The following is a 185,461-nucleotide window of genomic DNA, read 5'->3' as shown; positions in this document are numbered from 1 at the left end:
AACGCCTCCGCGAACACCGGAAACGCCCCGTACAACCCCCGACCCATACCCGGCCGCTGCGCACCCTGACCCGTGAACACCAACGCCCGACGACCGGGTACGGCCTGTCCGACCACGATCGTGCCGGTCCGCTCGACACCACTGGCGAGCGCCTCCAAGCCGGCCGACAGGTCGTCACCGGACGTCCCCAGCACGACCGCCCGGTGCTCCAACGCCGCCCGGGTGGCAGCCAGTGACCAACCCACGTCGACGGCCGACGCCCCGGCCTGTCCCCGGACGAACCCGGCCAGCCGCTCGGCCTGCCCTGCCAGGGCCTCCGGCGAGCGCCCCGACACCAGCCACGGCACCATCGGGAGGTGGCGGCCGAGCGCCGCCTGCGTGTCCGGGCGGTCGACGAGCCCGCCCGACGCGTCGCCCTCCGCTCCGGCCGGAACCGGGTCGGCCTGCTCGACGATGACGTGCGCGTTGGTGCCGGAGATGCCGAACGACGACACCGCCGCCCGACGCGGCCGATCCACCACCGGCCACGACCGCGCCTGCGTCACCAACTCCACCGCACCCGCCGACCAGTCCACCTTCGACGACGGCGCGTCCACGTGCAGAGTCGCCGGCACAAGGCCGTGCCGCATCGCCTCGACCATCTTGATCACACCCGCCACGCCGGCGGCGGCCTGGGTGTGCCCGATGTTCGACTTGACCGACCCCAACAGCAGCGGACGGTCGTCCGGCCGGTCCTGCCCGTAGGTGGCGAGCAGCGCCTGCGCCTCGATCGGATCACCCAACGTCGTACCCGTGCCGTGCGCCTCCACCACGTCCACGTCGGCAGTGGTGAGACGAGCACTCGTCAACGCCTGGCGGATCACCCGCTGCTGCGACGGGCCGTTCGGCGCGGTCAACCCGTTCGACGCACCGTCCTGGTTGACGGCGGTGCCCCGCACCACGGCGAGGACCCGGTGGCCGAGCCGCTGGGCGTCGGCGAGGCGTTCGACGAGGAGCATGCCGACGCCCTCGGCGAGGGAGGTGCCGTCGGCGGCGTCGGCGAAGGCCCGGCACCGGGCGGACGCGGAGAGGTTGCCCTGCCGGGTGAAGTCGACGAAGACCGCCGGGGTCGGCATGACGGTGACGCCGCCGGCCAGCGCCAGGTCCGATTCGCCCGAGCGCAGCGACTGCACGGCCAGGTGCAGGGCCACCAGCGACGACGAGCACGCGGTGTCGACGGTGACCGCCGGGCCCTCGAAGCCGAAGGTGTAGGCGACCCGGCCGGAGCTGATGCTGCCGGCGTTGCCGAGGCCGAGGTAGTCGACGACGCCGTCGGGCACATCGGTGGCACCGGCTGCGTAGTCGCCGTGGGTGAGGCCGGCGAAGACGCCGACCCGGTCGCCCTTCCACGCGGTCGGATCGATCCTGGCGGACTCGAAGGCCTCCCAGGAGACCTCCAGTAGCAGCCGCTGCTGGGGGTCCATGGCCTGGGCCTCACGCGGGCTGATGCCGAAGAACCGGGGGTCGAAGTGGCCCGCGTCGTGGACGAAGCCGCCCTCCCGGACGGAGGAGGTGCCGGGACGTTCCCCGGTCGGGTCGTAGAGCTCGTCGAGGTCCCAGCCGCGGTCGGCGGGGAAGTCGCCGACGGCGTCGCCGGACGCGGCGACGAGGTCCCACAGCGCCTCCGGCGTGGTGACGCCGCCGGGGAACCGGCACGCCATCCCGACGATGGCGATCGGCTGCCGGGCCTCGTCCTCCACGTCGCGGAGCCGTTGCCGGGTCCGCCTCAGGTCGGTGGTGACCCGCTTCAGATACTCCCGGAGCTTCTCTTCGGTGTCCATCAACCTGACCCATCGCAGTGGCCGGCGGAGACCTGACGCGGTCGGCGGTGCGAATGCGCGAATTCTCAGGCCAGTTCGGTTCCACGTCCTTGAGTACACGTCACCCGAGAGCCACGGGTCCCCTCTGCGGGGAAGTTATGGCGTCGTATGAGCTGCGACAACCCCTAACCGTCATGACCCGTCCGCTAGGGGTGGCCCGCCTCCGGCGACGCGGTTAGCGTCCGGTGGAATGGCCGGGTGCCCGGGGGTCCGGGCCCCATCGTTGGGAAGGACCGCGTGACGATGACCGACCACGACAACGGCCTGTGGGTACGCCGGTTCCACCCGGCCCCGGCCGGTGCGCCCCGGCTGGTGTGCCTGCCGCACGCCGGCGGGTCCGCGAGCTTCTACTTCCCGGTCTCCCGGGCGCTGTCGCCGGCCGTGGAGGTCCTCAGCATCCAGTACCCGGGCCGGCAGGACCGCCGCCACGAGCCGTGCGTCGACAGCATCCCGGAGCTGGCCCGCCAGGTCTTCCGGGTGCTGCGGCCCTGGCTGGACCAGCCGCTGGCGATCTTCGGGCACAGCATGGGCGCGACCCTCGGCTTCGAGGTGGCGCGGCTGATGGAGGCGGAGACCGGCGCGCCGGCCGCGCACCTGTTCCCGTCCGGGCGGCGGGCGCCGTCGTGCCGCCGGGACGAGACGGTGCACCTGCTCGACGACGAGGGCCTGCTCGCCGACGTGAAGAAGCTGAGCGGCACGAACTCCGCGGTGCTCGGCGACCCGGACATGCTGCGGGCCGCGCTGCCGGCCATCCGCAACGACTACCGGGCGGCGGAGACGTACGAGTACACGCCGGGGCCGAAGCTGAGCTGCCCGGTGACGGTGTTCACCGGTGACGACGACCCGAAGACCACCGTCGACGAGGCCCGGGCGTGGCAGGAGCACACCACTGGGCCGTTCGACATGCACGTCTTCCCCGGCGGGCACTTCTTCCTGGCCCAGCACCAGCCGGCGATCCTGCGTACCCTCTCGGCGGCGCTGACCCGGGCGGCGGTCGGCTGACCGCGCCGGCCCGACGCACGTCGCGGCCCTCACCCGCCGGGTTCGTCCGGATGGTGAGGGCCGCGTCGTGTCACGGCTTGTGCGCGACGGCGATGACGTAGTCGAGCAGGGCGATCTCCTTCTTGATCAGGTTCTCGTCGCGCCAGTGGTTGGCCATCCCCTTGACCGCGCTGCGCTCGGCGGCGGCCTGGAACGCCGGGTCGCTGGGTCGGGCGGCCTGGAACCGCCGCCAGCCCTCCCAGGTGCGCTCCTGGATCGACTGCACCTCGGCGTTGACGAACCCGGCCGAGGTGAGCTGCCCGGCGTAGACGGTCCGGTCGTGCCAGTTCTCGTCGGGGATGCTGAACTTGACGAAGCTGAGCGGGCCGGAGCTGATGGACATCCGGGGGGTCTCGTTGCTCAGCGGGATGATGTCGGCGGTGGCCAGGGTGCCGCCGGGCTTGAGCACCCGGAACGCCTCGGCGAAGAAGGCGCTGCGCGGGTGGAAGTGGAAGGCCGACTCCAGCGCGACGACCCGGTCGAAGGTGTTGTCCGGGAAGGGCAGCTCGGTGGCGGTGCCGAGCTGGAACTCGGCCTGCTCGGCCAGGCCCTCGCGGCCGGCGCGCTCGCGCGCGTGCTCGACGTGCCGGGGGGTGACGTTGATGCCGTGCACCTTGGCCACCCGGCGGTCGCGCAGCCAGGCGAAGTCCTGGTCGCCGTAGCCGAAGCCGACGTCGAGCACGGTGTCGTCGGGCTTGAATCCGGCGGCGTCGGCGAGTTTCGTGGCCAGCGCCTCGCCGGCCACGTCGAGGCTGGTCACGCCCTCCTCCCAGTAGCCGACGTTCATGTACCGGCTGGTGCGGGCGGCGAACTCCACGTCCGGGGACTGGATCTCGTAGAAGCGGCGGACCCGGGTCACCGGGTCCTTGGTGGCCAGGGTGCGGATCACCCGGCCGAGGGTGCGGAGGTTCTCCAACATGTCGGTTCCTTCAGCAGCAGGGAGCGGTCAGCGGTGCAGGGCCCGGGCGACGACCTGCCGGCGCAGGTCGTCCACGAGGGCGGCCGGGCCGTCCGGTCCGGCCGCCACGCCGAAGACGTAGAAGTCGGGTCGGACCAGCACGGCGTCGGCGTTCGCGTCGGCCAGCCAGGCCAGGTGGACGCCGTCGAGGTCGACGACGTCGGTCGGCGCGGTGGCGTCGCCGGGAGCCGGGACGGCAGCGGAGTCGTCGGGACGCACGGTGACCCGGTGGGCACCGAGGGTGTCGAGGAACGCGGTGGCGTCCGCGTCGAGCGTGGCCGGGCCTCGGGTGATCAGGACGAAGCCGGTGCCGACCACCTCGTCGAAGCGGCCGGTCCGTCCGGCGGCGGTCACCCGGCCCTGGGGGGCGGGGTCCCCGGCGCGGGGTGCCGGCGTGCCGTCCGGGGTGCGGTGCAGCACGCCGTCGACGATCGCCTCGCGCAGCGAGCGGGCGTGCCGCTGCTGGGTACGCCGGCGCAGCGCGGCCAGCATGACCGCGTCCCGACCGGCGGCCTTCTTCTGGTCGGTCTCGCAGATCACCGTGCCGGAGTCGATGGACATCCGGATGGCGTGCTGCACGTGGGCCCGCCGCTCCGTCTCGTAGGTGTCCAGGAGCGCCTCGTCGGCGACGCCCCGGTGCACCAGGTCCAGCTTCCAGGCGAGGTTGACCACGTCCCGGAACCCGGAACTCATGCCCTGCCCGAGGAACGGGGGCATCACGTGGGCGGCGTCGCCGGCCAGGAACACCCGCCCGGAGCGCCAGGTGTCGGCGTAGCAGGCCTGGGTGGTGTAGACGCCGTAGCGGTCCAGCCGGGCGGTGTCCGGGGTGATGTCGAACAGGCCCAGTAGCCGCCAGGCACTGGCCTCGCTGCGGAACTCCTCCAGGGTCTCCCCCGGCACCCGCATGAACTCCCACCGGCGGTGGTCGGGGCCGGCGGAGACGGCGGTGCGGGGCCGGGCCGGGTCGCAGATCTGGAGGTTGTTCGGCTTGAACTCGTGCGGCTCGTTGAGCACCACGTCGCAGACCAGCCAGTCGTAGCTGAAGCCCAGGTCGGTGACGGTCGCGCCGAGCCAGCGGCGGACGAAGCTGTTCGCCCCGTCGCAGCCGAGCACCCAGGAGGCGGTGAAGGCGTGCTCGGTGCCGTCGCCGTCGACGGCGGTCGCCTCCACCCGGTCGCCGTGGTCGGTGAGCCCGGTGACCTCCAGCCCTCGGTGCACCTCGACGCCGGGCAGGGCGCGGCCCCGCTCGGCGAGGCGGTCCTCCAAGCCGGGCTGGTAGAAGGAGATCGAGTCGGGCCAGCCGGCGGGGCCGTCGTCGGCGACCTTGACGTGCAGCAGGGTCCGGCCGAAGCCGTTCTTCCAGGTGTACTCACCGGACAGCTCGGTGACGTCGTCGAGGCGGTCACCGAGGCCGCAGGCGGCGAGGACGCGACTGGCCTCCCCGTCGTAGGAGACCGCGCGGGGCATGTTGTACGGGGTCTGCCACTTCTCCACCACCCGCACGGTGAGTCCGCGCTGGGCGAGCAGGATCGCCGCCACCTGACCCACCGGGCCGTAGCCCACGATCAGTACGTCCGTCATCACCGTTTCCTCGTGGTCCGCATCGGGCCGGCCATCTACAGCCCGAGTTCCGTGTCGATCAGGCTGAAGATCTCGTCGTCGCTGGCCTGGTCGAGGTCCAGGTCGTCGTCGGTGGTGGAGGCGCCGCGCATGGTCCGCCACTTGGCGACCAGCACCTCCAGCCGGGCCGTGACCTGGGTGTGCAGGTCCGCCTCGACGGTCGTCTCGGCGAGGGTGCGTTCCAGGTTCTCCAGCTCGGCGAGGATCGCCGGGGTGGCCTCGCCGCCGTCGGGGACGAGCCGGGAGCGCAGGTACGCGGCGAGCGCGGTCGGATCCGGGTAGTCGAAGATCACCGTGGCCGGCAGCCGTTCGCCGGTCGCCTCGGTCAGCCGGTTGCGCAGCTCGACGGCGGTCAGCGAGTCGAAACCGATCTCGTTGAACGCCTGTTCCGGCCGGATCGCGTCGGGGCTGCCGTGACCGAGCACGGTGGCCGCCTCGGCGCGGACCAGGTCCAGCAGGAACGCGGACTGCTCGGTCGCGGTGAGCGCGCGCAGCCGACCGGCGAGGTCCTGGCCGCCGGTGGTCGCCGTGGCGCGGGCGCGGGGTCGTTCCCGACGCACCAGGCCGCGCATCAGCGCCGGCACCACGGCCCGCCCGGCGAGGGCGGACACGTCGACCCGGGTGGGCACCAGGTGCTCCTCGGCGGCGGCCAGCCCGGCGTCGAACAGGGCCATGCCGAGGTCGGTGGGGATGGCGAGCTGACCGTCGCGGGCGGTGATCCGGGGGTCGGTGCGGTCCAGCGCGCCGGTCATCGCGCTGGCCTGCTCCCACAGCCCCCAGGCGTACGACTGGGCCGGCAGGCCGGTCCCGCGCCGCCGCCGGGCCAGCGCGTCCAGGTACGCGTTGGCGGCGGCGTAGTTGCCCTGGCCGGGGACGCCGAACACGCCCGCGCCGGAGGAGAAGAGCACGAACCCGGCGAGGTCGAGGTGCCGGGTCGCCTCGTCGAGGTGGCGGGCGGCGTCCACCTTGGGCCGGAAGACGGTGTCGATCCGCTCCGGGGTGAGCGCGGTGACCACCCCGTCGTCGAGCACCCCGGCGGCGTGCACCACGGCGGTGAGCGGGTGCGCGTCGGGCACCCCGGCGACGAGCCGGGCCACGTCGGCCCGGTCGGCCACGTCGGCGGCGACCACGCTGACCGTGGCACCGAGGGCGGTCAGTTCGGCGGTCAGGTCCGCCACGCCGGCGGCGTCCGGGCCACTGCGGCTGGCCAGCAGCAGGTGCCGTACGCCGTGCCCGGTGACCAGGCGGCGGGCGACGAGCCCGCCGAGCAGGCCGGTGCCGCCGGTGAGCAGCACGGTGCCGTCCGGGTCCCACCCGGCGGGCATGGTGAGCACCACCTTGCCGACGTGCCGGGCCTGGCTGACGTACCGGAAGGCGTCGGGGGCCTGGCGGACGTCCCAGGCGCGCACCGGCAGCGGCTGGAGGGTGCCGTCGGCGAAGAGGTCCATCAACGTGACCAGCATCCGCTGGATCTCGTCGGGCTCCACCGTGGTCAGGTCGTACGCCTGGTAGGCGACGCCGGGGTGGTCGACGGCGATTCGGTCGGGGTCGCGCAGGTCGGTCTTGCCCATCTCCAGGAACCGCCCGCCGCGCGGCAGCAGCCGCAGCGACGCGTCGACGAACTCGCGAGCCAGCGAGTCGAGCACCACGTCGACGCCACGTCCACCGGTGGCGGCGAGGAACCGCGTCTCGAAGTCGAGGGTGCGGGACGAGGCGAGGTGGTCCTCGCCGATGCCCATGGCCCGCAGCGCCGGCCACTTGCCGGGGCTGGCGGTGGCGTAGACGTCCGCGCCGAGGTGCCGGGCGAGCTGGACGGCGGCCATGCCCACGCCACCGGCGGCGGCGTGCACCAGCACGGACTCGCCGGCCCGCAGCCCGGCCAGGTCGACCAGGCCCCGGTAGGCGGTGAGGAAGACCACCGGCACGGAGGCGGCCTGGGCGAAGGTCCAGTCGTCGGGCATCGGGGCCAGCAGCCGGCGGTCGGTGACCGCGACCGGTCCGAAGCAGCCGAGGAAGACGCCGAGCACCCGGTCGCCGGGGCGCAGGTCGGCCACGGCGTCGCCGACCTCGGTGACCACGCCGGCCGCCTCGCCGCCGGGCGGGCCGGGGTCGCCGGGGTAGAGGCCGAGCGCGTTGAGCACGTCCCGGAAGTTCAGTCCGGCGGCGCGGACCCGGACGCGGACCTCCCACGGGCCGAGCGGGGTGTCGGCCGCGTCGGTGGGGATCAGCGTCAGGCCTTCCAGGCTGCCCCGGGTCGGCACGTCGAGCCGCCACGCCGGCGTGGCCGGCGGGGTGAGGGTGGCCGCGTCGGCGCGGCGGGCCAGGCGCGGTACGTACGGGGTACCGTCCCGCCAGGCCACCTGTGGTTCGCCGGTGGCGAGGGCGACGGCGACGGCGACGGCGTCCGGGGTGACGTCGGTGTCGAGCAGGACGAACCGGTCGGGGTGCTCGGACTGGGCGGAGCGGACCAGCCCCCAGGCGGTGGCCGCGGCCGGATCGTCGACCTCGGCGGGACCGTGCACGCCGACCGCGCCCCGGGTGAGCAGGACCAGCGGGGTGCCCGCCCAACGGGCGTCGGCGAGCCAGCCCTGCACCAACGCGAGGGCCTCGGCCGCGACGAGTCGAGCCCGGTCGGCGTCCGGCGCGGGGTCGGTCGGGTGCGGTTCGTCCCAGCCCGGGGCGGGGCCCGTCGGGATCGTCCCGGACCAGCCCGGGGCGGCGAGGACGGCGTCGGGGGCGGATGTCCCGGCGTCGACGGCCCGGGCGAGCGCGGCCGGGTCGGCGTGGTGCTCGAAGCCGCCGACGGGCCGGCCGAGCGCCACCACCCGGGTCGGGGAAACGGGTTCGGGCACGGCGAGGGGCTGCCAGTCGAGCCGGAACAGGGCGTCGTCGACGGCGGCGTCGCGCGCGCCCAGCTCGGCGCGGGAGATGGGCCGCATGGCCAGCGAGGCGACCTCGGCCACCGGCTCGCCGGCCGCGTCGACGGCGGTCAGGCTGAAGGCGTGCGGGGCGACCCGGCGCAGCCGGACCCGCAGCGCGCCGGCCCCGGCGGCGTGCAGGACGACGCCGTTCCAGGCGAACGGCAGCAGCATCCGATCGGCTCCGGCGTCGGCGAGGCCGCCGAAGTGCGCGGCGTGCAGCGCGGCGTCGAGCAGCGCGGGGTGCAGGTTGTACCGGTCGGCGTCGGCGCGCGGCCCGGCCGGCAGCTCCACCTCGGCGTGGACCTCGTCACCGGTGGTCCACACCGCCCGCAGGCCCTGGAACGCCGCTCCGTACGCGTACCCGTCGTCGGCCAGGCTGGAGTAGAAGTCGGTCAGGTCGACGGGGCGCGCGTCGCGCGGGGGCCCGGCGGTGACCTCCGGCGGCGCGGTGGCGGTCGCGGCGAGGGTGGCGGTGGCGTGCCGGGTCCACGGTGCCCCGGCCGGACCGTCGGCGGGCCGGGAGTGCAGGGTCACCGGGCGACGGCCGTCCTCGCCGGGCGGGCCGACGGCCACCTGCACCTGGGTCGCCCCGTCGGGCGCGAGGGCCAGCGGGGCCTCGATGACCAGCTCGTCGAGGACGGGGCAGCCGACCTCGTCCCCGGCGCGCAGGCACAGCTCGACCAGACCGGTGCCGGGCACCAGCACGGTCCCGGCGACCGTGTGGTCGGCCAGCCACGGCTGGTCGGCGACGCTGAGCCGGCCGGTGAACAGGTGGCCGCGCGCCTCGGCCAGCGGCACGGACGCCCCCAGCAACGGGTGGTCGGCGGCGGCCAGGCCGGCCGCGCCGACGTCGCCGCGGCCGGTGACGGGCCGGGGCCAGTAGCGGCGGTGGGCGAAGGCGTACGTGGGCAGGTCGACCCGTCGCCCGCCGGCCAGGGCGGGACGCCAGTCGACCGGAACGCCGCGCACGTGCAACTGGGCGAGGGAGAGCAGGAAGCGACCCAGGCCGCCCTGGTCACGCTGCACCGACCCGACGGTCACCGCCTCGTGGTCGTCGACCAGGGTCTGTTCGATGCCGACGGTGAGCACCGGGTGCGGGCTGCACTCGACGTACGTGTGGTGGCCCTCGGCGGCCAGCGCGCGGACCGCGCCCTCCAGCTCGACCGGCTGGCGCAGGTTGCGGTACCAGTAGTCGGGGCCCATCTCGGGGCCGTCGAGCCAGCGCAGGTCCGTGGTGGAGAACAGCGGCACGGCGGCCGGGCCGGGCATGATGCCGGCCAGCGCTTCGGCCAGCTCGTCGCGGATCCGCTCCACCTGGGCGGAGTGCGAGGCGTAGTCGACCGCGATCCGGCGGACCCGGGCCTGCTCGGCGGCGAGTTCGGCGAGGATCTCCTCGACGGCGGCCTCCTCCCCGGAGACCACCACGGCGGACGGGCCGTTGACGGCGGCCACGGCGATCCGGTCGCCGAAGCGGGCGATCCGGTCGCGGACCACGTCGGCGGGGAGCGCCACGGAGGCCATCGCCCCCTGCCCGGCCAGCGAGCGGATCGCGCGGCTGCGCAGCGCCACCACCCGGGCGGCGTCCGGTAGGGAGAGCACCCCGGCGACGCAGGCGGCGGCGATCTCGCCCTGCGAGTGGCCGACCACGGCGGCGGGCTGGACGCCGTACGAGCGCCATAGCTCGGCCAAGGACACCATCATCGCGAAGAGGACGGGCTGCACCACGTCGACCCGCTCCAGGCCGGGCGCGCCGGGGACCCGCCGCAGCACGTCCAGCAGGGACCAGTCCAGGTGGGGCCGGAGCGCCGCGTCGCAGGCGGCAATCCGTTCGGCGAAGACGGGGGCCTGGTCGAGCAGGTCCAGGGCCATGCCGTCCCACTGGGAGCCCTGCCCGGGAAAGACGAACACGCAGCGCCGGGCCGGGCCGGCGTCACCGCGCACCAGGTCGGGTGCGGAGCGGCCGTCGGCGAGCGCGTCGAGCGCGGCGGCGATCCGGTCCGCGTCGACGCCGACGAGCACCGCCCGGGTGTCGAAGGTGGCCCGGCTGGTGGCGAGCGACCAGGCCACGTCGAGGGGACGCTGCTCGGGGCGGTCGGCGAGGTGGGCGCGCAGCCGCCGGGCCTGGCCGGCCAGGGCCTCGGGGGTACGCGCCGACAGCAGCCACGGCAGGGCCCCCGCGTCGCCCGCCGGGTCGACGGTCAGGGCGGCGTCGGCCGGCGTGACGACGGCCGGGGAAACCGTGGACGCCTCGCCGGCCGGCGGGACCGTGGACGCCTCGCCGGCCGGCGCAGCGACGGACGCCTCGGCGGCCGTCTCGGTCGCGGCGGCCGCCTCGACGACGACGTGCGCGTTGGTGCCGCTGATGCCGAACGAGGAGACGCCGGCCCGGACCGGCCGGTCGGTGCGGGGCCAGGGGCGGGCCTCGGTGAGCAGGTCGACCGCCCCGGCGGCCCAGTCGACGCGGGAGGTGCGGTGGTCGGCGTGCAGGGTGCGGGGCAGCCGGCCGTGCCGCATGGCGAGGACGACCTTCAGCACGCCGGCCACACCGGCGGCGGCCTGGGTGTGCCCGAGGTTGGACTTGACCGAGCCGAGCAGCAGCGGCGGGGCGTCGGCCGGACGCTGCCCGTACGTGGCGAGGATCGCCTCGGCCTCGATCGGGTCGCCGAGGGGGGTGCCGGTGCCGTGCGCCTCCACCACGTCCACGTCGGCCGGGGTGAGTCCGGCGGCGCCCAGCGCGGCCCGGATGACCCGTTCCTGGGAGGGTCCGTTCGGGGCGGTGAGCCCGTTGGACGCGCCGTCCTGGTTGACCGCCGTGCCGCGCACCAGGGCCAGGACGGGGTGGCCACGCCGCCGGGCGTCGGAGAGCCGCTCCACGACGAGCATCCCGACGCCCTCGGACATGCCGAACCCGTCGGCCTCCTCGGCGAACGCCTTGCACCGGCCGTCGGCGGCGAGGCCGCGCTGACGGCTGAAGCCGGTGAGGCCGGCCGGGGTGGACATCACCGACACGCCACCGGCCAGCGCCAGGTCGCAGTCGCCCTGCCGCAGGGCCTGCACCGCCAGGTGCAGCGCGACCAGCGACGCCGAGCAGGCGGTGTCCACGGTGACCGCCGGGCCCTCCAGGCCGAGCGCGTACGCCACCCGTCCGGAGAGGACGCTGCCGGCGGTGCCGGTGAGCAGGTGGCCCTCGTCGGCGGTGGTCTCCCCGTCGTCGGAGGACACCCCGGGGGCGATGTGGTCGGCGTAGTCCTGGCCGTGGGTGCCGGCGAACACGCCGGTACGGCTGCCGCGCAGCGTGCCCGGGTCGATGCCGGCGCGTTCCAGGGCCTCCCAGGAGGTCTCCAGCAGCAGCCGGTGCTGCGGATCCATGGCGAGCGCCTCGCGGGGGCTGATGCCGAAGAACGCGGCATCGAAGTCGGCGATTCCGGTGAGGAAGCCACCTGCGCGCACATACGTCCGCCCGGGTGTGCCGGGGGCGGGATCGTACAGGTCCGCGAGGGGCCAGCCCCGGTCGGTGGGCAGGTCGCCGATGACGTCGTCACCGGCGTCGAGCAGCCGCCACAGGTCCTCGGGGGAGCCGATGCCGCCGGGGAACCGGCAGGCCATGGCGACGATCGCCACCGGCTCGTCGAGCGCGACGGTGGTGGCGTCGGCGACCTCGGTGGCGGCGGTGCCGAGCAGCCGGGCGTGCAGGTGCGCGGCGAGCAGTTCCGGGGTGGGGTGGTTGAACACCGCGTGCGGGGCGAGCCGGACGCCGGTGACGGCGGAGAGCCGGTTGCTCAGCTCGACCGCCGTCAGCGAGTCGAAGCCGAGTTCCTTGAACGGGCGGTCCGGCTCGACGGCGGTGGGGTCGGTGTGCCCGATGACGGTGGCGCAGCGGGCCCGGACCAGGTCCAGCAGGAGGGCGGCCCGCTCGGGCTCGGCGAGACCGGCGAGGCGTTCGGCGAACCCGGCGGCGGTGCGCGGGGCGGGGTCGGCGTTGACCGCCCGGCGGGGTGGCGGGGGCAGCAGCGCCCACAGCAGGGCGGGCACCTCCCCGGCGGCGCGCACGGCGGCCAGGTCCAGTCCGATCGGCACCAGCGCCGCCCGGTCGGCGGCCAGGGCGGCGTCGAACAGCGCGAGCCCGGCGGCCGTGTCGAGGGGACGGGTGCCGCCCCGGGCGAGGCGGGCCAGGTCGGCGGCACCGAGGCGGCCGGCCATGCCGTCCTGCTCGGCCCAGAGCCCCCAGGCCAGCGCGGTGCCCGGCAGGCCGTGGGCGCGCCGGTGCGCGGCGAGCGCGTCGAGGAAGGCGTTGCCGGCGGCGTAGTTGCCCTGGCCGGGGCTGCCGAACACCGCCGACGCGGAGGAGAAGAGCACGAACGCGGCGAGGTCGAGGCCGGCAGTCAGCTCGTGCAGGTGCCACGCGCCGTGCACCTTGGCCCGCAGGGTGTTCTCCCACCGGGCCGGGTCGAGGTCGGTCAGCAGCGCGTCGTCGGTGACGCCGGCGGCGTGCACCACGGCGACGAGCCGGTCGGCGAGGGGGGCGACGACCGCTTCGAGGGCCGCACGGTCGGCCACGTCGACGGCGACGGTTCGTACGGTGACGCCGGTCTCGGCGAGCGTGTCCGTCCAGGGGGCCGGCCGGCCGGTCCGGCTGAGCAGCACCAGTTCGGTGACGCCGTGCGCGGTGGCGAGGTGGGTGGCGACGTGTCGGCCGACGCCCCCGGTGCCGCCGGTGACCAGCACCGTCCCCCCGGTGAGCGCGGGTGCTGCGGTGTCGGAGGCGGGGTCGGCGGGGCGCAGCCGGGGCACCAGGGCGCGGCCGTCGCGGACGGCCACCTCCGGCTCGTCGGCGACGGCCAGGGCCGCCCGGACGGTGGCGTCGTCGGTGGCGTCGAGACTGAGCAGCAGGAACCGGCCGGGGTGTTCGGCGCGGGCGACCCGGAGCAGCCCGACGACCGGCGCGTGCACCGGGTCGCCGTCGCGGACGGCCACGGCGAGCCGGGTGTCCTCGGCGCGCGGGTCGTCGAGCCAACGCCGGAGCACGCCGAGGAGGTCGAGGCCGACCGCGTGGGCCCGGTCGGGCACGGACGCGCCGCCGTCGCCGTCGCCGACGCGGAGCACGAGCAGCGGGGGCAGCGGCCCGGCCGGCGGCACGCCGTCGGCGACGGTCCAGGTGGGCACCGGCGTCGCCGGGGTGGCGGCCGGCAGCCAGTCGACCGTGTACAGGCCGGCGGGCCCGGTGTCGGCGGTCGAAGCCGGTGCGTCGGCGGCCGGCACCGGCACGTCGCGCAGGACGACGCGGTCCACGTCGAGCACCGGGGCCCCGGCGTCGTCGACAGCGCTCAGGGTCACCGCGTCGGCCCCGGCGCGGGCGAGGACGACCCGCAGCGCGTGCGCGCCGGTGGCGTGCCGGCGGACCCCGGTCCACTCGGTGGGCACCGTCCGCCGGCCGTCGCCGGGGTACGGGGCGAGGCCGGCGAGCGGAAGCAGGCGCAGGGCGGCGTCGAGCACCTGCGGGTGCACCCCGTACCGCTCGGCGTCGGGGTCCTCGGCGTCGTCGGGCAGGCGGACGTCGACGAGGAGCCGGTCCCCGGCGACCCAGGCAGCCCGGGCCAGGTCACCGGCGAGCGCCCGGTGCGCGTCGACGGTCAGGTCCACCGGCTGGGCCCCGGCGGGCGGCCACGGCGACCCGACGGCGCTCGGGGCGGCCGGTTCGGCCGGGGCGAGCTGCGCCTCGGCGACCTCCCGCCACGGCTGCCCGGCGGTGCGCACGTGGCAGCGGGCGGCCCGGCGGCCGGCGGGGTCGGGACCGGTGACGTCGACCTGCACGTCGACGGTCAGGTCGGCCGGGAACGCGACCGGCTCGGGAACGCGCAGTCGCGCCACGGTGGGCACGCCGAACTGCTCGCCGAGGTGGGTGAGCACGTCCAGCAACGCGGTGGCGGGCAGCAGCGGTGCGGTGCCGTCGACGGTGGCCGGACCGGGCTGGCCGGCGACGATCCGGCCGGTGGCGACGACCTGGCCGGTGCCGGCGACCGGCAGCACGCCGTCGAGGAGCGGGTGCCCGGTGTCGGCGAGCCGGCCGGAGCCCGGCCCGCCGGCGGGCAGCCAGTAGTGCCGGCGCTGGAAGGCGTAGGTGGGCAGGTCGACCCGGCGGCGCGGGCCGGGGCCGGTGACGGCGGCCCGGTCCACCCCGACGCCGCGCACGTGCAGTCGGGCGACGGCGGTGAGCAGCGCGCCCGGCTCCGGTTCACCGGTGCGCAGGGTGGGGACGAACGCCAGCTGGTCGCCGGCATCGGCAAGGCAGTCCTGCGCCGTGGCGGTGAGCACCCCGCCCGGACCGACCTCGAGGAACGTGGTGACGCCGTGCCGGTGCAGGGCGCGTACCCCGTCGAGGAAGCGGACGGTGCCCCGGACGTGGTCGACCCAGTAGTCGGCGGAGCCCAGGCGGGCCGGGTCGACCAGCTCGCCGGTCAGATTGGACACCACCGGAAGCCGGGGGGTGCGGTAGGTCAGGCCGGCGGCGACCTCACCGAACGCGTCGAGCATCGGCTCCATGCGGGCCGAGTGGAAGGCGTGCGAGACCCGCAGCCGGCTGGTGCGGCGGCCGGCGGCGCGCAGGGTCGCCGCGACGGCCAGCACCGCGTCGGTGTCCCCGGAGAGGACCACGCTGGTGGGGCCGTTGACGGCGGCGAGCCCGACCCGGTCGGTGAGGTGGGCGGCCACCTCGGCCTCGGCCGCCTCGACGGCGACCATCGCGCCTCCGGCCGGGAGCTGCTGCATCAGCCGGGCCCGCGCGGCGACCAGCGCGGCCGCGTCGGCGAGCGGGAACACCCCGGCCACGTGGGCGGCGGCCAGCTCACCGACCGAGTGGCCGATCAGCAGGTCGGGGCGGACGCCCCAGGACTCGACGAGCCGGTACAGCGCCACCTCGACGGCGAACAGCGCCGGCTGGGTGTAGAGGGTCTGGTCGAGCAGGGCGGCGCGCTCGTCGCCGTCGGGGGCGCGGACGACGTCGGCGACCGGGTGCGGGGCCGCCCCGGCGAGGTGACGATCGAGTTCGGCGCAGGCGGCGTCGAACGCCTCGGCGAAGACGGGGTACGCGGCGTGCAGCCCGGCACCCATGCCGGGACGCTGGCCGCCCTGACCACCGAAGAGCACGGCGAGCAGCCCGTCGCCGGCCCGACCGGTGACGACGGTGGGCAGGTCGGCGTCGCCCCGGGTGAGCGCGGTCAGCCCGGTCCGGGCACCGGCCGGGTCGGTGACCAGCAGGACGGCCCGGTGGTCCAGCGCGGCCCGGGTGGTCGCCAGGGCGTACGCGACGTCGCCCGGGTCGGCGTCCGCCCCGGGGCCGTCGAGCCAGCCGAGCAGGCGGGCGGCCTGGTCCCGCAGGCCCTCCCGGCTGGCGGCGGAGAGCAGCCACGGCACGGCCGTGCCGGCCCGGACGACACCCGCCCCGGCCCCGGCGGGCACCGACTCGGCGGTGCCGGCCGGGTGCGACCCGACGTCCCCGGTGGGGTGCGGCGCGGCGTCCCCGGTGGCAGGGGCGTCGGCTTCGGGAGCCTCGACGATGACGTGGGCGTTGGTGCCGCTGATGCCGAACGACGAGACGCCGGCCCGGCGGGGCCGGTCGACCGCCGGCCATCCACGGGCCTCGGTGAGCAGTTCCACCGCCCCGGCGGTCCAGTCCACCTCGGACGTCGGGGCGTCCACGTGCAGGGTGCGGGGCAGCGTGCCGTGCCGCATCGCGAGGACCATCTTCATCACCCCGGCCGCGCCGGCGGCGGCCTGGGTGTGCCCGAGGTTGGACTTCAGCGAGCCGAGCAGCAGCGGCCGGTCCGCCGGACGGTCCTGCCCGTACGTGGCGAGCAGCGCCTGCGCCTCGATCGGGTCACCGAGACGGGTACCGGTGCCGTGCGCCTCGACGGCGTCCACGTCGGCCGGACGCAGGCCGGCGGCGGCCAGCGCCCGCCGGATCACCCGTTCCTGGGCGGGCCCGTTGGGCGCGGTCAGCCCGTTGGAGGCCCCGTCCTGGTTGACCGCGGTGGCGCGCACGACGGCGAGGACCGGATGCCCGTTGCGGCGGGCGTCGGAGAGCCGTTCCAGCAGCAGGACGGCGACGCCCTCGGACCAGCCGGTGCCGTCGGCGGCCTCGGCGAAGGCTTTGCACCGGCCGTCCGGGGCGAGGCCGCGCTGGCGGCTGAACTCGACGAACGCCTGCGGGGTGCCCATCACCGCAACCCCACCGGCCACCGCGAGGGAACAGTCCCCGGCGCGCAGCGCCTGCGCGGCGAGGTGCAGCGCGACCAGTGACGACGAGCAGGCGGTGTCGACGGTGACCGCCGGGCCCTCCAGCCCGAGGGCGTACGCGACGCGGCCGGAGACGACGCTGCCGGCGGTGCCGACACCGAGGTACCCCTCCACGCCGGGTGGCGCCTGGCGCAGGTTCGCGGCGTAGTCGTGGTGCATGACGCCGGTGAAGACCCCGGTGGCGCTGCCCCGCAACGCGGTCGGGTCGATGCCCGCACGCTCGAACAGCTCCCAGGAGCTCTCCAGCAGCAGCCGCTGCTGCGGATCCATGGCCAGCGCCTCGCGGGGGCTGATCGCGAACAGGGTGGCGTCGAAGTCGGCCGCGTCGGCGAGGAACCCACCGACCCGCGCGTACGAGGTGCCCGGCTGGTCGGGGTCGTCGGAGAAGAGGTGGGCGAGGTCCCAGCCCCGGTCGGTGGGGAAGCCGGTCAGTCCCTCCCGGCCCTGCTCGAGCAGCTCCCACAGGTCCTCGGGCCCGGTGACGCCACCGGGGAGCCGGCAGGCCATCGCGACGATCGCCACCGGCTCGTCGGCGGACGACGGCCCGGTTGCCTCGGTCGCCGTCACCCGGGCGGCACCACGCAGCCGGGCGGCGAGATGCCGGGCGAGCGCCTCCGGCGTCGGGTGGTCGAAGGCGGCGGTGGCGGAGAGCCGGGCCCCGGTCTCCCGGGCCAGCCGGTCGCGCAGGGCGACCGCGCCGACCGAGGTGAACCCGAGCTCCTTGAAGGCCCGACCGGGACGGACCGCGACCGGGCCGGGCAGGCCGGCGACCTCGGCGGTGGCCGCCCGGACCAGGTCCAGCAGGAGCCGGTCGCCCTCGGCGGCGGTCAGCACGGCCAGCCGTCGGCGCAGCGTCCCGGCTGCCTCGGCGGTGTCACCGGTCGGCCGGGCGGGTTCCCGCCAGGCCGGGTGGCCGGCGGCGGGCCGGGCGAGCAGGACGAGGTCGGCACCGTCGTGGGCGATGTCGAAGGCGTCGAGGTCCCGGCGGAGACCGATGTCCGTCGGGGTGGGGCCGTCGATGGCGGTGCCGACCAGCCGGGCGGGCAGCCCGGCCGCGCGCCGCCGGGCGAGCAGGGCGTGCAGGGCGCCGACGACGGCGGCGACCCGGTGGTTGTCGGCCGCCCCGAGCAGCGGGTGGGTCGGGACGAGCAGGGTGAAGGCGGTGACGCCGGCGTGCCGGGTGCGGCGGTGCAGCCCTTCGGCGAGGGCGAGCAGCCGCCCGCCGTGGTCGTCGGTGTCGTCGTCGGCGCGGTGCCGACCCGGACGGTCGTCGAGATCGTGGACGGCGGCGGTGAGGGTGGCGGTGTCGAGGCAGAGCACAGCCGCCCCGACCTCCTCGTCCCCCATCGACGCGGCCGGGTCCGGGGCGGGCCCGGGGGCGAGCGGGGTGGCCTCGACACCGGCGGCGGTCAGCTCCGTCGCCAGGGCGACCAGGGCGGGGGCGTCCGCCGGTCCGGTGGCGAGCAGGCGCAGCTGCCGGACGCCGTACGCGGAGACCAGGTGCCAGGCCAGCGCCGCCCCGAGCGGGGTGTCCGCGCCGGCCAGCACGACCGGGTCGCCGATCGTGGCCGCACGCTCCACGGTCGGGACGGGCACGGGTCCGAGATGCGCGTGGCGGGCCGCACCGGCCCGCAGGGCGACCTGGGCGGCACCGGTGGCCACCACGGCCGGCAGCAGCGCGTACGGATCCGCGTCGGCGTCCCGGTCGACCAGCACGATCCGGTCCGGGTGGGCAGCCTGGAGAGCCCGGCCCACCGCCCAGGCCGCGACGGCCGACGGGTCGAGGTCGGGATCGTCGGCCCGGTCCGGGGTCGAGGCGTCCACCGCCCCGGTGGTCAGCAGCACCAGCCGGGTACCGGCGAACCGGTCGTCGGCGAGCCAGCCGTCGAGCGCCACCGGGTCCGCGTCCGCCGACCCGGCTGGCAGGACCACCACGTCCGGTACCTGCCCGCTGTCGCGCAGGGCGGCCAGGTCGGGGTGGAACCGGAAGCGGTCCGGGTCCGCCGCGCGCACCGCGTTATCGGTGCCGACGACCGCCCAGGGCTGGTCCGGCGCCGGTACGCCGGCCAGGTCCAGGGACGCCCAGCCGAACCGGACCAGCTCGTCGTGGTGGCTGCCGTTGACCGCGCGCAGCCGGGCCGGCTGGTCGGGCAGCAGCCGACGGGTGACCTTTCCGGACGCGGTGCGCGGCACAGCGGTGATCTCGTACAGCTCCTGCGGGACCTTGTGGTAGGCCAGCCGTTCCCGGCAGGCGGCCAGGGCGGCCCGGGGCGCGAAACCCTCCGGCCCGGCGACGACGTACGCCACCGGCACCTCGCCGAGCACCTCGTGCGGACGGCCGGTGACCGCCACGTCGGCGACGCCGGGGACGGTACGCAGCGCCTCCTCCACCTCAGCCGGGTGGATCTTCTCGCCGCCCCGGATGATCAGCTCCCGGTGCCGTCCAGTGACGAAGAGGTTGCCGGCGTCGTCGCGGCGGGCCAGGTCACCGGTGCGGTACCAGCCGTCGCGCAGCACCGCATCGGTGTCGGCGGGCCGGCCGTGGTAGCCGAGCATGACGCTCGGTCCGCGTACCCACACCTCGCCCTCCACCCCGGCGGGGACGTCCCGGCCGGTCTCCGGATCGACCAGACGAACGTCGACACCGGGCACCGGACGGCCGCAGGATCCTTCGACCCGGGGCTCGTCGGGACGGGTGACGGCGATCGAGCCGCAGGTCTCCGTGCTGCCGTACGCGTCGAGCAACGGCGCGTCGAAGACCTCCTCGAAGGCCCGGCGCAGCGGCCCGGTGGTGATCGCGCCACCAACCAGGCAGATCCGCAGCGCGGGAGCGCGGAAGCCGGTGTCCCGGGCGGCGGCGACCAGGTGGTGGTACATGGCCGGCACCCCGGCGAGCACCGTGGCGTCGTCCTGCTCGACCGCGCGCAGGACGTCCTCGGCGGAGAACCCGTCGACGAGCCGGGCGGTCGCGCCGACCGCGGTCACGCTGAGCACGCAGCCGATGTGGGAGAGGCTGTGGAACAGCGGCAGCGGCCAGACCACCCGGTCGTCAGAGGTGAGGCCGGGGATCGGCACGTAGCAGGAGGCGACGGACCACAGGCAGGTGCGCTGGGTGGAGAGCACACCCTTGGGCCGGCCGGTGGTGCCCGAGGTGTAGAGCATCCAGGCGACCTCGTCGAGGCCGAGGTCGTCGCGGGCGTCCACGGTCGGCTCGGCGTCGACCAGCTCCGACCAGGCGGCGACGCCCGCCGGGAACGGGCCGGTGCCGGTGACCCACACCCGCAGGTCGGGGCGGTCCCGGCGCAGCCGCAGCAGCTGGTCGAGGTGCTGCGCGTCGGTGACCACCAGCACCGCGCCGGAGTCGTCCAGCAGGTGGGCCAGCTCGGCGTCCGTGCTGCGCGGGTTCACCGGTACGCCGACCGCCGCCGCCCGGGTGACGGCCAGCCACGTCTCCACGGTCTCCACCCGGTTGCCCAGGCAGAAGGCGACCCGGTCGCCACGGGCCACCCCGGTCGCGGCCAGGTGACCGGCCAGCCGGCGGGTCCGCTCGGCGAGCGCGGCGTAGCTGACCGACCGGTGATCGTCGCGGAACGCGACCCGGTCCCCCAGCCGGGCGGCGTGGGCCCTCAGCAGATCGGGCAACGGCTGGACCAGGTCGCTCCGAAGCATGTCGTCACCACATCCGTCCCTCGCCGTAACGGCCCAAGTCTTCCCAGCGACCTCCCGGTGACCTACCCCTGTCACCCCCTAAGTGGTCCCCAGATCCACCCGTGGAGGCGGTGACCAGGCGCGTCGTCGGCCGATGATGGGGTGGCCCGAGGACCGTCGCACCCGTGCCCGCCCCGCCCACCAGTCGAGGTGCCGTCGTTGGAACGCTCCTGGATGTTCGCCCACCTCGCCGTACCCGGCGGGGGGTGCCCGGACGCCCGCGCGGCCGAACTCGTCGGCACCGTCGTGGCGGGACTGGTCGCCGCCGTACGCGCCGCCGACCCGCAGGCACGCTGGTTCTACGACCGGATCGGTCCCCGCGCCGGCCCGCGGCTGCGCGTCGGTCTGCACGCGAGCGCCGTCGGCCTCGACGCGGCACGTCGGCGGCTGGACGGCGATCCGACGTCGACGCTCACCCCGGACCCGTACGCCGTCCGCGACGCGGCGCGCGGCGGGCCGCTGGCACAGGCCGGCAGCGAGCTGGCCCTGTCCCTGCTGGGTGGGGACGCGCCCTGGCTGGCCGGCATGGAACTGCCCCTGGCCGTGGCCCACCTGCGGCACCTGTGCGACCTCATGCCGGTCGCCGACCGGCCGGCCTTCCTCTTCCTGCACTGGCAGGACCGCAGCCGGTCGCTGAGCGCCGCCCACCGCCGCGACCTCGCCGTCCAGGCGGACACCGGGGCCGAGAAGATCGTCCTGGCCGCCGGTGACCTACCGTCGACCGGTACGGTCGCGGCAGCCTGGCAGCGCTACCTGGACCGGGTCACCGAGGTGATGGGCGGGGACCACGCCACCCCACGCGGTTTCCTGCTGGCCGAACACGCCCAGCTCACCCATGAGCGGTGGGGCATCGACGCGGCCGTGGACTCGCTGGCCGCCATGGCGCTGCGGCTGGCCCTGCGGCGGGACGGTCCCCCACCGTCCGTACCGACCGCCCCGCCCGTCTCGACGAGGAGATTCTCGACCGCATGAGCACTCGCACCGACGGTTCCGAGACGACCGGCCGCGTCGACGTCCTCCTCGGTGACCGGACCTACCCGGTGTTCGTCGGTCCGGGGGTCCGCCACCGGCTGCCGGAGGAGGTGGCGCGGATCGGTGCCCGCCGGGTCGTGGTGGTCTCGGCCCGGCCACCGGAGTGGACCCCGGACCCGGGGGTGCCGCACCGCGTCGTGCCGGCCCGCGACGGCGAGCACGACAAGAGCCTGGCCACGGTGGAACACCTGTGCCGGGCGTTCGCCGACTTCGGGCTGACCCGCGCCGACGCGGTGGTCTCCTGCGGTGGCGGGACCACGACCGACGTGGTCGGTCTGGCCGCCGGCCTCTACCACCGGGGGATCGCGGTGATCCACCTGCCGACGTCGCTGCTGGCCCAGGTGGACGCGAGCGTCGGCGGCAAGACCGCGGTGAACCTTCCCGAGGGCAAGAACCTGGTCGGCGTGTACTGGCAACCCCGGGCGGTGCTCTGCGACACCGAGCAGCTGGACACCCTGCCCGACGTCGAGTGGCGCAACGGCTACGGGGAGATCGCCCGGGCCCACTTCATCGGGGCCGGTGAACTGCGCGGCCGTCCGGTCACCGAGCAGATCACCGCGTGCGTGGCGCTCAAGGCGCGGGTGGTCGCCGCCGACGAGCGCGACGCCGGCCTGCGGCACATCCTGAACTACGGCCACACCCTGGGGCACGCGCTGGAACGGGCCACCGACTTCCAGCTGCGCCACGGCGAGGCGGTCGGGGTGGGCACGGTGTTCGCCGGCCGGCTGGCCGGTCTGCTGGGCCGGATCCCGGTCGACCGGGTCGACGAGCACCGCGAGGTGGTCGCCGGCTACGGACTCGACACGCGACTGCCCGCCGGAGTGGGCCACGACGACCTGTTGGCGTTCATGCGACGGGACAAGAAGTCCACCTCGGGACTGTCCTTCGTGCTCGACGGCCCGTCCGGACCGGAACTCGTCGCGGACGTCGACGAGACCGCCGTCCGAGCCGCCCTCACCGCCATGTGAGCCCTCAGGGCGCTTGCACGCTCGGGTGGGCACGCAGCGTCGGCCGGTAACGGGATTGGGTGGTAGCAGGGGTCCCCTGTTACCGCTTTTTGATGAGCAGGGGACCCCTGCAACCACCCGAGCACCCCGCGCGGGAGCGGCAAGCGGGCGGTCAGGCGGCGGGCACGGCCGGGCAGTGGGCGAGCAGTTCCTCCGGCTTGTGCGCGACCAGGTCGGGGGCGGCGGCGAGCAGGCCCTCGACGTCCCCGCCGTGCCAGGTGGTGGCGACGGTCGTCACCCCGGCGTCGCGTCCGCTGGTCAGGTCGGTGATCGCGTCGCCGACCATCATCGCCTGGTACGGGGGCATCCCGAGCAGATCCAGCGCCCGGAGCACGATGTCCGGCGCGGGCTTCGGACGGGGCACCTCGTCGGAGCCGATCACGTGGTCGAACAGGTGGAGCACGCCGAGCAGGTCGAGCAGCGACCGGGCCCGGGGGCCGCTCTTGCCGGTGGCGATCGCCATCCGGATGCCCCGCTCGGACAACTCCTCCAGCGTCTCCCGTACGCCAGGGAAGAGTGGCACCTGGTGGGCGAGCCGGTAACTCTCCCGGACGAACGGCTCCTCCATCTCCAGCGGCAGCCCCATCAGCCGCATGATGTCCGGGAAGTACCGCCCCATGTGCTTGTTGTACTCCTCGAACGGCGCGGGCCCCGTCCCGACCACCTCGGCGTAGGCGACGCTGAACGCAGCGCGCATCACCGCCGAACTGTCGACCACGACACCGTCGAGGTCGAAGACGACCGCCCGGATCGGCCCCGGCCGCGCGGGGGCTGTGCTGACCTCGAGGGTGGACGGCGGATGGCTCATGGCTGCTCCCGGGTGGGTTCGCCGGTGGTTCTCACCGGTCGAGGGTTCCCGCCAGCGCGTACGTCGGCGCGGTGGGCCGGGCGCAGCGGTAGATCCGTTCGATGACGTCGATGGTCCGGCGGGCGTCGGCCGCTGCCGCGCCCCGGCTGGCCGGCGCGGCGAGCAGGTCGGGCAGTACGTCGAGCTGACGGTCGTACTCGGCGCCGATGGACTCCTCGGGCAGCGGCAGGCGGACGGTTTCGCCGTCCCGGGTCCGGGTGAGCACCGGCGTCGGCTCCCGGTTGGGGCTGAACCCGAACGTGCAGTGCAGGGTCGCCGAGCCGCCGGTGCCGTGGACCGCGATGGTGGTGCGGTCCCGCGCCTCGTGTGACGCCCAGCAGGCGTGCAGACCGGCGGAGGCGCCGTCGGCGGTGAGCAGGAACGCGCGGGCGGTGTCCTCGACGTCGCCCCGGGCGCGGCCGGTGTCCGTGGCCGTGCCCCGCCATGCCGCGGCGGCGGCGTCGTCGTTGACGAAGTCGTCGGAGACGCTGCCCACGGCGTGCACCACCGGGGACGGGCCGAGCAGCGGCAACACGGTGTCGAGCAGGTGCCAGCCGAGGTCGACCAGGGCACCGCCGCCGGCCAGATCCCGCCGGGTGAACCAGCCACCGGCGTCGGGCACGCCGCGCGCCCGTACCCAGGCCACGTCGACGTGGCGGACGGCGCCCAGGTCGGCGGTCGCCTCGACCAGTGCGCGGACGTCCGCCCGGTAGCGGGCGGCGCTGCCGGCGAGCAGCACCGCCCCGCCGGCCCGCTCGGCCTCGGCCAACTGCTCCGCCTCGACGGAGGTGAGGCAGACCGGCTTCTCCAGGAAGACCGGTACGCCCCGGCGCAGCAGCCGGGCCGCCACGTCTGCGTGCAGGTGGTTCGGTACGGCGACGACGACCAGGTCGACCGTGTCGGCGGGGATGTCGTCGACGTCGGCGTACGCGGACGGGACCTGGTGGGTGGCGCGGGCCCGGTCACGGGCCGTCGGGTCGGGGTCCACCACGGCGGTCACCGTGAAGCGCGGGTGCCTGGCGAGCCGGGGCAGCCAGATCTCCCGTCCGGCCCAGCCGAGGCCGGCCACGGCGACCCTGACGCGCCCCGGTGTGGCGGCCGACGACGGCGTGGTCATTCGCCGAGGACGTCGGCGAGCACGGCGGCGATCTGGTGCATCTGCTCCTCGGTGCCGAGCAGCGTGCGGTGGTGCAGCCAGATGCAGTCGGCGTGGATCTGCTCGACGTTCGGGCAGCGGGCGGCGATCTGGTCGACCGTCTCGTCCGGCGCACCGGCGAGCCAGAAGCCCTCGCACCGGTAGATCGCGCGGAACGCGACGAAGGCGGGGATGCCCCGGGCGATCAGCTCGTCCACCACGACCCGGCGGCGCTGCTCGCCGATGCCGGGGACGCGGAACATGGCCATGTAGTGCGGGTTGCGGTCGCCGCGGTCGTCGCGGCCCTGCGGCACCACGCCGGGAATCTGGGCGAGCAGGCTCGCCAGCAGCGGCCAACGCTGCTCACGCAGCTCGATCTGGCTGTCCAGCCGGGACAGCTGGGCCCGCAGGACGGCGGCGCTGAACTCGTTCATCCGGTAGTTCGAGCCGGTGGTGCGGTGCAGGTAGTCGCGGTCGGTGCGCGGCCGGCCGCAGCTGTGCACGAGGAACGCCCGCTCGTACGACTCCTGGTCGGGGAAGAGCACCGCGCCGCCCTCGCCGGCGGTCATCAGCTTGCCGTTCTGGAAGCTGAACGCGGCCACCGAACCCAGCTCGCCGACGCGCTTGCCCTGCCACTGGGCACCGTGGGCGTGCGCGGCGTCCTGGAGGATGTCGACTCCGGCGTCGGCGGCGATCTTGTCGAGGGCGTCCATGTCGGCCATCTGCCCGGCCATGTGCACCGGCATGATGACCCGGGTCCGCTCGGTGATCGCGGCGGCGACGGCCTCCGGCTGGATGCAGTAGGTGTCCAGGTCGACGTCGACCGGCACGGCCACCGCGCCGAGCCGCTGCGCGGCCAGCGACGACGAGATGAAGGTGAACGCCGGGACGATGACCTCGGTGCCCGGTCCGACCCCGAGGACCTCCAGGGCCACCTCGAGGGCGTGGGTGCCGTTGGTGACGGCGAGCGCGTGCGGCGTGCCGTGGTACGCCCCGAACTCCGCCTCGAAGGTGTCGACCTCGCTGCCGCCGACGCGCCACCACTGGCCCTGCTCCAGTGCCCGGACCAGGCCGGTCCGTTCCTCGTCACCGAACTGCGGCCACTCGGGGAACTCCGGCACGCTCGCCGACAGACCACTCATGATGTCCCACTTCCCAATCCAGCTGGAACGGCGGTTCACTGGCCGTTCGCCGACGGCGGCGCGCCGCCCCGCGACCCCGGGCATCGGGTGCGACCCGCACCGCCCGGTCGGTTCTTCGGGGCGGACGCCACCGTCGAACGCGGCGACGTACCTGGCTCGCGGTGGACGCTAACCGACCTGACCGGCGGCTCAACTCCCCTAACGGCCCCTAACCGCCCCTTAGTCGGCCGGCCGGACGGCGCGTGGCAGCCGGCCGCGTAGTAGGACTGCGGTGGCGATCGACTCACCCCGCGCCCGGGGCGCGGCCCACTCCCGCGCGACGCCGACCACTCGCGGGAGGCACCGGCGACGACCAGCGTCGTACGCGCCGAACCGACGCAGCACGGCCTCAGGTGGTTGCAGGGGCACCTTGCAGTGCAGAAATCACCTGCAGGGGGCCCTTCCTAACACCTCAGCCGGGCGAACGACAGCGCCCCTAGCTGCCCCTATTCGCCCCTTGTTTCGCGCGGGCGGGCGCGGTCGGCCCCGGCCGCCGACGCGATACTGCCGGGGACCCGTCGCCGAACCCACGCCGACGGGACCGTTCCGCGCGAGGTGAACCGTGTCCAACGTGCTCCTGCTCAACGGCCCGAACCTGGGCATCCTCGGTCAGCGGGAGCCGGAGATCTACGGCACCGACACGCTGGCCGACATCGAGCGGGCGGTCGCCGAGGAGGTCGCACCGCGCGGCTGGCGGGTGACGGCCGAGCAGCACGACTGTGAGGGCGCGCTGATCCGCGCCATCCAGGGCAACTACGACACGGTCGGCGCGATCGTCAATCCCGGCGCGCTGATGATCGCCGGCTGGAGCCTGCGGGACGCGCTGGCCAACTATCCCCGCCCCTGGATGGAGGTCCACCTGTCCAACGTGTGGGCACGGGAGAGCTTCCGGCACGACTCGGTGCTCGCACCGCTCGCCAGCGGGGTGATCGTCGGACTCGGGGCGTTGGGCTACCGGCTGGCCGCCCGCGCGCTCGTCGCCACCGTCGCCTGACCCTTCCATCCACGGCCGGCACCAGCACGGTCGTCCGTCCGATTCCCCCGACCTGAGGACAGTCCCGTGCGTATCCCCATCATCACTCTGACCGTCATCCTCGCCTCCGTCCTCATCGCCGTGGCTCTGCCGAAGCTCCTCGGCCAGCTGGAGATGCGGAATCGGATGGCCCGCATCGGCGTCTCGGCCGGCCTCACCCGGACGATCGGCATCCTGGAGATCGCCGGGATCGCCGGATTGCTGCTCGGCCTGTTCTGGTGGCCGGTGGGCGTCGCGGCGGCCGTCGGGCTGACCCTGCTGCTGATCGGCGCGGCCGTCTACCACATCCGCGCCAAGGACCCCGTGCCGATGGCGGTGGTTCCGGTGGCGTTCGCCCTGGCAGCAGCGGCGATCGCCGTCCTGCACGTCCTCGCCAACTGACCACCCGATGATCGACGGGCCGGACGTCGGCGTCCTGGGGGTCGACGTCGGGGGCACCAAGGTGGCGCTGCGTGCCGAGGCGGCTGGTCGGCCCGCGTACGAGCGGACCTTCGCCTGGCCTGCCGGCGGCGATCCGGCCGGCGACCTGGCGGCGCTCGACGCGGAGGTCGCCGCGCTGCGGGCCACCTGGGGACCGTTCGGCGCGGTCGGTGTGGCGATGCCGGCCATCACCGGCCCGGACGGGACGGTCCTGACCTGGCCGGGTCGGCCGAGCTGGACCGGGCTCGATCTCACCGGTGCGCTGCGGCGACTCTTCCCCGACGTCCCGACCGGGTACGCCGACGACGGCGACCTGGCCGCGCTGGCCGAGGCCCGGAACGCCGGCCACGACGACCTGGTGTACCTGGGCGTGGGCACCGGGATCGGTGGCGGGATCGTGCTGAACGGCCGGCCCGTCCCGGCCGGTGCCTCCGCCGAGGTCGGACACATGGTCGTCGACCTCGACGGCATTCCGTGCGACTGCGGTCGCGTCGGTTGCCTCCAGTCGGTCGCCTCCGGCCCGGCCACCCTGCGGCGGGCGGGCCGGGAGCACGGCGGCGAGGTCACCTTCGACCAGCTGCGGGCCGGATTGCGGGACCGCCGGCCGTGGGCGGTCGGGGTGGTGTACGACAGCTGCGCCGCCCTGGCCTCGGCGGTGGTGAGCCTCGGCGAACTGTTGGCCGTTCCGGTGGCGGTCGTGGGCGGCGGCTTCGCCGGCGGCCTGCCCGGCTTCGTCCCGCTCGTCGCGGACCTGGCCCGGCAGGCGGGACGGCCCGGACGACCGGCCCCGACGGTGCGGGCCGCCGCCCTCGGCGGCCTCTCCTCGCTGTACGGCGCGCTCTGGCTGGCCCGTGACCTCACGACCGACGGCACCGGCTCCCGCTAGCCGCACCCGGAAGGAGCACCTCCGATGCTCGATGTCGACGCCCCCGTCACGGCCGTGCCGGCGATCAGCGGCACCACCCGGCTGTACGCCCTGCTCGGCGACCCGATCACGCAGGTCCGCGCGCCCGCCCTGCTCAACCCGGTGCTCGCCCGGCGCTGCACCGACGCCGTGCTGGTCCCGGTGCACGTCACGGCGACCGACCTCGACCCGGTGGTACGCGGCCTCCGGCAGATGGCGAACCTGGACGGCCTGCTCGTGACCGTGCCGCACAAGGCCGCCGTCCTCGCCCTGGCCGACCGGGTCACCGACCGCGCCCGCCTGGCCGGCAGCGCCAACGCGCTCCGCCGCGAGACGGACGGCACCTGGACCGCCGACACGTTCGACGGCGACGGGTTCGTCCGTGGTCTGGTCGAGGCCGGGCACGACCCACGGGGTCGCCGGGCGTGCGTGGTGGGCGCGGGCGGCGCGGGCAGTGCCATCGCGGTCGCGCTGCTCGACGCCGGGGTGGCCGCGCTACGACTGGTCGACACCGACCCCGGACGGCTCGACACGCTGCACCGGCGGTTGTCGCCGGTCTACCCGGGACGGGTCGGCACCTCGGCCCACCCGCTCCTGGACGACGTCGACCTCGCGGTCAACGCCACTCCCCTGGGCCTGCGTCCCGGCGACCCGCTGCCGTTCCCGGTGACCGGGCTGCCGACTCACGCCGTGGTCGCCGACATCATCATGACCCCGGCGGAGACGGCCCTGCTGCGCGCGGCGTACCTCCGTGGCCTGCCGACGCAGCCCGGCCTGCCGATGCTCAGCCACCAGATCGACGCCTACCTGGAGTTCTTCCGCCTGTGAGCCGAACTCCCTGGCACCACGTCACGCCGAGTGAGTTGTTGACGACGGCACGCACCCGGCCTAGCATTTGCATGCATCGATTACAGGCAAGCGCGGCCCGTTCTCTGAACAGCAGCGATGCTACGAATGGATTCACGCGCGGAGAAGTCTGACGGCTGCGGTTCCCCGGTGGGACGGCCCTTCCGGAACTCCTTCGTGTCCCCTGTCGTGCCGCCGGAAAGGAATCACGTGTCCATCAAGACGATCATCGCGGGACTTTCGCCCAAGCGGCTCGCCAGTATCGGGGTGGTGACGGCGACGGTGCTGGCGGCGACCCTGGCCCTTCCCTCGCCCGCACAGGCCGATGCGTTCAGGTGCGGATCCGCAGGCAGCGACCCCCGCGCCTGGTGCGCCTATGTCAAGAATGTCGGGCCCGCCGGGCTCAACGTGCGCTCCGGCCCGGGAACTGGCTATCCGGTGGTCGCCGTATACGCCAACGGACAGATGGTCGAGGTCGATTGCTGGGCATACGGGACCAGCGTGAACGGATACAACATCTGGTCGAGGTTGTACACCCCGACTCGCGTGTCGTGGGTCAGTGACTATTATCTGACCACCGGTATCGTGCAGAATTACGTCCATCCCTGCTGAGTCGCGCTCAGCCCTCGACGGTCGACAGGCGGTAGCGGAACTTCGGCGAGCGCATCGCTCCCAGCCGGTCGCAGAAACCGATCCCGTCGGTGTTCCACTCGGGCGTCTGCCACTGCATCTCGTCCAGTCCCCACGCCCGCGCCCGGCGTACTGCGGCGTCGACCAGCGACCGGCCGACGCCGTGGGGATGGATCGTCAAATCCCGCCACCCCGACCCACTGACGAAGCCTGACCACCGCGTCCGCCGATGGCCGCACCGCCATGATGCTCAGAACCGACAGTGCGTGTCGCCGAGCTTCCCTTCAGCCAAGGTGGGCCAGGCCGGCTACAAAGGTCCCAGCACCGCGCTGGGGTCCGCGTCCAACTCCAGGGCCTTCAGCACGGCGAGGAGTTGACGCTCCTCGTAGCGGAAGTGCGACTCCATGATCGCCGCCAGTCCCTCCAAATGGCGGTCGAGTTCGGCGGGCGGGGCTGCCCGGGTCACGGCAGCCTGCAACCCGGCCAGAAGGTGGGCCATCATCGAGTGGTCCTGTCGCAGGTAGTGCAGCGCCTCGCGTAGTTCGGGATGCTGCCCGGCGATGGCCGGAAACAGCTCGCGGTCCTCACCCTCGTGGTGAGCGGTCAGGGCGGCACAGAACCCGTGACAGAACAGCAGCAGATCTCTGGTCGCCGGTTCCGCCGGCTTGCCGGCGGCCAAGGCCTGTCGGGTCACGGTCAGTGCGTCGCGTAGCCTGTCGTGAACGTCGCGCAGCTCGCGATGCCAGGCCACCAGCCTGCTCTTGTCGCCCTCACGCATAGGTCGAGGGCGAAGGGACAACGATCATCGTCGTCGTATCCCCTTCGGTCCGACGCCTCCATGCCTGACATGGTCTGCCACCAGCACGCGACGTTGGGCTGACGCTACCACGCACTCTGCGGAACCCTGCTCGGGCCGGGGCGTTGGGCTCGGTTGACGCTCGACAGCCGACCACCCGATCGCCGAGCACACCGACCAGGGTTGCGGACAACCTGCGGCTACGGTGTCACGGGTCGTCATTCGCGCCTGTGCGACGATCGGGGGCGACGACGGAGGGGCTTCCTGAACCAGCGACGAACGGCGGGCCACGGCGGCGACGGCTGGCGGATCGTCGCGGTGGCGGCTCCGCTGTACCTGTCGATGATCGCCGCGTCCGTCGGTTCGATGGTGGTCACGGCGGCGCTGGGACGGTTCGACACGGCCGCGCTCGCCGCGTTCGCCCTGGCCAGTGCCGTCCACGTCCCCACCACAGCGGCGGTGACCGGCGCGGTGCGTGGTGTGCTGCCCTTCGTGTCGTCGGCGGCCGGCGACCACGACGGCGTACTGCGGGTGGTCCGCGACGGCACGTGGCTGGCCGTCGCCGTCGGAGTGCCCGGTGCGGTCGCCGTGGCCGGTGTGCCGCTGCTGGCCCGCGTCGGCGGAGTACCGGCCGAGACGGTCGCCGAACTCGGTTTCCTTCCGTTGCTGCTGGCCGGGTCCGTACTGCTGGGCTCGGTCGGGGCGATGGCCTCGTCGAGCCTGGTCGGGCTCGGTCGCACCAGGACCGTGATGCGGGCCGGGCTGGTCGCCGCGACGTCCGCCGCCGGCCTGTCGTCACTGCTGGTCAACGGTGTCGGACCGGTGCCCGCCCTCGGCCTGGCCGGTGCCGGCGGCGCCGTGCTCGTCGCCAACCTGGCCGCCTGTGCCATGAACCTGTCCGGTCTGCGGTCGGCGCTCGGCACGCCGCTGGCCGGCCTGGTGTCGGTCCGCCCCGACCTGCGTCACGTGCGGGAGCTGGCCACGGTCGGCATTCCCATGGCCGGCACCGTGCTGGTCAAGTTCGGGGTGCTCGGCGTCCTCGCCTTCGCCGCCGCCCGGATCAGCCCGCCCGCCACGGCGGCGCACGGGATCGCCACCTCGCTGGTCGGCCTGATCTTCACCGCGGCGGTCGCGGTCGGTCAGGCCGGCGTGCCGCTCGTCAGCAGCCGGGCCACGGAGGGCGACGTCCCGGGCGTGCGGCGCGGGGTCCGGGCCGGGCTGGTGGTCGTCACCGCCACCGTGGGCGCTTCGTGCGCCCTGCTGGTGATCCTGCGTCCGGTCGTCCTTCCCCTGTTCACCAACGATCCCGGGGTCCGCTCGCTCACGACCGCACTGGTGCCGGTCGTGGCGCTGGCCGTCCTCTGCGACGGAGTGCAGGCGGTCCTCGGATTCGGTCTGACCGGCCTCCGGCGCACGGCGCCGAGCTTCGTGGTGTTCTCCGTGCTCTACGGCGTTCTCGCCGTGGTCGCGCTGCCGGTCGCGTCGGCCGCGGGCATCGTCGGACTCTGGACCGCCCTCGTCGTGACCAACGCGCTGGTCGCACTCGGCCAGGGCACCGCGTTCCTGAGAATCAGCGGCCGCCTCGGGACAGCTGGAAGACGCGGTGACCGGTCAGCGGAGAAGGGCCGCGAGACGGAGCAGGCGGGCGACCGTCCCGACACGATGGGAGCCACCGCTCCCTGAGTGGCGGCTCCGGCCCGACGGCGGCGTGTGCTCAGGAAGGCAGTCCGTCGTAGTACGGCTTCATCGCCGGGTAGTAGTCGTCGAAGATGGGTAGGTCCGCACCGTCGCGGGCGGCGACCAGCAGGTCGAGGTAGTACTCCCAGCCGGGGCCGACCTCACCGATCGCCTCCTCGCTGTCGAGATGGTGGACGAACCGCAGCTCGGTCACGCCGTCGGCCTCCACCAGCAGCATCTCCAGACGCCAGGAGCCGTGCTCGGCGAGCGTCGCGACAGCCAGCCGGTGGGGCGGCTCGCACGCCTCGATCAGCAGGTCGTGCCAGGGCTTTCCCTCCTCGTACGCCAGCTGCACCCGGACGGTGCGGCCAGGGCCGGGCTCACCCTCCCACGGGCCGAACCAGCGCGCGGTGCGCTCCGGCTCGGTGACGCTCGCCCAGACGTCCTCCACCGGGGCGCGGAAGGTGCGGGTCAGCACCAGGTCACTGCCAGCGTCCGTACGGAACAACCGGCCGACGGGTAGGCGGTTCATGCGGTCCTCTTTTTCTCGGCGGGGCGTTCGGTGCCGCTCCGGCGCTCGCGGCGGGTGCGGTACACCTCGGTTTCCAACGCGTCGAGGCGGTGCTCCCAGCCGCGCGGCCGATCGAACCGGTCGAGCCACTCGACCAGGGCGGTGAACGGCTCGGTCTCGATCTGGTAGAACCGCTGCCGGCCGACCACCTCGTCGCGGACCAGACCGGCCTGGCGGAGCACCCGCAGGTGTCGGCTCACCGCCGGCCGGCTGACCGGGAAGCGGGCGGCGATGTCGCCAGCGGCCAGCCGCCCGTCTCGCAACATCTCCAGGATGTCGCGTCGGATCGGATCCGCGATCGCCTCGACCACCTCGTCCACACCCAGAAGCGTAACCCATGGGTTACGCGTCAGGTGACCCGCCGCCCGGTTCACGGCCCCGGAGGGTGGGACCCGGGTTGCGCGTCGCCGACCGGAACCTTGGAAGACAGCTTCAGATCAGGACGTTCCACATCAGCAGCACACTGGGGATGAGCCCGGACAGTGCGAGCACGGCGAGCACCGCGCAGCCCGAATTCGGGTTGGAAACGGCTCCGGTGTCAATATTTCGCCTCAAGTTGGTGTTGGGGATGCGCACATCCCTTTTCCGGCGTGATAGTCCATCCCCGCCTCCAGGCCCCAGCAGTACATGCATTCGCCTGAGTCCTTGCGCCTGCCGCACTTCGGACATTCGCTCATGGACGCCTCCTTGGAGTGTCGAGTTGACGACTGATCCTGGTCGTTGGGGTGGTCAGCGGTTGGCCGGAGCGAGCCGGCCCTCGGAGGCAATCTTGGAGGCGTTCAGGGGTGCTGCCCAGCGGGTGGCCCACCGCCGGTGTCCGGTGCCGGTGGGATCCAGGCTCATCAACGCATGAAAACGCACTTGAGCGCGGCCGTCAAGGTGACCCAGCGCCGGTAGGTCTCGTCGAACGGGTCGACCATCACGGGCAGGCGCAGGGGCTCTTGTCGACGCGGCCGTACTCGGCGAGCGCCGCGTTGTGTGGCATTTCGCGCCAGCGGCCAGCCCCAGGCCACGTGTGCCAGATCGCACGGTCGTCCGCAATGAATCAAATCGTCGTGACCAGCACCGCCGCGACGAGAAAGGCTCATCGAGGCAAGCAAGAAAGGCCGCATCTGAAGTCACTCGCCACCGCGAATCTGCACGGTCGCCGGTACCGGCGCCCAGCTTCGCGCCGGACGCCGGCACCGGTCAGGTCAGGCCCGGCCGAGGTGGCGGGACAGGAACGCGTCGTCCACCCCGTCCCACCGGACGCTGCGGTGGTCGCCCGGGTTCGCGTGCAACGTCTTCTCCGCCGAGGCGAACGCGTCGAACAACGCCAACCCGGACGAACGGTCGACGTGCTCGTCGTCCCACGGCAGCAGGAACTGGACCGGCACGGTGATCTGCCGCGCGGCCATGATCACCGATTCGTCCACGAAGGACCCGCCGCCGAAGATCGCGGCGGCGATCCGGGGCTCGGCCGCGGTCAGCCGTATCCCGATCGCCGTGCCCATCGCGATGCCCCCGCCGTAGCCGACCGGCGCGTCCGGGCCGATCTGCGGCAACGCCTGCAGGGCGTCGAGCGTCGCCCGCCATTCAGCGACGGCCTGTTCCGCGAGCGAGGCCATGAAGCGGAGGCTGGCCGCCGCGAACCGCGGGGTGTCACCCGCCGTCACGGCTTCCCGGATCTCCGTGCGGGCCCGCTCGTCGGAGTCCGTACGCGGACGGTCGCCGTGTCCCGGCGCGTCGATCGACCCGGGATCTCGCCCACGAGGAAGTCGCGTTCGACGACACCGTCGGACGAGGTCTCAGCGGTGAAACGTACAGAATGCATGGGTCTGGCGCCTTTCGGGAGTGCCATCCTGATGGGCGCTCCGGGCGACGCTTACCTCAACCGCCCGTCCGTGGCGGGAGGGAGCACCACGTGCGAACTGCGTTCACGGGTCTCACCTCCTCGGCCGGGTCACGGATCGGGGGCACGCTACCGACCCGGCCGCACTGCCAGCCAGTCGATTACCCGTCGGCCACGCGTTCCCGGTCCGGCTCGATCCGCCAGAGCCGTCCGGCACGCGGTCAGGGCGTCGCGGACCGGGCCGCCTGGACCAACCGGTCCTCGATGTCCCGCAGCAACCGCTCCGCCCGCTCGGGCGGCAGATGCACGGTGTCGGCGGTGACCGCCAGCTCCACCGCGCCGGGTGCATCGATCACCTGGATCCGGCAGCGCCAGGCGAACCGGTCCAGTTCCTCCAGCCAGCGGAAGGAGCCGGCGGTCCGCAGCGTCGGTTCGTCCGGCCCGGTCACGTCGGCCGGGACGTCGTGGGGCAGGCGGATGTCGTTGAGGTAGCAGAACGGCGCGAGCGCGGTGCCGTAGTCGTAGCCGTGGTCGGCGAACGCCTGCGCGAGCGCGAGCGGGTCGTAGTAGGCGTGCCGGTACGCGTCCAACGACGCCTGCCGGGCCCGCCGCAGCAGCTCGGCGAAGTCCGGACGGCCGGCGAGGTCGACCCGGCAGAGACCGATCTGGTTCAGCTTGCTGATCGCGGCGTCGTACTCGGGTTGGAAGCGGTTGTTGGCCATGGTGAAGATGCCGGCGACCTCCGGTCCACCGCCGGCCCGGAGCGCGGCGGCGGTGGCGGCGAGCAGGACGGTGGAGCTGGTCACCCGGTGCCGGGCGGCGAGCAGCCGGGCCGCGTGGTGGATCGCCGGCGAGGTGAGCGCGCCGCGCCGGTAGCGCGGGGTGAGCCCGACCCCCACCGGTTCGGCGAAGGTGCCCGCCCCGAGCGTGGGGAACTGCCGGAGCCAGTACGCCACCGCCCGGTCGGACCGTCGCCGTTCGACCTGCCGTTCGCGCTCGGCCACGTCCAGCGACTGGAGGCCCGGCGGGGTGGGTGCCGCCCCGCGCAGCAGCAGCATGCGCAGGTCCCGGAGCACCGTCTCGGTGGCGTGGAAGTCGACGGTGGAGTGGCTGAAGACCACGACGACCTGCCGGACCAGCCCGTCGACCACCACCACGGCGGCCCGCAGCGGCCACTCGGTGGCGTGGTCGAAACGTGGGTCGCCGAACCGCGCGGCGAGCGACCCGGCCGCCATCATCCCGTCGGGGTCGGCCCCGGCGGCCGGCACGGTGTGTACCAGTACCGGCAGCCGTCCCTCGGCGGCGGCCACCTGGCGCAGTTCGCCGTCGATCGGGCGGACCCGGGTGCGCAGCGACTCGTGCCGGCCGACCAGTGCGGCGAGCGCGCGGACCGCCCGCGCCGGGTCCACCCCGGCCCGCCGCGAGACGGCGAGGGTACGCCGCAGGTTCAGAAAGCTGTGCCGGGTGGACTCGAACTCCACCACCGCCCGCCACATGGCGCGCTGCCCCCAGGTCAGCGGTCCGGTGGCGGCCCGGCCGCCGTGGAAGTCCGCGTACGCCACCTCCTCGGTGCACGCCGCGATCCGGTCGGTGGGCCGGGAAGTGAGCACCATTCAGGTTACCCCGCCGGTCAGCCGGGAAGGACGCGCGCTCAGGGCGTCCACGGCCAGGCCACCTCCCGGAAGACCGCCGTGACCAGCAGTTCCTCCAGGTCGCGCAGGAACGGCTCGACCGACTCTACGGGCACGAACCGGGTGTCGACGCTGACCGTGACGCCCACCGCCCCCGGCTCGTCGACGACGTGGGTCAGCCGGTGCCAAGCCGCCCGGGCCATGCCGTCGATCCAGTGGAAGGCGCTCTCCGCCATGGTGGCGCGCAGTTCGCTTTCGGTCACCGTCGGGCTCATTCCGACGCTTCCGCCGGCCAGTCGCACGTCGTTGAAATAGTAGTACGGCAGAAATGCGGTCGCCGGGTCGTGACCGTCCGCCAGGAAACGCTGCCGCAGCGCTACCGGATCGTAATAGGCGTGTCGGTACGCCGCCAGCGCACCGCGCCAGACACGGGGCAGCAACTCGGTGAACCCGGGCCGGTCGCCCAGCTCCACCACGCACATTCCGATCTGCCCGAGATTCGCCACCGCGTCGGTGTACTCGGCGCGGAAACGGTTGTGCGCCATCGTGAACAGTCCACACACCGACGTCCCGTCGCGGCCGGCCGCCAGCGCGGTGGTGGCGGCCAGCAGCACCGCGGAGGCGCTGACCCGGTGCCGGGCGGCGAGCAGCCGGGCCGCCCGGTCGGCGGCCGGGGAGACCAGCGTCCCCCGGTGCAGTCGGGGGGTCAGTTCGGTGTGGGTCGGGGTCATCGGCGGCTGCGGCAGCTGGGCGAGCCCGCGTGCCCAGTGCTCCACCGCGCGGGCGGAGGCGTCCTGGTCCGGCCCGTGCTGGTCGCGGGCCACCTGCACCGACTGCGGGCCGGTCGGGGTGCCGATCTCCCCCCGCAGCAGGATCAGCCGCAGGTCCCGGAGCACCACCTCGGCCCCGTACGCGTCCACAGTGGAGTGGCTGAAGACGATCACGATCTGGCGTACCCGGTCGTCGACGGTGACCAGGGCGACCCGCAGCGGCCACTCGGCCGCGTGGTCGAACGCGACGTCGGCGAGCCGCTCCGCCACCGCCCCGGCCGCCGCCGCGCCGTCCCCCTCACCCGGCACCACCAACAGGGGCAACTGGCCGGCCGCCGCGGTCTCCTGCCGGAACCCACCGTCGACCGACCGGACCCGGGTCCGCAACGATCCGTGCCGGCTCACCAGCGCTCCGAGCGCGCGGGTCACGCCGGCCAGGTCCGCGGGGACCCGTGCGGACACCGGCACGGTGCGGCGCAGGTTCAGGAACCGGTGGTTCCAGCCGGACCGCGCCGCGGCCCGGAACATGACCCCCTGCGCCCAGGTCGTCGGGGCGCTCTCGGTACGCCCGCCGCCGAACTCGGCCAGGACCAGCGTCTCGGTGGCCCACTCGGCCGGCACCACGGCATCCGCGAATCGCATTCCTGACGGTAAAACGGCGTTCGGTGGCCCGGATCGCTCGTTCGGGCTTTCCACAGTGCACGGGATGGGCTCTTTCCCGCGCCGGACAGGCGTCCGTCGGTGCGCCGTTCAGTTGATTACATGCGTCGTTTGCATTCGGCACACTGCTTGCCTCGCCCGCCATCGACGTAAGGCCTCGCCCGTGACCAATGTAGACCTTCCGGCCCGGGTTGTCCGTTCCTCCTCGAATGGGATTCCCGACACCACCGGGGCGAGACCGTCGCTGTCGTTCGGACAGGAACGGATCTGGTTCACCGAACAACTGACTCCCGGCACGGCGGGTTACCTCGTCTACGCGACGCTGCGGTTGACCGGTCCCCTCGATCCGGTTCTGCTGACCGCCGCCATCGACGCCACCGCCGGGCGGCACGACAGCCTGCGGATGCGGTTCACCGAGAACGAACTCGGCGAGCCGGTGGTCGAGGTGGCGCCCGCCGTGCAGGTGCCGGTCACCGTCACCGGCGTGGTCGACGAGGCGACGGCGCGCGCCCTGGTGGCCGAGTCCGCGCGCACCCCGTTCGACCTGGCCACCGCCCCCCTGCTGCGGGCGCTGGTGATCCGGCTCGGCGACGACGACCACGTGCTGCACCTGGCCATGCATCACATCGTCAGCGACGGCTGGTCGCTGGACCTGCTGCTCACCGAGATCGCCACGCTCTACCGCGCGCTGCGCGAGGGCGGCCCGGTGCCTCCGCCGCCGACCGTCTCGTACGTCGACTACGCGGCCTGGCAGCGGCAGCGCGTCGACGGACCGGACGCCGGGTCCGAGTTGGCCTGGTGGACCGGGGCGCTGGCCGGGGTGCCGGCGTTGGAACTGCCGACCGACCGGCCCCGCCCGGCCGTGCAGACGTACGCCGGGGCCACCCACCGCTTCCGGATCGACGCCGATCTCACCGCCGGGCTGCGCGAGCTGGCCCGGGGCCAGCGGGCCACCCTCTACATGACGCTGCTGGCGGGTCTCCAGGCGCTGCTGTTCCGGCACAGCGGCCAGCGGGACTTCGCCATCGGCTCGCCGGTGGCCGGCCGGGTGGCTCCCGAGCTGGAGAGCCTGATCGGGCTCTTCGTCAACACCCTCGCGATGCGCGCCGACCTCTCGCCGGGCGGTGCCACCGCCGACTCCCCCGGTGAGGAGCCGAGCTTCGCGGCGCTGCTGCGCCGGACCCGCACCGGGGTGGTCAAGGCGCTGGCGCGCCAGGAGGTGCCGTTCGAGCGCCTGGTCAAGGAACTGAACGTGACCCGGGACGTGAGCCGGTCGCCGGTGTTCCAGGTGCTGTTCACCCTCCAGAACTACGACCGGGGCAGCGGGGGCCGGTGGCCCGACGGGCTGGTCGCCGGAAGCTTCGGGGCCGACGGCAACGCTGCCCGGTTCGACCTGTCGCTGTACCTCGGCGAGGTCGACGACGGCCTGCGCGGGATGTTCGTCTACAACACCGACCTGTTCGACGCGGCCACCGTCGACCGGCTGGCCGAGCGGTTCACCACCCTGCTCCGCGCCGCGGTGGCCCGTCCGGACCTGCCCGTCGTCGACCTGGACCTGCTGGAGACCGGCGAGCGGGACCGGGTGCTCGGTTTCAGCGCGCCGGACGCGCCGGCGGCACCCGCCGTCGCGGTGACCGGCGCCGCCATCACCCTGGCCGACCTGGTGACCCCGCACGTGGCGGCCACCCCGGACGCGCCGGCCGTGGTCTGCGGCCCGGACGCGGTGACCTACCGGGACCTGGACCGGCGGGCCAACCGACTGGCCCACTGGCTGCGCTCCCGGGGCGTCGGCCCCGATGCGCTGGTCGGCGTGCTGCTGGAGCAGTCGGTGGAGTTGGCCGTGGCACTGCTCGGCGTGCTGCGGGCCGGCGGGGCATACCTGCCGCTGGATCCGGAGCAGCCGCCGAACCGGCTGGCCACGATGCTCGCCGACGCCCGACCGACGGTGGTGCTGACCAGCACCGACCTGCGCGACCGACTCACCCCGACCGACCCGGCGATCCCGGTCCCGGCGGCCCCGGCCTGCCTCGACGAGATCGCCGACGAGGTGGCCGGCTGCCCGGAGACCGCGCCGGACGGGGCCGCCCACGGCGGCAACCTGGCCTACGTCATCTACACCTCCGGCTCCACCGGCACCCCCAAGGGGGTGGCGGTGGCGCACCGGCAGGTGCTGCGCTACCTCGACGGGGTGGCCGACCGGTTCGCCGTCGTCCCGGCCGGCCGCTACGCGCTGCTCCAGTCGATGTCGTTCGACTTCAGCGTCACCATCTTCTACTTGGCCCTGGCCACCGGCGGGGTGGTGCACCTGCTCCCCCGGCGGGGCACCGGCGCGGAACTCGCCGAGCAGTTACGGGACCACCGGATCGACTACCTGAAGATCACCCCGTCGCACCTGGCCGCGCTGACCGCCGACGCCGAACCGGCCGAGCTGCTGCCGGCCCGGGCGCTGATCCTCGGCGGTGAGGCGTCCGACCTGGAGCGGGTACGGCCGCTGGCCGCCACCGGCACCGCCCGGGTGTTCAACCACTACGGGCCGACCGAGGCGACGGTCGGCATCGCCACCCACGAGGTGACCGCCGACGGGGACGACAGCGGACCCGTGCCGACCGGCCGGCCGCTGCCGTACGCCCGGGTGCACGTCCTCGACGACCGGATGCGTCCGGTGCCGATCGGGGTGCCCGGCGAGATCTACCTCGGCGGGGACCGGCTCGCCCGGGGCTACCTCAACCGTCCCGGACTGACCGCCGACCGGTTCGTGCCCGACCCGTACGGGCCGCCCGGTGCCCGCCTCTACCGCACCGGTGACCTCGGTCGATGGCGGGCCGACGGGCAGCTGGTGTTCCTCGGCCGCACCGACCACCAGGTCAAGATCCGGGGTTACCGGGTGGAGCTGGGCGAGGTGGAGGCCGCGCTGCGCGACTGCCCGCCGGTGCACCAGGCGGTGGTGGTGCTGCGCGACGACCGGCTGGTGGCCTACCTGGAGCCGGTGCCCGGCGCGGACACCCCGGAGGCCACCGAGCTGCGCCGGACGCTCGCCGACCGGCTGCCGGAGCACATGGTCCCGCAGCGGTTCGTCTGGCTCGGGAAGCTGCCGTTGCAGGAGCACGGCAAGGTGGACCGCCGGGCGCTGCCCGAGCCGACCGCCGAGACGCCGACCGGCGAGCGGGTCGCCCCCGTCGGGCCGGTGGAGAACCTGGTCGCCGGGATCTGGCGGGAGGTGCTCGGGCTGACGGAGGTCGGGGCCACCGACGACTTCTTCGACCTCGGCGGGCACTCGCTGCTGGCCACCCAGGTGGTGGCCCGGCTGCGCCGGGAGCTGCCGGCCACCGACGGCGACGCACCCCGGGTCAGTGTGATGGACCTGTTCCGCCACCGGACGGTCCGCGAACTCGCCGCCCGGGTGTCGGCGACCGATGCCGAACCGGCCGGCCTGCTGCACGAGCTGACCCCGCCGGTGCCGGCCGCCGAACGGGTCGCCACTCTGGTCTGCGTTCCGTACGGCGGCGGCAGCGCGGTGGTGTACCAGCCGCTCGCGGACGCCCTGCCGCCCGGTCACCGGCTGCTGTCGGTCTCCATGCCCGGGCACGACATCGGGCTGGCCGACGACCCGGCCCCGATCGACGAGGTCGCCGGGGACGTGGTCGCGGAGATCCTCGCCCGGGTCGAGGGTCCGCTGGTGCTCTACGGGCACTGCGGACCGGGCGGGGCCCTCGCGGTGGAGGTGGCGCGGCGACTGGAGGCGGTCGGCCGGGAGCTGACCGCGGTCTACCTCGGTGCCGTGTTCCCGTTCGCCCGGCCGGTGGGCGGGGTGCTCGGGCCGCTGCTGCGTCTGCGTCTGTCCGAGCGGATCCGCAGCGACCGGATCTACCGCACCTGGTTGCAGGCCCAGGGCACGTCGATCGGCGCGTTGGACCCGGACGAGGCGGCCTTCCTGATCCGGGCGATGCGCCACGACGCCCGGGTCTCCGAGGAGTACTTCACCGAGCTGATGCACCGACGGGTGACGCCGCTGCGGGCGCCGGTCGTATCGGTGGTCGGCGACCGGGACCGGGGCACCGAGTTCCACGAGGAACGGTTCCGGGAGTGGCACTTCCTCAGCGACCGGACCGCGCTGGCGGTGATCGACGAGGGCGGGCACTACTTCCTCAAGTACCGGGCCGGGGAGTTGGCCGAGATCGTCACCGGCGTGCACCACCGGCTCGCCGACCCGACCGGCGGGTCGGATCCGGCCGGCGCGACCGGGCCGGACGGGTCGGATCCGCCCTGGACGCTGGCCGCCGTCTCCGAGCGCGGTCGCGAACCGGCCCCGTCCCCCAGCCCGGACCCACCGCCGGACCGGCCCGGTGGTCGCCGCCGGACCGCCGACCGCGCCCCGCAGCCGAGCATGGCCCGGTTCGGCCTGGTCGCGGCCGGCCAGATCGTGTCCAGTACGGGGACCGCGCTGACCAACTTCGCCATCCCCCTGTGGATCTACCTGGAGACCGGGTCGCTGGCCCGGTTCGCGCTCTTCGCCGTGCTCGGGCTGCTACCCGGCCTGCTGGTCGCCCCGATCGCCGGCGCGTTGATCGACCGCACCAGCCGACGGCGGGTCCTGCTGCTGGCCGGCACCGCCGCCGGGGCGGCGAACGCGGCGCTGGCCGCGCTGGTGCTCACCGACCGCATCCAGGTCTGGCACTTCTACGTGCTGGTGGGCTGGCTGTCGGTGGCCCTGGCGTTCCAACGGCTGGCGTTCGTCTCCGCCGTGCCGCAGTTGGTCCCGAAACGCTTCCTCGGTCACGCCAACGGACTGGCCCAGACCGCCACCGGCATCACCCAGTTCCTGGTGCCACTGATCGCGGTGGCCCTGCTGGAGGCGGTCGGCCTCGCCGGCATCCTGGTCATTGACGTCGTGTCGTACGTGTTCGCGGTCGGGGTGCTGCTGCTCCTCCGGTTCCCCCGGACGCTGGCGCTGCAACGCCGGGAGGGCATGGGCGAGGAGATCGTCGCCGGGCTGCGCTACTCGGTACGCCGCCGCGAGTTCCGCTCCATGCTGGTCTTCTTCGCCGCGCTGAACCTGTTCCTGTTCCCGGTGCTCTACCTGCTCTCCCCGCTGGTGCTCGGCTTCGCCGAACTGGCCGAGGTGGCACAGGTGGCGCTGACCGGCGGGGTGGGCGCCGCCCTCGGCGGCCTGGTGATGCTCGTCTGGGGCGGCCCGCGCCGGCGCCGGATGCGGGCGGTGCTGCTGGGCACCCTCGGCATCGCGGTGGCCTGCCTGGTCATCGGGCTGCGGCCCAGCCTGGTCACGGTCGGTGCCGGCGCGTTCGGCGTGTACCTCGCGCTCGGCATCGTCAACGGCGTCTACAACACGATCATCCAGACCAAGGTGCCGCCCCGCTTCCACGGCCGGGTGTTCGCCCTCAACCAGATGGTGGCCTGGTCGACCATGCCGCTGGGCTGGGGGGTGATCGCCCCGTTCGCCTCGCAGGCCCTGGAGCCGCTGCTGATGCCCGGTGGCGCGCTGGCCGGCAGCGTCGGCGCGGTGATCGGGGTCGGACCGGGTCGCGGCATCGCCCTGCTCTACCTGGTCTTCGGCGGGTGCATCGCGCTCACCGCACTGGTGTCGCTGCGCACGCCGGTCCTGGCCCGGTTCGACGACGAGGTGCCGGACGCCCCGCCGGACGACCTGATCGGCATCGAGGCCCGACAGGCGCGCGCCGCCACGGCTCCCACTCCGGCGGGCGGCACGCCAACGGGCGGGATGGGCGACGTGCCGGCACGAAGGGCGGCCTGAGGTGACCATCACGACGCCCGTCCGCCGGCCGACGCCGCCGGCCGCCCGGACCGTGCCCGAGTTGCTGAGCTGGCGCTGCGACGTGCACCCCGACCGGGTGGCGGTCGAGGTGCACGGGGTGGCCGCGTTGACCTTCGCCGAGTGGGAGTCCGGCGCGACCGCCGTGGCCCGGTCGTTGCTGCGCCGTGGGATCCGCCCCGGCGACCGGGTCGGGCTGGTCTTCGGCCCCCGCGACTGGACGGAGTACGCGGTGGCGTACTGCGGCGTGCTGCGGGCCGGTGCGGTGGCGGTGCCACTGTCGGACCGGCTCGCCGCCGGGCAGCTCGACCACGCGCTGACCCACTGCGCGGCGGGCGCGCTGGTGCACGGGGGCGACACCGCCGCACCGGCACCGGCCGGCGTGCCGGTGTGGACCGTGGCCGAGCTGCGCGCGGAGCGCGGCGACGAGGTGGAGCTGCCGACGGTCCGCCCGGCCGACCTGGCCCAGATCCTCTACACCTCGGGGACGACCGGCCGCCCCAAGGGGGTCGGGGCGAGTCACGCCAACCTGACCGTCGGCGCGCCGAGCCACCCCCGGCGGCTGGCACTGGCCCACTCCGGGCGGTTCCTGCACGCCTTCGCGATCGGCACGAACGCCGGGCAGACGATGCTGTTCAACGCGCTCACCGCCAAGCCGACCGCGCTCACCCTGCCCCGGTTCACCCCGCTGCGGTTCGCGCGGCTGATCGAGACGGCCGGCGTCGGGACCGTGTTCGTGGTGCCGTCGATCGCGATCGAACTGCTCGACTCCGGGGCGCTGCGGGACCGGGACCTGTCCGGCGTACACCTGGTCGGGTCGACCGCGGCGGCGCTGCCACCGCCGGTGGCGGCCCGGCTGGCGGCGGCCCTTCCGGCCGCCACGATCGTCAACTACTACACGTCCACCGAGGCGGCCCCGGCCCAGACCACGATGATCTACGACCCGGCTCGGCGCGACGCGGTGGGCCGCCCGGTCGGCGGGCAACTCATGATCGCCGACACGAACGGTGATCCGCTGCCGGTCGGGGCGACCGGGGACGTGTGGCTGCGCGCCCCGCATCCCCGGGCCTACTACCGGGACGACACGGCCAACCGGGCCACCTTCCGGGACGGGTGGGTGCGGATGGGCGACGTCGGCCGGCTGGACGCCGACGGCTACCTCTACCTCACCGACCGGCACCAGGACGTCATCAAGTCCGGCGCGTTCAAGATCTCCTCCCTGGAGGTCGAGGCGGCGCTGCACGAGCACCCCGGGGTCACCGGGGCGGCCGTGGTGGGCGTGCCGCACCCGGTGCTCGGTTCGGCGGTGGCCGCCGTGCTGGTGCCCCGGCCCGGCGCGGACCCGGACGAGCTGTCCCTGGCCGCGCTGCGCGGTTTCCTCGCCGACCGGCTCGCCGACTACCAGCTGCCGTCACGGGTGCTGCTGGTCGACGAACTGCCGCGCAACGAGGGCGGCAAGGTCCTCAAGCGCCACCTGACCAGCCGGTTCGAAAACTGACCACCCGAAGAACGTTGGGAGAGCACGTGGGTACCGCCGAGGCGACATACGCGCAGCACGCCGTCTGGTTCACCGAGCAGGCCGGGGTGGCCGGTACGGCGTACCACATGGCGCTCGGCGTCCGGTTCGGCGCCGAACTGGACCGGCCGGCGCTGGTCGAGGCGTGTGCGGTGGTGACCGCGCGGCATCCGGTCCTGACCACCCGGATCCTCGCCAATGACGACGGCACGCCCCGCCTCGTCCCGGCCGACGGGCGGCCGGCGGTGACCTTCGGCGAGCTGACCGACGACCGGATCGCCGAGGAGATCGGCCGCCGCTACGACCCGGCCACCGGACCGCTGTCCCGGTTCACCCTGCTGACCGGGACGGACGGGACGCACCTGCTGCTGGTCACCGCGCACCACCTGGTCTTCGACGGGACGAGCAAGGACGTGCTGGTCCGGGACCTGGCCGCCGCCTACGACGCGGTGCGCAGCGGGACACAGGCCCACCTCGCGGCGCTGGACGACGGGTACCCCGGGCACGCGACCGCCGAGCGGGAGCGGGTCGACGCGGAACTGCCGGCCGCCCGGGCGTACTGGGAGCGGCACTGGTCCGGTCCGGGCGACGTGGTCCTACCCGGCCTGCGGCGGACGCCGACCGCCGCCGAGCCGGGTGCCACGGTCGAGATGGACCTGCCCGGCGAACTGGTCGAGGGCGTCGACCGGACCGCCCGGTCGCTCGGGGTGACCCGGTTCGAGCTGCTGCTCGCCGTGGTGCACGCGCTGCTCGCCCGGTACGGCAACCGGGGCGTACCGGTCGGGGTGGGGCTCTCCACCCGGACCGCCGCCCAGGCCGACCAGATCGGACTCTTCGTCAACGAACTGCCGGTCGGGGTCGCCCCGACCACCGGCGACGTCGCCGGGTACGTCCGGGAGGTCCGGGCCCGGGTCCGCGAGCTGTACCGGTTCCGGGGCGTGCCGCTGGCCCACGCGGTTCCCGGGCTTCGGCCGGCCCCGGCACTGACCCCGGTATCGGTCGGCTACCGGCGGCGCGGCGCGGAGCCGGAGTTCGCCGGCGTGTCGAGCAGCGTCGAGTGGACGCTGTTCGGCGGCGCAGCCCGCAACGCGCTGCACGTGCAGATCGTGGACGCCCCGACCGGGCTGACCGTGGGTTTGCAGTACAGTCCGGCGGCGATCGACGCCGACTCGGTGGGCCGCATCGGTGGGCACCTGCGCACCATGCTCGCCGCCGTGGTCGCCGATCCCGGGCAGCCGGTGGCCGGGCTGCCGCTGCTGCCCGCCGAGGAACGTGACCGGGTGCTGCGGTCCTGGAACGACACCGGGCGGGCGTACCCGCTCGACGCCACCGTGCCGGCGCTGGTCGCCGAGCGGGTCCGTACCGCCCCGGACGCGGTGGCCGTGGTCGACGGCGACCGGACGCTGACCTACGCCCAGCTCGACGCGGCCAGCGCCCGGCTGGCCGGACTGCTGCGCGACCGGGGCGTCGGCCCGGGCACCCTGGTCGCGGTCGCCCTGGACCGGTCCTGGCCGGCGGTGGTGACGCTGCTGGCCGTGCTCCGCCGCCGGGCGGCGTACCTGCCGGTGGATCCCGGTCACCCGGTGGCCCGGCAGGAGCTGGTCCTCGCCGACGCCGCCCCGGCCCTGGTGGTGACCAGCGCCGCCACGGCAGCCCGGCTCGACCCGGCCCGGCCGGTGCTGGTGCTCGACGGGGTCGACGGGGTCGACCTGGACGGCCCCGCCGGTGCCGACGACGTTCCGCCGGCCGACCCGCCGACCGCCGACGACCTGGCCTACGTGCTCTACACCTCCGGTTCGACCGGCCGTCCGAAGGGGGTCGCCGTCCGGCACGGCGCGCTGGCGAACCTGCTGCTGGCGGTGCGGGACACGCTGGACAGCCGGCCGGAGCACCGCTGGCTGCACCTGACCTCGCTGTCGTTCGACATCTCCGGGGTGGAGATCTTCCTGCCCCTGGTCACCGGTGGCCGGGTGGTGGTCGCCTCGGCGGTGAGCGCGCTCGACGGGGCCGGGGTGCTGCGGCTGGTCCGCGACGCCGGGGTGACCCACGTGCAGGCCACCCCGTCCGGGTGGCGGGTGCTGCTGGAGGCGGGACTCGGCGGGGCCCCGGACGCGGTGACGCCCGAGCCGCTGGTGGCGGTCACCGGTGGTGAGGCGCTGCCGGTGCCGCTGGCCCGGGACCTGCGGGCCCGGGTGGACCGGCTGGTCAACGGGTACGGCCCGACCGAGGCGACGATCTACGCCACGATGGCCGACATCCCGGCCGGTCCGGACGAAGTGACCATCGGCCGGCCGCTGCCCAACACCCGCGCCTACCTGCTCGACGACGACCTGCGGCCGGTGCCGGTGGGGCTGCCCGGTGAGTTGTGCCTCGCCGGCGCCGGGCTGGCCGCCGGTTACCTGGGCCGCGACGACCTGACCGCCGAGCGGTTCGCGGCCGTGTCCCTCGGGTCGGACGAGTCGGCCCACCGGCCCGCCGACCCGGCCGGTGTCGTCCCCGACCGGGCAGGTGCCGACGTCGACGGTCCGGTCGGGGCGACCGGGGACGTCGAGCGGATCTACCGCACCGGGGACCGGTGCCGCTGGTTGCCGGACGGCCGGATCGCCTACCTGGGCCGGGCCGACGACCAGGTCAAGATCCGGGGGCACCGGGTCGAGCTGGGCGAGATCACCGCCCGGCTGCTGGAACACCCGACGGTCGCCGAGTCGGTGGTGCTGCTGCACGACCCGGTCGACGCCGACCCGCGCCTGGTGGCGTACCTGGTGCCCCGCCCGGAAGCCGACGCGCCGGATCCGGCCGACCTTCGCGGGCACCTGGCGCTCACCCTGCCCCCGGTGATGCTGCCGACGGACTGGGTGCTCCTGGACCGGTTGCCGATCGGGCCGAACGGCAAGGTCGACCGGGCGGCGCTGCCCGCGCCGTCCGCCCGCGTCACGGCGGTCGCCGCCGAGCCGGCGGTCGCCGCCGACCCGCTGGTCGAAGCGCTCCGGGAGATCTGGCAGGACGTGCTCAAGATCCCGGACATCGGCCCGCACGAGGACCTCTTCGACCTCGGCGGGCACTCGTTGACGATCACCCGGATCAGTGGCCGGATCGTGCAACGACTCGGCGTCGAGGTGCCGCTGGACGCGTTCTTCGACACCCCTACCATCGCGGAGATCGCCGAGATCATCCGGCAGTCCGGAGAGGAGTTCTGATGGGTGCCACCCCCGAGCTGCGACAGCGGGTCGCCGAGCTGGTCAGCGCGGCCACCGGCGGCGAGGTGTCCGTCGCCGACCTGATGGCCGGCGGCTCGATGGTCGCGTTGGGCCTCGACTCGCTGGGTCTCCTGCGTCTCGTCGACGCGATCGAGCTGGAGTACGGCGTGGAGGTCGACCTCCAGGCTCCGGGCCGGGGCCTGGACACGCTCGACGACCTGGTCGCACTGGTGGCCGAGGCGCGACCGGAGCAGAGCGCGGCCGTCCGGTAGGCGGAGTTGGCCACCAGGGCAAGGGTGCCTGCCTCGCGGCCGCGAGGCAGGCACCCTTTTCGGACGGACGACAGGCTGTGGCAGCGCGGTTCCTGACTACCGCGGGTAGCGGTGGTACCAGGGGTTGTACCTTTCGTAGGCAGCGGCGGCGGTGATGACCTCGTCGTCCCGCTTCATTCGACCGATGACCTGCAGACCGACCGGCAGATCCGGGCCCTGGAGGGGGTTCGGCGCGAAGCCGGCTGGCAGGCTCATCGCCGGATGACCGCTGAAGTTGACCGGATAGGTCAAGCACCAACCGATCTGCGGATCGACGGCGACACCGTTGATGACCGACGGGCCGAGGGTGTTGCCGTCGTGCGCGTTCGGGACGCCCACGACGGCAACCGTCGGCGTGACGATGTAGTCGTACGTCCCCAGGACGACGTTGAGCTTGTGCAGCACGTCGGCGCGCAGGAAGTCCAGGTGCCGGTACTCTTCGGCCAGGAGCCGCTCCGACCGGTCGAGCATGGCGGCGAACTCCGGGGTCAGCTGCTCCTTGTGCTCGCGCAGGTCCATCGGAATGCCGAACTCCAGGAACAGGTCCCGGGCGTGGCCGTACAGGCCGGCCTGCATGAGGACCCAGGTGTCGGCGAAGTGCTGGCTGGTCAGTGGCCGCCGGTTCCGGCCGCCCAGATCGGTGACCTGGATCTCGTCGAGCCCCAGCTTCACCTGGTCGACCCTTGCCCCGGCCTGCTCGAAGGCCTGGAGTGCCTGGCGGACGACACGCTGGACCGACGCCTCCACCGGGAACAGGTCCATGTCCGGTGAGTAGGCGATGCGCCTACCCGCAAGCGGACGCTTCCCGTCCACGCCCGCCCGGAACGCGCCGACGTAGTCCAGCAAACCGTCCATGCTCAACGGGTCGCCCTCGGAAGGACCGCTGATCGCCTGCATCAGCATGGCCACGTCCGCCACCGTCCGTGCCATGGGCCCGGGGGTGAAGAACGGCGCTGCGGCGATCGGCGGAGCATCCTGTGGCCAGCGGCCGACACTCGGCTTCAGTGCCGCGATGTTGCACATGGCCGCCGGGATACGAACGCTGCCGCCCGCGTCGGAGCCCTGGGTGAGGGCCGTCATGAAGGAGGCCACGGCCGCAGCCGCCCCGCCGCTGGAGCCACCGGCGTTGAACCGGGGGTCGAACGGGGTGCCCGTCGGGCCGTGGACCTTGTTGTCGGTGGTGCCCTTGTGGCCGAACTCGGGAGTGTTGGTCTTGCCCGGCACCACCACGCCCGCGTCGAGTGCGCGCTGGACGTACACCGCGGTGAAGGGCGGCACGAAACCCAGGTCCGCCATCGGCTTGGAGCCGAAGTCGTTGGGGACGCCCGCCAGGAAGTCGAACAGCGCCTTGACGCCGAAGGTCAGCCCCTCCAGCATCCGCGGCCGGCCCTGCCGGTACCGCTCGTCGGAACGCACCGCGGCCTCACGCGCCAACGCCTCCGTGACGTGCACGAAGGCGTTCAGTCGCGGGTTCACCAGCCGCAGCCGGCGCAGGTGCGCCTCGGTCAGATCCACCGCGGAGACGCGGTTCTGGCTGCGGCCGAGCAGCGCCAGCTGCTCGTAGGCAGGCAGGAACACCAGTTCGTCGGCCGCAGGTATCGCCTTTTTGACGTCGCCGTACTGGGCGAACCGCCGTAGCAGCCAGCTCCAGTTGTCGGACGGGGTGCCAGCGCTCGCCGGCTGGGACACCAATCCCGAACCGGCGACCGCAGCCGTCGAGCTTGCCAGCGCGATGACACGCCTACGGGTCAACCGCATGAAGGGGTCCTCTCTGGAAAAGCAAAAGAAGGTGAGGGTGGAGAAGGGTCTCGCTGCTGTCTACTCCGCCGTGAGAAGACTGTCCACGGTCGCCTCACCTGCTGGAATGTGCCCTGGGGCCCGGTGCGCCGAGCGGCGCGGGCCACCGATGCCGTCGGGTTGCGTCCGGCCACGGGGCGTCACGACGCAGGGTGACGAGGCCGCTGGCCGAAATGACGACGACCGCAGGGCACGATGGAGACGTGGACATCGAACCGATCGCCCCCGCGCCGGAACAGGCGTTCCGCCGGACCGTCCTGCGGCAGCGGTGGCAGGACGCCACCTTCCTGCACTGGGCGGTGGCGCCGGAGGTCGTCGCGCCGCTACTGCCCACCGGCACCCGACCGGACACCGTCGACGGGGTCACCTACGTCGGCCTGATCGCCTTCCGGATGGTCGGGGTGGGGCTCGGCCGGGGTCCGGGGGTGCCGTATCTCGGCAGCTTCTGGGAGACGAACGTCCGGCTCTACTCCGTCGACCGGACCGGCCGGCGCGCCGTGGTGTTCCTGTCCCTCGACGCGTCCCGGCTGGTCCCGGTGCTGGTCGGCCGGGTGTCCCTGCGACTGCCGTACCTGTGGTCGGCGATGCGGCTGGACCGCGACGGCGACCGCTACACGTACCGCTGCCGGCGGCGGTGGCCGGGACCGGCCGGCGCGACGAGCCGGATGACGGTCCGGGTGGGTGACCCGGTCGACGACCCGACCCCGCTGGAGCACTTCCTCACCGCCCGCTGGGCTCTGCACACGTCGGCGTACGGGCGCACCCTACGGCTGCCGAACTGGCATCCCCGTTGGCCGCTGCGCCGGGCGGAACTGCTGCACCTCGACGACGAGTTGGTCACCGCCGCCGGGCTCCCGGCACCCTCCGGACCACCGGTGAGCGTGCTCCACTCCCCCGGCGTACCGGCGGTGTTCGGCCCACCGGTCGCCGTCCGCTGACGGGTGCCGACGACCAGACGACCGGGGTCTCCCGCACCCGGGGGACGGGGCGGCCCGGTGGCCGGACGCCCCCTCGCCGTCCCTCCCCGGTGGAGTGGGAGCATGACGGCATGGACATCTACGAGGACGCCCGGACCGTGTCCCGGGCGGATCTGGCCGCCTGGCTGCGGCAGCTCGCGAGCCAACTGGAGACCGGGCAGGTCTTCTACGGCGCCGCGGGCACCATCGCCGTCGCCGACCAGGTGCGGTGCGAGTTGGAGATCGAGCAGGAGGACCAGGACGAGTTCTCCATCGAGATCGAGTTTTCCTGGGTGAACCCGAAGGCCGCCGCGACGACCGACGCCTCCGCTTCGGCGGACAGCGTCCGGAAGGCCGGGGCCGCCACGGAGGAACCCGAGTCGGCGGGAGGCGCGACCGGCGAGTAGCCCGGCAACGCCCCGCGGTGAACCGACACACCTGACCGCGAACCCACGGCGGCGCACCACCCTGGCCTGAGCGGATGCCCCAGGCCAGGGTGCAGCGCCCTCGTCGAGGGTCCGGTGAACCCGGCGACGGTCAGAAGCTGCTGACCAGCTTCACGAACGCCTCGTCGATCTTGGCCGGGTCGGTGGCGTCGAACGCCTTGCCGGACGACGCCTTGGCGATCCGGTCCAGGGTGCCGAAGTCGGAGTCCCGGTCGAAGGCGATGCAGAAGACCTTGACCGGGCGTTCCGGGTCCAGGGCGACGTCGGTGAGCAGTCGGGCCAGGTCGTTGTCCCGGTTGTACTCGTTCTTGCCGTCGGTCAGCACGACGACGGCGTTGATCCGCTCCGGGTCGTAGCGGTCGACCACGTGCTGGTGGGCGGCCCGGACCGTCGCGTAGAGCGCGGTGCTCCCCTCGACGTGCAGGCCGGCGATCCGGCTGTTGATCCGCTTCTGGTCGAAGTCGCCGAGCCGGACCTCCTCCCGGTACGGGCCCTCCGGCCGCTTCGACGTCTCCGAGGAGAACGACCAGAGCCCCACCCGGTCCTCCGAGTTGAGCAGCGCGAGCCCCTTGGCCGCCGCCGCCGAGGCGACCTGGAAGCGGGTACGGTCACCGACCGACGCCTCCATCGAGCCGGAGGTGTCCAGGGCGATCAGGATGTTGGCCTTCTTGCGCAGCGTGCTCCAGCCGTTCAGCATCGCCTCGACCACCGCCGGGTCCGGCGGCGCGAAGTAGGTCAGGCCACCGGTCGGCTCGGTGCCGACGCTGGCCAGCAACTCCTTCGGGGCCCGGCGTTCGTGGTCCCGGAAGCCGAGGCTGCCGAAGCTGTGCTGCTGGTCGCCCTCGGTCAGGAACTCGAGGAAGTCGGCCGCCGCCACCCGCTGCCGTTCGTCGGCGGTCGGCAGCACCACGAAGGGGTGGTCCAGGTTGAAGGTGCCCTCCTTCGGGTGGACGGCGACCAGCGGGACGTTCGGCCGGCGGCCCCGCGTCTCGCCGTCCTGCTTCGGGCTCAGCTCCCCCTCGTTGTAGAGGTGGACCAGTTCCTCCTGCATGACGATGGCGCTCATGTCGTCCGTGCTGGCGCCCCCGCCGGCCAGGTCGGCCTCGGCGAGGTCCCGTAGCAGGTCCACCACGTCGTCGCTGTAGTGCGACACGTTGGCCTCGATGCGCCGGACGAACTGCGTCACCGCCGGGTTCGTCAGGTCGGACCGGGTCAGGTCGCTGGACCGTTGCACGGCGGCGTAGTAGGTGGCGATGGTCGCCGCCAGTCCCGACGTGGAGAGGTTCGGGTTGTCCTTGCCGAAGGTGAACCGTCCCCACTCCGGCTTGCCGAAGTCGGCCCACCCCTGGCGTCCGGAGAGGCCGAGGACCTCCCCCCAGCCCACCGGCCCGCGCTGACGGATCAGCTCGCCCTTGGGCTTGGGCATCGCGATCACCAGTGGGCTGTTCGCGATCGACGGGTAGTTGTCCGGGGTCTGTGGTGCCCGGCCGGCGGCCTGGTCGAGCAACCGGAGCTGACCGGTCCACAGGCTCGACGTCGGCAGCCAGACCTGCGGGACCGGCAGGTTGGTGCCGCTCCAGCCGGCGGCCAGCGCCTCGGTGGCCTTGCCCGAGGTCAGTCCGCTGACGTGCACCTGGGCGCAGCCACCGCCGTCGAGCGACCGGTCGCTGGTGTTGTACCGCTCGGCCAACTCGCCCAGCAGCGCCGACTTCTCGGTGGAGGAGTTGACCTCCAGCCTGACGGTGCAGTCGCGGGACCGCTTGGTGTCCGTCTCCTGCTGCCGGACGAGCACGAACGCCCCGGTGATGACCACCAACCCGGCGGTGACGGCGGCGGTGTACGGCAACCACTGTCGAGTGTGGGTTGGGGCCATGGGAACGTCCTCCTCGGCGGCCGGATGATGGCAGTCAACCTACCGCTTCGGTGCCACCCGGATGAGGCCGGAGCCCGCGCCCCTTCCGTCAGGGACGGTCGGACCGGCCGCCGAGTGCCGCCGCGAGCAGCATCCGGACCAGGTAGACCACGACGAAGGTGGCCGTCCCGGCCGCCACGGCCGTGGCGGCCACGCTCGACGCGACGTAACCGGTGGCGCCGCCGACCGCGCCGAGGAAGATCGCGGTCGAGATGCCCCAGGCGTCGCCGGCCTCCCGGCGCAGCCGCCGCCCCCAGTCGCCACCCGCCGAGGCGGGCGGCGGGGCGGACCTACCCGGTGCCGGTGCGGTGGGCCGGTCGGACGACGCGGACGTACCGGGTGCCGGGGCCGTGCCCCGGTCGGGAGACGCCGGCCGGGCCTGCGCCACCGGCCGGGCCGGCGTGGGCGGCGGGTTCGGTTCGGTGCGGGGCAACGGCAGCGGCTGGTTCGGCGTCGGCGCGCCGGCGGTCTCGTTGCCCACCTGGAGCACGGTCTCCCGGCGGAGCGGGGCGGTGACCCTGGCGTCCTGCCCGAGCAACCGCATCAGCACCTGCTCGGCCTCCGGCCGGTCTCCCGGTTCCTTGGCCAGGCACTGGTGGATCAACTCGTCGAGCCCCGGCGGGAGCGGCGGCAGGTCGGGCGGATCGTTCAGCACCCGGTGCATCACCGCGAAGAGCGAGTCGTTGCCGAACGGCGGTCGCCCACCGGCGGCGTAGGCGATGGTGCCGGCCCAGGCGAAGATGTCGCAGGCCGGGCCGACCGGGTCGTTGCGGAAGCGTTCCGGGGCCATGTAGGCGGTGGTCCCCATCACCCGGCTGGTCACCGTCTCGGTGACGCCGAGGGCGCGGGCGATGCCGAAGTCGATCACCCGGGGGCCGTCCGGACCGAGCACCACGTTGTCCGGCTTCAGGTCACAGTGCACGACGTCGGAGCGGTGGATCGCGGCGAGCGCGGTGGCGGTGCCGATGGCGAGCCGGTGCAGCGCGTTGCCGGCGACCGGGCCGTGCTCGCGGACGTGCCGGTGGAGGGTGGGACCCTGGATGAACTCGCTGACCACGTAGGGCTGTTCACCGTCCACGTCGGCGAAGAGCACCTGCGCGGTGCAGAAGGGGGCGACCCGGCGTGCCGCCGCGATCTCCTTCATGAACTGTGACCGGATCCGGAGGTCACTCAGATCGGTGTTGATCATCTTGATCGCCACCCGGTGGCCCTCGTCGTCCTCGCCGAGGTAGACCACGCCCTGGCCGCCCGCGCCCAGCCGGCCGAGCAGCCGGTAGGGACCGGCGGTGACCGGATCATGCGTCCACAGCGGTGCCAGCCCCGGCACCGGCGCGCCGGCCACTCCTGTCATCGGCGACTCCATCACCGTCGTTTTCCGCCACCCGGCGGCGGAGGACACGGTTATGGTGCCACGCCCCCACCCGGCGACGGCGGACCGCCCGCCCCGGGCGGTGACCCGACCGTCGAGGGCGACGCCGGCTGACGGCCCGTCTCCCGCCACGGCGGGTGGAACGCCATCCGGTCGGACGGTAGGTTCTCCGGGTGGACAGCATCCCGGTGGACCAGCCGCTACGCGAGGCCGCAGCACTGCTCGGACAGGCCCGGCGGGTCGTGGTCTTCACCGGGGCTGGGATGTCCGCCGAGAGCGGGGTGCCCACCTTCCGGGACGCCCTCACCGGGCTGTGGCAGCGGTACGACGCCCAGGCGCTTGCCACGCCGGAGGCCTTCCGGGCCGATCCCGCACTCGTGTGGGGTTGGTACGAGTGGCGCCGCCATGCCGTACGACGGGCCCGCCCGAACCCGGGCCATCTGGCCGTGGCCGCGATCCAGACCCGTGTCCCGGGCACCGTCCTGATCACCCAGAACGTCGACGACCTGCACGAACGCGCCGGCTCACCCGACCCGGTCCACCTGCACGGCAGTCTGTTCGCTCCCCGCTGCTCGGGCTGCGCCCGTCCGGCACCGTCACCGGACGACGCGGCGGGCGAGCCGGCGGACGGGCGTCGGGTGCCACCACCGGGTTGCGCACGCTGCGCGGCCCCGGTCCGACCCGGCGTGGTGTGGTTCGGCGAGGCGCTGCCGCCCGAGGCGCTGGAGACGGCCGTCGAGGCGGCGTCCTCCTGCGACCTGCTGTTGACCGTCGGCACGTCCGGACTGGTGTACCCGGCGGCCGAGATCCCCCAGGTGGCCGCCCGCCTCGGTGCCGCCGTGATCCAGGTCAATCCGGAGCAGACGCCGCTCGACGGGATCGCCGAGGTCAACCTGCGCGGGGCGGCGGCAGTCGTGCTCCCCGCCCTCGTCGACGCGGTCTGGGTTGGCGCGGCCGGATAGTGCGGCGTGGCCGGGGGTGGTGGATCCGGGTGCGTGGTGCCGGGAACACGGCGGCCCCGGCCGCGCCGATGGGAGCGGCCGGGGTCACCGGTGAGGTCAGGCCGGCAGGCGCCAGACCTGGTTGGCACCGCCGAAGCAGTCCCAGATCTGCAACCGGGTGCCGTTCGCGGAGCTGTTGTCGCTCGCGTCCAGGCACCGGTTCGACTGCGGGTTGCGCAGCGTTCCGTTGGACTGGGCCTGCCACACCTGGGCACCGGTGCCGTTGCAGTCCCAGAGCTGGATCTTCGCCCCGTTGGCGGTGGAGCCGCTGGTGACGTCGGCACACTTGCCGAGGGCACGCAGGCTGCCGTCGGAGGCCACGGTCCAGGTCTGCGCGGTGGTGCCGTTGCAGTCGTAGAGCTGGACGGCGGTGCCGTTGGCGGTGCCGGCTGCGGCGACGTCCACGCACTTGCCGCCGATGCCGGTGATCGGGCCGGTCCGTCCCGGCGGCGGGGTGGTGCCACCCATGACGGTGTCGTAGATCGCGCTGACCAGCGAGGTCGAGCCCATGGTGTCCTGGGAGAGTTCCCAGTTCATCATGCCGCCGGCGTTGGCCAGCGCCCACTGGGTCTTGCGCTTGACGGTCGGGATGCCGTTGTAGCACTGCTGGGCCCCACCGACCGTGGTGCAGTCCCGGTTGGCGTTGGCCGGGTCCATGCCGACCAGCGCGGCGTAGGTGTAGTAGCCGGGTCGGCTGTAGAAGGGCACCCCGAGCACCACCTTGCTGGCCGGCAGGCCGCGCGCCTTCCAGCCGTTCACCGCGTTGATCGACCAGTCGTAGTTGGCGTGCGGGCTGCCGCCGTCGTACGCCATGATGTTCAGCCAGTCGACGTGGCCGAACACCGCGGTAGGCACGCCCTGCACGTGGTAGCCCTCGCTCACCACGGCGGCGGTGAGCAGCTTGCCCCGGCTGCGCAGGGCGGCGCTCAGCTGTTGCATGAGCAGGCTGAAGTTGGTGGCCGAGGCACCGGGATCCGGGTACTCCCAGTCCATGTCGACGCCGTCGAGGTTGTACTGGTTGACGAAGTTGACCACGTTGTTGACGAACGCGCCACGGGTGCCGGCGTTGGCGGCGAGCGCCTCGAAGGCCGAGTCGTCGCCGTTGTTCCAGCCACCGATCGCGATGGACACCTTGACGTTGTTGGCGTGCCCGAGCGACACCAGGGAGGAGAGCTTGCCCGGGTTCTCCACCGGGCGCAGGCTGCCGTCGCTGTTGGGCAGCACGAACGCGTAGTTGATGTGGGTCAGCTTGCGGTACTGGACGGTGTTGACGTCGCCGCTCCAGGACGGCATGTAGCCGACGCTCTTGAAGTTGTTCGGCAGCACCACCGCCTCGGCGGCGGTCGGGGTCGCGGTGAGGGTCGCGCCGGCGGTGACCAGGGCGAGCAGGCCGGCAGCCAGGGCGGACCGGCGGCGGGGACGTGGTGAGGACATCGAGGGCCTTCCCGTGGGCGGGACGCCGTGCCGCCCCGACCGGCGCTGGGTGGCCAGCCACCGGTCGGGCGTACGGGCGGGACGCGGTCTTCCTCGAGGCAGCCAAATCCTAAGGAGTATTAACTATTGTCGTCAATGACGTCGGTCAATGTTTGGCGCCGGTGTCCGGTCGCTCGACCCGGGTGGGGTCGCCGCGCACGAGTTCGTCGTGGATGCGCCAGCGGGCGGTGGTGACGGCTCGCCCCGCTTCCCGGTCGTCGTACGCGATGCGCTGCCGAAGCAGCTCCAGGGCGAGGCGGCGGTTCTGGCTGAACTGCCGCTCGGTGTCGACCACCACCACCAGCCCGGTGGGTCGGTGGGTCGCCCGCACCGCGGTGCTGGCCTTGTTCCGGTGCTGCCCGCCGGGCCCACCGGTACGGCACCCGACGACGTCGACGTCCGCCTCGGTGAAGGACGTACGCGGCGCGTCGACCTCGCACGGTCGGGCGACGACGTACCAGTTCTTGCGCCCGGTGTCCGCGCGGTAGGGGCTGGGCGCCTGCCAGCACAGCGTCCCGGTCCACGCGCCGACGAACTCCCCAACGCCGTCTCCGGAGATCCGCAGCAGCACCGACCGGTGGGTGCCGGGTCGGTCACCGGGGACGGTCTGGACCCGACGGGTGGACAGACCCCGCCGGCCGGCTTCGGCTTCCAGGCGGCGGACGAGCTGGGCGACCGCCCAGGCACACTCCTGCGGTCCCCGGCCGGCGGACAGGAGCAGGTGCGCCTCGGCCGCGCCCGGCCGGGGAGCTGCCGCGCTCACGACCGGCCCCGGCCGCGCCGGCGGTCCTGGTGATCGCGTCGCCGGTCGGGCCGGGTGTCACCCCGGGGGCGGTCCGCCGTCTTGTAGGTGACCAGGGGGACCGTCGAGACCACGGGGGTGGCCAGACCGTGCTCGGTGAGGTCGGCGATCACCTGCTCGATCCGCTTGTACGCCGTCGGGGCCTCCTCGAAGAGCAGTTGCCGGTCACCGCAGACCACCAGCGATCCCACCGGCGTCCGGCGCAGCTCCTCGACCGTGTGCTTGGCCCGGCCCCGGCGCAGGGCGTCGGCGCGGGACATCTTGCGGCCCGCGCCGTGGGCCACGGACCAGTTGGCGTCCGGCCCGGCGTGGGCGGCCACCAGGTAGGAGCAGGTGCCCCGGGTGCCGGCGACCAGGACGTCCCGGCCGTCGCCCGGGGCCGCACCCTTGCGGTGCAGGTAGACCCCGTCGCGAATCTCCACGAGGTTGTGGCACTGGTCGACGATCGGGGCGGTCGGCCGGGCGCCCAGGGCGTGCGCGACCCGGGCGGCGATCAGCCGACGGTTGACCGAGCCCCAGCGCACCGCGGCGTCGTGCCGGGCCAGGTACCCGGCGGGGTCGGCGGCGGGACCCGCGCCGTACCGCTCGGTGTGCGCCCGCAGGATCCGCTCCCCCAGCCCCCGGGATCCGCTGTGCACGATCAGCACGACGTGGCCGGCGGCGAGCCCGAGGCGGGTGGCGTGCCCCGGGTCGAGGACGTCGCGGAGCCGGGCCAGTTCGACGAAGTGGTTGCCCCGCCCCACCGTCCCCAGACCCTCGACGTGACCGGCGGGGATGTCGCCGTCCACGACGGACCAGGCCGGGTCGTCGGCGTCCCGGTCCGGGTCCAGGGCACGGTCGAGGTCGGGGAACCGGTTGGCGAGCTGCTCGGGTACGACGCGCTTCAGGTCGACGGGGAAGACGGCGATGCCGCAGCCGATGTCGGAGCCCACCAGGTGCGGGTACAACACGGTCGAGGCCATCGCCGCCCCGATCGGGGCCCCCTTGCCGGGGTGCAGGTCCGGCATGCCGGCGACGTGGATCATGCCGTCGAAGGCCGCCACCTGGTGGCACTGCGTGACGGCATCGGACTCGATCCAGCTTCGGGGGCCGGCGAAGACGGTGACGGTGGCGGTTCCCGGGGTCGGGACGGACGACGGCAGGGACCCCTGCGGGGGCTGGTGCGGTGCCAAGGCGACGCTCTCTCGTTCGCGAGGAAGGGGACGGACGGCACGACGGCTCCCCCGGAAGGCGCGGATCAGCGCGGTCGGGAGCGTCGGCTCAACGAGGTGGTGTCCGTCAGAACGTCATGGCCCCACAGTGGCGGAGCCCGGCCCGCACGACAACTGGTTTTCCCTGGGCGCGGTCTACCGGGGCAGGTCGGCCAGCCAACGGTCCAGGGCCGCCGGGGAGCGGAACAGCAGCACCGGCGGCCCGGACGGATCGGCCTGCCAGGCCCGCATCCGTCGCCGGGCCCGACCGTACGCGGTCACGTGCCACACCAGGACCGAGTCCCGGGACAGCACGCTGCCCAGCGACTCGCGGTTGCCGTTGCAGATCTCCTCCCCGGTCAGCAGCCGACCGACGGTGCGGCGCAGCAGGCGCCAGAAGGAGAGCCAACGTGGGTAGTCGAGGCCGACGACCAGGTCGGCGCGGGCCAGCGGCACGTCCCGCCACCCGTGGTACGCCCCGTCGAGGATCCACCGGTCACGCCGGCAGATCGCCTCGATCCGGCTGCGCTGCTCTGGGACCGGCACCTCGACCCAGCCGGGTTGCCAGAGCAGATCGTCGACCGGGAACCACGGCAGCCCGAGACGGTCGGCCAGCCGGGCGGCGAGGGTTGACTTGCCGGCACCGTACACGCCGTAGACCAGAATGCGGGCCGGTGGGCTCATCGCGGCAGCGTACGCGGGTCTCGCAGCTCGGGGGTAGGTCCGGTCTCACCGACGGAAGGTGAGCTGCGGCGCCTCGCCGACACCGACGGCCTGCGCCTCGCCGACGCGGTGGTGCGGAGCCGGCCGCGCCCCGACCCGGCGACCTTCGTTGGTTCCGGCAAGGCCGACGAACTCGCCGGCCTCGCCGCACGCGCCCACTCCGACCTGGTCATCGCCGACGGCGAGCTGAGTCCCGGCCAGACCCGCAACCTGGAGGAACGGATCGGCGTGACCCGCAGCCGGCGCGCCCGCAACCAGGTGCCCTCGGTCGCCATCACCGGCTACACCAACGCCGGCAAGTCGGCACTGCTCAACCGGCTGACCGGGGCGGACGCCCAGGTCCGGGACGTCCTCTTCGCCACCCTCGACCCGACGGTGCGCCGGATCAGCACCGGCGAGCACACCTACACCGTCACCGACACGGTGGGCTTCGTCCGACACCTGCCGCACCAACTGGTCGACGCCTTCCGCTCGACGCTGGAGGAGGTCAGCCGCAGTGACCTCGTGCTGCACGTGGTGGACGCCTCGGCACCGGACGCCCTCGACCAGATCACCACGGTGCACGGCGTGCTGCACGAGATCGGCGCCGGCGGGCTTCCGGAACTGCTCGTGCTCAACAAGATCGACGTCGCGCCGCCGGAGTGGGTCGACGCCCTGTGCCGCGCACATCCCGACGCGGTGGCCGTCTCGGCGCTCACCGGGGCCGGTGCCGACCGGCTCCGGGCGGCGCTGGCCACCCGGCTGGCAGGGCGGCGCGCCTGACCGCCGGAGCGCCGCCCACCTCCGGTCCGCCCGGGTTTCGTCCGGCCGTCGCCGGGAAGTCGTCGGATCCGACGCGGGCGGGTGCGGTGGCGACATCGCCCGACCTATCGTCCCTGGGCACCGGTGGACGACTGGTCTTCCCCGGCGGCGGACGGGCAGACGGCGGCGTCGCGCCGCCCTCTCCCGCCGGTCCGCCCGGAGCGCGCGTCGGTGGGCGCGATGGTGACGTCGGTGCTGGTGGTGAGCGCCCCCACCGAGGGGTACAGCCTGGTCACCAGGTCGGTGGTGACCATCTCCCGGGGCGTGCCGTCGGCCAGGAGCCGCCCCTGGCGGCCCAGCGCCACCACCCGGTCGCAGAACCACAGCACGTGGTTGGGCTCGTGGGTGCAGACCAGCACCGCCCGTCCGGCGCGGGCCAGGTCGCGCACCGTGCGCCAGACCCACATCTGGTTGCCGAAGTCGAGGCTGGCGGTGGGTTCGTCGAGCAGCAGCACGTCGCAGTCCTGCGCCAGGGCACGGGCGATCAGCACGAGCTGGCGTTGCCCGCCGCTGAGCGTGTGGTAGTACCGGTCCCGGTCGGCGGCCAGGCCGACCTGCTCCAGGACCCGCTCGCAGGCCGCCACGTCGCGCCGCCGGGGGCCGAACACCCCGCCGAGGTGCGGGGTACGGCCCATCAGCACCATGTCCAGCACGGTGAACGGGAACGGGTTGGTGTGCTGCTGCGGCACGTACGACACCCGGCGGGCGACCTCGGCGGGGCGCAGCCGGCCCAGGTCGGTGCCGTCGAGGGTGACGGTGCCGCCGTGCCGCAGGTGCCCGAGGATGCACCGGTAGAGGGTGGACTTGCCGCTGCCGTTCGGGCCGAAGAGCGCGCACAGTTCGCCGGCCCGCAGGTCGAGGTCGATGCCGTCGAGCACCGGCCGCTGGCCGTAGGCGAAGGTGAGGCCCCGCACCCGGAGGGTCACGACTGCGCTCCCAGGAAGGTGGACCGGGTGCGCAGCAGGTAGACCAGGTACGGCGCCCCGAGGATGGAGGTGATGATGGTGATCGGTACCTCGCCGGAGTGGATGGTGCGGGCGATGACGTCGCAGACCATGACGAAGACCGCACCCAGGGTGGCCGACAGCGGGACGACGAACCGGTGGTCCGGTCCGACGAGCAGCCGGGCGGCGTGCGGGACCAGCAGTCCCACCCAGGCGATGATGCCGGAGACCGAGACGGCCAGCGCGGTCAGCGCGGTGGCCAGGACGATCACCCACCGGCGCAGTGGTTCGGGGTCGACGCCGAGGGACCGCGCCTCGTCGTCGCCGAGGCTGAGGATGTTCATCCGCCAGCCGGCCCGCCAGAGCAGCAGGCACCCGAGGACCGAGGCCGGAACGACCACGGCGACGTCGCTCCAGGTGGCCCGGTAGAAGCCACCCATGATCCAGAAGACCAGGCGACGGAGTTGCTCGTCGGTGCCGACGTACTGGAAGAGGGAGAAGATCGCGGAGAAGAACGAGCCGACCACCACCCCGGCGAGGATGAGGGTGACGGTGGGACGTTCCCCGCGTACCCGGGAGAGGCTGTAGGTCAGGCCGACCGCGACCATGCCGAAGACGAAGGCCATCACCTGCATCGACAGCGGCAGGTCCACCATGACGGACACACCCGCGCCGAAGGCCGCGCCGGCGCTGACCCCGAGGATGAACGGTTCCACCAGGGGGTTGCGGAAGGTGCCCTGGTAGGCCGCGCCGCTACAGGCGAGGGCGGCGCCGACGGCCCCGGCGAGCAGCACCCGGGTCAGCCGCATGTCCCACACCACGGCGTCGTGGAGGTTGTTGGTGTCGTCGGTCAGGCCGACCCGGGCGGCGAGCACGGCCAGCACGTCACCGACCGGGACGACGTACGCGCCGACCATGATGGAGACCACCGCCACCACGCCGACGAGCACGGTGGTGGTGACGAGCAGCAGGATCCGGACGCGGGTGCTGCGGGCGGCGGCGGGTGCGACGGCACCGTCGCGCGGTGGGATGCCGCCCTCCCCCCGGGCCGGCGTGCCGGTCACCGGAGGAAGGACGGCGCGGGGTGCGGACGGGGTCACCTGACCTCCAGGTCCCCGACGTACTTCTGCGCCTCGATGGCCTCGGCGGCCCGTTGCTCGTCCAGGCCGTAGACCTCCCGGTAGAAGGCGACCTCCTCGGCGGCGACGTCCACGTCGGCGAAACGCTCCGGGTACGCCAGTTTCGCCATCTTGAGCAGGGCGATCGGGGTCTCCACGGTGGCCCGCCACTCGTCGTAGCCGAGCGCGACCAGGCGCTTGTTCCTGATGGCCCGCATCTCGGCGAGATTGGCCCAGTTCAGGCCGGCGTGCCGGCCGGCGTGGATGAGGGCCGGGTCGAGGTAGCCCTCGTGGCCGGCGACCACCATCGCCTCCGGGTCGAGGGCGAGCAGCTTCTCCTCGGAGACGGTGACGAAGGTGCCCGCCCCGGCCACGTTGCGGGCCCCGACGACCTCGGTGAGCAGGTACGACTGGATGCTCTTCGTACCCATCACGTTGTTGATGGTGGCGAAGTACGCCACCGGGGTGCGTTCGGCCTCGGGGATGTCCCGGGTCCGGGCGGTGACCTTGTCGAGGCCGGCCTGGAGCCGCCCGACGAGCTTCGCGGCCTCCGCCTGCTTGCCGAAGACCTCACCGGCGATGGTGATGTGCTCCCAGGCGGTCCGGATGTCCGGCTTGTCGAAGTTGGACGGCGAGAGCAGCACCACCACGGGGACACCGAGGGACTCGATCTTGTCGATCACCTCCTGGTGCAGTGTCCGGTTCTCCTGGCTGGCCACCCACGCCTCGAGGAACACCACGTCGGGCCGGAGGCCGGCCAGGCGCTCGTAGTTGACCCCGCTCCACGGGGAGCCGAGCGCCTCGGCCCGGTCGATGCTGGGCACGAGCTTGGCGCGGTAGCCCATCTTCTTCGTGGCGGTGTCGACGCCGACGAGGGTGTCCTCGACACCGAAGATCCGCATGCTCTTGGTGATCAGGCCCTCCCACTCCAGCACGACGACGCGCTTCGGGTCGGCCGGCACCTCGACGGTCCGTTTCCAGTGGTCGGTGATGGTGACCGGCGTCGCGGTCGGACGGGCCGGGGTGGCCGCGCCGTCGCCGCCGCAACCGGCGAGGGTCAGGCCGAGAGCGAGGGCCAGCAGCCCGGCGAGCGCCGCGCGGGGGCGACGAGCGAGGTTCGGGACGTTCATCGGTACCTTTCGGGGAACAGGGTTTTCAGGAGACCCGCAGTGGGTCGGCCGGTCGGTCGACGACGTCACGGGGGCGGCGCGGAGCGAGCACGCCCGGCCAGGCGGCCAGGACGGCCGCTGCCGCGGCCGCCGCCGCGCAGACCAGGAAGCCACCGACCGCGCCGGTGGGCCCGTCGACGATCGCGCCGGTCACCGCGGAGCCGAGCGCGGCCAGGGTGAGGTTGACGGTGGTCAGCCAGGTGTACGCCTCGGTCAGCATCGACGCCGGGGCGATCCGGGCCATCAGCCCGGCCTGCACGGTCATCGCCGGGGCGATCACCGCCCCGCTGAGCAGCAGCACACCGCCGAGCACGGTGCTGGTGGGCGACAGCGCCCAGACGGCGTACCCGACGGAGAGACCGGCCAGCAGCCAGGTCAACTGCCGGGTCAGCGGGGTCTGCCAGTTCCGTGCGCCGTACCAGAGGCCGGCGGCGGCGCTGCCGAGGCTCCAGACGGCGATCAGCACCCCGGTGACCGCCTCGGCGCGGTCACCGTCGTGCTCGGCGGCGAACGCGGCCACCGCGACCGGTGACGCGCCGAAGGAGAAGGCGACACCGGCGGCGCAGAGCAGCAGCGCCGGCATCCGGGGTGACCGCAGCGGCCCGAGCCCCCGGGTCGGGGCACCGGTGTGCGGGCGGAGTTGCCGCAGCGCCCGGCCCCGGGCGAGCAGCGCCGTTCCGCCGCCGGCACAGACGGCGGCCAGGACGATCGCGGCGGCCGGACCGGCGACGCCGGGCCGGGAACCGGTCAGCGCGGCGAGCGGGTCGGCGACGAGCATCGCCGCGGACAGCAGCAGCGGGCCGACCACGAAGACCAGCTCGAACAGCGTCGACTCGGCCGCCATCGCGGTGCCGCGGACGTCCTCGCGGCCGGTGCCCTCGCCGGTGAGCACGGTCCACGCCGCGCGCAGGGCGGGGCTGGTGGCCGGGAAGACCGCCCCGGACAGGGCGGCGAGGACGCAGAGCAGCGGCACCGGCTGCCGGGTCAGGGCAGCCGCCAGCAGCAGCAGTTGGGCGGTGGCGTAGGCCGCGCCGTAGAGCGGCAGCACCCGGTGTGCGCCGAAGCGGTCGGCCAGCCGGCCGCCGATCGGCGCGGTGACCGCCGTGGCGAGCGACACCGACGCCCCGACCAGGGCCGCGTCGGCGAACGAGCCGGTGGTCTCGCGGACCAGCAGGATCCAGGCGAGCACGGTGACGCCCTGGCCGAGCCGGGCCACCACCCCGCCGACGAGCAGCAGCGGCGCTCCCGGCACCCGCCACAGCTGGGCGTAGCGGGAGCCGCCGGTCACCGGGGACCTCCGGTCATCGTGCGCCGGTGGCGGTCCGTCGCCGCGTTCACGCCGCGCTCGCGGTGGTCTCGGGCGCCAGGTCGTAGAAGCCGTACCCGTCGAGCCAGCCCACCGTGGCCAGGTCGCGTTCGACCACCTCGGCACGGGGGTGGGCGAGGACGACCATCATCGGCTCGGTGGTGTCGTCCACGGTCAACGGCAGCCGCTGGCCGGGCTGCACCCCGATCTGGATCTCGTGCAGGCTCTCCAACTCCCGGACCCGGTCGAGCAGCGGGTAGCCGCGCAGGATCCCGGTGACCGGGGCGGTGAGGAAGGCCATCGCCACGTGCCGGCGCAACTGCTGGGGGTCGTCCACGGCGGCGAGGAAGCCGACCGGGTCGAGGTAGGCCTGGACGGTCCGTTCGACCTGGGACTCGCCGAGGGCCAGCAGCGCCTGGGCGGCGGTGTCCGCGCCGCACAGCCGCACCCCGACCTCGACCAGCCGGGGTCCGTCGGCGGTGAGCATGATCTCGTGGTGCGCCGGTCCGTGCCGGACGTCGAGGGCGTCGAGGACCTCGGCGGCGTACCGGACGAGGGTGTCCCGCCCGGGCGCGTCGGGGGCCACCAGGACCGCGCCGCTGATCCGGTCGCGGACGCCGTTGGCGGAGATCTTGGTGTACCGCCAGACGTCGGTGGCCCGGTGCCGGCCGTCGCGGCTGACCGTGTTGACCACGTACTCGGTGCCGCTGAGGTACTCCTGCGCGACCACGGCGTCGTTGTGCAGGGAGAAGATGTTGCGGGCTCCGGCCACCGCCCGGTAGGCGGCGACCGACTCGGCCGGGGTGTCGCAGAAGGTCACCCCGTCGTTGCCGGCGCTGCGCACCGGCTTGACCACCACCCGGGTGCCCAGCTCCCGGTGCCAGTCGGCCAGTTCGTCGGCGTCGGTGACGAGCAGTTGGCGGGCGGTGGGCAGCCCGGCCGCCCGGACGGCGGCGATCTGGAGGTACTTGTCCCGCCGGGCCGCGCTGCAGCGCGTCCCGTTGCTGGTCAGGCCGAGCGTCTCACTCAGCCGGTCGGCCAGTTCGACGCCCAGTTCACCGCCGGTCACCACGGCGACCGGGTCGTGGTCGGCGACCGCCTTGCCGGTCAGCTCGACGTCGCCGGAGTGGACGATGGTGTCGACGAAGACCGCCTCGGCGGCCGGGTCGGCGTGTCCCTGGTACACGGCGGGGACCTCCGGGGTGCTGCGCACCCGGACGACGGCGCAGCCGGCGTCGGCGAAGGCCCGGGCCAGCCGCATCGTCGGCGCGTACACGTCGACCATCACCACGGTACGGGTGCCGGTCGGCGGCGGTGGGTTCTGCACGGACGAGGTCAATGGTGCTCCTCAGTGGTAGGACGGGGTGGTCAGGGAGGTGTCGAGACGGGCCAGCACGTCGAGGAGCCGGTCCACCTCCTCGACGGTGTTGTAGGCGTGCAGGCTGACCCGTACCGAGTTCTCCCGCTCCCCCGCCGGGCCCTGGCAGTGGGCGTTGGCGCGCACCATCAGCCCGTGGTCGGCCAGCACGAACCCGAGGTCGGCGGCGCTGATCCCCGGGTGCAGGAAGGTCACCGGGCCGTGCCGGCGCTGCACGGTCGAGTCCAGGGTCAGGCTGTCCTGGCAGCCGAGGACGCGGATGTCACGCAGCCGGCTCAGCCCGTCGGTCAGCCGGGCGCCGAGGGCCACCGTCCAGCGGGCGATCCGTGTCACGTCGGTCGCCTCGAACCAGTCCACGGCCGCCGCCAGGCTCACCGCGCCGACGGTGTGCGGGCTGCCCTGCCAGCCCCGGTGCTCGTAGCGGGGACCACGGCGGTTGCGTGCCCAGAGCACCCCGATGCCGGGCAGCGCCATCGCCTTGTGCCCGGAGAACGCCAGGAAATCGACGTCCAGGTCGGTCACCGAGAGCGGCAGGTGCCCGACGCTCTGCGCGGCGTCCAGACAGATCACCACGTCGTCGCCGACGAGCCGGCGGATCCGGTGCACGTTCATGTCCACCCCGTAGACGTGGTGGACGTGGGTGACCGCGACGAGGCGGGTCCGTTCCCCGACCAGCGGGGCGAGCGCGGCGACGTCGTAGTCGCCGGACGGTTCGTACGGCATCTCCACCAGGCGTACGGTGACGCCACGGCGGGCCGCCGCGTCCCGCGCCTCCTGCCACGGGACCACGTTGGCCAGGTGGTCGGCGGCGGGCACGACGATCTCGTCGCCGTCGGCCAGGGTGTCGACGAGCCAGTCCAGGGCCACCCGGCGCAGCGCCTCGGTGGTGCCGCCGACCAGGTGCACGCCGGACCGCTCCGGGTCGGGGTCGTCGATCAGGTCACCGACCCGGTCCCGGCACCGGTGCAGCAGCGCGGTGGTCCGGTTGGCCCACCGGTAGGTGCCGCGTCCGGCGTTGGCGTTCTCGCCGGTGAGGTAGCGCTGCACGGCGTCGAGCACCGCCTGCGGCTTCTGGGCGGTGGCGGCGCTGTCCAGGTACGCCTCGTCGGTGCCGGTCAGGATGGGGAACTGGGCGCGGACGGTCCGCTGCCAGTCGGCCAGTTCGGCGAGCACCCGGTCCGGGTGCCCGGCGGGTGGTGCCGCCGGGACCGGACCGGTACGCGTCGCCGGGACGGCGGACGGGCCCGGAGTGGCTGCCGGGGCGGCCATCAGGCGCGCACCAGGGGGGCGTCGGCGTCCCGCCAGGCCACCACCCCGCCGTCGAGGCTGCGGGCGTCGGTGTGTCCCATCCGGGTCAGCAGGGCCGCGTACCGGCGGGACTTCTCCCCCACCGGGCAGGCCAGCAGGACCGGCCGGCCGCGATCGAACGGCAGGCCCCCGCGCAGCAGCTCGTCGAAGAGCTCGTCGACGATGTTGACCGAGCCCTCGATGTGCGCGGCGGTGTAGGCGAACGTGCCGCGCAGGTCGACCACGAGCGGCTGCGCCCGGGCGATCCACTCCCGGGCGGCGGGCACGTCCACGGTGCGGGCCGCGTCCGCCTCGGCGTCGGTGACCGTGGCGACGGCACCGACCCGGGCGGGCTGGTGGAGCAGTTCCGGCCGACGGCGACGGACGTAGCTGAGGTAGCTCTCCACCCGGTCGCAGACGATGAAGACGGCGCTGCGGCGGCGGGGTTCCCGCCCGGCGGCGGCCTCGGCGGCGAGTGCGGCGTCGAGCCGGCGCAGGTGCCGCACCGCCCCGGTGTACGCGCCGCCTCCGGTCGGCCCGGCCAGCACCCCGCAGCGGCGGTTGAGCGTCAGCAGGCCGTCGATCGCCTCGTCGGCGGAGACCGACTCGATGGTGTCGTAGGTGTCCGGGTCGAACAGGCCCACCTCGTGGACCTCGTCGATGTTGCGGATGCCGGGGATGAAGTCGGACTTGGCGGCGACCAGGCCGACCACGGTGACCGACGGGTCGTGCTCGCGCAGCACCCGGGCCACGCCGGTGGACGATCCGGCCGTGCCCACGCAGGCGACGAAGTAGTCCGGCACGCGGCCGTCGAGATCCTTGACGATCTCCGGTCCGGTGCCGTCGACGTGCGCCTGCGTGTTGCGCGGGTTGTAGTACTGGTCGGTGTGCAGGTACGCCGAGCCCGACTCGCTGATCGTGCGGTGGATCCGGGTCAGCGGGTCCTCGGTGTTGGTCGGGTCGAGGCACTCGGCCTGCCCGGGCAGTTCCTCGATGGTGGCGCCGAGCAGGAGAAGCAGATCCTTGATCTCGGGGACCTTCATCCGGTTGGTGATGCTGGTGAACGGCAGCCCGTGCATGCCGGCGATCACCGCGAGGGCCTTCGCGGTGTTGCCGCTGGAGAGTTCGACCACGGTGGCGCCGGCCTCGCGGGCCTCGGCCAGCCGGGGCGCGGCCATCGTCCAGGCGGCCCGGTCCTTGACCGACCCGAATGGGTTGAGCAGCTCCAGCTTGGCGTAGAGGTCGACGTGGGCGAGCCCGTGCACGGCAGGGTCGATGCGGAGCAGCGGGGTGTTGCCGATGGCGTCGGTGATGCTGTCGTATCTCATGCGGCTGCGGTCTCCTGGAGGCGCGGACCGGGGATGGACCGGTCGGCCGTGGTGGTGGGGGTCGGCTCGGGGGTGGACGGTCGCCGACCGGTGTCGAGGGGCCAGTACTGCTCGTCGAGACACCAGCGCCAGGTGCCGGCGTCCTGCCAGGCGGCCACCATCCGGGCCACCGGCTGGTGCAGGGCGTGGTCGGCGCTGAAGTCCATGAAGTAGCCGGCGGTGTTGGCGAACGCGAGCAGGTCTCCGGTGCGGGGCAGGGTGGGCAGGAAGACCATGCGTCGGGTGATCAGGTCGGCTTCCAGGCAGAGGTTGCCCAGCAGGTAGACCGGGTGGCCGTGCGGCGCGGTGTCGCCGGACGCGGTCGGGTTCGCCGGCAGCAGGACCGGGTCCATCATCACGCCGTGTTCCTCGAGGCTGACGTCCCCGGCGTTGAGGTCGAGCCGGACGAGGTGGCAGCCGGCGGTGGTGGACCGCACCTCCAGCACCCGGGCGAGCACGACGCCGCACTGGTCGACCAGCGCACGGCCCGGCTCGACCCACAGGTCGTGGAGGTGTTCCTGGAGCAGCGTGGCGAGGGTGCGTCCGCCCAGGCCGGTGGCGCTGGTGGCGAGCAGTTCCTCCAGGTAACGGTGGCCGGAGGAGGGCCGGTGCGCCGGGTAGAGGCCGAGGGCGCCGCGCAACGTGCCCGCCTCGGCCCGCCACCCGTAACCGTGGCCGCCCCAGGTCAGCTCCGGACGACGGCCGAGCACCGCCAGGGCCAGCTCGCTGGTCCACCGCTCCCACTGCGCGCCGTCGGCGAGGTAGTCCACGCCGAAGCCGCCGCCGACGTCGACGATCCGGGGGCGCAGGCCGTGCCGGTGCGCGTCGGCGAGGACGGTCAGGCACGCCTCCAGGGCGACCGCCTTCTCGGCCAGGCCGATGGTGTCGAGGTGGTACGCGATCCCGACCAGCTCGACCGCGTCGCGCGTCTCGGCGAGGCGGGCCAGCAACCGGTCGGCCTCGGCCAGCGGGGTGCCGAACCGGCTCGGGCGGGACAGGATGGTCGCCCCGGCCGAGGTGAACGCCGACAGTCTCGCCAGGACGCGGACGGGCGGCAGTCCGTGTCGGCGGACGAGGGTGACGAGGTCGTCCAGTTCGGCGGGTGAGTCCAGGTTGACGGTGATCCCGCAGCGGGCGGCCAGCCACAGGAACTCGCGGGTCTTGGGGCCGGTGGCCATGACCCGGCGGGGGGTGAAGCCGGCGCCGAGCGCGTGCTGCAACTCCCCCAGGCTCGCCACGTCGACGCCGGCGGGTGTCGCCGCCAACCGGCGCAGCAGGGCCGCGGAGCGGTTGGCCTTGTGGGCGAAGAACACCTCACCGCGCAGGTGGTGTCGCTGGTGTACGGCCTGGAACGCCTCGACGTTGTCGGCGATCTGGTCGGGCAGTACGACGTTGAGCGGCGAGCCCAGCGCCCGGACCAGGTCGTGCAGCAGGCGTGGCTGGCCCAGCAGCTGGTCCAGTCGGCCGTCGACCCGCGGACGCAGGTACAGCGGGGAGTCCATCGGCACATCCCTCCATTCGATAGCTGAAGACGATAATCGTTATCAACATCGAGGGGAAGTCCCCAGAGGACGACACGCGCCACTTCCGGTGGGCCGGCGCGGAAACCGACGCCCGCCCACCGGAACACCTCAACGCCGACGGCCGAGGCGGGCGCACGGGAGGGTCACGCCGGCACGGGGCCGAGTTGCGTGGTGACGTCGCCGTGGGCGCTGCGGACCCAGTTCTGGCCGGCGAGACGCAGGTGCAGGGTGCGCAGCAGGGCCTCCCGCCGCTCCGGGGCCATCGGACGGGCCCGGGCGTGCTCGGCGATGCGCGCCAGCGGGGTGACGTCGTCGAGGTCCCCGAGGCCCGGGCACGCACCGGCCTGCCGCGCCCGGCGCAGGCCGGCCTGGACGGAGAGGGCCGCCAGCGGGCCGCCACCGAGTTCCCTGGCCAGGTAGTCGCGATCGACCTCGTCGACCACCTTGTTGCCCACCACGGCCAGCAGGTCCGCCACCCCGGCCGCCGCCGCCAGCTCCCGGTAGCGCCGGGCCACCGAGACGGACTCCGGGGTCGGCTCGGCGACCACCACGATCACGTCGAACTGGGCGTGCAGCGAGTTGGCGAAGGCGTCCGTGCCGGCGACCATGTCGCAGACCGCCCAGTCACCGGCGTGCAGCCGCAGGTGCGACAGCAGGTTCTCCAGGACGGCCAGGTGCCCGTGGTAGCACCCCGCGCCGATGTCGTCGGGTTCGTACGTGCCGACGTGCAGCACGTGCGTACGCGGGTCGAGCGCCGTCGCGTGGCCGACCAGGACCGGGTCGCCGGCGTCCAGGGTGACCAGCCGCGAGCCCGGACCGGGTGGAGTGGTCGGCACGAAGTGCTCGACGCCGGCCACCCTCGGGTTGCTGCCGAGCAGGTGACGCCGCACCCGCCGGGCGTTGTCCGGATGGGACAGCGCCCTCTCCGGGCGGGCCTCCACCCCGAGCAGGGGCGCGAGGTGCACGTTCACGTCCGCGTCGACGGCGAGCACCCGGTGCCCGGCCGCGCGCAGGTATCCCACGAAGAGGGCGGCGAGGGTGCTCTTTCCGCTCCCGCCCTTCCCAGTAAAAGCGATTCTCATTTTCATTACGGTAGGCGACGCGTCGCCCGACCCACAAGGACGACGCGCCGGGCGAACGTGGCGCTATCCGCCGGCGCAGCTGTCGCAGGTCCCCATGATCTCCAGGGTGTGGTTGACGTCGACGAACCCGTGCCGGGCGGTGGTGCGGCGCATCCAGTCCTCGACGGCGGGACCGGCGATCTCCACAGTGCGACCGCAGTGCCGGCAGACGAGATGATGGTGGTGGGTACGGCTGCACCGGCGGTAGAGCTGCTCGCCCGAGGGCAGCCGCATGGTGTCCACCTCGCCGGAGTCGACCAGCGCCTGCAGCAGGCGGTAGACGGTGGTGAGGCCGATCGGCACGCCCCGGTCCCGCAATTCGGCGTGCAGCCGCTGAGCGCTGCGGAACCCGTCGGACCCGTCGAGCAGCCGGAGGAGCTCCGCCCGCTGCCGGGTGTTGCGGGCGGGGCCCGGAACCGACCTCGTCGCCACTGCCGCCTCCCCTGCCCGGCCGGGACGTCCACCCCGCGCCGCCATCCGACCGCCGCCGACCGGCGACGACTTACTGGCAATGCTAACCAATTTCAGTACATGGTCGGTGTCACGGGAAGGACGAGCCCCGCCTACGATGGGCCGGTCGTCGACCGGAGAGGACAACCGGGGTGGATACGGAAAACCCCGTCGGGGCGGCACTCGCGGGCACGGTGACCAACCGGTCGCAGCGCCGCCCCCGGCGCCGTCGACGTCTCACCCGCCTGGCCGCCGTCGGTGTTTCGGCGCTGCTCCTCGCCAGTGCCCCCTGGGCGTGGACGAAGGTCGCCGCGCACGGCCACGTGTACCCCGAGTCCACCGCTCCGGCCGTGGACGTCGTCATCGTCCTCGGCACCGGGGTGGCCCCGGACCGGCACCAACCGGGCGAACGGCTGGCCGGCCGCCTCCAGACCGCCGCCGCGCTCGTGCGCGCTGGACGCGCCCACGTCGTCCTCGTGTCCGGCGACGGCAACGGCGCGTCGGGCGACGAGCCGACGGTGATGACGTCGTACCTGGCCGGACTCGGCGTGGATCCGCAGCGGGTGGTGGCCGACCCGTTCGGGCTGGACACCTACGACACCTGCGCCCGAGCACGTCAGGTGTACGGGGCGACCCGGGCGCTGATCGTCACCCAGTCGGCGGTGCGCTCACCCGAGAACCCGGGCGTCCGGGAGGCGCTTCGCGGCACCTGACCGCCGGCGGTCACGGCCGCCGGAGGGCCTGCCAGAGGAGCGCCAGCCCGAAGGACGTCCCGAACACGACGATGGCCAACCTGGTCCACCTTTCCGGGATCTTCCGGACGAGCCGCGCACCACCGTAGCCGCCGATGATCGTGGCCGGCACCAGCAACGCCACCGCCGACCACTCGACGCGCCCGAGGACGACGAAGAGCACCACGGCCGCGAAGGAGACGGCGGCCAGGAGCAGGTTCTTGACGGCGACCGTCCGGGCGAGCGCCTCGTCCTGGAGGAAGGCCAGGCTCGCGAGCAGGACGATACCGAAGCTGGCCCCGACGTAACCGCCGTAGACCCCGCCCACGGCGACGAGCGCCTGAAGGGCCGCCGGGTGCCGACGACGGTGGCCGGCGGTGCGGGCGACCCACCCCGTCAGCCGGTTCCGCAGCGCCAAGACGGCCGAGGCGGCGAGAACGAGGAACGGCACGATCAGGTCGAAGACACGGGTGGGCGTCAGCAGGAGCAGTACCGATCCGACGATGCCACCGAGCAGCGCCGCCGGCAGGATACGGACCGCCTCCCGCCGGGCCGGCAGGTCCCGGTAGCCACCCGCGACGCTCGCCACGTTCCCCGGGAACACCGCGACCGTGTTGGTCATCTTGGCGGTGAGCGGCGGTATCCCCACGCCGATCAGTGCCGAGAACGCGATCAGGGATCCCCCACCGGCGAGCGCGTTGAGGGCACCCGTGAGGAGACCGGCGGCGAAGAGCAGCGTGGCCTGGATGGGATCCATCAGATGTCAGGCTAGTGCCGCCGACTGCCCGGCGGGACGGTGTCCGGTGGGCAGCCGACCGGGCGTGACCTGCACTGGGCGGTCGACGGCCGGCAGGTCCGGCGAGGAAAATTCACCTCCTCCGGGTGAGGCGGAGACGACTCGTCGGGGCGCAGAGTGGCCCTGAGGAGGGTTCGCCATGGCTGACGCCACCCGGGATTTCTTCCACAGCCTGGCCCAGCGGGGACACGACCCCCGGCTGCGGGCGATCGGTGCGGGCAGTGTCCGCTTCGACGTCAGCCGGCACGGGCAGGTCGACCACTGGCTGGTCTCCATCGGCGACGGCGACGTCACCGTCTCCGAGGAGGCGACCGGAGGGGACGCCGTCGTCCGGGCCGACCGGGCGGTCTTCGACCGCATCGCCAGTGGGGAGGCGTACTTCCTGACGACCGTCCTACGCGGCGAGGCGACCGTGGAGGGCTCTCCCCGGATCTTCGCGGTGATCCGCCGGCTGTTTCCGCCGCCGCCCCCGTCGGGGGCACGCCGGCGAGGAGGTGGCGATGCCTGAGGACCACGTCGGCATCCTGGACGGCACGACCTTCCTGGTGTGTGACCAGGCCGGTGACATCCTGGCCTCGCCCGACGAGCCCGTCGGCCTGTTCGCCCACGACACACGGCTGCTGTCGAAATGGGTGCTGACGGTCAACGGCGAACGGCTCAGCACGCTCTCCGTCGACGACATCCACTACTTCGAGAACAAGTTCTACCTGGTCCCCGGCCACCAGGACGTCTACGTGAACAGCACCCTGTCGGTGGTGCGCCGGCACACCCTCAACACCGGCCTCCAGGAGGACCTGACCATCATCAACCACGGTGGGCAACCGGTCGACCTCACCGTCCGGGTCGACGTGGACGCCGACTTCGCGGACCTCTTCCAGGTCAAGGACGCCACACCGAAGCGGAAGGGACGACACTACCGCCGGGTCGACGACGATCGGCTCGTCCTCGGCTACGAACGGGAGCGGTTCCGGCGGGAGACGATCGTTTCCGTCACCAGCCCCGCGCAACTCGACGAGGACGGCGTGACCCTCGACGTCCGGATCGAGCCGCACAGCAGGTGGCACACCCGGCTCAGCGCCCTGCCGGACCTGCCCGTGCCGAGAGGCCTGGAGCGGCTGGTCATCCCGGGTCGGGTGACCCGGGACGCCCGGGACAAGGAACACCGGCTCATGGAGTGGCTGGGCCAGGCACCGCGACTGCAGTCGGACTGGGAGCCCCTGAACGAGACGTACCGGCAGAGCCTGATCGACCTGGCCGCGCTGCGCTTCAGCCCCTTCCTCGCCGAGGACAAGAGCGTGCCCGCCGCCGGTCTGCCCTGGTTCATGTGCCTCTTCGGTCGGGACAGCATCTTCACCAGCCTCCAGGCGCTGCCCTTCGCTCCCGACCTGGCCGCCACCACCCTCAAGGTCCTCGCGTTCCGTCAGGGCAGCCGGGTCGACAACTTCCGGGAGGAGCAACCCGGGCGGATCCTGCACGAGATGCGCTACGGCGAGCTGACCGCCTTCGACGAGACCCCGCACAGTCCCTACTTCGGCAGCGCGGACGCCACTCCCCTCTTCCTCGTACTGCTCGACGAGTACGAGCGGTGGACCGGCGACACCGAACTCGTCCGCAGCGTCGAACAGGAGGCCCGGGCGGCGATCGACTGGATCGACGACTACGCCGACCTGACCGGCAGCGGCTACATCTCCTACGAGCGGCGCAACACCGAGAACGGGCTGGAGAACCAGTGCTGGAAGGACTCGTGGGACGGCATCTGCCACCGCGACGGCCGGCTGCCCGGCTTTCCCCGGGCCACCTGCGAACTGCAGGGGTACGCGTACGACGCGAAGCGGCGCACCGCCCGACTGGCCCGCCACCTGTGGGGCGATCCCGCCTACGCCAACCGGCTGGAACGGGAGGCGGCCGAACTCAAACAGCGCTTCAACCGCGACTTCTGGGTCGCCGACGGCGAGTACATGGCCCTCGCACTCGACGGCGACGGCCGCCAGGTGGACGCCCTGTCGTCGAACATCGGACACCTGCTGTGGAGCGGCATCGTCGAGGACCAGAAGGCCCCGGCCCTGGTACGTCACCTGATGTCACCCGCCCTCTTCAGTGGCTGGGGGGTCCGCACCCTGGCCGAGGACCAGGGCCGCTACAACCCGATCGGCTACCACGTGGGGACCATCTGGCCGTTCGACAACTCGTTCATCGCCTGGGGGCTGCGGCGTTACGGCTACGCCGACGAGGCGGCGCGGATCGCCGCCGGCATCCTCGACGCGGCGACCTTCTACGACGGTCGGCTGCCCGAGGCGTTCGCCGGATACAGCCGGAGCAGCACGAAGTACCCGGTCAACTACCCCACGGCGTGCAGCCCGCAGGCGTGGTCCGCCGGTGCGACCCTGTTGCTCCTGCGGACGATGCTCGGTCTACGGCCGGTAGGCGAGGATCTCGTCATCAGGCCGGCACTTCCGGCTAACCTCGCTTACATGGCCTTGCTCGACATATCTGGACGATGGGGACGACTCGACGCCTTCGGGAGGGGTTCGGCCGCTACGGAAGGGCGACGGTACCAACCGGCGCCCCATCAGATCTCCGCTCCGTGACGGAGGGACCATGCCCGAGTTCGATCCGGCCCGCACCGCCGTCGTCAACGTCCACTGGCAGCACGAGGTCGTCAGCCCGCAGGGGGCGTTCGGCCCCTACTTCGCCGAACAGGTCATCCGCCACCGCGTCGCGTCGTACGCCGCCCGGGTCGTCGCGGCGACCCGGTCCCGGAACGGCCTGGTCGTCTACACCCAGACCGTCCACCGACCCGGCTACCCGGACCTGATCGCCAACACCCCCCTCTTCGCGATGGTCTCCGAGCACCAGGCCTTCCTCGGCGGCACCCCGCAGGCCCAGATCATCGACGAGCTGGCACCCGAACCGGAGGACGTGGTCGTCCACCAGGTGCGGCTCAGCGGCTTCTTCGGCACCGAGCTGGACACCGTCCTGCGGGGCAAGGGCATGGAGACGCTCCTGTTCACGGGGGTGGCCACCAACCTCGCGGTCACCGACACCGTGTTCGACGCGATCAACCTCGGCTACCGGCCGGTGATCGTCTCCGACGCCTGCACCGCCGCGACCGACCAGGCGCACCAGGCGAGCCTGGAGACGCTGGGGCTGCTCTGCCCGGTGGTCAGCACCGAGGACGTCGTCCGACAACTGTCCGGCTGACCCGCCCCTGCCCTCGGCACCGCCGCAGCCCAGCGACGACACCGCGATCCTCGTCCTGCACGTCCCGGCCCTGCCGGACTGACACCCCGGGCCCGCCGATCGTCCCCGACGACATGGCCGCACCCGACGGCAACGATCATCGGTGCGATCCCGCCACACCCCACCGGCAGGGCTATGGTCGGCCGGTGGACGAACTCTTCGACGCGGCGGGGCCGCTGCGGTCGGCCTACTCGCGGGTCGACTGGGCGGGGACCCCGCTCGGCCCGGTGCCCGGCTGGAGCCGGGCGCTGCGCGCCGCCGTCGACATCACCCTGCACACCCGGTTCCCGGTGACCCTGTTCTGGGGCCCGGAGTTCGTCATGCTGTACAACGCGGCCTACGTCGACCTGATCGGGCACAAGCACCCGGCGGCGCTCGGGGCGCCGGCAGCCCGGGTGTTCCCGGAGATCTGGGACAAGATCGGGCCGATGCTGGAGTCGGTGCGCGCGACCCAGCGGGCCACCTGGACCCGGGACATGCGGCTCCTGATGGACCGGCACGGCTACCCGGAGGAGTGCTTCTTCACCTTCTCCTACTCCGCTGTCCGGGGCACCGACGGGCAGGTCGAGGGTGTCGTCGACATCGCGTCGGAGACCACGGGACAGGTGCTGTCCCAGCGGCGGCTGGTCGTGCTCGCCGAACTCACCGACACCCTCGGGGAGTTGGACGAGCCCGACCAGATCCTCGACCGGGCGGTGACGGTGCTTCGTAGGGACCCCCACGACCTGCCCGACGTGGACGTCCTCCTGCCCCGCGCGGCCGGTGTCGTCGCCGGCAGGCCGTTGCCCCCCGTGTCGCCGACGGTGTTCGACGCGGGCGACGTCGTGGTGGACAGCTCGGCCGGGACCACGGTGGTCTGGGTCCGGTTGCCCGACGCGTCCGGGATGGCCGACGACGCGGTGCTCGTGGCGCGACTGAGCCAGCACCTGCCGATCGACGAGGGATACGTGCGGTTCGTACGGCTGGTCGGCGCGGCGGTGACGCAGGCACTGCACCGGGCGCAGACCCGACAGGCCGAGCGCCGGGTGGCGAGCCTGGAACGGGAGCTGTCCGAGAAGCTGCAACGCAGCCTGCTGACCCCGCCCGCCCAACGCGAGGGCCTGGAGGTGGCCGTGCGGTACCGGCCGGCGACCGAGCGGGCCCGCCTCGGCGGTGACTGGTACGACTCGTTCCTCCAGCCCGACGGATCTCTCGCCCTGGTCATCGGCGACGTCGCGGGCCACGACCGGCAGGCCGCCGCGACCATGGCACAGATCCGGAACCTGCTGCGCGGGGTGGCGTACGGCGCGCGGGAATACCCGGCAGCCGTACTTGCCGGTCTCGACACGGCGATGATCGGCCTGCGGGTCGACGCCTTCGCCACGGCGATCCTGGCCCGCGTCGGTCGGGACGAGCAGCAGGTCCGACCCGGCCACCACACCCTGGTCTGGGCCAACGCCGGCCACCTGCCACCCGTGCTGGTCACCCCCGAAGGAAGCGCCAGCCTGCTGCAGACCCCGCCGGAGGTGCTGCTCGGCTTGGACAGCGACGCCGTGCGCAGTGATCACCGCGTCACCCTCGCCCCGGGCAGCACCGTCGTCTTCTACACCGACGGCCTGATCGAACGGCGTGGCACCGTCCTCGACGAGGGCCTCGCCGACCTGACCGGCACCCTGGCCGGCCGGCACGGGTCGACCGCCGAGCAGATGTGCGACCACCTGCTCGACCGGTACCCGGCCAGCGGCGAGGACGACATCGCCCTGGTGGTGCTGCGGGTCCCGCCGTCACCGGCCGCCGTCCCCCACCGCTGACGTACCCCTGCCGGCCGCGCCGGTGGCGGTGGACGTTCGGCGTGCACCGTGCCGCACCGCACACCGCGCAGAACGTCCTAGGCAGCTATCCCGGCGCGGTCCGCAGCCCGACCACCGTCCCGTTCAGAACCGTCGCCGCCGCCGGGCCGTGCCGGCGGCACGCAGGCGCAGCGCCCAGCACCCGTCGGGCTGCTCGGCCTCCAGCACGGTGACCTCGAAGCTGTGCCGCAGCGCCCGCGCCAGGTACCGCACCTGCTCCGGACCGGGCGGCGGCCCGGCCGAGAGAGACGTGTCCGTGCCGACCAGGTAGACCTCCGCGCCCAGGCGGGTCGACGAGGCCAGGAACGAGCAGAGTTCCTGCCAGTGCAGGTAACGCCAGAAGTCGACGCTGACCACGGCGTCGAGACTGCCGGGCGTGATGGGCGGGTCGATCCCGATGAGGTGGTAGTTGCGTCCTCCGGCCGGGACGCCGTAGTCGAACGTGACGGCCCGCTCCCCGAGGGGCACCTCGGCGGTGCCCGTGCCGATCCACAACGTCCGGGAACCGGGCAGGCGGTCCCTGAGCCAACGCCATGCCGGCGCGATCCGGCACGCCCGGCGGTCCACGCAGTCCGCGATGGCCTCCCGGTACCGGGCGAGGATCTCCGCCGAGTAGATCGTGTCGACGACGCCGACGAACTCCCAGTCGACGCTCGGGTACTTGGCCAGGATCATCCTGCGGTTGCCGGTGTAGTCCTGGAGGTTCTGCTGCATGTTGCGGTAGTGCGGCAGGTGGTAGACCAGCGCGTCCGGGTCGTAGCGGAACGCCCGGTTCTCCGGGCCGAGGTGACGGTCGATCCGGTAGAACAGCTCGGTGTCCTCCCACCCCCAGCGCGTGCCGAAGTCCTCGTCGAACCCACCGACCGCGTTCACCACCTCGCGCGGCGCGGAGACGTTGTGGCCGTGGGCGAACATCCACATGGCACCCAGCCAGTGGTCCCCCGTCGGCATCCCGTTGGGAAAACGCATGTCTCCCCCGTCGTCGGCGCGGTGATCCGAGTCCGGCGTGACCGGCCCACCGGCGAGCACCGCGTCGAGGTGCCGCCGGCCGAGTTCGTTGCGTCTGCCGATCAGCACGTGGGGCGTGCCGGAGGAGGCGTGGAAGGCGACGTGTCGTTCGAGGAGGGTCGGAATCGCGTACGAGTCGCTGTCGAGGAACAGGATGGTGTCCCCGGTGGCGCGTCGGATGCCCTCGTTGCGGGCCCGGGACCGTCCACCTCGGGCCGGCAACTCGACGATACGGAGATCCAGGGCCTTGCCGTGGTCGGCCACGGCGGTGTAGTCCCCCGCCCCCTCGGCTCCGCCGTCGCGCACCACGATCACCTCGAACCGGTCAGCCGGTAGTGACTGCCGGCTCAGCGAGCGCAGCGTCAGCTCGAGGCTCTGGGCGTCCTTGAAGGTCGGTATGACGACGCTGAGCGATGGCGCGTGCCCGCCTGTCCGCGACGTCGGCGTTCCCATGATGTGCGGTTTCCTTCCCGGTCGGTGGTGCCGGCGACGGGCGTCGTGCCGCCGGGCAATCGCTCCCCTGCCTCCGGTCGTCGTGGTACCGGGCCCGGCAGGGAAGCCTCGTTGGTCGGGGTTGCGGTCCCTCCGTGTCGAGCTGACGTCCCTTGTGCGCGGTCGCACGGCGGCAATGTAGCTACCCACCCCGGCGAGATGAAATTCCTTCATCTGAATCTTGGCGAAAACTTGATCTGTCGAGACGGCTCGATCCGCCACCGGTCACGGCGTGCACGCGCAGGAGCCGGGGAGGGCGATGCCCTCCCCGGCTCCTGCGCCGGTCGTGTCCCCGGTCAGGCACCGGCCCGGTGGGACGGTCCCAGGTGCCGGGCGTACGCGTCGGTGGTGAAGAACGCCGGCAGGTCCTCGCCGAGCGCGGTGTCCTCGAAGACCCGCGCCGCCGCCTCGGCGCGCTCCCGCCCGGTGTCGTCCCGTCCTCCGACCAGATCGGCCAGTTCCTCGGCGAGGATCGACCGGACCAGGTCCCCGGTCACGCAGCCACCGTCGGCGAGTGGGGTGCCGTGGTGCAGCCACTGCCACACCTGGCAGCGGGCGATCTCGGCGGTCGCCGCGTCCTCCATCAGGTTCCACAGCGCCACCGCGCCGGTGCCACCGAGCCAGGCGTCGACGTAGCGCAGCGCCACCGCGACGTTGGACCGCAACCCGGCGGCCGTGACCTGGCCCGGGGTCTTGTCGACGGCCAGCAGGTCGGCCGTGGTGACCTGCACGTCGTCGCGGTGGCGGTCCACCTGGTGCGGGCGGTCGCCCAGCACCGCGTCGAACACCTCACGGCAGACCCCGACCAGGCCCGGGTGGGCCACCCAGGAGCCGTCGAACCCGCCGGCGGCCTCGCGCTGCTTGTCGGCCCGCACCCGGGTCAGGGCGGTCTCGTTGACCGCCGGATCACGGCTGGGGATGAACGCGGCCATCCCGCCGATCGCGTGCGCGCCACGCTTGTGACAGGTCTGCACCAGCAGCTCGGTGTAGGCGCGCATGAACGGCACGGTCATGGTCACCTCGGAGCGGTCCGGCAGGACGAAGTCCGGCCACTGCCCGAAGTTCTTGATCACGCTGAAGATGTAGTCCCACCGGCCGGCGTTCAGTCCCGCCGAGTGCTCACGCAGCTCGTACAGGATCTCCTCCATCTCGAACGCGGCGGTGATCGTCTCGATCAGGGTGGTGGCCCGGATCGTCCCGACCGGCAGGCCCAGGTAGTGCTGGGCGAAGACGAAGACGTCGTTCCAGAGCCGCGCCTCCCGGTGGGTCTCCAGCTTCGGCAGGTAGAAGTACGGGCCGGCGCCGGCGTCGAGCTGCCGACGCGCGCAGTGGAAGAGGTAGAGCCCGAAGTCGACCAGGCTGGCCGAGACCGGCCGCCCGTCGACAGCGATGCCCTTCTCCACGAGGTGCCAGCCGCGTGGTCGGACCACGATCGTCGCCAGGTCCGCGCCGAGGGCGTACCGCTTGCCGCGCGCGTCGGTGAAGTCGATCCGCCGGTCCAGTGCGTCGATCAGGTTGAGCTGACCGCCGATGACGTTGTGCCAGGTCGGCGCGGTGGCGTCCTCGAAGTCGGCGAGCCACACCCGGGCACCGGAGTTGAGCGCGTTGACGGTCATCTTGCGGTCGGTCGGCCCGGTGATCTCCACCCGCCGGTCGACCAGCCCCGGTGCGGGCGACGCCACCCGCCAGGAGGGGTCGGCGCGGACGTGCGCGGTCTCCGGGAGGAAGTCGGGCAGCTGGCCGGTGGCGTACCGGGCCCGGCGGGCCCGCCGGGTGTCCAGCAGCGCCACCCGGCGGGCGGCGAACTCGCTGTCCAGCGCGACCAGGAACTCCAGCGCCTCGGCGGTGAGGACCTCGTCGAAGCGGTCCGCCAGCGGACCGATGATCTCGTACCTCATGCGAACTGCTCCTCTTCCGTGGAGCCGCGCAGGGCGGTGGTCTCGGCGGCCGGGTTGAGCACGGTGCTGATCAGGTCGAAGTAGCCGGTGCCCACCTCACGCTGGTGCTTGACGGCGGTGTATCCGGCCGCCTCGGCGGCGAACTCCCGCTCCTGGAGCCCGACGTAGGCGGGCATGCCGTCGGCGGCGTAGCCGCGCGCCAGGTCGAACATCGAGTAGTTCAGGGCGTGGAAGCCGGCCAGGGTGATGAACTGGAACTTGTACCCCATGTGCCCGAGCTCCCGCTGGAACTTGGCGATGGTCGCGTCGTCGAGGTGCTTGCGCCAGTTGAACGACGGCGAGCAGTTGTAGGCGAGCAGCTGGTCCGGGTACTGATCCTTGATCGCCTCGGCGAAGCGGCGGGCGACCTCCAGGTCCGGGGTGCTGGTCTCCATCCAGAGCAGGTCGGCGTGCGGGGCGTACGCCAGTCCACGGGCGACGCACGGCTCGATGCCGTTGCGGACCCGGTAGAAGCCCTCGGCGGTCCGGTCGCCGGTGACGAAGGGCCGGTCCCGCTCGTCCACGTCGGTGGTGAGCAGCGTCGCGGCCTGCGCGTCGGTCCGGGCGATGACCACCGTCGGCACCCCGGCCACGTCGGCGGCCAGCCGCGCCGCCTCCAGGGTGCGGATGTGCTGGCCGGTGGGGACGAGCACCTTGCCGCCGAGGTGGCCGCACTTCTTCTCGGCGGCGAGCTGGTCCTCCCAGTGCACCCCGGCCGCACCGGCGGCGATCATCGCGGTCATCAGCTCGTACGCGTTGAGCGGGCCACCGAAGCCGGCCTCGGCGTCGGCGACGATCGGGGCCAGCCAGTCGGTCCCGTTGCCGTCCCCCTCGGCGGTGGTGATCTGGGCGGCGCGGAGCAGGGCGTTGTTGATCCGGCGCACCACCGCCGGCACCGAGTTGGCCGGGTAGAGGCTCTGGTCGGGGTAGGTGTGACCGGCGAGGTTGGCGTCCGCCGCCACCTGCCAGCCGGAGAGGTAGATCGCCTTCAGGCCGGCCCGGACCATCTGCACGGCCTGGTTGCCGGTGAGCGCGCCGAGCGCGTGGACGTAGTCCTCGCTGTGCAGCAGCCGCCAGAGGCGGTTCGCCCCGTGCCGGGCGAGGGTGTGTTCCTCCTGGATCGCGCCGCGCAGCCGGACCACGTCCTCCGCGCGGTAGCTGCGCCGCACTCCCTGCCAGCGCCGGTCGTTCTCCCATTCGTGGCGCAACTGCTCGACCGCGGTCTGCATGGTCCTCGCTCCCCTCGGGTGCCGGTGTGTCGGTGTGCCGCCCACGGTCACACGGGTCTGCCGGGCGGGTCGAGGGGCGGAAGAAGCCAATTATTGAAAAGTCCGCACGCCGTTTTGCAAAGTTGCGAATGATCTGATTCACAGCAGTGTTAATGTCGACGGACCAGGCCCGACACAGGGGAGGTGAGGACGATCACCAAGACCTTCGCCGGTGCCCGGCTACGCCGGATGCGAGAGGACCGCGCACTGAGCCAGGCGGATCTGGCCCGGCTGCTGAACATCTCGCCGAGCTACCTCAACCAGATCGAGCACGACTCCCGCCCACTGACCGTCCCGGTGCTCATGCGCATCACCGAGGTGTTCGGCGTCGACCCGACCGTCTTCGCCCCGCACGACACCCCCCGGCTGGTGGCCGGGCTGCGGGAGGCGCTGGGCGGCCGGATCGGCATCGCCGACCTCACCGAGCTGGCCAACCGGCTGCCCGAGGCGGCCGAGGCGGTGCTCGAGCTGCACCGCCGCCACCAGCAGCTCGACGAGCAGCTCGCCGAGCTGGTCGGCGACCGGGACCTGGTCGGCCGCAGCCCACACGACCAGGTCACCGAGTTCTTCTACCGCCGGCAGAACTACGTGCCCGACCTGGACGAGGCCGCGGAGCAGCTGGCCGCGCGGATCGGGCTGCGCCGTGGCGAGGTCCGCGCCGTCCTGCGGGACCGGCTGGCGCAGCGGCACGGGATCCGGGTCTCCCGCGAGGCCGCCGGCCAACTCGGCGGCGAGCTGCACCGCTACCGCCCCCAGACCCAGACCCTGCACCTGTCCACGTCGCTGCGCGGCGGGCAGGAGGCCATGCGGATGGCCGCGCAGATCGCGCTGCTGGAATACGCCGACGTGATCGACGAAATCGTCGAGGAGGAGCGGTTCGACGACACCCAGACGCAGATCCTCACCCGGGTCGGTCTGGCGAACTACTTCGCCGCGGCGCTGATCCTGCCGTACGGACAGTTCCTGGCCGCCGCCGAGCACCGCCGGTACGACATCGAACTGCTCACCGAGCACTTCGCGATGGGTTGGGAGACGGTCTGCCACCGGCTCAGCACGTTGCAGCGGCCCCGGGCCCGGGGCGTGCCGTTCTCGTTCGTCCGGGTCGACCGGGCCGGCAACATGTCGAAACGCCAGTCGGCCACCGGTTTCCCGTTCTCCCGCACCGGCGGCACCTGTCCGCTGTGGAACGTCTACGAGGCGTTCAGCTCGCCCGGACGGGTGGTCACGCAGGTCGCCGCCATGCCGGACGGCCAGCGCTACCTCTGGATCGCCCGCACGATCACCCGCCACCACGGCGGCTACGGCCAACCGGGCAAGGTCTACGCGATCGGGTTGGGGTGCGAGATCCGGCACGCCGGCCGGCTGGTCTACTCGGCCGGGATGGACCTGCACGCCGCCGAGGCCGCGACGCCGATCGGGCCGGGCTGCAAGACCTGCGAGCGGATGAGCTGCCCCCAGCGGGCCGCACCGCCGATCAGCCGGCGACTCGACTTGGACGAGAACCGCAGCACCTTCATCCCGTACCCGCTCAAGGACTGAACCGGACGGCGACCAGGCGGACGGGGTCGTGCTCCGGCCCCGCCCGCCGACCGGCCGTCAGGCGGTGTAGAGGAGCTTCACGCCGCCCAGCGTCAGGGCGGAGACGGTGGAACCGCGTACGCCGGAGTTCAGGTTGCGCCAGCCGTTGTCGCTGGCCGCCTCGTGCACCACACCGCCGGCCACCGTGTAGACGTGCTTCACGCCGTTCACGTTGATCGCCGCCAACGCCGAACCACTCACCCCCGAGATCCCCGAATTCAGATTCCGCCAACCGGTGTTGCTGGCCGCCTCGTGCACCCAACCACCGATCACGGTGTAGACGTGCTTCACGCCGTTCACGTTGATCGCCGCCAACGCCGAACCACTCACCCCGGAAATCCCCGAATTCAGATTCCGCCAACCATTCGCACTCGACGCCTCATGCACCACACCACCGACCACCGTGTAAACGTACTTCACCCCGCTGACGCTGATCGCCGCCAACGCCGAACCACTCACCCCCGAGATCCCCGAATTCAGATTCCGCCAACCATTCGCACTCGACGCCTCATGCACCACACCACCGACCACCGTGTAAACGTACTTCACCCCATTCACGGCGATCGCCGCCAACGCCGAGTTGCTCACTCCGGAGATGCCGGTCCAGAGGTTGCGCCAACCGGTGTTGCTGGCCGCCTCGTACACCCGGCCGTCCTGCACGGTGTAGACGATCTTGACGCCGTTCAGCTCGATCGCGGCGGTGGCCGAGCCGACGACCGGGCCGGCCGCGCCGCTGACCGGAAGCGCCCGCCAGCCGGCGTTGCTGGCCGCCTCCCACACCTGCCGGGCCGCCGAACCGCAGTTGTTGCTGACCACGCTTCGTGGTGCCGAGACGGGCCCGGAAACGTAGAGCGGGCCGGTGTGCGGACTCCCGTCCGAGGTGATGCCGGACGGGACACCGTTGAACCACGCCTCGCTCCTCACCCCGTCCCGGAGCTGCTCGTAGTGCAGGTGCGGGCCGGTGGAGTTGCCGGTGCTGCCGACCCGGCCGATCTGCTGCCCGGTGGCGACCCACTGGCCGGCACGGACCGGCGGGGTCTCGATCATGTGCATGTAGGACGTCCGCCAGCCGCCACCGTGGTCGATGACGACGTACCAGCCCCCGCCGTTGCCCCAGCCGGAGAAGACCACCGTGCCGCTGGCGGAGGCGAGGATCGGCCGGCCGCTGGAGGCGCCACCGTTCCAGGTCATGTCGATGTCGTAGTCGTCGTGGCCGTAGTAGGTGGCCAACCGCCACGACTCCCCGCAGGGGAACGGCAGCTGGAAGTCCGGCCGAGGGCCGGCCGCCTGGGCCGGCGTGACGAGCGCGGCCGGGCCGACCGCGGGCACCACCGGGACCGCGACGGCGGCGAGCGCCAGGCCCGCCACCGCGAGGACACGGGAAACGATGCTCCTCATGGAGCTCCCTTCCGGGCTGATCAGAGATCGAGACAGGTGACGACCATACCGCCGGACGATCACCGTCGATATCGACGACGATCCCGACGCCCCCCGACCGTTGACCATGACGCATCCACTGCTGTACATATAGGTCGCCCTTGGTGCCGTCTCGCCGCAGGGTCTCCGACGGACGCCCGTGTGGCGCTCGACGCGAGGAGGGATGGCAGTCAATGGCAACGGATGACGCCCAGCCCGGGTGGGGCGACGACGGTCGCCCGCCGACCGTGGGCCGCCGGGAGTTGCTGCTCGGGACGGCGGCGGTGGCCGGAGGCGCCGCATTCGGCGGTCTGCTCCCGGCGGGTCCCGCACTGGCGGCACCGGTGATCTACAACCCGTTCAGCGGCTACCGGATCACGGACGGCTGGCAGGAGCACCTCGACCGCGGTTCGGCCGGGGGCATCGACTTCGCGATGCCGGTCGGCACGAACCTGCCGGCCTGCGGAGCCGGGACGATCTCGAACATCCCGAACAACGGCACCGGCGGCCACACCGTCACGATCCACCACGCGGACGGATACCGCAGCCAGTACATGCACCTGTCGCAGTTCCTGCTCGCCAACGGCGCCTCGGTGACGTCGGGGGCCATCGTCGGCAGGTCCGGCGGCGCGGCCGGCGCTCCCGGCTCCGGCTCCTCCACCGGTCCGCACCTGCACTGGCACATGATCGATCCGGCGGGTCGCCGGATCAACCCGCTGACCTACGTCAACCCGACGAATCCGCCGCCGTTCAACCCCTGGAAGGACACCATGAGGCTGATCCAGTCCACGAACCGGGGCATCGCCCTGGTCGGCCCCGGCTACTTCCGGCAGTTGACCACCAACGAGGAGGTGCACGCCGCGGTGGCGCTGGTGGGCAGCCCCCTGGTCGGCAACGACCGGCAGTTCGACCTGTGGCGCAGCATCGCCTACGACGGCCAGGTCAAGGCCCCGTCCTGAGCACGGCACCGCCGGCACCGAGGTCCGACGCGGCGTGCCGCCGCGCACGCCGGCGAAGCCTTTCCGGCGAGGTCGGGGTGGTTGTCGTCGATGCCGCTGTCGAGCACCGCGACCTTCACCCCGGTGCCGTCGTATCCGGCGGCCCAGGCGGTCGGCGTCCCGATCATCCGCACGTTGGTGTCCAGCTCGGACTCGCGGACGCCGTCCGCCCAGATCTTGACGGCGTCTCCCCAGCTCAGCCTCATGATCTGGGGAGTCGCTTGTGAATTCACCATGCGTGGGAGCGCGTCTTCCGCACGAGGTTCCGCCGGTCGTTCTGCCGGGACGCCGGGCCGTGGTCGTGCTGCGGTCGGGGCGCCGCGCCGCTGCCGATCGGCTAGCGTGTGCGCCGTGCCCGGAAGGCTCCGACCCGAGCCGCTCCGGCGACGAGACGGTACCCGGCGAGCTGACGGGAAAGAGGGCCACGTGGCGAAGACGGTCGTACTCGACGACGACCCCACCGGCACCCAGTCGGCCAGCGGGGTCCGCGTGCTGCTGCGCTGGGACGCCGACCGGCTGACCGAGACGCTGCGCGCCGTGGACGCGGTCTACCTGCAGACCAACTCCCGGGCGGTCGACGCGGCGACCGCCGTGGCGCTGTGCCGGCGGATCCGCGCCGAGACCGAGACCGCCTCCGCCGCCCTCGGCGAGCGGGTCGACGTGGTGCTGCGCGGCGACTCGACGCTGCGCGGGCACGTCTTCACCGAGACCGACGTCTTCACCGGCGACGACACGCCGATCCTGTTCCTGCCGGCGTTCCCGGCGGGTGGGCGGACCACCCTCGACGGGACGCACTACGTGCTGGTCGACGGCGAGCGGATCCCCGCGCACCGGACGGAGTACGCGGCCGACCCGGTCTTCCCGTTCCACCACGGTGACCTCGTCGGCTACGTGCGGGAGATCGGTGCCCGAAAGGCCGTGTCGGTGCCGGTCGACCAGCTGCGGGCCTCGCGGGGCGCGGCGGTGACGGCGGCCCTGCTGGCGTCACCCGGCCGGGAGGTGGTGGCCCCGGACGCCGAGACCGACACCGACATCGACCTGGTCCACCGGGGACTGCGCGCGGCGCGGGAGCAGGGCCGGTCCGTGGTGGTCCGCTGCGCGGCGCCGCTCGCCGCCCGGTGTGCCGGCGCGGTCAGCACCGGTCTGCTGCCCCGGCCGGTGCACGGCGGCCGGGGGCCGGTCCTGGTCGTCTGTGGCTCGCACACCTCGGGGGCGACCGCCCAACTGGCCGAACTGTGCCGACGCCGGGGCGTCGCCCCGCTGACCGTCGACACCGAGGCCGCGCTGCGCGACCCGGTGGCGGCGGGGCGGGCCGTCGTCGCGGCGGCCGGACGGGCCTTGACCACGGACGGCATCGCAGTGGTCGGCTCCGAGCGGGTGCGCCGCAGCCATCACGACACGCTGGCGCACGGCGAAGCCGTGATGACCGCGTTGACGACGGTGGTCCGCGAGCTGTCCGGCACCGCACGCGTGGTGGTGACCAAGGGCGGGATCACCTCGGCCGAGGTGCTCGGCACGGGTCTCGGCGCGGACGCCGCGACCGTACGCGGGCAGGTGCTCCCCGGCGTGTCGGTCTGGGACCTGGACCGCACGGTGACCGCGGCGACCTGCGTGATCGTGCCGGGCAACGTCGGTGCGCCGGACACCCTGGCGGAAATCGTCGAGGCGATCTGAGGGGTACGGCGGGGCGAGGTGGTCCGGCCCCCGTCAGCCGCCGGCCGGCGTCGACCGCCCCTCGGGCGTCCCGGCCGGGGCACCGAGCCGCTCCACCGGCGACCGGACAGCGGCGGGGCCGGCCTGGCGGGGGATCCGGGTGAACAGCGCGTCCACGGCGGCCGACACCAGCGCGTGCCCCTCGGGGGTGACCAGCCACGGGGCCGGTCCGTCCACGCTGAGGAAGACGCCGATCCGGCGCGCGGGTGCGGGCGACCCGTCGGCCAGCTCGGCGCCGGCCGCGTAGTGGAAGAGGGCGGCCCGGTCCTCGTCCGTCACCCGGGCCACCACCCTGGCCTGCGGCCCGATCTCGGCGACGGTGAGTTTCCCGGGACCACGGTAGACCGGTACGTGGCCGTGGAACCCGGCGGCGACCGGGTCGTCCGGCGCCACGATCCGGATCTTGTCGTGCAGCAGCAGGACGGCGCTGCCGCGGGCGAGCCCGAGCGGGACGAGCCCGTGCCAGGCCAGCAGCGGCACCCCGACGCGCGCCACGGCGTCGATCGCGTCGCCGTCGGCGCCCCGGGTGACGACCACCGCCACGGCCTGATCGAGGTCGGCGACCGACGGCGTGCCGACCGGACGCACCCGGTACCCGTGCCGCTCGCACAGCCCGGCGACGACCTGGTCACCGGCGGTGGGTCGGTCGCCGGTGACCAGCAGGACGTACGGCCTCGCGTCGGTGCCGGCCGGGGCGGGGGCCGTCCGGCGCAGCACCTCCCGCACGAAGGGCGGGATCACCGGGCGCAGCAGGTTGGCGTGGTGGCTCTCGGCTTCCGCCAGCGCCAGGCCGGCCTCCTCCCGCAGCGCCTCGATCCGCTGGTCGGACGCGGTCGGGGTGGCCGTCGGGCGCCCGGTGGTCGAACCTCCCTCGGCGAGGAGGTCCGACGTCGCGCTGCGGAGCAGGCGTACGGCGGCGAGGCCGGCCCGCGCGCCGGACGCTCCGGCCGTCAGCCACGGCCGCAGGGCCGTGACCAGCGGCTCCGGCTCGGCCGCCGCCGCGCAGCCCCGGGCCAGTTCGTCCAGCCGGGTGGTCAGCACGTCCAGGGCTGCCGGCGACCCGGCGAGGGCGTCGTCCATCGCCTGGAGCAGTTCGGGATCCTGTGCCGCGCTCGGCGGCCAGGCGCTACAGGCCCGGACCAGGGGTTCCAGGTGGCCCGCCCCGGCTCCGGCGACGGTGGCCAGCGCCCGTCGGGCCGATACCGCCGGGTCGTACCGGCCCGGGTCGCGCGCCCAGTCGGCGACGGACGCGAGCGGGATGCGCGACGGCACGGCCTGCACCATCGGGTTGGCGAGGACCCCGACCAGGGCGGAGCCGGCCAGGTCCGTCGCCCGGCCGGTGAGCGGGCCGAGGAAGAGCCGGCTCGGCTCGTAGTCGTTGACGGGGTAGTTGTCCCAGAGCACGAGGGGACGCCGGTAGCTGGCCGCCGCCCGGTCGACGTCCTCCCGGGTGATCGCGCCGACCACGATGTCGGGCCCGGTCCAGGCGACGACGACCTCCGGCGGGGCGGTTTCCGCGAACTGCTGCCGGTAGGCGGAGGTGTCGGTGCCGGCGTAGTCGGTCGGGCAGACGAGCAGCGGCTCCCGGATGCCCCGGGGTGTGAGGACGTCGGCGACGAACCGGGTGCACGCCTCGCCGTGCGCCGCGCCCGCGCCGGGCCAGCGGTCCCGCTCCTCCGGCCGGCTCAGCTCGGTCGGCACGTCGTCGAAGAACAGCGCGAACGACTCGACTCCGGCGTCCCACAGGGCAGCGGTCTTCGCGGCCAGTGCCCGGTGGTCCGCGTCGTCGGCGAACCGCATGGTGAGCCCGGGGCTGATCGCGTAGACGAAGCGGATGTCGAGCGAGCGGGCGCGTTCGGCCAGTGCGGCGAGCTGGCGGAGTTCGTCGGCCGGGTACGTGTCCCGCCAGCGCGCCCGGTGGTAGGGGTCGTTCTTCGGCGCGTAGACGTAGGTGTTGAGGCCGACGAGGGCGGAGAACTCCAGGTGGGCCAAGCGCTCCGCGGGTGACCAGGGCGGGCCGTAGAAACCCTCGACGGTGCCCCGCAGCGGCAGTGCCGCACCGCGGCCGGCGGGAGAGGCGGACGGTGGGGCGGCGGACATGTGGGAACGTTATCAGAGCGGCCCACGGCAGGCGCCCCGGCGGGTTTGCGCCCGACTCCCCGCGAGCGCAGACTGTGCCCCGGGGCACGTGGCCGCCGATCACGCGAAATGCGCTTTCCGGAGCCGGTGCGCGGGACACTGGTGGGCGTGACCGACGCAGGACCGACGCGACCGAGGCGGACAGGTGATCAGGTGAGGAGCGGGCTGGCGGCGCCCGAGGGGTTCGATCCGGCCCGGCGGCCGACCATCCGGGAGGTCGCCGACGCGGCCGGGGTGTCCCGGTCGACCGTGTCCCGGGCGTTGACCGGTCGCGGCTACGTGGCGCCGATGGTCCGGGACCGGGTCCGAGAGGTCGCCCGCGAACTGGGCTACGTGCCCGACGCGACCGCCCGGCACCTCCGCCAGCAGGCCAGCCAGTCGATCGGTGTGCTGGTCTCGGACCTGAACAACCCCTTCTACGCCGGGCTCGCCGCCGGCATCAGCCAGCAGGCACGCGACCGGCGGTACACGATGATGCTCGCCGACGGCGGTGGCTCCCCGGAGGTGGAGGCGGAGGTGGCCGAGGCGTTCGTGGCGCTCCGGGTCGCCGGGGTCCTCGTCACACCCGTCTCGGCGGGGGTCAGCACCTACCTGATTCGGCAGCAGATCCCGGTGGTGGAGGTGGACCGGCGCTTCGCCGCCGGCGCCTGTGACGCGGTCATGGTGGACAACGAGAGCGCGGCCCAGAACGTCACCGCCCGACTCCTGGAGCTCGGCCACCGCCGGATAGCGCTGGTCATCGACGAGATGCACTGGACCACCGGCCAGAACCGGCTCGCCGGTTACCGGGCGGCCTTCGCCGCCGCCGGGGTGCCGGCCGACGACTCGCTCGTGGTGCGCGCCGGGTGGGACGTCGAGGCCGCCCGCAAGGAGGCCCACGTCCTGCTCGGGCGGGCCGAGCCGCCGACGGCGATCTTCGCGGCCAACAACGTCCTGGCGGAGGCCGTCTGGCGGGCCGCCGCCGAGCTGGGTCTGTCGATTCCGGACCAGCTCAGCCTGGTGGCCTTCGACGACGTTCCGTGGATGAGCCTGGTCCGGCCCGGCGTGACCGCGGTGGCCCAGGACCCGGTCGCCCTCGGCGAGGCGGCCGTCACCCAGCTCTTCGAGCGCATCCGGTCGCCGCTCGCGCCGGCGCGGACGGTGCTGCTCTCGGCGACGGTGACCTCGCGGGGGTCCACGGCCCCGCCACCCCAGCCGGCGCACTGACCCGGGGAACCCCCGCGTCCGGGTGCCCCGTCCGCAAGGGACCGAAGCTACCCGACGGGCGTCATCCTGACCAGACCGTTGACTCTCCGCGTCGCATGACATAGACATGCGCCCACATGATTCGCCGTGTGGCCACGATCCCACATCGAGGTCCCCGACACCCCTCGCGGAGTTTCCGGATGCACCGGTCGCTGTCCAGCCTGACCCAACGGATCGAACGCGCGCTCGACGAACGGCTCGTCCCGGCGATCTACCGGGACGTCGAACCGGTACACGTCGAGGCGGCGCACCTGCCCGGCGAGCCGATACCGGCCCGCGAGGGGCTGACGCTGGCGTACCAGCCGTTCACGGTGGGCCAGCCGTGGGGGCCGGCCTGGAGCACCACCTGGTTCCGCTTCACCGGCGAGGTGCCGGAGCGGATGCGCGGCGGTCGGGTCGAACTCCTCGTGGACCTCGGCTTCGAGAAGGCCGGGCCGGGGTTCCGGTCCGAGGGGCTGGCGTACACGGCGGACGGCACCCCGATCAAGGGCATCGAGCCCCGCACGGCCTACGTGCCGGTCGCACGGCCGGCCGCCGGGGGCGAGCGGGTCGAGGTGTACGTCGAAGCCGCCGCCAATCCCCGCTTCACCGGGGTGGTCACCCCGCTCGGGGACCGGGAGACGGCTCCCGACCTGCCGCTCTACCGGCTCGACCGGGCAGAGCTCGCGGTCCTCGACGAGGAGGTGCACGCGCTCGTCCTGGACGTCAAGGTGCTGCACGAACTGGCCCTCACCCTGGCCGAGACGGACCCGCGCCGGCACCAGATCCACCGCGCCCTCGAACTGATGCTCGACGACCTCGACGTCGCCGACGTCTCCGGCGGGGCCGCCGCCGCGCGCTCCCGGCTGGCCGGTGTGCTCGCTGCCCCCGCCGTGCCGAGCGCCCACCAGGTCTACGCCGTCGGTCACGCCCACATCGACTCCGCCTGGCTCTGGCCGGTCCGCGAGACCATCCGCAAGTGCTCGCGGACGTTCTCCAACGTGGTGGCGCTCGCCGACGAGTACCCGGATCTGGTCTTCGCCTGTTCCTCCGCCCAGCAGTACGCGTGGACGCGTCAGCACCACCCCCAGGTCTACCGCCGGGTGGCCGAGAAGGTGGCGAGTGGACAGTTTGTCCCGGTAGGCGGGATGTGGGTGGAGTCGGACACCAACATGCCGGGTGGCGAGGCCATGGTGCGCCAGTTCACCCAGGGCAAGCGCTTCTTCGCCGCCGAGTTCGGCGTCGAGCCCCGGGAGGTCTGGCTCCCCGACTCGTTCGGATACTCCGCGGCGCTGCCCCAGCTCGCCCGGCTGGCCGGCTTCCGCTGGTTCCTCAGTCAGAAGATGTCCTGGAACCAGACGAACCGGTTCCCGCACCACACGTTCTGGTGGGAGGGCATCGACGGCAGCCGGGTCTTCACCCACTTCCCACCGGCCGACACCTACAGCTCCGAGCTGTCCGGGCGGGAACTGGCGTACGGGGTGAGCAACTTCGCCGAGCACGGACGGTCCACCCGCTCCCTGCTGCCGTTCGGCTACGGCGACGGCGGGGGCGGCCCGACCCGGGAGATGCTGGAGACCGCCCGTCGGGTCGCCGACCTGGAGGGATCGCCCCGGGTCCGCGTCCGGCCTCCCGCCGAGTTCTTCGCCGAGGCGGAACGCGAGTACCCGGACGCGCCGGTGTGGAGCGGCGAAATGTACCTCGAGTTCCACCGTGGCACCTACACCAGCCAGTCCGCCATGAAGCGCGGCAACCGGCGGACCGAGCACCTGCTCCGCGAGGCCGAGTTGTGGTGCGCGACGGCGGCGCTGCGCGCCGGACACCCGTACCCGTACGAGGAGCTCGACGCGATCTGGCAGGACACCCTGCTGCTCCAGTTCCACGACATCCTGCCCGGCAGTTCGATCGCCTGGGTGCACCGCGAGGCGCGGCAGACGTACGCGCGGCTGGCCGAGCGCCTGGAGGCGCTCATCGGGCCGGCGCTGACCGCGCTGACCGGCCCCGGGACGGTGCCGTTGGCCGGCAACGCCGCACCCCACGACCACGCCGGGGTGCCGGCCCTCGGGCTGGCCGTCCCCGAGGCGGCCGAGGCGCCCGAGGTGTCGGTGCGGACCGGACCGGACGGCACGGTGCTGGACAACGGCCTGCTCCGGGTGACCGTCGGCGCGGACGGGACGGTGTCGGCGATCCGCGACCTGGTCGCCGACCGGGAGGTGCTCCGCGCGGGCGCGGCGGCCAACGTCCTCCAGCTGCATCCGGACACGCCGAACCGGTTCGACGCGTGGGACGTCGACGAGTTCTACCGCAACCGGCGTCAGGACCTGACCGGCGTCACCGAGCTGGTGGTCGAGACGGACGACCCCCGGCAGGCCCGGGTCCGGGTGACCCGCCGCGACGGGGACTCGGAGTACGTGCAGACCGTCTCGCTGGCGGCCGGCGAGCGGGTGCTGCGGTTCTCCGCCGACGTCGACTGGCAGCAGCGGGAGACGTTGCTCAAGGTGGCCTTCCCCATCGACGTGCACGCCGCGCACTCCAGTTCGGAGATCCAGTTCGGTCACCTCCAGCGGCCGACCCACACCAACACCTCGTGGGACGCGGCGAAGTTCGAGATCTGCGCCCACCGCTGGCTGCACGTCGGCGAACCCGGGTACGGCGTGGCGCTGGTCAACGACGGCACGTACGGCCACGACGTCACCCGCGACCCACCCGGGGACGGCCTGGGGGCGCGGGGCACCACCGTGCGGCTCTCGCTGCTGCGCGGTCCGCGCTACCCCGACCCGGACACCGACCGGGGCACCCACCGTTTCGGGTACGCGCTGGTCTGTGGCGCGGAGATCCTGGACGCGGTCCGCGAGGGCTACCGGATCAACCTGCCGGCCCGCCGACACACCGGCGCGGCTCCGGTCACCCCGCTGGTCGAGGTGTCGAACCCGGCTGTCGTGGTCGAGTCGGTGAAGCTGGCCGACGACCGCTCCGGCGACGTGGTCGTCCGGCTGTACGAGGCGCTCGGCGGACGTGCCCACGCCCGGCTGACCGCGTCGTTCGACCTCGCCCGGGTCGACGTCTGCGACCTGCTCGAACGGTCCGACGCCGAGATCGCGGCGCTGGCCCCGATCTCGGCCGAGGGTAGTGCCGTCGACCTCACGTTGACGCCGTTCCAGGTGGTGACGCTCCGGCTCACGCCGACCGGTCGCTGAGCCCGGCCGGGGCGGGGGATCCTCTCCCCCGCCCCGGTCACCGGCTCTCCGGCCCGTCCGCTCGACGCCCCGCCGCTTTCGCCCTCCGGCGCGTCTCCCCGACGTCGTCCTGCGCCGCTACCGCGCGGGGTCACCGGCCGGCCGGATCGCCGGGTCGGCCGCTTCGGCGCGGCGCAGGACGACGTCGGCGACGCCGTACCCGTCCACCCGCACGGAACCGCCTCCGATCACCCCCGGGCCGTCCCAGTCGACGGCCGCGTCCACCGGTTCGGCACCGACGTTGCGCAGGCGCACCCGCACCGCCCCGTCGCCCGTGGGCCGCACCTCGGCGAGCAGCCGGTCCGCCGGCTCCACCCGCAGTCCGCCGGTCCGGGTGACCGGGCCGTCGTACTGTCGCGCCTGGAGCGGTTCGAGCAGGTCACGGCCGTGGAGCCGGACCCGTTCCCGGGTCACCGGTGAACCGCTGGCGGCGAACCGGTAGCGGTAGCGCCAGGTCCCGTCCTGGGTGGCCTGGAAGTTGGTGAAGTGCAGGTTGTTCATCAGCCAGCTGTTCACGTGTCCGCCGGTCGTGCTCAGGGTGCGCGCCCACCGGCCGGTGTGGAAGCCGCCGACCTGCACCAACGGCGCGTCGAAGCTGCCCCAGAGGACGCCGTGCCGGGCGTTGGTCACGCCGAGGGCGTGTTGGACGGAGTACCAGTCCCGGCTGGTGTCGGGGAGTTGTTCCGTGCCGGCGGCGTACACCGCACCGGCGGTCTCCAGGAGGAACTCCGGGTCCGGTACGTCGAACGGGAACGCCACGAAGACGCTCTCCGGCTCGTGGCGGACCGGTTTGACGAGGTGCACGTCGAGATCCACCACATCCACCTCGCGGTAGATCGTCAGGGTGACCGTGGCCGGCGGAAGACCGGACGGCGTGACCTGCCAGGTGATCGTGGCCAGGTCGTCCGACTCGGCGATCTCGGGCTCCCCCTCCCCCACGGCGACGAGCCGGTCGAAGTCCGGACCGGGGTTGTCGGGGTGGAAGTCCTTCGGTGACCGGGTCACCATCGGGTGGTCGCACCCCGGAGGAATCCGCTCGAGGACGATCGCGCCCAGTCCGTGCCCGACGGTCGGGTCGACCAGTTCCCGGCCGTCACGGAGGTCGACCAGGGACACCACGCCGCCCCGGGTCGGGTCCACCACGGCCCGGTAGACGCCTTTGGTGACCTCCCGGCCGGGTCGGGGTTCCGGCAGCGGCGCGGGCACCGGCAGCAGGGCCGTCCCGAAGGCCGGTGCCCGGGCGACGAGGCGGGTCCGCCGGACCCGGTCGACCTCGACGTCGAGGGGTTCGACCCGGTCCCGCGCGGTGGGGTTGACCACCAGGATCCCCTCGCGCGGACCGGGTCCCCCGGCCTCGGCCGGTCCGCTCGCCGCGAGCCGGAACATGCCCTCGATCGCCAGGTCCCGGGCCAGGTCGTAGGCCTGGTAGGCGAAGCCGGCCTTGGCGTTCCAGTGGGAGTGGTTGAACGTCGAGTTCGGCTTCGCGTACGTCTCCCAGGAGCCCCAGGTGTGCTCGCCGAAGAGCAACAGGTCCTCGTCGACCCGGGCCAGGTCCGCGACGATCTCGGGTTCCTCGCGCAGGCGGACCGGGCCGCGCCGGTAGCCGAGGACCTGCGCGAGGGCCGGGCTGCCGTCGCCGCGCAGCAGGGCCAGCCCGAGGCTGGTCTGGGCCGCGCGGGCGAAGGACCGCGCCTCCCGGTAGACGGCCACCTCGCGGGCGGTGGAGCCGTGACCGTGCGCCCACCAGTCCGACCACTCTCCCCGGACGACCGGGACGTCCGCCGCCCTGGCCTGCGGCTCCAGCAGGTCGAGGGCCTCGTCCACGGTCGCGGTCCGCATCGGCGGGTTCCCGGGTGTCGCGTTCCAGTGCCGCACCACGTCCAGGAACAGCGGGGTCGGCCAGCGGTTGTCGTTGGCCGCGTGGACCACCGCGATGTCGTAGGGGTAGTCCGGGCGGGCCGCCAACCGCTCGACGAAGGACGCGACGTGCCGCTCGGCGGCGACGACGTCGCCGTCGATGATCCCCCACTGCTCGCCGAAGCCGTAGTGGGTGGAGAGCCACACGAAGATCCGGCCTCCGCCGGGCCCCTCCCACCAGAATCCGGTCGGCTGTTCGTACGGCGCCCGGCCATGGTCCGGGTTGAGCGCCATCACCAGCCGGGACAGCCCGGCCCGGCGCATGGCGTCGACCGTGCCCCAGGCGATGCCGTTGACGTCGCCGTGCTGTTGCGTCCGCACCGGGATGCCGGCCGCCCGGAGGGCGTCGAGCGCGTCGTACGCCGCGTCGAACTCCGCGTCCGACGGCAGCTGGGTCATGTTGAGGTAGCCACCGGTCACCGCGACGCGGCCCTCGGCGACGAACCGGCGCAGCCGATCCACCTCGGACGTCTCGGCGTCGGCGAGGAAGCGCAGGACCGGGCGCGCCACCTCGAACGTCCACCGGAACCGGGCGGGGTCCGGCCCGGACTCAGCCTCGCAGAGACGCAGCACCTCGGTCACGATGTGTCGATGCTGACCGTCCACGATGCGGGGGCTGTTGGTGTAGCCGACGTCGTGGTGGGTGTGCCCGACGAGGAGGATCTGGCGGATGGGCGGCATTCAAGGCCCCTTGGGTGTGGTAACGATGTCATACCGATCCAACTCGACGTTCGTCAGTACGGCAAGCCCAGGGGCAGGATCCGAGCTGCACACGTAGCCATCGACACTGGTCCGATCTTGTGCCCGGCGTCACATTCCGATACGGTCCGGCCTGGTGTGGATCATGTCCGCCCCGGGCAACTACGGCCCGCTACCGGGACACCCACCTACCCCCACCTCGCCACCTCGAGGGTCGGTTCTTCGCCGAACCCGTATGCCATGTGAAGGGACCTCGATGACAATGAGGCGATCGGCCTTCATTGCCGCAGGCATCGCCGCCGTCCTGGCTGCCACCACCGCCTGTGGATCGTCCGACGACGACACCGGCGCCACCGGCGCCGCGGCCTTCGACGCCAAGCCCACCGGCACCCTGAACGCCTGGGGCTTCAACAACGCCGACGACGTCGGCAAGGCCCGGATGGCGTACGCCGCGAAGCAACTCGACGGCGTCACGATCGAGATGGACGAGACCGGGTTCGACGCGCAGAAGTTCACCACCCGGCTGGCCGGTGGCAACGTCCCCGACGTCGTCCAGATGGACCGCCAGTACGTGGCGACCTACGCCGCCCAGGGCGTCATCATGCCGCTGGACAAGTGCTACACCACCCACCAGGTCACGCCCCGGGAGCGCTTCTACCCCTTCGTGGTCGACGACGTGTCGTACAAGAACCAGGTCTGGGCGGTTCCGCAGTTCTACCAGCCGACCGCCATCCTGCTGAACAAGACCGTGATGGACGCCGCCGGTGTGCCGGAGACCGACATCGACACGTCCAACCCGGACAAGCTCCTCGGCGCGATCGCCAAGATGTACAAGGCCAACGGTGACGTGCCGGCGACGCTCGGCTTCAACCCGCAGGCGACCGGCCAGGCCGAGCTGTGGGTGGTCGGCATGGGCGGCAAGCTGAGCGGCGAGAACGGGGTGCCCACCCTCGACGACCCGGCCAACGTCTACGCCCTGGAACTGCTCAAGCGGATCACCGACGCGCAGGGCGGGTTCGCCAAGTACAAGAGCTTCACCGACTCGTTCGACACCTTCGGGGAGAAGAACCAGTTCGTGCAGAACCAGGTCGGCGCGGAAGTCGACGCCCAGTGGTACCCGAACGTCCTCTCGCCGTACAAGGACAAGATCAAGCTGGGTGCGGTGCCGTTCAAGGACAAGACCGGCAACCCGGTCTCGATGGCCGGTGGTTCGGCGTTCGTGGTCCCCACCAAGGCCAAGAACCCCAGCGCCGGGTGCAAGTGGGCGCTGGCGCTGACCGAGGAGGGCTCCTGGATGGCCGCCGCCGAGGCGCGGGCCGCGACGGTCAAGGAGAAGAACTCCATCAACACCGGCCTGTTCACCGGCTCCCCGGCCGCCGACAAGTCCATCCGGGAGAAGTACGTCACGCCCAGCGGCAACGAGGGCTTCGACAAGGTGATCAGCACCTACTACGACGTGGTGGGCACCGGTAAGAGCTACGGCTCGTCCCCGGCCGGCCAGCAGATCAAGCAGGAACTGCTGAACGCGATCACCGCGGCGCTGCTCGGCGACAAGCCGCCGCAGAAGGCGCTCGCCGACGCGCAGAGCGCGGCGATGCAGGCGTACAAGACCGTCACCGGCGGCTGACGCTTCCGGAACACGAGGGTGTGGCGGGTCCGGCACGACGGGCCCGCCACACCCCGTCGCGGGCACCCGCGCACCACCCGGGCCGGCCCGAACCGGCACATCACGGAGGCGTTCGATGACAGACAACACTCTCGCGTCGCCCGAGTCCGGCACCCGTCCGCCCGGATCGACGCGACCCGCCAGGAGGCGCAGGTTCAACCGCCGGGAGGCGGTGGCCGGTTACCTCTTCATCTCACCCTGGATCGTCGGCTTTCTCATCTTCACCGCCGGGCCGATGATCTACAGCCTGGTCATCTCGTTCAGCCACTACAACCTGGCGACGAACGTCGTCCGGCCGGCCGGGACCAGCAACTACGAGGCGCTGCTGGAGAACCCCCGGGTGGCGTCCTCGCTGGGCAACACCCTCTTCTACGCGCTGCTGGCGGTGCCCCTGGAGATCGCCTTCGCGCTCCTGCTGGCCGGACTGCTGAACCGGGTGGGGCGCGGGTCGGGGTTCTTCCGGACGGTCTACTACCTGCCGAAGATGACGCCGACCGTCGCCACCGCGTCGATCTTCCTGCTGCTGCTCAACGGGAACACCGGAGCGATCAACGAGGGCCTCCGCGTGGTCGGGATCTCCGGCCCGCAGTGGCTGGTGGACCCGGACTGGGTGAAGCCCTCCATCGTGCTGATGGCGCTCTGGGGCGTCAGCGGCACCATGGTCATCTTCCTGGCGGCGCTGAAGAACGTCCCCCGGGAACTCTACGAGGTGGCCTCGCTGGACGGCGCCGGCCCGGTCCGCCGGTTCTTCTCGATCACCCTGCCGATGATCTCCGGGGCGATGTTCTTCAACGTCATCATCCTGACGATCGCCGCCTTCCAGGTCTTCGACCAGGCCTACCTGCTGTTCTGGCGGGACCAGTCCAACCCCGCTCCGGAGGCGTCGCTCTTCTACGCGGTCTACCTCTTCCAGGAGGCCTTCCGGCAGTTCAACTTCGGCTTCGCCGCCGCCATGGCCTGGCTGCTCTTCGTCATCCTCATGATCCTGACGTTCATCCAGGTCAGGGTCGGTAACCGCTTCGTGTACTACGAGGGAGGCCGCTGATGGCCATCGTCGGTCCGGGGACCGCCCCGACGTCCGCGCTGGGCCCCGCCGCACCCCCGGTGGACCGGACGCCGGAGGAGCGACGCCCGACGAGGTGGACCGTCGGCCGGATCCTGCTGACGACCGTCCTGGTCGGCTTCGCCGCGCTCTTCCTGTATCCGCTGGTCTGGCTCATCGCGGCCAGCCTCAAGCCGGCCAGCCAGGTCTTCGACAACTCCCTGATCCCGGAGACCTGGAAGTGGGGCAACTACGTCCAGGTCTGGGCCGAGCTGCCGCTGCTGAGCTGGATGTTCAACAGCGTGTCGATCGCTCTGCTCGCGGCGGCGGCGGTCTCCGTCTCCAGCTCGCTGGTGGCGTTCGGGTTCGCCTACTTCCGGTTCCCCGGCCGCAACATCCTGTTCGGGCTCGTCCTCGGGACGATGATGCTGCCGGGCTCGGTCACGATGATCCCGACCTACCTGATCTGGAAGGAGACCGGTCTCCTCGGCACCTGGGTGCCGCTGTTCGGGGTCAACCTGTTCGGCTCCGCCTTCTACATCTTCCTGCAACGGCAGTTCTACCTGAGCCTGCCCCGGGAGCTGTTCGAGGCGGCCCGGATCGACGGGGCGAGCTACTGGCAGCTGTTCTGGCGCATCGCCATGCCGCTGTCGATCCCGTCCTTCATCATCGTGTTCCTCTTCGAGTTCCAGGCCGCCTGGAACAACTTCCAGGGCGCGTTGATCTACCTCAACGGCGAGTCGGTCGAGGACTTCACCGCCCCGCTGGGCATCGCGTACGCGATGACCAAGTACAGCCCGAGCGCCGGCGGACAGGGCGACTACCAGTACGTCATGGTCGCCTCGCTGCTCGTCACCCTGCCCATGCTGCTGCTGTTCAGCTTCGGCCAGCGGTACTTCATCGAAGGTGTGGCCACCCAGGGGCGCAAGGGATGACATCAGGGCGGCGGATGGTCCGCACACGCAATCGGCGACTCGGCCAGTTCCACTGATCGATGTATTGTGGAATCGTTTCCACATGCGTCTGACTGACAGCGTGCGGGTCTACCACGACACCTGCAACGTCTACCTGCTCGTCAGCGGTCCGGACGCGGTCGCGATCGACTTCGGGTCGGGCCGCGTCCTGGACCATCTGGCCGACTTCGGCGTCGAGCGCATCACCGACGTCCTGATGACCCACCACCACCGTGACCAGGGCCAGGGGCTGGCCCGCGCCGCCGCCGCCGGCATCCGCATCTGGGTGCCCTCCTCGGAGCGGGACCTGTTCGCCGACGTCGGCACGCACTGGCAGACCCGGACCCTGGACAACTACTACGACCTGCGCCAGGACCGGTTCTCCCTGCTGTACGACGTGCCGGTGCACGGGATAGTGCCCGACTACCGCACGGCCCGGTTCGGCGGCGTGGACATCACCACCCTGCCCACCCCGGGGCACACCCTGGGATCGGTCAGCTACCTCGCCGAGCTGGACGGGAAGCGGATCGCGTTCACCGGCGACCTGCTGCACGGCCCCGGCACCATCTGGTCGGCCTCGGCGCTCCAGTGGGGCTACAGCGCTCTGGAGGGGGCGGCCGCCTCGGTGCTCTCCCTGGACCTGCTCGCCGAACGGGCTCCCGACCTGGTGCTGCCCTCGCACGGGCGGCCGGTCACCGAACCGGCGACCGCGATCGCGCAGACCCGGCACAACCTCCAGGCCCTGGTGGACTTCCGCCGCGACCAGCCCTGGGACCTCACGGCGTGGCTGCGGCAGCCGTACGAGGAGGTCTCTCCGCACCTGCTGCGCAACCGCACCTCGCACGCGACCAGCTACGCGCTGCTGTCCGACTCGGGCGCGGCCCTCCTGATCGACTACGGCTTCGACACGATCACCGGGCTGCCGGTCGGCACCGACCGCTCCTCGCGCCGGCCCTGGCTCGCCTCGCTGGACGCCCTGAAACGCACGTACGGCATCGACCGGATCGAGGTGGCGCTGCCCACCCACTACCACGACGACCATGTGGCCGGCTTCAACCTGCTGCACGAGGTGGAGGGCACCCGGATCTGGGCGGCCGACACCATCGCGCCGGTCCTGGGCGACCCGCTCCGGTACGACCTGCCGTGTCTCTGGTACGACCCGATCGCCGTGCACCGGGTGGTGCCGACCGGCGTCCCGGTGCGCTGGCACGAGTACGAACTGACCATGTACCCGCTGCCCGGCCACACCCTGTACGCCGTCGCCGTCGCGTTCACCGTCGACGGCCAGACCGTGGTGGCCACCGGCGACCAGCAGGACGGCGGCTGGGTCGACGGGCGGCGCGTCGAGGTGTTGAACTTCCAGTACCGCAACCGGTTCCGCATCGACGACTTCGTCGACTCCGCGTTGCTGTACCGACGACTGGCACCGGACCTCCTGATCAGCGGACACTGGATGCCCCGCCAGGTCGACGACGCCTACCTGGACATGCTGCTGGCCCGGGGCGAGGAACTGGCCCGGCTGCACCGGACGCTGCTCCCGCTCGACGAGGTCGACTTCGGCGCGGAGGGGTTCGGGGCGCGCATCATGCCGTACCGGTCGGGTACGACCGGCGGGAAGGCGCTGACCTTCGAGGTGGAGGTGCACAACCCGTTCCGCCGCCGGAGCCCCCTGCTGGTGGACCTGGTGGCCCCGGACGGGTGGAAGGTGGCACCGCGCCAGCGCGAGATCACCGTCGACGCACTCGGTGCGGCGTCCCTGTCGTTCACCGTGGTCCCGCCGGTCGGGACGCCACCACAGCGGCGGGTCCGCCTGGCGGTCAACCTGACCGCCGGGGACCGCGACTTCGGCCAGCAGGCCGAGGCGCTGGTGGACCTGCGATGAGCGGGCCGGTGGTGGCCGTCGACGTCGACGGTCGGTTGGAGATCCGGGCTCCGCACTACACGGCGACGATCAACCGGGCCCGGCTGCTGGCGGACGTGACCGGCAGCGACGGCGGGTCGTGGGGACGGTTGCGGCTGCTCGCCTCGGCGGACACCCTGGACGGGCCGGACGAGACGGTCCGCGTCGAGTCGGTCACGCACGAGTGCCGGGACGGGCTGGTCCGGTTGACCGTCACCTGCGTCAGCACCCGCTGGTCGCGACGGGAGCAGGTCGTCGAGTTCCGGCCGGACGCCATCGGCTGCCACGCGACGGTGCACGGGCAGGGCCGGCTCGGCACGGTGCGGCTGCTCGGTGGGGCACGCCTGCCGCAGGGCCTGCTGCCCAGCGGGGCCGCCCACCGGACGGTCTTCTCCCCCAACCCCGACCACCCGTGGCGTACCGCCCGACCGGCCGTCGAGCCGGCGGTGATCAGCGTCAACGGCGAGGGCGGCGAACCGGGCGTCGGCCGCTGGCTGTTCACCCCGGCGCCGACGTGCTTCGGGTTGTCCCGGGAACGGGCCGACGACGACCGTCACCTGCCGTCCGGTCCCTGGCTGATGCTCGGGCTGGCCGCCGCGCGACGCTCCTTCGTCGAGTTCGGCTACGACCCGACGCCGGGCGGGTTCAGCGTGCGCTGCGAGTACCAGGGGCACACCCGGGTCGACGGAACGTTCACCACCCCGACCGTGCTGCTGCTGTTCGGGGCGGCGGACCCGTACGACGGGCTACGCCGCTACCGGGCGGAACTCACCGCGCGCGGGCTGGCCCCGGCGGTGGCCGACCGCCCGGTGGCCGACCACTGGCGGCAGCCGATCTTCTGCGGGTGGGGGGCGCAGTGTGCCCTGGCCGTCGAGGACGGTTCCCGGGCACCCGAACTGTCGAGGCAGGACCGGTACGAGGGATTCCTCGACACCCTGGAGCGACGGGGCCTGGTGCCCGGCACGATCACGGTGGACGACAAGTGGCAGGAGCGGTACGCCACCTGCCACCCGGACCCCGGCAAGTGGCCGGACCTGCCCGGTTTCATCGCGCGCCGGCACGCCGCCGGGCAGCGGGTGCTGCTGTGGTGGAAGGCGTGGGACCCGGAGGGCGTTCCGGCCGAGGCGTGCGTCCGGGATCCCGAGGGCACCCCGGTGGCGATCGACCCGGAGAGCCCGCTGGGTCGCGCGGTCATCGAGGACGCCGTCGCGCGGATGCTCAGCCCGGACGGGTTGGACGCCGACGGGCTGAAGATCGACTTCATCGGCCGGACCCCCTCCGGGACGGGTCTGCTGCACGCCGGCCCGTCCTGGGGCTTCGACCTGCTGCACGAACTGCTCGCGGTGGTCTACCGGGCGGCGAAGCGCGTCAAACCGGCCTCGTTGATCGTCACGCACACCCCGGATCCGGGCTTCCTCGACGTGACGGACATGATCCGGCTCAACGACGTCCTGCACCTCGACCACCCGGACGGGCGCACGCTGCCGGAGGCGACCGGTGACGCGGTGGTGGAGCAGATGACCTACCGGGCCCGGGTGGTGCGGGCGGCCTGCCCCGAGCTGTTGGTGGACACCGACGGCTGGTGCCTGCCGGACCGGGCGGCACTCGCCGCGTACGCCGTGGCCGCGCCGGAACTGGGGGTGCCGGCGCTGTACTACGTGGACCGGATGGAGTTCGACCCCGGCGGACTCGACGAGCCGACGTGGTCGGCGGTCGCCGCCGGCTGGGCGGCCCACCGCGCCCGGTACGGCCTGTCGACGCCCGACCGGCCGGTGCGCACCGGCAGCGAGCCATCGTGATACGCCGATCGACTCTTGACAGACCCTCCCGTTGGCGGGCTATGTTTCACGCCGTTGTGGTAACGATGCCACACCGATGTCCGGGGGCCTCTCCCGCGCTCGCGCGACGGCCCGACACCGACGGCATCACCACCCCGGGCCGAAAGGGCTGAGTGCAGGTGCCGAACCGCGAACACGTACTCGCGCTGGACATCGGCGGCACCAAGCTCGCGGCCGGTGTGATGGACCGCGGCGGCGGGCTGCGCTCGTTCGTCCGGACACCCACCCGCGTGGAGGAGGGGCCCGACGCCGTCGTCGCACGGCTGCTCGCCCTCGGCCGGGAGGCCCTCACGGCGGCCGGGCACCGGCCGGACGGGATGGCCGCGGTCGGCATCGGCTGCGGCGGCCCGCTCGACCCGGTGACCGGACGGGTGCTCGGCCCGCCCGGGCTCCCCCACTGGGACGACGTCCCCATCGTGGACCTGGTCACCGCCGCCTTCGGCCGACCCGCCCGGCTGGAGAACGACGCCACCGCCGCCGCGCTGGGCGAGTACCGCCACGGACCGTGGCGCGACGTGCGGCACATGCTCTACCTGACCGTCTCCACGGGCGTGGGCGGCGGCCTCATCCTGGACGGGCGGCTGTACCGGGGCGCGGCCGGCAACGGCGGCGAGTTCGGGCACGTCATCGTCGACTGGAACGGCCGGCTCTGCGGGTGCGGGCAGCGCGGCTGCGTCGAGGCGTACGCGTCGGGCAGCGCGATCGCACGCCGGGCGGTCGAGGCCCTGGCCGGCGACGAACCGTCGAGCCTGCGCGACGTGGCGGGGGTGACCGCCGAGGCGGTCGCCACGCACGCCGCGCAGGGCGATCCGCTGGCCCGCCGGATCTGGGACGAGTCCACCGCCGCGCTGGGCCGGGCCGTTGCAGTCATGATCAACATGGTCGAACCGCAGCTCGTCGTCCTCGGCGGCGGGGTCACCCGGGCCGGCGACGCGCTGCTGCTGCCGGTCCGCCGGGCCGCACTGGGTCAGGCCATGCGACCGGCTGCCGCCGCGGCCCGGATCGAACTCTCCGCGCTGGGCGACACCGTGGGGGTCGTCGGCGCGGCGGCATCGGCCTTTCTCCACCTCGACGAGGGAGCGAACACATGACCGTCGGCGACCAGGCCCCGCCCGTCGCGTCCACCGACGCGCCGGCACCGCCCGTGGCGTACGTCGACGACCAGGCCCCCCTCGGCGCGTACGTCGACGAGCACCTGGCCGTGATCGAGTCCGTCCGGGAGCTGGTCCCGGCGATCGGGGCCCTCGGCGACGAGGTCTGCGCCCGGCTGGCGCGGGGCGGCATCCTCTACACGTTCGGCAACGGCGGGTCGGCCGCCGACGCGCAGCACCTGGCCGGGGAACTCATCGGCCGGTACTGCCGGGAGCGGCAGCCGCTGGCCGCGGTGGCGCTCTCCACCGACCCGACCGTGAGCACCTGCATCGGCAACGACTACTCCTTCGACGAGGTGTTCGCCCGGCAGGTCACCGCGCTGGCCCGTCCGGACGACGTGGTCGTCGCCTTCACCACCAGCGGACGCTCGCCGAACGTGGTCGCGGGCCTGCGGGCCGGCCGGGACGCCGGGGCCCTGACCGTCCTCTTCACCGGCCGTCGCGACACCGGCGGCGGGCCCGCCGCCCGACACGCCGACCACGTGCTCGCGGTGGCGGCCGAGCGCACCGCGCGCGTGCAGGAGGCGCACGTGCTGCTGCTGCACCTGCTCAGCGAACACATCGACCGTTGGGCCGCCGCCGTCTCCGGCTGACCCCCGCCAGCGCCACCCCCGAAGGCCCGCCAGCGCCACCTCGCGAAGGGACGTCGCATGCCCACGAACCCGCCCGGCCCGACACCGCCGGCGCCGACCCGCCAGCCGGTCGTCCCCCGCCAGCCGGGCCTGCCACTCGGGCGGGCCACCCGGGGTCCACTGCACATGGTCGGCAACGCGCACATCGACGCGGTGTGGCTCTGGCCCTGGCAGGAGGGCTACCAGGAGGCCCGGGCGACGTTCCGCTCGGCGGTGCAACGGATCGAGGAGTACCCCGAGTTCGTCTTCACCTGCGACTCGATCGGCTACCTGGCCTGGGTCGAGGAGCACGACCCGGAGCTCTTCGCGGACCTGCGACGGCTGGTCCGGGCCGGTCGGTTCGAGATCGTCGGCGGCTGGTGGGTCGAGCCGGACTGCAACCTCCCCGGCGGCGAGGGATTCGTCCGGCACGCCCTGTACTCGCAACGGTTCCTCGCCGACCGCTTCGGCGTGATGGCGTCGATCGGCTGCAACGTCGACCCGTTCGGGCAGAACGCCACCATCCCCCAACTGCTGGCGAAGTCGGGGATGGACAGCTACGCCTTCATGCGTCCGCAGCCGCACGAGGCCGCGCTGCCCGGCCCGACCTTCTGGTGGCACGCCGCCGACGGCTCCCGGGTGCTGACCTACCGCATCCCGCACGAGTACTGCAGTCCCGAGGGCTACCTCGGCACACACGTCACCAAGGCGCTCGCCCAGCTGCCGCACACCACCGAACCGCTGATGTGCTTCTACGGCGTCGGCAACCACGGCGGCGGCCCCACCCGGGCGAACATCGAGAGCATCATCGACCTCGACCGCAGCGACCAGTACCCACGGCTGCTCTTCTCCACCGTACGGTCGTTCTTCGACGCCGCCGCCGAGGCCGGTGACGCCCTGCCGGAGTACGTCGGCGAGATCCAACCGCACGGGGTCGGCTGCTACTCGGCGCACTCGGGGATCAAGAAGCTGATCCGGCAGACCGAGCACGCGTTGCAGGCCGCCGAGAAATGGGCGGCGATCGCGGACGTGGTCGCCGGCATGCCCCGGGTGACCGACCAGCTCGAACACGCCTGGCGGCAGGTCCTGCTCAACCACTTCCACGACACGGCGGCCGGCACCGCCCTGCCCAGCGCGTACGACGACGCCCGCGACCAGCTCGGCGAGGCCCGCGCGATCGCGGCCCGGCTGCACAACCAGGCCGTCCAGAGCATCAGCCACCGGATCGGGATCCCCGAAGAGGAACGGATGACCCCGCTGGCGGTGTTCAATCCGCACCCGTGGCCGGTGCGGACCACCGTCGAGGTCGAGTTCGGTGCCGCGCTGGGGCTGGGCGCGATCGTCGCGGTGGACGACGCCGGCCAGCGGCGGCCGGTGCAGGTCGCCCGGTCGTCCACGCTGACCGGCACCCGCCGCCGCCTGCTGGTCCCGGTGGAGCTGCCGCCACTGGGCTACGAGGTGTACCGGATGTACCCGGACCCGGCGACGACCGCCGGCCCCGACGTCGCGGAGCCGGATGGCGACACAGTGCTGGAGAACGGGCACCTGCGGGTCGTGGTCGACCCGGAGACCGGCTGGCTGGCCAGCCTGCGGCACAGGGCCACCGACGTCGAGCTGGTCGACGACCGGGCCGCCGGGCGCGGGCACGCGGTGGTGCTGGACGACCCCACCGACACCTGGGGCCACGGGGTGGTCTCCTACCGGGACGTGATCGGCGCCTTCACCCCGGTGTCGGTCCAGCGGACCGAGAGCGGACCGGTGCGGCAGGCGGTACGGGTCCGCAGCACGTACGGCGCGTCGACGTTGACCGAGGAGTTCGTGCTGGCCGCCGACGTGCCGTACGTCGAGGTGCGGGTGACGATCGACTGGCACGAGCGGCTCCGGATGCTGAAGCTGCGTTTCCCGACCGGCCTGGCCGAGGTCACCGCCACCCACTCCATCCCCTACGGACACATCGAACGGCTCCCGAACGGGCACGAGGTGGTCAGCCACTCGTGGGTGGACGTCTCGGGCACGCTGGCCGGTCGGCCGGCCGGACTGTCGGTGCTCAACGACGCGAAGTACGGCGGGGACGTGGTCGACGGCGAGATCGGCATCACCGCGCTGCGCAGCCCCGCGTACGCCTGGCACGCGCCGCGTCCGCTGCCCGCCGACGGTGACTACGAGGTCATGGACCAGGGCGTGCAGCGGTTCACCTACCGGCTACTGCCGCACGCCGGGGACTGGCGGACGGCCGGCACCGTGCGGGCCGCCGCCGAACTGGACCAGCAGCCGGTGGCGCTGCTGGAGTCGTACCACGACGGCGCGCTGCCCCGGCGGCAGTCGTTCGCCGCCGTCGGTGACGCCGACAACGTCCTGGTCACCGTGGTCAAGCGGGCCGAGGAGAACGTCGACGCGTTCGTCGTCCGGGGCTACGAGACCGCCGGACTCCCGGCCACCGCCACGATCGAGCTGCCCTTCCTCGGCCGTACCGTCACCGCCGAGTTCGGCCCGCACGAGATCAAGACGCTGCTCGTGCCGCGCCACCCGGCCATGCCCGTGGTCGAGACCGACCTGCTGGAGCGGCCGGTCTCGCCGGTCACCGGTGCGACGGCGGACACCGGGCCGTCGGCGGACACCGGGCCGTCGGCGGACACCGGGCCGTCGGCGGACACCGGGCCGTCGGCGGACACCGGCGACCGCGCGGCCCCGGTACCGGGGTCACCGGCATGACGGCCACCCCCGATGCGCGGCCCGGATCGGACCGCGCCATGGCGACCGGCACCTGGCTGGACGAGGTCGGGTTGACCGTCGACGGGCTCGACCCGGACCAATTCGACGTCGAGGTGCGCTGCGGTGCGGAGTCCCCCGCCGGGGGCGTTCCGGTGACCGTCGCCGTGGCCTGCCGGGCCACCGGACCGGTCGAGGCGCGGTTGCGGGTCTCGGCGCGCCGCACCGGCGTCGACGATCCGTACTGGCTGATTCCCGGCCTGTTCTACGGCGAGAACCGTCCCGCCGGCAACGACCGGCTCTACCCCCGCTTCGCCCGCGTCACCGAGGAGCCGGCCGACCCGGCGAGGTTCGCCTCCCCCGCCTGGAGCTTCCGGGCGGACCGCGCCGCCACCCCCGCCGTCTTCGTCTGGGGCGCGCGGGACGGACTCGCCCTCGGCGTGGACGAGCAGAGCCCGCTGGGCCTGACCGGGATCGGCTTCGCCCACGACGAGGACGGGACCGCGCGCGTCCACGCCGACTTCCCGTACCGGGAGGAGCCGGTCAGCTACCTGGGCAGCCAGACCCCGGCGGCCCCGCTGACGCAGACCCACCGGTGGCAGCCGGGCGAACGGCAGGTGGTCGAGCTGTGCCTCTACCGGCTGCCGGCCGACCGGCACGCGTACGCGCCGGTGCTGCGGGAGCGGCACGCCCGGTACACCACCGAACCGCTGCGCCCCTGGGTGGACGTGGCCGAGGCGGCCGAACTGGCCGCGTACGGGCTGCACCGCTGGCACTACCGCCCGGATCCGGCGGTGCTGCTGGAGACGGCGGCGTTCGACCGGGAGTTCAACGACAACGTCAAGGGGCTCGGTGACCGGGAGGCGATGCACGTCGCCTGGGTCAGCGGCATCCCGTACGCCGCCGCACTGCTCGCCCACGGCCGGCGACGCGGCGGCGACCGCCCCGACGACGGTCCCGGCAGCGGCCCCGACGCCCCGGGCCCAGGCGACGGCTACGGCCCCGAGGACCACGTCGCGGCCGGCGCGGCGGTGATCGACCACATCTGCGCCAACCTCGCTCCGGCCGGCACGTTCTGGGGGCAGTGGACCGCGGCCCGGGGCTGGGGGCAGAGCTGGACCCCGGTCCGGGGCGGCCTGCACGCCCGTACCCTGGCCGAGGCGACGCTCTTCCTGCACCGCGCGGTCCGCGCCGAGGCGGCCCACGGCGTTCCCCGGCCGGCCTGGTCGGCGGCGGTGCGGAGCAACCTCGACGTCGCGGTGCGCCACCAGCGCGCCGACGGCAACCTGGGGAGCCTGCTGCACGCCGACGACGGCCGGATGCTGTCCTGGGCCGGGGCGGCCGGCCTGACCTGGGTCGCCGCGCTCGCCGAGGCGGCCGACCTGGACCCCGGCTACCTTCCGGCGGCCCGGCGCGGCGGCGACTACTACGCGCGCTTCGTGTACGAGGAGTTCCTGCACGGGGCACCGGAGGACGTGGACCTGGCGCCCACCTCGGAGGACGGGTACGCGGCGATCCTGGCGTACCTGGCCCTGTGGCGGGTCACCCGGGAGGGACGCTGGCTGGAGATCGCCCGCCGGGCGGCGGACTGGATGCTGACCTTCCGCTACAGCTACGACGTCCGCTTCGACGCGCACACCCTGCTCGGCCGGTACGACTTCCGCAGCCGGGGCGCCGACCAGGCCTCCCCCAGCAACCAGCACCTGCACGCGTACGGCCTGATCTGCCTGCCGGAGATGGTCGAGCTGGCCAAGGCCACCGGTGACCGGCACTACCTGGACCGGACGCGGGAGAACCTGGCCTGCTTCCGGCAGTTCGTCGCCCGCGCCGACGGCGACTTCAACGCCTACCGGGGCATGGCGAGCGAACGCTACTACCAGACGGCCTGCTTCCAGGCCAAGGGCATGCTGCTGACGCTGTCGCACGCGTGGAGCGTCGGCGTGCTGCTGATCGGCTGCGAGGCCGCGCTGAGACTGCCGGAGGTTCAGTGGTGAGCAGCACGGCGGGCACGTTCCCGGCCGGGTTCCTCTGGGGCGCGGCGACCTCGTCCTACCAGGTGGAGGGGGCGGTGGACGCCGACGGAAGGGCGCCGTCCATCTGGGACACCTTCACCGCCGACCGGAGCCTGGACTCCGGGGCGGACGCCTGCGACCACTACCGTCGCTGGCCGGCGGACGCGGACCTGATGGCCGGGCTGAACCTGAACGCCTACCGGTTCTCGCTCGCCTGGCCGAGGATCGTGCCGCAGGGCACCGGCGCGGTGAATCCCGCCGGGCTGGCCCACTACGACCGGATGGTCGACGGGCTGCTGGAGCGCGGCATCACCCCGGTGCCGACGCTCTACCACTGGGACCTGCCGCAGGCGCTCCAGGACCGGGGCGGGTGGACCGCCCGGGCGACCGCCGAGGCGTTCGCCGAGTACACCGACGTCTGCCTCGACGCGCTCGGCGACCGGGTGCCGATCTGGCTGACGGTCAACGAACCGTGGGTGGTCTCCGTACTCGGGTACCGGCTCGGGCTGCACGCCCCCGGCGAGCGGGACCTGCGCACCTCCCTGCTGGTGGCCCACCACCTGCTGCTGGCGCACGGGCTGGCCATGGGGCGGATCCGCGAGCGGCGCCCGGAGGCGCGGGCCGGCATCCCGCTGAGCCTGTTCCCGAACTACCCGGTCTCCGACGACCCGGCGGACGTCGCCGCCGCCCGGGGCTCGGAGGGCTACACCAACCGCTGGTATCTCGACCCGGTGCTGCGGGGCCGCTATCCGGCGGACACCTGGGACCTCTTCGAACGGCTGGTCGGTCCGCTGGACTTCGTGCGGCCCGGCGACCTCGACGTGATCGGCACCCGCTCGGACCTGCTCGGGGTCAACTACTACACCCGTCGGCGCATCGCCGCCGCCGGCCAGGACGGCCTGCCGTGGCGGGTGCTGCCGGCGGAGGCGGGCGTGCCGGTCACCGACAGTGGCTGGGAGGACGTGCCGGAGGCGTTCCACGACCTGCTGGTGGGGCTGCACCGCGAGTACGACGTACCGCTGCTGATCACCGAGAACGGCGGGGTGTGGAACGCCGGGCCCGACCCGGACGGGCGGGTCCGCGACACCGGCCGGATCCGGGCCCTGCACCGGCACCTGCTCGCCCTGTCCCGGGCGGTCGACGACGGCGCGCGGGTGCTCGGTTACCTGCACTGGTCGCTGCTGGACAACCTGGAGTGGGCCGAGGGGTACGCCCAACGGTTCGGCCTGATCCACGTCGACCGGGCGACCCAGCGGCGCACGGTCAAGGACAGCGCCCGCTACTACGCCTCCGTCGTCGCCGCCAACCGGGTGCTCGACCCGGCCGACCACACCGCCGATCCGGCGGGGTCAGCCGGCGACGAGGGAGCGTAGCTGGCGGACCCCGGACCGGGGTGAGGTGAGCACCGGCACCGGGACCTGCCCGGCGGGGAGCGCGTCGACCACCCGGGCCATGCTCGCCTGCGCCAGGACGAGCACGTCGACCTCGCCGGCCAGCCGGCGCACCTCGGTGGCGACGATGTCGTCGTGCCGGCCGGTCTCGCCGGCCCGCAGCGCCTCGAACGCCCCCGGGCACACCGACTCGCGGATCTCGCACGGCTCGCCCCGCTCGGCGGCCCGGCGGCGCAGCAGCTCCCGGGTGGGACCCAGCGTGGCGGCCAGCGTCGCCAGCACGCCGACCCGGGCACCGACGCCGACCGCGTGGGCGGCCATCGGGTCGTCCACCCGGTAGACCGGAACGGGAACGTCGGCGCGGGCCCGTTCGGCGGCCTCCCCGATCGAGGAACAGGTGACCAGGACGGCCTCGGCACCGGCGTCCGCCGCAAGGCGCGCGTAGTCGGCCACCCGTGCGGCGGTGGCCGGGAGCATGCCGTGCGCGATGGTGTCCCGCAGCAGCGTCTCGTCCACCAGGTGCAGCGCGTCCACCGCGCCGACCTCGTCGCGCAGCAGGTCGGCGAAGACGGCGGGCAGGCCCGGCACGGTGTGCAGCAGGCAGACACGGGTCACGGGATGCGCTCCGGGGACGGGTCGAGCCGGGGGTACCGGGCGGTCACGGCGGCCAGGCTCGCCGCCGACGGGCCGGTGGGAACGTACTCCAGAGCGAGGGCACCGGTGTAGCCGACCCGGGCCAACGCCGCGAGCAGCGCGTCGACGTCCAGGACCCCGGTGCCGGGCTCGTGCCGACCCGGGAAGTCGGCGATCTGGACGTGGCCGAGCCGGGCACCGGCGGTCGCCACCGCCGCCGGCACGTCGTCGCCCATCACGGCGACGTGGTAGGTGTCCAGTTGGACCCGTACGCCGTCGTGGCCGAGCCGGTCGAGGAGGGCGAGCACGTCGGCGACCCGGGGCAGCAGGTAGCCGGGGATGTCGTGGTCGTTGATCGGCTCGACGACCAGCGTCCGGCCGGCGGTTTCGGCCACGTCGGCAGCCCACCGCAGGTTGTCGGCGAGGCAGTCGAGTTGCTCCTCCACGCCGAACTCCGGCAGCCGGCGGCCGGCCAGCACGTTCACCAGCGGGCAGTCGAGGTCGACGGCCAGTCGCACCGCCTCCCGCAGCCGTTGCCGCCAGCGGGCGGTCAGCCGGGGGTCGTTGCTGTAGCCGCGCTCACCGGCGGGGAGGTCCCCCGCGTCCATGTTCAGCAGGACGACCCGTAGCCCGGCCGCCCGCACCAACCGGGTCACCTCGTCGGGGGCCAGCGGCGGCCAGACGAACTCGACCCGGTCGAAGCCCGCGCGGGCCGCCGCGTCGAACCGCTCGGGCCAGGGCAGCTCGGTGAAGAGCAGGCCCAGGTTGACGGCGGGGCGCATCACCGGGCCTCCGTCCAGGAACGCCCGTACCGGTCGACGATGCCGATCAGCCGCTCCAGCCGGCGGACCGACTCGGTACGCAGCGCCGCCCCCGGATCCGAGGTGGCCAGGGCGTCCCGCCAGAGCGCGCGGCCGGCGAGCATGCCGGACGCACCGGCCCGGCAGGCGGCCTCGACGGCGGTGGGGAAGTCCGTGGCGGCGACACCGTTGGAGAGCACCACCCAGGGCCGGGCGAGCTGCCGGTCCAGCTTGCCGCAGGCGGCCACCAGGTCGTCGAGGTCGCCCCGGCCCCGGCGGGGCACCTGCCCCTTGTAGAGGTCGGGTCCGAGCGGCCCGAACGCGGCGGCGGCGTCGAGGATGGCCGCGTCGAGGTCGAAGTCCCGCTGGCCGGGTGCCGCCACCGCGACCGGCTCCAGGACGGAGAGCAGCCCGGCGCGCCGGCAGAGCGCGACGAACCGCTCGGCGGTCGCCACCCGGCGTTCCTCGTGGCCGTCGCGCTTCCAGATGACCAGAAGCTTCAACGCCGCCACGCCGTCGCGGCGTGCCTGGTCGACGTCGATCGTCAGGTCCAGGTCGGTGTCCTCGACGGGGCCGCCGGGTGGCTGGGTGAGCGCGTCCACGGCGAGGATCAGTCCGCACCCGGTGGGCAGCGGTCGGGTGCTGACGAGTTCCGGATAGCCGTGGTACCGGTCGATCAGGAACGCCGAGGCCAGCGGTGCGAGCACGTCCGCGACGTCGAGTTTGAACGACACCAGCGCGGCGTCGTCGGCCGGGTGGGACTCCTCGCGGAGCATGGTCCGCAGGCTCTCCCGTTGGTCCATGGCGACCATGGCGAACGTGCCGGTGCCGGGCCTGGCCAACCGGTCCAGGGTGGGGGGTGCGGTGACGCTCACGGGGTTTCCTCACTGCGGGATGGGTCGGGGGCGGTGGCCAACGGCAGGAAGCGGGACCGGTACGCCGTCGCCCACGCCGGGTCGGGCGCGGCGACGGGCCGGGGTGGGGCTGGAGTGGGCGTGCCGTCCTCGACGCCGATCGCCCGGCCGGCGAGCTGCGCGGCGCCGAGTACGGCGGAGGTGTGGTCGGGCAGCACCACCACGGATACCGGCATGACCGCGGCCTTGATCCGCATCCAGGTGGGGTTGGCGGTGGGGCCGCCGAAGACCGTCACCGTGTCCGGCCGGTGGCCGCTGATCGCCACCTGGCTCTCCAGCATCCAGCGCACCTGCATGCAGAGCCCTTCGAGGACCGCGCGGCCGATGTCGGCGAGGCCGTGTTCCGGCCGGATGCCGTGGAACGACAGGGTGCGGTGCGGCTCCGGCTGCGGACTGGCCCGCCCGTGCAGGTACGGCTGCACGACGATGCCGGTGGGTGCCGGGTCGGCGGCGGCGACCAGGTCGGTGAACCAGCGGTACCGGTCCGGGCAACCGGGCGGCGCGAAGCGCTCCAGCCACCAGTCGACCAGGCCGCCGCTGCTGGACAGGCCACTGATCAGGCAGTACGACCGGCCGTCGAGGAAGGGTCCGACCGAGATGCCGGTGGGCGTGGCGGGCATCGGCGGCACCGCCGCGACCGGGGTGAGGACCGCCTCGGCCGTACCCATCGAGTCCGCCGTCCGGCCCGGCCCCCGGACCCCGGCGGCCCAGGCCGCGGCGAGATGGTCGTGGCCGGCGAGGACGACCGGAGTGCCGGCCGGCAGGCCGATGCGGGTCGCCACCGCTCCCGTGACCCGCCCGGCGACCTGGTCGGCGGCGACCACCGGGGGCAGTTGGTCGGGCCGCAGGCACGCCAGGTCGAGCAGGTCCGGCGCGTAGGCCATGGCGCGGATGTCGAAGGCACCGGTGCGGGCGGCCAGGGTGGGGCTGGTGGCGACGGTCCCGGTGAGGGCGGCCAGCACCAGGTCCGCGCTGCTCGCCCAACGGGCCATCTGCCGGGTCCGGTCCGGGTCGTGGTGGCGTAGCCAGATCCAGCGGGCCAGCGGCAGCTTCGCGCTCGGGTGCAGGCCGGTCACGGCGAAGAACGCTGCCCGGCCGATCGTCTCGCCGATCTGGTCGGCCTCCCGGTGGGCGCGGCGGTCCCGCCAGTGCAGCAGGTCGCCGATCGGGTAGCCGTCGGCGTCCAGCGGCACGCCGGTCTCCGCCATGCTGGACACCCCGACGGCCAGCGGCGGCACCGGAGCGGCCGACACGCACTCGGCGAGCAGCCGCAGCGCGGTGTCCCGCAACCCGTCGGCGTCGGACGGGGTGGCCGCCTGGCGTTGTGCCACGGGGGCACCGTCCGGCCGGTAGACCCCGGCCTTGGTGTGCGTGGTGCCGATGTCCACCCCGGCCAGCAACGTCGGCCTGCCCGCTCCCCCCACCATCGGTGTCACTCTGCGGGTGTAAGCGAAGGATGTCAATCGTCCTGGCCGTGCGGGGAAACGCGGACGAGCCGCCGGACGGCGGGCGCCGGCCCCCCGACCGGCGCCCGCCCCGCTCAGACCCGGCTGATCCGGACCGCGTCGGCGACGACGTAGCCGGTGCCGCTGGTCCACCGGCTCACCCCCACCTTGTCACCGTCGCCCCCGGCCAGCGTGAACACGCCGAGTGGGACCCACCGGCCGCCGTTGACCCGCTGGTCGACCCGGACGGTCTGGTTGCCGGTGGTGGTGGCCACGACGTACGGGGTCGACCCGTTGTAGCCGGCGGCGGCGGGGTACCAGACCGATACCTCGTAGGCGCCGGTCGCCGGCAGGTTCGCCTTGTACCAGGCGACGTCGCTGGTGGAGACGGGGTCGGCGAAGCGGTAGTCGGGACCCATCCGCTGGCTGGAATAGGTCGAGGTGCCCCAGTTCGCGCTCGCGGTGAACCGTCCCGAGGTGGTGTTGTCGACCGTGACGCTGAAGTCCTGCGGCGGCTCCGGGACGGTGGACGAGACGTCGAGGTAGTCGCGGTCGATGTAGATCCGCACGCCGCCCCAGGTCTCGTGGGTGTCCCCGGTGTACTGGTGGATGCGCTGGCGTCCGGCGTAGTACCCGTCGGGGCAGTAGTCGCCGGCGTCGGTGTCCGCCACGCCGTTCCACCAGGCGAAGAAGAGGTGGTCGACGCGGGTGTACCGGGAGTCGTGGTAGGCGCCGCACAGGTCCCGGACGCCGGAGGAGCCGCTGGAGTACATGCCGGAGAGGTAGCCGAGCGCGTGCAGCCGCTCGGTCCAGCCGGACAGGTACGAGAGCACCGCCGCCTTGCAGGATTCAGTCGAGGGGTAGTGCTCGATGTCGTTGTAGATCACGCTCCCGGCGGGGATGCCCAGCGACTTGGCCGCGTTCACCGCGCTGGTCGCCCGGCTCGCCCCCTGGGATCGGGCCGTGGCCGGGTCGTACGACATCTTCGGCGTGCGGGTGCCGCACGGCGCCTGGTTGTCGAGTTCGATCGGGATCAGGTGCCAGCCACGGTTGATCTGGTTGGTCACCCAGGTCGAGGTCAGGTTGGCCTGGGTGCAGGACCGGCTGGCGCCGCTGATGTAGATGCCGACCGCACGGTACGGCGAGCTGGCCCGCCAGGCGTCCATCGTCGACTGGGACGGGGCGGTGCACGTGTCGAACCCCTTGCCGGTGTAGGTGCCGGGCTGGGGCGGGAGCGCGGACGGCGTCACCGTGGTGGGTTCGTGGGCGAGACGGACGGCGTCCGGGGACATCGGGGTGGCGTCCCGACCGAGGCGGGCGGAGGCCAGGATCTCCCGGACCGTCGACTCGGTGTCCGGCGTGTGCTCGGCCGTGACGAGCACGCCCGCGTCGCGTACCGCCACCCGGATCGAGCCGTCGCGGGACGGTGCCGTGCCGGCGGTCGCCCGGCCCGGCGCGGTGACCGTGGTGTCGGTGGTGATCCGGTCGGCGGTGACCGCGTCGATCGGCTCGATGACCAGCCCCGCCGTCCGCCCGACCAGGCCCGGAGGGCACCAGGGCTCGTCCCCCGGGTGTCCCAGGTAGATCGTGGGTCGGTCGAACCGGACGCAGGCGTGCGGGTCCTCGGACAGGTCGACGACCCGCCAGTCCGCGGGCACCGTGACGCGGTAGCCGTGGTAGCCGACGGTCTGCTCGTCCGGGGACGCCGCCCAGGTCGGGGTCGTTGCCCCCACCGAGCCGACGACGACCGCCGCGAGGCCCGCCATGATCGTTCTTAACCTCATCGGAGCCTCACTCAAAGAAAAGTTGCCGAGTGGAGAGCCGTGCTGCAAGATTCCTACCACCCGACAGCGGCAATATCCATAGATTGCCTTCCATGGATTTCAGGTTGTGTCCTGCGGTGAGCTGGCCATCAGGGCACCTGGTCGGGGCGTCCCCAACACCGAGGTGGACCGTTTCCCTGCCGTCCAGCGGGGTGGTCATCCGGTCGTCGACGCCGATCAGGTGGCCGCGCAGCACCACCGCGCGGACGTCCGGCCGGGGTCGGGGTCGGCTCCCGGGCGCGACGGGACGGCGGGTGGTCCGGTCGATCGGGCCCGACCGGACCACCGTCGGTCGTGGCTACGGGTAGTTCGTCAGGTAGACCACCTGGTTGGCGGTGTTGGCGGTGCCGCCGGTGTTGTTGACGACCCGGTTGACGGTGCCGACCCCGCCGAGCGAGACGGTGACCATGTTGGTGAACCGGACGTTCGGGTTGGTCGGCGCCTCGATGGCCCGGTCGGCGACCACCGAGGGGTTGACGTTGAAGTAGCAGTAGCTGCCCAGTCCCCACGCCTGGTGGCTGGTGACCTGGTCGGCCACCTTGTACGCGGCGTAGCCCCGGGTCGCCCCGTTCATCCAGGCGGCCTGGTTCGGCGGGTCGTACGGCATCTCGTTCTGGTAGAAGTACGTCCGGCCGCCGTTGCCGTTCCAGACGGTCTGGTACCTCTGGTAGTGCTCGACGAAGAGGCCGTACATGGTCACGTCGTCGCCGTTGACGGTCAGGCCGGTGTCGGCGGTGTTCACCGTCCACCCGACCCCGTCACCGTGGTCGGCGCGCCACAGCCACAGGTGGTCACCGATGACGTCGTCGCTGTTGACGGTCAGCGTGTTGGTGGCCCGGCCGACGCCCGGTCCGCCGATGCGGAAGAAGACGTCGTGCAGCGAGACGGGATTGGCCGCGTGGTCGGCCGACGAGCCGGGCGGGCCGACCTCCATCAGCACCGGGGAGCTGGTCTGGCCGGCCTCGAACATGATGCCGGCCACCTTGACCCCGTCGACGTCGGCGACCCGCATGGCGACGGTGCCGTTGTCGGCCTGGATGGTGGCCAGGCCGAGACCGAGGATCACCGTGTCGGCGCGGTCGACCCGGATCGGCTCGGTGACGTGGTGCACGCCGGGGGTGAAGAGCAGGTGCCGGCCCTGGGCGAGCGCGGCGTTGATGGTGGCCGCGCTGGTGCCGGGTCGGACGACGTAGAACTGGGCCAGCGAGATCGACGAGCCGGCCGGGGTCTTGCCGTACCAGCTGGTGCCGGTGGAGTTGGTGCGCAGCGCCGGGACGAACACCCGGTACTCGCCGGTGCCGTCGACATAGAGGAACGGCTTCTCGCGGATCTTCGGGGTCTGGGGGACGACGGTGTGCGAGGGGTTGGGGAAGTGCGGCGGGGGTGCGCCGGCCACGCCCTGGAAGACCATGTTCCACACCGAGCCGGTCCAGCCGTTGCCGAACTCACTGTTGCGCGAGTACCACTGCTGCTGGCTGCCGGAGACGACCAGGCCGTCGATGCGGGTGTCGGCCATCAGGCCGCCGCTGGACCAGCCGTCCCCGCCGTTCCAGAGCTGGATCTGGTTCTGCGCTCCGCGCAGGTGCATCCGGCGGTACGGCGCGGCCTGGGAGACCGCCCAGCGTTCGACGAGCACCCCGGCGGGCAGCGTCACGGACAGGTTCTCCGCCGCGCGCCAGAAGTTCTGCGTCGCGTTGCCGCCGAACCAGTCCGCCTCGACCCGGACGTGGCCGTTGAGGTTGACGTCGTCGGGGCTCATGCCGAGGCCGGCGACCTGGGTGAAGAAGCCGAGGTTGACGTCGGCGGTGTAGGTGCCGGGCTTGAACAGCACGGCGTACCGCTGCGGGCCGAACTGGTTGGTCTCCTGCTGGGTGAAGAGGCTGTCCAGTCGGCTCTGGATGGTGGCGGTCGGGGTGGACGGGTCGAAGACGAACGTGTTCGGGCCGAGGTTCGGGTTGCGCGGGTCGGTGGGCTCCACCGGGTCCACGGTGCCACCTCCGGTGGTGTTCACCTGGAACTCCCACAGCGAGTAGCCGTAGCCGGTGGCGCGGGCGGTGCCGTACATCCGCACGTACCGACCAGTGCCGGAGACCGACAGCGTCTGCGTGCCACCGGTACCGGCGGTGGTGCTCCACACGGTGGTCCACGTGCTGCCGTCGTCGGAGGTCTGGATCTGGAACGCCCGCGCGTACGCGGCCTCCCAGGTGAGCACCACCCGGCAGATCGTCCGGGTGCCGCCCAGGTCGACGCGGAGCCACTGCGGGTCGGCGGCGGCGCTGGACCAGCGGGTGCCGGGGTCGCCGTCCACGGCTGCCGAGGCGGGCACGCCGGCGTTCTCCACGGAGGACGCGGTGGCCGGGCGGCCCTGGGCGGCGTTGGTGGCACCGCAGGTGGGGGCGGCACCGGTCTCGCCGTAGACCTGGAACTCCCACAGCGAGTAGCCGTAGCCGGTGGCGCGGGCGGTGCCGTACATCCGCACGTACCGACCAGTGCCGGAGACCGACAGCGTCTGCGTGCCACCGGTACCGGCGGTGGTGCTCCACACGGTGGTCCACGTGCTGCCGTCGTCGGAGGTCTGGATCTGGAACGCCCGCGCGTGGGCGCCCTCCCAGACCAGGGTGACCTGGCTGAGGGCGGCGCGGGTGCCCAGGTCGACCTGGAGCCACTGGGGGTCGCCGAAGGCACTCGACCAGCGGGTGCCGGTGTCGCCGTCGACGGCCGATCCGGCGGGGGTGCCGGCGTTCTCGGTGGACGAGGCGGTGGCCGGTCGCCCCTGGGACAGCAGCACCGGCGCGGCCTGCGCCGACGGGGTCAGGGCGGTCGGGGCCAGGGCCGCCACGAGCGCGACGACCAGGCCGAGGAGGATCCGCCGCCGGGGCCGTCGGCCGATTCTCGAGCGTGCGGGAATGGCGCGATCTGTCATGACTTCGCCTGTCGGTAGAGGGCTGCGGACGCCGGGCGCGACGGGGCGCGGGGACGGCCGGGGTGTCGGGATTGATCCCGCCGGGATGGCACGTGACCGGAGAGCGCTCTCTGGTGAGTGTCGCGGCGGCATGGCGGCGCCGTCAATATATTGATCTCTGTCAATGGAGTGGCGCCCCTTTCCGGGTCCGACGGTCAGCCCGGCCAGGGCGCACACCACCGGCGGCGAGCAGCCGGGCGATCGGCAGGGTGGCCGCGCCGAGCGCCACCGCGTCCACGCCGAGGCGGCACAACTCGATCGACGCCTGCTCGTACGGCTGACGCAGCGCCTGCCGGCCGGCCGCCTCGCGCACGGCGGGCAGCAGATCGCCGAGCGCCATGGCCGCCCAGCCGCCCAGCACCACCCGCTCGGGGTTGAACAGGTTGATCAGATTGGCCACCCCGGCACCGAGATAGCCGGCCGTCTCGTCGAGCACGCGGCGGGCGGTGGGCGACTCGGCTGCCGCCTCGACCAGGGCGGCGAGCTGGGACTCCTCGTCCGCACCCGGCACCGCCCGACCACCCCGGGCTTCCCGGTACCGGTCGATGATCGCCTCGGCGCCCACGTACGCCTCCAGGCAGCCCCGCGCCCCGCAGCGGCAGGACCGGCCGCCGTACACCAACGTGGTGTGCCCCCACTCCCCCGCACTGCTGGACGCCCCCCGGTAGGCGGCCCCGTCGGTCACCACGGCCGCCCCCACACCGGATCCCACCAGCGCGAACACGGCATGCCGGGCGCCCCGGCCGGCACCGAACCACATCTCGGCCTGGCCGAGGGTGTTCGCGCCGTTGTCGATGTGCAGCGGCAGGTCGGTGCCCGCGCGGATGAGCCGCTCCAACGGCACCCGACCCCAGCCGAGGGCCTGGGCGTGCACCACGGCCTCGACACCCTGCTCCACCACGCCCGAGACGCCGATGCCGACCCCGAGCACGTCGGCCGGGGAGACCCGGGCCCGGGTGGTGACCGTGTCGATGCCGGCCAGCACGTGCCCGGCGACCGCCGACGGCTCGGTGCGCGCCGGGTCCAGCGAATACTCCACACTGGACAGCAGGGTCATCGCGAAGTCGAACAGCTCGACCCGGATCCGGGTCTCCCCGACGTCCACGCCGACGACGTGGGCGTACCGGGAGGCGACCCGCAGCATCATGCCCGGCCGACCGCCGTCCGACTCGGCCGCCCCGGCCTCGGCGACGAGGCCCTCGTCGATGAGGTCGGCCACCACGTTGCTGACGGCGGGCTGGCTGAGACCGGTGCTGCGCATCAGGTGCTGGCGGGTCAACGGACCGTCGAGGAAGAGCCTGGACAACAACGCCGACCGGTTCCGCAGCCGGACGCTCCGATTCGTCGCTCGCGCCAGCTCCACACGCCACCTCGATCCCCGGGCCGCCCGGAGCGCCGGTGCGGCCCCACACTTGACGACCTACGCATCGAACTACTTTAATGGCAACATTCATTAAGTAGTGATGCAACTACCGTCGGTCCAGAGGGCGGCACGCCGCCCCTCCCCCACGCCCTGCCGCACCACGCGTTTCCGGCACCACGCGCACCGCCGAACCCGTGCACCACGTGCCCGGCAGCACCGGGCCCGGGCCCGTCGTACCACCGCCGCCCGACCCGCCGCGCCAGCGGGGCCGGTACCCCACCCTCGAACCGGAAGGGCCGATCGTGTCGAGACGCCTTCTCGCGACACTCGCCGCCGCCGTCCTCGCGACCGCCTCGCTGACCGCCTGCGGCGGCTCGGACGATCCGTCCGACGGGTCCGGCAGGACCCTCACCTACTGGGCCAGCAACCAGGGCGCCAGCCTGGAGGCCGACAAGAAGATCCTCCAGCCCGAGCTGGACCGGTTCGAGCAGCAGACCGGCATCAAGGTCACCGTCGAGGTGGTGCCCTGGTCGGACCTGCTCAACCGGCTGCTCACCGCCGCCACCTCCGGACAGGGCCCGGACGTGGTCAACATCGGCAACACCTGGTCGGCGTCGTTGCAGGCGACCGGTGCGTTGGTCGAGTTCGACGACGCCACCCTGGACCGGGTCGGTGGCCGGGACCGGTTCGTCCCGGCCGCGTTGGCCGCCGCTGGCGCTCCCGGCAAGCCCCCCGCCGCGGTGCCGCTCTACAGCCTCGCCTACGCCCTGTACTACCACAAGAAGGCGTTCGCCGACGCCGGGATCACCGCCCCGCCGACCACCTGGGAGCAGGTGGCCGAGGTCGGCCGGCAGTTGACCGGCGGCGGGCGGTGGGGCCTCGCCGTCGAAGGGGCCAACCCGTCGGAGAACGCGCACCACGCCTTCACCTTCAGCCAGCAGTACGGCGGCGAGTGGTTCGACTCCGCCGGCAAGCCGACCTTCGACACACCACAGAACGTCGCCGCGGTGAAGCGGTACGTCGACCTGATGGCCGTCGACCGGATCGTCAACCCGAGCAACGCGGAGTACACGCAGAACCAGTCGGTCTCCGACTTCGCCAACGGGCGGGCGGCGATGCTGCTCTGGCAGGCCGCCGGCGCGAACCTGACGTCGCAGAACATGGCAGCCGACGCGTACGGCGTAGCGCCCGTGCCGTTCCTCGCGGCCCCGCCGCCCGGCGGCAAGAAGGTCAACAGCATGGTCGCCGGGATCAACATCGCGGTGTTCAAGCACACCCGGAACCGGGACGCCGCGTTGGAGTTCGTCAAGTTCATGACCAGCGACGCCGAGCAGGTCACGCTCAACCGGACGTACGGCTCGCTGCCGCCGGTGACGTCGGTCGCCGCCGATCCCGCGTTCGCCGCGCCCGAGCAGACGGTGCTCCGGGAGACCCTCGCCACCACCGCGGCCCCGCTGCCGCAGGTGCCCGACGAGAGCACGTTCGAGACACTGGTCGGCACCGCCATCAAGGAACTCTTCGCCGACGCGGCCCGGGGCAGACCGGTCACCGAGGAGAGCGTCCGGCAGAAGCTCAGCAGGGCCCAGCAGCAGATGCGCTGACCGGCCAGGCCGGTGGCCGTCGACGGGACGTCCCGTCGACGGCCACCGGAGCGAGAGGACCCCGATGGCAACCAGCACCACCCGAGACGGCACCGCTCCGGGCCGGCCACCCCGGGCCGGAGCCACCCGCCCCCGACGACCACTCCTGCCGTATCTGCTGCTCGCCCCGGCGATTGTGCTGGAACTGGCGATCCACGTGGTGCCGATGCTGGTCGGCGCCGGGATGAGCCTGCTGGAGCTGACCCAGTTCCACATCCGCGACTGGTCCACGGCGCCGTTCGTCGGCTGGGACAACTACCGTCTGGTGCTCGACGTCGACTCCGCCGCCGGTGCGGCGCTGCTGCACTCGTTCTGGGTGACGCTGGTCTTCACGGTCGCCTCGGTCGGGATCTCCTGGGTGTTCGGCACCACCGCCGCCGTCCTGCTGCACCGTCCGTTCCGGGGGCGGGGACTGCTGCGTGCGCTCTTCCTCACCCCGTACGCCCTGCCGGTCTACACCGCGGTGATCACCTGGAGCTTCCTGTTCCAGCGGGACACCGGCCTGGTCAACCACGTCCTGGTCGACCAGCTGCACCTGCTCGACGACCGGCCGTTCTGGCTGATCGGGGAGAACAGCTTCGTCGCGCTGCTGATCGTGTCGATCTGGCGGACCTGGCCGTTCGCCTTCCTCTGCGTCATGGCGGGCCTGCAGAACATCCCCGGCGACCTGTACGAGGCCGCCGCCATGGACGGCGCGGGCTTCTGGCGGCGGCTGCGCTCGGTCACGCTGCCCATGCTGCGCCCGGTCAACCTGGTCCTGCTGCTGGTGCTGTTCCTGTGGACCTTCAACGACTTCAACACCCCGTACGTGCTCTTCGGCGGCTCCGCGCCCGAGCAGGCCGACCTGGTCTCCATCCACATCTACCGCAGCTCCTTCGAGACCTGGGACTTCGGTTCGGGCTCGGCGATGTCGGTGGCGCTGCTGCTGTTCCTGCTCCTGGTCACCGCCGGGTACCTCCTACTCACCAACCGTCGGAGGAACGATGCGTGAGACCACCGCCGAGCGCTGGTCCCGCCGGGTCGTGCTGACCCTGCTCGCGGTCTTCGTGCTCGTCCCGCTCTACGTGATGGTCAGCTCGGCGCTCAAGCCGTTGCAGGACGTGCAGAGCGCGTTCACCTGGTGGCCGCGCCGGCCGACCGCGCAGGCGTTCGTGGACATGTGGTCGACCGTGCCGCTGGGCCGCTACCTGGTCAACAGCCTGGTCGTCTCCTCGGTGGCGGCGGTCTTCTCGGTCACCGTGGCGATCTTCGCGGCGTTCGCGGTCAGCCGCTACCGGTTCCGGGGGCGGGGGCTGTTCTCGGTGACCGTGCTGTCCACCCAGATGTTCCCCGGGATCCTGTTCCTGCTGCCGCTCTTCCTGATCTACGTCAACCTGGGCAACGCCACCGGCATCCAGCTGTACGCCAGCCGGACCGGCCTGATCATCACGTACCTCACCTTCTCGCTGCCGTTCTCGATCTGGATGCTGGTCGGCTACTTCGACTCCATCCCGCGCGGCCTGGACGAGGCCGCGCAGGTCGACGGCGCGGGGCCGCTGCGCACCCTGTTCCAGGTGGTGCTGCCGGCGGCGGTGCCCGGCGTGGTCGCGGTCGCCGTGTACGCGTTCATGACCGCCTGGGGCGAGGTGCTCTTCGCCTCGGTGATGACCGACGAGTCCAGTCGCACCCTGGCCGTCGGCCTCCAGGGCTACTCCACCCAGTTCAACGTCTACTGGAACCAGGTCATGGCGGCCTCGCTGGTGGTCAGCGTCCCGGTCGTGGCCGGCTTCCTGGCGTTGCAGCGCTACTTCGTCGCCGGCCTCACCGCCGGCGCGGTCAAGTGATCCGTCCTCCCGGTCGGTCGCCCGTTCTCCGCCGCGCCTGACGAGAAGGTCGCGGCCGGTCCGCCCCGGTCTGACCTTCGTCAGGTCCCGACACTGCCGATGGGGTCGGGTGCCGGGGCCGGGTCCGCCCCTAGCGTGCTTCCTGTGATGACACACCACGGGGAGCACGGTTGATAACGCTGGAGAAGCTGACCAAACGGTTCGGGGCCACGACCGCCGTCGACGGGCTGGACCTGACGATCGAGGCGGGCCGGGTCACCGGCTTCCTCGGCCCGAACGGGGCCGGCAAGTCCACCACCATGCGGATGGTCCTCGGGTTGGACCGGCCCACGTCGGGGCGGGCGCTGGTGGGCGGGAAACCGTACACGGCATTGCGCTGGCCGCTGCGCGAGGTCGGGGCGCTGCTCGACGCCAAGGCGATCCACCCGGGGCGGACGGGTCGCCACCATCTGCGGGCGATGGCGCGGAGCAACGCCATCGCCGGTGGACGCGTCGACGAGGTGCTGGCGACGGTGGGACTCACCGAGGTCGCCGACCGGCGCGCGGGCACGTACTCGCTGGGGATGGGTCAGCGGTTGGGGATCGCCGGTGCTCTGCTCGGCGATCCCGGGGTCCTGATGTTCGACGAGCCGGTCAACGGGCTCGATCCCGACGGCGTGCGGTGGATCCGTGGGCTCATGCGGGGTCTGGCCGCCGAGGGCCGGACGGTCTTCGTGTCGAGTCACCTGATGAGCGAGATGCAGCTGACCGCCGACCAGCTGGTGGTCATCGGGCGTGGTCGCCTCGTCGCGGACGCCTCCGTGGACGAGGTCATCGCCCGAGGGGCGCGGCGGGACGCCGCCGGTCCGGTGACGGTGCGCTGCCCGGATCCGGCGCAGCTGGCCGCGCTCCGGGACCGGCTGGCCGGGAGGTCGGTGACGGTCCTCGACGCCGGCGCGGACCGGTTGACCCTCGGCGGCATCGACGCCGCGGACGTCGGTGACCTGGCCTTCGCGATGGGGATCCGCCTGCACGAGCTGAGCGCCGGCACCGCCTCCCTGGAGGACGCCTACCACCGGCTCACCGCCGACAGTGTCGAGTTCACGGCGGCCCCGGCCGCCCGGGAGGGACGATGATCGTCATGCGAGCCGCGATCGGCGCGGAGTGGACCAAGCTCTGGACGACCCGCACGGTCTGGTGGGCGCTCGGCGCGGCCGCGATGCTCATGGCGGCCGGCGCCGGTCAGTACGCGATCTACGCCGGCAACGGCGACCTCGCCGCCGGCCTGCTGTCCGACGGCAGGGTACCGGCCGGCACCATCGCGGTGCTGGCCGTCGGCATCGCGCAGCTCGCCTTCGTCGCCCTGGCGATGCTGGTCATGACGAGCGAGTACTCCACCGGCACGATCCGCGCCACGCTGGCCTGGATTCCGTCCCGGGGACGGCTGCTGCTGGCGAAGTGCGCGGTCGTCGCCGTGGTCACCCTCGTCGCCGGCACCGCCGTGGGGCTGCTCGGCGCGCTGGTCGCCGTTCCGCTGCTCGGCGGTCTCGGCGACACCGACGCCGCCGCGATCGTCGGTGACGCCCTGGGCATCGGCGCGTATCTCGCGCTGCTCGCCGTCTTCGCCACCGGACTCGGCGCGGCCCTGCGCGGACCGGTGGTGACGTTGGTGGTCGTCCTCCTGCTCGTCGTGGTGCTCCCGCCGATCCTCCAGGTGCCCGACCTGCCGGCCCTGAACCGGATCGCCGACAGCCTTCCCGGTGTGGCCGGCAACCACTTCCTGCACGGGGACGCCGATCCGTACCCGGCGGTGGTGGGTCTGCTCGTCCTGGCCGCCTGGGCGCTCGCCGCCGTCCTGGCGGGCTGGCGGGTGATGCGCCACCGCGACGCCTGAGCCGGCAGGAGAGCCACCGGTCACCGGCCCCGCCGTGGGCCGGGCCGCGCGGATCCGTCGACCTGGTGTCGGCCCCGGCGGAAGGACGGGCCGGTCGGAGGCGATGTGCCTGCGGCCGGCCCGCTGTCCTTCCGCCGGGAGGAGCGGGAGCCGGTCCCGGTCAGTCGACGACGGTGAGGACGATCTTGCCGGTCGTACGGCCGGTCTGGGCGATCTCATGGGCCCTGGCCACCTGGTCGAGTGGGAGGACCACGGCGACCTCGGGACGCAACTGCCCGGCTCCGACGAGCGCCGCGATCGCCTTCAGCCCTCCGTGGTCGGGTTCGACGATCGTGAAGCCGGCCCTTACGCCACGGTCACGCGCCTCCACCGCCAGGTGGCTCTCGGCCGGGGAGGCGAGCGACACCACGATGCCGCCGGGGCGCAGGGTCCGCAGTGAGCGCGGCCCGTAGTCACCTCCGATGGTGTCGATCACGATGTCGATGTCGCCCACCACCGACGCGAAGTCGACCTGGGTGTAGTCGACGACCTCGTCGGCGCCGAGGCCGCGTACGAAGGCGTGCTTGGCCGAGCGGGCGGTGCCGACGACGTGGGCGCCATGCGCCTTGGCGATCTGGACGGCGAGGTGCCCGACACCGCCCGCTGCGGCATGGACCAGTACCCGCTGACCGGGGCGCACGCAGGCGGTGTCGACCAACGACTGGTACGCGGTGAGCGCCGCCAACGGGAGCGCGGCGGCCTCCGCGTGGGAGAGCGTCGCCGGCTTACGGGCCAGGTGCCGCGCCGGAGAGGTCACGTACTCGGCGTACGTGCCCGCCGGTTGCGGCAGCCGCGGCATGCCGAACACCTCGTCGCCCGGTTGGAACATCGTCACGCCGAGTCCGACCGCCTCGACGACGCCGGACACGTCCCATCCCAGCCTGACCGGTGTCTCGCCCAGCAGTCCCCCGGTGGCCCGGTGCCACAGGTCGGTCGGGTTGACACCGGCGGCATGGACCCGGACGAGGACCTCCGAGACCCCGGGTTCCGGGCGGTCCATCTCGACCACCCGCAACACCTCGGGTCCCCCGAGCGAGTCCTGGCTGACAGCACGCATGATCATCCCTCTGTTCCATACGGTCGGTGACTGACGCACGACCAACACTGCGGGAGGCGGGCCCGCCCGACGAGTGGCCAGATCGCCAACATGTGAGAGGATCTGGCCATGCACCGCGTCGTCGTCCTGGCCCTCGAGGGTGTCTATCCGTTCGAGCTGAGCATCCCGGTCCGGATCTTCGGCACCGCGGCGGGCGCGGACGGTGGCCCGCTCTACGAGGTGGTCACCTGCAGCCTCGACGGCGGCCCGGTCCGGACGAGCGCGGACTTCGCCCTCGCGGTGGAGCACGGGGCCGAGGCCCTCGACGCGGCGGACACCCTGGTGATCCCGCCGTTCGTCTGCGACCCGACCGAGGACCGGACCTGGCTCCCCGACGAGCTGGCCGAGGCGCTCACCCGCCTCCGGCCGGGTGCCCGGATCGTGTCGATCTGCACCGCGTCGTACGTCCTCGCCGCCGCCGGTCTGCTCGACGGTCGCGCGGCGACGACGCACTGGAACGAGGCCGACCGGTTCCAACGGATGTTCCCGCAGGTCAAGCTCGATCCGGACGTGCTGTTCGTCGACGACGGGGACGTGCTCACCGCGGCGGGGGTGGCCGCCGGACTCGACCTGTGCATGCACCTCGTACGCCGTGACCACGGCAGCGAGGTCGCCAACCGGGTCGCGCGCCGATGCGTCATCCCGCCCTGGCGCGAAGGCGGTCAGGCGCAGTTCATCGAACGTCCGGTGCCCGAGCCCTCGGCGGCCACCACGTCCACGACCCGCGACTGGGCACTCGGCCAGCTCCATCGACCACTCTCCCTGTCCGAGCTGGCCGAGCACGCACGGATGAGCGTGCGGACGTTCTCCCGGCGGTTCCGGGACGAGGTCGGCATGACCCCCGGCCAGTGGTTGACCCAGCAACGCGTCGAACACGCCCGCCGGCTGCTGGAGTCGACCGACCTCCCGGTGGACCGCATCGCCGGCGAGGCGGGATTCGGAACGGCCGCCTCGTTGCGCCAACACCTGACCGCCGCGATCGGCGTGCCACCGACGGCCTACCGCCACACGTTCCGCTCGGGCCGCCCCGCCACGGTCGGCGAACCGCGCTGATCGACTCTCCCGGTCGCCGGACCGGGGCCGCGCTCCGGGCCGCCCGGAATCTCGTCGTGCTCCACGACGCACAGACGCCGAGGTCACGACCCGGGCAAGCACCGGCGTTGTACCGTCCAGTCCGCCAGTCGAGCCGACCGGGAAGGGCACCATGAGCAGTTCCACACCGCCGACCGCGACCGGGCTGGTCGACGTCGCGACCGGGCGGCCGGTCCGCCGGCACCCGGACACCGGGGTCTACTACGTCCGCAAGGCCGGATGGCCGCACTTCTGGGGCCGGACCCTGGACGCCCTCGTGGTGATGGTGGTGGCCGGGGTCCTGATGGGCGCGGTCCACACGGCCAACCAGGACTTCGCGCTCGGCCGCCTGGGCACGGCCATGTCCGCCAGCACCGGCACGTACGTCGCCGTCATGGCCGCCATCTGGTTCGTGGTGGTCGTCGCGTACGGCATGGTCTGGGGCTCGGTCGGCAGCCTGGGGGACGCCGCCTCCGGAATGCGGTCCGTCCGGATCTCCAACGGTGCGCGATCCGGTGCCTGGCGGGGAGGCTGGCGGGCCTTCTGGTGGTCCTTCGCCCCCTTCTACCTGCTGGTGAGCATCGCCGCCATGTTCGAGGGCAGCGGCGGGGACAGTTTCGACTCCACGTACACCGCCATCGACCTCCGTTCCGGTCTCGCCCGGGGCCGGGCACCCGTTCCCGACCCGACGGCGCCCCGCCCGGCTGCGCGCCCGGGGGTGGTCTGAGCGGGTCAGGGTTACTCGGTCACGACCTCGCCGGTGATGGCGCGGGAGCGCTGCGCGACGGCCGCGCTGATCGGGGCCAGCGCCGGGAGCTGCATGCCCTGCGGGCCGAAGATCAGCCAGGCGACCGCGACCGCGTACCACGGAGCCGCCGGCCCGTGCAGCATCAGCGGGTTGCCCTCCTGGTAACGGAGGATGAACGACCACTGGGTCAGGTCGGCGGTGAGTTCGACCACTCCGTTGTGCCAGAAGCTCAGCAGGTTGCCCTGGTAGTCCCCGAGCAACCGCTGGTTGGTCAGGATCATCCGCACCTGTGCCTGGTCCCGCCACTGCGCCGCCGCCATCGCCTGGGCCCGACTGCGGGCACTGGCGTTGCTGATCGCGTCACCCGCCATGCCGGCGAGCACGAAGCCCGTCGAGCCGAACCAGAAATGGCTGCTCTCGCGGTACTGCACGGCGGTGCCGTAGAAGCGTGCGTACCCCAGCGCCGTGTCACTGAAGATCGCCTCGTCCTGGCCCAGCCGCAGGCCGGTCGGGGGCAGGGCAACGAGTTGGCCACCCCCGGCCAGGTGCTCGTACAGCTGACAGGCACTGCTCCAGCCGTCGCGCAGCACGGCATCGAGGGCGGCGGCCGAGTCTTTGCGGTTCACGTGCGCTTCCTCCGGCTCTCCAGTGCGGGCTCGTGGCGACGCAGCGCCCACCGCACCGCCACGGCCAGCCAGACGGTCTGACCGGCCAGAACGGCCATCGCCCAGCCCCAGGCGCCGGTGGTGTGCGCCCAGAGCGCGTCCGGCGCGGGCCTCAGCATAATCGCGCGCAGATCCACGGTGGACGCGGCGGCGGCGTAGCCCCAGCGGGCCGGGGCCAGCCAGGAGAGCTGTTCGATGCCGGTGCGCCCGACCACGGCGAACAGCCCGCCGCAGAGCACGAGCTGTGCCATCACCAGCCCGACCAGCACCGGCATCGTCTGCTCGCTCGTGGCGACGTACACGCTGACCAGCAGCCCCAGCACGGTGGCGGCCAGCGTGGTCAGCCAGACCACCACGATCAGCTCGGCCAGCGGCCCGCCCAGGACGAGCGCTTCGGACGGTGCCGGCCGGCCGAACAGCCCGAGCAGGACGAACAGGGCCGCCTGGAACGCGTTCAGCACGGCGAACACGGCCAGCTTCGCGCTCAGGTAGGCCCCAGGCGCCAGGCCCACCGCCCGTTCCCGGCGGTAGATGGCACCCTCCCCGACGAACTCCCGGATTCCGCCGGCCAACCCGATGAAGATCGCCCCGGTGATCAGGATGACCAGCAGCTCGGCGGCCTCGGTGCTGCGGCCGGACGGTTGGGCGGGCACCCCGAGACCATCGGACCCGGGGACCACGTGCAGCAGGGCGGCGAGACCCACCGGCAGGCCCAGGGAGAGAGCCGCGTACAACCGGTCGGCGAGGGTGACGGCGACCGTACGACGGGTCAGGATCGCCGTCTGCCGCCACCAGCCCTGGCGCGGCGGCGGCGCGGCGGCCACCGCCCGCTCGGCCGGCGGCCCGGCTCGGGCCGGCGTACGGGTGGCCGCGAACCGGGCGGCCCAGACGTCCGGCTCGGCCGCGACGGCGGTGAACACGTCGGCGTACTCGGCCGCCCCGAAGAAGTCGAGCAGCTCGTCCGGCGGGCCGAAGTAGGCGACCTTGCCGCCCCGGGCGAGCACCAGCACCCGGTCGCACACGTTCAGGTGCAGCGGGCTGTGCGTCACCACCACGACGGTCCGGCCGCGATCGGCCAGCTCGCGCAGGCCGTGCATCACGTCACGGTCCAGCGCCGGGTCGAGCCCGGAGGTCGGCTCGTCGAGGAAGAGCAGCGAGGGCTCGGTGAGCAGTTCCAGGGCCACCGAGGTGCGCTTGCGCTGCCCGCCGGAGAGGGTGTCGATCCGCTGGTCGGCGTGCGCGGTGAGAGCGAGCTGGTCGAGCACCTCGTCGATGCGCCGGTCCCGCTCCGCAGGCGTCACGTCGGCACCGAAGCGCAGCCCGGCCGCGTAGCGCATCGCCCGGCGTACGGTGAGCTGTCGGTGCAGGATGTCGTCCTGCGGCACCAGGCCGATGCGGTGCCGCAGGTCGGCGTACTCGGCGTAGAGGTCGCGGTCCTGGTAGCGCACCGTGCCCGCCTGCGCCGGGCGGTTGCCGGTCAGCGCCCCCAGCAGCGTCGACTTCCCGGCGCCGCTCGGCCCGACCACCGCGAGCAGGCTGCACTCGTCGAGCGCGAACGAGACGTCCGCGAGCAGGGTCCGCGCGCCGACCGTGACCCGCAGTCCCTCGGCGCGCAGCGACACCCGGCCGGTGTCGACGTAGTCGTGCAGGGTGGCGCCGTCGAACACCATCTGGTGGTGCCCGAACGAGAGGAGGTCTCCGCCGGAGAGCGCCGTCTGCTCGACCTGCCGCCCGTTGACGTACGTGCCGTTGCGCGTGCCCAGATCGACGACGCGGAACCCGGCACCGTCCCGGACGAGGTCGGCGTGGTGGCGGGAGACCAGCAGGTCGTCGAGGACGATGTCGTTGTCCGGCGCCCGTCCGACGCGGATCCGCCCCGCCGTCGGGTAGCTGGCCGAGGGCATCCGGCCCCGCGCGAACCGTGCGCCCGGGGGCGGCTCGGCACCGGATCCGCCGCTGCCCGACCCCACCTCGGTCGACGGGCCCGGCCGCGCCGGACCGGCCTGGGTCGGCGAGGCGGCGTAGGCCCCCTCCGGCCGGAAGGTGAGCACCGGACCGTCGACGGCGTCGCCGATCCGCACCGCGCAGGCGGCCGTTATCTCCAGTTCGTGCACCTGACGGCCGTCGACGAAGGTGCCGTTGCGGCTGGCGAGGTCACGCAGGTGCCACCGTCCGCCCCGGTGGGTGAGTTCCAGGTGCTCCCGGGAGGCACGCGAGTCGGTGAGGACGATCGAACAGAGCGGGTCACGGCCGATCCGCATCGGCCCGCCGGCCGCCGTGACCCGGCGTTCCCCACCTCCACCGGGTACGCCGACCAGCAGGTCGGCGCTCAAGCCGGCACCGGCCCGGGGGTGGTCACCGGCCCGCCTTGGGTTTCGGCAGCCGTTTGGCCATCGACGTCGCCATCTTGATCAAATCGCTCTGGTGGGTGCCGCCCTCGTAGTCGTTCTGGATCGCGACCTGGAGGAGCACCTGACCCGAGCGGACGAAGATCATCGCGTACACGCCGCCCGAGCCGCTGACGGTGATCCCGAACGACTCCTGCCCCAGCCTGGGCACCGTGAACGGGCGCCATCCGCACCGCTCGGCGGACGTGCGGACGGCGTCGAGGAACGGGTCGGCCGCGTCGCCGTAGAAGCCGGCGACCGCCGAGCCGAGGTACGGATACTGGCCGCTGGTCACCCAGTAGCCGTTGCTGCTGTGCGCGCCGATCGCGTCGCCGCGCACCGTGCCGTCCGCACAGAGCGTGAGCTTGGTCAGACCGTTGTGCAGCACGTCGGCGGTCGTACTCGACTTGACCGAGTCACGCTCGGTCCTCATCGCGGACGCGACGTCGGCCACCGACAGCAACACGGGCTCCAACGCGGTCACCGCCGGCGGCGGGGAGGCGCGGTCGACGCTCGGGGTCGGAGTCGGATCGAGGCCGCCGGGCAGGTTGCCCCGGGCCAGGTTCCACACCGACGGTACGCAGCAGGCGGCGAGAAGGACCGCCACCACGATTCCGATCACCAACGGGAGCTTGGACTTCTTCCGGGCGGACGCCCCGGGGAAGCCCGTCGGGCCCGGACCGGGCGGCAGAGGGTACTCCGACGGGCCGGGAGTCCCCGGCGGCCGTGGTCCGGGTGGCCGTGCTCCGGGTGGCAGCGGGTAGGTCGACGCCGTCGGGCCGCCCGGCGGCGGAGAGCCCGGCAGCCCGGAGGCGGGCGGCCCGGACGTGGGCGGCAGTGGAGAACCCGGCGGCAACGGGTAGCCCGGAGGCCCGGAGGTGGGCGGTCCGGAGGTGGGCGGCAACGGGTGGTGCGGCGGCGATGGATGGTGCGACGGTCCGGAGGTGGGCGGCGGAGCCGGTGGTACCCCGCCGACCGAGGTCTCCGGCGGCGCGGTGCGCAGTGCCCTGACCCAGGCCGCCGCAGCCGCCGGCCGACGCTCGGCGGTCACCGCGACCATCGACAGGATCCCGCGGACGACCCGGTCCCGCCCCGCGCCGAGCGACGCGGTGAGCTGCCGGGTCATGCCGTCGATGTCGCCGGGGACCGGCATCTCGCCGGTCACCGCGTGGTAGACGGTCGCGCCGAGGGCGTAGCGGTCCGTGGCCGGGGTGTACTCGCCCCGGGCCAGGGACTCCGGTGCCATGAACGGCGCCGTGCCGTACACCCGGGCGGTGCCGCTGGTGCTGCGCAGCCGAACCAGTCCGAAGTCGACCAGGTAGGCCCGCCCGCTGCCGGACACGAGGACGTTGGCCGGTTTGATGTCCCGGTGCAGGACCGGTATGCCGTCGGTGTCCTGGCCGCTGTGCAGGTAGTCGACGGCCTCGGCGATCGGTTCGAGCGGCCCGAGGACGTCCAGCCCGCGCACTCCGCCGCTCTCCAGCATTTCCTGGAGGCTGCGACCCTCGATCCACTTCATCACGAAGTACAGGCGCGGCGCGGTGTCCGTGGTGGCCGCCCCGGCCGGATGCGGTGACGGGCCGACGAAGACCTCCTTCACCTTGACCAGCGCCGGATGTTCGAGTTGGGTGGCCAGCGCCGCCTGGAGCCGGAGGCCCTCCAGGCCGCGATCGGTCTGGTCCTCCGCCGGCATCCGGAGGATCTTCACCGCGTACGGGAACGCCACGTCGCCGTGGTGCTCGCGAGCCCGCCAGACCTCGCCCTCGCCACCGGCGGCGCGCCGCTCGATGAGCTCGTACCGGTCCGGTGCGTCCGGCGGTCCCACGTAGCTGTACTGCCCATCCGACACGGCGGTCATCCTGCCAGCGCCGTACCGGCGAACACAAAACCGCGTCCGTGCCGGACCGACCGTCCGGAAAGGTCGGTGGCAGCGCCCCCCGGCGGGCTACCGCTCCTTGAGTCGGCGGTTAACCTCTTCGGACAGTCGCCGGTTGAGCTCGGCCAACTGCTCGTCGGTGTACCGGGTCAGGTCGACCGGGCCGCTGCCACCGTTCGCCGGTTGCTCCTGCTGTTTCTGCTGCTCCCGGCGTTGCAGTTCCTGCTCCTCCGGCGAGCCGGGGGCGGCATACGCGCAGCGGACCAGGCTGCCGTCGGCGTTCTTCAGGCAGGTCGCCTCGCGGCCGTTGATCTGGCCCCGGCCCTCCACCCGGTAGCGGATGCTCTGCTCGCTGCCGAGCGTGGCGGTCCACGTGGTCCCGCCGGTCGGCACCACCTCGAACACCTGGTCGTCGTTCCAGCAGCAGACGTCCCGGTACTCCGCCTTGATCAGGGCGGCGATGGCCTGCGGCGACGACCAGGTGGGGCTGAGCCGGTGCACGGTCAGCGGGGCGAGACCGTCGCCGGAGTGCCGGGTCGGCACCACCGACACCGCCACCACCGAGCTGGCCTCGCCCTGTGGGGTGAGCGGGGTGACGTACACGCTGCGGCCACTGCCGTCGCGGTGGCGCAGGGTGAACTCCGACTCGTTGCCCTCGTTGGCACCGTCCTCGGAGGCGTCCCAGCCGCTGCGCTCGAACCACCAGTCGGCGAAACCGCCGACCGCGGCGGTGCCCTCCCGCTGCCGGGCGGCGAGGCTGATCGGATAGGACGGTCCGGGCACCTCGGCGGTGGCGTCGGTGACGGTGACCTTCCCGGTCGTGCCGTCGTACAGTGCCACCCCGGCCGGCCTTTCCGTCACCACCAGGATGCCGGTCTGCCGCTTCAACGGCACCACCACGACCGGGGTGTCGCCCTGGCAGTGGACGTAGGCGTCCTCCTCGGAGAACCGCGCCCAGCGCCGCTCGGCGGCGATCTTCCGGCCCAGGTTGTGGGTGAACCAGCCGCCGATCCGGGCGGACGCCGACTCGTCGAACCGGCACCGCTGCTGCGCCCGGCTGGTGCTGCCGAGCGGCACCTCCTGCACCAGGCCGACCTCGTAACCGGTCAACCAGCCGCGCCGCTCGACCAGGATGGCGAACCGGTCGGAGTCGGGCAGGTAGCTGACGTCGCTGATCTCGCCGGTCACGTCGCCCAGATTGGGCGCGGCCTGCGCCTCGCCGACCACGTACGGCGCGCGTGGGGTCAGCTCCGGCACCGGATCGGTCACCACCCGCATGGTGGTCGCGTACGCCCGGTCCTGGAGGTATTCGCCGTAGACCAGCCAGAGCGCGCCGAGGGCCAGCCCGACGGCGGCACCCAGCCAGCCGAGGGCGGCGCTGCGGCCGATCGTGCCCCTGCCCCCGTCGCGCCGACGGGTGAGCAGCCGCACCAGGGCCGGCACCCCGGCGAGGAGGCCCACCAGGGCTGCCGCCAGCAGCCAGGGCAGGAGTTTGCGCAGCTCCCAGACGAGGACGGTGGTGACGTACGAGGCGTACCACCCGACAGCGCCGAGCAGGAGGAGCAGGAGAACTGGTGTACCCACCCGCAGCATCCGACCCATCGACACCCCTCCCTGCGGATCCGACCGGGTCCGATCCTAGTTCGGACGGTCGCGTCCGCTGTGGTGAGTATCGCCCACGACGCCCCGTACGGTCACCGTCCCTCGTCGAGCGGCATCACGTCACCGTGCCGGCACCGTCATGCCGAAGGGGGTCCGGTCAGCAGCTGACCGACGCCGGGGAGTGCGCGACGAGCCCGTCGAAGCTGGCCTTGGCGCGGCAGTACCCGCGCTCGGCGGGGTCCATGAAGTAGGCGGTGGCGGCCGTACCGTCGGCGGCCTGCTGCAGGTAGTAGAGCGCGTCCGGTTCCTCCTGGTACGGGCCGGTGGGGGTCACCGCCCGCTCGAGGGTGATGTCGATCGGGCCGCTGCAACCCCCCGAGAGCTTGGCGAAGGCGGTCTGCATGCCGATGGAGTAGTAGAGGTTGGTGACCGTCAACGAGCACGCCGCGCTCTGCTCGGGGGCCACGGCGGCCGCCGTGGCGGGGGTCGCCGTGGCGATCAGGCCCCCGGCGAGCAGGGCCGCACTGGCGAGACTGCGGATACGCATGGTTCGTCCTCCCGTGTGGAGTGCCTGTAGGAAAGTTTTACCGGCATCAGGATCCTGGCAAAGAAATGCCGGCCGGGGAACCCCCCCCGGCGGGAAGGCGGCCGGGAACACGGGGCGGCACACCAGCGCGCCACATTGGTCGATCGGCCCGGAGGTCGGACGAATCGGAAACAGATCGTCACCCGTCCAGACATGGCCTACGCAGAGCGATGTCGATATGGTTAGCGATCATCTTCCGGCCGACGAGAGCCGATCGCCGGCCGGCCTCCCCGCCCCCGAGAACGGAGGACCCGCTCGTGGCTTCACCCGCCGACACGACGGCCACCGACGACGTCGAGCCGCAGCGGCCCATCCCGCGGTTCCTTACCGAGTTCACCCCCACCCGGTGGCGCCGCCGGCTCAGTCCGTTCTCGCGCGTACCGAAGCACTCGAAGATGGGCGAGACCTGGCACGTGGCGGCACGGACCGCCCCGGACGAGCTGGTCATCGTCGACCGGCCGGCGGACATCGACCCGGACGGCCCCGAGGTCCGCACCTACACGCAGTGGGCGGAGCTGGTCGACCGGGCGGCCGCCTGGCTGCACAAGGCCGGCGTCCGGCCGTGGGACCGGGTCGCGGTCCTCAAGGCGAACCACCTGGACATCGTCATCCTGGGGTGTGCCATCGCCCGGATCGGCGCGATCCCCTGCATGTTCTCCGGGTCCTACGGACCCGAGGCGATGATCCCCATGCTGGAGCGGCTGGAGCGGCCGATCCTGCTGACCGACCGGAAGCACCTCGACAAGTGCGGCATCACCCCCGAGGTGGTGGCGGACCTCACCGTCCGCACGATCAGCGTCGACGCGGTCGAGGACCGGCCGGACGTCCTGCGCCTGGACGACTTCAAGGACGCCCCGCCGGTCCAGCCGAACATGCGCGAGTTCAAGGAGCCGGTGGTCATCACCCACACCTCCGGCACCACCGGGGTACCGAAGCTGGTCATGCACTCCGCCGAGTCGATCTACGCGATGGCGATCGTGGAGACCGAGCGCTGGCCCCGGTTCGGACTGCGGCGCAGCGACACCGTGCTGTTCTGCGACCCGTACACCCACGAGCGGCTCACCACGATGCAGTTGGCGATGGCCGCCGTCGGCCCACGCGTGCTCTACATGTCCGACCCGCTCTCGCCCCGGGTCCGGGAGCTGATGGCGGAGCACAAGCCGACGCTGGTCGAGGCGCTGCCGAACATCTACCTCGCGTGGGAGCCGCTGACCCGCGACCCCGCCGGCCTGTTCAGCAACGTCCGCGAGTACGTCAACTCCTTCGACGCCATCCACACCCGCACCATCCGCACCTTCCTGGCCGCGACCAAGCGCCGGTTCCCGATCTGGGTGCAGTCGTGGAGCCAGACCGAGAACGGCGCGCTGTGCATCCGGCCGTTCTTCCGGTTCGTGGTACGGCGCAGGGGGCACCGGCCGCCGCCGACCCAGCTGATCGGCTGGCCCATCCCGTTCCACGCCAAGATGCGGGCGGTGGACCCGGAGACCGGGCAGGAGGTCCCGCGCGGGCAGGTCGGCATGATCGAGATCGACCAGCCCGGACGGTGCCTCGCCTACGTCGGCGAGCAGGACCGACACGACCTGAAGTGCAACGGCAGGTGGTGGAGCACCGGCGACCTCGGCATCATCAACAAGTGGGGCGCCGTCCGGATCGTGGACCGGGAGATCGACCGGATCCCCAACGGCAGCGCGATCGAGTTCGAGGACCTGATCCTCGACCGGATCGACTACACGACCGAGGTGATCGTCCTCCCGGTCGCCGGTGGGCTGCCGGTGCCGGTGGTGAGCACCACGGACGACGTGCCCCTGGACAAGGGCGACTGGGCGCGGGCGGTCGCCGACCTCGCCCCGATGGCCGAGCCGATCCAGATCAGGTGGGACGAGTTCCCGCGCACCGGCACCTGGAAGATCCGTCGGGTGGCGCTGCGGGAACAACTGCTCGACGGCGCCAAGGCGATCGGCATCGGACGCTGGACCTGACCGGCGTCGTCCGCTGACCGTACCCCGGCGGCACCGGCCCCACCCGGGCCGGTGCCGCCGGGGTCGTGGGCCGCCGCCGGTCGAACGAGAGGAAGACTGCGATGTTGGACATCCTCGGCCGGCTCACCCACCGGGTGCGCTGGTGGGTGATCGCCGGGGCCGTGGTGTTCCTGGCCGCGGCCGGCGCCTGGGGTGCCAACGCCTTCGACGACCTGGCCGCCGGCGGCTTCACCTACGCGGCGAGCGAGAGCTCCCGGGCCGAGGAGGTCGAACGGGACCGGCTCGGACGCAACGACGCGGACGTCGTCGTGCTGTTCGGCAGCGACCGGTGGACGGTCGAGGATCCCGCGTACCGCGACGCCGCCCGGCAGGTCCTCGACCGGATCCCGGCCGACCGGATCGAGGGCGTGACCGACTACTGGCGGACCAACGCGTCCGCCCTGGTCAGCACCGACCGGCGGGAGACGTTCGCGGCGGTGCAGATCGCCGGCGCCACCGAGAACGACCGGCTCACCAACTACCTGGCCGTCCGGGGCAGCCTGACCAGCCCGGACCTCGACGTCACGGTCGGCGGCCCGCTGGCGCTGATCGACGACGTCAACACGCAGAGCAAGGCAGACCTGACCCGCGCCGAGGCGTTGGCCCTGCCCATCCTGTTCCTGCTGCTGATCCTCATCTTCCGCAACGTGCTGGCGGCGCTGCTGCCGGTGCTGGTCGGGGTGCTGTCGATCGTGGGATCGTTGGCCGGTCTCCGGCTGCTGGCGCAGTTCACCGATGTCTCGATCTTCGCCGTCAACGTGGTCACCCTGCTCGGTCTCGGGCTGGCCGTCGACTACAGCCTGTTCATGGTCAGCCGGTTCCGGGAGGAACTCGGCGCGGGTCACCCGGTGCCGCAGGCGCTGCGGCGGACCATGGTCACCGCCGGCCGGACGATCGTCGTGTCCGCGGTGACCGTCGCGCTCGCCCTGGCCAGCCTGGCCGTCTTCCCCCAGGTGTTCCTGCGGTCCATCGCCGTCGGCGGGGTCGCGGCGGTGCTGCTGGCCGGGTTCTTCTCGTTGACCGTGATGGCCGCGATGCTCGCCCTGCTCGGTCCCCGCCTGCGGGAGCGGCGGCGTCGGCCGGCCGGCACCGACCCAAACTCCGGCGCGTGGGCGCGGATCGCGCGGACGGTGATGCGCCGTCCCGTCCTGGTCGGCGGCGCGGTCATCGCCGTGCTGGTGCTTCTCGGCCTGCCGTTCCTGCGCATCTCCTACGGCTGGCTGGACACCCGGGTCCTGCCCGCCACGGCGGAGAGCCGGCAGGTCCAGGACACCCTGGCGGAGTCCTTCCCGGACAGCGTCACCCGGCCGATCGACGCCGTCGTCACGCTGGACGGCCCGGCGGCCGAGCCCGCCGGGCGGGCGGAACTCGCCGCCTATGTGGACCGGGTGGCCGCGCTGCCCGACGTGCGGCACGCGGACGTCACCGGCCTGTCCGGCGACACCGCGCGGGTCACCGTACGGTTCGACGTGGAGCCGATCTCCGCGCAGGGACGGGAACTGGTCGACGCGGTACGCGCCGTCGAACCGCCCACCGGCGGCACGGTGCTGGTCGGGGGCGACGCGGCCGGTTTCGCCGACCTGATGGACATGCTCACCCAGCGACTGCCGTGGATGGCGCTGCTGGTGCTGGTCACCACGTTCGTGCTGCTGTTCTTCTCCTTCGGCTCACTGGTGCTGCCGGTCAAGGCGATCCTGATGAACGTGCTGAGCCTGACGGCGGCGTTCGGCGCGGTGGTGTGGATCTTTCAGGACGGCCACCTCGACGGACTGCTCCGGTTCACCTCCACCGGCAACATCGACGTGGTGCAACCCATCCTGATCTTCGCGGTCGCGTTCGGGCTGTCCATGGACTACGAGGTGTTCCTGCTCTCCCGCATCCGTGAGCACTACGACCTGGTCGGGGACAACACCGAGGCGGTCGCCGTCGGCCTGCAACGCTCCGGTCGGATCATCACCAGCGCGGCCCTGCTGCTGGTGGTGGTGATCGTGTCGTTCGCGACGTCGAGCGTGCTGGTCGTGAAGATCATCGGCGTCGGGCTGGCCATCGCCGTCGTCGTCGACGCCACCATCGTTCGGGCGCTGCTGATGCCCGCCACCATGCGGCTGCTCGGCCGGCTCAACTGGTGGATGCCGGGGCCCCTGCGACCGCTCTACAACCGGTGGGGGATCCGCGAGGGCGGCCCGGCCGACTGAGCAGCGGTCCTCCTCCCCCACCGTCCGGGGTGCGGGTGGGTCGGCGGAGGCCCGCCCACCCGCACGGACCGGTCAGAAGATCAGCGCCCGGCCGAGCCCCATGTCGGTGAGCCGGGTGGAGTGCACGGTGCTGGTGACCTCCAGGGCCTTCTGGATCCGCTCCTCCGGGGTGGTGTCCACCAGCCGGCGGCCGTCCCAGATCTCGTAGTCACCGATCATCGCCACGTGCGGCGCGATGCCCTCCTGGAACCAGTTCTCCCAGCGGTTGAGCTGGTCGGCGACGGGCAACTGCTCCCACAGCCGCATACCGCCCCGGATCAGCTCGACGAGTCGTTCCTTGTCGTCGGGGTGCTGGTGCAGGTGCTCGCGGATGATCGAGGTGCCGACGGCCAGGTGGCGTACCTCGTCGATGCCGGCGCCCTTCTCCATGTCGGCCATCCGGGGGTCGAGCGGTCGCCACTTGCGCTCGCTCAGCTCGAACGACGGGGCAAGGAACCCCTCCACCAGAATCGTCAGCAGCACCACGCCACCGAGGAAGTCCTGTTGGTCCCGCACGATCGGCATGCCGAGCTCCTCCAGCGGGTCGAGGATGCCCGCCTGGTCGGCCGCGGTCTGCTGGGCGATGACGTCGGCGACGTCCCGCTCGTCGACGCCGAGGTTCCGCAGGTGGTTACGGAAGATCATGGCGTGCCGGGTCTCGTCCATGAGCTGGGTGGCGTAGAACTCCATCGTCGTGGAGTCCGGCGCGCACGCCACGATGTACCCGATCGCGCGGGCGGCCCGCTCCTCGGCCAGTGCCCGGAACGCGACCTCCTGGATCAGCGCGTCCCGCAGCGGGCCCGGCTCGCGGAGGAAGTCCGGGGTCACCAGCCCCGGCGCGTAGCCGACGACGTTGCCGCGCAGCGTCCGCTCCGGAACGTTGGCGAACCAGTACCGCAGGTCGCAGTCGCGTGCGGTGAGCCGGAGCCCCTCCGCCCCGTCGAACAGGGACGTCGCGTTGTCCCAGTCGGCGGCGTCGTCCGCGGTCATCGTCGACTGGCCGGCGACACGGGGTGTCTCGGTCGGGGCGACGACGTACGGGGTCGCCGGACGGGCGAGCGAGGCGGGCTTGGCGACCGGGGCGGGACCGGTCGGCGCGGTCGTGGCGGCGGGAGCGGCGGGGGCCGGCGGGGATGCGGAGACCGCTGCCCCGGCCGGCGGCCGGGCGGACTCCGGCGCGGGTGCCGGGGTGGCCGCCGGCACGGGCTGCGGCGCGCGGACCGGCGCGGTCTCCCGCTGCGGCGTCGGCACGGGGGGCGGCTGCGGGGCCGGCGTGGCGGCGGCCGGACCGGTGTCGGACATCAGGAACGGGCCACTCCCGTCGAGGTAGTCGACCATCGCCGCCGCGATGCTGGCCCGCGACGGCGGGTGGAACGCGACGCACTGGCACGCCGCGATCAGGTAGGCCACGTCGGGAGAGCCGATGAACGACATCCCGCCGAGCATCTCGACCGCCTGCCGGGCGGCGTCGGCGATGGCGTCCTGCGCGCCGTAGCGGGCCATCAGCACGCGGGCCAGCGCGTCGTTGTCCGTCTCGCCGGCCATCATGGCGCGGGCCGCGCCCTCGAGCAGCTGCGTCGCCGTCTCGATCCGGGTGCCCAGGGCGGCCCGGTCGGTGATCGCGGCACGCCGGGCGGCCAGGGCGCGTTCCACCAGCGCGCTCGCCATGCCCAGGTACGAGGCGGTGATGAGCAGCTCGAACCAGATGAACCCGGTGGTCTGGAGGTCGTCGAGCATCCCGTCCGGACCGTTCTCGGTCGGGATGACCAACTCGTCCTCGATGTAGACGTCGGACAGGCGGACCTCGTCGCTCTCCGCGCCGGCCAGCACGCTGCTGCCCCAGAACGGGTGCCGCGTGATGCCACGCAGCGTGGCCGGCATGAGCAGGAACGCCGTCTGCTGCCCGCCGTCCGACGCCGGCACCGCCACGCTGGCCGTGAGCAGGTCCATCGAGTGACTCAGGCTGCACGGCTTCTTCGACCCGTTGATCCGGTAACCACCCGGGGCCGGGGTGGCCGTCATCGTGGGAGCGAGGATCCCCTGGGCCGGGCGCCCCTCGGCGAACCCGGACGAGACGAGCAGGTTGCGGCTGGTGATCGCCTCGAGCAGGGCCCACTCCATGCCGGAGTTCTTGATGCTCTCGGCGAAGGTGAACAGCGTCGCCACCGAGAAGTGGTGCATCGTGGTGCCCACCGCCAGCGACGGGGCGTGCGCGCCGATCGCCCGCATGACCCGTACCGCGTCCAACGGGGTGGCGCCGAGCCCGCCGTAGTCCTTCGGGATCACCAGGCCGGGGCCCCGGCTGGCCCGGAACACCGGCAGCGTGGCGGCGCCGGACGACTCCCGCTGATCGAAGGGGATCTTCGACAGCCCGTCGACCAGCCCCGGCAGGTAGGACTCGCACAGGGCGCGCGCCTGATCAAGTGATCGCATCGGGGTTCCTCCAGCGGCGGGACGGTCGGTGGTGGTGGTCAGCCCGAAATGAGCGCGCGGGCCGCCGCACGACGCAGCTTGCCGGACGGTGTCTTCGGGAGGGACCCCGGCGGCAGGACGACGACCGACGCGGGACGGGCGTCGATCTCGGCGACGACCCGGTGGACGACGGCGTCACGCAGCGCCTTCTCGGCGGCCGGGTCACCGGCGCGCCGCGACTCGACCAGCACCGCGAACGACTCACGTGCCACACCGTCGCCGGCCATCAGCCGCACTGCCGCGACGTTGCCGTCCCGGACGCCGTCGACCGAGGCCGCCGCGCGTTCGATGTCGGTGGGGTAGATGTTCCGGCCGCCCATGATGATGACGTCCTTCTCGCGCCCGCAGACGACGATCTGACCGTCGACCAGGTAGCCCTCGTCGCCGATGTCCAGCCAGCCGTCATCGTCCAGGGCGGCGACCGGCCCCTGTTCGGTGAGGTAACCCCGGGTCACCGAGTCCCCGCGCAGTTGCAGCCGGCCGACCTCGCGGTCACCCAGCTCGGCGCCGGAGTCGTCGACCACGCGGACGGCGACACTTCCGAAGGCGACACCGAGCAGCGGCAGCCGGCGCACACCGGTCGTCCGGCCGTCGGGTACCGGCACCGCCCGCCGGTTCTTCTCCAGTTCCAGGGCGTCGACGGTGTCGAGGAGCATCGGGTCGGACAGGGCCGACAGCGAGATCACCAGGGCGCTCTCCGCCGCGCCGTAGCAGCAGTTGATCGCCTGGGGCCGCAGCCCGAACCGCGATCCCGCCGCGACGAACGCCTCCACCGTCGACGGGTCGATCGGCTCCGCGCCGTTGCACGCGGCCTTCAACCGGGACAGGTCGAGCGAACCGGCCTCGGCGCGGGCGAGCTGCCGGGTCAGGATCGCGTACGCGAAGTTCGGCGCGGCGGTGATCGTGCCGCCGTACCGGCTCATCAACTCGGCCCACACCAGCGGCCGGCTGAGGAAGTCCACGGGAGTGACGCTGACCAGCTCGATGCCGGTGAACATCGGGATCAGCAGGCAGCCGACCATGCCCATGTCGTGGAAGAGCGGCAGCCAGCTGACCAGGACGTCGGACTCGCCGCACTCCAGGTGCGCCACGCTGTCCACGAGGTTGGCGTGCAGGTTGCGGTGGGTGATCTGGACCGCCTTCGGCTCGGCGGTCGAGCCACTGGTCAACTGGAGCAGCGCGGTGTCGTCCTCGGCGGCCGGCACGACGGTGAACTCCCGGTCGCTGTCCAGGTCGGCGATCATCCGGTGGGCGATGCCCTGCTCGCGGAGCACCTCGGCCACCGCCTCGAACGGGGCACCCACCAGCACCAGGCGCGCGTCGATCATGCGGAGGACACGCAACGTGTCGTCCCGCCAGACGGCCAGGTCGGTGCGGGCCGTGGGCTGGTGCAACATGGTCACGCTGCCGCCGGCCAGCCAGACCGCCTGGACGACTTGGGCGACCTGGCCGGGGTCGCCGGCCAGGACCGCGACCGCCTGACGGGCGGCGAGTCCACTCTCGACCAGGGCCGCCGCCGTGCGTCGGGCGGCGGCGTGCAGGTCGCTCCAGCTCCGCCGCACCGGACGGGTGGGCGCACCGGTCACCATGCCGCGCGTCGAGCGGGCGGCGGTGCCGACGACGGTGTCGACGAAACGACTCATGACAGTCGCGCCTGGATCATGGGCCACAGGATAGGCCAGCCGTACCGACGGTGACCATAGGCGACCGAGGCGGGTTTCCCGGCGGCCGTATGTTGTGCCGATCGCCGCCCCCGATGGAGGATGGGCGCCACTCGGTGGGTGGGTCGCCGAGGCCTGGTGGGTGACGTGCGCGGAAAGGCGGCGACCGGTGGGGGACCCCGAGAAGCAGTGGTGGTTGGACGTCGTTCGCACCGAGGCGGCCGCGGTGCTCGGTCGTCCGCGTGACGACGTGCCGCCCGACGGGGCGTTCGCCGACATGGGCTTCGACTCGCTGAGCGCGCTCGAGCTGACCGAGAGACTGGCGGACGTGAGTGGACTGCCGCTCTCCGGCACGCTCGCCTTCGACCACCCCAACCCGTCGGCCCTCGCCGGTTACCTGGCGGAGCAGGCCGGCCCGGCCGGTCCCACGACCGCCGTCGGGTCCCGCCCGGCCGGCGGACAGCCGGACGTCTGCACCGACGATCCCATCGCGATCGTGGCGATGGCCTGCCGCTTCCCGGGCGGCGTGTCCACACCGGACGCGTTCTGGGCCGACCTGGTCGAAGGGCGGGACCGGATCGGACCGTTCCCCACCGACCGGGGCTGGGACCCGGACGTGTTCCACCCCGACCCGGAGCACCCCGGCTCCACGTACGCCCGGCACGGCGGCTTCCTCTACGACGCGGGGGACTTCGACGCCGGATTCTTCGGGCTGTCGCCACGGGAGGCACTGGCCACCGACCCGCAGCAGCGGCTGATGCTGGAGATCTCCTGGGAGGCGTTGGAGCGGGCCGGCATCGACCCGCGCGCGCTGCGGGGCAGCCGTACCGGCGTGTTCACCGGGGTCATCGGCAACGACTACGCCCCGCCCCTCGGGGCGGTCCCGCCGGACGTCGGCGGCTTCCTGCTCGCCGGCAACGCGTCGAGCGTCGTCTCCGGTCGGGTGTCATACACGCTGGGCCTGGAGGGGCCGTCGCTGTCGGTGGACACCGCCTGTTCGTCGTCGCTGGTCGCCCTGCACCTGGCGGCCCGGTCGCTGCGCGCCGGGGAGTGCGCGCTCGCGCTGGCCGGCGGGGTGACCGTGCTCGGGACGCCACTGGTGTTCACCGAGTTCAGCCGTCAGCGGGGACTCTCCCCCGACGGGCGGTGCCGGTCGTTCGCCGCGGCGGCCGACGGGACCGGGTGGGCCGAGGGCGCCGGGGTACTGGTCCTCGAACGCCTCGCCGACGCCCGCCGGAACGGTCGGCGTGTCCTGGCGGTCCTGCGGGGCAGCGCGGTCAACTCCGACGGGGCGTCCAACGGGCTGACGGCGCCGAACGGCCCGTCCCAGCAGCGGCTGATCGCCGACGCCCTCGCCGACGCGCGACTCACGCCGGCCGAGGTGGACGCGGTGGAGGCACACGGCACCGGAACGCGGCTGGGCGACCCGATCGAGGCCAAGGCGTTGCTCGCCGCGTACGGCACCGGGCGGCAGAGCCCCCTCTGGCTCGGGTCGGTCAAGTCCAACATCGGGCACACCCAGGCGGCGGCCGGCGTGGCCGGCGTGATCAAGATGGTGCTCGCGCTGCGACACGGCCGCCTGCCCCGCACGCTGCACGTCGACGAGCCGACCCCGTACGTGGACTGGTCGGCCGGCCCGCTGCGCCTGCTCACCGAGGAGCAGCCCTGGCCGGCCGGGACCGATCCGCGCCGCGCGGCGGTCTCTTCCTTCGGGATCAGCGGCACCAACGCCCACGTGATCCTGGAGGAGGCACCGGACGAGGTGACCGGACCGACCGGCGGGAAGGCGTCGGGGCCGCTGGTGGTCTCCGCGCGGACCGGGGCCGCCCTCCGGGAGCAGGCCGGACGGCTCGACGCCCTCCTCTCCGCCCAGCCGGACCTGCCGTTCGGCGCGGTGGCGGCGGCGGCTGCCGCACGTACCCCGTTCGAGCAACGCGCCGTCGCCCTCGACCGCGACGGCCTCGCCGCGCTCGCCGCCGGGCGGGACACCCCGACGGTGGTCACCGGTACGGCCGCCGATGGCAAGCTGGCCCTGGTCTTCTCCGGGCAGGGGTCGCAGCGGCCGGCGATGGGACGCGAACTCGCCGCCGCCGAACCCCGCTTCGCCGCCGCCCTCGACGAGGTCTGCGCCGCCCTGGACCGGCATCTGGACCGTCCCCTCCGGACCGTTTTCGACGACGCGGATGCGCTGGACCAGACCGGGTACACCCAGCCGGCCCTGTTCGCCGTGGAGGTGGCGCTCTACCACCTCCTGCGGCGCTGGGGGGTCCGGCCGGACGTCGTCCTGGGCCACTCGGTCGGCGAGATCACCGCCGCGCACGTGGCGGGCGCGCTGTCGCTGGACGACGCCGCCCGGCTGGTCGTCGCACGGGGCCGGTTGATGCAGGCGCTGCCCACCGGCGGCGCGATGGTCGCGATCCAGGCCACCCCGGACGAGGTCGAGCCGCTGATCGCCGACCCGGCGGCGCGGGTCGGTCTCGCCGCCGTCAACGGCCCGTCCTCGGTCGTGGTCGCCGGACCGCAGGACGCGGTCCAGGCCGTGGCCGACGCGTTCGCCGCCCGGGGTCGCGAGACCACCCGTCTGCGGGTCAGCCACGCGTTCCACTCCCCGCTGATGGACCCGATGCTGGCGGAGTTCGGCGCACTGGAGGCGGAGCTCACCCATCGGCCGCTGGAGATCGCTCTGGTCGCCAACGAGACGGGGCGGACGGTCGACGCGATCGCCCCGGGGCACTGGAGCCGGCACGTACGGCGACCGGTGCGCTTCGCGCAGAGCGTGCGCCGGCTCCGCGAGCAGGGAGTCACCCGGTTCCTGGAGGTCGGCCCCGGGGGCGTGTTGTCCGCCATGGTCCTCGACTGCGTCGACGACCTGGACGGCGCCGAGCCCACCGGCGGCCGGACGGTCGCGGTGCCGCTGCTGCGCACCGGACGCGACGAGGCGGACTCGGTGCGGGAGGCGCTGGCCCGCCTGTTCGTCGCGGGCGTGGACGTCGACTGGACCACGGTGGTCGGCGGGACCGGACCGCAGGTGGAGTTGCCCACCTATCCGTTCCAGCGTCGGCGGTACTGGCTGACGCCCTCCGTCCGGCCGCTGCTCGGGGAACCGGTCGAGGTGCCGGCGGCGTCGGGCCGTGGCGGGTTGCTGCTGACCGGTGAACTGTCGATCGCCGCGCAGCCGTGGCTCGCCGACCACCGGATCGCCGGGACCGTCGTCGTGCCGGGCGCGCTGCTGGCGGAACTGGCGGCGCGGGCCGGCGACCACGCCGGCTGCCCCGAGGTGGTCGAACTGCTGTTGCAGGCCCCGCTGGTGCTCCCGGAGACCGGCGTCGTCGCGACCCGGGTGGTCCTCGCCGAACCGGAGGCCGACGGGACGCGTCCGCTGACGATCCACGCGCGCCACCCCGACGGGCCGTGGACCCCGCACGCGACCGGGGCGGTCGCCCCCGTGCGGACCAGTGACGCCACCCGGCTGAGGATCTGGCCGCCGCCGGGCGCGACGCCGCTGGACACGGAGGGCTTCTACGACCGCCTGCGCGCCGCCGGCTACGACTACGGCCCGGTCTTCCAGGGCCTCGGACGGGCGTGGCGGCGGGGCGACGAGATCTTCGCCGACGTGACGCTGCCCGCCGGGGCGGCCGGCGTGGACGAACGGTTCCTGCTGCACCCGGCCCTGCTCGACGCGTCGCTGCACGCGCTCGGCCTGGTCGGGGACGCCGACCCGGACGGCACGATCGCACTGCCGTTCACGTGGGCCGGGCTCCAGGTGCACGCCCCCGGCGTCTCGACGTTGCGGGTCCGGCTGACCCGTGTCGCGGACGGCGTCGACGTCGTCCTCGCCGACGCCTCCGGCGCGCCGGTCGCCTCGGTCCGGCAGGTCACCCTGCGGCCCGTCGCCGCCGACCGGCTTCCCGGCGGGCCGGCCACGCCGGGCGGGTCGTACGAGCTGCGGTGGGTGCCGGTGGACCCGGCCCGGTCCGAGGCCCCGGTGGTGTGGCTCGACGGCCTGGCGGCCTCCGATCCGGTCCCCGACGTACTCTTCGCCGAACTCCCGGCGGGTGGTGACGACCCGCACGGTGCGGTGTCGGCCGCGCTGCGTCTGGTCCACCGCTGGTTGGCCGAGCCCCGGTACGCTGCCGCCCGACTGGCGGTGGTGACCCGGGGAGCGGTCGGTGACCCGCCACGGGACCTGGCCCAGGCGGCGGCGTGGGGGCTGCTGCGCTCGGCGCAGTCCGAACATCCGGGCCGTTTCGCCCTCGTCGACGTGGACGACCAGCCGGAGTCGTGGGCGGCGTTGGCGACGGCGGCTGCCAGCGGTGAGCCGCAGGTCGTCGTGGACGCGGGTGGCCTGCTGGTGCCCCGGCTCCACCGGACGGACGGGACCGCCTCCGACCCGACCTCGGGTCCGCCGCACGTCGCCGTCGTCCGGTCGCCGGAAGCACCGGACGTTCCCCGTCACCGACGGCGTGCGTGGAACCCGGACGGGACGGTCCTGCTCACCGGCGCGACCGGCGCCCTCGGTCGCCTCGTGGCACGACACCTGGTCGAGCGGGGCCGGACCCGGCACCTGCTGCTCACCTCCCGGAGCGGGCCGGACGCCCCCGGCACGGCCGACCTGGTCGGCGAACTGGAGAAGGCGGGCGCCGACTCGGTACGCGTCGTCGCGTGCGACGTCGCCGACCCGACGGCCCTGGCCGACCTGCTCGGCTCCGTGCCCGTCGCGCATCCGCTCACCGCGGTGCTGCACCTGGCCGGCGTGTTGGACGACGGCATCGTCGAGTCGCAGACGGCGCAGCGGGTGGCCGCGGTGCTGCGGCCGAAGGCGGACGGCGCACGGCACCTGCACGAGCAGACCCGGGAGTGCGACCTGGCGGCGTTCGTCCTGTTCTCCTCCGCCGCCGGGCTGCTCGGATCGCCGGGACAGTCGGGTTACGCGGCGGCCAACGCCTACCTCGACGCCCTCGCGCAGCACCGACGCGCGAACGGGTTGCCGGCGCAGTCGCTGGCGTGGGGCCTGTGGGAGCTGCCGGACGGCATGGCCGAGCAGGTGAGCGCCGCCGGACTGCGTCGGATGCGGGAGATCGGGCTGGCTCCGCTGTCGGCGGAGCGCGGGCTGGACCTGTTGGAGGACGCGCTCGACTCGGACGCGGCGACGCGGGTCCTCGCCGAGGTCGACACCGCGCTGCTGGGCCGGCACGACCGGCGGGCGGTTCCGGCCGTACTGCACGGTCTGCTCGCCACGGGTGGCGCGCCCGGCTCCGGTGCTGCGGCACCGACCACCGGCCCGGTCGACCACGGCGGCACCGGGTCGGCCGACGGCGGCAGAGTCCGGCCGGGCGGCGCGGATCTCGCCCGCACCCTGCCCGGACTTCCCCCCGCCGAGCAGGACCGGTTGTTGCGGGAGGTGGTGCTCGCCGAGATCGCCCGGGTCCTCGGCCACGCGTCCGGCGACGAGCTGGACAGCTCGCGGTCGCTGACCGACCTCGGGTTCGACTCGCTGACCGCGGTGGAGCTGCGCAACCGCCTGGCCACCGCGACCGGGCTCACCCTGCCGGCCACACTGGTCCTCGACTATCCCAACGTGCGCGAGCTGGTCGGCTACCTGCGGGGTGAGCTGATGCCCGAGCGGGCGACCACGGCGCTCGGGGTGCTCGAGGACCTGACCCGGCTGGAGTCCGACCTCGCGAGCCTCACCCTGGACGCCGTGGCCCGCAAGAGGCTCGCCGACGCCCTCGGCCGGCTCATGTCGGCGGTGGACGCCGGCTCGGACAAGGTCGACGCGACGGGAGACGACTTCTTCGACCTTCTCGACTGACACGGTCTGCCCCGCCTCCGGGCGGGGCAGGCACCGCTCGACGGCCTCGACGTCCGGGAACGCGTGCCGCCCCGCTCGAGCGAGCGGGGCGGCACGTGGTGGACCGGTGGGCCGGGCTCAGGCCAGCGGGGCGGCCTCCACCGCGTGGACCTCGATACCGGAGCCGAACAGCCCGAGCAGGATGTCCCGGACCGCGTCGCGCAGGGCCGCGCACGCCACCGGGTCGATCAGGCTGGCCAGGGAGGCGATGCCGAGGTCGAACCGGGACGCGAACTCCACCCGCACGTCGTCGCCGACCTCGACGACCAGCCACGAGCCGGTGAACGTGGCGAAGTCGCCGCTCAGCTGGTCGAACACGATCCGGCGTTCGACGGGATCGATCTGGTCGCGTTCGGTCCAGACCAGGATGCCCTTGCGGAAGTTCACCTCCCAGGTGGACGTCACCTCGGTCGGGCTGACCTGGGTCACCCCGACCGTCCTCACCGTGTCGGTGAAGTTCGGGTAGGCGGCGAAGTCGGCCAGCCGGTCGAACGACTCCTTGGCATCCGCCCCGGGCAGCAGGGCGTGCACGATGACCGAGCACTCCATTGGGTGGTCTCCTCAGCTCGGGTTGACGATCATTACTTCAACCCCTGGACAAGATGGTGCAGGGACACCCGCCACGCGTCCTCGACCTCGGCGGCGGTCATCGCGGCCGGCCCGTGGGGAATCGTCCCGAACGACGTCGGCAGCAGCTCGGGGATGATCACCAGTCCGCAGACCGCCACCACGCCGTCCAACCGGGCCAGGTCCTCGGCGGCGAGGACGTCCGCGAACGCGGGACGCACCAGGCGGTCCACGATCGACGGGTCCGCCAGCCGGGGCGTGGGCATGTCGATCCCGCTGTCCCGGCCGACCTCGGTGACCAGGTCGAGGTAACGCTCCACCGGCATGCCGGCCGGTCCGGCGGTCAACCAGTACTCGCCGTCGCGCAGGTCGGCGTCGATCACCGCACGGATCCCCCGGGCGACCATGTCCTGCGGCACGAGGTCGAAGAAGGTGCCGGGGTGCGCGGGAATGAACGGCAGCTTCCCGGTCAGCAGGTACTCGGCGAGCTGGTGGACACCCTGCTTCTGCCGGATCACGCCGGTGCGGGAGTCGCCCATCACGATCGCCGGGCGGACGACGACCGCGTCGATGCCACTGTCGCGGACCATCCGCTCGCCGAGGTACTTCGACGTCACGTACTCGTCCGTCCGAGCGGCGGTCTTCTCCGTGCCCAGCCGACCGCCGCCACCGGTCCGGCCGTGCCGGGACACGTAGGCGGTGCTGACGTGGACCAGGACGGCGTCCGCCTCGGCGGCGAACTCGATGACCCGGCCGAGGCCCTCGATGTTGAGTCGGTCGACCTCGGCCTGGTCCGCCGAGAAGTTGACGATGGCGGCCGAGTGGATCACCACGTCGACCTCCGCGCACAACTCCCGGTAGGCGCGGCGGTCGAGGCCCAACGACGGGGCGTGCAGGTCCAGCCGGACGACCCGGTCCGAGCCGGCCGGCAGACGCCGGAACACCCCGGCGATCACGTCGTGCCCGGTCAGCTCGGACAGCACGGCCGTACCCACGACGCCGCTGGCGCCGGTGACCAGGACGGTACGTCCCGTCATGCCGAGGCGCCGGTCGTCGCGGCGGGGAAGCGTGTGGCCAGGGCGGCACAGGCACGCGCGAACGAGGCGACCAGCCGGGCCTCCTCGGCCGGCGTCATGGTCGCCGGCGGGGTCAGCCGGAGCACCGGGTGCGCGTTCATCGAATGGTTGACCACCACGTCGTTGTCGAGCAGGTCCATCAGGAACTCGGCGGCGTGGTGCCCGGCCCGGAACTCGACGCCGATGAGGAGTCCGACACCACGGACCTCGGCCACCAGGTGCCCGATCACGCCCACCGCCTCGGTCAGCGCCGCCAGCAGCCGCGCGCCCAGGGCGCCCGCGCGGTCGACCAGGTTCTCGTCCCGGATCACCCCGACCGTCGCCCGGACCGCGGCCATCGCGATGGGGGCCGCGGAGAAGGTGGACGTGTGCAGGTAGGGGTCCTTGTCGAGCGGCGCGAAGGCCTGCGCGGTCGCCAGGGTCGCCGCGACCGGCACCAGGCCTCCGCTGAGTGCCTTGCCGACCAGCAGGATGTCCGGCCGCACCCCGTCACGGTCCGCTCCCCACCAGGTCCCGAGACGCCCGAGTCCGGTCATCACCTCGTCGAGGACGAGCATCGCGCCCCGGTCGCGGCAGAGCGCCTCGACCGCCTTGAGGTAGCCGGGCTCCGGGATGATCACCCCGCCCTCGCTCTGCACCGGTTCCACGACCACGCAGACGTCCCGGTCGACGACGGCGGCCAGCTCGTCCAGGTCGCCGAAGCGGACGTGCACGACCTCCGGCAACAGTGGACGGAAGGGGTCCTGGTAAAGCGAGCGCGCGGTGAGCGACAGCGCACCGGTGGTCTTGCCGTGGTAGCCACTGTGCATCGAGACCAGCCGGTGCCGCCCGTTCGCTCGGGCAATCTTGATGGCGGTCTCCACCGCCTCCGCGCCGGAGTTGGAGAAGTGCACCTTGTCCAGGCCCTCCGGTGCCACCGAGGTCAGCGCCTCGGCGGCCCGTGCCGCGGGCTCGTTCAGCAGCACCCGGGTGGACAGCGCCTGCCGGTCGAGCTGCTCGTGCACCGCCGCACGCACGGCCGGGTGGCCCGCGCCGACGAGGAACACGCCGTAGCCGGCGCAGTTCAGCAGCTGGCGACCGTCGGCGGTGTGCACGACCGCGCCCGTGGCGCCGACTTCCAGCGGCGTGTTGAGCATGGCCGCGACCCGACCCTGCCCCTCACCCAGGTGCCGACGGTACAGGTCGAAGACATCGGAGGACACCGCGGAAGTGTGCCCGACGGGCGGCAACCGATCAAGGGCGAGCCGGACGATGCTCGCGTCCGGACGGTCAGCCGGGCCGGGGAGACGGAGGATTGCTGCGCAAACTGAAGTTGATCTAAGGTGCCCACGTGGACGCGTATCGCGAGATCACCTATGCCGTTGCCGACCAGACCGCCACGATCTCGCTCAACCGTCCGGAGGAGCGCAACGGTTACACCGTGCGGATGGCCGACGAGCTCGCCCACGCGTTCGACCGCGCCGACCGGGACGACGACGTGCGGGTGGTCATCCTGACCGGAGCGGGCGAGCACTTCTGCGCCGGGCTGGATCTGTCCACGTCGGAACTGGACCGGCCCGACGATCCCGACGCCGCCTGGGCGGAGCCGGCCGGCCGCTGCTCGATGCGGATCTTCGCGATGAACAAGCCGGTCATCGCCGCGATCCGGGGCGCCGCCGTCGGCGCCGGCGCGACCATCATCCTGCCGGCCGACTACCGTCTCGCGGCTACCGACGCACGGTTCGGGTACGTGTTCAGCCGACGCGGCATCTACGCCGAGGGCGCGTCCGCCTGGTTCCTCCCCCGACTGGTCGGGATGGGGACCGCTCTGGACTGGATGGTCAGCGGACGGGCCTTCGACGCCGCCGAGGCGCTCTCCGCCGGCCTGGTGCACAGCGTCCACGAACCGGAGCAGCTGCTCGACAAGGCGCACCAGCTCGCCCGGACCCTCATCGCCACCACCGCGCCGGTGTCGGTGGCGGTCATCCGGCAGATGCTCTACCGGATGAGTGCGTTGGAATCGCCGTACCCGGCGCACCGCCTGGACTCCCGGCTCTCGGCCGACGCGGTGGACAGTCCGGACGCCCAGGAGGGCTTCGCCTCCTTCCGGCAGCGGCGCAGCCCGGCTTTCCCCGGCCGGGTCAGCAAGGACCTCCCGGGCTACCTTCCCTGGCGTGACGAGTGACCCCTATGCTGGCCCGGTGACCCCGCAGTCGACCGCCCCGGGCCCGGAGATCACCGAACGGATCACCGTCGCGGTGCCGGCCCAGACGGTGTACGCGGCCGTCGCCGACGTCCGGCGGATGGCCCGGTGGAGCCCGGAGTGCTTCGCGGTCTGGGTCACCCGACGCGACAGTGGACGGCCGGAGCGCTTCGTCGGCTGGAACCGTCGCGGCCCGTTCCTCTGGTTCACCACCTGCCGGGTGGTCACCGCGACGCCGGGTGAGGAGTTCGCCTTCGACGTCACCACGTTCGGCCAGCCGGTGGCCCGCTGGGGATACCGCTTCGCGCCCACCGGTGGCGGCACCGAGGTGACCGAGTACTGGCAGGACCGCCGCAACGGCGCGTCGCGCCTGCTCGGTCGGGTCTTCACCGGCAAGGCCGCGACCGAGCGCCCGATGGTCAACCGGGACGGTATGCGGGAGACGCTGCGCCGGTTGAAGCGGGAACTGGAAGCCCACTGATCCGTCCCGGCACCGGCACCGGCCCGTGACGGGCGGCTGTTCGCGGCCCGGGTCGCGAACAGCCGCCGGATTTCCGGCGTCACCACCGGTCGCGCGGGTCCGTGCGGTCACTGCCAGCGGAAGAGCAGCGCGGCCACGACCGTGCCGAGCACCGCCGTGACCACCAGGCCGACCAGGTTCGGCGCGTCCACGGACGCGCCGGCCCAGGCGGCGGAGAGCGCCTCGACCGCCGCGCCGAACGGCAGCCACGAGCCGATCCGCGCCACCGGGTCCGGTAGGGCGGCGGTGCCGCCGAACAGCCCGCCGACGGCCCCGAACGCGAAGAAGGCGATCAGACCGATCGCGACGGCGGAGTTCGGCGACGGCGCCAGCGAAGCGACGATCATGCCCGCGCCGTACATCGCGGCGACCGCGAGCCCGGCGACGCCGAGCGCGACACCCACGTCCACCGGCGGACGTGCCCCGAAGGCGGACACGGCGACGGCGAAGGCCACACCGATGCCGAGGACGGCCTGCGCCAGGCTCACCACCATCTGCGCCACCAGCACCATCACCGGCGAGGCGGGAGTGACCGCGAGCCGGCGCAGCACCCCCGTGCGGCGGTAGTAGGCCAGGAAACTCGGCATGTTGATGAGACCGATCGAGGCAAGGACGATCGTGAAGACCAGCGGCAGCACGTGGACGTCCAGCGCCGAGCGGCCGGCGACGACCTCCTGGTCACCGGCGGCCGAGGCGTTCATCACCATGATCAGCAGCGGCAGGACGATCGGCACGACCAGGCCGGCGGTGTCCCGGACGACCATCTTCGCCTCACACCGGACCAGGGTCAGCCAGGACCGGAGGCCCGGACGCCACGCGGTCGCCCCGGTCATGCGACGTCCTCCCCCACGAGGTCCCGGCCGGTGAGGGCGACGAACGCCTCCTCCAGGCTTCCCACCCCGGCTCGCGCGACCAGCCCGGCCGGGGTGTCCAGAGCCACGATCCGACCGCCGTCGACGAGGGCGACCCGGTCGCAGAGCCGCTCGACCTCGTCCATCGCGTGGCTCACCAGCAGCACGGTCTCGTCGCGCAGTTCCTCGATGCCGGCCCACACCCGCCGCCGGGCACGGGGGTCGAGCCCGGTGGTGAGTTCGTCGAGGATCACCACGCGCGGGCGGCCGACCAGGGCGAGGGCGATCGAGAGCCGCTGCTGCTGACCACCGGAGAGCTTCTCGAAGCGCGTCCCGGCCTGCCCGCCCAGCTCGACCAGGTCGAGCAGCTCGGCGGCGGGTCGGGGGTTCGGGTAGAAGCTGCGGTAGAGGCCGACGAGTTCGGCGACGGTCAGGGCGTGGTGCAGGTACGCCTGCTGCAACTGCACGCCGAGCACCTGGCGCAGGGCCGCGCGGTCGCGGAGCGGATCGAGGCCGAGCACCCTGACCCGTCCCCGGTCCGGGGTGCGCAGTCCGGCGATCATCTCGATCGTCGTCGTCTTCCCGGCCCCGTTGGCCCCGAGGACACCCAGCACCTCACCGGCCGCCACCTGGAAGCTGACGTCCTCGACCGCGACGACCTCGCCGTACCGCTTGTGCAGGTGCTCGACTCCGATGGCGGGTTGCGTCATGCCCGCCATGCTGGTCGCCGCACCCGGTCCGGCGCCTGTGCCACAGGTCAGCCGGGTCGACCATGACTTCCGGCACCCCTGGACCGGCCGGCCCGGTCGCTAGATTGGCAGCATGCGCCGGATCGGGCTCGACGAGTGGTCGGGCCTCGCGATGCTCGTCGTGTGCCTGGGCGCCGGGGCACCCGTTCCGCTCGGCCTCGTCACACCGGGCGTCCCGGTGCCGCTGTGGGTCGCCCTGTTCCTGACGGCGGTGGTGGCGGTCGTCGCCGCCGTCGCGGAGGTGGGTCCGGTGCCCGCCCGCCGCGCGGCCTACGGCGTGGCGGTCGCCGCCGGCTGGGCCGTCGTGGTGACCGCTCCGCAGGCCGGACTGCTCCCGATCCTGCTGGTCGTGCTCGCCGCGCTCGGCGCGGAGGTGGTCCGGCTGCCGACCAACCTCGCGGTGATCGTGCTGAACACCGGCGTGATCGCCCTGGCCACGCACCGCAGTCACGGGGACGGGATCGAGTTCGTCATGACGGCGGCGTTCTACGGGCTGATCCAACTCGCGACGCTGTTCAGCCTGACCGCCATCGGCCGGGAGCGACGCCTGCGCCGCGAGCTGGCCCAGGCACACGTCGACCTGCAGGCGGCGAGCGTGCTGCTGGCCGGCTCCGCCCGCGCGGCGGAACGTCTGCGCATCTCCCGGGAGCTGCACGATCTCATCGGTCACCAGCTCACCGTCCTCACGCTCGAACTGGAGACCGCCCGGCACCGCCGGGACGAGGCGGCCTGGGATCACGTCGAGCGGGCCAACCGGGTGGCCCGCGACGTGCTCGCGGACGTACGGGTCACCGTCGGCGCGCTGCGCGCCGGGCCGGCCACCGACCTGGCGGACGCGCTCCGCGACGTCGGCCGCGACGTCCCGGGGCTGGACGTCGTGGTCGACGTGGACGACGACGTCGAGGCGGACGAGGAGCAGACGGCCGCGCTCGTCCGGGCGGTGCAGGAGATCGTGACGAACACGCTGCGGCACGCCGAGGCGGGCGAGCTGCGGGTCGGCGTCGCACGGGACCGCGACGCCATCCGACTGACCGCGACAGACGACGGCCGGGGCGCGGCCGAGGTGGTCCCCGGCAACGGGCTGCGCGGCATCACCGAGCGGTTCGCGGCGCTCGGCGGGGACGTCGCGTACGACGGCGCGTCGGGCTTCCGGCTGACCGCCCGGATGCCGGTCCGATGACCCGGGTGGTGGTGGTCGACGACCAGACGCTGATCCGGCAGGGCATCCGCGGCCTGCTCGACGTGGCCGGCATCGAGGTGGTGGGCGAGGCGGACGACGGGGCGGCGGCGCTGGACGTGATCGCCCACGCGCGGCCCGACGTCGTCCTGCTCGACCTGCGCATGCCGCACCGGGACGGCATCTGGGCACTCCGGCAGCTACGCGAGCACGGGGTGGACGTCCCCGTGCTCGTGCTCACCACCTTCGACGACGACACCCTCGTCCTCGACGCGCTGCGGGCCGGGGCGCGCGGCTACCTGCTCAAGGACGTCACGCTGGAACAGCTGACCCGGGCCGTCGAGACCCTCGCCGCCGGCGGGACGCTCGTCGCCGCGTCGATCACCGACCGGCTGCTGCGCGCCATCCGCTCCGCGCCGTCGCCGGTCGGGGTGGACCCGACGCGCCCGCAGCCGCTGACCGAACGCGAGGTGGAGGTGCTGCGGCTGGTGGCCGAGGGGTACACCAATCGGGAGATCGCGGGCGTGCTGTTCCTCGCGGAGGGGACGGTGAAGAACCACGTGTCGGCGATCCTGCTCAAGCTCGGCGCGCGGGACCGCACCAACGCGGTGCTGCGGGCCCTGCACGAGGGCGTCCTGCGGTGAGGGCCCCGACCGCCCGTCCGGCACGGGTCAGCCGGGCAGTCCCAGGTAGGCGCGTCGGACCTCGGGGTCGTCGAGCATGCCCGCTCCGGTTCCCGACTTCGCGACCCGGCCGAGCTCGACCACGAGGCCACGGTCGGCGACCTTCAGGGCCTGCACCGCGTTCTGCTCGACCAGCAGCACGCCCACCTGCTGCGTGGCCAGCGCGTGGAGCGCGGCGAAGACGTGCTGCCGCATCCGGGGTGCGAGCCCCAGCGACGGCTCGTCGATGAGCACCACCTTCGGGTCGAGCATCAGCGCCATGGCCATCTCCAGGAGCTGCTGCTCGCCGCCGGAGAGGTCGCCGGCCGCCTGGCCGCGCCGTTCGCCGAGCACCGGGAAGGTCTGGTACGCCCGGTGGATGCCGGCCGCGACCGCGCTCCGGGGCAGCGTGTAGCCGCCCATCCGCAGGTTCTCCTCGACGCTCATCCGGGGGAAGTTGCACCGCCCCTGCGGCACGAGGACGATCCCCCGGCCCAGCCGGACGCGGGGTGGGTCGCGGCTGACCTCGACGCCGTCCACCCGGATCGAGCCACGGCGGATCGCCACCATGCCGAACACGGTCTTGAGCAGGGTGGACTTGCCGGCCCCGTTGGCGCCGACGACGCAGACGGTCTCACCACGGTGGAGATCCAGGTCGATGCCGCGGAGGATCTCGACGTCCTGGTAGCCGGCGTGCACGTCGCGCAGGGTCAGCACCGGCGTCGCGGAGGGGTCAGCCGCCAAGGTACGCCTCCTGGACGTCGTCCCGGGCGATGACCTCACCGGGTCTCCCCTGTGCCAGGGTGCGGCCCTGGTCGAGCACGACCACCCGGTGGCAGAGGCCGACGACCAGTTCGATGTTGTGCTCGACCAGCAGCACGGTGGTGCCGGCGGCGTTGAGGTCCCGGATCCGGTCCCGGATCAGGTTGCCGATGGTCGGGTTGACCGCCGCCACCGGCTCGTCGAGCAGCAGGACCCGGGGCGGCAGCACGCAGGCCGCGGCGAACTCGACCAGCTTGCGTTGCCCGTACGAGACCTGCCCGGCGGGCTGGTCAGCGACCGGGCCGAGCGCGAAGGTGTCGATGAGTTCGTCGAGCCGGACACGCAGCGCGCGGTCCTCCCGGTCCGGCCGGAGCAGGTCGGCCAGCCGCCGGGAGCGCGACCGCCGGCCGAGGGCGGCCACCCGGAGATTGTGTCGGACGGTCAGCGACTCGAACGTGCGTACCTGCTGGAACGTCCGGACCAGCCCGTGGTGGGCCAGCCGGTCGGGCCGCCACCCGGTGACGTCGCGGCCGTCGAGTTCGACCGTGCCGGTGTCGGGCCGTTGGAGGCCGGTGACGCAGTCGATCGCGGTGGTCTTGCCCGACCCGTTGGGGCCGATGAGTCCGACGATCTCGCCGGCGGGCACCGTGATCGACACGTCGTCCAGGGCCTGCACCCCGGCGTACGCCTTGCGGAGCCCGCGTACCGCCAGTTCCCCGCTCATCGGGCCGCCTTCTCCGGCGTCACGGCCGGGGCCGGCGGCGGTGGGGGCGCGGGTGGTGGCGGCCGACGCCGGAGCCGACCGGCCGCCTGGAACGTACGTTCCAGCCCGTCCGGGACGGCGATGACCACCCCGAGCAGGATCAGCCCGTAGATGACCATCCGCCACTCCTCGGCGAGGTGCAGCAGTTGCGGAAGAACGGTGAAGAGCAGGGCCGCCGAGACCACGCCGCGCAGGCTGCCCCGGCCCCCGATGAACACCATGATCAGCAACGCGGTCATGTACGACATGTCCAGGTTCTCCGGACACACCACCGACTGGAAGTACGCGTTGAAGACTCCCACCATCGCCGACAGCGCGGCCGAGAGGCTGAAGGCGGTGAGCCGGAACGCGGTCGGCGACAGGCCCCGGGCGGCGGCCAGCACCGGATCGTCCCGGACCGCCGTGAGGGCGAGGCCGAGCCGACTGCGGGAGACGCCGAAGGCGACTCCGACGGTGAGCGCCGCGAGGCACAGCACGACGTAGTACTGCGCGGCCAGCGAGGTGAGTTCGACGCCGGACAGGGTCATCGCCGGCACGCCGGTGGTGCACAGCGGGCCACCGGTGAGGCCGACCCAGTTCTTGGCCAGCAGCACCGCGATGGTCGCGAAGCCGAGGGTGGCGATCGCGAAGGCGTGCAGCGACAGGCGGAACGACGGGACGCCGATGGCCAGCGCCACGCCGACGGCGGCCAGCGCGGCCACGGCCAGGGTCGCCCCGAACGACCAGCCGTGCCGGGTGCTCAGGATCGCCGCCGTGTACGAGCCGAAGCCGAAGAAGACCGGCTGGCACAGGCTGAGCGCGCCGATCCGGCCGACCACCAGGTCGAAGGAGACCGCCAGGGCGACGAACATGAGGGCGGTGATCGCGGTGGAGAGGTGGTACGGCACCGGGAGGACCAGCGGCAGCACGGCCGCGAAGACCGCCCCGAGCGACCAGACCACCGGCTCGACGCGTGGTCTCCCCCGCCCGGCCCGCCGCGCCGTCCGGCCGGGCCCGGTGGTGGCCGCGCCGGTCACGCGCGCACCACCCGCCCGAACAGCCCGTGCGGGCGGACCAGCAACACCGCGATCATGACGGAGAAGACGATCACGTCGGCGTACGCGCTGGAGAGGTAGCCGATGGCCAGGGCCTCGCTGACGCCGAGGACGAAGCCGCTGAGGACCGCGCCGGTGACGTTGCCGAAGCCGCCCATGATGACGGCGGCGAACGCCTTGACGGCCAGCAGCGTCCCCATCGTCGGCGAGGCGCTGTACAGCGGCGTGATGGTGGCTGCGGCGACGCCCGCCAGGGCGGCGGCGGTCGCCACGGTCACCAGCCCGATCCGTGCGGCCGGCAGGCCCACCACGACGGCCGCCTCACGGTTCTGGGCGAGCGCCCGCATCGCCCGGCCGGTCCGGGTGCGGTGCAGGAACACCACGAGCGCGCCGAAGGTGGCCGCGGCGGCCCCGAGCACGACCAGCCGTTGCACCGCGATGGTGGTCCCGGCCAGCTCCACGGTGCGCAGGCTCTGCTCGCTGTAGACGGTCTTGGGCAGCGAACCCTCGACCACGATCGCCAGGTTGACCAGGACGATCGACACGGCGAGCGTGGCGACGAGTTGGACCTGCCAGCCCCGGTGCAGGATCCGGTGCACCACGGCCAGGTAGAACCCGATCCCGACGACCACCATCCCGACGACCGTGGCGAGCGCGGCGACCGGGTACGGCAGCCCCAGGTAGGCGGAGCCGGCGTACAGCAGGTAGGCGCCGACCATCACCAGTTCGCCGTGCGCGAAGTTGACGATCTCCAGGACGCCGAAGATGAGCGCCAGACCGGCCGCCACGAGGGCGTACTGGGAGCCGAGCGTCAGCCCGTTGACGAGCTGGTCGAGGAGTCCGCTCACCTGGCCGCGCCGCTCACTTGCTCGTGTCGACGACGTCGAGGACCCTGATCTTCCCGCCCTCGATCCTGAGGATGAACATGTTCGGGTGGGCCTGATGGTGCTCGTCGAACCTGATCGGCCCGATGCCGGTGGTGAAGTCCACCCTCTTCAGCCCGGCCAGGATGCCCGCCCGGTCGGTCCCGCCGTGCCGGACCGCCTCGGCGAGGGTCAGCATCCCGTAGTACGCCAGCGCGGCGTTGTACGGCGGCACCTCCTCGCCGTACCGGGCCCGGTACCCGTCGAGCAGCGGCCGTTGCGCGTCGGAGGCCGTCCAGTAGGTGGCCTCCTCGACGCCTTCGGCCAGGGTGGGGTCACCGGTGAGTTTGATCCCCTCGGCGGTGGCGCAACCGCCGCGCCCGTACACCGGGACCGTCATGCCCGTCTCGCGCATCTGGCGCAGCATCTGGGCGCAGTCCGGTGGTTCGGCGAAGGTGATGAACGCGTCCGCGTTCGCGGCGCGGACCTTCGCCAGCTGGGCCCGCAGGTCGCTGGCGCCGAGGTCGTAGAACTCGGTGGCGACGAGTTCCACGCCCGCTTCGGGCAGCAGCCTCCGGTAGAGGTCGGCCGCCCCGCGACCGAAGTCGTTGTTGGCCGCCAGGATGGCGGCCCGCTTACGGCCGGCGTCGGCGATGTACCGGGTCCAGTACCTGCCCATGATCGAATCGTCGATGTTCATGCGCCACATGTACGGGTTGCCGCCGATCCCGGACTGCTCGCTGATCTTGGCGTTGGTGGATCCGAAGGTCATCGCCGGGGTCTTGCTCCGGGCGAGGGTCGGCATGCCGCCGAGGGTGCCGGAGGAGCAGGGCGAGCCCAGGATGGCGTCCACCCGGTCGACGTCCGCCAGTCTGCGGAACGCGGCGGCGCCGCCCTGGGGCGAACACTCGTCGTCTGCGGTGACCAGGTGGAAGGTGACGTCGGGCATGCTCTGCCCGAGGTGCTCGATGGCCAGTTCGATGCCCTTCTCGGCATCCTGGCCGTAGTAGGCGGACTTCCCGCTGAACGCGGCGGAGAGGCCGACCCTCACGGTCCTGCCGTCGTCCTCCGGTCCGGCCGGCGCGCAGGCACCGGTGCCACCGGTCAGCGCCAGGAGAGCCGCGAGCGACACCACGCGGAGGATCGGGGGTCTCATGCGACTCACGTTCGGCACGCATTGACGGTAATGGATCAATCATGTCGGGACAAGGACTCACCTACACCGCTCCCGGACGCGCCGTCCGCACGACAGACCGTCGCCGGCGTCCCGACCCCTCGTCGCGTCGCGTGCCCCACCCCGATGGCACCGGGTGAACACCACCCGCACGACCAGGACGGCTCCGGACCCGGGCGCTCGCACCCGCGTCGCAGCGGACCGGCATCCCTCCAGCACTTCTCGAGCCAAGGGGCGGATCGTCGGCGTCGTGGACCAGGTCGTGAACGCGCGGTGCCACCCGGAGGCACGACCGCCGGGGCTCGCGCCAGGCGCACCCTGGCGCGCCGCACGGTCGAACAGTGGGTACGGATGCCGCTCACCAGCGCGTCGGGCGCACGGTCAGCGCGGATCCGCCGGTTCGGGTCAGATCCGTTCCGGGCCGGTGGCCCGCCCAGGACATCCGTGCCGACCTGGGCACCTTGCTCGGAATCGTGAAGGACGGGCCATCGCAGCTGCCGTCGGACGGCAGACACGAGTGCTCATCAAATGACCCCCGATGTCTAAGCTGGTGGAGTTTCAACTCGGGCGCAGGAGACGAGAGGTGGTTGCTGCGCAGGGTTGGCGAGTCAATACTATGAGTGACAGAAGTCGATGTAAAGGTGCAGATTCGCCCAAAGGGCGTTGAGAAGGAGTTCGGTCGGATGTTCAGTCGTGTCGCCATCGTCAACCGCGGCGAGGCCGCTATGCGGCTCATCCATGCCGTCCGGGATATCGCTGCGGAGACCGGAACACGGATCGAGACCGTCGCCCTGTACACCGACGTCGACCGTACGGCCACCTTCGTTCGCGAGGCGGACCTGTCCTACGATCTCGGTCCGGCGTCCGCGCGGCCGTACCTCAACCTCGAGGTGCTGGAGCGTGCGCTGCGGGAGACCGGGGCGGACGCCGCGTGGGTCGGCTGGGGCTTCGTCGCGGAGGACCCGGCGTTCGCGGAGCTGTGCGAGCGGATCGGCGTCACCTTCGTCGGCCCGAGCCCCGACGCCATGCGCAAGCTCGGCGACAAGATCGGCGCGAAGCTGATCGCCGAGGAGGTCGGCGTGCCGGTCGCCCCGTGGAGCCGGGGTGCGGTCGAGACCCTGGACGCGGCCCTGGCGGCGGCGGCCGGGATCGGCTACCCGCTGATGCTCAAGGCGACCGCGGGCGGCGGTGGGCGCGGCATCCGCGTGATCACCAACGAGGCCGAGCTGGCCGACGCCTACGAGCGCACCAGCCAGGAGGCCGCGCGGGCGTTCGGCAGCGGAGTCGTGTTCCTGGAGCGCCTGGTGACCGGCGCGCGGCACGTCGAGGTCCAGGTGATCGCCGACGGCGAGGGCACCGCGTGGGCGCTCGGCGTCCGCGACTGCTCGGTGCAGCGGCGCAACCAGAAGGTCATCGAGGAGTCGGCGTCGCCGGTGCTCAGCCCGGCGCAGGCGGCCGAACTCAAGGCCTCGGCCGAACGGCTGGCCGTCGCGGTCGGTTACCGGGGCGCGGCGACCGTCGAGTTCCTCTACCACCCCGGCGACCAGTTGTTCGCGTTCCTCGAGGTCAACACGCGCCTCCAGGTCGAGCACCCGATCACCGAGGCCACCACCGGATTCGACCTGGTCAAGGCGCAGCTGCACGTGGCCTCCGGCGGACGCCTCGAAGGCGCGCCGCCGGCGGAGCGCGGGCACGCCATCGAGGCCCGGCTCAACGCCGAGGACCCGGACCGCGACTTCGCCCCCTCCCCGGGCCGGATCGCGCGGCTGGACCTGCCCGCCGGGCCGGGCATCCGCGTGGACACCGGTGTCAGCGAGGGTGACACCATCCCCGCCGACTTCGACTCGATGATCGCGAAGATCATCGCCTACGGCCGCGACCGGGACGAGGCGCTCGGCCGGCTGCGTCGCGCGATGGCGCAGACGACCGTGATCATCGAGGGCGGCGCCACGAACAAGAGCTTCGTGCTCGACCTGCTCGACCAGCCCGAGGTGATCGACGCCAGCGCGGACACCGGCTGGATCGACCGGGTCCGGGGCGAGGGCCGGCTCGTCTCGCACCGGCACTCCGCCGTCGCGCTGGCCGCCGCCGCCATCGAGGCGTACGAGGAGGAGGAACGCGCCGAGCGCGAGCGGCTGCTCTCGACCGCCTTCGGCGGACGCCCGCAGGTGCAGCACGAGAGCGGCCGGCCGCTGGACCTCAAGCTGCGCGGCGTCGGCTACCGCGTGCGCGTCGCGCGGGTCGGCGCGCACCGGTTCCGCGTCGGCATCGAAGCGGGTGACGACGCCCGCACCGCCGACGTCGAGCTGGACCGCTTCGACCGGCACACCGGGCAGATCGTCGTCAACGGCGTCCGGTACCGCCTGCTCACCGGCACGCACGGGCCGGTCCACCTGGTCGAGGTGGACGGCGTGACGCACCGGGTCAGCCGTGACGAGGGCGGCGTCGTGCGGTCACCCTCCCCCGCGCTGGTCGTCGCCACGCCGCTGAAGGTCGGCGCCGAGGTCGAGGCGGGCGCGCCGGTGCTGGTGCTGGAGAGCATGAAGATGGAGACGGTGCTGCGTGCGCCGTTCAAGGCGCGGCTGAAGGAATGCGTCGTCTCCGTGGGCAGCCAGGTGGAGGCCGGCGCGCCGCTGGTGCGACTGGAGCCGCTCGCCGACGACGAGGCCGAGGACACCTCGGCCACCGAGTCCGTCGAACTGGACCTGCCCGCCGCGCCGGGGTCGCTCCCCGCGCGGGCGCGCACCACCCGCGGCCAGGAGGACCTGCGCAGCCTGCTGCTGGGCTTCGACGTCGACCCGCACGACGAACGCCGGGTGCTCGACGACTACCTCGCCGCCCGCCGGGCGGCCATCGCGGACGGCCACCGGCCGCTGGCCGAGGAACTCGAACTCGTCGACGTCTTCGCCGACCTGGCCGAGCTGAGCCGCAACCGGCCGAGCGGCGAGGACGGCGGCGGTGACGGCCACGTGCACAGCGCCCGCGAGTACTTCCACACCTACCTCCAGTGCCTCGACGTCGAACGGGCCGCGCTGCCGCAGGCGTTCCAGGCCAAGCTCGCCAAGGCGCTCGGGCACTACGGTGTCACCGACCTGGAGCGCTCCCCCGAGCTCGAAGCCGCCGTGTTCCGGATCTTCCTCGCCCAGCAGCGGTCGTCCGTCGACGCCATGGTCGTCACGGCGTTGCTGCGCGCGTGGCTCCAGGAGTCCCCGCCGGACGAGGCGCAGCGGGAGCCGGCCGGTCTCGTGCTGGAACGGCTGGTGGCCGCGACGCAGGTCCGCTTCCCCGTGGTCGCCGACCTCGCACGCGGCGTGGTGTTCTCCTGGTTCGCCCAGCCGCTGCTGCGCCGCAACCGCGCCCGGGTCTACGCCAACGTCCGGAAGCACCTGCACCACCTGGACGCGCACCCGGACGCGCCGGACCGCGCGGAGCGGATCGCCGAGATGGTCCGCAGCACCGAGCCGCTGGTGCGCCTGCTCGGGCAGCGGCTGGGCCGCGCCGACCTCGACAACGTGGTGTTGCTGGAGGTGCTGACCCGGCGGTACTACGGCAACAAGGGGCTGCTCGGCGTCCGCACCAGCGAGAACGCGGGCTGCACGTTCGTGGTCGCCAAGCGGGCGGACTCGTGCGTGGTCTCCGCCGCGGTCAGCTTCCACGCGCTGGGCAGCGCGTTGCGCGGGCTCGCCGAGCTGGCCAGTGGCGAGGGCGCCATCGACGCCGACATCTACCTCGCCTGGGAGAACCAGCCGGGGGACTCCGCCGCGATGGCGGCGGCGCTGCAGGAGGTCGTCAGCGCGTACCCGCTGCCGAGCGAGGTCAGCCGACTCACCACGACGGTGGCCGGTCGCAGCGGCGCGGTGATGCACCACCACTTCACGTTCCGCCCGTCCAGCGCCGGAATGACCGAGGAACGGCTGGTCCGGGGCCTGCACCCGTACATCGCGCAGCGGATGCAACTGGAGCGGCTGAGCAAGTTCGACCTCACCCGGTTGCCGTCGTCGGACGAGGAGGTCTACCTCTTCCAGTGCGTGGCCCGGGAGAACCCGTCGGACGACCGCCTCGTCGCGTTCGCGCAGGTACGCGACCTGACCGCGTTGCGTGACCACGACGGCCGGCTGGTCGCGCTGCCGACGGCCGAGGACACCATCGCCGCCTGTCTCGACTCGATCCGCCGCGAGCGGTCCCGGCGGCCGTCGACGAAGCGTGTCAACACCAACCGGGTCGTGGTCTACGTCTGGCCGCCGAGCGACCTCTCCCGCGCGGAGCTGGAGATGATCGCCGGGCGCGTGCTGCCGACGACGGCGGGCGCCGGGCTGGAGGAGATCCTGTTCATCGGGCGGCAGCGCGACCGGGAGACCGGTGAGCTGACCAAGGTCGCGGTGCGCATCTCCTTCGACGCCACCGGTGGCACCGAGCTGACCATCGGTGAGCCGTCGGACGAGCCGGTCGAGCCGCTCGACAGCTACCGGCAGAAGGTGCTCCGGGCGAGCAGCCGCAACACGGTGTACCCGTACGAGCTGACCGGTCTGCTCGGCGACTTCGTCGAGCACGACCTCGACGACCAGCACGTCCTGGTGCCGGTCCAGCGGCCGAAGGGACGCAACAGCGCGGCGATCGTCGCCGGTGTGGTCAGCACGCCGACCCGGCGGCACCCGCAGGGCGTCACCCGGGTCGTGCTGCTCGGCGACCCGACGAAGTCGCTCGGCGCGCTGTCGGAGCCGGAGTGCCGTCGCGTGATCGCCGCGCTGGACCTGGCCGAGCGGATGGGGGTGCCGCTGGAGTGGTACGCGCTGTCCGCCGGTGCCCGGATCTCCATGGAGTCGGGCACCGAGAACATGGACTGGGTGGCTGCGGCGCTCAAGCGGATCGTCGAGTTCACCCAGGACGGCGGCGAGATCAACATCGTGGTCGCGGGCATCACCGTCGGCGCGCAGCCGTACTGGAACGCCGAGGCGACGATGCTGATGCACACCAAGGGCGTCCTGGTGATGACGCCGGACTCGGCGATGGTGCTCACCGGCAAGCAGTCGCTCGACTTCTCCGGTGGCGTGTCGGCCGAGGACAACTTCGGCATCGGCGGCTACGACCGGGTGATGGGCCCCAACGGGCAGGCGCAGTACTGGGCGCCGAACCTGGCCGCCGCGCGGGACGTGCTGATGCTGCACTACGACCACACGTACGTCGCCCCCGGTGAGCAGACGCCCCGGCGGGCGACGACGACCGACCCCGTCGACCGGGACGTCTCCGACTTCCCGCACGCCGTCGAGGGCAGCGACTTCACCACCGTCGGCGAGATCTTCTCGGCCGGGGCGAACCCGGACCGCAAGAAGCCGTTCGACATCCGCACCGTGATGCGGGCGCTCTCCGACCAGGACCACCCGGTGCTGGAACGCTGGGCGGGCATGGCCGACGCGGAGACCGCGGTGGTGCAGGACGTGCATCTCGGCGGCATGCCGGTGTGCCTGCTCGGCATCGAGTCCCGGTCGGTGTCGCGGCGGGGCTTCCCGCCCACCGACGGCCCGGACACCTACACCGCGGGCACGCTCTTCCCGCGGTCGTCCAAGAAGGCCGCGCGGGCGATCAACGCGGCCAGCGGGAACCGTCCGCTGGTGGTGCTGGCGAACCTGTCGGGCTTCGACGGTTCGCCGGAGTCGATGCGGAAGTTGCAGCTGGAGTACGGCGCGGAGATCGGCCGCGCGATCGTGAACTTCCGTGGGCCGATCGTGTTCTGCGTGATCTCGCGCTACCACGGCGGTGCGTTCGTGGTGTTCTCCAAGGCGCTGAACCCGAACATGACCGTGCTCGCGCTGGAGGGCTCGTTCGCCTCGGTGCTCGGCGGTGCCCCCGCCGCCGCAGTGGTGTTCTCCGGCGAGGTCAACGCCCGTACCGCGGCCGACCCGCGCGTGCGGGACCTGGAGGCCCGGGTCGCGACCGCCTCCGGCACCGACCGCGCCACGTTGACCGCCGAACTCGACGAGCTCCGCTCGGCGGTCCGCGCGGAGAAGCTCGGCGAGGTGGCGGCGGAGTTCGACCGGGTGCACAACATCCAGCGCGCGGTCGAGGTCGGCTCGGTCGACGCGGTCATCCGGGCCGCCGAACTCCGCCCGCGCATCATCGAGGCCATCGAGGCCCGCCTGAAGTAGTTCCGACGTCCGCCCGACGCTCAGGGCCCGCCCACGGCGGGCCCTGAGCGCTTCCCAGGGGCCTCGTCCGGGCGGCTCCACCCTGATCTCCACCCTCCGATGGTGCCGGTCCACCCGCTCCCGCTCGTAGCGTGCGGTCCTGACCGAACGGAAGCAGAGCACGGAGAACCGGGACGACCGTCGCGTCACCGTCGCACGTACCGCGAACTATCTGCTGACCGGTGACCGCAACGGCAGCCGGGGCACCCGGCTGGCCGGTGCCGTCATCGACCGGGTGCTCGAACGGGAGGGAGGCAGGGTGGGGCTGACCGCCCTGCTGGAACTCACCGACGGGGTCACCGTCGTCGGGGCGGCCGGCGACGGCGCGCAGGCGCTCGACCTCGTCGCCGACCGGAAGCCGGACGTGGTCCTGATGGACCTGCGGATGCCCGTCCTCGACGGGGTGACGCCACCGGCCTGATCCGGGAGCGGTTCCCGGACGTCGCGGTGGTGGTGCTGACCACCTACGCCGACGAGGAGTCGATCGCCGGTGCGCTCGCGGCCGGAGCCTGCGGCTACCTGACCAAGGACGCCGGGCGGGCCGAGATCGGCATGGCGCTGCGGGCGGCGGTCACCGGCCACTCCGTGTTCGACCCGGTGGTCTCCGCCCGGCTCGTCGACGCGATGAACCGGTCGGCGCAGCCGCCGACCCGGGACCGGTTGCCGGACGGGTTGACCCAGCGCGAGGCGGAGGTGCTCGGCCAGCTGGCCCAGGGGCGGACCGACGCGGAGATCGCGGCGGCCCTGTTCGTCGCCGAGACGACCGTCAAGACCCACATCAACAACGCGTTCGCGAAGATCGGCGCCCGGAACCGCGTCGAGGCGGCCCGGTACACGACCCGGCACCGGCTCGGCTGACGGCGGACGTGGCACCGGGGGGCATGCCGTTCTCCCCCGGTCGCGTCAGAGGTCGATGCCCGTGCTGCGCAGGGACGCCTCCTTCAGCGCGGCCTCGTCCGGTTCCACCCCGATCCCCGGTCCCGTCGGCACCTCGATCCAGCCGTCCCGCATGACGACCGGCGGGGTGATGTCCCGGGCGAAGAAACGGTCCGACGCCGACACGTCGCCGACCAGCGTGAAGTTCGGCAGGGCCGCCAGCGCCACGTTGGCCGCCCGACCGATGCCGGTCTCCACCATGCCGCCGACCCACACCGGCACGCCGTGCGCGGCGCAGACGTCATGGATCCGCCGGGCCTGGAGGTACCCGCCGACCCGGCCGGGCTTGATGTTGATGATGGCCGCTGCCCCCGACTCGATCGCCTCGACGGCGCGCACCGGAGAGGTGACCGACTCGTCCAGGCAGATCGGCGTGCGCAGTCGGCGGGCCAGCGCGGCGTGCCCGCGCAGGTCGTCCTCGGCCAAGGGCTGTTCGATCATCAGCAGGTCGAACGGGTCGAGCTTGGCGAGGTGGGCGGCGTCCGTCACGGTGTACGCCCCGTTCGCGTCCACCTGCACGGCCACCGCGTCGCCGACGTGCTCGCGTACGGCGCGAACCGGGGCCACGTCCCACCCCGGCTGGATCTTCAGCTTGATGCGCTGGTACCCGGCGGCCAGGTAGCCGTCGACCGCGTCGAGCAGCTCCGGGATCGACGCCATGATGCCGACGGACACGCCGGCCGGGACCGCCGGCCGGACGGCGCCGAGGTACTCGGCCAGCGGCATGTGGGCCTGCCGGAGCTGGGCGTCGAGGATGGCGATCTCCAGCGCCGCCTTCGCCATCGGGTGCCCCTTGACCGCGGTGAGGGCGTGTCCGACCGTCGCCGCGGTGACGGTCGGCAGGGCACCGACCGCGGGGATGAGGAAGCGGACCAACGCGTCGGCGGCCCCGTCGACGTACTCGGCCGAGTAGCCCGGTTCCGGCATGGCGACGCACTCACCCCAGCCCACGGCGTCCGGCGTGACCGCCTTCACCAGGAGCGCCTCGCGGTCGTGCTCCGTGCCGAACGACGTCTGGAACGGTGCCACCAGGGGCAGCCGCACCCAGTGCAGCTCGATCCGGGTGAGTTTCACGGCTCGTACGACGGGGTCGTGGCGGCCGGCAGCAGAACGTACTCGTGGTTCCTGGTCATGCCCACCACCCGGTAGTCGTCGGCGAACAGCGCCAGGAAGCGGTCCCGTACCGCGTACCGCTCGCGCTGCGCCCGTTTGTGGTCGTTCTTCCTGAGCATCTCGATGTCGTCCGGCACCGCGATCAGCTCGGCGCCGGGCAGCACCTGGGCATACCGGCGCATCGTCCCGGGCTCGCCGGTCATGGCCCGCTCGACCCACTCGGAACGGAGGTCCCACTCGACCAGGAGCCGGTCGGTGCGTTCGTTGGTGTTGACGCCGTCGTCGAGCCGGCCGTAGAAGTCCGGCCGGTAGGCGGTGATCGCGGCGCCGAGCTTGCAGAGGTTGAAGTAGCCGTTGCGGCAGACCAGCGGATCGTACGTCCACGTGATGGTGTCGATGCCCCGCTCCAGCGCCCACCGGCGTTGATGCCGTTTGAGCGCGAGCCCGGTGCCCCGGTTGCGGTCCGGCTGGTACACCCCGGTGATGTAGGAGTGCAGGTGGTCCGGGCGGCCGGTCCGCGCGCCGAACATCCCCACCGTGCAGCCGATCAGGTGCCCGTCGTGGTACGCGCCCACCACGTAGTTGCCCGAGTGGGACAGGGTCCGGAGCAGGCTGACGGTGATCAACTCGCTGCGCTCGGCGTCGGTCCTGGCTCCCCAGACCGTCCACAGCAGCTCGGCGGCGGCCTCGATCTGCTCCCCGTCGTGCAGCGGGACGATGGTCGGGCCGGCCCCTGACGGCATGGGGTCCGGGTTGTCCGGCAGGCCGGTCGCGTCGGCGTCCGCGCCGGCTGCGGCTCGCCGCTCGGCCACGGCACCTTCGGTCTGTACCACCGCTACCTACCGTTCTCATGCGCGAAAACGCGACACGCAGTCCCTGATCAGCCTGGAGACATAACCACAAGCTAACGCCTGCGTAGCATTTGCCGCAAATACCCGAAACGGCTTTACGTTACCCAGGGCGGCGTACAAAATAACCTACTCGGCAAGAGCCCCGGCAGCCGGTGCGATCACTAGCGAAAGAGCGGGACAACGTCCGCCGGTCGGGGAACCAGTGCGGCCGCCATGGCGATCTGGTCACGGATCCGCCGCACCGACGCGTCCCACTGCCGGGACAGCCCGGGCCGGCCGTCCAGTCCCTCCCACACCGACAGCGCGAACCCGCCCAGTCGAGCCGCCGGCATCCAGAGGTGCAGCAGGTGGTCGACGGCCGGCCGCAACCGGTGGATGATCTGTACCGGTTCGTCGACGCCGATCCGACTCTGCTCGACAACCGACAGCAACGCGGTCAGCAGCCAGTCGTGCAGCGCCAGATCCTCGCACAGCTCGACGATGTCGGCCACCGCCACCGGGCCCAGCAACAGTTGCACGGTCCGCAGGCCGTCCTCGTGGACGGCGAACCGGACCCGCACCCCCTCGGCTTCCTCGTCGGTCATCGCAGCCCAGCGGAGCACCGTACGGCGCGCCCGTACCGGCGGGCGCCGGTCCAGCAACGGCGAGCCCTGAACCTCGGCGAGGAGACGGTTGCACAGCGCGCCCATGCCCATGGTGGACGACGTCCGGTCCGCGGCGAGGTGGGCGGCCGCCGTTCCGGGCAGGTCGGTCCGGCCGAGGGTCTCCACCAAGCCCGGCCGCGCCAGGTAGTGCGACCACGCCCGCCGGTGTCCGCCCCCGACCGGCTCGACCCGGGTCACGGCGGAACCCTGCAACACCCGCCCACCGGTGAGGCAGACCCGCCCCAGGAGCGTGCCCACACCGCGCACGCGGGCACCCGTCCGGGCGACGAGCCGGCAGTCCACGCCGGTGAACGTGTGCGGGCTGACCGCGTAGCCGATCGGGCGCTCGGAGACGCGCACCCGCTCGCCGGCCAGCAGCGCCAGCACGCCTTCGGCCAGCTCGCGGGGCACGCTGCCGGAGTGCCGCAGGGCAGCGGTCTGCACCTCACCCAGGACCAGCACCGCGCACCGGTCCGGTGTCCACGAACAGGTACTCGATCCGGTCGACCACTGCGGGCGCCAGGACGTTCCCCTCGTCGGCGGCGCGAGCGTCGACCTGGCCGAGCACCGCGGGGTCCACCGCCACCTGCTGGAGTATCGTCCGGACGGCGTTCTCGACCGGCAGGAACAGCGGGGCGCAGATGGTCATGGTCCGGTAGGCGCTGAACGGTGCGGCCCGCTGGTTGAGCTGCAGCACCGGGGGCAACCGGCGCCAGTCGTCCGGCAGTTCGTCCGGCAGCGGTCTCGGCACCGCGACGCGACGGCCCTTGTCCCGCAGGACGCCCAGCCGCAGCAGTTGCCAGACGGCGGCCAACATCGCGCAGGACCACACGCGGCCTCGATCGTCGTCCCGCCACAGTTCGATGTCGGCGAACACGGAGTGGTTGACGGCCGCGTTCTCGGCGGGCGGCAGCCAGGGGGCCGGTTGCTTCATCGCCTCGTGGCGATCCGTGGCCGGCGAGCGCTGCCCGTTGCACAGCCACCCGGTGTGCCGGACCGGTGGGCGGGCCCCGGTGGTGTCCGGCGGTGGATCCTCCACGATCCGGGCCTCGACCAGCTCGGCCAGTGACAGGCCGACCGGTGCGCTCTCCGCCGGTTCCGCCGGGTCGGGGTCAGGCGGTTCCGCCGGGTCGGCGCATCCGGACTCCCGGGCGAGGTAATCGATCTCCAGGCCGCCTTCCCGGGCCGCCCCGAGCAGTTTCGGAATCAGCGTGCGGGGCGATTCCGGCGCTCCGAAGTAATCGTCGATCAGGACGCAGGTGCTGATTCGAGCGGTCCTCCCCCGAACCGCGTCCTGGCAGGCCCCCCGGGCGGTCGCGGCCCATCTGGCGATCCCCCGGAAATGGTCGACGAAGAAGCCGGCGTCCTGGCTGAGGTCCGGAGAGTAGAAGTGGCCGAGTTCGACCGACAGGTGCGCCAGCGGAACGGATTCCACCCGCGCGTCCGCGGTCGACTCGAAGAACTCGGCGTCGGCTCTCATGTGGTGGCCCACATCTCGTCGTCCACGAGGTTCCGGGCGAGGTCGTCGAACGCCGCCACCGTCGACAGGTTGGCGATGTCCCGGGCGACGACGTCGTTGTCCGAGAGCAGTTGCTCGCGCCACTGGAGCACCGGGTCGAGCGGCACCGAGCCGAGCAGCGCCAGCCGTCCGACCCGGTGGCGGGCGGCGAGCCGCCGCAGGTCCTGGTCGCAGTCGCGCAGCCACGCGACCTGGGCGGGCCGAAGTCCGCGCAGTTCGGAGGAGTCGGGGTCGACCACCGCCGTGCGGACGAACCGGATCGACGCGGCCAGCCGCTCCCGGTCGTGGCCGGCGCGCTCACCGACGTCGAGGATGCCGTCCTTTCCGTAGACGAGGCCGGCGGCGGCCGGGATGTGCTGCCGGGTCCAACGGTGGAAGACCAGCCAACGCGTGACCACGCCCTGCAGCGCCGGGTCCGCCGTCGCCTCCAGCACCAGCTGGGTCGCGTACGACCGGCCGGCGCTCAGGTCGACCAGGCACATGTCGAACTCCTCGTCGAGCGCGAGAAGCAGCCGGACGCATCGGCGCAGGGCCTCCTTGTCCGGGCGGAACTCGCCGCCGTCCTGGTCGCCGGGGAAGAGCATGAGCTGGCCGGAACCGGGCGGGCGCTGACGCAGGCTGGCCCGGGCCGACCGGTTCCAGACGTCGATGCGGCGGGGTTCCTCCACCGCCGCGTGCGGGTCCTGCTCCATCAGGTACGAGTGCAGACCGCCGCCCTCCCGCACGCCCCGGGCGGCGTCGACGATCTGGAAGATGGATCCGGCCGTGGGCGACCCGAAGTCGAAGTCGAGGTAGCAGACCTCGGCGCCGGCGAGAGCACGCCGGTACACGACGTTGCAGCTCGTGACCGACCTGCCGGTTCCTCCCTTGTCGGACGCCGCGAAGACCAGCACGCTAGTCCCCAGCCTCGGATTCCCGGGCCGCAGCGAGCTTGTCCAGCTCGCGCAGGACGTCCAGGATCAGGGCGGCGGCCGTGCCGGGCCGGGTCGGCAGCAACCGACGGGCCCGCCGGAGGCCGATCGCCTGTCTGCTCAGGCTGTCCCGCAGCGCCGGGCCGCCCTCTCCCGAGCCACGCAGCTGCTCCTCGTCGAAGACATCCTCGGCCTCGACCAGGAGTTCGGAGGCGACGTCCGACAGCACCAGGCCGGGCGGCGGCTCGCCCCGGATCAGGTCCGCCGCCGTGCCCATGCACTGCACGACCCGGGTGGTGTGGTACCAGCTGGGCGAGCCACGGTGGGGCAGCGTCGGGTACACGTTCGAGGGCTCGTCCCACAGGCCGGCGCCCCGGCCGTCACGCAGCCGGCGCTGCTCCAGGTGTCGCCACGCCTCGTCGGCCAGGCGCAGCAGCCGGGCCCGGAGCCGGTGGTCGTTGACCTGGGCCGCGACGGCCAGTGCCCGACCGAGCAGCAGGGTGCCCAGTTCGCCCAGCCGCCAGCCGAGCCGGGGCGCGTCCGGTCCGGCGAGTTCGCTGCCGTTCAGGGCGACCCAGGTGCCGGGGTGGTGCAGCTTCAGGGCGGGATCGTCGGCGAGCGGCCGGCGTCTGATCCGCCCCCGGTCGGCGAGGTCCTCGAGGACCCGGGCGATCCGGGCCAGGTCGGCGTCGGGAGCGCCCCGGTCGATGAGCGCGTGGCGTACGAGGGAGACCACCAGCAGGCTGTAGTAGTCGCTCTCCTCCTCGTCCGTCGTCCGCCACGGCAGGTCCTCGACCGGCCACCGGTCCGCCCCGAGGGTGGCGATCGTGGACCAGTACCGCTGGGCCAGATCCCACTGCAGGTTGAGAATCCGGGCGAGTGACTGCTGTTCCTCGTCGAGGAGGCCCTTGAGCCGGGTGTCCCGGGAGAAGAGGTCACGGATGCCGTCCACCGCCACCACGGTGAAGTAGAGATACGGGGCCGGCTCGGCGAGGCCGGGCTGGGCGTACACGGTCGTCGGTGTCCTGACCGGCGCGGAGTCCCGGACGATGCCCCACGACCAGCCGCACTCGAACAGGAGGTCGCGGTTCTCCAGCAGGGCGTCCACCTCGTCGGTGGACGAACCCAGCTCACGGAGGCCGGCCATGACGTCGCCCAGCGAGTCGCGGATCCGGGCGACCAGCTCGGCCGAGTACCCGTCCTCCGGGTTGACGGTCTCGCACAGCGCCCGCCCCTCGCGACTGTCGCCCCGGAAGACGCTGAGCGTGAAACTCCGCTGGAGTCCGGCCATCGCGGCGGTGAGCCGCCGCTGCGCGGCGGCCTCGACCCTGTCGATCTCCTCGCGGTGGGACGGACGCTGGACCTGCCGCCGGTAACCGCGGACGAACCCGATGGCGGCCGTGGTGAGCACGACCGACGTGGCGTACGAGTCGACCACCTCGAGCTTCTGCTGCGCGGCGGTGGGTTCCCGCTCCTCCTCGGGCGCGGTGCTGAGGTAGCTGCCGCCGGAGAACTCCGGCAGCCCGGTCTCGGAGTCGGTGTAGTCCTGCAGGTACTCCCCGATGAGCCGGACGACCCGCTGCGGGATCTCCACGGCACTGCCGAACGGGGCCAGCGCGGCGCAGACGTCAGGCTTGGTCTCGTCCGGACGGTCGAAGCGGATGCCGGGCAGTTTCGTCGGCGGCAGCAGGAGACAGAGCAGCAGCTCGGCGTCGCTGATGGAGTTGCGACCGGCCCGGTCACCCCAGGAGAATTCCTGCCCCGAGCCGCACCACCGGGATATCGCCTTCCATACCGACAACAATTCCTGGCGCGGCTGGAGTCTCATTGATCGGCAACCACCGTTCATTCATGCTGGGTGATTCAGCAGGCTCGCCCGCGCGTGCGGCCGATCTCCGGAACGGACCTTCTCCCGCGCCGAAGCATATCCCGGACACCACTTGATCAACAGACGAAACATTAGGGACAAGTGACACCTAAGGCGCATACTGGAATGCCAGACTTATGGATCATCGCAAATTGGTAGGCTCGGTATCGCCCATGGTCAGCTATGAGTGCTTCCGGACGCGTCCCGTCGCGTCCGGCCGCCCGTTGGCGGCTCCGGGAAGACTCCTGGAAGTGGGGGGGCACCGGTTTACACCACGTCGCCGATCATGATCCTGCACTGCCGGGACTTCCTGGCCACGATGCGTTCCCCGCAGGCCGGAACGCGGACTCCACACGAGATGACCACCGCCCTGCTCCGCCGTCTGGAAATTTCGGGCGCGACCCGCCCCCCGGACCTGGTGATGATCGCCGGCAATCTCGCCGAACGCGCGACCTCCGCGGAATACGAAATCGCGCACCAGATCCTGGGGGCCCTGCGGGACGCACTCGGAATCGATCACCGAAGAATCGTGCTGGTTCCGGGCAGCAGCGACGTCAACCGCCTCAAGTGCCACGCCTACTTCCTCCAGTGCGCCGCCGACGAGGAACAGCCGACGCCGCCGTACTGGGAGAAGTGGCAGCCCTTCGCCACGATGATCCGCCGGTTCCACGGCACGGAACTGCCCCGGGACCAGCCCTGGACCCTCACCGAATATCCCGACCTGGGCGTCGTCGTCGCCGGATTCAACTCCACGATGGCCCAGACCCACCTGCCGCACGACGAGTACGGCCACCTGGGCGCGGAGCAGATCGACTGGTTCGCCGACCACCTGTCGGTGCCCGCCCGGCGCGACTGGCTGCGGATCGGCGTGCTGCACCACCGGCCGGACGGTGCGGAGGGCGCCACCGGTCGGCTCTCCGACGCCGACCGGTTCGTCGACGCGCTCGGCGCGCACCTGGACCTGGTGGTGCACGGTCAGCCGGACGAGCCCGCCACGGCCTTCCTGCGCCCGGGTGGCGTACCGGTGATCGGCGGTGGGAGCGGTGCCTGGCAACTCGTCGAGGCGCATCCGGATCACCTACGGGTGCACGCGCTGCCGCGCGGTCCGCACCCGGCCGGCACCACCCCGCCGGTCCCGCTGCCGTATCCGCCCCCGCGCCGGCCGGCGCTCCGCCCCCACCACCCGGAGCCACCGGCGGCGCTGCGCCGGCTCGCGGACCAGGTCGCCGAGGTGTGCCGCCTGCGCCACCCCGAGGCCGACGTCACCCTGGTCCGGCAGCCGGGCTCGACGCGGGTCGCCTACCTGCGCATCTCGCCGGACTCCGCGCACGGCGACCGGGGCCCGTCGGAGCAGCACCCGATCGGCGTGTGCGCCGGCGCCCCGACCCGGGACGACGTCGGATGGTTCGCCGACGTGCTGGCCCGGTTCCGCGTCGGCAGCGCGGGCCGGACGGCCAGCCTCGTGCACGTCGGCGCGGTGACGGAGCAGCAGCTCCGCGAGTGGGCCCGGGGGCGGGGCGTCGCCCTCGTCGCCTTCGCCGACTTCCAGCTCGGGCCCGACCTCGACCGGTTCACCGAGCGCCAGGCCGCCGTGCTGGACAGCGATCCCGTGTATCCCTCCGCCGGGTACGTCCCACAGCGTTACACGGAGTTCCTGCCCGGAGTACCGGCACCGTCCGAGGCACCGCCGTCCACGGATCTCCTCGCGTGGCTGCGCGACTGGGTCGACGCGCCGCGTGGGCGGCTGGTGGTGGTGCTGGGGACGTTCGGGCACGGCAAGACCTTCCTCCTGCGTGAGCTGGCCCGTCGGATGCGCGACGACGGTTGCCGGACGGTGCCGGTGCTGATCGACCTGCGCGGCTTCGAGAAGGCGTACAGCCTGGACGAACTCGTCGCCGTCCAGCTCTCCCGGCACGGCCAGCGGCAGATCGACCTCGACGCGTTCCGGTACCTGCGACGCGAGGGTCGGGTGGCGCTGCTCTTCGACGGCTTCGACGAGCTGGCCACCCGGGTCAGCTACGACCGTGCCACCAACCACCTGGACACCATCGTGCAGGCCGCCGAGGAACGGGCCAAGGTCATCGTCACCAGCCGGGACCAGCACTTCCTCACCGATGCCGACGTGCTCTCCGCGCTCGGGGCCCAACTCGGCGCCGACCGGCGGGTCGTCCGACTGGCCGACTTCGACGACGACCAGATCCTCACCTTCCTCACCCACCAGCTGCGCGACCCGGTCAGCGCCCGAAACCGCCTCGACCTGCTCCGCGACGTCAAGGACCTGCTGGGGCTGTCGCGCAACCCGCGCATGCTCGGGTTCATCACCGAGCTGGGTGAGGAGCCGCTACACGTCGCGAGCGATGCCGGGAACCGGATCACCGCCGCCGACCTCTACCGGCAGGTCCTCGGCCGTTGGTTGGCCTACGAGACCGGTCGGCTGGGTCGGCTCGGTCCGCTCGCTCCCAGTGAGGCGGACCTGTGGGAGGCCGTCACCCATCTGGCGCTGCGGTTGTGGGACTCCCCCGACGACAGCCTCAGCCTGGACGACCTCGGCGCCGCCGCCGCCACGCTGTCCCAGCTCACCGCCACCGCGGTCGGGGAGACAGCCGCCCTGGAACCGCAGGAGAGCGCCCACCTGCTCGGTTCCAGCACCCTGCTGGTCCGGTACGGCGAGCGACGCTTCACCTTCGTCCACCACTCGGTACGCGAGTGGCTGATCGCCAACTACCTCGCCGGTCAGCTGACCGCCGGCGGTGGTGCCGCCCCCGGCCTGGTCGGACGGTTCATGCCCCCGCTCATGATCGATTTTCTGGTCGGTCTGGCCGGCCCCGACGTCATGCGCGGCTGGGCGGAGCAGACCCTGGCCGGCAGGTCCACCGCGCGGGGAGTGGGACGCAACGCGGTGGAGGTCCTCCGGCATCTACGGGTGGCCTCCTCGTCGCCGCTGCACATGCCCGGCTTCGACCTGCGCGGGGAGGACTTCTCCGCCCGCTTCCTGGCGGGCGCCGACCTCACCGGGGCGGACCTGACCGGCGCCCGGCTGGTCGGTGCCAACCTGACCGGGGCCAACCTGACCGAGGCCAACCTCACCGGAGCCCGCCTGGACCGGGCCGCGCTGCGCGACGCCGACCTGACCGAGGCCGACCTGACCGGCGCGCGGCTGCTCGGCACGGACCTCACCGGCGCGGTGTTCACCAACGCGCGGCTGCGTCGGGCCGCTCTGGTGGCGGCGACCGGGGCCGGCGGCGAGGCGCTGCACGGCGTCGACACGCTCGGTGCCGCGCTGCCCGACGACGCCGCCGCCGAACCGCAGATCGCGTCGTCCGCCGTCGTGCACGCGGTCGCGGTGGCCTTCGGGGTACGACTGCTGGCCGGTGGTGGTGAGGACGGCGTCATCCGGGTGTGGGACGCCGGCAACGGGGCCCCACTTCGGGTGCTGACCGGGCACACCGGGACGGTGCGGGCCGTCGCCTACCCGCCCGACGGCCGGCACCTGGCCAGCGCGGGCGACGACGAGACCATCCGCATCTGGGACACCACCACCGGCCGCACCGTCCACACCCTCACCGGACACACCGGCCGGATCCGCACCATCGCCTACAGCCCACACGGCCGGCACCTGGCCAGCGCCGGCGACGACGAGACCATCCGCATCTGGGACACCACCACCGGCCGCACCGTCCACACCCTCACCGGACACACCGGCACCATCCACGCGGTCGGGTACGCGCCGTCCGGCGACCGGATCGCCAGCGCCAGTGACGACCGGCGCGTCCACGTGTGGGACCTGACCGCCCGTGCCATCGCGCACACCATGACCGGCCACACCGGCTGGATCCGCACCCTCGCCTTCTCCCCCGACGGGCGGCGGCTGGTCAGTGCCGGCGACGACGGCACCATCCGGGTCTGGGACGGCGGCACCGGCCAGGCGCTGCACACCCTCACCGGCCACGCCGGCACCGTCCACACCGTGGCCTACTACCAGGACGGTCGGCAGTTGGCCAGCGCGGGCGACGACGAGACCGTCCGGGTCTGGGACACCGCCGACGGCAGGCTGTCGCGCACGCTCCGGGGCGGCGGCGGTGACTCCCGGGCGCTGTGCTTCCCGCCCCGGGAGGGCGACGCGTGGATGGCGGTCGGATCGGGCGACGGCGCCGTACGGATCTGGAGCCCGGTGGTCGGCGACCAGCCCCGCGTACTGTCCGAGCCCGGCGGCCCCGACGCCGCCGTGACCGCCCTCGCCGTCACCACCGACGGCCGCTACCTCGCCTGCGCCGCCCACGACGGCGGCATCCGGGTCTGGAACCCGGCCACGGCGGAACTCGAGGTGACCCTGACCGGGCACATCGGGGCGGTGCGCGCGATCGCCTTCGAGCCCGGTGGACGGCATCTGGCCAGCGCCGGGATCGACGGCACGATCCGGATGTGGGACGTCGCCGGCCACGGTCCGGTCCGTGCCCTCGCCGGGCGGTACGGTGGAGTCACCACCATCGCCTTCTCGCCGGACGGGCACTACCTGGCCAGCGCCGGCACGGACGGCACCGTCCGGGTGTGGCATCTCGCCACCGGCCGGCGGCAGGTCATGGCCGGGCACGCCAACACCGTCCGGGCGATCGCCTTCTCCCCCGACGGACGCCACCTGGCGAGCGCGGACGAGGACGGAACGATCCGGATCCGGGGCGTCGACGCCGCCGCGCCGCCGCGCGCCCTCTCCGGACACGACGGTGCGGTCACCGCCATCGCGTTCTCCCCGGACGGATACCACCTGGCCAGCGCCGGTGCCGACGGCGTCATCCGGATCTGGGCCACCGCCACCGGCCGACTCACCCACACGATCACCGGCCACGCCGGCTGGATCTGCGCGCTGGCCTACACCCCGGACGGCCGTCACCTGGCCACTGCCGGCGGCGATCGGGCCGTCCGGTTCTGGGACACCACCCGCGCGGGGCCGCACGCGGTACTCGTACCGCTGGCCGCCGGCGGCTCGGCGGTCCTGCTCGACGACCAGCGGTACGTCCTGGCGGGGCAGCCGCACGGCGAGTACTGGTACGCCATCGGCATGTGCCGGTTCGAGCCGGGCGAACTCGACCCGTACGTCCCGGCGCTACGACCGGTCGCCGCCGGTGGGCGGCTCTGGTGAGCCGGCGGCCCCCCGCTGATCCGGACCACCCGCACCGACCCGGTCGAGGTGGTCCCGGACCCGGCGGGCAGCGGACCGGACCTCCACGGGCAGGGCCGGATCGGCCAGCACCGCCCGCGCCCACCGGCGGGCGGTGCCGTGCCCGGCCAGGTCGCACAGGAACTCCACCAGCAGCGGGGACAGCTCCCGGCGCAGCAGCCCGCGCGCCCGACCGGCGGGGTGTTCCGGATCCAGGTGGTCGGCGATCTCCCGGGCGACCAGCCACTCCAGGACCGAGTGGTCGACGAAGTGGAAGCGGTACGCCGCATCGCGTACCAGCAGCGTGCCGGCGCCCAGCAGCCGTGCGGTCTCCCGGCGACCGGACGTCCCGTCACCCCGGGCGGCCCCGAGCCGGGTCAGGATGTCGGCCGCCGCGCCGAGCGCGTCCGCGCCGAGGGCCGGCTCCCCGGATTCCCACAGCCGTCGGGCCAGGTACGTCGCCGCGCGCTCCAGGTCCTCGACGGGTGGCAGGCCGACGCCGTCGTCGACGC

The 185,461-nt window shown here is 73.1% G+C and carries 127 protein-coding genes and 1 pseudogene (1 of these 128 cut by a window edge); 55 read left to right on the top strand and 73 right to left on the bottom strand.

Annotated features, from left to right (window positions below):
• On the bottom strand, positions 1–1,823 hold a 1,823-nt coding region (locus ACIBJE_RS18180; RefSeq protein ID WP_396749681.1), incomplete at its 3' end, for a type I polyketide synthase.
• Positions 1,824–2,102: 279 nt separating this feature from the next.
• Between ACIBJE_RS18180 and ACIBJE_RS18175 the strand changes: the two genes are divergently transcribed.
• Positions 2,103–2,861, top strand: coding sequence for a thioesterase II family protein (locus tag ACIBJE_RS18175; protein WP_396749678.1), 759 nt, complete (start codon positions 2,103–2,105; stop codon positions 2,859–2,861).
• A 70-nt stretch (positions 2,862–2,931) separates the two neighbouring features.
• Here the strand turns inward: ACIBJE_RS18175 and ACIBJE_RS18170 are convergent, their stop codons facing one another.
• Genes ACIBJE_RS18170 through ACIBJE_RS18160 form a run of 3 tightly spaced genes read right to left on the bottom strand, consistent with a single transcriptional unit; the run spans position 2,932 to position 20,360 of the window.
• A complete protein-coding gene (locus ACIBJE_RS18170; protein WP_396749676.1) occupies positions 2,932–3,819 on the bottom strand; it encodes an SAM-dependent methyltransferase in 888 nt (295 codons plus the stop codon).
• 27 nt (positions 3,820–3,846) lie between these two features.
• Positions 3,847–5,439 (bottom strand): bifunctional 3-(3-hydroxy-phenyl)propionate/3-hydroxycinnamic acid hydroxylase, encoded by a 1,593-nt coding sequence (locus tag ACIBJE_RS18165; protein WP_396749674.1) that lies wholly within the window; start codon positions 5,437–5,439, stop codon positions 3,847–3,849.
• A gap of 35 nt (positions 5,440–5,474) precedes the next feature.
• Positions 5,475–20,360, bottom strand: a complete 14,886-nt coding sequence (locus ACIBJE_RS18160; RefSeq protein WP_396749671.1) for an SDR family NAD(P)-dependent oxidoreductase — start codon at positions 20,358–20,360, stop codon at positions 5,475–5,477.
• Positions 20,361–20,549: 189 nt separating this feature from the next.
• Between ACIBJE_RS18160 and ACIBJE_RS18155 the strand changes: the two genes are divergently transcribed.
• Positions 20,550–21,371, top strand: coding sequence for a hypothetical protein (locus ACIBJE_RS18155; RefSeq protein WP_396749668.1), 822 nt, complete (start codon positions 20,550–20,552; stop codon positions 21,369–21,371).
• Positions 21,368–22,399, top strand: coding sequence for a 3-dehydroquinate synthase family protein (locus tag ACIBJE_RS18150; RefSeq protein WP_396749665.1), 1,032 nt, complete (start codon positions 21,368–21,370; stop codon positions 22,397–22,399). The genes ACIBJE_RS18155 and ACIBJE_RS18150 overlap by 4 nt, the downstream gene beginning before the upstream one ends.
• 151 nt (positions 22,400–22,550) lie before the next feature.
• On the opposite strand, the gene ACIBJE_RS18145 is transcribed toward ACIBJE_RS18150, so the two are convergent.
• Genes ACIBJE_RS18145 through ACIBJE_RS18135 form a run of 3 tightly spaced genes read right to left on the bottom strand, consistent with a single transcriptional unit; the run spans position 22,551 to position 25,562 of the window.
• Complete coding sequence (locus ACIBJE_RS18145; protein WP_396749663.1) at positions 22,551–23,246, bottom strand: HAD-IA family hydrolase; 696 nt, start codon at positions 23,244–23,246, stop codon at positions 22,551–22,553.
• Between the two features lie 31 nt (positions 23,247–23,277).
• A complete protein-coding gene (locus ACIBJE_RS18140) occupies positions 23,278–24,402 on the bottom strand; it encodes a Gfo/Idh/MocA family protein (RefSeq protein ID WP_396749661.1) in 1,125 nt (374 codons plus the stop codon).
• Positions 24,399–25,562 (bottom strand): DegT/DnrJ/EryC1/StrS family aminotransferase, encoded by a 1,164-nt coding sequence (locus ACIBJE_RS18135; protein ID WP_396749659.1) that lies wholly within the window; start codon positions 25,560–25,562, stop codon positions 24,399–24,401. The genes ACIBJE_RS18140 and ACIBJE_RS18135 overlap by 4 nt, the downstream gene beginning before the upstream one ends.
• A 601-nt stretch (positions 25,563–26,163) precedes the next feature.
• Between ACIBJE_RS18135 and ACIBJE_RS18130 the strand changes: the two genes are divergently transcribed.
• The 5 genes from ACIBJE_RS18130 (at position 26,164) to ACIBJE_RS18110 (ending at position 29,416) form a co-directional block, all read left to right on the top strand.
• On the top strand, positions 26,164–26,595 hold the full coding sequence (locus tag ACIBJE_RS18130) for a type II 3-dehydroquinate dehydratase (RefSeq protein WP_088983694.1): 432 nt from the start codon (positions 26,164–26,166) through the stop codon (positions 26,593–26,595).
• 66 nt (positions 26,596–26,661) lie between these two features.
• A complete protein-coding gene (locus tag ACIBJE_RS18125) occupies positions 26,662–27,015 on the top strand; it encodes a DoxX family protein (protein WP_396749657.1) in 354 nt (117 codons plus the stop codon).
• A 7-nt stretch (positions 27,016–27,022) separates the two neighbouring features.
• The gene (locus tag ACIBJE_RS18120) at positions 27,023–27,940 is read left to right on the top strand and encodes an ROK family protein (protein ID WP_396749654.1); all 918 of its coding nucleotides are present in this window, start codon (positions 27,023–27,025) and stop codon (positions 27,938–27,940) included.
• A 24-nt stretch (positions 27,941–27,964) separates the two neighbouring features.
• Positions 27,965–28,786, top strand: coding sequence for a shikimate dehydrogenase family protein (locus ACIBJE_RS18115; protein WP_396749652.1), 822 nt, complete (start codon positions 27,965–27,967; stop codon positions 28,784–28,786).
• 228 nt (positions 28,787–29,014) lie between these two features.
• Entirely contained in the window at positions 29,015–29,416 is a 402-nt protein-coding gene (locus tag ACIBJE_RS18110; RefSeq protein ID WP_396749650.1) for an SH3 domain-containing protein, read from the top strand.
• A gap of 7 nt (positions 29,417–29,423) precedes the next feature.
• Here ACIBJE_RS18110 and ACIBJE_RS18105 read toward each other — a convergent pair whose 3' ends face one another.
• The gene (locus tag ACIBJE_RS18105; RefSeq protein WP_396749648.1) at positions 29,424–29,615 is read right to left on the bottom strand and encodes a GNAT family N-acetyltransferase; all 192 of its coding nucleotides are present in this window, start codon (positions 29,613–29,615) and stop codon (positions 29,424–29,426) included.
• A 126-nt stretch (positions 29,616–29,741) separates the two neighbouring features.
• Positions 29,742–30,212 carry a hemerythrin domain-containing protein gene (locus ACIBJE_RS18100; protein ID WP_396749645.1) on the bottom strand — a complete coding sequence of 157 codons (471 nt, stop codon included), beginning with the start codon at positions 30,210–30,212 and terminating at the stop codon, positions 29,742–29,744.
• Positions 30,213–30,548: 336 nt separating this feature from the next.
• Between ACIBJE_RS18100 and ACIBJE_RS18095 the strand changes: the two genes are divergently transcribed.
• The gene (locus ACIBJE_RS18095) at positions 30,549–31,913 is read left to right on the top strand and encodes an MATE family efflux transporter (protein WP_396749642.1); all 1,365 of its coding nucleotides are present in this window, start codon (positions 30,549–30,551) and stop codon (positions 31,911–31,913) included.
• A gap of 31 nt (positions 31,914–31,944) precedes the next feature.
• Here the strand turns inward: ACIBJE_RS18095 and ACIBJE_RS18090 are convergent, their stop codons facing one another.
• From ACIBJE_RS18090 to ACIBJE_RS18065, 6 genes are all read right to left on the bottom strand, one after another.
• Entirely contained in the window at positions 31,945–32,439 is a 495-nt protein-coding gene (locus ACIBJE_RS18090) for an SRPBCC family protein (protein WP_396749639.1), read from the bottom strand.
• Complete coding sequence (locus ACIBJE_RS18085; RefSeq protein ID WP_396749637.1) at positions 32,436–32,798, bottom strand: ArsR/SmtB family transcription factor; 363 nt, start codon at positions 32,796–32,798, stop codon at positions 32,436–32,438. The genes ACIBJE_RS18090 and ACIBJE_RS18085 overlap by 4 nt, the downstream gene beginning before the upstream one ends.
• Before the next feature lie 112 nt (positions 32,799–32,910).
• Positions 32,911–33,111, bottom strand: a complete 201-nt coding sequence (locus ACIBJE_RS18080) for a hypothetical protein (RefSeq protein WP_396749635.1) — start codon at positions 33,109–33,111, stop codon at positions 32,911–32,913.
• 560 nt (positions 33,112–33,671) lie between these two features.
• The gene (locus tag ACIBJE_RS18075) at positions 33,672–34,085 is read right to left on the bottom strand and encodes a hypothetical protein (RefSeq protein ID WP_396749633.1); all 414 of its coding nucleotides are present in this window, start codon (positions 34,083–34,085) and stop codon (positions 33,672–33,674) included.
• A 445-nt stretch (positions 34,086–34,530) separates the two neighbouring features.
• Positions 34,531–35,922: a condensation domain-containing protein gene (locus ACIBJE_RS18070; protein ID WP_396749631.1), complete on the bottom strand. Its 1,392-nt coding sequence runs from the start codon at positions 35,920–35,922 to the stop codon at positions 34,531–34,533.
• A 38-nt stretch (positions 35,923–35,960) separates the two neighbouring features.
• Positions 35,961–37,352, bottom strand: a complete 1,392-nt coding sequence (locus ACIBJE_RS18065) for a condensation domain-containing protein (protein ID WP_396749628.1) — start codon at positions 37,350–37,352, stop codon at positions 35,961–35,963.
• A gap of 181 nt (positions 37,353–37,533) precedes the next feature.
• Here ACIBJE_RS18065 and ACIBJE_RS18060 point away from each other — a divergent pair, with 181 nt between their 5' ends.
• The 4 genes from ACIBJE_RS18060 to ACIBJE_RS18045 are packed head-to-tail and all read left to right on the top strand — an operon-like array spanning position 37,534 to position 48,143.
• The gene (locus ACIBJE_RS18060; RefSeq protein ID WP_396749625.1) at positions 37,534–43,140 is read left to right on the top strand and encodes an amino acid adenylation domain-containing protein; all 5,607 of its coding nucleotides are present in this window, start codon (positions 37,534–37,536) and stop codon (positions 43,138–43,140) included.
• Between the two features lies 1 nt (position 43,141).
• On the top strand, positions 43,142–44,656 hold the full coding sequence (locus ACIBJE_RS18055; protein WP_396749622.1) for an AMP-binding protein: 1,515 nt from the start codon (positions 43,142–43,144) through the stop codon (positions 44,654–44,656).
• A 26-nt stretch (positions 44,657–44,682) separates the two neighbouring features.
• On the top strand, positions 44,683–47,871 hold the full coding sequence (locus ACIBJE_RS18050; protein ID WP_396749619.1) for an amino acid adenylation domain-containing protein: 3,189 nt from the start codon (positions 44,683–44,685) through the stop codon (positions 47,869–47,871).
• A complete protein-coding gene (locus ACIBJE_RS18045; RefSeq protein WP_396749616.1) occupies positions 47,871–48,143 on the top strand; it encodes an acyl carrier protein in 273 nt (90 codons plus the stop codon). Before ACIBJE_RS18050 ends, ACIBJE_RS18045 begins: the two co-directional genes overlap by 1 nt.
• Positions 48,144–48,239: 96 nt before the next feature.
• On the opposite strand, the gene ACIBJE_RS18040 is transcribed toward ACIBJE_RS18045, so the two are convergent.
• Entirely contained in the window at positions 48,240–49,871 is a 1,632-nt protein-coding gene (locus ACIBJE_RS18040) for an amidase (RefSeq protein WP_396749614.1), read from the bottom strand.
• Positions 49,872–50,182: 311 nt separating this feature from the next.
• Between ACIBJE_RS18040 and ACIBJE_RS18035 the strand changes: the two genes are divergently transcribed.
• Positions 50,183–50,917, top strand: coding sequence for a YqjF family protein (locus ACIBJE_RS18035; protein WP_396749611.1), 735 nt, complete (start codon positions 50,183–50,185; stop codon positions 50,915–50,917).
• 110 nt (positions 50,918–51,027) lie between these two features.
• A complete protein-coding gene (locus ACIBJE_RS18030) occupies positions 51,028–51,342 on the top strand; it encodes an amphi-Trp domain-containing protein (protein WP_396749609.1) in 315 nt (104 codons plus the stop codon).
• 130 nt (positions 51,343–51,472) lie between these two features.
• Here ACIBJE_RS18030 and ACIBJE_RS18025 read toward each other — a convergent pair whose 3' ends face one another.
• Positions 51,473–53,254, bottom strand: coding sequence for an extracellular solute-binding protein (locus tag ACIBJE_RS18025; RefSeq protein WP_396749606.1), 1,782 nt, complete (start codon positions 53,252–53,254; stop codon positions 51,473–51,475).
• Positions 53,255–53,342: 88 nt separating this feature from the next.
• Entirely contained in the window at positions 53,343–54,644 is a 1,302-nt protein-coding gene (locus tag ACIBJE_RS18020) for a protein kinase (RefSeq protein WP_396749604.1), read from the bottom strand.
• 191 nt (positions 54,645–54,835) lie between these two features.
• On the opposite strand from ACIBJE_RS18020, the gene ACIBJE_RS18015 reads away from it, so the two are divergent.
• Positions 54,836–55,624, top strand: a complete 789-nt coding sequence (locus tag ACIBJE_RS18015) for an SIR2 family NAD-dependent protein deacylase (protein ID WP_396749602.1) — start codon at positions 54,836–54,838, stop codon at positions 55,622–55,624.
• A 96-nt stretch (positions 55,625–55,720) separates the two neighbouring features.
• Here the strand turns inward: ACIBJE_RS18015 and ACIBJE_RS18010 are convergent, their stop codons facing one another.
• The 4 genes from ACIBJE_RS18010 to ACIBJE_RS17995 all read right to left on the bottom strand — a co-directional run bounded on the left by ACIBJE_RS18010 (position 55,721) and on the right by ACIBJE_RS17995 (position 59,812).
• Positions 55,721–57,097: a glycosyl hydrolase family 18 protein gene (locus ACIBJE_RS18010; RefSeq protein ID WP_396749600.1), complete on the bottom strand. Its 1,377-nt coding sequence runs from the start codon at positions 57,095–57,097 to the stop codon at positions 55,721–55,723.
• Between the two features lie 145 nt (positions 57,098–57,242).
• Positions 57,243–57,899, bottom strand: a complete 657-nt coding sequence (prfH, locus tag ACIBJE_RS18005; RefSeq protein ID WP_396749598.1) for a peptide chain release factor H — start codon at positions 57,897–57,899, stop codon at positions 57,243–57,245.
• Positions 57,896–59,080 (bottom strand): RNA ligase RtcB family protein, encoded by a 1,185-nt coding sequence (locus ACIBJE_RS18000; RefSeq protein WP_396749692.1) that lies wholly within the window; start codon positions 59,078–59,080, stop codon positions 57,896–57,898. Before ACIBJE_RS18000 ends, prfH begins: the two co-directional genes overlap by 4 nt.
• Positions 59,081–59,284: 204 nt before the next feature.
• A complete protein-coding gene (locus ACIBJE_RS17995; RefSeq protein ID WP_396749596.1) occupies positions 59,285–59,812 on the bottom strand; it encodes an adenylate kinase in 528 nt (175 codons plus the stop codon).
• Between the two features lie 63 nt (positions 59,813–59,875).
• Here ACIBJE_RS17995 and ACIBJE_RS17990 point away from each other — a divergent pair, with 63 nt between their 5' ends.
• Positions 59,876–60,613, top strand: coding sequence for an HflX GTPase family protein (locus tag ACIBJE_RS17990; protein ID WP_396749689.1), 738 nt, complete (start codon positions 59,876–59,878; stop codon positions 60,611–60,613).
• Between the two features lie 104 nt (positions 60,614–60,717).
• Here ACIBJE_RS17990 and ACIBJE_RS17985 read toward each other — a convergent pair whose 3' ends face one another.
• From ACIBJE_RS17985 to ACIBJE_RS17940, 10 genes are all read right to left on the bottom strand, one after another.
• On the bottom strand, positions 60,718–61,578 hold the full coding sequence (locus ACIBJE_RS17985; protein WP_396749594.1) for an ABC transporter ATP-binding protein: 861 nt from the start codon (positions 61,576–61,578) through the stop codon (positions 60,718–60,720).
• Complete coding sequence (locus tag ACIBJE_RS17980; protein WP_396749592.1) at positions 61,575–62,696, bottom strand: FecCD family ABC transporter permease; 1,122 nt, start codon at positions 62,694–62,696, stop codon at positions 61,575–61,577. Before ACIBJE_RS17980 ends, ACIBJE_RS17985 begins: the two co-directional genes overlap by 4 nt.
• Complete coding sequence (locus ACIBJE_RS17975; protein ID WP_396749590.1) at positions 62,693–63,844, bottom strand: ABC transporter substrate-binding protein; 1,152 nt, start codon at positions 63,842–63,844, stop codon at positions 62,693–62,695. Before ACIBJE_RS17975 ends, ACIBJE_RS17980 begins: the two co-directional genes overlap by 4 nt.
• A 25-nt stretch (positions 63,845–63,869) precedes the next feature.
• Positions 63,870–65,171: an MFS transporter gene (locus ACIBJE_RS17970; RefSeq protein ID WP_396749588.1), complete on the bottom strand. Its 1,302-nt coding sequence runs from the start codon at positions 65,169–65,171 to the stop codon at positions 63,870–63,872.
• 46 nt (positions 65,172–65,217) lie between these two features.
• On the bottom strand, positions 65,218–66,528 hold the full coding sequence (locus ACIBJE_RS17965) for an ATP-grasp domain-containing protein (RefSeq protein ID WP_396749586.1): 1,311 nt from the start codon (positions 66,526–66,528) through the stop codon (positions 65,218–65,220).
• 9 nt (positions 66,529–66,537) lie between these two features.
• On the bottom strand, positions 66,538–67,836 hold the full coding sequence (locus ACIBJE_RS17960) for an aminotransferase class V-fold PLP-dependent enzyme (protein WP_396749583.1): 1,299 nt from the start codon (positions 67,834–67,836) through the stop codon (positions 66,538–66,540).
• Complete coding sequence (locus ACIBJE_RS17955) at positions 67,836–69,182, bottom strand: pyridoxal-phosphate dependent enzyme (protein WP_396749581.1); 1,347 nt, start codon at positions 69,180–69,182, stop codon at positions 67,836–67,838. The genes ACIBJE_RS17960 and ACIBJE_RS17955 overlap by 1 nt, the downstream gene beginning before the upstream one ends.
• A complete protein-coding gene (locus tag ACIBJE_RS17950) occupies positions 69,179–70,723 on the bottom strand; it encodes a Y4yA family PLP-dependent enzyme (RefSeq protein WP_396749578.1) in 1,545 nt (514 codons plus the stop codon). Before ACIBJE_RS17950 ends, ACIBJE_RS17955 begins: the two co-directional genes overlap by 4 nt.
• Before the next feature lie 164 nt (positions 70,724–70,887).
• Complete coding sequence (locus tag ACIBJE_RS17945) at positions 70,888–71,826, bottom strand: ATP-binding protein (protein ID WP_396749575.1); 939 nt, start codon at positions 71,824–71,826, stop codon at positions 70,888–70,890.
• Between the two features lie 63 nt (positions 71,827–71,889).
• On the bottom strand, positions 71,890–72,297 hold the full coding sequence (locus ACIBJE_RS17940; protein ID WP_396749573.1) for a Fur family transcriptional regulator: 408 nt from the start codon (positions 72,295–72,297) through the stop codon (positions 71,890–71,892).
• A 170-nt stretch (positions 72,298–72,467) separates the two neighbouring features.
• Between ACIBJE_RS17940 and ACIBJE_RS17935 the strand changes: the two genes are divergently transcribed.
• Positions 72,468–73,028 (top strand): vancomycin high temperature exclusion protein, encoded by a 561-nt coding sequence (locus ACIBJE_RS17935; RefSeq protein WP_396749570.1) that lies wholly within the window; start codon positions 72,468–72,470, stop codon positions 73,026–73,028.
• 10 nt (positions 73,029–73,038) lie between these two features.
• On the opposite strand, the gene ACIBJE_RS17930 is transcribed toward ACIBJE_RS17935, so the two are convergent.
• Complete coding sequence (locus ACIBJE_RS17930) at positions 73,039–73,803, bottom strand: sulfite exporter TauE/SafE family protein (protein ID WP_396749563.1); 765 nt, start codon at positions 73,801–73,803, stop codon at positions 73,039–73,041.
• Positions 73,804–73,981: 178 nt separating this feature from the next.
• Between ACIBJE_RS17930 and ACIBJE_RS17925 the strand changes: the two genes are divergently transcribed.
• The 4 genes from ACIBJE_RS17925 to ACIBJE_RS17910 all read left to right on the top strand — a co-directional run bounded on the left by ACIBJE_RS17925 (position 73,982) and on the right by ACIBJE_RS17910 (position 78,872).
• The gene (locus ACIBJE_RS17925) at positions 73,982–74,350 is read left to right on the top strand and encodes an SCP2 sterol-binding domain-containing protein (RefSeq protein ID WP_396749559.1); all 369 of its coding nucleotides are present in this window, start codon (positions 73,982–73,984) and stop codon (positions 74,348–74,350) included.
• Positions 74,343–76,430 carry a glycogen debranching N-terminal domain-containing protein gene (locus ACIBJE_RS17920; RefSeq protein WP_396749556.1) on the top strand — a complete coding sequence of 696 codons (2,088 nt, stop codon included), beginning with the start codon at positions 74,343–74,345 and terminating at the stop codon, positions 76,428–76,430. Before ACIBJE_RS17925 ends, ACIBJE_RS17920 begins: the two co-directional genes overlap by 8 nt.
• A 10-nt stretch (positions 76,431–76,440) precedes the next feature.
• Positions 76,441–77,043: a cysteine hydrolase family protein gene (locus ACIBJE_RS17915; protein WP_396749553.1), complete on the top strand. Its 603-nt coding sequence runs from the start codon at positions 76,441–76,443 to the stop codon at positions 77,041–77,043.
• A gap of 185 nt (positions 77,044–77,228) precedes the next feature.
• Positions 77,229–78,872: a PP2C family protein-serine/threonine phosphatase gene (locus ACIBJE_RS17910; protein WP_396749550.1), complete on the top strand. Its 1,644-nt coding sequence runs from the start codon at positions 77,229–77,231 to the stop codon at positions 78,870–78,872.
• Between the two features lie 123 nt (positions 78,873–78,995).
• Here the strand turns inward: ACIBJE_RS17910 and ACIBJE_RS17905 are convergent, their stop codons facing one another.
• The 3 genes from ACIBJE_RS17905 to aceA all read right to left on the bottom strand — a co-directional run bounded on the left by ACIBJE_RS17905 (position 78,996) and on the right by aceA (position 83,577).
• A complete protein-coding gene (locus ACIBJE_RS17905) occupies positions 78,996–80,372 on the bottom strand; it encodes a glycosyltransferase family 2 protein (protein WP_396749547.1) in 1,377 nt (458 codons plus the stop codon).
• Positions 80,373–80,707: 335 nt separating this feature from the next.
• A complete protein-coding gene (gene aceB / locus ACIBJE_RS17900; protein ID WP_396749546.1) occupies positions 80,708–82,309 on the bottom strand; it encodes a malate synthase A in 1,602 nt (533 codons plus the stop codon).
• Positions 82,306–83,577 carry an isocitrate lyase gene (gene aceA, locus ACIBJE_RS17895; protein WP_396749544.1) on the bottom strand — a complete coding sequence of 424 codons (1,272 nt, stop codon included), beginning with the start codon at positions 83,575–83,577 and terminating at the stop codon, positions 82,306–82,308. Before aceA ends, aceB begins: the two co-directional genes overlap by 4 nt.
• 183 nt (positions 83,578–83,760) lie before the next feature.
• Here aceA and ACIBJE_RS17890 point away from each other — a divergent pair, with 183 nt between their 5' ends.
• Positions 83,761–85,155 carry a short-chain fatty acyl-CoA regulator family protein gene (locus tag ACIBJE_RS17890; protein WP_396749541.1) on the top strand — a complete coding sequence of 465 codons (1,395 nt, stop codon included), beginning with the start codon at positions 83,761–83,763 and terminating at the stop codon, positions 85,153–85,155.
• 57 nt (positions 85,156–85,212) lie between these two features.
• Here the strand turns inward: ACIBJE_RS17890 and ACIBJE_RS17885 are convergent, their stop codons facing one another.
• Positions 85,213–86,592 carry a M23 family metallopeptidase gene (locus ACIBJE_RS17885; protein ID WP_396749539.1) on the bottom strand — a complete coding sequence of 460 codons (1,380 nt, stop codon included), beginning with the start codon at positions 86,590–86,592 and terminating at the stop codon, positions 85,213–85,215.
• A gap of 212 nt (positions 86,593–86,804) precedes the next feature.
• Here ACIBJE_RS17885 and ACIBJE_RS17880 point away from each other — a divergent pair, with 212 nt between their 5' ends.
• Positions 86,805–87,569 (top strand): M23 family metallopeptidase, encoded by a 765-nt coding sequence (locus ACIBJE_RS17880; protein WP_396749537.1) that lies wholly within the window; start codon positions 86,805–86,807, stop codon positions 87,567–87,569.
• On the opposite strand, the gene ACIBJE_RS17875 is transcribed toward ACIBJE_RS17880, so the two are convergent.
• Positions 87,539–87,814 carry a S8 family serine peptidase gene (locus ACIBJE_RS17875; protein WP_396749535.1) on the bottom strand — a complete coding sequence of 92 codons (276 nt, stop codon included), beginning with the start codon at positions 87,812–87,814 and terminating at the stop codon, positions 87,539–87,541. The genes ACIBJE_RS17880 and ACIBJE_RS17875 overlap by 31 nt on opposite strands.
• A 220-nt stretch (positions 87,815–88,034) precedes the next feature.
• Between ACIBJE_RS17875 and ACIBJE_RS17870 the strand changes: the two genes are divergently transcribed.
• The gene (locus tag ACIBJE_RS17870) at positions 88,035–89,282 is read left to right on the top strand and encodes a four-carbon acid sugar kinase family protein (protein WP_396749532.1); all 1,248 of its coding nucleotides are present in this window, start codon (positions 88,035–88,037) and stop codon (positions 89,280–89,282) included.
• 33 nt (positions 89,283–89,315) lie between these two features.
• Here the strand turns inward: ACIBJE_RS17870 and ACIBJE_RS17865 are convergent, their stop codons facing one another.
• Complete coding sequence (locus tag ACIBJE_RS17865; protein ID WP_396749530.1) at positions 89,316–91,421, bottom strand: beta-N-acetylglucosaminidase domain-containing protein; 2,106 nt, start codon at positions 91,419–91,421, stop codon at positions 89,316–89,318.
• Positions 91,422–91,613: 192 nt separating this feature from the next.
• Here ACIBJE_RS17865 and ACIBJE_RS17860 point away from each other — a divergent pair, with 192 nt between their 5' ends.
• On the top strand, positions 91,614–92,666 hold the full coding sequence (locus ACIBJE_RS17860; RefSeq protein WP_396749528.1) for a LacI family DNA-binding transcriptional regulator: 1,053 nt from the start codon (positions 91,614–91,616) through the stop codon (positions 92,664–92,666).
• A gap of 179 nt (positions 92,667–92,845) precedes the next feature.
• Positions 92,846–95,881, top strand: a complete 3,036-nt coding sequence (locus tag ACIBJE_RS17855; protein WP_396749525.1) for an alpha-mannosidase — start codon at positions 92,846–92,848, stop codon at positions 95,879–95,881.
• Between the two features lie 117 nt (positions 95,882–95,998).
• Here the strand turns inward: ACIBJE_RS17855 and ACIBJE_RS17850 are convergent, their stop codons facing one another.
• On the bottom strand, positions 95,999–98,518 hold the full coding sequence (locus tag ACIBJE_RS17850) for a hypothetical protein (RefSeq protein ID WP_396749523.1): 2,520 nt from the start codon (positions 98,516–98,518) through the stop codon (positions 95,999–96,001).
• 274 nt (positions 98,519–98,792) lie between these two features.
• Here ACIBJE_RS17850 and ACIBJE_RS17845 point away from each other — a divergent pair, with 274 nt between their 5' ends.
• The 10 genes from ACIBJE_RS17845 to ACIBJE_RS17800 all read left to right on the top strand — a co-directional run bounded on the left by ACIBJE_RS17845 (position 98,793) and on the right by ACIBJE_RS17800 (position 113,791).
• The gene (locus ACIBJE_RS17845; RefSeq protein WP_396749521.1) at positions 98,793–100,163 is read left to right on the top strand and encodes an ABC transporter substrate-binding protein; all 1,371 of its coding nucleotides are present in this window, start codon (positions 98,793–98,795) and stop codon (positions 100,161–100,163) included.
• Positions 100,164–100,278: 115 nt separating this feature from the next.
• A complete protein-coding gene (locus ACIBJE_RS17840; protein WP_396749519.1) occupies positions 100,279–101,247 on the top strand; it encodes a carbohydrate ABC transporter permease in 969 nt (322 codons plus the stop codon).
• Entirely contained in the window at positions 101,247–102,179 is a 933-nt protein-coding gene (locus tag ACIBJE_RS17835) for a carbohydrate ABC transporter permease (RefSeq protein ID WP_396749516.1), read from the top strand. Before ACIBJE_RS17840 ends, ACIBJE_RS17835 begins: the two co-directional genes overlap by 1 nt.
• A gap of 82 nt (positions 102,180–102,261) precedes the next feature.
• The gene (locus ACIBJE_RS17830; RefSeq protein WP_396749514.1) at positions 102,262–104,079 is read left to right on the top strand and encodes an MBL fold metallo-hydrolase; all 1,818 of its coding nucleotides are present in this window, start codon (positions 102,262–102,264) and stop codon (positions 104,077–104,079) included.
• Positions 104,076–105,896, top strand: a complete 1,821-nt coding sequence (locus tag ACIBJE_RS17825) for a hypothetical protein (RefSeq protein WP_396749511.1) — start codon at positions 104,076–104,078, stop codon at positions 105,894–105,896. Before ACIBJE_RS17830 ends, ACIBJE_RS17825 begins: the two co-directional genes overlap by 4 nt.
• 158 nt (positions 105,897–106,054) lie before the next feature.
• Positions 106,055–107,026: an ROK family protein gene (locus ACIBJE_RS17820; RefSeq protein WP_396749509.1), complete on the top strand. Its 972-nt coding sequence runs from the start codon at positions 106,055–106,057 to the stop codon at positions 107,024–107,026.
• Positions 107,023–107,679 carry an SIS domain-containing protein gene (locus tag ACIBJE_RS17815; RefSeq protein WP_396749506.1) on the top strand — a complete coding sequence of 219 codons (657 nt, stop codon included), beginning with the start codon at positions 107,023–107,025 and terminating at the stop codon, positions 107,677–107,679. Before ACIBJE_RS17820 ends, ACIBJE_RS17815 begins: the two co-directional genes overlap by 4 nt.
• A 57-nt stretch (positions 107,680–107,736) precedes the next feature.
• The gene (locus tag ACIBJE_RS17810) at positions 107,737–110,409 is read left to right on the top strand and encodes an alpha-mannosidase (protein ID WP_396749503.1); all 2,673 of its coding nucleotides are present in this window, start codon (positions 107,737–107,739) and stop codon (positions 110,407–110,409) included.
• Entirely contained in the window at positions 110,406–112,400 is a 1,995-nt protein-coding gene (locus tag ACIBJE_RS17805) for a hypothetical protein (RefSeq protein ID WP_396749501.1), read from the top strand. Before ACIBJE_RS17810 ends, ACIBJE_RS17805 begins: the two co-directional genes overlap by 4 nt.
• The gene (locus tag ACIBJE_RS17800; protein WP_396749499.1) at positions 112,397–113,791 is read left to right on the top strand and encodes a GH1 family beta-glucosidase; all 1,395 of its coding nucleotides are present in this window, start codon (positions 112,397–112,399) and stop codon (positions 113,789–113,791) included. The genes ACIBJE_RS17805 and ACIBJE_RS17800 overlap by 4 nt, the downstream gene beginning before the upstream one ends.
• Here ACIBJE_RS17800 and ACIBJE_RS17795 read toward each other — a convergent pair.
• The 8 genes and pseudogenes from ACIBJE_RS17795 to ACIBJE_RS17760 form a co-directional block, all read right to left on the bottom strand.
• Positions 113,768–114,424, bottom strand: a complete 657-nt coding sequence (locus ACIBJE_RS17795) for an aspartate/glutamate racemase family protein (RefSeq protein WP_396749496.1) — start codon at positions 114,422–114,424, stop codon at positions 113,768–113,770. The two genes, ACIBJE_RS17800 and ACIBJE_RS17795, sit on opposite strands and share 24 nt — an antisense overlap.
• On the bottom strand, positions 114,421–115,224 hold the full coding sequence (locus ACIBJE_RS17790; protein WP_396749686.1) for a hydroxypyruvate isomerase family protein: 804 nt from the start codon (positions 115,222–115,224) through the stop codon (positions 114,421–114,423). The genes ACIBJE_RS17795 and ACIBJE_RS17790 overlap by 4 nt, the downstream gene beginning before the upstream one ends.
• Positions 115,224–116,117: a hypothetical protein gene (locus ACIBJE_RS17785; protein WP_396749494.1), complete on the bottom strand. Its 894-nt coding sequence runs from the start codon at positions 116,115–116,117 to the stop codon at positions 115,224–115,226. The genes ACIBJE_RS17790 and ACIBJE_RS17785 overlap by 1 nt, the downstream gene beginning before the upstream one ends.
• Positions 116,114–117,583 (bottom strand): L-fuculokinase, encoded by a 1,470-nt coding sequence (locus ACIBJE_RS17780; protein WP_396749492.1) that lies wholly within the window; start codon positions 117,581–117,583, stop codon positions 116,114–116,116. Before ACIBJE_RS17780 ends, ACIBJE_RS17785 begins: the two co-directional genes overlap by 4 nt.
• Positions 117,584–117,696: 113 nt before the next feature.
• Positions 117,697–118,926 (bottom strand): annotated as a pseudogene (locus ACIBJE_RS17775) (glycoside hydrolase domain-containing protein); the annotation flags it as partial.
• Between the two features lie 466 nt (positions 118,927–119,392).
• Positions 119,393–119,623: a hypothetical protein gene (locus ACIBJE_RS17770; protein WP_396749490.1), complete on the bottom strand. Its 231-nt coding sequence runs from the start codon at positions 119,621–119,623 to the stop codon at positions 119,393–119,395.
• Between the two features lie 99 nt (positions 119,624–119,722).
• Entirely contained in the window at positions 119,723–122,347 is a 2,625-nt protein-coding gene (locus ACIBJE_RS17765; RefSeq protein WP_396749488.1) for a discoidin domain-containing protein, read from the bottom strand.
• Positions 122,348–122,507: 160 nt separating this feature from the next.
• Positions 122,508–123,749, bottom strand: coding sequence for an ROK family protein (locus ACIBJE_RS17760; RefSeq protein ID WP_396749486.1), 1,242 nt, complete (start codon positions 123,747–123,749; stop codon positions 122,508–122,510).
• A gap of 302 nt (positions 123,750–124,051) precedes the next feature.
• Here ACIBJE_RS17760 and ACIBJE_RS17755 point away from each other — a divergent pair, with 302 nt between their 5' ends.
• The 5 genes from ACIBJE_RS17755 to ACIBJE_RS17735 all read left to right on the top strand — a co-directional run bounded on the left by ACIBJE_RS17755 (position 124,052) and on the right by ACIBJE_RS17735 (position 129,085).
• A complete protein-coding gene (locus tag ACIBJE_RS17755) occupies positions 124,052–125,350 on the top strand; it encodes an ABC transporter substrate-binding protein (RefSeq protein ID WP_396749484.1) in 1,299 nt (432 codons plus the stop codon).
• A gap of 64 nt (positions 125,351–125,414) precedes the next feature.
• The gene (locus tag ACIBJE_RS17750; protein ID WP_396749482.1) at positions 125,415–126,380 is read left to right on the top strand and encodes a carbohydrate ABC transporter permease; all 966 of its coding nucleotides are present in this window, start codon (positions 125,415–125,417) and stop codon (positions 126,378–126,380) included.
• Entirely contained in the window at positions 126,373–127,212 is an 840-nt protein-coding gene (locus ACIBJE_RS17745; RefSeq protein ID WP_396749479.1) for a carbohydrate ABC transporter permease, read from the top strand. The genes ACIBJE_RS17750 and ACIBJE_RS17745 overlap by 8 nt, the downstream gene beginning before the upstream one ends.
• A 170-nt stretch (positions 127,213–127,382) precedes the next feature.
• Positions 127,383–128,327 carry an ABC transporter ATP-binding protein gene (locus ACIBJE_RS17740; protein ID WP_396749476.1) on the top strand — a complete coding sequence of 315 codons (945 nt, stop codon included), beginning with the start codon at positions 127,383–127,385 and terminating at the stop codon, positions 128,325–128,327.
• A complete protein-coding gene (locus ACIBJE_RS17735) occupies positions 128,324–129,085 on the top strand; it encodes an ABC transporter permease (protein ID WP_396749474.1) in 762 nt (253 codons plus the stop codon). The genes ACIBJE_RS17740 and ACIBJE_RS17735 overlap by 4 nt, the downstream gene beginning before the upstream one ends.
• Before the next feature lie 160 nt (positions 129,086–129,245).
• Here the strand turns inward: ACIBJE_RS17735 and ACIBJE_RS17730 are convergent, their stop codons facing one another.
• Positions 129,246–130,187, bottom strand: coding sequence for an NADP-dependent oxidoreductase (locus ACIBJE_RS17730; protein WP_396749472.1), 942 nt, complete (start codon positions 130,185–130,187; stop codon positions 129,246–129,248).
• 102 nt (positions 130,188–130,289) lie between these two features.
• Here ACIBJE_RS17730 and ACIBJE_RS17725 point away from each other — a divergent pair, with 102 nt between their 5' ends.
• Both ACIBJE_RS17725 and ACIBJE_RS17720 read left to right on the top strand, forming a co-directional pair.
• The gene (locus tag ACIBJE_RS17725; protein WP_396749470.1) at positions 130,290–131,273 is read left to right on the top strand and encodes a GlxA family transcriptional regulator; all 984 of its coding nucleotides are present in this window, start codon (positions 130,290–130,292) and stop codon (positions 131,271–131,273) included.
• Positions 131,274–131,424: 151 nt separating this feature from the next.
• Positions 131,425–132,018, top strand: coding sequence for a hypothetical protein (locus tag ACIBJE_RS17720; RefSeq protein ID WP_396749467.1), 594 nt, complete (start codon positions 131,425–131,427; stop codon positions 132,016–132,018).
• An 11-nt stretch (positions 132,019–132,029) separates the two neighbouring features.
• Here ACIBJE_RS17720 and ACIBJE_RS17715 read toward each other — a convergent pair whose 3' ends face one another.
• The 5 genes from ACIBJE_RS17715 to ACIBJE_RS17695 all read right to left on the bottom strand — a co-directional run bounded on the left by ACIBJE_RS17715 (position 132,030) and on the right by ACIBJE_RS17695 (position 139,116).
• Positions 132,030–132,665 carry a hypothetical protein gene (locus ACIBJE_RS17715; protein WP_396749465.1) on the bottom strand — a complete coding sequence of 212 codons (636 nt, stop codon included), beginning with the start codon at positions 132,663–132,665 and terminating at the stop codon, positions 132,030–132,032.
• Complete coding sequence (locus ACIBJE_RS17710) at positions 132,662–135,037, bottom strand: FHA domain-containing protein (RefSeq protein WP_396749463.1); 2,376 nt, start codon at positions 135,035–135,037, stop codon at positions 132,662–132,664. The genes ACIBJE_RS17715 and ACIBJE_RS17710 overlap by 4 nt, the downstream gene beginning before the upstream one ends.
• A gap of 22 nt (positions 135,038–135,059) precedes the next feature.
• Positions 135,060–136,940 carry a serine/threonine-protein kinase gene (locus ACIBJE_RS17705; RefSeq protein ID WP_396749460.1) on the bottom strand — a complete coding sequence of 627 codons (1,881 nt, stop codon included), beginning with the start codon at positions 136,938–136,940 and terminating at the stop codon, positions 135,060–135,062.
• Between the two features lie 96 nt (positions 136,941–137,036).
• Entirely contained in the window at positions 137,037–138,569 is a 1,533-nt protein-coding gene (locus ACIBJE_RS17700) for a hypothetical protein (RefSeq protein ID WP_396749458.1), read from the bottom strand.
• Positions 138,570–138,726: 157 nt separating this feature from the next.
• Positions 138,727–139,116 carry a hypothetical protein gene (locus tag ACIBJE_RS17695; RefSeq protein WP_396749456.1) on the bottom strand — a complete coding sequence of 130 codons (390 nt, stop codon included), beginning with the start codon at positions 139,114–139,116 and terminating at the stop codon, positions 138,727–138,729.
• Positions 139,117–139,412: 296 nt separating this feature from the next.
• Here ACIBJE_RS17695 and ACIBJE_RS17690 point away from each other — a divergent pair, with 296 nt between their 5' ends.
• Positions 139,413–141,134 (top strand): class I adenylate-forming enzyme family protein, encoded by a 1,722-nt coding sequence (locus ACIBJE_RS17690; RefSeq protein WP_396749453.1) that lies wholly within the window; start codon positions 139,413–139,415, stop codon positions 141,132–141,134.
• A gap of 101 nt (positions 141,135–141,235) precedes the next feature.
• A complete protein-coding gene (locus ACIBJE_RS17685) occupies positions 141,236–143,368 on the top strand; it encodes an MMPL family transporter (protein WP_396749451.1) in 2,133 nt (710 codons plus the stop codon).
• Positions 143,369–143,440: 72 nt separating this feature from the next.
• Here ACIBJE_RS17685 and ACIBJE_RS17680 read toward each other — a convergent pair whose 3' ends face one another.
• Complete coding sequence (locus ACIBJE_RS17680; RefSeq protein WP_396749448.1) at positions 143,441–145,840, bottom strand: hypothetical protein; 2,400 nt, start codon at positions 145,838–145,840, stop codon at positions 143,441–143,443.
• A gap of 38 nt (positions 145,841–145,878) precedes the next feature.
• Positions 145,879–147,522, bottom strand: coding sequence for a fatty acyl-AMP ligase (locus tag ACIBJE_RS17675; protein ID WP_396749446.1), 1,644 nt, complete (start codon positions 147,520–147,522; stop codon positions 145,879–145,881).
• 187 nt (positions 147,523–147,709) lie between these two features.
• Between ACIBJE_RS17675 and ACIBJE_RS17670 the strand changes: the two genes are divergently transcribed.
• Positions 147,710–153,352 carry an SDR family NAD(P)-dependent oxidoreductase gene (locus tag ACIBJE_RS17670; protein WP_396749444.1) on the top strand — a complete coding sequence of 1,881 codons (5,643 nt, stop codon included), beginning with the start codon at positions 147,710–147,712 and terminating at the stop codon, positions 153,350–153,352.
• A 117-nt stretch (positions 153,353–153,469) separates the two neighbouring features.
• Here the strand turns inward: ACIBJE_RS17670 and ACIBJE_RS17665 are convergent, their stop codons facing one another.
• The 3 genes from ACIBJE_RS17665 to ACIBJE_RS17655 are packed head-to-tail and all read right to left on the bottom strand — an operon-like array spanning position 153,470 to position 156,236.
• The gene (locus tag ACIBJE_RS17665; protein WP_396749442.1) at positions 153,470–153,940 is read right to left on the bottom strand and encodes a type II toxin-antitoxin system RatA family toxin; all 471 of its coding nucleotides are present in this window, start codon (positions 153,938–153,940) and stop codon (positions 153,470–153,472) included.
• 32 nt (positions 153,941–153,972) lie between these two features.
• Positions 153,973–154,995: an SDR family oxidoreductase gene (locus ACIBJE_RS17660; protein WP_396749439.1), complete on the bottom strand. Its 1,023-nt coding sequence runs from the start codon at positions 154,993–154,995 to the stop codon at positions 153,973–153,975.
• Positions 154,992–156,236 carry an aspartate aminotransferase family protein gene (locus tag ACIBJE_RS17655; protein ID WP_396749436.1) on the bottom strand — a complete coding sequence of 415 codons (1,245 nt, stop codon included), beginning with the start codon at positions 156,234–156,236 and terminating at the stop codon, positions 154,992–154,994. The genes ACIBJE_RS17660 and ACIBJE_RS17655 overlap by 4 nt, the downstream gene beginning before the upstream one ends.
• 128 nt (positions 156,237–156,364) lie before the next feature.
• Here ACIBJE_RS17655 and ACIBJE_RS17650 point away from each other — a divergent pair, with 128 nt between their 5' ends.
• A complete protein-coding gene (locus ACIBJE_RS17650; RefSeq protein WP_396749434.1) occupies positions 156,365–157,198 on the top strand; it encodes an enoyl-CoA hydratase-related protein in 834 nt (277 codons plus the stop codon).
• 16 nt (positions 157,199–157,214) lie between these two features.
• The gene (locus ACIBJE_RS17645) at positions 157,215–157,697 is read left to right on the top strand and encodes an SRPBCC family protein (protein ID WP_396749432.1); all 483 of its coding nucleotides are present in this window, start codon (positions 157,215–157,217) and stop codon (positions 157,695–157,697) included.
• A gap of 107 nt (positions 157,698–157,804) precedes the next feature.
• Here ACIBJE_RS17645 and ACIBJE_RS17640 read toward each other — a convergent pair whose 3' ends face one another.
• On the bottom strand, positions 157,805–158,569 hold the full coding sequence (locus tag ACIBJE_RS17640) for an ABC transporter permease (protein ID WP_396749430.1): 765 nt from the start codon (positions 158,567–158,569) through the stop codon (positions 157,805–157,807).
• Positions 158,566–159,297: an ABC transporter ATP-binding protein gene (locus ACIBJE_RS17635; protein WP_396749427.1), complete on the bottom strand. Its 732-nt coding sequence runs from the start codon at positions 159,295–159,297 to the stop codon at positions 158,566–158,568. The genes ACIBJE_RS17640 and ACIBJE_RS17635 overlap by 4 nt, the downstream gene beginning before the upstream one ends.
• A 112-nt stretch (positions 159,298–159,409) precedes the next feature.
• On the opposite strand from ACIBJE_RS17635, the gene ACIBJE_RS17630 reads away from it, so the two are divergent.
• Together ACIBJE_RS17630 and ACIBJE_RS17625 are read left to right on the top strand one after the other, a co-directional pair.
• A complete protein-coding gene (locus ACIBJE_RS17630) occupies positions 159,410–160,516 on the top strand; it encodes a sensor histidine kinase (RefSeq protein WP_396749425.1) in 1,107 nt (368 codons plus the stop codon).
• Entirely contained in the window at positions 160,513–161,157 is a 645-nt protein-coding gene (locus ACIBJE_RS17625) for a response regulator (protein ID WP_396749423.1), read from the top strand. Before ACIBJE_RS17630 ends, ACIBJE_RS17625 begins: the two co-directional genes overlap by 4 nt.
• A 27-nt stretch (positions 161,158–161,184) precedes the next feature.
• Here ACIBJE_RS17625 and ACIBJE_RS17620 read toward each other — a convergent pair whose 3' ends face one another.
• Genes ACIBJE_RS17620 through ACIBJE_RS17600 form a run of 5 tightly spaced genes read right to left on the bottom strand, consistent with a single transcriptional unit; the run spans position 161,185 to position 165,753 of the window.
• Entirely contained in the window at positions 161,185–161,919 is a 735-nt protein-coding gene (locus ACIBJE_RS17620) for an ABC transporter ATP-binding protein (RefSeq protein ID WP_396749421.1), read from the bottom strand.
• Positions 161,909–162,661 (bottom strand): ABC transporter ATP-binding protein, encoded by a 753-nt coding sequence (locus ACIBJE_RS17615; RefSeq protein WP_396749419.1) that lies wholly within the window; start codon positions 162,659–162,661, stop codon positions 161,909–161,911. The genes ACIBJE_RS17620 and ACIBJE_RS17615 overlap by 11 nt, the downstream gene beginning before the upstream one ends.
• Complete coding sequence (locus ACIBJE_RS17610; protein WP_396749417.1) at positions 162,658–163,716, bottom strand: branched-chain amino acid ABC transporter permease; 1,059 nt, start codon at positions 163,714–163,716, stop codon at positions 162,658–162,660. The genes ACIBJE_RS17615 and ACIBJE_RS17610 overlap by 4 nt, the downstream gene beginning before the upstream one ends.
• Positions 163,713–164,582: a branched-chain amino acid ABC transporter permease gene (locus ACIBJE_RS17605; protein WP_396749415.1), complete on the bottom strand. Its 870-nt coding sequence runs from the start codon at positions 164,580–164,582 to the stop codon at positions 163,713–163,715. The genes ACIBJE_RS17610 and ACIBJE_RS17605 overlap by 4 nt, the downstream gene beginning before the upstream one ends.
• A 13-nt stretch (positions 164,583–164,595) precedes the next feature.
• Positions 164,596–165,753, bottom strand: a complete 1,158-nt coding sequence (locus tag ACIBJE_RS17600) for an ABC transporter substrate-binding protein (RefSeq protein ID WP_396749412.1) — start codon at positions 165,751–165,753, stop codon at positions 164,596–164,598.
• Positions 165,754–166,454: 701 nt separating this feature from the next.
• Here ACIBJE_RS17600 and ACIBJE_RS17595 point away from each other — a divergent pair.
• The 3 genes from ACIBJE_RS17595 (at position 166,455) to ACIBJE_RS17585 (ending at position 172,811) form a co-directional block, all read left to right on the top strand.
• Positions 166,455–171,914, top strand: a complete 5,460-nt coding sequence (locus tag ACIBJE_RS17595; protein ID WP_396749410.1) for a carboxyl transferase domain-containing protein — start codon at positions 166,455–166,457, stop codon at positions 171,912–171,914.
• A 298-nt stretch (positions 171,915–172,212) separates the two neighbouring features.
• Positions 172,213–172,374, top strand: a complete 162-nt coding sequence (locus ACIBJE_RS17590; protein WP_396749407.1) for a response regulator transcription factor — start codon at positions 172,213–172,215, stop codon at positions 172,372–172,374.
• Between the two features lie 26 nt (positions 172,375–172,400).
• Positions 172,401–172,811 carry a LuxR C-terminal-related transcriptional regulator gene (locus tag ACIBJE_RS17585; protein ID WP_396749405.1) on the top strand — a complete coding sequence of 137 codons (411 nt, stop codon included), beginning with the start codon at positions 172,401–172,403 and terminating at the stop codon, positions 172,809–172,811.
• Between the two features lie 45 nt (positions 172,812–172,856).
• On the opposite strand, the gene menC is transcribed toward ACIBJE_RS17585, so the two are convergent.
• The 6 genes from menC to ACIBJE_RS17555 form a co-directional block, all read right to left on the bottom strand.
• Complete coding sequence (gene menC, locus ACIBJE_RS17580) at positions 172,857–173,963, bottom strand: o-succinylbenzoate synthase (RefSeq protein WP_396749403.1); 1,107 nt, start codon at positions 173,961–173,963, stop codon at positions 172,857–172,859.
• Positions 173,960–174,814 carry a GNAT family N-acetyltransferase gene (locus ACIBJE_RS17575; protein WP_396749401.1) on the bottom strand — a complete coding sequence of 285 codons (855 nt, stop codon included), beginning with the start codon at positions 174,812–174,814 and terminating at the stop codon, positions 173,960–173,962. Before ACIBJE_RS17575 ends, menC begins: the two co-directional genes overlap by 4 nt.
• Before the next feature lie 200 nt (positions 174,815–175,014).
• A complete protein-coding gene (locus tag ACIBJE_RS17570; RefSeq protein ID WP_396749398.1) occupies positions 175,015–175,959 on the bottom strand; it encodes an SCO2521 family protein in 945 nt (314 codons plus the stop codon).
• The gene (locus ACIBJE_RS17565; RefSeq protein ID WP_396749396.1) at positions 175,943–176,977 is read right to left on the bottom strand and encodes an SCO2522 family protein; all 1,035 of its coding nucleotides are present in this window, start codon (positions 176,975–176,977) and stop codon (positions 175,943–175,945) included. The genes ACIBJE_RS17570 and ACIBJE_RS17565 overlap by 17 nt, the downstream gene beginning before the upstream one ends.
• Entirely contained in the window at positions 176,974–177,909 is a 936-nt protein-coding gene (locus tag ACIBJE_RS17560) for an SCO2523 family variant P-loop protein (protein WP_396749393.1), read from the bottom strand. Before ACIBJE_RS17560 ends, ACIBJE_RS17565 begins: the two co-directional genes overlap by 4 nt.
• A gap of 1 nt (position 177,910) precedes the next feature.
• Positions 177,911–179,755, bottom strand: coding sequence for an SCO2524 family protein (locus ACIBJE_RS17555; RefSeq protein ID WP_396749390.1), 1,845 nt, complete (start codon positions 179,753–179,755; stop codon positions 177,911–177,913).
• 325 nt (positions 179,756–180,080) lie between these two features.
• Here ACIBJE_RS17555 and ACIBJE_RS17550 point away from each other — a divergent pair, with 325 nt between their 5' ends.
• Positions 180,081–184,931 carry a pentapeptide repeat-containing protein gene (locus ACIBJE_RS17550; protein WP_396749387.1) on the top strand — a complete coding sequence of 1,617 codons (4,851 nt, stop codon included), beginning with the start codon at positions 180,081–180,083 and terminating at the stop codon, positions 184,929–184,931.
• Here ACIBJE_RS17550 and ACIBJE_RS17545 read toward each other — a convergent pair.
• Positions 184,896–185,461 carry the 3' portion of an SAV_2336 N-terminal domain-related protein gene (locus ACIBJE_RS17545; protein ID WP_396749385.1) on the bottom strand. 4,123 nt of this gene lie beyond the right edge of the window, so the window shows 566 of its 4,689 coding nt (coding positions 4,124–4,689); the start codon falls outside the window, past its right edge; it ends in the stop codon at positions 184,896–184,898. The two genes, ACIBJE_RS17550 and ACIBJE_RS17545, sit on opposite strands and share 36 nt — an antisense overlap.

Origin of the sequence: Micromonospora sp. NPDC050187 (assembly GCF_044459745.1) — a bacterium.
Taxonomy (GTDB): domain Bacteria; phylum Actinomycetota; class Actinomycetes; order Mycobacteriales; family Micromonosporaceae; genus Micromonospora.
The sequence above is the reverse complement of the archived record's forward strand: the minus strand, read 5'-3'. Positions and strand labels throughout refer to the sequence as shown.

Excerpts from the sequence above, each read along its gene's own strand:
- ACIBJE_RS17660 (WP_396749439.1), bottom strand. The coding sequence starts at position 154,995 with ATGACGGGACGTACCGTCCTGGTCACCGGCGCCAGCGGCGTCGTGGGT.
- ACIBJE_RS18150 (WP_396749665.1), top strand. The coding sequence starts at position 21,368 with ATGAGCACTCGCACCGACGGTTCCGAGACGACCGGCCGCGTCGACGTC.
- ACIBJE_RS17950 (WP_396749578.1), bottom strand. The coding sequence starts at position 70,723 with ATGGACTCCCCGCTGTACCTGCGTCCGCGGGTCGACGGCCGACTGGAC.
- ACIBJE_RS17925 (WP_396749559.1), top strand. The coding sequence starts at position 73,982 with ATGGCTGACGCCACCCGGGATTTCTTCCACAGCCTGGCCCAGCGGGGA.
- ACIBJE_RS17700 (WP_396749458.1), bottom strand. The coding sequence starts at position 138,569 with ATGGGTCGGATGCTGCGGGTGGGTACACCAGTTCTCCTGCTCCTCCTG.
- aceA (WP_396749544.1), bottom strand. The coding sequence starts at position 83,577 with ATGCAGACCGCGGTCGAGCAGTTGCGCCACGAATGGGAGAACGACCGG.
- ACIBJE_RS17930 (WP_396749563.1), bottom strand. The coding sequence starts at position 73,803 with ATGGATCCCATCCAGGCCACGCTGCTCTTCGCCGCCGGTCTCCTCACG.
- ACIBJE_RS17745 (WP_396749479.1), top strand. The coding sequence starts at position 126,373 with ATGCGTGAGACCACCGCCGAGCGCTGGTCCCGCCGGGTCGTGCTGACC.
- ACIBJE_RS18115 (WP_396749652.1), top strand. The coding sequence starts at position 27,965 with ATGCTCGATGTCGACGCCCCCGTCACGGCCGTGCCGGCGATCAGCGGC.
- ACIBJE_RS17565 (WP_396749396.1), bottom strand. The coding sequence starts at position 176,977 with ATGAGAGCCGACGCCGAGTTCTTCGAGTCGACCGCGGACGCGCGGGTG.
- ACIBJE_RS17595 (WP_396749410.1), top strand. The coding sequence starts at position 166,455 with ATGTTCAGTCGTGTCGCCATCGTCAACCGCGGCGAGGCCGCTATGCGG.
- ACIBJE_RS18090 (WP_396749639.1), bottom strand. The coding sequence starts at position 32,439 with ATGAACCGCCTACCCGTCGGCCGGTTGTTCCGTACGGACGCTGGCAGT.
- ACIBJE_RS17855 (WP_396749525.1), top strand. The coding sequence starts at position 92,846 with ATGCACCGGTCGCTGTCCAGCCTGACCCAACGGATCGAACGCGCGCTC.
- ACIBJE_RS17845 (WP_396749521.1), top strand. The coding sequence starts at position 98,793 with ATGACAATGAGGCGATCGGCCTTCATTGCCGCAGGCATCGCCGCCGTC.
- ACIBJE_RS17640 (WP_396749430.1), bottom strand. The coding sequence starts at position 158,569 with ATGACCGGGGCGACCGCGTGGCGTCCGGGCCTCCGGTCCTGGCTGACC.
- ACIBJE_RS18120 (WP_396749654.1), top strand. The coding sequence starts at position 27,023 with ATGATCGACGGGCCGGACGTCGGCGTCCTGGGGGTCGACGTCGGGGGC.
- ACIBJE_RS18135 (WP_396749659.1), bottom strand. The coding sequence starts at position 25,562 with ATGAGTGGTCTGTCGGCGAGCGTGCCGGAGTTCCCCGAGTGGCCGCAG.
- ACIBJE_RS17790 (WP_396749686.1), bottom strand. The coding sequence starts at position 115,224 with ATGCGCCCCGCCGTCAACCTGGGCCTGCTCTTCACCGAGCTGCCCTGG.
- ACIBJE_RS17945 (WP_396749575.1), bottom strand. The coding sequence starts at position 71,826 with ATGAGAATCGCTTTTACTGGGAAGGGCGGGAGCGGAAAGAGCACCCTC.
- ACIBJE_RS17630 (WP_396749425.1), top strand. The coding sequence starts at position 159,410 with ATGCGCCGGATCGGGCTCGACGAGTGGTCGGGCCTCGCGATGCTCGTC.
- ACIBJE_RS17685 (WP_396749451.1), top strand. The coding sequence starts at position 141,236 with ATGTTGGACATCCTCGGCCGGCTCACCCACCGGGTGCGCTGGTGGGTG.
- ACIBJE_RS17615 (WP_396749419.1), bottom strand. The coding sequence starts at position 162,661 with ATGAGCGGGGAACTGGCGGTACGCGGGCTCCGCAAGGCGTACGCCGGG.
- ACIBJE_RS17830 (WP_396749514.1), top strand. The coding sequence starts at position 102,262 with ATGCGTCTGACTGACAGCGTGCGGGTCTACCACGACACCTGCAACGTC.
- ACIBJE_RS17765 (WP_396749488.1), bottom strand. The coding sequence starts at position 122,347 with ATGACAGATCGCGCCATTCCCGCACGCTCGAGAATCGGCCGACGGCCC.
- ACIBJE_RS17805 (WP_396749501.1), top strand. The coding sequence starts at position 110,406 with ATGACGGCCACCCCCGATGCGCGGCCCGGATCGGACCGCGCCATGGCG.
- ACIBJE_RS17850 (WP_396749523.1), bottom strand. The coding sequence starts at position 98,518 with ATGCCGCCCATCCGCCAGATCCTCCTCGTCGGGCACACCCACCACGAC.
- ACIBJE_RS18045 (WP_396749616.1), top strand. The coding sequence starts at position 47,871 with ATGGGTGCCACCCCCGAGCTGCGACAGCGGGTCGCCGAGCTGGTCAGC.
- ACIBJE_RS17750 (WP_396749482.1), top strand. The coding sequence starts at position 125,415 with ATGGCAACCAGCACCACCCGAGACGGCACCGCTCCGGGCCGGCCACCC.
- aceB (WP_396749546.1), bottom strand. The coding sequence starts at position 82,309 with ATGAGGTACGAGATCATCGGTCCGCTGGCGGACCGCTTCGACGAGGTC.
- ACIBJE_RS17555 (WP_396749390.1), bottom strand. The coding sequence starts at position 179,755 with ATGAGACTCCAGCCGCGCCAGGAATTGTTGTCGGTATGGAAGGCGATA.
- ACIBJE_RS17720 (WP_396749467.1), top strand. The coding sequence starts at position 131,425 with ATGAGCAGTTCCACACCGCCGACCGCGACCGGGCTGGTCGACGTCGCG.
- ACIBJE_RS17600 (WP_396749412.1), bottom strand. The coding sequence starts at position 165,753 with ATGAGACCCCCGATCCTCCGCGTGGTGTCGCTCGCGGCTCTCCTGGCG.
- ACIBJE_RS18170 (WP_396749676.1), bottom strand. The coding sequence starts at position 3,819 with ATGTTGGAGAACCTCCGCACCCTCGGCCGGGTGATCCGCACCCTGGCC.
- ACIBJE_RS18080 (WP_396749635.1), bottom strand. The coding sequence starts at position 33,111 with ATGCATGTACTGCTGGGGCCTGGAGGCGGGGATGGACTATCACGCCGG.
- ACIBJE_RS17735 (WP_396749474.1), top strand. The coding sequence starts at position 128,324 with ATGATCGTCATGCGAGCCGCGATCGGCGCGGAGTGGACCAAGCTCTGG.
- ACIBJE_RS17550 (WP_396749387.1), top strand. The coding sequence starts at position 180,081 with ATGATCCTGCACTGCCGGGACTTCCTGGCCACGATGCGTTCCCCGCAG.
- ACIBJE_RS17920 (WP_396749556.1), top strand. The coding sequence starts at position 74,343 with ATGCCTGAGGACCACGTCGGCATCCTGGACGGCACGACCTTCCTGGTG.
- ACIBJE_RS18160 (WP_396749671.1), bottom strand. The coding sequence starts at position 20,360 with ATGCTTCGGAGCGACCTGGTCCAGCCGTTGCCCGATCTGCTGAGGGCC.
- ACIBJE_RS17835 (WP_396749516.1), top strand. The coding sequence starts at position 101,247 with ATGGCCATCGTCGGTCCGGGGACCGCCCCGACGTCCGCGCTGGGCCCC.
- ACIBJE_RS18140 (WP_396749661.1), bottom strand. The coding sequence starts at position 24,402 with ATGACCACGCCGTCGTCGGCCGCCACACCGGGGCGCGTCAGGGTCGCC.
- ACIBJE_RS18030 (WP_396749609.1), top strand. The coding sequence starts at position 51,028 with ATGGACATCTACGAGGACGCCCGGACCGTGTCCCGGGCGGATCTGGCC.
- ACIBJE_RS18165 (WP_396749674.1), bottom strand. The coding sequence starts at position 5,439 with ATGACGGACGTACTGATCGTGGGCTACGGCCCGGTGGGTCAGGTGGCG.
- ACIBJE_RS17865 (WP_396749530.1), bottom strand. The coding sequence starts at position 91,421 with ATGTCCGCCGCCCCACCGTCCGCCTCTCCCGCCGGCCGCGGTGCGGCA.
- ACIBJE_RS17840 (WP_396749519.1), top strand. The coding sequence starts at position 100,279 with ATGACAGACAACACTCTCGCGTCGCCCGAGTCCGGCACCCGTCCGCCC.
- ACIBJE_RS17885 (WP_396749539.1), bottom strand. The coding sequence starts at position 86,592 with ATGAGGAGCATCGTTTCCCGTGTCCTCGCGGTGGCGGGCCTGGCGCTC.
- ACIBJE_RS18075 (WP_396749633.1), bottom strand. The coding sequence starts at position 34,085 with ATGGCCTCGCTCGCGGAACAGGCCGTCGCTGAATGGCGGGCGACGCTC.
- ACIBJE_RS17665 (WP_396749442.1), bottom strand. The coding sequence starts at position 153,940 with ATGGAGTGCTCGGTCATCGTGCACGCCCTGCTGCCCGGGGCGGATGCC.
- ACIBJE_RS17995 (WP_396749596.1), bottom strand. The coding sequence starts at position 59,812 with ATGAGCCCACCGGCCCGCATTCTGGTCTACGGCGTGTACGGTGCCGGC.
- ACIBJE_RS17825 (WP_396749511.1), top strand. The coding sequence starts at position 104,076 with ATGAGCGGGCCGGTGGTGGCCGTCGACGTCGACGGTCGGTTGGAGATC.
- ACIBJE_RS17880 (WP_396749537.1), top strand. The coding sequence starts at position 86,805 with ATGGCAACGGATGACGCCCAGCCCGGGTGGGGCGACGACGGTCGCCCG.
- ACIBJE_RS17695 (WP_396749456.1), bottom strand. The coding sequence starts at position 139,116 with ATGCGTATCCGCAGTCTCGCCAGTGCGGCCCTGCTCGCCGGGGGCCTG.
- ACIBJE_RS17725 (WP_396749470.1), top strand. The coding sequence starts at position 130,290 with ATGCACCGCGTCGTCGTCCTGGCCCTCGAGGGTGTCTATCCGTTCGAG.
- ACIBJE_RS18070 (WP_396749631.1), bottom strand. The coding sequence starts at position 35,922 with ATGGTGCTCACTTCCCGGCCCACCGACCGGATCGCGGCGTGCACCGAG.
- ACIBJE_RS17680 (WP_396749448.1), bottom strand. The coding sequence starts at position 145,840 with ATGCGATCACTTGATCAGGCGCGCGCCCTGTGCGAGTCCTACCTGCCG.
- ACIBJE_RS17625 (WP_396749423.1), top strand. The coding sequence starts at position 160,513 with ATGACCCGGGTGGTGGTGGTCGACGACCAGACGCTGATCCGGCAGGGC.
- ACIBJE_RS17915 (WP_396749553.1), top strand. The coding sequence starts at position 76,441 with ATGCCCGAGTTCGATCCGGCCCGCACCGCCGTCGTCAACGTCCACTGG.
- ACIBJE_RS17955 (WP_396749581.1), bottom strand. The coding sequence starts at position 69,182 with ATGAGATACGACAGCATCACCGACGCCATCGGCAACACCCCGCTGCTC.
- ACIBJE_RS18100 (WP_396749645.1), bottom strand. The coding sequence starts at position 30,212 with ATGCGTGAGGGCGACAAGAGCAGGCTGGTGGCCTGGCATCGCGAGCTG.
- ACIBJE_RS17780 (WP_396749492.1), bottom strand. The coding sequence starts at position 117,583 with ATGGTGGGGGGAGCGGGCAGGCCGACGTTGCTGGCCGGGGTGGACATC.
- ACIBJE_RS18175 (WP_396749678.1), top strand. The coding sequence starts at position 2,103 with ATGACCGACCACGACAACGGCCTGTGGGTACGCCGGTTCCACCCGGCC.
- ACIBJE_RS17905 (WP_396749547.1), bottom strand. The coding sequence starts at position 80,372 with ATGGGAACGCCGACGTCGCGGACAGGCGGGCACGCGCCATCGCTCAGC.
- ACIBJE_RS17875 (WP_396749535.1), bottom strand. The coding sequence starts at position 87,814 with ATGAGGCTGAGCTGGGGAGACGCCGTCAAGATCTGGGCGGACGGCGTC.
- ACIBJE_RS18145 (WP_396749663.1), bottom strand. The coding sequence starts at position 23,246 with ATGAGCCATCCGCCGTCCACCCTCGAGGTCAGCACAGCCCCCGCGCGG.
- ACIBJE_RS17960 (WP_396749583.1), bottom strand. The coding sequence starts at position 67,836 with ATGGCCGCCCCGGCAGCCACTCCGGGCCCGTCCGCCGTCCCGGCGACG.
- ACIBJE_RS18065 (WP_396749628.1), bottom strand. The coding sequence starts at position 37,352 with ATGCGATTCGCGGATGCCGTGGTGCCGGCCGAGTGGGCCACCGAGACG.
- ACIBJE_RS17810 (WP_396749503.1), top strand. The coding sequence starts at position 107,737 with ATGCCCACGAACCCGCCCGGCCCGACACCGCCGGCGCCGACCCGCCAG.
- ACIBJE_RS18020 (WP_396749604.1), bottom strand. The coding sequence starts at position 54,644 with ATGACAGGAGTGGCCGGCGCGCCGGTGCCGGGGCTGGCACCGCTGTGG.
- ACIBJE_RS17975 (WP_396749590.1), bottom strand. The coding sequence starts at position 63,844 with ATGAACGTCCCGAACCTCGCTCGTCGCCCCCGCGCGGCGCTCGCCGGG.
- ACIBJE_RS17635 (WP_396749427.1), bottom strand. The coding sequence starts at position 159,297 with ATGACGCAACCCGCCATCGGAGTCGAGCACCTGCACAAGCGGTACGGC.
- ACIBJE_RS17730 (WP_396749472.1), bottom strand. The coding sequence starts at position 130,187 with ATGATCATGCGTGCTGTCAGCCAGGACTCGCTCGGGGGACCCGAGGTG.
- ACIBJE_RS18010 (WP_396749600.1), bottom strand. The coding sequence starts at position 57,097 with ATGTCCTCACCACGTCCCCGCCGCCGGTCCGCCCTGGCTGCCGGCCTG.
- ACIBJE_RS17815 (WP_396749506.1), top strand. The coding sequence starts at position 107,023 with ATGACCGTCGGCGACCAGGCCCCGCCCGTCGCGTCCACCGACGCGCCG.
- ACIBJE_RS17675 (WP_396749446.1), bottom strand. The coding sequence starts at position 147,522 with ATGAGTCGTTTCGTCGACACCGTCGTCGGCACCGCCGCCCGCTCGACG.
- ACIBJE_RS18025 (WP_396749606.1), bottom strand. The coding sequence starts at position 53,254 with ATGGCCCCAACCCACACTCGACAGTGGTTGCCGTACACCGCCGCCGTC.